The sequence below is a fragment of the Deltaproteobacteria bacterium genome (genome assembly GCA_020848905.1).
In the GTDB taxonomy this organism is placed as follows: Bacteria; Myxococcota_A; Polyangia.
Window position 1 is genome coordinate 115,344 of the sequence record JADLHG010000056.1, and the last position, 201,810, is coordinate 317,153.

The following is a 201,810-nucleotide window of genomic DNA, read 5'->3' on the forward strand; positions in this document are numbered from 1 at the left end:
GCGCCTCAAACGTTCGGAGGCCGAGGCGGCGACGCTCTCCAAGTGGGCCGAGCAGCTGCGCGAGGAGCTGAAGGAGGCGCAGGGCAAGTCTACGGTGCGTCCCGCCACGCCGGAGCCAGAAGTCCAGGCGCTGCGCAACGACCTGGCCGAGGCGCGCACTCGCGCCGCGGAGCTCGAGGGGCGCTGCGATCGGCTGCTGGCCGAGGTGGAGCAGGCGGGCGCCGCGCTGCGCGAGAAGGAGCGCGAGCTCAGCGAGGCGCGGCGGGCCTCGGATGGCACCCTGCTCGAGGAGGTTCGTCGCTTGCGGACGCAGGCGACGCGCGTGGAGGAGCTCGAGGCGGAGGTGAAGCGACTGCAGCGCGACGGCCGGAACGCGCGGCAGGCCGAGGAGCGCCTCCGCGACGCGGAGCAGGCGATGGCCGAGCTGCGCGAGACGAAGCGCGAGCTGGTCGAGCTGCGCGAGCGGGTCCGTGACGTGGACGGAGCGTCGGAGGAGCTGGAACAGCTTCGCCTCGACGCCGAGCGGCACAAGCGGGACGTGAAGGAGCTCGAGCGGCTCGCCCGGGAGCTCCAGGCTGCACGTGCCGAGGTGACGCGGCTCGAGCAGGCGGCGGCGCGCGGAGGGGCTGCGCCCGTCGGGCGGGCTCCGGTGGAGGCCGAGGCGAACGAGCTCCTGCGGGTCCGGCAGCACCAGCTCGAGGCGCTTCTGGAAGGGGCGGCGCTTCACCGCGATGAGGCCGAGCGCTTGGCGGCGCGTCTCGCGGAGCTGAACAGCCTGTGCGATGAGCTGAAGGATGAACGGGAGGAGCTCGCGCGGCAGCTCGAGCAGTGCCGGCGGACGTCGGCGGCCTATCAGCAGCAGGCCGACGGCGCACGCCGCGAACTCACGGAGCTGGGCCGCGAACTCGCGCGCACGCAGGGCGAGCTGAAGCGGTACAAGGGGGAGCCGCAGCCCGCGCGGTCCTGAGCCCGACGACGTAGCGATCCGGAAGGGCGTGGTCTTCGGACCGCGCCCTTCTCATTCGTGCCGGGTGGGGAGCGTGATCTTGCCGAGGATTCGTGGACCGCGCGCTCCCGTGGCGGTCGGGACGTTTCCCGGCGCCGCGAAGAGCGTCTCGTGGGCCAGGATGGCGAACCCGACCGCTTCCTTGGCGTCGGGGTCCATCCCGCGCTCGGCGAGCGAGGCTACGGGAAGGGGCGCCAGGCGCGCGGCGAGTCGCGCGAGGAGCGTGCGGTTGTGCACGCCCCCTCCCGAGACCCAGAGGCGCGTCACCCGGCGGTGCGGCAAGACGAAGCGCTCCAGAGCGAGCGCCACGCTCTCCACCGTGAAGGCCGTCAGGGTGGCCACGAGGTCGTCGAGGCGTCCTGCGAAACGCGCGAGCAGCGGGTCCACCAGGGCGCGGCCGAAACGCTCGCGGCCGGTGGACTTGGGGGGCGGCGCGGCAAAGTAGGGGTCACCGAGCAGTTCGTGGAGCAGCGACGTGTCGACGGTTCCGCGCGCGGCGCGGGCGCCATCCCGGTCGTAGCGTTCGAGCCCGCCGGAGGCCGCCTGCGCCGCCAGGTCGAGGCACATGTTGGCCGGTCCGGTGTCGAAACCGAGGAGCTCGTCGAGCGAAGCTCCGAGGACAGTGACGTTCGCGATCCCGCCCAGGTTGAGGAGCGCGACGGAGGTTCCCGTCTCGCGAAAGAGGAGGTAGTCGGCGAGAGGGATGAGCGGCGCCCCCTGGCCTCCGGCCGCCACGTCGCCCACGCGGAAGTCGCTCACCACGGGGAGCCCCGTCCGCTCGGCGATCACGGCGGCCTGTCCGATCTGCAGGGTCGCTCCGCCAACACCCGACAGCGGGTCTGGGGGGTCGTGCCGCGCGGTCTGGCCGTGCGAGCCGACGAGGTGCACCTCGCCAAGGGTGAGGCCCGCGGCAGCCACCACCCGCACAGTCGCCGCGGCGAAGGCCTCTCCGAGCTCGAAGTCGAGGCGGCAGAGCTCGGCCACGCTCCCCTCGGGGAGGGCGATGACACGCCTCGCGAGGACAGGGTCGAGAGGGGTGCTCTCGAAAGCGAGGAGTCGCGCGTCGAGGGCTTCGCCGTGGCCACGCAGCTCCACCAGGGCGGCGTCGATCGCGTCCGCGCTGGTCCCGGACATGAGGCCCACCACCCGCCGCGCCGGGAGCTGCCGCAGGCCGACGAGCTCGAGCAGCGGGTCGGCGGCGCTCACGGCGGGCCCCCGATCACGTCGCGCAGCCGGTGGCGCGCCTTCCTGAGCAGCACGCGCGCGGCGCTGCGCGACACACCCAGCCGGTGCATGACCGCGGCGACCTTGATGCTCTGTCCCGCCTCGGCGAGGAGCTTGGCCGCCGGCCCGGTCGCGAGGCCGGTGAGCTGCTGCACGATGCGCGTCGCGCGCCGCACGAGCTTGCGATTGGTCGGGCGCACGTCGACCATCAGGTTGTCGTAGACCTTCCCGAGGCGAATCATGCTCGCGGTGGTCAGCGTGTGCAGCACGGCCTTGGTGGCCAGGCCAGCCTTCATCCGCGTGGACCCCGCCACGATCTCGGGCCCTACGGGCAGGGAGACCACGAGGTCCGCGTGTCCCGCGACCACCGCGTGCGGCGCGCAGGTCACGAGCAGCGTACGGCACCCTCGGAGCCGCGCTTCGGCCAGCGCGCCGAGGACGAAGGGGGTCACCCCGCTCGCCGTGATGCCGCAGACCGCGTCCTTCGGCGAGGCCTCGAGCCGCCGGATCGCGCTTCGCCCCTCGGCGAGGGAATCCTCCGCCCCCTCCACGGCGCGCAGGAGAGCTCGACGCCCACCGGCGATCACCGCCTGGACGAGCGAGGGCGGGGTGCCGTAGGTGGGCGGGCATTCGGCGGCGTCCAGGGCGGCGAGCCGCCCGCTGGTCCCGGCGCCCACATAGAGGAGCCGTCCTCCGCCGTCGAGGGCGGCCGCCACGAGCTCCACCGCCTCGGCGAGCGGGCCCTCTGCCGCGGCGACCGCCGCGAGGGCACGTTGGTCCTCCTCGTGGATGAGCCGCACGAGCCGCCGCGCCGGTAGCGTGTCGAGGTGCCGGACGGCGGGGTTCGATTGCTCGGTCGGCAGGCGACCGTAGTCCACGTCCGAGGTCTTCGGCGAGCTGCGGCGTGGCATCGGAGCTCCTACTTCAGCCCGAGGACGTCCTGCATGTCGTAGAGCCCGGGCGGGTGCTTCGCCGCCCAGCGCAGCGCGCGGAGCGCTCCCCGGGCGAAGGTCCGGCGGTTCGATGCGCGATGGGTGATCTCCACGCGCTCCCCCTCGGTGCAGTAATAGACAGTGTGGTCCCCGACCACGTCGCCGCCCCGCAGGGCCAGCACGCCGATCTGGTGCGACGGGCGTTCGGGTAGATCGCCCTGTCGCCCGGTGCAGAGGCGCGTCGAGAGCGGACCGAGCTCGCAGGTGGCCTGGGCCAGGGCTTCGGCCAGCCGCAGCGCCGTCCCCGACGGGGCGTCCTTCTTGTGCCGGTGGTGGGCCTCCACGATCTCGAGGTCGTATTCGGGACCGAGCAGCCTCGCCGCGTCGGCCACGAGCCGCAGCAGCACATTCACCCCGACGCTCATGTTCGGTGCGCAGACCACCGCCGAGCGCTCGGCCGCGTGGGCGAGCAGGGCGCGCTCGTCGGAGCCGAGCCCCGTGGTCCCGACGACGAGGGGCAGGCCGCGCTCCGCGCAGAGCGGGGCGAGCTGCGCCGTGACCTTCGGGGCGGTGAAATCGATCACCCCCTCTGCCTGGAGCACGAGCGCCCGGAGGTCGGCCCCGATGGGGACGCCGAGAGGCCGGGCCCCGGCGACGAGCCCCGCGTCCTGACCGAGAGCGGCAGACCCCGGGGCCTCGGCGGCCGCGGAGAGCTCGAGGTCCTCGGCGCTCGCGAGCTCCGCCACGAGCGCGCGCCCCATGCGACCCGCGGCGCCGGGGATCCCGACGCGCTTCACGACAGCACCCCGAGCCGCCGCAGCTCGGCCGTGAGGCGCTCGAGCTTCTCGCCTCCGAGGGGAACGAGCGGCAGGCGCAGCTCGTTCTGTCCGAAGCCGAGGGCCGCCACGCCGGCCTTGACCGGGATGGGGTTCGATTCGACGAACATGAGGTCCATCAGGTTCTGGTACTGGTAGTGGATGCGGCGCGCCTCGTCGAGCGCTCCTTTGCGCGCGGCAGCGATCATCTTGGCCATCGGGCCGGGGATGACGTTCGACACGACGGAGATGACGCCGTGGCCGCCGAGCAGCGTGAGCCCGAGGCAGGTCGCGTCGTCGCCGGAGAGGACGGAGACCTTCTCTCCGCATGCGGCGACGACCTGCTGTCCGCGGGCCAGGAGCCCCGTGGCCTCCTTGATGGCCACGATCCCGGGGAGCTTCGCGAGCTGGGCCATCGTCTCGGGGAGCAAGTCGCAGCCCGTGCGACCGGGGACGTTGTAGACCACGATGGGGAGCTTCACCGCCGCGGCGAGGGCGGAGTAGTGCGCCACGAGCCCGGCCTGGTTCGGCTTGTTGTAGTACGGCGTGACGTGCAGCAGCCCGTCGGCGCCGGCCTCGGCGGCCATCTTGCTCAGCTGGACCGCCTTGGCGGTGGAGTTCGCGCCGGCCCCCGCGATGACCGGCACGCGCTTGCGCGTCTGCTCGACGACGGTGCGGATGACCTGGGCCTGCTCCTCGTCGGTGAGCGTGGCTGACTCCCCGGTGGTGCCGCAGGGGACGACGGCGTCGATCCCCGCCTCGATCTGGAAGTCCACGAACGCCCGCAGGGCCGACAGGTCCACGTTCCCCCCACGCATCGGGGTCACGAGGGCGGTGATCGCTCCGGTGAACATGCTCGCTCCTTGCCTGAAGGGGCTTCCGCCCGCTAGTCGCGATCGTGCACGGGGACCATGCCCGAGTGCGCGATGGCGACGAATCGTCCATCCTCTCCGAGTGCGCCGACGGCGGCCAGCGCGAGGTCCGCTCCGGGGGGCGCCGACACGGCCAGCTCTCCTTCGATCTGTCGCAGCGGCACGTCGACGGGGGCGGCGTCGGCGCGCGCGGGGAAACCCACCACGCGCAGCACGAGCGCGCCTTCCTCGCCCAGCACGAGCTCGGCGCGCGTCCTCGCCTCCGCCGAGACCCGGTACCGACAGGCGAGCCCGTCTCCGCGCCGCTCGAGGTGCACCCGCTCCGAGTCCTCGCCGCTGGCGGCCTCGGGGGTCGTCCGGCGCCGCGCGACCTCTGCGAGTCCGGCCAGCGCCTGCGGGTCGCCGGGTTGCTGCGCCAGGACCTGCTGCAGGATGCGCTCCGCGGCGTCGAGCTTGCCCTGCTCGAGGTAGATGCGCGCTATCGTGGCCGTGGCGAAGGGCTGGCTCTCCTCGCGGGGCACCGGAATCCTCCTCAACGAAGCATCGAGAGTGCGTCGCCGCCGCGCGCGCGGCAAGCCGAATGATGCGGCCCGCGGATGGCGATCATCGGGGCCGTCCCGCGAAGTAGCTCCTCGCGGTGGCGATGTCGGCCCGGATGGCCTCCACGAGCGCCCCCGCCGAGGGGAACTTGCGCTCGTCGCGCAGCCGATGCGCGAAGTGCAGGCGCAGGCGCTGGCCGACGAGCTCGCCTTCGAAGTCGAGCAGGTGGGCCTCGACCGTGGCCAAGGGCGATCCGCCGAAGGTGGGGGCCGTGCCGATGTTGACCACGGCCTCCCGCTCGTCGCCCGAGGCGAGCGTGGCACGCGCCGCGTAGACGCCGCGGCCGGGAACGAGCTCGTTCTCCGAGGCCAGGTTGGCCGTTGGAACGCCGATCGTTCGCCCCCGGCCCTGGCCGGTGACAACCACACCGTCCACGAAGTGGTCGCGCCCGAGCAGGAGCGTCGCCCCCTCCATGCGTCCCATCAGGACGAACTCGCGGATCTTGGTGCTCGAGACGACGATCTCCTGCGCGCAGACGGCAGGGAGTCCCACGGTGGTGAAGCCGTGGCGGTGCCCGAGCTCGGTCAGGGTCGCGAGCGACCCCCCGCGCCGATGCCCGAAGACGAAGGACTCTCCCACCACGACGTGCTGCGCGCCGAGGCCCCGCACGAGGACCTCCTCCACGAAGGCGTCCGGCGCGAGCGAGGCCAGGGCCTCGCCGAAGGGCTCCACGACGACGGCGTCGAGGCCCTGCGCGGCGAGCAGCTCGAGGCGCTGGTCGAGGCTCGTGATGAGTGGTGGAGCCAGGTCGGGCTTGAAGTAGCGGGCCGGGTGCGGGTCGAAGGTCAGCGCGACGCCGCTGCCGCCGTGCGCGTGGGCGAGCTCTTTCGCGCGCCGCATCAGCGCCTGGTGGCCGAGGTGCACGCCGTCGAAGTTGCCGATGGCCACGGCTGGCCCGGCGAGCATTCCGCGTAGGCCCTTCGCGCTCCGGAAGACCTGCATGACGCGGGAAGATGTAACAAGCCCCCCTCGTCCAGGCAAGGGGCAGTGGAGAGCCGGGAGTGGCGAAAGGAGGCGAGGGGGGCGGGCGTCGGGAGCTTCCCGCGCCAGCCGCGTCGCTGCGGCGGGCGTTACGGGGAGTCAGGGGCTAGTTGCAGGAGCCCTGGGCCTTGGCCTGCTCGGTGAGCTTCTTGTCGCAGTTCGCGAGATCCTTGTTGTGCTGGCAGATGTTCTGCTTGATCGCATCCGCCGCCACGCCGCTGAACTTGAAGCGGTTGTTGGCGAGCCAGGTCGGGCTGCCGCTGATCTCGAGCTGCTTGGCGATCTTGATGTCCTCTTCGAGCAGCTTCTTCCCTTCGTCGCCGGTAGAGCACTTCTCGATCGCTGCCGCGACGATGCCGTCCTTGGCGCAGGGCTTCCAGTCGTCGGAGCGGTAGTTCTTGTTCCGGCACCACATGTAGTCGAGGTACTTGTTCTTCTTCCCGTAGAGCTTCTTCGCGCAGAGCTGGCGGATGTTCTCGTCCACCTCGGGCTGGCCGTGCAGGGCGCTGAAGCCCGTGGGGGTCTTGTCGGCGATGTAGTGCACGTCGAAGGCCACCTTGCCCTTGAAGTTGTCCAGCACCTCCTTCATCGCGTCCACGGCCTGCACGCCGAACGGGCACTGGGACATGATGAAGACCTCCACCTTCTTCGGGACCTCCTTGCGGCAGGTGAGCGTGGCCTGGCAGGTCTTGTCGTCGCAGTCCACCTTGCCGTCGCCGGTGTCGTCGACCTTGTTGTCGCAGATCTCCGCCGTCGGGTCGAAGTTGGCCGGGATGCGGAGCATCTTGTACTTGCCCTTGTCCATCATCCAGCGGGAGATCGTGGAGTAGCGCTCGGACTTCTCGACGCCCGCCTCGAAGAGCCACACCGGCAGGTGCTTGAGGTCCAGCTCCTTGTAGAGCTTCTTCCCTTCGGCGTCCGCGTAGTCGACCGTCTTGACGGTGAGCTTGGGGAAGAAGCGGCCGCGCAGGTTGGACTCGAGGCCCGCCGTCTGGCACTCCTTGCAGCGCTTGTCCGTGACCACGGTGACGGTCACCGCCACGGGCTCGGGGATCTTCTTGCACGCCTCGGGCTTGTCGCCCGGCATCTTCTCGCAGAGGGCGCGCATGAAGTCGATCTTGGAGCGGCCGCCGTTATAGTCGGTCCCGGCCAGCTTGATCGTGGGGCTCCCTTGCGCGCCGGCAGCCGTCGCGCGCTTCATCGATTCGCGGAGCAGGTCCTTGCCCTGGCTTCCCTCGGAGCAGGACTTGATCTGGCCCTTGTCGAGCTCGGCCTGGTCCGCGCAGCGCTCCCAGCCGTCGGGGATGCCGCCCATGTTCTGGTTCTGGCAATCCACGAACTTCATGTACTTCTTGGCCTCGGGGGCCTGCTTGATGGCGCAGAGCTGAAGGATGTTCCCCTTCACCTCGGGCTCGCCGTGGAGCGCCGTGAAGGCGCCGTTCGCCTCGCTCACGATGAAGTCCAGGTGGAAGTCGATCCGGTCGCCGATCTCGTCGATCACCGGCTTGATGCCGTTTTCGGCCTCTACGCCGAAGGGGCACTTGGACATGACGTACATCTCGAGCTTGACCTTGGGGCCAGAGCTCGCGGTGCTGGCCGACCCTTTGCCCTTCACCGGCTTCAGGTCCTGGCAGCCGCTCGCCAGGGTCATCGCCATCGCGAGCGCCCCGGCCCGGAATATACTGATCTTCATAGTAAAACTCCCTTTGAAACAGGTTCTTCGGAGACGAACGTCGGGATGTCCTAGCACGAAAGAAATCGCCGCGCCACACCCAGTAGGGGCGGTGATTCGATTGGAGCGGGCCCTGATGGAGGCCCGGGCGTCCGCGAGGAGCGCCGGCTTGGATGCAACCCGGAGGCGAGGCGGTTCATTCCTGGGGTGCGGGAGGGGAGAGCCAGGCGAGGGCGGGGTCGGCGGGTCTACGCCAGATCCGGTCTACTTGAGGGCGTCGCTTGCCGGGCGTGGTAGCTGCGCGAGCTGGTCCGCGGCCACCTTGACGTCGCCCAGGGCCCAGCCCTCGGCCCCCTTGCGCAGCGTGGCGTGGCCCTTGATCCTGCGGCCGCCCACGAGCTTGGACTTGGCGCGGGATCCGTCCGGGTTGACGCGGGACTGCCAGTCGCCGCCCAGGATCACCTCGAAGCGGAGCTCGCGACGGTCGACGTACTGCGTGGCCTTGCTCACCTTCACTCGCCCGTCGAAGATGCGCTCCTCGACACCTTCACCCGCGAAGAGCTGCTGCACGCGCTCGGCCAGAAGCCCGCGCACCACGCGCTTCGAAGGCCCGAAGGTGGCGTAGAAGGCCTCGGCGTTGCCTCCCGCGGTGAGGAACGCGTTGGCCAGCTCGAAGGCGCTGGCCATGTCGGGGACCCGCAGCTTGCCGTACTCGGGGAGTCGCCTGTTGCGGATCTCCGTGCGGACGGCCTCGGGGCTCGCGCCCGGCGTGCGCTTGAAGACCAGCTCGAAGCCGCTGTCCAGGAACTCGAAGCCCTCGCGGATGCGCCCTTCGAGCATCCGGTACTTGTACGCGGCGAGGTTCACGATGTCGTGGCCGTCCACCTGGCCGGCGATGCCCGTATAGGACGTGCTGCCGCTGCCGGTCACCTGGCCCCGACGATCCGTGAAGGTCCGCTTCCGCTCGCCCCCGTGGTAAGTGGGTCGCTCGTTTCGGCCCCGGATCTGCCACTGCGCTCCGCCGTAGGCTCCGCCGTTGTTCCAGAACTCGAGCGGGTGCGGGTCAGCCGCCTGCGCCGGGGCAGCCAGGGCGAGTCCGAGCAGGGCCGTCAGGCTGAAGAGGATGCGTCGGTGCGCGCTCATGTTCCTCCGTGGGCCGGGTGATGGCGCCTCGAAGGCGCCGCGGCCTGCGCGGGGCCATGAAAGCAACGCCCGTGCCCAGGGTGGCGTTGGGCGGAAGTCGAAGAAATGCGAAGACAGATCCCGACGCCTGCCGTTCGGCGCGCCGTGGCTCGCGGGCCTGCCGGCTGGGAGCCCCTGCCGACGATTGTGGGCGCTCGGGCGGGGACTCCGAGCACCGGCGGATCAGCGCGCGGAGAGGCGGTGTACCAGCTCGACCAGCAGGCGCGCGTTCTCCTCGGGCGTCTCGGGCAACACGCCGTGGCCCAGGTTGAAGATGTGCCCCGCCGCGCCGTCCACCGCGGAGAGGAGCTCGCGCACGCGGGCCTCGAGGGTGGCGCGAGGGGCGAAGAGCAGGCAGGGGTCGAGGTTCCCCTGGACGGGGACCTGCTGACCGAGACGGCGCCGGGCCTCGCCGATGTCCACGCGCCAATCGAGTCCGACCACGTCGGCCCCCGCCTCGCGCAGGAGCTCGAGCAACGTGGAGGTGGCCGTGCCGAAGTGGAGCCGCGGCACGCCCAGGTCGGCGAGGCTGGCGAAGATGCGCTGGCTGTAGGGGAGGACGAAGCGCCGGTAGTCGGCCGGCGAGAGGATGCCGGCCCACGAGTCGAAGAGCTGTACCGCGTGGCAACCGGCCTCCACCTGCGCACGGAGGTGTCGCGACACCATCTCGGTGAGCTTCTCGAGGAGTGCGTGCGCCGTGCGCTCGTCGGTGACCATCATCCGCTTGAAGCGGTTGAAGTCGCGCGAGTGCTTTCCCTCGACGAGATAGCAGGCCAGCGTGAAGGGGGCACCGGCGAAGCCGATCAGGGGAACGCGTCCGCCGAGGCCGGAGAGAGTCAGCCGGATGGCCTCCATCACGAAGGACATGCGCTCCACGGGGTCCACGACCTCGAGAGCGGCCACCTCCGCGGCGGTGGCGATCGGGTGTTCGAGGACCGGACCCTTGTCGGTAATCTCCATCGGCGCGCCCATGGCGCGGGGGAGCACCAGGATATCAGAGAAGATGATCCCGGCGTCCACGCCGAGCTGCTCGACGGCGTCCACCGTGACCTGGGCAGCCAGCTCGGGGGTGCTGCAGAGCTCGAAGAACGAGACCCGCTCGCGGATGCGCCGGTAGGACGCTTGGTATCGACCGGCCTGGCGCATCAGCCAGACGGGCGTGCAGTCCACTGGCCGGCCGCGGCAGGCCTCGATGAAACGGAAAGGAGCAGGCATGGTGACCTCCACGTGGCCGCGGAGCATAGCGCAGGGACGCGAGGGTGGCGTCGCCTTTCGTCGCGCCGCGCGGGCGGTCGGTGCGCTATGCTCCGCAGCCGTGCGCGCGTTTGTTCGGGTCGGGTGTCTCTGCTGGGCCGCCCTGCTGCTGGCTCCTGCCGTGCGGGCCGACGAGCTCGTGCTCGTGCCCGCGGGGACCTTCCCCATGGGCAGCCTCGGCGGGGACGCGGACGAGCGGCCGGTTCGGCGCGTGACCCTGCCGGCCTTTCGCATCGATCGTACAGAGGTGACCCAGGGAGCGTACGCCCGCTGCGTGGCCGCCGGGGCCTGCCGACCGGCGCGGCGCTACGCCGGCCTCGAGAGCGCGGAGCTGCCGGCCGTGGGGGTCTCCTGGGAGGACGCCGTTGCCTACTGCCGCTACGTTCGCAAGCGGCTCCCCACGGAGGCTGAGTGGGAACGCGCGGCGCGCGGGACCGACGGTCGAAGCTACCCCTGGGGGGCGGGGCTGGATTGCCGACGCGCGAACTTCGGCAACTTCGACGGCGAGGGGCCCTGCGCGGGGACGCACCCGGGGCGCGTGGGACCGGTCGGCCGCTTTCCCGGCGGGCGGAGTCCCGTGGGGGCGTTCGACATGGGCGGCAACGCGTGGGAGTGGGTCGCGGACTGGTACGGCCCCTACGGCGGCCCGACGACGGACCCCCGTGGACCTGTGCGAGGCCGCTTTCGCGTGGTCCGCGGCGGGTCGTGCTGCTCGTACTTCGCCATGCCCCGCGCGACGAACCGCGCGCGCTTCGAGCCCGACTACGCCGGGGACGACGTCGGCTTTCGCTGCGCCTCCTCCGTCGGAGGCCACGTCGGGCCTTCGAGCGCGTCTTCGAGCGCGCGTTGACCGCTCGGCGCAACCGCCGTAGAACTCGGACACTGTGGTGCGACACCGGAGGTCTGCCGCGCGGCGGACCCGTGACGCGCCCGAAAGGCCCGTGACCGAGGAAGAGCCATGGCCCAGGACTCCGCAGGACGCCCGAAGAAGTACGAGACGATGTCGGGGCTTCCGCTGAAGGCGCAGTACGGCCCCGACGATCTGCCCCCCTTCGAGGAGGTGGGTGCGGCCGGCGAATACCCCTTCACGCGCGGGATCCATCCCACGATGTACCGTGGCCGGGCCTGGACCATGCGCATGTTCGCCGGGTTCGGCACCCCCGAGGAGACGAACCGACGTTTCCACTACCTGCTCGAGCAGGGGCAGACGGGGCTCTCGACGGCCTTCGACATGCCGACGCTCATGGGCTACGACCCCGACGACCCGCGGTCCCTCGGCGAGGTCGGGCGCGAAGGGGTCTCCGTCGCGTCGGTCGAGGACATGCTGCGCCTCTTCGCCGGCATTCCGCTCGACCGCGTCAGCACCTCGATGACGATCAACGCGCCGGCCATCGTGGTGCTGGCGCTCTACGTGGCCGCGGCCGAGAGCCAGGGCGTGGCCCCTGAGGCGCTGCGCGGCACCACGCAGACCGACATCCTCAAGGAGTTCATCGCGCAGAAGGAGTGGATCTGTCCGGTGCGCCCGTCGATGCGCCTCGTCCGCGACATGCTCGTCTGGTGCACCAAGCACGCGCCGCAGTGGAACACGATCAGCATCAGCGGCTACCACATCCGCGAGGCCGGGGCGACCGCGGTGCAGGAGCTCGCCTTCACGCTCGCCGACGGGCTGGCCTACGTGGCGCTCGGACAGCAGGCCGGCCTCGACGTGGACACCTTCGGCAAGCGGCTGTCGTTCTTCTTCGACGTGCACAACGACTTCTTTGAGGAGGTGGCAAAGTTCCGCGCGGCGCGGCGCATGTGGGCGCGCTTCATGAAAGAGCGTTTCGGCGCCAAGGATTCGCGCACCTGGCTCCTCCGGACGCACGCCCAGACCGCGGGGGTTTCGCTGACGGCGCAGCAGCCCTACAACAACATCGTGCGCACCACGCTCCAAGCGCTCGCCGCCGTGCTAGGCGGGACGCAATCGCTCCACACCAACTCCTTCGACGAGACGTACGCGCTTCCGACGGAGGAGGCGGCCACCATCGCGCTGCGGACGCAGCAGATCGTCGCCGACGAGAGTGGCGTGGCGCAGGTCGTGGACCCCCTCGGTGGGTCGTACTTCGTCGAGGCGCTCACGACCAAGGTAGAGGAGGCGGCGATGGAGTACATCCGCCGCATCGACGAGCTGGGGGGGATGACGCGGGCCGTGGAGCAGGGCTACCCCCAGCGCGAGATCAGTCGCAGCGCCTACGAGGATCAGCGCAAGGTGGAGGAGCAGCAGCGCATCATCGTCGGCCTGAATCGCTACCGCACCGATGGGGGCAAGGACGTCATTCCGACGCTGAAGATCGAGCTCGAGGGCGAGCAGCGCCAGAGAGAGCGCATTCGCGAGCTCCGGGGGCGGCGGGACGCGGCGCGCGTGCGGCGGCTGCTCGACGACGTGCGGAGCGCCTGCCGGGAGGAGGCCGCGTGCACCTTCTACCCGATCCTCGAGGCGGTGCGGGCGCACGCCACCGTCGGGGAGATCTGCCGCATCTTTCGCGAGGAGTTCGGCGAGCACACCGACCCTGCGTACCTGTGATCGACACGGTGCAGATCGGTGGGGTTCGCCTGGGACGCGGTGCGCCCCTCGCGCTCATCGCGGGGCCGTGCGTCGTCGAGGACGAGGCCACCCTCTTCGCCGCGGCAGAGGCCCTGGCGAGCCTTCGCGATGCGCACGGGCTCGCCGTGATCTTCAAGAGCTCCTACGAGAAGGACAACCGTACCTCGGCCTCCGCCTACCGCGGGCCCGGACTCGCGGCGGGCCTTTCGCTGCTCCGAGCGGTGCGCGAGCGCTTCGGTCTGCCGGTGCTCGCCGACGTGCACCGGGCCGAGGACGTCGCCTCGGCCGCGGAGGCGCTGGATGCGGTCCAGGTGCCGGCGCTCCTTTCGCGGCAGACGAGCTTCCTCGAGACGGTGGCGGCGTGCGGTCGCCCCGTGGTGCTGAAGAAGGGGCAGTTCCTCTCGGCGCGCGGCGTGGCGGGGGCGCTCGAGAAGCTGCGCGGGGCGGGGGCGCGAGAGGTGCTGGTGGTCGAGCGCGGGAGCTGCTTCGGCTACGACCGCCTGGTGGTGGACTTCGGGGCCCTCGACGAGCTGCGCGGTCTTGGCTGCCCCGTCGCGCTGGACGCGGGGCACCCGGCTCCGAAGAGGGATAGCATCCCGACGCTGGCCCGGGCTGGCGTCGCGGCGGGTGTCGACGCGCTCTTCGTCGAGTGCCACCCGGACCCGGGGCGCGCGCTCTGCGACGGGGAACGGATGCTGTCCCTTCACGTGCTGGCGGAGGAGCTTCCGGTCTGGTTGCGCGTCGCGGCGGTGGTGCGGGGGGGCGGGGCTTCGGTGGGGAGCGGGGCCTTGGCGGGGAGCAGCTCGCTACCGTGACTGCTCAGCTCTTGCGGTCGTTCTTGCGCTCGGCGGGCTCGACGTCCGCGTCCTCGATCTCACCGCGCCGCTTGCTGTCCAGCTCGCCCGCCTTCTTCGACGGGAGCGCGTCGTCGGCGCTCGCCTGACGGAAGCTCCGCATCGTGTCGCCCAGGGCCTTGCCGAGCTGCGGCAGGCGCGAGGCACCGAAGAGCAGCACCACGATCGCCAGGATGATGAGGAGCTCGGTGGGACCGAGGCTGCAGCCGGAGGCGCCGAGCGTCAGCGCGAGGAGGCCATACCGCGAGAGGAGCTTCGTCATGGTTCGCCTCGAGGGAATGCGCGATTCGACGCGCCGTGCCGCGTAGTATGCACGACGGCCCCGAGGGCGGCAAGGCGTGGAAACGTTTGGGTCGTAGCGGTTTGCGGGAGCTATGGCTTTTACATGGCCGAGTGGGCCGAGGTATCGGGTACCGGCGCCGGCATCGGGCTGCGTCGCCGACGCGGGTTGGGCTGCGCTGCGGTGAGCGCGATCTCCATCGCCTCCTGGATCGTGGAGACGTAGACCAGCTCCATCTCCGTGAGCACCTCGGCGGGGATGTCGACCGCGTCCTTGCGATTCCGGTCGGGGAGGAGCACGCGTCGGATGCCGCCGCGGTGGGCGGCGAGGACCTTCTCCTTGATCCCACCGACGGGCATGATCGTGCCGCGAAGCGAGATCTCCCCGGTCATCGCCAGATCGTCGCGCACCGGGCGGTCGGAGAGGAGCGACACGAGCGCAGTGACCATCGTCAGGCCGGCCGAGGGACCGTCCTTGCGCACGGCCCCCGCAGGGACGTGCAGGTGCAGGTCGCAGCTCGCCAGGAAGTCGGGCTCCAGGCCGAGCTGGGTGGCCCGCGAGCGCGCGAAGGTCAGGGCGGCCTGCGCCGACTCCTGCATCACCTCGCCCAGGTGACCGGTGAGGATGAGCCGCCCCTTGCCGGGCATGTCAGTGGCCTCGATGAACATCAGCTCGCCGCCCACCGGGGTCCACGCGAGGCCGGTGGCGACCCCCGGTAGCTCGGTGCGCTCGGCGATCTCCGGGTAGAAGCGCTGCGGGCCCAGGATCCCCTCCACCTCTCCGCCGTGGATCTCGCCCGTCGTCGGTTCTCCGGCGGCGAGCTTGACGGCCACGCTCCGGCACACGGAGGCCAGCTCGCGCTCCAGGTTGCGGACGCCGGCCTCTCGCGTGTAGCTGTCGATCACCTCCGTGACCGCGGCGTCGTCGATCCGGAACTGCTCGTCCGTCAACCCGTGCTCCGTGACCTGCTTCGGCAGCAGATGACGTCGCGCGATGTGCAGCTTCTCGGAGCGCGTGTACCCGGGGAGCTCGAGGATCTCGAGGCGATCCTTGAGCGCGGGCGGTATGGGGTCGATCTGGTTCGCCGTGGCGAAAAAGAGCACCTGCGACAGATCGAAGGGGACCTCGAGGAAGTGGTCGCTGAAGGTCGCGTTCTGCTCCGGGTCCAGCACCTCGAGGAGCGCAGCGGCCGGGTCGCCACGGAAGTCGGCCCCGATCTTGTCGATCTCATCCAGCACGAAGACGGGGTTGCGGGTGCCGGCGCGGCGCATGCTCTGGATGATGCGGCCGGGCAGCGCGCCCACGTAGGTGCGCCGGTGTCCGCGGATCTCGGCCTCGTCGCGGACTCCGCCGAGCGAGGCGCGGACGTACTTCCGGCCGAGCGCGCGGGCCACGCTTCGCCCCGTCGAGGTCTTGCCCACACCCGGGGGGCCGATCAGGCACAGGATGGGTCCCTTCTTGTCCGGCTTGAGCTTGCGGACCGCCAGGTACTCGACGATGCGCTTCTTCACCTTGTCTAGGCCGTAGTGGTCCTCGTCCAAGACCTGCCGCGCGTGGTCGAGGTTGAGGTAGTCCTCGGTCAGCTTGTTCCAGGGGAGCTCTACGAGCCACTCGAGGTAGGTTCGCGTGACGGTGTACTCGGGGGATTGCGGCGGGATCTGTCGCAGGCGGAGGATCTGCTTGCGCGCGACCTCTTCCACGTCGGCCGGCATGGCGGCCTCTTCGATGCGCTCCTCGAACTCGCCCGCGGCGTCGTCCTCGTCCGAGTCGCCGAGCTCCTCCTGGATCGCGCGCAGGCGCTGCCGGAGCATCGCCTCCCTCTGGTGGCGGCCCATTTCGGAGCGTACGTGCGAGTCGATCTGCTCCTTCACGCGATGCGTTTCGAGCGCGCGCTGGAGCCGCGTCAGCACCTCCTGTAGCCGGGCTACCACGTCGTGCAACTTGAGCAGCTCGATCTTCTCGGGGATCGAGGCCTCGAGGTTGGACGCTGCCACGTCGGCCAGGCGGCCCGGCTCGCGGAGCTGGTCCAGCATCGCCGCGGCCTCGTCAGGGATGTCCGGAGAGACAGAGACGAGCTGCTTCGCCATGTCGCGCACGGCGAGGGCCAGGCCTTGCGCCTCGACGTCCCGCTCGCCCGTCTCCACGACCTCACGGAAGTAGCCGTAGAGCGCGTCCTCTCCCTCCTCGAGCTCGACGAGCTCGAGGCGGCGCAGGCCACGAGCCACGACGGTGGCCCGGCCGGGGGAGGCCTTCATCACCCGAAGAACCTCTCCCTCCACGCCGCTCGGGTAGACGTCCATCGTGCCCGGGTCGTCCAGCTCGGGCACCGTCTGCGTCACGAACGCGATGCGCTCGTTCGGCGTGCTGGCTGCGCGCTCGGCTGCGGACAGAGAGCGCGGGCGGCCCACGTCGATGGGTTGGACCACTCCCGGGAAAAGCACGGTGTTGCGCAGCGGGATCACCGCCAGCCGGACCAACCCCTCGTGTCTGTTTCGCTCAGTCATCTTTGCCACGCAGCCTCCGGGCGCCCCTCGGTCCCGCTCGATCCGCGGGGGAGGCGCCCAAATCGATCACTATTTCGGAGACCTAAGCGTCGGCCACCCCATCCATGCAGGCCGCGGGCGCCGAAAAGGAATCCACCTACGCAAGTTAGCCACTTGCCCGCCCAAGTCAACATCGTGTGCCACCCGGGCCCCGGCCCGGTGGGTCCTCCCCCGTGCCACCGGCTACCGGCAGACATGCCGAGCGCGGGGGCCGAGGTCGCTGCAAGGACCGTCCTCCACTCTTATCGGCGGATCCGCGGCATTCACCAGGGGGGAATGCGCCGGATTGAGGGGGCCTCGCTGCCGGCGCAGGTAGGCCGCGATCTCGTCCCGGATGAGGCGAGAGGCGTGGATGCGCTTGCGGTGGGCTGGAATGGCGTCGAAGACGGCCCCTAGCCCGTCTCCCCCGGTGATCATGAAATCGCTGAGCGCGACGAGGTAGAGCTTTCCACGATCCAGGGGGCGGCCGGCCTCGTCGGTCAACGAGACGAGCTCGCTCGGCGCGCCGCAGCGCAGACGTACCTTGAGGCCCGCGGTCTGGATCAGCCCCGCGTAGGGGCGGCCCAGGTTGACCCGGTAGAGGGCGTGCAGCTCTTCCGCGGTCATCCAGGCCGTGGCCAGCCGGTTGTCGAAGGGGAAGACCTCGAAGAGGCGGGCGAAGGTGATCGGGCCGGCGGGAAGCTCCACGCGAATTCCGCCCGCGTTGACCATGCCGAAGTGTGCCCCGTGCACGCTTCTCCGCAGCACGTCGGCGAAGAAAAGCCCGAGCTCCGACGGGCCGGCGCGGTCGTGGCGAAGCGGCCGCGCGGCCTGGGCCAGGACCTCGCGCTCGCGCCCCGCGACCTTGCCACGGAAGCGCTCCACGATCTGGCGGGCTGCGGCGGCGGGGCCCGCGTGTCGCGCGAGGAGCGGGCTGCGCACGAGCGGCGCGGTCGGCGGACCGCGACGACGGAAGCCCTCGCAGTCGGCGCTGTCGGCGAAGACCTCCGGACAGACGGGCTGGGGGGGGAGGACGCGGCTCGCGGCGCGGTCCACGCCGTGACCGGGATGCACGACGAGTTCGATGCGGCCGACGGCCATGCTGCGGCTGCAGGCCTCCGTGACGAGCACCCCCCGGTGGCGTCGCCAGATGCACTGGTGCGCGTGCCCTGCGATCGCCACGTCCAGCTCGCCGGGGCCGAGCGCGTCGATGAGCTCGAAGAGTTCTCCGCCGCACGCGCCGCTTCCGTTGAAGCCGCAGGCGCCTTCGACGTGAGCCAGTAGCACCATCACCTCGGCCCCTGCCTCGCGGAGTTTGCGAGCCTCGGCGCGAAAGCGCGCGAGCAGCGGGGCAAAGCGGAGGTGACGGACGTTCTCGGGCATCGTGGTGAGGGGGGTCTGCAGGGTCGTCAGTCCGACGACGCCGATGCGCACGCCCCCCCGACGCAGAAGCATCGATGGCCTGACGTTGCGCCAGGAGACGGGGCGCCCGGCGGCGTCGAGCACGTTGGCGGTGAGGAGCGGAAAGGGGAGGCGTGCGGCGAGCGCCTTCAGCGCGCCCACCGGATCCTGTCCCGGCCCCGCCGTCACGGCGGGACCGACGGGGCCGAAGTCGAATTCGTGGTTGCCCACGACCGCGGCATCGACGCCCAGCCGCTCGTAGAGCTCGGCCACGGGCGCACCTTCGAAGGTGTTGGAAAGGAGGCTCCCCTGCATGAAGTCACCCGCGTCGAGGAGGACCGTGCCGCCCGGATTTCCGCGGCGGAGCTCGGCCACCGTCGCGGCGAGCGCCTCGGCGCCGCCGACCCGGAAGACGCGCGCGGGCTTCTCCTCGCTCAGCAGAGGCAGCGGATCGAGCTGCCCGTGGAAGTCGTTGATCGACAGGAAGGTCAGGCGAAGCGGCGGGGGGAGGCGCGGAGAGGCGCGGTCCGTGGGGGCTGGGGGTCTGCACGCCAAGAGGGCGATGGCGAGGAGGGGAGGGAAGGTGAGCCCGCGGTACGACGAGGACGGGCGCAGGAGGGTGCGCAGGGTCATGGCGATCGGTCGTTCGTGCAGCCGGTTCAGAACATACAGAAGATGATCTGGACGCACTGGGCCTGATTCATCGCGTTCACGGCGCATTGGCGCTGCGAGGCGGACCTGCTCTGGCAGAGTGTCACGCACGCTCCGTACTGATTTGCCGGGACGAGCCGACAGGTGTTCACGAGATAACTACAGATCGACGAGCACTGCACCGTCGGTGGCGGTGGAGGAGGAGGTGGTGGTGGTGGAGGTGGTGGTGGCGGCGGCGTGAGACCCACCACGACGACGCGTGGCCCCGTCACGTTGTTGGACTCGTTCGTCTCGCTGACCGCGTTCAGCGCGTCGACCTGCGCGTAGGATCGATACGTTCCGGGCGGCGTCCCCGTGCGCGCGAGATTGCGGTTGACGCACGCGCCGCGTTGCAGCGACGGGATGCTGGTGAGCTGGTCCCCGGTGTCGCCCGCCATGGGTGGCAGCTGCCGGTCGTAGTACAGGTGGAGGTCCGAGGCGGGAGCGGTCCCGGTGCCGACGTTGCACACCTGGACCTGATAGACGACGGCGCTCGCCCCGGCGGTCGAGGCGAAGAGGCTCGTGATGGTGAGGTCTGCGCCTTGACCCGCGCCCACCGTGACCGACTGCGGTCCGGACAGGTTATTGCCCTCGTTCGACTCCACGACGCGGTTCAGCGGGTCGACGCGGCCCCAGGAGGCATAGGTCCCGGGCGGTGTCCCGAACCGATAGAGCTGATGCGTGCTGCAGGCGCCGGGGGGGAGCGCGCCGACCGGGGCGTACTGGTCGCCCCACTGCCCATCGGGTGGCGGCGAGGACCGGTTGTAGTAGACGTGCACCTGGCTGCTCGTCGCGGGGAGCGTGCCCTGGTTGCAGACCGTGAGCCGGTAGCGGATCGTTCCGGCGTTGCCACCTCCGGGCTGCACCGTGGCGTCGAACTGCCGGATCACGAGGTCCGGTCCCTGATTGGGACCCGAGACGAGGACCTTCACCGGACCGCCCACGTTGTTCGACTCGTTGGTCTCGGGCACGGTGTTGTCGGCGTCGGCCAGGGCCCAGGAGACGTAGGCCCCGGGGGGCGTGTTCGCGCGCTGCATCGTCACGCCGGTGCACGACCCCGGACCGAGCGGACCGACGTAGCTGTACTGGTCGCCGAACTGCTTCACGACGGGCGCCGAGCTGCGGTTGTAGTAGAGATCGACGTAGAAGCCGCGGACCGGCCCCGGGCCCAGGTTGCAGACCTTGAGCTCGTAGAGCACGGTGGTCCCGGTCGTCTGGGCGTACATGCCCATGATCGCCACGTCGCCAGGGAGCGTGCCGTCGGGGGGCCGAGAGAGATCGCGGCGCGGCGCCCCGTCGGCGAACGGACCCGCGTCGCGCGGACGCGGGCCGTCGCTCGGGCGGCTCCCGTCGTGCCGCACCAGGTAGTCCGGCCAGAGAAGGCCGTCGGGCCAGGGTCGCAGCCCGTCGGCGGGGCTCGCTCCATCGAGTCTCGGACGCGCGCCGTCGACGAATGGGCGTCCGTCTCGCGGGGGCCGCCCGTCTCCGCCGGGCCCGCTGTCTTGCTGGGTGAAGCCGTCGCTCCACGCCGTTGCGTCGCCCCCCCCGTCGGCGCCGCCGAGGGGCGCGGTGCGACCGCAGGCTACGACCTGAGTGGCCACCAGCAATAACGCGAGGCGGGGGGACCCTGAGGACGCTGGACCGCGCATGTGGGGTGCTCCGGACGATGAGGGGAGGCGACTCGTCATGCAGAAAACTGCGATAGGATACCACGGAGGGGTCTGCTTCACCATTTGACCCCCGTCGAAAGCGGGGCAGGCGTCGCGTGCCGGCTCAACCATTTGGAGCGGCCTGCGGCCTCACGTAGAATCCATCGAATGCCGTCGTTCACCTGTCGCGCGTGCGGACATGTCGCCGCCGCGGTTGCCGCGCCCCGGAGTTGCCCGCGGTGCCATCGTGCCGCCACGGAAGCCTATGGCTCCAGGGGTGCCGTGCCGCCTCCTCCACCACCTCCGCCGGGGTCCATGAGCGGGAGCGGGCAGCGCGCCGCTTCGAGGTCCAGGCTCCTGACGGGACCCCTGCCGCTGCGAGCTCTCTCGACCGAGGAAGTGGAGGACTGGGACATCCTGGGCGGGGGGCCGCCGCCGCTTCGTCCGAGCTCGACCCTCGAGCTCGACGATGGGGACGTCGCCGAGCAGCGAGAGGCTGGCTCACCGCCGCCGCCACCACCACCTCGCCGCGTCGAGGTCTCGGGCGCGGGCCCCCTGCCGCGCTCTCCGGCGGGCGAGTCGGGAGTCAGACCGCTCCCCGGGCGGGTCGCGTATCCGATCGACCACAGCGCGGAGCCCTCGGCGCCGTCGACCCTGCCGCGTGAGGTGGACGAACTCGCCGTGGCGGGAGAGCCCCCGTCGCCGCCGCGCAAGGTGCGACCGCTCACCTCGCAGACCGCCAGCCTCGATTACGCGAGGAAGGCGACGCGCACCAGACGCTGGCCGGCGGTGGCGGCCGTGATGGCGGCGCTCGCGGGGGGCGCGGGCCTCTTCTTTCTGCTGGGACACCGCGGTTCGCCCGAAGGGTCGCGGGGCGCGCTGGAGGTTCCGGACGCGCGGAGCGTTGCGGTGCACGTCGTGGACGCCCGACCGACCCCGCCGCCCGACGCGGCGCCGCCGGTGGATGGGCCGGCGCTCGGGACCGACGCGTCACCGCAGCCGAGGCCGGCCGTGCGCTCCGACGGGGGTGTTCCGGATGGAGTGATCCAGACGGCCGATGCGGCGTCCCCCGACCGCGGCGCTCCGCGTCCCCGGGCGCGGCCCGCTGCCTCCGTCTCTCCCGAGCGGGCGGCCGGCGCGCGGCGTCTGTACGAGGAGGGGCTGCAACAGCTCCTCCAGGGTCGCGCGGAGGAGGCGGTCGGGATGTTCCGAGCGGCGCTGGCGTCGGACCCGGGCCAGACGGTGGCCTTTCGCGGTCTCGGCCTGGCGTACGAGCGGCTCGGCAAGCCGGCGGAGGCGCGCGCCGCGTACGGCCGCTACTTGCGTCGCGTCCCCCGCGCCGACGACGCGGCGGCGATCCGGCAGCGGATCGAGCGCCTGAAGTAGACGGGGCCACCTTCGGCGCGCTCCGCCCTCGTCGCCATCGCCGCATCTGGGGCGCCGGGCCAGGACCTCAGCGGGATCTGAGTTCGTCCACCAGCTCCGCGAGCCCCGGTGCCTTCGGCCGGTCCCGCAGGACGAGCGGTGCGGCCTGCCGGAGGCGTCCGCTCTCGTCGGACTTCCGAATCAGCGACGCCACGAGGCCGACGGGCGCTCCGCGTCCGACGGTGCTCGCCAGGTCGACCAACGCGGGCTCCGTCAGCTCGGGCTCGCTCAGGGCGTGCCGCAACAAGGAGGTCGCGGTCTCCAGGTCCTGCCGCGCGAGGAGGGCCGCGGCCGCGAGGCGCACGTGCCGCAGGTCCGGCGCCCCCATCGTTCCCCCGACGGCGGCGGAGAGGTCGTCGCCCATCTGCGCGACGGAGTCCACGTCGCCGAGCTGCCAGTAGTAGTCGATCAGGCGCCAGAGCGTGGGCGCGTGCTGGGGTGCGATGTCGTAGGCCTTGAGCAAGCAGTCCACGGCCTCCTCTTCGTTGCCCAGGCGTGAGGCGAGGATGGAGGCGCGGTGGTGCAAGAGACTCGCGCGCACGAGCGGGTCGCCGGTGCGAAAGATCATCTGCTGAAGGAGTTCGGCGCTCGCGTCGTGCTCGCCGAGCTCTTCGTACGCGGTCAGCAGGAGCTGCATGGCCTTGAGGCGGCGGGAGTCCAGCACCAGCACGGCCTCCAGATATTCGCGCGCGCGGTGGCTGTCACCGGTGCGCAGGAAGAGCTCGCCGAGCTGCTCGCGGATCTCGGTCAGCTCCTCGATCTCGTCGACGGAGACGAGCCGCAACAAGCTGGAAAGCGCCTCGATTGCGGTGCGAGTGTCGTCCCGGAAGAGCGCTAGCCGCGCGCGTCCTTCGAGCGCGGGCCGCGACGACGGGTTCTCGATCACCGCCTGGGCATAGTGCGTCTCGGCGCTCCCTTCGTCTCCAATCGCCTCGCAGATCACGCCCCGCCGGAAGGAGAAGTCCTCCACCGCAGCGGCGCCCCCGAGCTGCGCCAGCCGATCGTAGGCCTCGCGGGCGCGCGGCCAGTCTTGGTGCCGGTAGGCGGCGTCGGCCCAGGTTTCGATCGTGGCGCGATGTTGCGGCGCCGCGGCGGCGGCCTCGGCGTAGGTAGCGAGCGCGTCGGTGGGACGGCGAAGGCGCTCCTCCAGCAGACGTCCGAGCGAGATCAGGAGCTCCGCGCGACCGAGGCCATCGCGCATGGTGGTGGCCTGGCTCCGCAGCGCGTCGGCCGCCCCCTCCCAGTCGCTTGCGTCGAGGAGCTCGCGGATGGCGAGCTCGCCGAGAGCCGGGATCATCGTCACACTCGTTGGGGTGGCGTTGCCGGCCGGTGCAGGCGGGTCGAGCGCCAGGTGACCGAGAGGCGCGGTGACGCGCACCGGTGTGGCGCGGCGCAGCGCCGGGGGGCCGCTCTCGATGGCCAGGTCGAGGAGTCGCGCCGCCGCGACGTGCGCCGTCTCGTCGTCTCCGCTGCTCAAGCGCCGAAAGAGGTGTCGCGCTTCGTCGGCCCACCCGGCGCTCTGGTGGTCGAGCGCGGCCCTGAGGAGCAGCTCTCGCCGCTCCTTGACCGACGTGGCACCTACCGAGAGCTCCTGGGCCAGGCGCCCGGCCTCGCCGTGGCGGCCCGCCCCTTCGAGCAGCGGCAGGAGGGCCAGTCCCGACTCGCGGTCGCCCCCGTCGTCGGCCACGGCGTCGAGCAGGGCATCGATCGCCGCGCCGGGCTCGTCGAGCTGCCGCGCGAGGACGTAGCCGAGCTCGCGCTTCAAGGAGACGCGCCGCGCAGGGTCCTCGGTCAGGCGTATCTCCGTCCGCAGCAGCGCGGCATGGCGCGGCCAGGCGCCGCGTTCGCGGCATAGCTCGCGCAGGGCGCTCAGCGCGGGGAGGTGTTCGGGCGCGCTCGCGAGCGCCAGCTCGTACTGGGCCGCGGCGTCGTCGAGCTGGCCGAGCTGCACGTGCACCTGCGCGAGTTGCGTCAACCACGCCGCGCGCTCGGCGGGCTCGACGGTCGTCGCCACGAGGGCCGAGAGGGACACACGAAGCTTCTCCCACGCCTCTCCCCGCACGTAGTGGGAGACCAGCGCCCTGTGCGCATGGACCATCAGCGGGTCCAGCGCGACCGCCTGTTCGTAGCGTCCCAGGGCCTCCTCAGGCAGCCCGAGGCTCTCGAGCGCCTGTCCCGCCCGGAAGGCGCAGGCGGCCGCTTTCCGAGAGTCGCCCAGGTGGTCCGCGGCCTCCTGCAGGTGCGGCACGGCGTCGGCCAGGCGTCCTTCTAGGACGAAACACTGTCCGAGGGCGGCGTGGGCCTCGTGCAGCGTTGGGTCCAGTTCGAGTGCGTGACCGTAATCGGCGATCGCGCCCTCGGCCTGTCCGATGCGGAGCTTCACGCGAGCGCGCCGGGCGAAAAGCCGGGCGTGGTGGCTCGGGTCCACGCGAGCGAGCGATTCCTCCAGCACCGCGAGGGAGCTCTCGGCGGCGTCGCTGCGCAGGAAGAGCTCCTCGGCGCGTAAAGCCCACGGCAAGTGAGGGGTGGGTTGCTCGCGGAAGGCCGCGAGATACGCCTCGGCGGCGCCGCGGAGATCTCGGAGCCGGTGTTCGCGGAGCTGGCCGAGCTCCTCCCAGAGCGGGGGGCGCCGTGCGCTCGGGAGGGTGGTCACCCGCTGTTCCAGCACCAGGGCGAGCTCCTCGTAGGCCTGTTGCTCGCGGAGGAGGGCTACGAGACGTTCGAAGGGGCCGTTCTCGGTCGGCGCCCAGGTGCAGGCGGCGCGGAGCCAGCGCAGGCCAGGGGCGGGCTGGCTCAGATGGTCGAGATAGGCTCGTCCCAGCTGTTCGGCCAGCTCGGCCCGATGCGGGCCCTCTGCGGCGGGGCCCGCGAGGTGCGCCTCCAGGAGCTCCGCGGCGGCCGGCCACTGGGAGTGCCGCCCGAGGTGTTCGACCAGCGCGATGAGGGTCGCGCTCTCCTCGGGAGCAAGTGCCAGCGCCTGGCGCAGAGCGGCCTCGGCGCGTTCGGGCCGCCGTGCCTGCTCTTCGAGCGTCGCGAGCTCGAGGTACCGGGCGCGTTGCTCGGGTGGCCCGAGTCTGGCGAGCTGGCGCCAGAGAAGGTCCGCGAGCGGGCCCGGATCGCGACGCTGCCGGAGGAGGCTCTCGAGCGCGTCAGCGGCACGCGTGTCCTCGGGGCGGAGCGCGAGGATGCGCTGGTAGACCTCGATGCAGCGGGGGTGCTGCTCGGGGAGCAGGCCGAGAGCCGCGCCGGCCTGCCGCAGGTGGTTGACCGTCTCGTCGTCCGTTCCGTCGCCGGCCAGCGCGAGGTGCGCTTCGGCGACGGCGAGGTAGTCCCCCGTGCGGAGGCCGACGTCGCGGAGGACGCGAAGCGCCCTCGGATGGACCGGGGAGTGCGCGAGGGCCTCGAGGGCCCGCGCGCGGGCCTCGGGGACGCGTTCGGCGGTGAGCTCGAGCTGGGCGAGGTGGGCCGCGTGCTCCGCGCGTTCCGTCGGGTCGAGGAGCGAACCCGCCGCGCAGCGGTCGAGGAGCTGTCGCGCTTCCGGGAGTTCGGCGCGCTCCAGCGCGTGGCGGAGGAGCGGGACCAGGAGGTCCGTTCGGTCGGGGCGAAGCTGGAAGAGCCGCCGCCGGGCACCTGCTGCGTGGTCAGCTTCGTGGCCCGCCTCGTAGAGAGCGACGAGCTCCTCGAGGAGCGCCGGCTGCGCCTCCGGGGGGCCGTGGTCGAACGCGCCTTCCAGAAGGGCCGCGAGTCCTCTGCGCTCGCCCGTGCGACGCAGGGCCTCACCGACAGCCGCCGTGACCTCCGCCGAGGTCGGGCGCGCGTCCACGGCTTGTCGGAGCGCGTGACGGCACCGGTCGTCGGCGCCGGCGGCCTCGAAGGCTTCCGCCTGTCGGAGCCATGCGCGCGCGGCCTCGTCGGCGGCGCCTCGTGCGAGGGCGAGGGCCGCGAGCTCGCCGTGCAGCTCGGCTGCCTTGGCGCTGTCCCCGAGGGTTCGAAGGAGCTCGGCGAGGTGCGAGGTGGTCTCGCTGGACGGAGCTATCAGACGCAGCCGCTCGTAGGCGTCGATTGCGACCTCGGTTCGATCGTGCGTCTCGGCCAGTGCGGCCAGTCGAACGAGCTCGCCCTCCCGGGCCAGGCCCGCGTGGGCGAGCGCCTGAAGGCTGCTCAGCGTCTCCTCGGGCTCGCCGATCGCCACGAGCTGTCGCAACGCTTCGGCCCACGTCTCGCCCCCGCCGAGCTCGCGGGCGGCGTCGAGGAACGCGCTGCGCGCCCCGTCGAGGTCCGCCAGGCGGTCGCGGAGGATCGTCGCACGCTGTAGCGAGAGCTGGCCCCGGAGGGTCGTGGCGTCCAGGGGCTCCAGGTCGTGAAGACGAGCAAGACAGTCCACCGCGTCGGCGTAGAGACCCGCCTCGAGAGAGAGGGCGAGGAGGCCGCGGAGGGCCGGCGCGTGACCCGAGTCGCGGGCAAGGAGCGCGCGATAGGCCGCCCGCGCGGCCGGGACATCGTCGAGAGGGCCCGCGCAGAGCTGGGCAAGTTCCAGGCGCGCGGCCGGCTCGCGCTCGGCGAGGGCTTCAAGGGAGGCGCGCAGTCCGTCGAGGTTCTCCGCCTCGCGGTAGGCCTCGATCAGGCGGTGCGAGACCAGCGGATCGTCGGGCTTGAGCCGCGCGAGTTGTTGCAGGTAGCGCCCCTGGGCGGCCGCATCGCCGCGTCGTCGTGCTAGGCCGCACGCCCGGGCGAGGGCTCGTTCGCCGTGCGCGGGGTGCTCCGCCAGCCGGGTTAACGTCTCCTCCGCTCCCTCCAGAGCCGCGAGCGTCTGCTGGAGCTCTGCCACCTCCCAGAGCCGCTGCGGGTCGTCGCTGAGTTTCTCCGCCCGGCGAGCCAGCGAGAGCGCCTCATCGCGACCGGCGGGGCGAGCCGCGAGGAGCCGTGCCGCGCGCAGGAGCGCGGCGGCGCGCACGGTTGCGGAACTGCCCACCTCTCCCTTCTGACAGAGGAGGCGCAGCAGCGCCGGCTCGTCGCCGTGTGCGTCGTACAGCTCGGCGAGCGCATCGAGCGCTTCCTCGCACGCCGGATCCTCTCGGAGCGCTCGCTCGAGCAATTCGGCAGCCTCGCGCCACGGAGTCCCGAGCGCCAGGTGCAGCCGCGCGGCCCGGCAGAGCAGCCGCGGCCCTTGCGTGGTTCCATGGAGCCCCGGGTCGGCCGCGCATTCCTCGAGGAGGGTCAGGGCCTGCGTCGTGGCGCCGGCGTTCGCCAACGACCGGGCGAGCTCCTCGGCGCGGTCGAGGGCGGTCGGCTGCGCGGCCAGCGCCTGCCGCGCGCAGCGCAAAGCGTCGTCGGCCCGGCCGGCGCGTTCGATCCAGGTCCGCGAGGCGATGGCCAGCCACTCGGCACGCTTCGCCGGACTCGCCTGCGAGTCGGCGTGGCGCTCCTGCGCCGCCGCAAGCGCCGCGTGGTCCCCGGTGGCGTCGAGCAGCCGCCAGGTGAGCGCTCGCAGCTCGTCGGAGGAACGACGCTCCACGGGCAGGTCCGAAAGCACGGCGAGGGCCTCGGCATGACGACGAGCCGCGGCGAGACGCTGCGCCAGGCGGACGAGTTCCTCGACGGTCGCGTCGCCATGGCGCAACGCCTCGAGCGCGTCGAGCTCCGCATCGGCCTGGAGGTCGCCCCGCAGCTCGAGGAGCGCGCGGGCCACGCGAGCTCTCGCCGCTGTGTCTCGGACCACGATCAGAGCCTGCGTCAGCACGGCGCGGGCGTCCCCCGCGTCGGCTCGCGACTGCAGGATCTCGGCGAGGCGCCGCCACGGCCCGTCTTCGAGCGGCCGCAGTGCGACCAGCGCTCGCAGGACGAGAAGCTCCGCCTCGAGCAGCCCGATCTCGCGGGTCCCGAGCCAGAGCGAGGCGAGCTGCTCGATGGCGGAGCCGCAGCGAGAGACGGCGGTCGCGACGACGGTGAGCCCCTCGTCCGCCGCGTCGGTGCGACAGAGTGCGCGCGCCAGTCGAATCGCGAGCGCCAGCTCCTCTGCCAGAGAGAGGTGCCGGCTCTCGAGCAGCGCCCAAAGACGTTGGAGCAGCGGGACGACCTCGCGCCACGCCTCGCGCTGTTCGAGGAGGTGCGATTGGATCTGCAGCGCGAACGGGTCGTCGGGACGGAGCTCAAGGAGGGCGCGACAGAGCGCCTCGGCGCGGGCCGGGTGCGCGAGCGGGCCCAAGGCGAGCCGGAGCAGCGACTCGAGCGCGACGCTCTCGAGCTGCGGGTGCCGCGCGTGCGCAAGCTGCCGCATGCGCTCGTAACGTTCCGCCGCCAGGCCCCAGCGCTCGCCCTCCTCGGCGAGCTCGGCCGCTGCACGCAGCAAGGGGACGGTGCTGCATCCCTCGCGCAGGGCGAGGTCGAGGCACTCCTCGGCCTCCTCGGCTCTCCCGAGGTCTCGCAACGCCTCGGCCCGCTCGAGCTCCCAGCGTGCGCGCCGCTCGAGGACGGACTCTCGCGCGGCGCGCCGGCCGATCCATTCGGGGAGGCTCTCGGCGGGGACGAGGTGCCGGACGGAGGCGAGTCCGAGGTCGAGCTCGCGGCTGTCGGCCGACGGCGCAGCGAAGAGCTGCTCGAGAGCGGCGAGGGCCCGTGGCCGATCCGCGAGCTCCGCCGCCAACTCCGCGACCTCGAGCCAGCGGCCGGCGGTGCCCGCGCGGTTCCCGGTCGGTCGGTTGCCCTCCTCCGCGGGGGCGGCCGCAAGCCGTTCGAGGAGGTTGAGGAGCTCCCGCCGGTGGCCGAGCTCGCGGGCCAGCGCCGTGGCTCCCCGGAGCGCTTCGAGACTCGTGGGCAAGACCTCCAGCACGTCGCGATAGGCTCGGTAGGCCTCCGCCGACTGGTCTGTGCGCTGCAGCAGTTGCGCGCGCCGTAGGCCGAAGTGGGCGGCCTCCTCCCGGCCAGCGGCGAGCCGTGCGCGATGGGCGAGGATCTCGAGCAGTTCTGCGTGGCGGTCGGTCGGGGCGAGGAGCTCGTCGAGGCGGGCCCAGGCCTCGCGGCGATCGGAGTTCGCGGCGAGCGCGCGACCCAGCTCCAGCTCCTCGGTGTCCGCGTCTCCTCCGTCCCGAGCGACCTCGGCGAGGCGCAGGTGCGCCTTCGCTAGCAGGGCGTGGCGGTCCTCGCGGCTCCCGCTCGTCTCGTCGCTGTGAAGGGCCTGGGCCAGACGTTCGTAGAGGTCGGCGGCGGCAGCGCGCGCGCCTCGCTCCCAGGTCTCGTCGGCGAAGAAGTGGAGGGCGGGGACGCACTGCGGGTCGCGGGCGAGAGCACCCGCCAGCGCCTCTCGTGCCTCGTCGCGCTCCCCGAGGCTGAGGAGGGTCTCGGCGCGACGAACCAGCAGGGCGCGTTGAACCGTCGGACGATGGGCCGCTGCCTCGACCTTGCGAGCGAGGACCTCGGTCAGGGCCACCCGGTCGTCGGTTCTGGTGAGCAGCGACTCGAGGGCGTCGAGCGACGGCCCGTGGTGCGGGGCGCGACCGAGCGCCGCGTAGAAGCAACGCGTGGCTTCCCCCGGCAACTCGGCGCGTCGCAGCCAGAGCTGGCCCGCCTCGTAGAGGCGCTGCGCCTGCGCCAGTGGGCTTGCGGGAGCCGCCGCAGAGCTCTCCGCCGCTCGGGCGGCTGCGGTGCCGTCGGACCGCGAGAGGTGTACCTCGACGATCCGATCCCAGACCGCCACGGTGGCGCTCTCGTCCTCGAGGCCCAGATCGAGGGCCCGCCGGTAGTAGCCGACGGCCTCGCGCGGGCGGGCCAGGGCGCGAGAGATCGCTCCGAGGCGCACGCAGAGGGCCGCCTGCGCCTGCGGCAGAGACGCGCCCTCCCCGAGAGCGAGGGCTTCGTCCAGCGCGGCCCGCGCCGCGGTCCAGGCCTCGAGCCGCTCGTAGAGGGTGCCCAGGCGCGCAAGCAACCAGGCCTCGGGTGGGCCCAGGGCGCGGGCCTCCTCGAGGGAAGCCACGGCCGCGGTGTGCGCCTCGCGGGCCTCCTCCAGGTCCGCCAGCTCCGCGAGGAGCGTGCGCCGGAGCGCAGCCTCTCCTTCGGCGGGTACCAGAGGCAACAGGCGACGCAGCGTCGACTCGAGCTCACCTGTCTCGCCCCGCTTGCGCCGCAGGTCGGCCAGGAGCAGGAGGGCCTCGCGCAGCGGGGCTCCCTCGGCGCGCGCGGAGACCCGCTCGAGGACGCCGAGCGCCGCCTCGTCGTGGTCGAGGCGCAGCTCCACCCGCCCCAGGCGAAGCCACCCCTCGGTGTCCTCGGCGCCGACGGGGCCTTCGAGCGCCCTGCGCCAGCTGCGCGCGGCGGCCTCCCATCCACCTCGGCGCTCCTCGACGAGCGCCAGGGCGCGAGCGGCCTCGTTCGCCGACGGCCCTCCCTCCTTGACGGCCCGTTCGAGCGCGGCGGCGGCGCGCTCTTCGTGGCCCTCCTGCCCGGCCAGCAGGAGGCCTTGGCGCAAGAGCAGCTGGGCGCGCGAGGCGCGATCGGATTCCACGGCGGCCGATCGCCCGAGGGCCTCGACGATGGCGGCCGTCTCCCCGCGTGCCTCGGCGACCTGCAGCGCCAGTCGCGCGGTTTCGCGGTCCGGCGGACCAAGTGCGAGGGCCGCGGCGACCTGTTCGGCTGCTGCTGCCAGGTTGCCGAGGGTCGCCGCGTAGAGGGTGGCGAGCTCCCGGTGCAGCGGCAGGCGCCCGGCGGGGTCGGGGACGAGGAGCAGGGCCTCCCCGAGCACCTCGGCCGCGGCCTCCGGTTGTCCGAGGGTCTCGAGGAGCGCGCCGATGCGTTTCAGCGCCGCGGGGTCTCGGGAGCCGAGCTCGCGCGCGTGAGTCAGGCGCGCGAGGGCTGCCGGGCGGTCGCCGAAGTGCCCCCAGATCGTCGCGACGCGGAGGTGCGTTCCCACCTGGCCGTCCACGTCTCCCCGCGCCGCCGACAGCGCGCAGAGGCGGTCCAGCACGTAGATGGCCTGCGCGGGATCGTCCGCTTCTAGGGCGGCGTCCGCGAGTCCGTTCAGCGCCGGTTCGCAACCGGGGTCGAGCTCCAGGGCGCGCTCGTAGTGCCCGCGCGCCGTGCCGGGCTCGCCGAGATGGATGCGATGGAGCTCGCCCAGGGCGAGGTGCAGGCCGAGCCGTTCCCCGTCGGTGGTGGCCAGGGCGAGCTGGCGCTGCCGGAGCTGGGCCAGCCGCGCCCATTCCCCGAGCTCCGCGTAGAGTCGCGAGAGGTGGGTCAAGGTCCGCCGGTGGTCCCGCTGCAGCGCGAGAGCCTTCTCGAAGTCCTCGCGAGCCGCCTCGGGGTCCACCTCGAGCAGCGTCGCGCCGGCCGCCGCCCACGCCAGCACCTCCTCCGTCCGATCGCGGTCCTTGCCGGCCGCCTCCGCGATGCGCCGATACGCGCGGGCGGAGGTCTCGGGGTCCCCCAGTCGGGCGGCGACGACGGCTTCGGCCAGCGACGCGAAGGGCACGTCTCCGAGATCTCGTCGACACTCCTCGACGAGCGCCAGCGTCTCCTCGTCGTAGGAGCTGTCGGTGACCATGAGCTGGAGGAGCCGCTCGTAGAGGAACGGGTGCCCCGGTGTCGACTCCAGGCGCTCGCGGTATCGGGCGACGGCCGCGGCGGGCGGGGTCTCGAGAAGCTCCGCTTCCAGCTCGCGGAAGAGCTCCTTCGCCTCGTCTACCAGATTCAGCCGCCGGATCCGCGTCGAGGTCCCGCCCGGCTTCCGCGCGGCCGGCTTCTCCGCGAAGGCATAGTCGAGCACCAGCGCGCCGGGGAGGAGCGCCACCTCCTCGAGGGCCACCCCCTCCGTCCTGGGCAGCCGCCAGCCAGCTCGCGGCAGGGTGTGCAGCAGCGTGGTGGCCAGCGGGTCGAAGAGGACCTCGGTGCAGCCCAGCAAGAACACCGTCGAGCTCTTGCGGGCGACGGCCGAGCGCGGCTGGGCGCCAGCCGCCTGAAGGAGCGCCGCCGCGAGGTGGGGGGCGGGCACGGGGAAGGCCTGAAAGACCCGCGCGTCGGAGAGACCGACGCGGAGCCATCGCCCTTCGGCGGGGTGCACCGTCCCGCGAAACAGGAACTCGGCGGCGTGCGAGCCCGCCACGACCTGCCCGGCGACCTCGAAGAGATTGGGTCGGAACTGGATCCGGACCTGGCGAAACCCGTACGCCGCGCGGTCGAGGCAGCCGCCGAGCCAGGATTGGAAGGGCTCCTCGGCGATGGTCAGGCGCGCCCGCCGCAGCTGGCAGCGACGGTGGCGGAAGCGTGACGCCCCCCCCGACAGGTCGAAGGGGAACCGGAGGTCCGGGATCTCGAGCTCGAGGCGCTCCACCTCCACCGGCGAGACGGTGCGTGGCTCGGCGAGGGTGACGAGGCCGCGACCCTCGCTGAGGCTGAGGCCGAACGTTACGGCCGGACGCGCCGAGCTCGGCGACGTCTCCGCTGAAGTCTCCAAGGCGGGCACGAAACCTGACACTATCACTGCGGCTCGGCGGGCGCGAGCGGGCGTCCGGCGGATTCCGAGAGGGAGCGGGGACAGTCCGGAGCGCCCACTTTGGGGTTTTCAGGCACGCGAAAGGCGCGTAGCATTCCCGCCGCTGACGAAGGAGACGGCAGTGAAAGATCTACGAACCATCGCTTCCGACCCCGAGAAGCGCAAGACACTGATCAAAGACTGCGTCGAGCTGCTGGACAGCGAGGTGAAGTCCAAGACGGGGCTGTCGGGGATCGCCGTCAAGACCGCTTACGGGCTCGTGAAGGCCATCAAGCCGGGGGTCGTGGAGGAGTCCTTCGACAACCTCCTCGACGACTTCACGGAGGTCCTTCAGAGCTACTTCCAGAAGTACCAGGAGGAAGGGAGCCGTGGGACGGTCGAGGCCTACCTCGCCGCCCGCTCGGCGGACGTGGCCGAGAGCCTCCTCGGGATCACCGACCGCCGGGCGGCGAAGTCCTCGAGCCGCACCATGGTGAAGGCCTACGAAAAGCTGCGGCCCAAGGGCAAGACCCACGTCGAGTCTGCGGTTCCGCGCATGGGGCGGATGATCGAGAAACACGCCGCGACGATGTAGTTCCTGCTCCCGCGCGGCGGCCCGCTCGCTCGAGGCGTGGCGGGGACCGCCAGGCCTTGTCATAGTTCCAGGGCATGGCCTATGTGGCGATCGTCGTCCTCCTCGCCGCTGCCCCCGTGCTGGGGGTGCTCGCTCTGCGCTCCGGGGGGGCGGCCCTACGCGCCGGACGCCTCCTGCGCACCCTCGGGGGAGCGCGGCGGGAGGGCTACGGCCGGCTCGGTGCCGGTCGCGTCGCGGTCATCGGCAGGATTCAGCCGATCGACCTCCTGACGGCCCCGGGGTCTCGCCGGTCCGCCGTGTACGTCGCCCACGCGCTGGATCAGTGGGAGGCGCGCGGAGCAGTCGTGGGGGCAGGGGGATCTTGGGTGCGCGTGGCCCAGCTCGAGGAGGCCGCGCCCTTCGAGCTCTCCGACGGTCAGCTCGCCTTCCTGGTCGACCCGACGGGGGCCGAGGTCGTAGCCCCCACCCGCGCCTTCTCCGAGATCCCCGACGGCGGGCCCCCGCTGCGGCACAGCGAGGGGGTGCTCGAACCGGGCCGCGAGGTGTTCGTGGCGGGCTGGTTACGCCACGAGGCGGGCGGCGAGCCCTCGGCGCTCTATCGCGGCGACACGGTTCGGCGCGTCCTGGCAGCCTCGCCCGACCAGCCGCTCTTCGTCACGCCCCTGGCAGGAGCCCGGTGCAGGCTCGCGCTCGTCCTGGCGCAGGGCGCGCTCGCCGGAGCGGTCGCCTGCGTGGGGCTCGGTCTGTCCCTCTACGGTGCGGCGAGGCTCTTGCGGGGACTGCTACCGTGACTAGCTAGCTAGCTTCGGTCGGGGCGAGGCTCTGGCAGGGGGTGTACGCGGGGGCAGGCGCGGCCGTCGCCCGGCGCTTGGCCCCCGGCTCCTCGGCTACCGGCGCCGACAGGATGGACGGGGTCACCTTGATCTCGTTCGCCTTGAGGGCGGCCGTGCAGACCTCGTGCACGTGGGTTCGGAGCATCCGTACGAACTTCTGGATCTGCACCTGCTCGGTCAGCTCGTCCTTCTTCTTGGTCCACTCGCCCATGTCGGGTTCCGTGCGGTCGTCGCAGGAGACGAGGTAGACCACGCGCCCGATCACGTACGGCTCGCTGGCCGTTTCTCCCTTCTTCAGCTTGAAGGCGGCGCTGCTCAGGGGCTCCGAGATCCCCACGCCCGGCACGAGGTGCTGCGCGCTGCGGTTGAACAGGGAGGTCTTGGCCAGCTTGAGGGGACTGCGGTCGGGTTTGGCCGCCTGGCTCGCTGGCGCGTCCTTTCCCTCCTTCGCCTCGGCCTCCGGCTTGGCGCCCTCGCTTCCCTCCTCCGGAGTGAAGAGATCTCCGAGCTTCTCCCCGGCCCGTGCGCGCTTGATGAACGCGGCGGCGGAGGTCTTGGCGAGCTGGAGGGCTGCGTCGTCCGTGGCCATCTGTCGCGCGATCTCGTCCTCCGCCTGCGCGGGGGTCAGGTCTCCCTGCCTCGTCCCCGCCACCTTCACGACGACGAAGGCGTCCTTCTCCTCGATGACTGACGAGAGGGATCCTTCCTTCAGTCCGGCGACCGCCTTGTCCACCGCCGGCCCGAGCCCCGTCGCGTCGACGTTCCGCCAGCCCAGGTAGCCGCCGGCTCCCTTGGTGTCCGGGTCCTCGGACTCCGTCTTCGCCACCTCCGTGAAGCTCGCGCCTCCCTGCAGCCGTTTCAGCGCCGCCTCGGCCTTGCGGCGCGCCTTCTCCTTGCCGCCTCCGCTCGCGCTCGTCTTCAGCACGAGGAGCTGCACCTGCTTCGGCAGCTTGACGTAGGCCGACTTGTTGGCCTCGTAGTGCTTCCGGATCTTGTCCTTGTTGGCGGCGGCGAAGGCCTTGACCGCCGCCTCATCCAGCGCCACCTGGCTCTTGAGGTCCGTCGGAGAGAAGCGCACGTAGGCCAGCTTGACCTGCGTGTTCTTGTGCATGAAGTCGGCCTTCACCTCCTCCTCCGACACCTTCACGCTCCCCCGCAGGTACCCGCGCATCTTGTCGGCCAGCAGCTCGCGCGTCTGGTGCTCCTTGAACTTCTTCACCGACACGCCCCAGTACCAGCGGGCGTACCGGGAGAAGCGGTCGTAGTCGAACTTGCCGTCCTCTCCCATCATGAGCGGGCGGGGCTGCCCGAGGGCCATGTACCTCCCCTTGAGGAGCATGTCCTCGATCTCCTTCGCGGGGATGCGGAGGCCCACCTTGAGCGCCTCCTCCGCCAGCAGCTCGCGCACGATGAGCTGGTCCATCACGATCCCGCGGAGCTGGACGAGCTGCGTTTCGTCCTGGACCTGCTGTTCTTTCAGCCCGGCCACGGCCATCGCGTAGGTGAAGTCGCTGGTGGAGAGGGTGTTTCCCGCCACCCGCGCCGCGTACGTCGTGCTGGTGGTGCAGCCGGCCGACTGCGGGCCGAAGTTCACCACGAAGACCGCGATGATGATGCCGAAGAAGATGTAGATGATGAAAGAACGCGAATGCTTCCGCATTTGATCGAGCATGACTCACTCCGTGCGTGCTACGGGGGCCTCCCCGTCGAGAAGGGCTGCGAGAATGGCCGCACTTCTCGAGGTGCCCGGCCACCGGAGGACGCAACTTACCAGAAGCGTTACGGGGGTTCAACGCAGCAGGGTGCCGGGGCCGTCAATCGTGGAGATGTTGCGCATAACAATTCAAAAATAAATGGCTTTCGTTCTTGATGGGCCTCGGACTCCGTCCTTGTCAGGGCGAGGGGGAAGTGCTAATAGAGTTGGCCCGGCTCGGCCCGGGCGCTGTTCGCACTCTACAGACGCTCCTCTAGCCTGCAACGGATCCAAGATGCTGTTCGACTGGGTCTACGGCCTCTTCTCCAACGACATGGCCATCGATTTGGGGACGGCCACTACCCTGACCTATGTGAAGGATCGGGGGATTGTCGCGCACGAGCCCTCCGTCGTGGCGGTGCAGAAGAATGGCAACGGCACGAGCCGGGTGCTGGCGGTGGGTCACGAGGCCAAGGAGATGCTGGGCCGCACGCCGGGAAACATCGTGGCCATCCGTCCCATGAAGGACGGCGTGATCGCCGACTTCGAGGTGACCGAGGCCATGCTTCGGTATTTCATCACGCGAGCCCACAAGCGAAAGACCCTCGTCCGCCCGCGCATCATCATCTGTGTTCCCTCGGGGATTACCGAGGTGGAGAAGCGGGCCGTGCGGGACTCGGCTCTGGCAGCGAGCGCGCGCGAGGTCTACCTGATCGAGGAGCCGATGGCGGCGGCGATCGGCGCGGGGCTGCCCATCACGGAACCCAGCGGTAACATGGTGGTGGACATCGGCGGAGGCACCACGGAGGTCGCGGTCATCTCTCTCGCCGGAATCGTCTACTGCAAGTCCGTGCGCGTGGCCGGCGACAAGATGGACGAGGCGATCATTCAACACATGAAGCGCAAGTACAACCTCCTCATCGGAGAGCGTACCGCCGAGCAGATCAAGAAGACCGTGGGCAACGCCTATCCGCCCGAGAATCTCCTGACCATCGACGTGAAGGGACGGGACATCGTGGCCGGGGTGCCCAAGACCATCACGACCAACTCGGACGAGATCCGAGAGGCGCTCGCCGAGCCTATCAATGCGATTGTCGAAGCAGTTCGTGTGGTGCTGGAGCGCACGCCCCCCGAGCTGAGCGCCGACATCGTGGACAAGGGGATCGTGCTCACAGGAGGCGGATCGCAGCTTCGGAACCTCGACGTGCTGCTCCGCGAAGAGACGGGTCTGCCCGTGATGCTCTGCGACAACCCCGAGTGCGCCGTGGTGCTGGGCACCGGCAAGGCCCTCGATGAGCTCAAGCTGCTCAAGGAAGTGACGATCCACTGAGTCCGTTGCCGGGACCCGAGAGGGATGCGCCCCCAGGGGACCTCGTGGAGCTCGTCGGGTGACCCATGGTGATGCCGCGCAGGGTTCGAGATGTCCTCCTTTGCGTGACGCTGCTCGCCGTTCCGGTGCTCTTCCTGCAGGCCAATCTGAAGTCGCCGACCGACGTGAACGCGGTGGACCGGCTCGTGCTGCGGCTCTCGGCCCCGATCCAGGCGGCGGTGAGCGGGGCGGTGGGGGGGATCCAGCGCGGGTGGCGCCGCTACGTTTATCTCGTGGACCTGCAGGCGCAGAACGAGCGGCTGGCGCGAGATCTCACGCGATTGCGGCTCGAGCTGCAGGAAGCGCAGCGCAACGCGTCGCAGCTCGGGCGCTACGAGCGCATGCTCGCCTTTCGCGCGCAGCACGGCATCGAAACCGTCGGAGCGCGCGTCATCGGCCGGCAATCGTCGCCGTTCGCGCGGGCGCTCCGGTTGCGGCTGGATCGCGGCGCGCCGCAGCTGCGGTCCGGGCTCCCCGTGGTAACGGCCGACGGGGTCGTGGGGCGCGTGGGCAAGGTCTACGGTCCTTACTCGGAGGTGAGTCTCACCGTGGACCCGCGGAGCGCGATCGACGTGGTGATCCAGCGCACCGGCAGCCGAGGGATGCTGCGCGGCACCGACGGTGGCAGCGGTTATCGCTGCCGCATGGACTACCTGCTGCGCAAAGAGGAGGTGCGCGTGGGGGACCTGGTCGTGACGAGCGGCGTGGCGGGCGGGTTCCCGCGCGGGCTCCCCGTGGGTCGCATCTCCCGGGTGACCCAGCGGACCTACGGGCTCTACCAGGAGGTGGAGGTGACGCCGATGGTGGACTTCTCGAGCCTCGAGGACGTGCTGATCATCCTGGCGCCGCCCCCGCCCCCCGTCGCGCGGGCGGGCGGCGAAGCCGAGCCAGCCTCGGGCCTCCTGCCGTGACCGTGGCAGCGCGAGCCTCAGCATGAGTCGCCTCGTCTTCTACGCGCTGCTCAGCTTCCTCGCGCTCACGGCGCTGACGCCCATCTATCGCCTGTTCGGACTCGAGTCGGTGCAGGTGGACGTGCCGCTGCTGGTGGTCCTGCACCTGGCCTTCGTGGACCGACGGGGCGCGGGCCAGATGGCGCAGGGGACGCTCGGACGCTTCGGCGGGCGCCTGGATGGGGCGAGCGTGCTGTGCGTACTTCTCCTCGGATACCTCACGGACCTGCTTGGCGGCGGCATGAAGGGGATCCACCTCTTCTCGCTCGCCCTGGTCTATCTCGCCGGATGCATGCTGGCCCGCCAGGTGTACGTGGCCGGTGCGCTCTCGGCGGCCGTGATCGCGGCCTTCGCGTCGGTGGCGTCGTCGCTGACGGCGCTCGTCGTGCGTTGGGCCACCGGGGTCCCGCCGAGCCTCGGCGTCCTGACGGTCGTCCTCGGGCAAGCGGCGCTCACGGCGGTCTTCGCGCCGCCCCTGCTCAGGCTGCTCGCGTTCGGCGAGCAGCGGCTGAGCCGCAAGTCGGTGGAGCGGAGCACGCTCCAGCCGAGCTAGTCGCGGAGTAGCCTGGCATGATCCCACACGGCGAAATCCCCGAGTTCCGACAGCGCTACCGCTATCTGGTGGCGCTGGTGGGGGTGAGCTTCGCCATCCTGGTGGGGCGCCTCTGGCAGCTCCAGATCATCGACGGGGATCACTACCGGCGGCAGACCGAGGACAACTTCGTCCAGGAGACGCGCATTCCGACGGTTCGTGGCCTCATCCTGGACCGCAAGGGTCGCTCGCTGGTGGCCAACCGCCCCTCCTACGACGTCTACGTCACGCCCCGCTTCGCCACCGAGGCCAGCCTGGACCGCCTGATCCAGGAGCTGTCGCTCAACCCGGACGCGGCCGAGCTCCTCAAGCGACGCGTGCTGCAGGTCCGTGGCGTGGCGCGCTTCAACCCGAGGCTCGCCGTGCGGGACATCAGCCGGGACCAGCTCGCGCGCATCGAGACCAACCGGACCGCACTGGCGGGGGTGAGCGTCGAAGCCGTCGCCCATCGAAGCTACGCGCACGGGAATCTCGCCGCGCACGTGGTCGGCTACATGAACGAGGTCTCGCCACCGGAGCTGAAAAAGGACCGCGGCAAGACCTACCGTCCCGGCGACCTCGTCGGGCGGTTCGGGGTGGAGAGGATGTACGAGAACCACCTGCGCGGGGTCCCCGGACGCGAGCGCATCGTGGTGGACGCCAAGGGGATCCGAAAGGGGAGCGACGTCGCGGTGGACCTCCTCAAGGGAGAGCGCCGCGTGGAGCCCCAGCCCGGCCACAACATCGTGCTCACCATCGACGTGGAGCTGCAGCGGCTCGTGGAGCGCGCGCTCAATCAGTTCCCCGCCGGGGCGGCCGTGGTGCTCGAGGCCCAGACGGGCCGCGTGCTGGCGAGCGCCTCGCGCCCGGCCTTCGAGCCGAACCTCCTGACGGGGCGCCTCACCCCCGAGGAGGGGCGCCGGCTGATCAACGACCCCCATCGTCCGCTCATCGACAAGGTGGTGCAGGAGAACTACTTCCCGGGGTCTACCTACAAGGTCATCCCGGCGATCGCCGGGGTGGAGGAGAAGCTCATCACCTGGGACGACACCGTCCTGTGCAAGGGGTGGCACAGCTTCGGTCGGCGCAGCTTCCGCTGCGCGCACGTGCACAAAAAGGTCGATCTGCACGAGGCGATCGCGAGGTCGTGCAACGTCTACTTCTACACGCTCGCGGAGCAGGTCGGCATGGACGCGCTGGCTCGCTACGCGCGTCTCTTCGGCCTGGGAGCAGCCACCGGACTCGGCCTGAACGACGAGGTCGCGGGGCACATCCCGAGCAAGGCGTGGTACGCGGCCCAGAAGATCCCCTTTCGGCTCGGGTTCACGTTGAACGCGGGCATCGGGCAGGGGAACACCAAGGTGACGCCGATCCAGATCGCCACGCTCTACGCCGCCATCGCCAACGGCGGGACCCTGTACCTGCCACAGATCGTCGAGCGGATCGAAGACGGCAAGGGACTGGTCGTCCAGTCCTTCGCGCCGCGGGTGCGTCGCGTCGTTCCCGTCGCGGCGGCGACGCTCTCGCGGGTGCGAGCTGCCCTGCGCGGAGTGGTCGAGGACCCGGAAGGGACGGCGCGCGAGTCCCGGCTCGAGGAGGTGGCGGTGGCCGGGAAGACCGGGACGGCGCAGGTCACGCGGCGCTCCAACCAGGGCAAGACCATCTGGCTGGCGGACCATAGCTGGTTCGCCGCCTTCGCCCCCGCGGAGAAGCCGGAGATCGCCCTCGCGGTGCTGATCGAGCACGGCGGCAAGGCCGCCAAGGTGGCCGCGCCGGTGGCGATGGAGATCATTCGCGGGTACTTCAAGTACGTGGCCCCGAGGGGCGCCGCCCGTGGGCCGCAAGCCAGCTTGCCTGCGCCCGAGTCGGCCCCATGAAGGCGCTCTCCAAGCTGCGGCAGCATTTCGACTGGCCGCTCTTCCTGGCCATCTGCGTGCTCTGCGCGGTGGGCGTGGTGAACCTCTACTCGGCGACCTCGTCCACGCAGCTCACCCTGGTGCGTCAGCAACTGACCTGGATCGGTGTGGCGCTCGGCGTCTTCACCGTCACGACCCTCTTCGACTACCGGTTGCTCACGGGGCTGGCGTACCCGCTCTACGGGATCGGTGTGCTCCTGCTCCTGCTGGTGCTCGTTGTGGGCAAGAGCGTCAACGAGTCGCAGCGCTGGATCTTCATCGGGGGGCTCGGCCTTCAGCCCTCCGAGATCATGAAGCCCATCATGATCGTCGTGCTCGCCAAGTACCTCGCCGACGACCCGGTGACCGAAGGGGGATGGGTCAAGCACGTGGCCATCCCGATCCTGCTCGTGGGCGCGCCCATGGTGCTCGTGCTGAAGCAGCCCGACCTCGGTACGGCGATGATCATCTTCCTCATCTTCTTGTCCGTGCTCACGCTCATCAAGCTGAAGCTGCGCGCGATCCTTCTCCTCATGGCGGTGGCGCTCGTCTCCGCTCCGCTGGCCTGGCACTACCTCCTCAAGGGGTATCAGAAGCAGCGCATCTACACCTTCCTCAACCCGGAGCTCGATCCCGTCGGGGCCGGATGGCAGTCCCGGCAATCGGTCTTCGCCGTGGGGTCGGGCGGCTTCGTCGGCAAGGGCTACATGCAGGGGACGCAGAACCAGTTTCACTTCCTCCCCGAGCGGTGGACCGACTTCCCGTTCGCGGTCTGGGCGGAGGAGTGGGGATTCCTCGGGAGCGTGCTGCTCCTCGGGATCTACGTCTTCCTCGTCCTCTGGGCGGTGAAGATCGCGACCCAGGCGCGGGACCGCTTCGGTGCGGTCCTCTGCGTCGGAGTGGCCGCGCTCTACTTCTGGCACGTCGTGATCAGCGTGGGGATGGTGATCGGCATCGTGCCCGTGGTGGGAGTGACGCTGCCCTTCGTGAGCTACGGCGGGTCGTCGCTCGTCACGATGTTCTGCGCCACGGGGCTCTTGATGAACGTCGCCGTGCGGAAATCGTCGTTCTAGAGGGAGCCCCTAGAACCCCTTGCCGAGGAGGTCCACGATGCGAGCCCGGGGATGGGCGCCGATGAGCTGGCCGAGCACCTGTCCGCCCTTGAAGAGCAGCAGGGTCGGAATGCTGCGCACCTGGTACCTGGTCGGGACCTGGGGGTTGTGATCGATGTCCACCGTGCCGACGCGCAGCTTCCCCGTGTATTCGGTCGCCAGCTCCTCGACGAGCGAGTGGATCGCCTTGCAGGGGCCGCACCACTCCGCCGAGAGGTTGAGGAGAAATGGCGTGGAAGATTCGAGGACTTCCTTTTGGAAGTTTCCGTCTGTGATCTCGATGACGTTTCGTCCGCCGGCCATCGGGAGCTCCTTCGATTCGGATCGCCTGAGCATGGATAGCGGGTCTCGGGGCAAAGATCAATGGACGGTCGTCGACCCGCGGCAAGCGTGCGCGTATTGCACCTTCTTCGACGGCTTCGTACACTCTGTCGCCCGCAAAGGAGCGCGCATGACGCGACTTTTCGTCTCCCAGGAGCGGCTCGACGCGTGGGTGCTGGAGGGACAGGCCGAGCTCGAGGGAGCTCGCCTGACGGTGGAGGAGCGCTACGTACTGGAAATCTGCCCCGCAGTGCGCTTCTTGCGTGTTGCGGGAGGTGGGGCCGATCCGCATCAGCTCCTCGGGCGAGTGAAGACCGAGGCGCAGCTCCGGCAGATGCTGGCCGAGCACTACATGGATTCGGTTCTGGTGGGAGAGATCGGGTACGAGGTCCAACAGGGGTTCGTGGGCGAGTCCATGGCGTAGCGTATGGGTCTCTTCTACTATCTCACGGCGGCGCTCTACGCCCTGGCGGTCTGCGGGTTCCTCGCATCGCTTTCGATCTCGCACGACCGGCTGGTCGTCGCGGCGCGCATCGCGCTCGGGGCAGCCGCCCTCTCGCACTTCGTCACCATCGGCAATCACTGCATCGTCGGCCGCCACCCGCTTCTCGACACGAGCGGGGTGATCAGCCTCACTGCCTGGCTCCTCGCGCTCGGTTACCTCGTCGCGGCCTTCAAATGGCGTCTCGCGGTGGGGGGGGCGCTCGTGGCGCCGCTCAGCCTCGGGCTTCTCCTGGTGAGTGGGCTGACCTACCATTCGGGCGTCCTGGAGGTTCAGACGGTGGCGAAGACGCTCGGCAAGGTCCACCTCACCCTGGTCTCCGTCGGAGTGGCGGCCTTCGCGCTCGCGGCCACGGCCTCCGTGCTCTACCTGCTCCAGGACTCGGCGCTCAAGAGCCGACGCCTCGGCACCATCTTCCGGCGTATGCCGCCGTTGAACACGCTGGACTCGCTCGGCCGCGGCCTCACACTCGTAGGCTTTCCGACCTTCACGCTCGCGGTGTTGACCGGGTTCCTCTGGATGGCGCAGCTCCCCCGGCGCGGCGGACTTCGCGCCGAGTACGCCATCTCGGGGATCATATGGCTCATCTTCGCGTCACTCATCGTGGCCCGACTCACGGTGGGGCTGCGGGGCCGGCGGGCTGCGCTCCTGACGGTGATCGGTTTCGCGGCAACGGGCGCCGTGCTCCTCCTCTACGCGGGTCGGAGGGCCATCGGCTGATGCGGTTCGTCGTCGTCGGCTGCAATCATCGCACGGCTCCGCTCGCGCTGCGGGAACGGCTGGCGGTGCCGAAGGACCGCATCCCAGCGGCGCTGGACGAGCTGCGGGCGCTCGACGCCCTGTCGGAGGCGCTGCTCGTCAGCACCTGCAACCGCGTGGAGGTCTACGGCATCGGCGAATCGCCGCACGCGGCGCGCGAGGGGGTCCAGGGATTCCTCGCGCAGGTGGCGGGGGTGGACCCGGCGGAGATCGAGAGCGCCCTCTATCACTACGAAGACAACGAGGCACTGACGCACATCTTCCGCGTCACGGCGAGCCTCGACTCGATGGTGGTGGGCGAGGCGCAGGTGGCCGGCCAGGTGAAGGAGGCCTTCACGGCCGCCACCGAGGCGGGGCTCGCGGGGGCCCTGCTCGGGCGCTGCATGCAGCGCGCGTTTGCCGTGGCGAAGCGCGTGCGCACCGAAACGGGGGTGGCGCGACATCCGGCTTCCGTCAGCTCGGTGGCGGTGGACCTGGCAGATCGCGTTTTCGAGGACCTGGCGCGGGTCGCGGTGCTCGTGATCGGGGCCGGGGAGATGGCCGAGCTCGCGGTCAAGCACCTCAAGTCCCGCGGCGCGAGCAAGCTGCGGGTGTGCAACCGCAGCCTCGAGCGCGCCAAGACGCTGGCGATGGAGCTCGGCGGCGAGGCGGTTCCGTTCGACGGGCTGGCCGAGGCGCTGGTCTGGTCCGACGTGGTGGTCAGCTCGACGGGCAGCCCGCAGCCGATCATCCACCGCCCGCTGCTGGCCGAGGTGATGCGCAAGCGCAAGCAGAGATCGCTCTTCTTGCTCGACATCGCTGTGCCGCGGGACATCTCCTCCGAGGCTGGGCAGCTCGCCAACGTGTATCTGTTCACGGTGGACGACCTGGCCCAGATCGCCGAGGAAAATCTGAGCGCGCGTCGCACCGAGGCGGCCACGGCGGAACAGATCGTGGTATTCGAGGCGCTGCAGTTCAGGGAATGGCTGCGACGCCAGGAGGCGGTGCCGGTCATCAAGCAGCTCCGGCAGCGGTTCGTGGAGGTGGCGCGTCAGGAGGCGGAGCGGACGTTGCGGCTTCTGCACCTGTCGGGCGACGAACACCAGCACGCGCTGCAGGGTATGGCCGACGCGATCGTGAACAAGCTTCTGCACCAGCCGAGCGTGGAGCTCAAGCGCTTCGCCGCCGAGCCGAACGGGGTGGACCTCGCCGAGGCGACTCGGCGGCTGTTCGGCCTCGAGGGCGAGTCCGCTGGAGAGCGCCCCGCGAACCACGCACCGGAGCTCTCCGAGCGGTCCGAGACCCCGGCGTTGCGAAAGGAAGGAGGCACCGGGTGAGACGTCTCGTGATCGGAACGCGCGGGAGCGCGCTCGCACGCTGGCAGGCGGAGCACGTGGCCGCGAGGGTGCGCTCGCTTCCGTCGCGCCCCGAGGTGGAGCTGAAGATCATCCGTACGCAGGGAGACATCATCCTGGATGTGCCCCTGGCGCAGGTTGGCGGCAAGGGCCTCTTCGTGAAGGAGATCGAAGAGGCGCTGCTGCGGCGCGAGGTGGACCTCGCCGTGCATTCGATGAAGGACGTGCCCGCCGAGCTGCCCGAGGGACTCGGACTGACGGCGATCCCCGAACGCGAGGATCCCCGGGACGCGGTCATCGGCGCGGAAGGCGGGCTTGCGGCCCTTCCGCAGGGGGCGTGTGTCGGGACCTCGAGCTTGCGTCGCCGGTGTCAGCTCCTTGCGCTCCGGCCGGATCTGGCCGTGGACAACCTGCGCGGCAACGTAGACACGCGGCTGCGGAAGGTGGCCGACGGGCAATACGCGGCGATCATCCTGGCGGCGGCGGGGCTCACGCGACTCGGGTATCTGGACCGCGTGACGGAGTTCCTTCCGCTGGAGACGTGGCTGCCGGCGGTGGGGCAGGGGGCGCTGGGGATCGAGACCCGCTGCGAGGACGCCGAGCTCAACGGGTGGCTCGCGGCCCTGCATCACGAGCCGTCGGCCCGGTGCGTCCGCGCCGAACGCACCATGCTCGCCGCCCTCGAAGGGGGGTGCCAGGTGCCGATAGCCGGGTACGCCGAGGTCATGGGCGAGCGGTTGAAGCTGCGCGCGCTGGTCGGGCACCCGGAGGGGAGCCCCGTCTTTCACGCCGAGGCGGAGGGGCCGGCGGCCGACCCGGAGGCGCTCGGTAGCCGCGTGGCCGAGGAACTACTCGGTCGGGGGGCGCGGGCCGTGTTGGACGAAGTCTACGGCCGCGGCGTGCCGTCCGCCTGAGGCCAGTCCTCCGGTCTCGGAATGCGTACCAGCCGCAGCTCTCGACCGAGCGCGCAGCGCAGGGCCTCGGCTTCCTCCTCTTGCCCGGCGGGCACGACCCACTCCACCTCTGCGCGGCCCGGAAAGGACGTGACCTGCGCGAGCCCTTCGTACGACTCGACGACCGAGCGCACGTAGGCGATTTCCTGCGGCGCGAGCCGGAAGTACCAGCGTTCCTCGTGGAGCGTTCCCATGAGGCGGCATGATACGGATGCCCCCCGCTCCGCGACAAGCTCGGATTGGGGCCCCTTTTTTGCCTCGCTGCAGCACCCTTCCTATAATCGGGGCGCCGCCTGGGTGTGCGGAGGTACCACGCGATGACGCCTCGTCTGTCTTTCGTTGCAGTGTTCTCTGGATCCGTGGTGGCCGCTTGCGGGTGCGCATCCACCAGACCCGCCGACGTGAGCGGGCTGAAGCGCAACCTGGACGAACTCGCCCAGCGAGAGGCGACGAATCAGCAGCGGATCGAGGATCTCAGCAATCGGCTCTTTCTCCTCGAGGACAAGGTGGACACGAACCGCGTGGCCGTGGAACGGCGGGGGCAGAGCGGCCCTCGGCTCCCGGTGGTGCGCATCAAGCCCCAGGACGTCGAGCAGGCTGATGATGACTCCGAGCGGAGCTCGGCGGGACGGGGTGACGGTGCGGCGGGGCAGGACGAAGGGAGCGACGACGATGCCGCCCCCGCGCAGGAGGCCCTCCCCTCGCGTGGCGTCAGGCAGCGCGGCGCGGCGAACGGTCGGTCGGTCGTGTCGAACGAGGACGTCTACTACCGCGGGGCCGCGACGGGTGGTGGGCCGCGGCCGGTGCTCCGCATCTATGGAGCCGGAAGCGGGGGCGCCTCGGTGAGCGGGACTTCGGGGCCCGACCCCTCGACGGTGCGGGAGAAACTGCCGGCAGCGCCGCTCGCCAAGGCCAAGGTGCCTGTCGGGCCGGCGAGAGCGGCCAAGGCCCAGGCGCTGCCCGGCGCCGCGGCCGGGGCGCAGGCGATGCATGCCTACGGGCAGGCCCTGGATCTCTACAAGGCGGGTCGGCAGGCCGAGGCGGCCAAGGCCCTGCGCGCCTTCGTCGTGAAGCACGCCGGCCACGCCTACGCGGACAACGCGCTCTACTGGCTCGGCGAGTGTCACTACGACCTGAAGCAGTACCGGCAGGCACTGGACCTCTTTCGCAAGGTGGTGCAGCACCACCCGTCGGGGAACAAGGCCCCCGACGCCCTGCTCAAGATGGGCTACTGCTACATGAACCTGAACGAGCGCACCAACGCGCGGTCGGTCCTGGCTCAGGTCGTGGAGATCTATCCCCAGAGCAAGGTCGCGCGCCTCGCCTCGCACACCCTTTCCAAACTGCAGTGAAGGTGGAGGGACCGTGAAGCTACGTTACGTCCTCGTCTCCGCGTGTTTTCCGAGCCTGGCCCTGGCCCAGGGTGTCTCCGTCCCCTCGGCTCCGGTCGCGCCCCCCTCTTCGCCGGCGGTGTCCGCCCCCGGCACACCGACGGTGCCGGCCCAGCCCACGTCGCCCACTGACTTTCCGGCCGTGCCCCCCTCGGCCATGCCCGGCTACGGCAAGGCCGGGGCGGCGGAGGATGGCGAGGGGGCGGCGAAGGCGCGCGGCCCGGTGGGCTACGAGGGCGGAGACAACGTGGTGGAGGGAGCGGAGCCTTCCCTGTACGGCGGGCGGGAGCGCGGGGGGGCCGCCGCACGCCAGCTCCCGGCCTTCCACGTGGTACGCAAGGGCGACAGCCTGTGGAAGCTCTGCGATCACTACTACGGCGATCCCTGGGCGTGGCCGCAGCTCTGGGCGCACAACAAGACGATCACGAACCCCCACTGGATCTACCCGGGAGACCGCCTGCGCCTGATGGGGGGACAGGAGGGCGGTGGCGCGACGGCCAAGCGGGGCGACGGCATGGAGGTGATCCGCGCGGGCGATTCGCGCCGCTACGACCCGGGGCCGATCGTGCTGCACCAGACCGGCTTTGCGGATCCCGTGGAGCTCGAGCAGGCCGGACACATCGCGGGGTCGGCGGAGGAGCGCATCCTGCTCACGGCCCAGAGCGAGATCTACGTGAAGGGCGGAGCGCGATTTCGCCCGCAGGTAGGGCAGAGCTACTCGATCTACAAGGTTCGCGGCGAGCTGCGGGACAGCCGCGGCAAACAGAAGCTAGGGCATTTGGTGGAGATCCTGGGCACGGCGCGGGTGAAGCGCCTCAATCCGCAGGGCCTGGCCACCGCCGTGATCACGGAAGCCAACAACCCCATCGAGCGGGCTCACCTCGTGGGGCCCCTGCGCCGGACCTACCGCCAGCTTCCCGTCCGGGGGTCGGACAAGAACCTGGAGGCGCGGGTCGTGACGAGCATGCGGGACGGCAAGCACCTAGGGACCGACGAGCTGGTCTTCATCGACGCGGGCAGCAATCAAGGTGTGCAGGCCGGGCACCGCTTCCTCGTCGTGCGCCGCGGCGACGGATCGCGGAAGCTGCTCATGGACGAGGAGAAGGAGAAGGACGACAAGACCTACCCGATCGAGACGATTGCGGAGATCGGCGTGCTGGACGTGCGGCCCGGGGTCTCCATCGGCCTCGTCACGAGGGCGATCAAGGAACTCCGTCACGGAGACGCCGTGCGCCTGCGCCGAGGCTACTAACCGACCGAGGCGCCGCGCCTGCGCGGTGAGGCCGACCCTCCTTCTTTCACGCCCGAAGCCCTCCCCGCAACACCCCGCCCGACGCTTCCGACATCCGCCCATGACGCGACGCGAACAGGCTCTCTGGCTGGCCCTCGCGGTGGGGCCGCATCGATCTGCCCACGCTCTGCGCGACCTCTCCGGCGCGGATCCCGACCTCCTCCTCGAGACCGCCTGGCCTACTCGGGCGGAGATCGCTGGCTGGCATCCGGCTCCCGACCGCCCGGGCGAGCTCCTAGATCGGATGGACCGCCTTCTCCGGGGTTTGGCCCGCCGCGGGGCCAGGGCGCTGCTCGCCACGGATCCCGACTACCCCCCGCCGCTGCTGGCCCGCCTCCCGTCCCCGCCCGCCGTGCTGTTCGTGCAAGGCCGGATCCCGGCGCGACCGGTCGTGGCTGTCGTGGGCTCGCGGGCTGCCGGTCCTCGTGGGGTGGGCCTGGCGACCGACCTCGGTCGGGAGCTCGGGATGGCGGGCTATCTCGTGCTCTCCGGCGGCGCCCTGGGCATCGACGCTGCGGCGCATGCCGGAGCGCTCGAGGCGGGGGCACCGACCGTGGCGGTGCTGGGCTCGGGGCTCGACCGGCTCTACCCAGAACGGAACCGCCAGCTGTTCGAGGCCGCGTCGCAGGCCGGCGCCCTGGTTACGCCGCATCTTCCGCACGAGCCCCCCCGCGCAAGAAATTTTCCTAGTAGAAACAGATTGATAGCTGCGTGGGGAGTCGCGCTGGTGGTCGTGGAGGCCCGGCGGCGATCAGGGGCCCTCCTCACGGCGAGCTATGCTAAATCATGCGGCATTCCAGTCTATGCCGCGCCAGGGACACCGGGCACCGCGGCGCTTCTCCGATCCGGGGCGGGACTGGTCACCGGAGCGAAAGATGTGGTAGGGGTCATCTCCGGCGCGCGGCCCGCCGTCTCCTCCCATCCTATTATGGATGTGCTGGAGCAGGAGGTCCTGGCGCTGCTAGCCGGTGGGCCGCTGACAGTGGATGAGGTGGCCAGCGCGGCGCGGATTCGTCCGGGTGCCGCGGCGGCCGTTCTCGTCCGGCTGCAGCTCGCGGCCTTCGTGGTGTGCGCACCCGGAGGGCGGTACGCGAGAACGTGAGAGGCGCCCCGGGAGCTCCGAAGTTCCGAGGAGAGTGAGTCGCAAAGCCATGCCGAAGTCCCTAGTCATCGTCGAGTCGCCAGCCAAGGCGAAGACCATCAAGAAGTACCTCGGGGCCGACTTCTCGGTGAAGGCCTCCGTGGGTCACGTCAAGGACCTCCCGAAGAGCAAGATGGGGGTAGACGTGGAGCACGACTTCGCGCCCCAGTATGTTGCTATTCGAGGAAAGGCAAAGATTATCACAGAGATAAAGAAGGCTTCTAAAGAAGTAGATTACGTATTCCTCGGGCCTGACCCGGATCGCGAGGGCGAGGCCATCGCCTGGCACATCGCCGACGAGGTGCGGTCGGTCAACCCGAACATCCAGCGGGTGCTCTTCAACGAGATCACCAAGAACGGGGTCACCAGGGCCATCGAGCACCCCGTCCCGCTGGACGCCCGGAAGTACGACGCCCAGCAGGCACGCCGCATCCTGGACCGGCTGGTGGGCTACGAGATCAGCCCCATCCTCTGGAAGAAGGTCAAGCGAGGCCTGTCGGCCGGCCGTGTGCAGTCGGTAGCCGTCCGGCTGATCGTGGACCGCGAGCGCGAGATCCGAGCCTTCGTGGCCGTCGAGTACTGGAGTATCGCCTGCGACGTGGAGACGCTGCAGGCCGCGCCCTTCGAGATCCGCCTCGTGCAGGTGGACGGGAAGAAGGCGGACCTGTCTGATAGCGCCGGGGCCGAGGAGGTGGCGGAGGGCCTTCGCCAGGCCGCTTATCGCGTCACCGAGGTCACGCGCAAGGAGCGCAAGCGCCGGCCGCCGCCCCCCTTCATCACGTCTAAGCTTCAGCAGGAGGCAGCGCGCAAGCTGCGCTTCACGCCGAAGCGCACCATGGCGCTGGCCCAGCGGCTTTACGAGGGGGTCGAGCTCGGCAAGGAAGGGGCCGTCGGTCTCATCACCTACATGCGTACCGACTCGACGCGGATCTCGGACGAGGCCGTGGGGGCCGTGCGAGAGCTCATCAGCACCCGGTACGGGGAGCGGTACCTGCCCGAGAAGCCCATCGTCTATAAGAGCAGCAAGTCGGCGCAGGACGCCCACGAGGCGATCCGCCCGGCGGATTTGCAGTACGATCCCGAACGGGTGCGCAAGCTCCTCGTGGATCCGCTCGAGGCCAAGAAGTCGCCCAAGGCCCGGGAGGCCGAAGAGCTCCTCAAGCTCTACTCGCTCATCTGGGCCCGCTTCGTGGCGTGCCAGATGAACGCGGCGATCTACGACCAGACGGCGGTGGACGTGACGGCGGGGCGCTGTCTGCTGCGGGCTACCGGCCAGATCCTCCGCTTCGACGGCTACCAGGCCGCGTACGAGGAGGCCGCCGAGGAGGACGGGAGCGGCGGGCGCGAGGGGGACCGGGTGCTCCCCGACGTGAAGGAGGGGGAGGATCTACGGCTCCTCGCGGTCAAACCGGAGCAGCACTTCACGCAGCCGCCGCCGCGCTTTTCCGAGGCGTCGCTCGTGAAGGAGCTGGAGGAGAAGGGGATCGGTCGCCCCTCCACGTATGCCAGCATCCTGAGCACGATCCAGGACCGGGAGTACGTCGAGAAGCGGGAAGGGCGGCTCCACCCCACCGAGCTCGGGGAGCTCGTGAACGACCTGCTCTGCGAGAGCTTCTCTCAGGTCGTGAACGTGGAGTTCACGGCGAACATGGAGCAGCAGCTCGACCTGATCGAGGAGGGGCACGCCGACTGGGTGGCCCTGCTGCGCACCTTCTACGAAGGGTTCTCCTCCGCCGTCGAGCAGGCGAAGGTCCAGATGCGCGACGTGCGCAAGGAGGAGATCCCGACCGAGCACACCTGCGAGAAGTGCGGCGCCACGATGGTGATCAAGTGGGGGCGCAACGGCAAGTTCCTGGCCTGCTCGGGCTACCCCGAGTGCAAGAACACCAAGGAGTTCCGCACCACGGCGGAGGGCAAGGTAGAGGTCGTGGCCCAGGCGGTGACCGACGAGGTCTGCGACGCCTGCGGGGCTCCGATGACGATCAAGAATGGCCGCTTTGGCTCCTTCCTGGCCTGCACGCGCTACCCGGACTGCAAGACGACCCGAGCCATCTCGCTCGGCCTCGGCTGCCCGCTCGAGGGGTGCGGAGGGTTCGTCACCGAGAAGCGCTCCAAGCGGGGCAAGGTATTCTACGGCTGCTCGAACTATTCCAAGACGGGCTGTGGTTTCGTGAGCTGGGACCGGCCGATACCCGAGCCGTGTCCGCAGTGCGGTGCCACGTATCTGTTGAAGAAGCAGACGCGGCAGGGCGTTCGAATCTACTGTCACAGCAAGGAGTGCGGCTACGCGCGGGTCGAGGGCGAGGCCGAAGGGGACGGGACGGGCGCGGCCGAGAAATCCGCCGGCTGAGCCCGCACCGGGGCGAGAGGCAGTCGTGGAAGCTCCACGGGTGACCGTGATCGGTGGGGGCCTCGCGGGGAGCGAAGCCGCGTATCAGCTGCTGAGAGCCGGCTTCGCGGTGGACCTCGTGGAGGCGAGGCCTGCGGTGCAGAGCCCCGCCCACGCGTCGCTCCTCTGCGCCGAGATGGTCTGCACGAACTCGCTCCGTTCGGATGCCGAGGACACCGCTCCCGGGCTGCTCAAGGACGAGATGCGACGGGTGGGCTCCTTGCTCCTCGCGAGCGCGGATGCGACGCGCGTCCCTGCCGGCACCGCGCTGGCGGTGGACCGCTGGGCCTTCGCATGGACGGTGACGGCGTCGCTGCTGGCTCACCCGCGGCTCCACCTGCGCCGGCACGCGGTCGAACGCCTGCCGGAGGGGCCGACGGTGCTGGCGAGCGGGCCGCTCACCGCGCCCGCCCTCGCCGCACACCTCGGCGAGCAGCTCGGCGGAGGCCTCCACTTCTACGACGCCATCGCGCCGATCGTGGAGGCCGACTCCATCGACTGGAGCCGCGTCTTTCGGGGCGAACGGCGAGACGCCGACAGCCGCGACTACGTGAACTGCCCCCTCGACCGCCCGGCCTACGACCGTCTCGTGGCGGGCCTGCGCTCGGCGGAGCGCGTTCCGCCGCACCCCTTCGAGGAGGAGCGCTTCTTCGAGGGGTGCCTGCCGGTGGAGGTGATGGCGGCGCGCGGGGACGACGTGCTGGCCTTCGGACCCCTGCGGCCCGTCGGGCTCACGGACCCCCGCACGGGTGAGCGCCCCTACGCCGTCGTGCAGCTCCGCGCCGAGGACGAGGCGCAGACCTGCTACAACCTGGTGGGCTTCCAGACCCGGCTGACCCACCCCGAACAGCGTCGCGTCTTTCGCCAGATCCCGGGGCTCGAGCAGGCCGAGTTCTCGCGGCTGGGATCGATTCACCGCAACTCGTATCTGGACGCGCCGCGCGTGCTGGGCCCCCGGGCAGAGCTCACGGCGCGGCCCCTGGTGCGGGCGGCGGGCCAGCTCGCGGGGGTCGAGGGCTACCTCGAGTCCGGAGCGCTGGGGCTGGTCGTCGGGCTGCTCCTCGCGGCAGACCTGCGCGGGGCCACCCTGGCACCTCCGCCGGGCACGACGGCCCTCGGGGCGCTGCTCCGTCACGTGACCCGCAGGCGCGGCCGACTCGAGCGGTACGAGCCGTCGAACGTCATCTTCGGGCTGCTCCCCGAGGCGGAGTCGCGGATTCGAGACAAACGGCGGCGGCGCGTCGCGATCCGAGAGCGTGCGCTTCAGGACCTGGACCGCTGGCTCGTCGAGCTTCACGACGCGCTACCTGAGCTCGGGCGGGCGGAGTCTCCGGCCCACGCGAGGGTGTAGGACGTGGCGCGCGGTCGGTCCACCGGCGGAGGCGAGCGGCGCAGACTCCCGCGCAGCCAGGCGCGGCTGGCGGTAGTGGAGCTCCGAGGCAATCAGCGGGTCCCGCGCACGGCGAGCCGCTTTGGGGTCGGAGGCTTCTTTCTGGAGCTCCCCGTGGCGGAGGTCGTCGTCGGCCAGCTCGTGGTGGTGGAGTTCGCGGCGCCCGACGGCCCGCTCCGCGTGACCGGAGAGGTGGTCTACGTGAGCGACGCCGGGGCGGGCGTTCGCATGACGCGCGTGGACTGGCGAAGGCTGCAGGCCTTGCTCGACCGGCTCGCGCCTACTTGATGATCCCCTTGCGCCGGAGCTCGAGGAAGCGGCCCCAGCCGAAGATCAAGGGATGCCGCCGCTCGCGCTCGGTGAGCTCTAGACGAACGCCGTGATTGCGCTCGAGCTTGTCGAGCTCGATTTGCAGCCAGTCGTCCACCGTGAGCGCGAACTTGGGCCAGCGCAGCACGCCGCGCCGACGGCTCCGCGCGAGGAAGCGCTCCGTGCGGCGGCGGCTCGCGGCGTCGGGGAGGTCGTGGCGGTAGGTGGCGCCGGTGCGGAGCGGTGCGCCTCGGCGCACGGCGTGGTGCGCGAGCGCCAGGGCGAAGACCTCGCGGTAGTAGTCCCTGTCCCCGGAGACGAGCTTGTCGATCTTGGTCGGCTCGGCGATGCGCTGCTCCCCGAGGTAGGAGAGGCCGAGCACCTCGCCGACCGCCTGGTCCAGGGTGAAGGTCTCGGGGAGGCGCGCGAGCGCGTGGGGGACGAGCGCGAGCACGGCGCGTTCGAGTCCGTCTACCACCTGCGCCTCGACCTGCGCGTCGCGGGCGTACGCCAAGAGGACGCGCTTGCTGAAGCGCCCGAGGTGATAGATGTCGTCGGCCTCGGCGGAGGTCTGGCGGCGGAACTGGTCGAGGGAGAGTACGGAGTACTTGCAGCGGAGCGGTGGCCCGTCGGACGACGCGACGGTTGCGTAGTAGATGTTCGGCGGGACGACGAGGTTGAGCGCCGCTTGCAGAAGGTCGCCGTGGAAGCGGCGGAGATGGTCGGTGAGCAGGAAGAAGTCGTGGAGCCCCGAGCGGGTCGCATCGCCGGCAGACAGGCGCGAGCCGTAGAGGACGACGGCCGCGAGCTCGGCGCCGTGGTTTCGACGGAACAGCTCGACGAAGCGCAGCGCTTCGGGGGGGGCGGGGGCCAGAAGGCCGTTCCGGAGGGCGGTGCGGAGGTCGCGGCCGTGGTCTCCGGTAGGGGGCGAGCTCATTCGGCCCCCCCGTCGATCCAGTCGGCCACCTGACGGAGCTCGAGCGGCGAGAGGCGCGTCGCGTCCGAGGGGGGCATCGGCAAGCCGACGAACCCGTGCTCGGCGAGCAGCTTGCGCATCAGGTAGCTCCGAGCGTGGTCGCCGGGGGCCACGCGGAGCAGGGCGGGGAGCTCGGTGCTGCGGACGCCGCGCAGGCTCGCTCGTGCGGCGCTTGGGCTCGACAGGTCGAGGCGGGCGCGGGCCGAGGCGCCTTCGTGACATCCGGCGGCGCAGCGGGCATTCCAGAGCGGCTGCAGCTCGATCGCGCTCGGCGCGCGCGGGGGCGGGCTCTCGGGCGGGTCGTCGTTTGTGCGGCTCCCCGTGGTGAGCTCGAGGAGCTGCGAGCGCTCGAAGCTGGAGCCGTCGAGCCCGCGGACCTGATGCGACACGAGGAGACGGTATTCGAGCTCGGGGCGCAGCGGTTCGCGCGGGGTGAAGCGCAGACTCCGGTCGAGGAGGTCCACGCGCACCTCGCCGGTGACCTCCGTGGTGCCGGTCTGCAGCCGCACGTCGGATGCGCCGATCGATTCCGGCGCGGGGGCCACGTTGAGATAGACCGTGAGCGCCGAGCGGAGGCCAACCTGGCGCGCCCCGCTCGGCGGCACGCTGCGCACGATGTGGAGCCCTTGGCGGCGTACGGGTAGGGGACCTGGCTGGTCGAGATAGGTGCAGCCCGCGACCGCCACGCAGGTGAGAAGGAGGCTCTGGCGGATCAAGACTCGGCGTAGAGCCGGACCTGCTCCTGCATGACCTCGGGCGTGATGGCCGCCCGGATGTGCTCTTGCAGGCAGTCCGCGAGGCAGATCATCATCTCGGAGACGCCGCGGTCCTCCACCACCTTGGTGAGCAGAGCCCGCGATTCCCGGCTGTCGTCTTCGCGCAGGAAGTCACGCACCATCTCCAGCGTCAGGTCGCCCTGGAAGTCCAGGATCAGGTTCTCGATCAGGTACGCGATGAGCTGCTTCAACGCTCTTCCTCCCGCTGGTGTGCGACGGAGGCCGTCCCAGCCAAAGGGAAGGAAAGACCCACGTCGCCAAACGGTCTGCTAATATACCAAACCAACTCGGGCTGCAAGCGAACTCATCGTGGAGCGCATCCTGGTGGTCAGTTACGGCGTCGTGCCCGCTCCGGACCGGCACGGCGTGAGCTTGGACAATCTGCTCCAGGCGCTCGGGGTGCGTTACGACGTGGACGCGATGACGGTGCGTGCCGGGGACCTGCCCTACGTTCAGACCTATCGGCGCGCCCGGATGCTCCGCGTACCCGTCGGCAGCGACGGTCCACGTCAGCAAGTGGAGGTCTTTCGCCGGGCCCTGCGGCGGCAGCTCGAGGGGGCCGACTACGACGTGATCCACCTGCGCGACGCCTGTGGCGGACCACCCGCGTGCCAGGCCAGCCAGTCGCACGAGACGAAGCTCGTCTTCGAGCTGGCGCGGGGGAGCGACGAGCTGCCGGTGGGGGGCGACGCCTCCCTCCCCTCGGAGCTCGCGGCGGACGAACGCGAGTGCCTTCGCCGGGCCGACCTGGTGCTGGTCTCGTCCCGCTGGGCGGGGGACCACCTCTCGCGACTTCATCCTGCGCTGCGCCTCGGCCTCTTTCCGCCGGCCGTGAACATCGATCTCTTCGACTGGGAGCCCGTGCCCCTGCCGCGCGAGCCGCTCCTGCTGTACGTGGGGCGCGTGGCGCCGGGGCGTGGCCTGCGGCTACTCGTGCAGGCCGTGGCCGAGGTCGCGCGTGAGCGCCCCTGCCGGCTGCGGGTCGTGGGAGCCGACGTGGAGGGCTTCGGGACCCAGCTCGCCGCGCGGGCGGCGGAGCTCGGCATCGCGGAGCGCCTGGAGCTTCTCGGCGCGGTGGAACACGAGGAGCTGCCGCGACACCTCGCGGAGGCGACGCTCTGCGTGGTGCCGCAGCTGGCCGATCCGCTGCGCAAGCCCTTCGCGGCGTGTCCCCTCACCCTCCTCGAGTTCGCCGCGTGTCGGCGTCCCGTGGTCGCGCCGGAAAGGCCGCAGGTCACGGAGCTCTTCGTGCCCGAGGCGGAGGTGGCCACCTTCGCGCCCGACGACGTGCACGCGCTCGCGCAGCAGGTCCTCGCGCTCCTTGGCGACGGGGAGCTGCGGCGCCGGATCGCCGAGCGGGCGTACGACACGGTCCGTCGCGGACACGCGGCGTCAGCAGCCCGGCGCAAGCTGCTCGCGGCCTACCAGACGATCCTGCCGCCGAGGCTCGCGGCGGGGGACGAGCCGACCGGGGACGCGGGCCCTTCTCTCGCCACCGACGACACGACGACCGCGCAGCGGCTGCTCGAGGCGGTGCCGCCGGCGCCGCGCGACGGGGACGGGGGGTCGGCCGAGGCCTGGCTCCCCCCCGACCGGCGCTGAGCTTCTCGGGGTTCGCGAGCGAGCGACGCAGGTCTGAACCATTCGGAATGCTTTCAGTTGTTGACTGCCCCGGGGGGCTTTGCTAGGTTGCCGAGCCATGCGCGCCCCTCTACTCGTGCCCCTGGTCTTGGCAGGCGCGCTGCTCCTCGGTGGCTGCGGCCCCGTGCACTACCTCGTGCAGGTGACCGCCCGTGCGCAGCGTGCGCTCGCCGAGGCGAAGACCGCGGGGGCCGAGCGACTGGCGCCGTACCATTACTGGTCGGCGGTCACCTACCTGGAGATGGCCCGCGAGAAGGCGGGCTACGCCGACTATCAGCTCGCCATCCGCTATGGGGAGATCTCCGAGGAGATGAGCGACCAGGGGAGGCGCCTGGCCGTGGACCGCGCGCAGTCGAGGACGGCGCCGGGGAAGGCGCGGCCGGCCGGTCACGGAACGGAGCGCTGAGCCATGCGGCTGCTGCGTCTGGTCGCCGTCCTCGCGCTCGTCGCTGCGTGCGCCGGACAGACCACGCGTGGCAAGACCGACGGGGTCGCGGCGATCGTCAAGGGCGCCCGAAAGAATGGGGCCGAGACCTGCGCCCCCAAGGAGCTCGCGCTCGCGGAGGCGCACCTTCGGCGGGCGCGGGACGAGCTGGACCTCGGACACCTGGTGCCCGGACGCGAGCACGCGGACCTTGCCGAGGCGCAGGCCCACCTGGCGTTTCGTAAGTCGCCTCCGGACAAGTGCGCCACCGGCATCGACTCCGACGGCGACGGCTGCCCGGACGCGGCCGACGCGTGCCCGCACCAGGCGGAAGATCGCGACGGCTTTCAGGACGACGACTGCTGTCCCGACCCGGACAACGACCGGGATGGCATCCCCGACGTGACGGACCGCTGCCCGAACCAGCCCGAGGACAAGGACGGCCATCAGGACCAGGACGGCTGCCCCGAGCCGGACAACGACCGGGACGGCGTGGCGGACATCTCGGACAGGTGCCCGAACGACCCCGAGGACTGGGACGGTTTTCAGGACGAGGATGGCTGTCCCGACCCGGACAACGACGGGGACAAGCTCGCCGACCTGAAGGATCAGTGCCCGAACGAGGCGGGAGACCCCGCGGGCGACGGGTGTCCGTACAAGCTGGTGGTCGTGACCGGCACGAAGATCGAGCTGAAGCAGACGGTGCACTTCGCGACGGCGCGGACGCGCATTCTGCCGCGCTCCTTCCCCCTGCTGACGGAGGTGGCGCAGGTGCTCTCCGACCGCCCGACCCTTCACGTGCGCATCGAGGGGCACACCGATAGTCGCGGGAACGACGCGTACAACCTGAAGCTCTCGGGCGGGCGAGCCAACTCGGTTCGAGCCTTCCTGATCGGCAAGGGGGTAGACCCGGCGCGGCTCGAGGCCCGTGGCTTCGGCGAGACGAAACCCATCGACGACAACCGGACGCGCTCGGGGCGGGCCATGAACCGACGGGTGGACTTCTTCATCACCAAGCAGTAGTTAGGCGTGCGGCGCAGTCGTCCGCTTCGCTGGAGATACCAGGAATCGCCATGTCCGTGCTGAGATGGTCTGGATTGCCGAGATGGGTGGGCGTCGCCGCCCTCCTGCTGGGCCTCGCCGCGCCGGTCCCTGCGAGGGCCGAGGTGGGACCCAAGGTGGAGCAGCTCAACGCCAAGGCGATGGAGAGCTACGACGGCCTCGAGTTCGACGAGGCGAAGACGCAGCTCCTCGCGGCCCTCAAGGCGGCGCAAGAGGGAGGACTGACGGCGGGCAAGGCGCTCGTCAGCACCTACCTGAATCTGGGGATCGTCTACGGCGCCGGGCTGAACGATCGGCTGACCGCGATTCGGTACTTCACCGAGGCGATCAAGCTGGACCGCGAGGTGAAGCTGGACCCGAAGCGCGCGACGCCTGCTCTCGACGAGATGTTCAACAGCGCCAAGGACGCGGCGGGGCCGGCGCCGGCTCCGGCCACCGCGGACTTCAAGCACGTTCCGGTGAGCCAGGCCAGGGAAGGCCAGTCGCTCTCCATCACGGCCTCGGTCGGCGGGAGCCTCAAGGCACGGCGCGTGGTGCTCTTCGTGCGCCGGAGCGGCCGCGCGGAATTCAGCTCGCAGGTCATGGAGGCGATTGGCGGAGAGACCTACCGCGGCCTCATCCCCCCCGCCCTGGTCCAGGGGCGGTCGCTGCACTACTACCTCGAGGCGCAGGACGGCTCGGGGGAGCGCCTGGCGGGGAGCGGCACTGCGGCGAGCCCGAACACCGTCGCGGTGGGCGCGGGGGACCGCGACCTCCCTCGTCCGCCCAGGAAGCGCGAGAAGCTGGTCAGCATCGCGGTCGGGATCGGTACGGGCCTCGGCGTCGTGTTCGGCGGGTCGTCGGAACACCTGCATCCGCGACGGGGCGGGAAGTTCGAAGCGGCCGAGGTCACGCCGGGTGGCGCCATGTCCCCTCTGCACCTGATGGGGGAACTCGGCATCCACCTCACGCGTCACTGGCACCTCGCGGGCCTCGTGCGGGTGCAGCTCGTGAACGGGCTGAGCGGTGACACGGTGACCGAGCCGAACACGGTGAGCGTGCTCGGCATGGCGCGCGCCAAGCGCTTCTTCGGCGACGGTTCGACGCGGTTCTACCTCTCGTTCGGGGCCGGAGGGGGGCAGATCCGGCACCGCATCTCGCTCGGCGACTACGACCGCGACCCCACCACCCCCGACGACATCGTGGACGCGCGCGTGGCGGGCGTAGGTCTCTTCGGCTTCGGCGGCGGGCTCAACGTGATGTTCACTCCCACCGTCGGAATGATGGTGGATCTGAATGGCATGCTCATGATTCCGGACTTCGCGGCGCACGTGGACCTGAGCGCGGGCCTGGTCCTGAGCTTCTGACCCGGGCACGTTGACAGGACCGGGTCGGCAACCGACAGTGGAGTGTCGTGAGCGACGAGAAGAAGAGCGGAGGGGCGGGACATCGCGGTGGCACCGAGCCGCGGCCAGCCGTCGGCGCAGCGGACCGTAGGTCACCTCGTCCCGCCGTCGAGCCCCCCCGCCCCGCGGCCGAGCCGCATCGTCGGGCCGGGCCGCCCCCCGTACCTCGCGCCAAGGACGCCTTCGGGGGGATGCCGCCGCTCCCCGACGATGCCTTCACCGGACCGAACGCGCCGTCTACGCCCGCCCCGCGACGCGGCCCGCCGCCCCCGCCGCCTCCGCGCAGCAAGACCGCGGAGCTCAGGTCGCCCCCCGGCACGCCGCCGCCCTCTAGCGGCGACGAAGAGCCCCTGCCGCGCGCCAGGAGCACTGAGCTGCGCGTCTCGCCGCCGCAGTCGACGCCCTCTCCGGCGGCGCGCGCGGAAGATCCCACGCTGCAGCGGTCGAAGACCCGCAGCCGTCCGCTGCCGGCAGTGCCGACCCCTGTCGATGAGCCGCCTCGCGAGGGGGCTCGCGGCGCCCGCGCGGTGCTCCCCGAGGTGCTGGACAGCGAGGAAGACATCCTCCTCGTCACCGCCGAGCTCGGTCCCGGCATCCCGAGCGAGCCGTCGCAACCCGGACAGCTCGGGCTGGTCGGCGACGTGGACGTGCTCTTCACCTCGGTCCACGGCTTCATGGAGCAAGAGCTCGACCACCTCGACCCGCAGGACAAGCGAGGACGCGCGGTCTTGCTCTACGAGCTCGGGCACCTCGAGGAGACGGTCTTTCGCGACGTGGGTCGCGCCGAGGGGCGGTACCGGGAAGCCTTCGAGCTCGACCGCGGCTTCGTCCCGGCGCTGCGCGCGCTCCGGCGGCGACACGAGGCGCGTTCGCGCTGGCGGGACGCCCTGCAGGTTCTCGAGGCGGAGGTGGAGGCGACGCCCCGCGAGGAGCTGCGGGCCGCGCTCCTGACGCAGCAGGCGGAGCTCCTCGCGAGCCGGCTCTCCGACACCGAAGGTGCGCTCAAGGCGTTGCAGGCGGCGGTGGCTCTCTCCCCGCGGAGCCGTCGCGCGGTGGAGGCGCTGCGAGGCATCTACTCGCGCCTCGAGCGCTGGGAGGAGCTCCTCGAGGCGCTGCGACAGATCGCCAACATCACCAGCGAGGAGGCCGAGCGGGCCCGCTTGACCGTGGAGATGGCCGAGCTCTCGGAGTTCCGCCTCGGTCGCGCCAAGGAAGCCGAGGAGCTTTACGCGCACGCCCTCGTGCTCGATCCGGCCAGCCAGAAGGCGGCCATGGCGCTGCGGCGGCTCTACCTCGCGCATGGACGGTGGAAGGAGCTGAGCGAGCTGCTCGCCAAGGAGGCCGGTCGCGAGCACGAGCCCGAGGAGATGTTCGCGGACCTCTACCGCTCGGCGCGCATCTCCGAGACGCACCTGCACGACGACGTTCGCGCGGCGTCCCTGCTCGAGACCGCGGCGGCGCTGAAGCCGGCCGACCCGCTGCCGCTGCAATCGCTCGCCGAGACCTACGAGCGGATGGGGCGCCACGAGGAACAGGCGGCCGCCATCGGTCGCCAGCTCCGATTGGTGCGGGACCCCGCGGACCGGGCGACGCTCTGCTATCGCCTCGGTCGCACGCTGCAGCACTGGCTCGGTCGCACCGACCAGGCGATGGACGCCTACCGGGAGGCGCTCAAGCACCAGCCCGGTCACGAGGCGACGATCCGCGCCCTCGTGGCGCTCTACCAGCAGGCCGAGCGGTGGGAGGAGCTCCTCGAGCTCGAGCTGCTTCGCGCCGAGCGCGTGGCCGACAACGGGCGCCGCGCCGACGGGTACCTGAAGGCGGCGGCGCTCTGCGAACAGCGACTCAAGGACGTGCCGCGTGCGGTGGAGCTCTACGACCGCGCGTGGCGCCTCCTGCCGGGGACCCCCGACGCGTTTCGTGCGCTCGACCGGATCTACCGTCAGTCGGAACGCTGGCAGCCGCTGGCCGAGCTCTACGAAGCCAAGGCCGAGCTGACGCAGGACCCGCCGCTGATGGTCAGTCTCCTGCGCGGCGCGGCGGCGATCTACGAGGAGAAGCTGCGCCTCCGGGATCGGGCCATCGTCACGCTGGAGCGATTGCGCGAGCGGCGTCCCGGCGACAGGGAGACGCTCGTCTATCTGGCGCGGCTCTACGAGGAGGCCGGCCGGGTGGAGCAGCTGCGCCAGGCGCTCGAGGAGTGGGCGGCCGTCACCGAGGACGAGCGCGAGCGCACCGAGTTGAGGCGGCGCATCGGCGAGCTCTACGAAGGACCGCTCCGGCGGCCCGAGCAGGCGGTGGAGGTTTACCGCCAGATCCTCGAGACGGCGCCCGGAGACCGCGCCACGCTCGAACGCCTCAAGGCCAGCTACGAGCGGACGGGGCGCTGGAACGACCTGGTGCAGATCCTGCGGGCCGAGATCGCGGTGGTGGGGAGCGAGGAGCTCGCCCCGCTGCAGCTCGAGATCGGCCAGCTCTGCGAGGACAAGCTCGGCGACCTCGACCAGGCCGGCGCAGCCTACGACGCGGCGCTCGCCGCCGACGCGGGCTACACCCCGGCGATGCTCGCGCAGGAGGAGCTGCTAAGGCGGCAAGGGGCGTGGGGGCGACTCGTGGCGTTGCTCGTCGCCCAGGCGGAGCGGCTGAAAGAGCCGGCGCGCGCGGCGGCATCGCTCTGTCGCGCAGGCGAGGTGTGCGAGGAGCAGCTGAAGGAGCAGTCGCAGGCCGAACAGCACTACCATCGCGCGCTCGAGCTCGACCCCGGCAACACGCCGGCGCGGCACGGCCTCGAGCGCCTCTATCTCGCGGCGCAGGATCGGCGGGCTCTCGAGGCGCACTACATCCGCGAGGCGGAGGGGGCGAGCAACCCCGTCGTGCGCGTACGCGCCTACCTCCGGCTGGCCGCGCTCTTCGAGGGCCCGGGCGACGACGCGACGGGCGCGATGGCGGCCTACGAGTCGGCGCTGAAGGCGGGAGAGGACCAGCCCGAGGCGCTGCACAGCCTCGCGGCGCTCTGTCGCCGACGCGGGAACTGGGTGCGGCTGGCCGCGCTGCTGGCGCGAGTGGCCGGCTCCGCGCACGACCGCGACGCCGCGCTGGCCGCGCTGAAGGAGTGGGCCTCCCTCGTGGAGCTACATCTGGCCGACCGCTGGGACCCCGCGCCGATCTACGAGCGCGTTCTCGACGGCGACGCGCAGGACTACCACGGGCTGAACGCGCTCGAGCGACTCGGCTACAACCGGGGCGACTTCAAGGCGCTGCTGCCGCTCACGCTGCGCCAGATCCGGGCTGGGGGCGACCTCAACTGGGTCACCGCGCTGTGCGTGCGGGCGGCGACCTTCATCCTGGCCGGCGGGAAGTACCGCGAGGCGGCCGAGATCCTGCGGCGTGGGCTCGAAGGGACCCCGACCTACCTGCCGGCGATCCGCCTGCTGCGCCGCATCGACGAGGTGCTCGAGGAGTGGGGGGAGGCCGCCCAGCTGCTGCTCACCGAAGGCGATCTCGCCGCGAACCCCGAGGCGTCGCGTTCGGCGCTGGCGCGGGCCGGGAACCTCCTGCTCGACCGCTTCGGCGACGTGGAGGGAGCTCGCGCCGCGTTCGAACGCGTCTTCGCCGGCGACCCCGCCAACGCCCAGGCCTTCGGGCGGCTGGCGCAGATCCTCTCCGACGCCGCGGACTACCCGGCGCTGGTCGACCTCTACCGTCGGCGCCTGGAGGCTGTCGAGTCGTCGGCGCGCGCGCCGCTGCAGCTCCAGCTCGCGGCGCTCTATCGCGACTCGCTCCGCGACGAGGAGGCGGCCGTCGAGGTGTTGCGCGTCCTCCTCGCGGCCGACCCCGAGCATCGCGCCGCGCTCGCCGAGATCTCCGAGCTCTGCGCGAGTCAGCACCGCTGGCGCGAGGCGGAGCAGTACCTCGAGCAGCTGGCGCGGCTCGGCTCCGAGCAGCCGGAGGCGCGGCGAGATGCGCAGCTCCGTCGCTCTGCGATTCTCGAGGAGCGCCTCGGTGACGAGGAGGGCGCGCTCTCGGTCCTCGAGGAGCTGGTGCAGGAATTCCCCGGCGACGGCGAGGTCCTGCGGCGCTGCATCCTGATCTACCAGCGCCGCGGCGATTGGGGACGGACCGTCGAGGTGCTCGGGGAGCTGGCCAGGACGGGTCCCGCGGGAGAGCGGGTGAGCCGCCTCGTGGACCTGGCGGAGATCTATTCGCGGACTCTCGGCGATCGGGATTCGGCGCATCAATGCCTGCGACGCGCCGGGGGGCTGCTCGTCGAGACGGGTGCGGGGATCGACCGCGTGCGGGAGTACTTCGAGCGGCGTGGCGACTTCGAGGGGCTGGTGGACCTGCTGGGAGACGCGGTCGGAAACCTCCCCCCCGAGGGAAGTCCCGGGGCGGTCGCGGTTCGCCTCGCGCGCGCCCGCGTGCTGGCTGGCCGGCTCCTCAGGCCGAGCGAGGCGGAGATCGAGATCCGTCGCGCGCTGCAGGGCGACTCCCGTTCGATCGAGGCGCGCCTTGAGCTGGCCGGACTGCACCTCTGGGGCGACAACCTCGGGGAGGCGACCACCGAGTACATGCGGGTTCTCGACCAAGATCCCTTCAACCAGGACGCGTACCGCGGCATCTTTCGCGTGAACGAGCGGCGGGGGGATCTGGACCGCGCCGCCGGCGCCGCGCAGGCCGTGTGCGCTGTTGGCGAGGGCGACGACGCCGAGCGCAAGATGGCTGCGCAGGCCGAGATGGCGATGGAGCCCGCGCTCCCGTCGGCGGCCGCGACTCCGCTCGGCATCCACGGCTTCTGGCATCTCGTGGCCAGCCCCGCCGAGCCGCAGGCTCCGCGCGAGCTGCTCCTCGCGGTGGCGGACTTCCTGCCGCAGACCTTTCCCGCCGACCTGGAGCGCGTCAGCGAGACCGGGGTGATGCCGCTCGACCCCGAGGAGGCGCTGGCCACCCGCTGCACGCTGCTCGGTCAGGTGCTGGGGGTCGATCGCTTCCAGACCTGCCTTGGGCAGGGGCGCTCCGAGGTGGTGGAGGTGCTCCCCGGGAGTCCGTGCCGCCTCGTGGTGGACGAACGGTTCGCGGCGCGGGCGAGCCCGGCCGAGCTCCGCTTCGCCGTGGGGCGGGGCCTCGCGGAGATCCTCACACGCACGGCGTACTTCCGCGTCCTGTCGCCGCGCAAGGTGGAGCTGCTTCTCACGGCGGTGGCCGATCTCTACGTGCGGGGCTTCGCGGAGTCGCAGGGGGCGCCGGACGGGATCGAAGAGGTCCTCCGCACGCTCGGTCGCGTGCTCCCGCGCCGGGTGCGCAAGACGCTCGAGGAGCCGGCCCGCGCCTACGCGGCCGCACCGCTCACCTCGGCCTCGGCGTGGGTCACGCAGGCGCAGCGCAGCGCAGAGCGGGCGGGATTGCTCCTCGCCGGGGACGTTCGCGCCGCGCTTCAGCGCCTCGTCGCGGAGCAGGCGAAACCCGCAGTGCGGGCGGAGCTGCTCCGCTTCTCCGTCTCGCCGCACCTCTACGAGGCGCGCCGTCGCTTGGGGCTGGCCATCTAGGCCCGTTGGTGACTAGCATGGCGCCGCCGGGGTCGAGGGCAGGACCCGACGCGCAGCTCGTCCCCGGCGGAGCAGGAGGTGTGCCGTGCGCTCCCGGTGGTCGTCTCTCGCACTGTCGTTCCTCGTCGTGACTCTGGCGGTCTTGCTGGCCACCGGCTGCAGCTGCCAGGGCGGAGTGGTGAGCTACACCGACGGTGGTGGCCGTCTCGCCGAGGCGGGGGTCCTTCTGGCCTGCCCCGGGGGCGAGGACCGCGACGGCGACGGGTACGGTCGCGGTTGCCGCGCGGGCCCCGACTGCAACGACGACGATCCGCTGGTCAATCCCGCAGCGCGCGAGGTGTGCGACGGGGTCGACAACAACTGCGACAGGCGGGTCGACGAAGGGCTCGTGACGGCCTGCGGTAGCTGCGATCCGGGGTGCGCCTCGGTCGGAGATGCGCCATTTCCCCTCGACCGCGCCAAGGATCCGGCCGTCAAGGAGGCGACCGGCGTTGGCCTCACCGACAAGGGGGACCTGACGCTCGACGGCAGCCGCGTCGAGAGCAACTACCTGTGGATCGCCAACACCGACGACCTGACGGAGGGGACGATCTCCAAGATCGATACCGTCGGGCTGAAGGAGGTCGCTCGCTACTATACGGTCACCTGCAAGAGCAAGGCGGGGGTCGCCGGCTGCGTCGACGTGGGAGGCAAGGCCATCGACCACGGGGGGACCTTCGAGCACAAGCCGTCGCGCACCGCGGTGGACATCAACTTCGACGTCTGGGTGGCCAACCGCGCCTTCGAGGGGCAGGCCTCGGCCACGAAGATCGCCAACGATCCGACCGACTGCATCGACCGCAACAAGAACGGCAAGATCGATACCTCGGCCGACCGCGACGGGGACAAACGCATCACGACCGACTGCGACGGGGACGGCAAGCCGGACACCGGGGCCACGGTCTGCAAGGGGACCCTGGCCGGCCTTCCGCCCGAGTTTCTGGGGGACGACGACGAGTGCCTGCTCTTCACCGTGGCGTACGGCGAGGCGAAGGACACTGGGCGCTCGATCTGCCTCGACGGGGGGATCGACCCGGGGCCGAGTCACGCGTGGGTCGGGACCAACTCCCGCAAGGCGAACCGCTTCTACCGCATCCACGGCGCGACCGGGCAGCTCGCCGGGCCCTACGAGCTGCCGAAGGGGCACAAGGTCTACGGGTGCGCCGTGGACTCGCGGCACGTGCTGTGGTCCTCCACCACCGACGGTACGCTGCACTACTTCAACACGCTGAACCCCACCCAGATGGGGCCGACGCTCCTCAAGCACCCGTGGGACGGCCAGAGCTTCTACGGCATCGTGGTCGACGACAAGGATCAGGTGTGGCTCGGGGGGTGGGAGAGCGGACGCATCTATCGTTATCGTCCGAACCGCACGAGCTTCACGTCGCTCGGACAGGGGAGCTGGACGGGGGTGAAGGCGCCGCCGGTCTTGAAAGAGACGCGCGGCATCGCGGCCGACACCAGGGGGTTTGTCTGGGTCGCGGCGAACAACGGCTACCTCTGGCGCGTCCCGCAGAATGTCGGGGAGGGGCTGCAGGACCTGAGCGGGAGCGCCGACTACTGGCCCACGTTCGGAGACGAGCTCATCGGCGCCGGGGTCGACTTCAAGGGGCACGTCTGGGGGATCAGCAAGGGCAAGGACGTGGCGTCGCGCCTCGACGTGGATGCGAAGGGAAACCCGATCCTGCCGCCGACAGCGCAGGCGAACACGGTGGTGGTCGGCGATGCGCCGTACACGTACAGCGACTTCACCGGCTTTGGCCTGCGCAGCGTCCTGCGCGGGCAGGGGGTCTATCGCTACCTGCTCAAGCCGTGCACCACGGGAAGCCAGAAGGCCACCTGGAAGCAAGTGCGCTGGAACGCCACCACGCCGGCGCAGACGCAGGTGCTCCTCAGGGTTCGTACGGCCGACAGCGAGACCACCTTCGGCAGCTGGGTCGGACCGTTCGATCGATCGCCTGCGGCCATCGACGCCACCTCCGCCACGCCGGTCTCCCCGAATCCGTCGGCCATGCTCGAGGTGGAGTTCACGCTCAAGTCGCTCGATCGAAAGAGCGCCCCCATCCTGCACGACTTCAAGGTGGGGTACACCTGCGCCGGGAAGCCGGACTGAGCCTTTCGGCGGCTACTCCGACGGCGCGGGCGCCGGGACCCGCGGCAGGAGCACGGTGAAGGTGGTGCCCTGACCCACCGTGCTCTCGACCTCGATCGTGCCGCCGTGTTCCTGGATCACGCGCTGGACCGTCGCGAGGCCGAGGCCGGTCCCCTTGGGCTTCGTCGTGAAGAAGGGCTCGAAGATGCGGGGGAGGTTCTCGGGCGCGATCCCCTTGGCGTGGTCCCGCACGGCGAGCGCCACCGTCTCCTCATCGCGCAGACGGACCAGCACCTCGATCTCGTGGCGCTCACCGGCCTGCCAGGCGTTCCGCACGAGGTTCCAGAGCACGCCGGAGAGCTGGTCCCGGTCGGCCGAGACCCAGAGCGGCTCGTCGTTACCGCGGACCACCACGCGCGGCACGTCCTCGCCCGACATCAGCTCGCCGATGACGCCGGCCAGGGTGTGGATCTCGCGGTTCAGGTCCAGGGGCTCGGCCTGCGGCGAGCGCGGACGCGCGTAGCTCAGCATGTCAGCGATCAGCTTGTCGAGCCGCTCGATCTCGCGGAGCGCGATATCCATCAGCGTGCGGCTGTCGGTGTCGAGGTGGGGCTCCGAGCGCAAGAGCTCGAGCGAGCCGGAGATCGACGCCAGGGGATTGCGGATCTCGTGCGCCACGGCCGCGGCCATGCGCCCGAGCGAGGCAAGGTGCTCCGAGCGCTTCATCGTCTGTTCGAGCTGGCGCAGCGTCGTGAGGTCCTGGAAGTTGATGATCCAGCCGGTCTGCTGGTCGAAGCGGTCGGTGAGGGGAGAGACGGATACGCCGAGGACGCGCAGGTCATTGCCGCACCCCACCTCGAGCTCCGAGCGCCGGACCAGAGCGCCGGCGGCGATGAGCGACGCGAGTTCCGGGACCACCTTCGCCAGGGGGCGGCCCGTCACCGTCGGACCGTCGAGCGCGAGGATGTCGGTCGCGGCCTCGTTGAGACCAAGGATCGTGCCGTCGGCGTTCACCGTGATGAGCCCGCTCGTGAGGCAGCGGATCACGTCCGCGTTCAGCGCGGCGAGGTCCCGAATGTGGGCCTGCTGCTGCTCGACGTGCAGGTCGGCCGACCGGAGCTGTTCCGCCAGGTAGCCGGCGAGGATGGCCACGGCGAACATGGCGCTGCCGTTCGTGAGGAGGCTCCGCACCAGGTTCTGGCGGGTGATCGCGCTCGGGTCGAGGGCCTGCCCGGGGACGAGGGGCAGCCACCCCGCGTGCCCGGAGAGAACCACCGCGACGAAGAACGCGGTGCCCGCCGCGGCGGTCACCAGCCCTGCGCGGCGCCCCAGCGTCACCGCCGCCGCCACCGGACTGAGCAGGAAAAGGAGGACGAAGGCGCTCTCCGCGCTCCCCGTGTAGTGCACGAGGGCCGCGCTCGTGAGCAGGTCGAGGCCGATCTGGACCGCCGCGAGAAGTCTGAGGTCCCGCACCAGGCGGAGGAGCAGGGCGTAGCTGATGTTGAGCAGGTAGAGGCCGGCGATGAAGACGAAGAGCACGGTGACGTACGGGCCACCGAGCTCCTCGGGTGTCCCCCAGGCCAGGTGCACCGATACGGTGCCCGCCAGGAGCAGGGTGAAGATGACCACCCGCACCAACATGATGTAGGCCAGGCGACGGCGCAGGCGCGAGGGGGGCGGCCGTGGGGTGAGGTCGGAGGAGGGCGCGAGACCCATGGGCGAGGGCGCCTTACTCGGCGCGAATGCTGCCGGCGAGCTCGAAGATCGGCATGTACATGGCGATGAGGATCGTACCGACGATGCCGCCGAGGAAGACCATCATCAGCGGCTCCATCAGGGAGGTCAGCGCGGAGACCGCGACGTCCACTTCCTCCTCGTAGAAGTCGGCGATCTTCTGCAGCATCTGATCCATCGCGCCGGTCTGCTCGCCGACGCCGAGCATCTGCACGACCATCGGCGGGACGACGCGGGTCTGCATCAAGGGGGTCGCCAGGTCGCGACCCTCGGCCACCTTCTCCTTCACGTGCAGGATGGCCTCTTCGACGACCATGTTGCCGGCGGTCTTGGCCACGATGTCCATCGAGTCGAGGATCGGTACGCCGCTGGAGATGAGCGTGCCGAAGGTGCGGGTGAAGCGAGCCACGACGATCTTCCGGATCACGGGCCCTACGATGGGTAATTTCAGCAGAATGGCGTGCCAGGTGCGCTTGCCCTTCCGAGTGCGGAGGATGGAGGTGATGCCTACGACGAACAGCACCGCGGCGATCGCGATGTAGTGCATGTTGCTGACGAAGCCCCGGCTCAGGTCGATCACGAACTGCGTGACGCCCGGGAGCGCTCCGGCCCCCATGTCCTTGAACATGGCCTCGAAGACCGGGATCACCTTCCAGAGGAGCACCACCACCACCACCACGGCCACGAAGCCGATGGCGATGGGGTAGACCATGGCGCCCTTGATCTTGGCCTTCAGCTTGAGCGCCTTCTCCATATAGGTGGCGAGGCGGGCCAGGATCGTGTCGAGGATACCGCCCACCTCACCGGCCTGGACCAGGTTGGTGAAGAGGTCGTCGAAGACCTTCGGATGCGCCCGCAGGGCTTCGGAGAAGGCGGCGCCCCCCTCGACTCGCTCCTTCACGTCGCGAATCACCTTGGCGAAGTTCTTGCTGTCGGACTGGTTCGCCAGGATCTCGAGCGCCTGTACGAGCGGAAGACCGGCGTCGATCATGGTGGCGAGCTGTCTCGCGAAGACCACCACGTCCTTTTGCTTGACGCCGGTGCCGAAGCGGATCTGGATCGCCGCGCCCTTCTTCTTGACCTTGGTCGCGGTGATGTTCTGGGAGCGGAGCGTGGCCAGAAGCTCGGCATCGTTGGCCGCTTCCATCGTGCCACTGCGCGACTCGCCGGCTCGGGTGCGGCCTTCCCAGACGAAGGTTGCCATCCCTAGAAACCTCTCTTTGGCGGGTGTGTTACGACGGCCTCCAGCTTACTCCATGCCCGCGAACGACGCGAATTTGTAGGGAGCGGTGGGAGCGCGCGCCGCGGCGTGGTTCCGTCAGCGCGGCCGGGCCGCGAGTTGCGTCTCCACGGCGTCGAGGAGGGTGCCCGCGATGTTGAGCCCGAAGCGGGCGTCGAGCTCGCGGATCCCCGTCGGGCTCGTCACGTTGATCTCCGAGATGAAGTCGCCGATCACGTCGAGGCCCACGAAGAGGAGGCCCCGGCGCACCAGCTCCGGTCCGACCTGGGCGCAGAGCCAGCGGTCCCGGTCGGTGAGCGGGCGGCCCTCTCCCCGAGCTCCCGCGGCCAGGTTCCCTCGGAAATCGCCGGGAGCGGGGATGCGGGCCAGGCAGTAGGGGATGGGCTCCCCGTTCACCACCAGGATGCGCTTGTCTCCGTCCACGATCTCGGGCAGGAAGCGCTGGGCCAGGGTGAAGCGTGTCTCGCGCGCCGTCATGACCTCGAAGACGACCTTGGCGTTCATCTCCCCGCGGGTCAGCCGGAAGATGGAGCTGCCCCCCATCACGTCCAGCGGCTTCACCACGATCTCCCCCTGCTCGTCCAGGAAGGCGAGCAGGCGAGCCATGGAGCGCGTGAGCAGGGTGGGGGGCGTGCACTCGGGAAACCAGGCCGTGAAGACCTTCTCGTTGGCGTCGCGCAGGGACTGCGGGCGATTGACCACCAGCGCCCCCTCGGCCTCCGCGCGCTCGAGGAGGTACGTGGTGTGCACGTACTCCAGGTCGAACGGGGGATCCTTGCGCATCAGGATTGCGTCCAGCGTGCCGAGCGGCAGCTCCACGGGGGGGCCGAGCTCGAACCACCGCTCCGCGCGATCCGTCACGGAGAGCGGCCGAGCGCCGCCCCACGCGCGCCCGTCGCGCAGGAAGAGGTCCCGCTGCTCGAGGTAGTGGAGGGCGAAGCCGCGCCGCTGCGCCTCGAGGAGCATGGCGAAGGTGGAGTCCTTGACGACCTTGATGGTCGAGATGGGGTCCATCACGACGGCTAGGCTGACGGGCATGCGGCTCCTCCGACGGAAGATACTCGATGGTGCACGGGCGGGCCATCGCCGGTCTCGCGCCCGGCCCACCTTGACAGCCTCGAGAGGCCTGAACAATATCAGGCCCGGCTTCGCGGCTGTGGAGGACGATTCATGGATAGGGTAGCGCTCGACCAAGCCATCGCCACGCTCCAGCAGAACAAGGAAGCGTGGGTGCGCGTTTCCGTGGATCGCAAGGTCGAGCTCCTCGAGGAGCTGATCCGGGGCACGGCGGCCGTGGCCGACCGTCAGGTGGCGGCCGCGGCGCAGGCCAAGGGCCTCTCTCCCGAGTCGCCCCTCGTGGGCGAGGACTACCTCGGCGGCCCCGTGGTGACGGTGCGCAACCTGCGCCTCCTCGCCGGCACGCTCCGGGACGTGGCGCGCTACGGGCGCCCCCGCCTCGACGAGAAGCGGATCCGGACGCGGGCCGGGGGCCAGGTGGTGGTGGAGGTCTTCCCCCTGAACCTCCTCGAGAAGTTCTTGTACCCGGGCTTTTCGGCCGAGGTGTGGATGCAGCCCGGCGTGACGCCGGACAGCCTGCCGTACCACATGGCCCACTTCTACCGGCAGAGCACGCCCGTGGGTCGGGTGGCGCTGGTGCTCGGCGCGGGGAACGTGGCCTCCATCGGGCCTCTCGACGTGGTGCACAAGCTCTTCGTCGAGGGGCAGGTCTGTCTGCTGAAGATGAACCCGGTCAACGAGTACCTCGGGCCCTTCATCGAGGAGGCCTTCGCGCCCCTCGTGCGCCAGGGATTCGTGCGCGTGGTCTACGGGGGCCCCGAGGCGGGGGAGTACCTCTGCACGCATCCGGGCATCGACGAGATCCACATCACCGGCAGCGACAAGACGCACGACGCCATCGTCTTCGGCACGGGAAAGGCCGGAGCCGACCGCAAGCGCAACAAGCAGCCCCAGAACGCGAGGCGCATCACGAGCGAGCTCGGCAACGTGAGCCCGATCGTCGTCGTGCCGGGCCTCTGGAGCGACGCCGAGGTGCAGTTCCAGGCCGAGAACATCGTCACGCAGATGACGAACAACGTGGGTTTCAACTGCAACGCGGCCAAGGTGATCGTCACCCACGAGAAGTGGCCCCAGCGGCGGGCGCTATTGGATGCCGTGCGGAAGGTGTTGCGCGAGCTGCCGCAGCGCCGGGCCTATTACCCGGGAGCCGAAGGGCGCTACGACGCCTTCGTCAAGACGCACCCCCAGGCGGAGGAGTTCGGCACCCGCCGGCAGGGAGAGCTGCCGTGGGCGCTCATCCCGGGCGTCAGCGCGGACAACACCGACGAGGCCTGCTTCACGACCGAGTCGTTCTGCGGCGTGACGGCCGAGACGACACTCCCCGGCGCCGACGCGGCGGAGTTTCTCGCGGCTGCCGTGCAGTTCTGCAACACGCGGCTGTGGGGCACGTTGAACGCCGAGATCCTCGTCCACCCGGCGTCGGCAAGCTACCTCGGGCAGTCCCTGGATCAGGCGATCGCGGACCTGCGGTACGGCACGGTCTCTCTGAACCACTGGCCGGCGATGGCCTACGCGCTCGGGACGACCACCTGGGGGGCCTACCCGGGCCACACCCTGGAGGACATCCAGAGCGGCATCGGGGTGGTGCACAACGCCTTCCTCTTCGACAAGCCCGAGAAGACGGTGGTGCGTGGGCCGTTCCGCATGTTCCCCAAGCCGCCCTGGTTCGTCACGCACAAGCAGATGCTCGCGGTGGGGCGCAAGCTCCTCGAATACGAACAGGAGCCGTCCCTAAAACACATCCCATCCATCGCCGTGCGGGCGATCTTCGGGTAGGCGAAAAGACAGCTTTCGGGATCCCTCAATGAGCATCTTCGATCGGATGGTCGTGCGCGCGCTCCCCGTGGTTCCAAAGGCCGTCGTGGGCCGCGTGGCGCAGCGGTACGTGGCGGGGTCCACCCTGGGCGAGGCCGTGGAGGCCATCCGGGGCCTCGCCGGCGAAGGCGCGATGGCGACGGTGGACGTGCTCGGCGAGGAGGTGACCGAGCGGGATCGCGCCGAGTCGGCCGTGGACGAGTATCTCCGCGTCCTCGACACGGTCCGCGCCGAGCGGCTCGCGGCGAACATCTCGATCAAACCCACGATGCTGGGCTTGAAGATCGACGAGGCGCTGGCCGAGGAGCTGGTGGGGCGACTCGTGCGCCGGGCCGCCGAGCTCGGCAGCTTCGTGCGGATCGACATGGAGGACCACACCTGCACCGACGCGACGCTGCGGCTCTACGGCAGCCTGCGCCAAGAACTCGGCAGCGTGGGGGTTGTCCTGCAGGCCATGCTGCGGCGCACGCCGGAGGACATTGCGGCGCTGGCCCCGGTAGGCGCGAACGTTCGCCTCTGCAAGGGGATCTACCGCGAGCCGGAGAGCCTCGCCTTCCAGGGTTACGACGAAGTGCGCGAGGCCTTCGTGCGCTGCCTCGAGCAGCTCTTCGCGGCCGGCTGCTACGTGGGGATCGCGACCCACGACGAGGTGCTGGTGGAGCGCAGCCTGGAGCTGATCCAGCGCTTCGGCCTGAAGCGCGAGGAGTACGAGTTCCAGATGCTCCTCGGCGTGACGCCGTCGCTCCGGGCGCGGCTTCTCGGCGCGGGGCATCGGCTGCGCGTCTACGTCCCGTACGGGGCCGACTGGTACGCCTACTCGATGCGCCGGCTGCGCGAGAACCCGACGGTGGCGCGGCACATCATGAAGGCGTTCTTCTCGCGGGGCTGAAGTGGGTTAGTACCGGTCGCCCGTGTACTTCACCGCGTAGGCGTTGAGTCCGAGCTCCAGGAAGACGCCGCCCCCCGCGTTGTTGCCGCCGCTGCCCCCATGGACCAGCGAGAAGAAGGGGCGCACGGCCGTGGTGAAAGAGAAGGTGCGCCGCGCGTTCGAGAACTCCATCCCGACCCGCACGGGGATATGGAAGGCCCAGGCGTTCTCCTTGCTCTTGCCGTCGTCGGACTCCCACGCGGCGTAGGAGAGCCCCACGCCGGGCGCCACGAAGAGCTCGAAGGTGCTCGGGGCGTTCGGGTGGAAGTTGACGAAGGCCTCCCCCGTGAAGAAGAAGTGCTTCTGCAGCGCGTTCGAGGCGGCGATGTTCACCACGGGCACGCTCAGGTCGATGGACACGAGGTCGCCGAGAAAGACCTTGAGCTCGATGGTGGGCAAGAGCGGGAACCACCGGCCGGGCTCGATCCCCGGGAACTGGAAGTCGCTGCGCATGTAGCCGCCGCCGAAGGCGGTGCCACCCCCGAAGACGCGGTGGCCGACCGCGTACTGCGCTTCGGCGACCGACGCGTGACCGGCCGTCAGGGCGAGCAATAAGATCGTTGCGAGGCGGAATCTCTTCATTGGCGACTCCTGCTCCTAGGCTAGAGGTGCCCTGCGCTGGGCAGAGGCTCTCGACGGTTCTACGATCGTAGCCGGCGCTGCCATCCGCGATGGTGATACGGGTCACGAGCGTAGCACGCTGCGCTGGCCTCATGGTAGAAGCCCCTCCATCGACCATGCGGCGGTTCGTGATGCGCTCGCTCGGCAGATTCCCCTCCCTTCTCGCGGCGGTCGCGCTCGGCGCTGGGCCTGCGGGGTGCGGCTACGATCCGCGAGAGGCGCAGGCGGCGCTGGTGGCGGCGGAGAGGCTGCAGGCGCAGCAGGAGGGGACGAAGGACGGCGTGGGCCGGCGGGGGAGCGTCGCTCGGATGGCCTGGGCCGAGCCGGCCGGGGGCGCACGCAGCGGGAGTGGCAGCGGCAGCGGCAGCGGCAGCGGGGCGCCCTGCGTGCCCGACGGCGTCCTCGGGGAGTGGGCGGGTCTCGAGGCGCGCTGGAGCCCGCTGTCCGGGCCCACGGCCCCCGTCGACGCACGAGGAGCCGGCAAGAGCTCGGTCGACAGGATCGGCTTCGCCGGGTCGCGGCGCGGACTCTGCGTGGCGCTCGAGCTCCCTCGGCCGGACGGTCACGCCGGAGCGGGGGCCGCTTTCGCCGGCGGCACGATCCTGCTCGAGCTCTGGCCCGAGGCTGCCGGGGGCGCACGGCAGGCCACCTCGCCCGATGGTCCCGTAGGCGTGGCGCTGCGACTCGGGCCGGGGACGCAGGTCGCGTTCGTGCGGCCGCGTCACCGCTGGCGAGTGGCCGAGACCCAGGGCGTCGTCCGCCTCGAGGCAGATGCGGTGCGGGCCGAGGTGCGGCTCTCGCTGGCGGCGTTGAGCCCGCTGCCCGCGGCAGAGGTCGCCTCGCTGCGCTACCGCGTGACGGTGTCCGACGCGTCGCGGGGGAGCGAACCCTCGGTGAGAGGGGAGGGACGCGTCGCGCTCGCGCGGCCGCTCGGCATCCCGCAGTGGGTACGCGCCATGCCAGCTCTCCGCGCCTGCATGGCGGGCCTCGCGGAGGCGCTGATCGGCTACGCCAAGGGCTGGCGTTGCGCCGTACCGACCGCGGTCCCCGCCGGAGAGGGAGGGGACGCGGCGGCGTGGCGTGGCGAGCGTCTCTCGTACGCGCGCCCGCTCGACGCACCGCAGCTGGTCTGGTTGCCGGAGCGCCTCGTGGTGGTGAAGTTCCTGCGGGCGGGGCGCGGGCTGCTCGCGCTCCTCGACAAGCAGGATCGCGTGCTCTCCGTCCTGCCTCTCGGAGCTCCCGGCGCGGCCGTCGAGGAGCACCCGAAGAGCGCCCGCTCCGGAGCCGAGGCCTTCCGTCTACCCGACGGCGCCTGGGCGGTGAGCCTTCGGCACGCGCACCGCGTGGACGAGCTCGCCGGAGGTCAGTGCGCCGGTCGCTTCCGGACGGAGCTGTCCATCGTGGCCCTGCGTCAGGCCCCCGACGCCACCCCGCAGAATCCGCGCCGCAAGGACGCGCCCGTTCCTTTCCTCGAGGAGGTCTTCCGCACCACGCTGAGCGACTGCAGGTCACCGACGTCGCGCGAGTTCGGGATGAGCTCCGACCGCCGAGAGCTCTGGGTGAAGTCCTCGCTCGAGCCGCTGGCGCCCGGCCGACGCTACGTCTACCGGCGCGGTGGCTATCGCCCCGACGCGGACGGAGCGCCTCGATGAGCGAGCCGAAGACGGTCTGGACGATCCGCGAGGTGCTCGGCTGGACGACGGGGCGCTTCGCCAGCGCGGAGCTGCCGACCCCCCGGCTGGATGCCGAGGTGCTGCTCGCCCACGTGCTCGGCGTAGAGCGCATCCAGCTCTACCTGGACTTCGACAAGCCGCTCGGGCCGCCCGAGCTCGCCCGCTACCGCGAGGCCGTTCGCCGCCGTCTGACCCACGAGCCGGTGGCCTACGTCACCGGTCGCCGCGAGTTCTGGTCCCTGGCGTTCGAGGTGAGCCCGGCGGTGCTGATCCCGCGCCCGGAGACGGAGCTCCTCGTGGAGCTGGGTCTCGACCACCTCCGCCGACGCCCCGCCGACGCTCCGGCTGCGACGGTGGTGGAGGTCGGCGCGGGGAGCGGCGCCATCGCGGTGACGATCGCGCACGAGCGTCCGGACGTGCGCGTTCTGGCGATCGAGAGGTCGCCCGAAGCGCTCGAGGTAGCGCGCCGCAACGTCGCCCGGCACGCCCCCCAGGTCGAGCTTCTCCTCGGGGACCTGCTCGAGCCGCTCCCCGAAGGGCTCTCCGTGGACCTCCTTCTCGCGAATCTGCCGTACATCCCCTCGGCCGAGCTGGAGACGCTCGCCCCCGAGGTGCGCGGCTTCGAACCGCGGATCGCTCTCGACGGTGGCCCGGATGGGCTCGCGCTGGTGCGGCCGCTCGTCGCGCAGGGGGTGCCGCGGCTTGCGGCAGGAGGCCTACTCGCCCTGGAGCTCGATCCGGCGGAGGTTCCGGCGGTCCGTGACCTCCTCGCGGCGGCCGGGCTCGTGGACGTTCGCGTGGTGAAGGACCTCGCCGGCCGGGAGCGCGTGGTGCGGGCGCTTCGCCCCGCCTGATCGCACCGCTGAGCTCGACGGATCGGGCCGGCTAACCGCCGCTCGCCACGCGCTGCACCTCGAAGGCGCCGATGTCGCCCCGCGCTGGGCTGGACGCCGAGGCCGGACGCGTGCAACCCCGGTAGTCCTCCTTCAGGTCGAGCTCGGCAGCCGGCACGGCGTCGATGGCGGGAGAGCCCGCAAGGGGCTCGAGCTCTCCGCCGGACGGGTTCGTGAGCCTCGGATCCGCGACGTCGAACTGCCCGCTCGCCGGGGCCCCCGTGTGTAGCGTCGTCACGCCGAAGGCGAGCGCGTACCGCAGCTCGTAGGGCGAATCGCTCACGATCCCCGTCTCGCCGTCGAGGAGCAGGTTGCCGACGATCACCGTGGTCTCGCTCAGGTCGCTGAGCGTGACGCCCCGCTTGAAGGCGTGGAGCGTGTTGTGCCGCAAGGAGGCCTTGATCTTGCCGACCATGCCCCCCTCGGAAAGGCTCACGGGCTGCTCGACCCGGTGAAAGACGTTGTTCTGCACGGTCAGGGTGACCTGGTGGGTCAGCGTGTCGTAGCGCGTGAGCCCTTCCACCCCTCGCGTGCGCGTGTCGAACCAGTTCCCCTCGACGGTGAGCGTCACGACGGCGGGGACGAGCGCCTCGGCGGAGCGGGCCGAGACCGCCCACGCTCCCGGGTCCGTGCCGGCCACGAAGCGGTTGCGACGCACGCGGAACGACCCCGTCTGGTTGGCTACGATCCCTCCCGAGACCTGGAAGCCCTCGATCGTGCCGCTCGTCCCCCGAAAGCGCACCTCGCCCTGGATCTGCGCCCCCGCGCAGCCGCGCAGCGTCACTCCGACGGGGATCGCCCAGCCGGCCCCCAGCTTGAGTCCGCGCACCTGCACCGTTTGCCCCGAGGTGGCCTGCGCGAAGGCCACGTCGAGCTGACCGACCTCGGTGGGGACCTCGATCACCGACACCGAGGAGGGATCCAGGCAGGCTAGGGGGGCCGGGCTGCAGGTCGCGGTGGCCGGGGTGCCATCCCCCGGCGAGCCGTCGCGGGGCAGGGTCCCCGCCTCCTCGTCCGCGGGGCGCGCGTCGCGTGCGGGGCCTCCGCGGTCTCCGTGCGAGAGATCCTGCGCTGCGCCTCCGTCGGGGGCGACAGCGCGAAAGCCCTGGCACGCGCCGGCCGCCACGACCACGGCGACGAGACCCAGGCGTCCTCTGACCCGCGGCATGGCCGGAGCTTATCACGCGGGCAGGACGGCTCCGCTCGACGGAGAAACATCCACGCTCTCTCCTTGCCGAGGAGGAAATGCCTGTGCTAGCGTACGCCCCGTTCTCGGCAAGGATTCCGGTTAGATGGCCATCACACTTCGCACCTATACCTTTCTAGATAGCCTGCAGCCCCAATTCGCCAGCTTCATCGGCAAGACGGCCCGCGGTTTTTTGCCGGTGCCGGAGATGGCCTCCCTCTTCGTGGAGATCGCTCCGGGCATCGCCATCAACCGGGTTACCGACGTGGCGCTCAAGGCCACCAAGGTGGTGCCCGCCGTGCAGGTGGTAGAGCGGGCCTACGGGCTCCTCGAGATCCACGAGCACGACAAGGGAGAGGTGCTCTCCGCGGGGCGTGCGATCCTCGAGTTCCTCGGCGTGAAGGAAGAGGAACGACTGAAGCCGCGCGTGGCGACGAACCAGATCATCCGCGCCATCGAGCCGTACCAGGCGCAGATCATCAACCGCAACTCGCAGGGCATGATGATCCTGCCCGGGCAGTCGCTCTTCATTCTCGAGACCGAGCCCGCGGGGTACGTCACTTTCGCGGCGAACGAGGCCGAGAAGGCGGCGCGCGTCTTCCTCGTGCAGGTCCAGCCCTTCGGGGCCTTCGGCCGCCTCTGGATGTCGGGCCCCGAGGCCGAGATCGATGCGGCGGCGCACGCGGCCACCGCGGCCATCGAGGGGATCACCGGCCGGCTCCCCCCAGACTTCGTGGACAAATAGGCTCCGCCCTTCGTGCGGACGTGCTACGGCCCCGGCGACCGGGGCCCTCGTGTTGAGGAGGAATCGTTATGGCTGACGCGCTGGGCATGATCGAAACCAGGGGCTTCATCGGGATGGTCGAAGCCGCTGATGCGATGGTGAAGGCCGCGAAGGTGGAGCTCGTGGGCTTCGAGAAGATCGGAGGCGGCTACGTCACGGCGGTGGTACGCGGCGACGTGGCGGCGGTGAAGGCCGCGACCGAGGCCGGGCAGCGCGCCGCCGAGCGCGTGGGCGAGCTGGTGTCGGTGCACGTCATCCCGCGGCCGCACGTGAACATCGATCTGGTGCTGCCGCTCGGGCGTCGGGACCAGGCCAAGACCGAGTCCAAGTAGCTTCAGCCCCTCTCAGGGGTCGCGTGCCTTCGAGCTGCGGCGTGAGGGCCTGAGATCCGTCACGCCGCAGGAGGACGTCGATGCAGCTCGCCAAGGTCATCGGCACGGTGGTGGCCAGCCGGAAGGAAGACGTGCTGGAGGGGATGAAGTTCCTCGTGGTTCGCAACTGCGACTTCGAGGGGACCCCGACCGGCCCGTCCGTCGTGGCGGTCGATGCCGTGGGGGCGGGCACGGGCGAGGTGGTGCTCTACGCCTCGGGGAGCAGCGCCCGCCTGACGCACATCACCGAGAACCGCCCCGTGGACGCCACCATCATGGCCATCGTGGACCTGGTGGAGGTGGAGGGGACCCAGCGGTACTCCAAAGAGGGGTTCGGACGATAGGCGCTGACAGATGGAGCTCGACGAAAAGAGGATTCAGGAGATCGTCGACCGGGTGGTTTCACGCCTCGGGATCCCCGGTAGTGCCCAGTCGCCGGCCCCGGCCCCGGTGGCCTCGGTCGCGCCGGCGGTGGTGCGCGAGCGCGGTGCCGCTCCGGGGGTGAAGGGGTTCGCGCGAGGGACGGTCGGTACGTTTCCCTCGGTGGACGCCGCGGTGCGCGCGGCGCGCCAAGCCTTCGACGAGCTCTCGCGGCAACCGCTCAGCCTGCGCTTCAAGATCGTGGCGGCGATGCGCGACGTGACCATGCGGCACGTGCGCGAGCTGTCGGAGTACGCGGTGGCCGAGACCGGCCTCGGGCGCGTGGACGACAAGATCCGCAAGAACACGCTCGCCACGCAGAAGACCCCGGGACCGGAGATGCTCGTCCCGCAGGCCTTCACCGGGGACCACGGCCTGACGATCATCGAGTGGGCGCCGTACGGCGTGATCGGCTCGATCAGCCCTTGCACGAATCCCACGGAGACGATCATCAACAACGCGCTGAGCCTCATCTCCGGCGGAAACGCGGTCGTCTTCAACGTGCATCCCTCGGCCAAGGGCGTCAGCGCCTGGCACATTCACCTGCTCAACGAGGCGATCGTGGGCGCCGGAGGCCCGCGCAACCTGATCGCCACCGTCGGGGAGCCCACCGTCGCCACCGCCGAGGAGCTGATGAAGCACCCCGGGATCCGGGTCGTGGTGGTGACCGGCGGGCCGGCGGTGGTGAAGGCGGCGATGGCCTCGGGGAAGAAGGTCGTGGCTGCGGGCCCCGGCAATCCCCCCGTGGTGGTAGACGAGACGGCGGACCTCGCTCGCGCTGCCAAGGGCATCGTGGCCGGTGCTTCCTTCGACAACAACATCATCTGCTGCGACGAGAAGGAGGTCTTCGCGGTGGCGAAGATCTTCGAGCCGCTGCGCAAGGAGCTCAAGGCCGTCGGCGCGTACGAGCTCTCCGAGTCGCAGATCGGGCGCCTGACGCGGCACCTCTTCCCCGACGGCAAGCACAGCAACAAGGACTTCGTCGGCAAGAACGTCTCGGTGATCCTGGACACGATCGGGATCCGCGTGGGGGACGACGTGCGGCTCGCGTTCGCCGTCGTCGAGGAGAACCACCCGCTGGTCCAGGTGGAACAGCTCCTGCCGGTGCTGCCCCTCGTGAAGTGCAGCGACGTGGACGCCGCCATCGAGGCGGCCAAGCGGGCCGAGGGCGGGCGAGGGCACACCGCGTCGGTCTACTCGCGCAACATCGAGGTCATGGATCGCATGGCGCGCGAGATGAACACCTGCATCTTCGTGAAGAACGCGCCGCACTATGCGGGGCTAGGTGGCGATGGCGAGGGCTATACCTCGTGGACCATCGCCCATCCGACCGGCGAAGGAGTGACCTGCGTGGTGCACTTCGTGCGCTCGCGTCGCTGCACCTTGCAGGACTACTTCCGCATCGTCTGAGGGCGTGGGCCAGGGAGGAGAGCGAGCCATGGTGGACAAGGTCTACCTGCAGGAGATGGAGGCCACCGTCGTCTTCTTCGACGTGCGAGGCTTTTCCACCCTCTCGGCGCAGCTCGGCCCGATGGACGTGGGGGTGATGCTCTCGCGCTACTACCAGCAGGTCGAGGAGGCGGTCCTCTCCGGCAAGGGGCGCATGGTGAAGTTCTTCTCCGACGCCGCGATGGCCTGCTTCCCGGGGACCGCGGGGGTGGACCACGCCGGCGCGGCGCTCGAGGTGGTACGGCGCCTCCAGCAGGGCCTGCCTGCGTGGCTCGACGAGAACGCGCGCGCGGGCTGGCCGCTGATGGAGTATGCGGCGGGAGTCGCGACGGGCACGGTCCTCGCGGGCGAGCTCGGCACGGCTCGGCTCAGATCCTACGACGTGATCGGGGCGGCGCCGGCGCTGGCGGCCTACCTCTCGCGGCTGGCGAACCGCCGGAAAGTGGCGGGCCTCGTCGCGGCCGAGACGGTCTCGGCCGCGAAGCGAAAGCCGCCCTGCATCGAGGTGGAAGGGGCCGAGGTCGGCGGGCGCAAGGTGCGCATCTATCGTCTTCTGTCACCCGAGGAACAAGCGCAGCCCGATGCCCCCCTCGCGTCCTCGACGTAGCACCGCTCCGCTCGACGTGGGGGGCGTCTCGCCTCCCGCCCCTCGCTCGGGTCCCGCTCTCGGGCTCCTCGAGCTCGGGAGCGTCGCGCGCGGCATGGTGGTCGCCGACGCGATGGTCAAGCGGGCCACGGTGACGCTCTCCGAGGCGCACCCGATCACCCCCGGCAAGTTCGTCGTGGTCGTGGCCGGTGGCGAAGAAGAGGTGGCCGAAGCGATGGAGGCGGGTCTCGAGGCTGCCGCGGCCACGCTCGTGGATCGGCTCTTCCTGCCGAAGGCCGACCCGCAGCTCGCGCCGGCGATGCAGCAGACGCTGCAGCCTCGCACGGTGGAGGCGCTCGGCATCGTGGAGACCTTCTCCGTGGCGGCGACGGTGCTTGCGGCCGACCGCGCGGTCAAGGCCGCCGAGGTTCTCCTCGTGCAGATGCGGCTCGCGCGAGGTCTCGGTGGCAAGGCGTACTTCGTCGTGAGCGGTGAGCTCGACCAGGTCGAGGCCGCGGTGGAGGCGGCGCGGCTCGGCATCCACGACGGCATGTTGCTCGCGACGGAGATCATCCCTCGCCCGCATCCAGACATGGTGCTCTCGCTCTGGCAGCAGTGACGGCTCGCTGGTGGCGGCCCGCACGCGACGGCGCGCCCGCGGTGGCGCTCCGAGTCACACTGTAGTAGGGAGTTCACGTCGCCCTGGGAGCGGGTGTTCCGGCAAGCCCCGATAGGCCCTGGCGACGTGCGCTGGCCTGCGCCTTGCGTAGAGCTAGTCAGGCCGGGCCTTCGGGTGAGCGGCTGGCAGAGGAGATACCCATGAAACGCATCGTGCTCGCGGTGGCTCTCGTCTTTTCGCTCTCGAGCCTGGCCTGTCATCCCCGCATGATCGGGGCGATGGCGGGCGCGGCGATCGTGGCCGCGGCCATCGTCGGAACGGCCGCCGTGCTGAGCTATCACGACGGTCACTACCATGCGGAGTACTGCGGGCACGAGCGGCGGTGGCACGGAGGCCGGTGGGTCTACTACTACGGCGGCCACTGGGAGTATCACGACCCAGAGGCTGGTGCCTGGTACTACTATCGCGAAGAATATTAGGCGCCTGACGCGCATAGCGCGCCGCGTTGTCGGGGCGCTGCTCCCCCCTTCGTTGCCCTTGCCATCTTGACAGGCCATGCTGCGCGCCTTGCCAGTCTGGCACGCCCGCAGCACTCCGTGTCAGAATGTCCCCGCGATATCGTTCACGAGTCGTCTTGGCATCGGCCTTGTAAGTCTGACTCGCCGAGGAGCCGCCATGCACCAGCCCACGATCCTGCTCGTCGACGACGAGCAGAGCAACCTGGATTCGCTCTCCCGCATCATGAGCCGCGAAGGCTACGAGGTGCTCGTGGCCACCGACGGCAAGCAGGGCCTCGAGCTCTTGCGGCGGCACGCGGTGAACGTGCTGATCACGGACCTCGTCATGCCGCAGATGAGCGGGAGCGATCTCCTGAAGGCCGCGCGTGCCGTCGCCCCGGAGACCGAGGTGGTGATGATGACCGCCTACGGCACGGTGGAGAACGCGGTCGAGGCGATGAAGCAGGGCGCCTACGACTTCGTGACCAAGCCCCTCAAGCGAGCGCAGCTCGTGGGGGTCGTCAAGCGGGCGCTCGAGAAGCAGTCCCTGGTGGTCGAGAACCGGACCCTCAGGGCGCAGCTCGAGGCGACGCGGCGTCGCACCCCGGTCGGCGCGAGCCTCTCCTGGCGGCGCATGATGGACGTGGTGATGCAGGCGGCGCCGAGCTCTGCCACCGTGCTCCTCATCGGCGAGAGCGGGACGGGCAAGGAGCTCCTCGCGCGTGCGCTGCACGAGCACAGTCAGCGCGCGAGCGGGCCCTTCGTGCCGGTCAACTGCGCTGCCATTCCCGAGACGATCCTCGAGGCGGAGCTCTTCGGCTACGAGCGGGGGGCCTTCACGGGCGCCGTTTCTCGGCGGGACGGACGCTTCAGCCTGGCCGACCGCGGGACCCTCTTTCTCGACGAGGTGGGGGAGATCAGCGCGCAGGTGCAGGTCAAGCTGCTGCGCGTCCTGCAGGAGGGGGAGTTCGACCGCCTCGGCGGCAAGACGGAGCGGGCGGACCTTCGCCTCGTGGCCGCCACGAACAAGGATCTGGCGGCCGAGATCCGCGCCGGCCGTTTTCGCGAGGACCTCTACTACCGGCTGAACGTCATCACGGTCTACGTGCCGCCGCTTCGAGAGCGGCGCGACGACATCCCGCTCCTCGCGGACTTCTTTCTGCGTCGCTACGCGGACAAGAACGCGAAGCCGGTGGCGGGCTTCACCCGCGCGGCGATGGAGCGCCTCACCGACTACCACTGGCCGGGCAACGTGCGCGAGCTCGAGAACGTGGTGGAGCGCGCCGTGGTGCTCACGAAGGCGCAGGTGATCGACGAGGACGACCTTCCGCGCGACCTCATCGGGGCTGCAGGAGGCGACGCGCGGGCGATCACCGTGGCCATCGGCACTCCCCTCGAGGAGGTGGAACGGCGACTCATCGCCGAGACGCTCCGGCACACCCGGGGGGACAAGCGGTTGGCCGCGCAGCTGCTCGGGATCGCCACCCGCACGATCTACCGCCGGCTGGAGAGCCGCGCGGGAGAGGCGGAGGACGGGGATCTCGCTGCCGACGAAGAGGCGCCTGGAGTAACCTCGCCACCGTCGGCGCCGTGACAATTTGGCAGCCCTCGCCGAGGCCCGGGTCTGTCTTTGCCAAATTGTCCCCGGCCTCCCCCCGCACCTCGCAGCACTGGCCAGGTTCCAACGGGTTAGGTGCTCCGCGCGGTTGGCACTCGACTTGCTCCATATTGTGAAGCCCGAGTCGCGGGCCACACGATGGAACTACTCCTCCGCAAATACTTCTGGGTCTTCAACCTCCTCGTGATCCTCGTCTGCGCCTACCTGGCGGCGAGGGGGACCACGCGACTCATCGGCGCCAGCCTCCCCGCGCCGCCGCCGCGAGCGCTGCCGATGGAGTCGAACGTGGAGCCCACCCTCTCGGGGCCTCCGGCCCGCGAGATCAAGCCCATCGTGGCGCGCAACGTCTTCTGCTCGACCTGCGAGCCCGCGCCCGAGGTGGCCGCGAAGGAGAAGGCCGACGACGCCAAGGAGCCGGCGAACAACGAGCCGGTGAAGACGTCGCTCAACCTGAAGCTCATCGCGACCATGGTGAGCGAGCAGGACAAGGCCTGGTCCTTCGCCGCGATCTACGACGTCACGGAGAAGAAGACCCGCATGTATCCGATCGCGGGCAAGGTGCCGGGCGATGCCACCGTCGTGGACATCCTGGACCGCCGGGTGATGCTCCTCAACGGGAACCGAAACGAGTTCCTCGACCTCGAGATGGGCGGGGCAGGAGACACGGCGGTGGCGTCCTCGGAGACGCCGCGCCCCGCGATGCCGAGCATGGGAGCCGGCATGTCCGACGGGTTCGAGGGGGCGGTCAAGAAGCTCGGCGAGGGGAAGTGGGAGATCCAGCGGGCGGCGCTGAACCGCGTGCTCACGAATACCACGCTCCTCGCCCGGTCGGCGCGCATCGTGCCCAGCGTGCAGGACGGCAAGCCGAACGGCTTCAAGCTCTACGCCATCCGTCCGGGCAGCGTGTACTCGCTCATCGGGCTCGAGAACGGCGACACCATTCACGCGGTGAACGGGCACGCGATGAACACGCCGGACCAGGCGCTCGAGGTCTACACCCGGGTGCGCAACGCCAGCCACCTGAGCATCAGCTTCTCGCGCCGGGGCAAGACCACGACCCAGGACTACACCATCCGGTAACAGGGACGACGCGATGAACCGACCTGTGAGTATCCTGCTGTGCGCTTTCCTGACCCTCGGGGGCCTGGGGAGCCGACCCGGCTTTGGCCAGCGGGAGGAGCCGTCTCGTCCCGCCAAGCGGCCGAGCGGGAAGGCTGCCGTGCGCGAGCGGGCCCCGCAGGCGGGGACCCCGAGCGACCGCGACGAGGAGACCACGAGTGCGGCGGCTCGGCGGCGACGGCGGCGTGCGGCGCCGATCTCTCCGCCCCCCGCGGCACCGAAGCCGGCGGGAAAGGCCGCCGACCAGGACAAGGAGAAGGAGAAAGACGCGGCCAAGCCCAAGGCGGCTGCCGGGGCCGAGCCGGGCGAGAAGCCGGCGGAGCCCGGCGCTGCGCCCGGGGAGAAGGAATTCAACGAGTGCGTGAAGATACCGTCCCGCCGACGGATCAAGATCACCCTCAAGCCCGAGTCCGATCTGAACGACCTCGTGGCCTGGATCAGCAGCATGACCTGCCGGCGATTCGTTATCGCCTCGAACCTGGCCACGCAGAAGGTGACGCTCGTGTCGCCGACGCCGGTCACGGCCCAGGAGGCCTACCGGGCCTTCCTGAGCGCGCTCGACGTGATGGGCCTGACGGTGGTGCCCACGGGGCGCTACCTCAAGATCGTGCAGGGGAACTGGGCCATCCAGTCGTCGATCCCCACCTACGGCGACGACACCCGCGACCAACTCCCGGCCACCGACGCGGTGGTCACGCAGCTCGTGCGCGCGCAGAACGTGGACGTGAACGAGCTGCTCCTCGTGCTCAACAAGATGAAGTCGCGCAACGGTGACGTCACGGCCTACAAGCCGACGAACACCCTGATCCTGACCGACGCCGGGAACAACGTGCGCCGCATGCTCCGCATCGTGAAGGAGCTGGACGTGCCGGTGGCGGGGGAGAAGATCTGGGTGGTGCGGCTGCGCAACGCCGACGCCGAGGAGGTGAAGAAGATCCTGGACCAGATCTTCACCGGGCGTACCACCTCGCCGCTCCCCATGATGCGCCTCAACGTCGAGCGTGGCTCGGGGGCGGCGGGGCAGCCGCAGACCCCGCACCACGAGGACGTGGGGAGCCTCTCGGCCTCGAAGATCATCACCGAGCCGCTCACGAACTCGCTGATCATCGTCGCGTCGCCCTCCTCGTTCGGGCGCATCGCGTCGCTCATCAAGAAGCTGGACGTGGAGAGCGACGGCGTGAGCCAGCGCATCCACGTCTACTACCTCGAGAACGGCGACGCCGAGCAGATGGCGAACACGATCAGCGCCGTGACCGGCGGGGCCCAGGGACGTCGCACGACGCCGGCTGGGGCTGGCGCGGCGCCCGGAGCGCGGGGGCCGGTGACGGGTCTTTTCGAGGGGGACGTGCGGGTGAGCGCGGACAAGCCGACCAACTCGCTCGTGGTGGTGGCGTCGAGCAAGGACTACCTCAACCTGCGGGCGGTGATCCGGAAGCTGGACGTGGCGCGCAAGCAGGTCTTCGTCGAGGCGTCGATCATGGAGATCAACGTCGACAAGGCGCGCAAGCTCGGCTTCGCCTATCACGGCGGCGGCATCACCGGGGAAGGGAAGACCCAGTCGCTCATCTTCGGGGGCGTGCAGCACAGCGACTGGAGCTCGCTCGCCATCAACCCCCTGGCGCTGATGGGCCTCTCGGTCGGGGCGCGCGGGGCGCTCGTGGACGGGTCGGCCGAGCTCCTCGGGCTTCAGGCGGACATCCCCGGCTTCGGGGTCATGTTCCAGGCCCTGCAGACCGGGAGCAACGTGAACGTCCTCTCCTCGCCGCACATCCTCACCACCGAGAACGAGGAGGCCGAGATCAGCGTCGGCCAGAACATCCCCTTCCAGGGGGCGTTCATGGGCGGAGGGTTCGGCGCCCTCGCGGGAGCCGCCGGCCAGGCGGGGGGGCTCGGTTCGCTCCTCCCCGCCGTCTCGGTGCAGCGCCAGGACGTGGCGCTCAAGCTGAAGCTCACCCCGTACGTCAACGAGAACGACGTGGTGCGGATGAAGATCGAGCAGGAGGTCTCCGACATCGCCTCGCCGAACTTCAACAACCTCGGCCCCTCGACCTCGAAGCGCACCGCCAAGACGACCGTCGTCGTACGGGACCAGCAGACCGTGGTGATCGGTGGCCTGATGCGGGACAAGGTGGACAACACCGAGAGCAAGGTTCCGCTCCTCGGTGACATCCCGATCCTCGGCTACCTCTTCCGTCACTCGGCGCGCACGATGCAGAAGACGAGCCTGATGATCATCCTCACGCCCTACATCATCCGGGATCAGAGCGACCTCCGACGCATCTTCAAGAAGAAGCTGGAGGAGCGGCGCGAGTTCATCGAGCGCTACACCTCGTTCAAGCACACCGACCCGGCCCGCGACATCGACTTCCGCCACAAGCACGGCCTCCTCTCGGAGATCAACCGCGTGGGGGATCAGGCGGAGCAGGACTCGCGGCTCATCAAGGACGCGCAGAAGCGCTTGCAGGAGCACTCGGACCCCGTGGACGCGCCTCCGTCGGCGCCGCCCTCCGGCACGGCGCCTCCTCCTGGCGCCGGAGACCGGGCCCCCGGCGGCGAGGGCGCGGCGGAGGGGGGCGATCGGCGCGCTCCCCCCGCTCCGGTCAACCCCATGACGCCGCCGCGCTAGGCCCGAGGAAGGACGATGGACGAGCTGGCGCTGGCCTCGGTACTGCTGCGGGACACCTCGCTGACGCGGGATCAGCTCGAGCAGGCGATCGAGACGCAGAAGATCGAGGGGGGGCTCCTGCTCGACGTCCTCCTGCGCAGTCGGCTCGCTCCCGAAGAGGAGCTCTTGCGCGCCCTCGCCGTGCAGCTCGGGATGGAGTATTTCGCGCAGCTCCCGCCCGAGCTGGTGGACGCCGAGCTCGTCACCGACGTGCCGATCAACTACGCGAAGAACCACCTCGTGCTCCCGCTGCACCGCTGCGACGGCGGAGTGAAGGTGGTGCTGTCGAGCCCCGGCGCGATCCAGGCGCTCGACGACCTCCGGACGGTGCTCGGGGCGGAGGTGATCCCCGCGCTGGCGCCGAGCGAGCGGGTGCTGGACCTCATCAATCGGGTCTACGCCGGCCGGACGCGTGCCGTGGACCTCGAGGAGGGAGAGGAGTTCCAGTCCACCTCGGAGGAGCTCGTCGACATCATCGACGTGACGGACGAGGCCCCGATCATCCGCTGGGTCAACTCGCTCATCTTCCAGGCGGTCAAGGAGCGCGCTTCGGACATCCACGTGGAGCCGGGGGAGCGCGAGGTGGTGGTGCGCTACCGCATCGACGGCGTGCTCTACGAGACCCGCAGGGCGAACCGGAACTACGCCGCCAGCATCGCGGCCCGCGTGAAGATCATGGCCGGGCTGAACATCGCCGAGAAACGACTGCCGCAGGACGGTCGCATCCGGCGCCGCATCGCGGGCAAGGACATCGACATGCGCGTCGCTACCGCCCCGACGGCCAAGGGCGAGCGCATCACGATCCGCCTGCTCGATAAGACCGCGGTGGTGCTGGACCTGGCCGACATCGGCCTGGGCCCCGACCACCTCAAGGTGCTCCACGAGCTCATCCGGCGTCCGCACGGGATCCTCCTCGTGACGGGCCCTACGGGCAGCGGCAAGACCACCACGCTCTACGCCGCGCTCACGGCGATCAACACGCCGGACCGTAACATCCTGACGGTCGAAGACCCGGTCGAGTACCAGATCGAGGGGATCAGCCAGACGCAGGTGAATCCGAAGATCGACCTGACCTTCGCGAGCGGCCTGCGGTCGTTTCTGCGCCACGACCCGGACGTGATCATGGTGGGCGAGATCCGCGACCAGGAGACGGCGGAGATCGCGATCCAGGCCTCGCTGACGGGGCACATGGTCTTCTCGACGGTGCATACGAACGACGCCGCGGGGGCAGTGACGAGGCTCGTGGAGATGAATGTGGAGCCGTTCCTCGTCGCCTCCTCGGTGATCGGGCTCGTGGCGCAGCGGCTGGTGCGAAAGGTCTGTCCGGAGTGCAAGGCGGTGCGGCCCCCCACCCGCGAGGAGCTCGAGGGGCTGGGGATGAGCCCCGAGGAGTTCCGCGAGCTCACGGGAAGCGACCTCGGCATCCGGGATGCGAAGCGGCCGCCGCCGCCGCGGGGGATGGTCTACCAGGCCACCGGGTGTCCCTCCTGCCTCAACACGGGTTACACCGGTCGGCTCGGGATCTACGAGCTCCTGCTGATGGACGAGCAGATCCGGGCGCTCATCTTGAGGAATGCGGATTCTAATACTATTAAAAAGATCGCTATGGAGAAGGGGATGCGCACCCTGCGTATGGACGGAGCGCGCAAGATCCTCGCCGGGGTCACGACCATCGAGGAGGTGATGCGCGTGACCCAGGAGGACGCGCTGTAGCCCCATGCCCGCCTTCGCGTTCAAGGGCCTGGATGGCCGAGGCAAGGCGGTCGCCGGCGTGCGAGACGCCGAGAGCCCGCGCACGCTCCGTAGCCAGCTCCGACGAGAGGGGGTCTTCGTCACTGAGCTCCGCGAGGCGCGCGAACGGGCGGGGAGCGGAAAGGGCCTCTCCAAGGAGGTCGACTTCAAGAGCTTCTTCGACCGGGTGAGGCCGCAGGACGTCGCGGCGTTGACCCGGCAGCTCTCGACCCTCCTGCGGGCGGGGATCCCTCTCGCGGAGGCGCTCGGGGCGCTGGTGGAGCAGTCGTCCTCGGAGAAGCTGCGGCGGAGCCTCTCCGAGCTGCGGACCCGCGTGAACGAGGGCTCGGCGCTCGGTGACGCGCTCGCGGCGCAGCCCAAGATCTTCACCGAGCTCTACGTGAACATGGTGCGGGCCGGCGAGGCAGCCGGAAACCTCGAGCAGGTGCTCACGCGCCTGGCGCAGTTCATGGACGGGCAGGTGCGCCTGCGGAACAAGATCCAGTCGGCGATGATGTATCCCATCGTGATGGCCGCGGTGAGCATGCTCATCACGGGGCTACTGATGGTGGTCGTCGTGCCGAAGATTACCCAGATCTTCGACGACATGGGGAAGTCGCTCCCCTGGAACACCCAGCTCCTCATCGGCATCAGCCGCATCACGGGCGACTACTGGTGGCTGATCATCATCCTCATGGGTGGAGCGATCTACGGCTTCGTCCGCTGGAAACGGTCGCCGAAGGGGAAGGCGGTCTGGGACCGCTTCGTGCTGAAGATCTGGGTCGTGGGACCGCTCGTCCGCATGGTGGCGATCGGGCGCTTCGCGCGCACGCTGGGCACGATGCTGGCGAGCGGGGTGCCCCTGCTCCAGACGCTGGAGATCGTGAAGAGCATCCTCGGTAACGAGGTCCTCATCGGCGTGGTCGAGGACGCGCGGAAGGCGATTCGCGAGGGGGAGAGCATCGCCGATCCGCTGGCCAAGAGCGGGCACTTCCCGCCGGTCGTGACGCGCATGATCGCCGTGGGCGAGCGATCGGGCCAATTAGAAACTATGCTCGAAAACGTGGCGGACGCGTACGAGGCCGACGTGGAGCTGAAGATCAACCGCCTCACGGGGCTCCTCGAGCCCGTGATGATCATCGTGATGGGGGGGCTGGTGGGCTTCATCGTGTTTTCCATCCTGATGCCGATCCTGGACATGAACGAGATGGTCGGCTGACCCGAGAAGGAGGCGAGAGCGATGTGGGTACGAGGCGCTAGGACCGCGGAGCACGGCAGGTGGCAGTTCCTCCTCCGGAGGGGTGAGGGAACCCGGCGGGCCTCCGAGCTGGGAATGACGCTGATCGAGATCATGGTGGTCGTGGCGATCATCGGCCTGCTGATGGGGACCGTCGGCGTGGTGGCCTACAACCGCTACAAGAAGGCCCAGGTCACGAACACCAAGCAGATCATCGTGAACGTGAAGAACGCGCTGCAGCAGTACTCGCTGGATACGAACCAACCCTGCCCGAAGGAGCTGAAGGACCTCAAGAGCTCGAAGATCATCAACAAGGACGCCAAGGACGCCTGGGGCGAGGAGCTGACCTACAAGTGCCCGGGCGAGCACGACACCGACAGCGCCGACGTCTCGTCGAAGGGACCGGACCGCAAGGAAGGGACCGAGGACGACATCAACTCCTGGGAGCAGTAGGGCAGGCCGATGGTCACGGGCGTCACGCAAGAGCGATCCGCGGGCTTCACCCTCATCGAGATGATGGTGGTGGTGGCGGTGGTGGGGCTCCTGCTCGGCGCCGCGACCATGACCTTTCGTAACGTGACGCGCTCGGACCTTCGCTCGGCGGCGAGCCGGACGGCGGCGGCGCTGCGCGTGGCCTTCGACCGCACCACGATGACGGGCGAGACGGTGCGGGTGGCCCTCGACCTGGAGAAGGGCGAGTACTGGCTGGAGAGCTCGAGCGACCGCGTGGCGCTGCGCAAGGGGGTCGAACAGCACGCGACGACCGGGGTCGAGGGCAAGCCGAAAGAGGAGAAGAAGAGCCGGATGCCGGGGCTGCCGATGGGGCTCGGCAAGGGCGGCGCCGAGGAAGGGGACGGGGAGGGAACGATGGGGATCGACACGGCCGCGCTGAAGGCGGAGTACGAGGCGGACCTGCAGCCGGTGGCTCGCCCCAAGGCCCGGTTCGCGCCGCTGAAAGGCCCCGACGCGAAGCGCGCCAAGCTCTCGCGAGGGATCACGGTGGACGCCGTGGTGACCCCGCGGCTCACCGAGCCGCAACGCAAGGGGACGGCCTACGTGTATTTCTTCCCGCAGGGCTTCGCCGAGGCCACGGTGGTGCACATCAAGAATCGGTCGGAGGAGTACTACTCCGTCGTGATGGCGCCCTTGACCGGCCAGGTGAAGGTCTACCCCTGCCGGTACGACCTGCCGAAGGAGTTCGAGGTCCCCGACGACCGCAAGCGCGAGACCCGCGCTCAGGCCTGCGATGAGGTGGCGCGATGAGCGCTCGCGGGCGGGGCGTGCGAACGGGGGGCTTCACGCTCCTCGAGGTGATGGTGTCGCTGGCCATCCTCGCGCTCTCGCTCACGGTCATCGCGCAGTCGCACCAGGCCAGCATGCGTGCCACGGCGCGAGGACGGATGCTGACGCTCGCCACGATGCTCGGGCGTCTGAAGATGGTCGAGATGGAGGACAAGCTCTTCGACGAGGGATTCTCCGACTTCGAGAAGAAGGAGCAGGGGACCTTCAAGGAGCAGGGGCACGAGGGCTTCCGCTGGGAGCTGACGATGACCAAGGTGCAGCTGCCCGCGGGGATGAACGCGGAGTCGGTAGCGAGCGCCGTGAAGGGGATGGCGGGGCAGGGCGCCGGAACGGGGGCCGCCGCACCGACGCCGGGGGGCGGGGGGATCGCCGGGATGGGGGCGAAGCTGATGGGGACGCAGCTCGAGCTCTTCCGCAGCATCCTCGAGCAGAGCATCCGGCGGGGGGAGCTGAAGGTGTTCTGGAAGGAGGGGAAGAGCGAGCGTTCTATTTCGGTCGTGGGCTACTTCACCGACCCGCGCAAGGTGGACGCGGCGGGGGGCGGGCTGCCGCTGCTGCCGGGGGCGACCGGTCAGCCGGGGACGGGTCAGCCGGGGACCGGTCAGCCGGGGACGGGCCAGCCGGGGACGGGGCGACCCGGAGGCGGGGCGCCCGCCGGTCCCATCACCCCGCGTGCGCTGCAGGCCATCCCGGGGATGACGCGATGAGACCCGAGCGCCGGGCACGTCCGCGGGAAGAGGGCTTCACCCTGATCGAGGTGATGCTGGCCGTGGCGATCCTGGCCTCCACGATGGCGCTCCTCTGGGGCTCCTTCTCGATGACCTCGAAGAGCAAGCGCAAGGCGGAGGCGATCGCGGATCGCTACCAGCAGATCCGGCTGGCCCTGCAACGCATGACGCGCGAGATTTCGCAGTCCTACCTGTCGAAGAACGACATGCCGGGGACGGTGTGGCCTCGGACCTTCTTCACCAGCGAGAAGAAGAGCCCCGTCGACGAACTGACCTTCTCGAGCTTCTCGCACGTCCGGCTGCAGGAGAACGCCAAGGAGTGCGACCAGAGTGTGGTGCGCTACTTCGCCGCCCCCGACCGGGAGGACCGCAGCCGGACCCACCTCTGGCGACGGGAGAGCCGACGCCTCGGCGGGGAGCGACCGGGGGAGCAGGGAGCGGCGCAGGTGATGCTCGAGGACGTCGTGGCCGTGGCCTACGAGTTCTTCGACGAGGTGAACAACGAGTGGAAGGAGACCTGGAACACGCGGTCGGCTGACGGACAGCCCGACCGGCTACCCACCAAGGTACGCATCAACCTCACGGTGAAGGACGAGCACGACAAGCCCCTGAAGCTGGCCACCGCCACGCGCATCTTCATGCGCGACGCGCTGTGGTTCTCGGTGGCGCAATGAGAACGTTCGTTCGCATACGCCGGTGGCTCGCCTGGCGTCCCTTCGGCGCGCGCGTGCGGCGCGAGGAGGGGGTGGCCCTGATGGCCATCGTGGTGGTCCTCGCGGTGATGACGGCCAGCACGGCGGACTTCGCTTACAACGCCAAGGTCGACTACACCTCCGCGATCAACGCCCGGGACGAGCTCCGGGCGCACTACCTGGCGCGCTCGTCGATCAATCTGTCGCAGCTCCTCCTGCGCGTGCAGTCGCGCTTCATCGATCCGATGCGCGAGCACCTGGGCGGGATGGACCTTCAAGTGGCGGACTACGCCCCGCTCCTGATGCAGGCCTTCAACAACAAGGAAGGGGCCGAGATGCTCGGCGGGATGCTGGGGATCGAGACCGCGGGGATCAAGGGGCTCGGGGTGGAGCTCGGGAGCTTCGACCTGGAGATGGAGAGCCTGGACGGCAAGCTGAACGTCAACTGCGGCGGGGGGGCGAACACCGGCGCACCGGCGGTGGTGCGCGTGGCGGCGAGCCTCGCGGCGATGATGATGCCCGCGCGCTACAACCGGCTCTTCGAGGAGCCCGACGAGAAGGGCCAGTACGCCGACCGCATGGAGCTCCTACGGGCCATCATCGACTGGGCGGACCAGGACATGGTGCTCTTCGGGAGCACGGCGGCGGAGGACTACCGCTACAACGCCGGCAAGGACCCGTACGAGATCAAGAACCAGTACTTCGACTCGCTGGAGGAGCTGCGGCTGGTCAAAGGAGTTGACGACGACTTCATGGCGGCCTTCGGCGAGGAGCTCACCGTCTACGGGGAGTGCCGCATCAACGTGGCGCTCGCCGGTCCGAAGCTGCTCACCGCGGCGATCATCCAGTTCGCCGCGAGCCCGAACGATCCGGCGCTGCAGTATCAGAACCTGGCCCTGCTGGTGCGCTACCTGACGCAGATCCGGGATCTGATGGGGGGCTTCCGGGACGCGAAGACCTTCATTCAGGCCGTCGAGAACCCGATGGGGCAGCTCAGCATGGCGAGCGCCCTGGACAGCCTGACGGGGGGCAATCGGACGAAGCCGTCGGGGCTCCCCCAGGTGCTCGGCGTGAAGCTCAAGCCGGAGATCGGCGAGGCGATCGCCGCCGGCGGCCCGCGGCGCATCTGGCGCATCGAGGGGAGCGCGGAGGTGGGGCGGGTGAAGAAGAAGATCTCGGCGGTGTGGGACACCAAGCATATCTCCATGCAGGCCGGCCGCCACAACATGGGGCCGGGCGGCTACCTGTACTGGCGGGAGGAGTAGACCATGGCCCAGCGAGTGCTCGGGATCGACCTGGGCGCACACGCGGTGAAGGTGGCCGAGCTCGAGGTGGGCTTCCGGACCGCCACGCTAGCGCACCTCGGCACCGTCGACGTGGTGCCCGACGTGGGAGACGTCACGGGGCGCAGCCTGGAGGCGCTCGGAAAGCTCCCGGCGCCGGGCGAGGGCGACGGCGTGGCCTTCGGCATCCCCGGGGAGCGCGTGCTCCTGCGACTCTTGAACGTGCCCGCGACCGACGCAAAGAAGCTGCAGGCGCTGATCGGCAACGAGCTGGCGGACGACATCCCCTGGGAGCTCGAGGAGGTGACCTACGACCACCAGATCCTCGGCGAGCCGGCCGGCAAGGCGCTGGTCGTGGCCACGCGCAGCCAGGACCTGAGGGAGGTGCTCGAGCGGCTGGCCGCGCTGCGCATCGAGCCGCGAAACCTCCTGGTGAGCCCGCTGGCCTACGCGCACCTCGTGCGCCGCGTACGCCCCATTGGCACGGTGGTGGTGCTGGACCTCGGGCACCTTCGGACGAACCTGTGCGTCGTCCACGACGGACGCGCGCTTGCCGGGCGGACGATCTCGAGGGCGGGGCACCAGCTCACCGAGGCGCTGCGTCAGGGGCTCCAGGTCGGCTACGACGAGGCCGAGCGGATCAAGGAGGCGCACGGCGTCGTGTCGTCGCAGCCCGACGAGCTGCCGGCCCACGAACGTCCGGTGGCCGAGATGCTGGGGCGGGCGCTCGCCCCGCTGGTGCGGGAGATCAAGCAGAGCCTGTGGGTCTACGGGGCGCAGCTCAAGTGCCGGCCGGAGGCGCTGTTCGTCTGCGGGGGGACCTCGCTCCTGAGGGGGCTCGACGGCTACCTCGCCGCGGAGACGGGGCTGCCGGTGGAGCGGCTCTCGGCCGCGAGCGACCCGGAGCTCCCCGAGACCGGACTCACCGCCGAGGGAGAGGCGGTCGGGACGCTGGCAGTCAGCCTGGCCCTCGGCTTCGGGCGGCGCGGCGAGCTCGACTTCCGGCAGGGCGAGTTCGCCTTCAAGAAGACGAGCTCGATCTTTCGCGACAAGCTGTGGCAGTTCGTGGCGGCCGGCGTGACGGTGCTGCTCTTTGCGGCGCTCGGTTCGTACGCCTCGCTGTACGCCTTGCGCAAGGAGGAGGCGGCGCTCCAGCTCCGGTTGCGGCGGGCGACGCGCGAGGTCTTCGGCGAGGTGATGACGAACCCGAAGAAGGTCTCTCGCGCGCTGCGAAGCGGAGCGAAGGCGAGCGGGGGCGCGATCCCGTCGAAGAGCGCGATGGACGTGTTCGAGCTGATCTCGAACAACGTGCCCTCGGCCAAGGCGGTGAAGCTCGACGTGACGCGGCTGGATATCAAGCCGGGCAAGGCGTACCTGACGGGAACGGCCGATTCGCGGAGCGCGATCGGCGAGGTGGTCAAGGCGCTGAAGGACGTGAAGTGCTTCAGCGACGTGGCGACGGGGACCATCTCCGAGGTCGGCGGGGAGAAGAAGCAGTTTTCCCTGACGATCACTACGAGCTGCTTCTAGAGGTGATGGCGATGGCGTTCGGTGGACGTTTGGACGAGCTCAAGGCCTCTTTCGAGCGGCTCTCCGCCCGCGAGCGGTTGATGGTGCTCGGACTCGGGCTCACGGTCGCGCTCGGGGTCGTCGTGGGGGTCGGCTATTGGATCGGCTCGAGCCTCGACGAACTCGAGGAGCGGAACGCGGATCTCCGCAAGGCGCTCAAGGACGTGGCCCAGTATCGCGGGGCGTACCTGCAGCACCGGCGGCGGCTCGCGGCGCTCGAGGTGCGGATGTCGCGCACGCCGCTCGAGCTCAACAGCTACGTCGAGAAGGCGGCCTCCTCCGTCGGGGTGAAGATCGACGAGTCGGGCGAGATGTCGCCCTTGCCGGGTGACCAGTACGTGCAGCGGGCTCTCGAGGTGAAGCTTCGCAAGGTGAACATCGCGCAGCTCGCGGCGCTTCTGAAGAAGCTCGAGGAGGAGCCGGCGCACATCGTGCAAGTCACGCGGCTCAGCGTGAACACCCGGTACGGGCAGAACCAGGACCTGGACGTGGAGCTGACGGTCTCGACCTACGACCGCGCGCCTGCGGGCAAGGGGAAGGAAGCCGGGAGCGACCGCAAACGGGAGCCCTCATGAGGAACGTGCTCTCGAAGGTCGCCATTTGGGTGGGGTACCCGCTCTTCGCGGCGGCGAGCTTTCTGACGTTCGTCTACGTCACGTTCCCTTACGACGCGGTCAAAGGGTTGATCGAGGACTACGCGGCGGTTTCGGGCGACGTGGAGGTGCGCATCGGTGACCTCGGGCCGAGCCCGCTCTTCGGCGTGACGGCGCGAGAGGTCTCGGTGCGCTTGACGCCGCCCGCGCCGCCCCCCCCGCCGCCGATGCTCGGCACGGCCACCGAGGGGCAGCCAGCCCCGGAGCCGCCCGCGAAGCCGAAGCCGGTGCGCATCGTGCTCGAGGAGGTCACCGTCAGCGCGGGGCTCCTGGCGCTGCTCTCGGGGGGGACCGACATCTCGTTTTCCGTGCTGGGGATGGGGGGCAAGCTGAGCGGGCGTTACACCATGGAGAAGAAGCGCGGCTGGACGCTCGAGGCCGAGGCGAAGGAGCTGGACCTGGGCGCCCTCCCGAGCGTCTCGGCGGCCATCGGGCTCCCCGTTCAGGGGAAGCTCTCGGCGAAGGTGGACCTCCAGGTACCGCTGCACCGCCTGGCGAACGCCTCGGGGAGCATCGAGCTCGAAGGCGAGGGGCTCTCCATCGGGGACGGGAAGGCCAAGCTGAAGGTCCCCGGGGACCCCATGCTGGCCATGGGGGTGACGCTGCCGCGCGTGAACCTGGGAAAGCTCGGCGGGCAGCTCAAGATCGAGAAGGGAGAGCTAACCCTCGACGGCTTCGCGTCTCAGTCCCCCGACCTGGAGCTCGCGCTCGAGGGGAACGTGAGCCTCCGCGAGCCGCTCGCCTACTCGACGGTCTCCGCGTACCTGCGCATCAAGGTCAACCCGGAGCTGAAGCGCAAGGACACCAAATTCGAGATCCTCGAGAACAGCCTGCAGGCGGGGAAACGCTCCGACGGCTACTACGGCATGCGGCTCTTCGGCATTCTCAAGCGGCTCGATCGGCAGTTCTCGCCCCTCGGGCCTGGCGGGCGCGGCGGCGGCACGGGCGGCGGCGGCGCGATGCCGCGCATGCGCTACCCCGGAGCGGGTCTGCGGTAGCCTCACGCGGCGGTCCCGCAACTCGCACGTTCCTCCTTCGATAAGCGATCTGCTTTCGTGCCTCACAGCGAAGGGAGCTCGCTACATGGAACCAACCCTCGAGGGCTGCGCGGGCCACCGTGCGGCCGAAGGCGCGCCGAGCGCCCGGCTTCGAATCCTCGGCACCTCGCGCGTCGTCGCTCTCGCCGAGCGGCCAATGCGGGTGGGAAGCGCGCCGGAGAACGACCTGGTCCTCACCGATCGTTACGTGTCGAAGCACCACTGCCGGCTTTCTCGACGGGGGGGCGTGGTGTGGGTCGAAGACCTCAAGAGCCTGAACGGCACCTGGGTGGACGGTGTGCGCGTGGAGCGCGGTCAACTCGCGGCGCGGGGACGGGTGGTGGTCGGCGAGACGGCCCTCGAGCTGCTCGCCCCAGGCGGGCGTGGCCGGCGGTGGGGACTCGTGGGCGAGCACCCGGCGATGGAGCGGCTCTTCCGGCAGATCCAGCGCCTGGCGAGCAGTCGAAGCCCGGTCCTCATCCTCGGGGAGACCGGGACGGGAAAGGAGCTCGTGGCGCGGGCGATCCACGAGGCGAGCCCGGCGCACCTCGGCCCCTTCGAGGCGATCAACTGTGGGGCCATTCCAAGAGACCTGGCGGAGAGCGAGTTCTTCGGGCACGCCCGGGGGGCCTTCACCGGCGCAGCGCGTGCCCACAGCGGCGCCTTCGAACGCGCCGACGGCGGAACGCTCTTCCTCGACGAGATCGGCGAGCTGCCGCAGGAGCTGCAGCCGAAGCTCCTGCGCGTGCTCGAGGACGGTGTGCTCCATCCGGTGGGCGGAGAGGAGCGGCGACCGGTCACGGTGCGGCTCGTGGCGGCGACGCACCGCGACCTCCTCCTCGACGCGCGTCAGGGACGGTTCCGCCTGGACCTCTTTCATCGGCTCGCCGTGGGCGTGCTCCAGATCCCGGCTCTCCGCGAGCGTCGCGAGGACATCCCACACCTCGTCGAGCACTTCCTGCGCGAGCTCGGCGACGGTGGGCAGCGGGTGACGCTGGACGACGGGGTGATGCCCTTCCTGGCGTCGCAGAGCTGGCCGGGAAACGTGCGGGCGCTACGCAACGCTCTGCAGCGCGCGGCGATCATCGGCGGGCCGCGGCTCGGCGTGGAGGATTTCGATTTTCTCGGCGAGGCGGAGCGCAGCGCCGACCAGGGCTTCGTGCGCTTCGAGGGTCGGCCCTTTCACGAGGTGCGTCGGGAGATCTACCTGCGCGTGCTCACTAAGCATGGAGGCAACCGCTCGGCTGCGGCCACGGAGCTCGGCGTGCCGAAATCGACCTTCTTCGACCAGCTTCGCGGGATGGAGCTCTGAGGCAGTGCCGCGGCGCAGCCCGGGCGAACGACCGCTACGTCGTGGCCTGCGCGCTGGCCTTGACGGCGCGCGTGTCTGCCCAGCGTTTGATCTCCTTGATGCGCTCCGACATGGTCGTGGAGAGTGGGACCATGCGTCCGAGGCTGCGGTAGAGGTCCTTCATGGTCAGACCGCGGTTCTGGTCGAACGCGCCGTAGAGGGCGGAGAGGACGACCTGCTCGATCTCGGCCCCGTTGAAGCCGGGGGTGGATTTCGAGAGGCTTACCAGGTCGAAGCCGGCCAGGTCCTGGTTTCGGCGCTTCAGGTGCACGGAGAAGATGTCCATCCGTTCGGCCTCGCTGGGCAGGTCCACGAAGAAGATCTCGTCGAAGCGCCCCTTGCGCAGGAGCTCGGGGGGGAGCTTGTCGATCTCGTTGGCCGTCGCGGCCACGAAGACGATCTGCTCCTTCTCCTGCATCCAGGTGAGAAAGGACGAGAAGATGCGCGTGGCGGGGCCGGCTCCCTCGCCCTTGGCGCCCACGATCGCGGTTTCGATCTCGTCGATCCAGAGGACGCAGGGGGCGATCGACTCCGCGGTGCGGAGGGCGCGTTCGAGCGTGCGTTCGGGGCTGCCGGCGACGCCGGCGTAGACCCGGTTCATGTCCAGCCGCATGAGGGGCATGTGCCAGTAGGTGCTCACCGCTTGCACGGCCATGGACTTGCCGCAACCGCTGATGCCCGTGATGAGCAGGCCCTTCGGCGGGGAGAGGCCGAAGTCCTCCGCCTCGCGCGAGAAGAAGCGCTGCCGCTGCCGCAGCCAGTCCTTGAGGACCGCGAGGCCCCCGATCTCCTCGAGACGAACGCGGGGCGGCACGTAGTCCAGAATGCCCTCGCGGCGGACGATGTCGCGCTTCTCCTCGTAGAGCTTCTCGATGATCGCGGGAGTGACCGTCTTCTTGCCGACCATCAGCTTGATGAAGGCCTGGCGGGCTTCGTCCTCGGTGAGCCCGAGGGCTCCGCGCAGGAGGGCGTCGCGCTCGTCGCCGAGCTCGAGCGTGACGTTCTTCAGCGAGGCGCAGGCGTCAGCGAAGATGCGGTCCATCTCGGCGATGTTCGGCAGGGGGAGGTCGAGGAGCGAGAGCTCCTTCTGGACCTCGAGCGGGGCCTCGAGGGAGGGCCCGCTCACGAAGATCGTCTTGTAGCTGTTGCGGAGGGCGCGGCACGCCTCGCGGAGGCGGCGCGCCACGCGGGGCTCGCCGTAGCAGCGGTGCAGGTCGCGGAAGAGGAAGAGGGCCGGCCGGGCGAAGGCGATCACGGCGTCGAGGGCGGCGACCGGGTCCTGGGTCCCGGGGAGCGCCTGTCCTTCGGAGACGAGCCCCTCGGTGAGCGACCAGACGTGCAGAGGGACGGGCTGCGAGAAGGCCCGCCCCGCGAGACTCGCCAGGACGCGCTCGAGGCGCTCCTCTTCGAAGGTTTCGACGAAAACGAGCGAGTACCGGGCGGCCACGAGCTTCTTGGCGCGCTCCTCGAAGACTAGTTGCGCGGGCTGTACGGTCACGGTGGGTCCTTCCCTTTAGATCTGGAGAAGGGCTGCGAGGTGCTGCCGCTCCCAGAGCTGCGCTTCCTCGTACCGGGCGAAGCGGCGCTCGTCGGCCTCGAAGGCCGGTGTGTGGTACTGCCGACGGCCGTTCACGACGGGGATCGGGTGCAGGGAGTGTAGCATCTCGTGGAAGACCACCCACTCCAGGTAGAAGGGGGGAAGCCACTCCTGGTCGAGGCCGGGGTGGATGCGGATGAGGTGCTCGTCCAGATAGTAGCCGCCGAGCATCACGCTCCGGCGCTCGCGGCCGCGGGCCGGGTGCCGGCCCCAGCCGATGCGTGCGGTCACCGCGCCGTCGAAGTACCGGGCATTGAGGGAGTCAAAGAGCACGACCAGGTCGTAAACCCGACCCCGGGTGCGAAGGGCCCCGGAGCGATCGCCTCGCCCCGAGCGCGAGGCGATCTGGTGGTCGTTCTGATCGATGTACTCGTTCAGCTCGGCCGAGGCGTCGGGGTCCGCGTAGGCGATGTAGCGCCCGAGGGCGCGGATCACCGGACCCGGTGCGGCCAGGAAGAGCTGGTGGGCGCGCACCCAGTACTGCCGGTGGGTGGCGTCGCGGCGCACCGAGATCATCACGGCGCTGTTGTGGGTCAACGTGAGATGGAGTGCCCCCGGGACGTGCGGTTGAAGTCGTCCGCGAAGCTCGCTGGCCTGCTGGACGCGCAGCGCGGGCCCGAAGGGCAGCGGCCGCTGCACCGCGTCGACGACCGCGACGGAGACGCGGCCCGGGCGAGTGGATCCCGTGTGCCCCCCGCGGGGCAATGGCGCCGATCTGGTCAGGACGTTCCTCGTCTGCGTTGGGCGCGTGCGATCCGATTCGCCGCGCGGGTTGGATCCGATGTGCTGACCCGTTCGAGTATAGGGTGGTCGCAGAAGTGGATCAAATTCCCGGCGTTTAGATCGCGACCGGATCGCGCGGCTGGATCCGTGGCGCGGCAAATTCTTGCGCCCGGCGCGGAGCCGCACGCGGCGCGCGTCGGATCCGAAACGCTACGCTCGCTCGTCGTGCTCGGAGCGGGGGAGGGGCCTTCGCGCGTGGGTCGCCACGATCTCGGCGTTGCGCCGGAAGGTGGCGATCGCGGTGCGGCGAAGCGTGCGGCCCTTGATCAGCCGGCGGTACTCGCCGCGGCGAAGCCCGCGGAGGGCGTCGAGCGAAACCGAGGCGAGCGGGGTCTGCGGCGCGAGTTCCGGGTCGGGGCGTTGGGCCTTGAGCTCCGGAGTGGGGCGGTTGTAGGGGCACACCTCCTGGCAGACGTCGCAGCCGAAGACCCAACCGTCGAAGCGGGAGGCGAGCTCGTCGGGGACCGGCCCCGTCGTCTCGATCGTCAGGTAGGAGAGGCACCGACCTCCGTCCAACACGTTTGGGGCGACGAGCGCTCCGGTGGGGCAGGCCTCGAGACAGAGGGTGCAGGAGCCGCAGCGCCCGGCGAGCGGCTGATCGGGCTGGAGCTTCAGGTCGACGAGGAGCAGGCCGAGCAGGGTGTACGAGCCGATCCCCGGGCTGATGAGGAGGGTGTTCTTGCCGAGGAAGCCGAGCCCCGCGGCCTCCGCGAACGCGCGTTCTAGAACCGGGAGCGTGTCCACCGCGGAGCGCCAGCAGATGGGGTGGCCCGCGATGGCGGCGACGGCCTCCGCCAGTCGTTCGAGCCGCGACTTGAAGAGCGGGTGGTAGTCGGCGCCCCAGGCGAAGCGCGCGATCTTGCCGTGCCCGGGCGGCACGCCGGGCTCATCGGGGCGGGCGTAGCTCGCGGCCACGACGATCACCGTGCGGGCCTCGGGGAGGAGCACCCGCGGGTCGGCGCGGAGCTCGCGGCTGCGCTCTAGGTAGTCCATGCCCGCCGCGTGGCCCGCGTCGAGCCAGGCGTGAAAGAGGCGTTCGTGTTCCCGGAGCGGCTCGGCGGACGAGAAGCCGACCCGGACGAAGCCGAGCGCGTGGGCCGCCTGCCGGATCTGGTCTTCGATCGTGGGCACCGACGCATGCTCGGGCCGACCCGGGCACGCGGTCAAGCCGCCGCGATCTTCCTCGACTGCGAGGGCGATTGCTTTGCCCATTCGCGGGCCCTATGCTGCGCGCCCATGTGGCAGGCCCCAGCCAGCCCCGACGAGATTCGCGCCCGCCTCGAGGCGGCGGCCGTCTGCGATGGCGCCGGGTACCGTCTCTGCACCGACGGTGCGCCCCCTTCGGTGGTCGTGGGGGTGCTGGGCGAGGGGGAGCCTCTCGCGGCCACCGACGAGGCGCTCGTCGCCGCGGCGGGGCCGGAGCTCGTCGAGGCGCTGACCGCGCTCGTGCCCGCCCTGGGCGCGGCCCGAGGGATCCTGGCCCTGCGAGAGGACTTCCCCGGCGCACCGCGGACCCTGAGGCGGGCGGCCGAGGAGCGAGGCCTGGAGGTTCGGTCGCTCCCTGCCGCGTATCCGATGGACGCGGCGTCGGTGCTGCTCGACCTGGCGGCGTCGCAGGGCCAGACGCCGGCCGAGGCCGGGCTCGCCGACGCGGCGGTGGTGGACGTTCCGACGCTCGACCGCGTGAGCCGGGCACTCTCCAGTCGGTGCGCGGCCTGGCGGTCGGTCACCGTGGTGGGGGCCGTGGAGCAGCCCAAGGTCTTGCGGGTCCCGCTCGGCACCCTGGTCGCCGACCTGGTGCGCGCCTGCGGCGGGAGCCGGGACGCGGGGTGGATACCTTTCGTGAACGGTGTGCTCGGCGGGCGTCCGAGCAGCGGCGCCGCTTCCGTGGAGCTGGATACTCGCCTTGTGGTGGTCCTGCCGCACCGGCACCCTCTGGTCGTGGAGCGGAGCACTCCGCTCGCCGACCTGGTGCGCCAGGGCGCCTCGGCCTGCGTCAGGTGCCGCATCTGCACGGAGGTCTGTCCGGTGCACCTCGGTGGGGGGCGGCTGGAGCCGCACCTCGTGATGGCGGAGCTGAGCCAGACCGGCCTGCCGGGGGCGGCTTCCCGGGACGCGCGGACTCCCGCGGCGCTGGAATGCACCGAGTGCGGGCTGTGCAGCGTGGCCTGCCCGGCGCGCGTGCGGCCGGCCGAGCTGACCGCGGAGGTGGCCCGCGCCCTACGCGCCCGGGGGGTCCGGCTCGTCGACGCGGCGCCCCTCGCGGCGCACCCGGACCGGGCGGGACGGCGGCACGCGACCGTGCGGCTCGTGGAGCGGCTGGGGCTCGCGACCTACCGCCCACACGGCCCCTTGCCGACCGAGGAGCTCCGTCCGCTTCGCCTCGTGCTCCCGCTGCGTGGACCCACCGGAGCGCCGCGCCTTCCGGCGGTGCAGGAGGGCGACCTCGTTCGGCCGGCCGACCGATTGGTGCTGGCCTCCCCCGGCTCCTTCGAGACCGACGTCCTCTCCGCGGTCAACGGCCGGGTACGGACCGTCGGCGACGAACGGGGCGTCGTGATCGACGTGCAGCCTGCCTGATGCGCTGACGAGCCCTTCGGATCACGGGCCGAGCAGCTCGTCGAAGAGTGGCGTCCGGGGAGGCTCGCCGCGCGCGACCTCCTGACTGCGCGCGACGACGGATTTCAGCCCCTGCGTGGTGGGAAGTCCTCCCAGGTCCGTGCACGGCACCCAGCGTGCGTCGCGCACGTCCGAGGCGGGGGCGAGCTCCCCGCTGCGTACGCGGCCCAGGAAGTCCACGATGATGTAGTGGTACTCGACCTCTCCGCGCGCGTCGCGGAGCACGCGTTCGAGGACCTTCACTACCTCGCCGAGCTCGACCGCGAGCCCCGTTTCCTCGGCGACCTCGCGCTCGCAAGCGCGCCGCAGGCTCTCGCCACGCTCCACGAGCCCGCCGGGAACACTCCAGCTCCCGACGGCGGGAGGGCGGCCGCGCTCGACGAGCAGGACCTGGCCTAGGTCGTCGGAGAGGATCACGGCGCCCACTCCGACGAGGGGGCGCTCCCTCCGTTCGCGGCGCTCGGGGTCCGGCTCCACGCGCGTCACGACCCGACCTCGGCGCTCGGGCAGTGCGGCGCGAGTGCGCAGCGCGAGCAGGCGGGCTTGCGGGCGGCGCAGACCGCGCGTCCGTGCAGGATGAGCTGGTGGGCGAAGCCGATCCAGCGCTCCCTGGGCACGAGCGCCATCAGGTCTGCCTCGATCTTGGCGGGGTCCGTGTGGTGGCTGAGACCCAGTCGGCCGGAGAGGCGCGCGACGTGGGTGTCCACGACCACCCCCGAGGAGATGCCGAAGGCGGAGCCGAGGACGACGTTGGCGGTCTTGCGCGCGACGCCGGGCAGCTCGAGCAGGGCGCTCATCTCGTGGGGGACCTTGCCTTCGTGCCGGTCGCAGAGGAGGCGGCACGCGCCGCGAATCGACTTGGCCTTGGCGCGAAAGAACCCCGTGGAGTGAATGATCCCCTCGAGGGCCTCGGGCTCGGCCTCGGCCAGGGCACGAGCGTCCGGATAGGTGGCGAAGAGCCGGGGCGTCACCTGATTCACGCGCTCGTCGGTGCACTGGGCGGAGAGGATCGTGGCCACGAGGAGCTGCAGGGGGTTCTCGTGGGTCAGGGCGGTCGCGGCCTGGGGGTAGAGGCGGTCGAGCGTGGCGAAGAGGAACGAGAGGCGCTCGGGGGTCACGACCGGGGCGGGTTTCTTCGACGGGGCAGCAGGGCCGGTCCGCGCCGCGCGCGAAGCCGCGCCGGAGGCGGAAGCCTTCTTCTTCGTCGGGGACGGGGCTCGTTTGGGCGTCGGGCTCGGGGGCATGGCTCACTGTTAGGAGGCTGGCCAGCCTCCTTACTCCGTGCTCTCCGGAGCGTCAAGGCGCCCCGGGCGGCCGCTGCGCCGCGCCCTCGCTGCCAGGGGGTGACGGTGTTAGGGTCAGCGTGCACCGTGCAAAGGACCTCCGATGCCCGACGTGAAGAGCAAGCTCGAGCAGCTCCTGGGTCCGCGCCGCGCGCTCTACGCGCCGGAGGCGATCGAGCGGTACGCGACCGACGAGTCAGGGCTCGGGGCCTTCCCCCCCGACGTGGTGGCGCTTCCCGAAAGCACGGGCGAGGTGATCGAGGTGCTTCGCCTGGCCGCGCTCGACCGCATTTCCGTGACGCCGCGCGGCCTCGGGACGGGGATGACGGGGGGCGCGCTCGCCGTGGAGGGGGGGATTCTGCTCTCGCTCGAGCGGCTGAACCGGGTGAAGGAGCTCGACCCCGAGAACCTGCTCGCCGTGGTGGAGCCGGGGGTGATCACCGGCGAGCTCCAGGCTCAGGTCGAGGCGCAGGGGCTCTTCTATCCGCCCGACCCGGCGAGTCTCGCGAGCTGCTCGCTCGGCGGCAACGTCGCGGAGAACGCGGGGGGGCCGCGAGCCTTCAAGTACGGTGTGACGCGCGAGTACGTGCTCGGCCTCGAGCTCGTGCGCATGGGCGGACAGCGCCTCTTCGCGGGCCGCCGGACGGTGAAGGGGGTGACCGGGTTCGACCTCGTGGCGCTGGTCGTCGGGAGCGAGGGGACTCTGGCGGTGGTCTCGGAGATCACGCTGAAGCTCTTGCCCAAGCCCCAGGCGGTGGCCACTTTCCTGGCGCGCTTCGCAGACGTGGTGCGCGCGGGGGCGGCGGTCTCCGAGCTGATCCGGCTGGGCTTTCGGCCCCGCACGCTCGAGCTGATGGATCAGCACGTGGTGGAGCACCTGCGGCTGATGGGGCGCTTCGCCGTCCCCGCGGGGAGGTCGGCCTTCCTGCTCGTGGAGCTGGATGGGGACGCGACGGGGCTCGACGCGCAGCTCGACGCCGCGGCGGCGGGGTGCGAGCGGCTCGGCGCCCAGGAGATCCTGGTGGCCACCGACGAGGTCCGGCGCCGGCAGCTCTGGGAGATGCGCCGCATGGCCAGCCCATCGCTGAAGGAGCGACACAAGGTGAAGGTCTCGGAGGACATCGTGGTGCCGCGGGCGGCGATCCCCGAGATCCTGCGCCGCCTGGACGCGCTGGCGGTGGAGCACGACCTGACCATCGCGACCTTCGGACACGCGGGCGACGGCAACCTGCACGTGAACCTCTTGGCCGACGACGAGGCCCGGCGCGGAACGCTGGAGCCCGTTCTAGAATCGATATTCAAGAACGCTCTAGAGCTCGGGGGAACCCTCTCCGGCGAGCACGGCATCGGGCTGGCGAAGCGGCGCTTCATGCCCCTCGAGCAGCCCCCCGAGCTCCTCGAGCTGCAGCGGTCGGTGAAGCGGGTCTTCGACCCCGAAGGGCTGCTGAACCCGGGGAAGCTCTTTCCGTAGCGTCAGAGGGCCTTCACGGCCTCGATCACCTTGGTCAGCGCGTCCTTCGAGTCGCCGAAGAGCATGCCGGTCTTCGGGTTGGTGAAGAGCTCGTTGTCGATGCCGGCGAAGCCCGAGCGCATCGAGCGCTTGTTGATCACGATGTGTGCGGCCTGGTCCACGTCGAGGATGGGCATGCCGTAGATGGGGCTCGACGGGTCGTTGCGCGCCGCGGGGTTGATGATGTCGTTGGCACCCACGACCAGCGCGACGTCGGTGGTCTTGAACTCGGGGTTGATCTCCTCCATCTCGACGAGCTGCGGGTAGGGGACGTTGGCCTCGGCCAGCAGGACGTTCATGTGCCCGGGCATCCGTCCGGCCACGGGATGGATCGCGTACCGCACCTGCACGCCGCGCTGTTCGAGGAGCTCGGCCAGCTCGCGGATCGCGTGCTGGGCCTGGGCCACCGCCATGCCGTAGCCGGGGACCACGATCACCTTGCGGGCGTACCCCATGGCGGTGGCCACGTCCTCCGCGGAGACCTCGCGCACCGCGCCGCCGCCGGCGCTCTTGACCGTCGCACCGCCCGCGTCCCCGTCGCCGGTTCCGAACGCGCCGAAGAGCACGTTGCCGAGCGAGCGGTTCATGGCCTTGGACATGAGCTGGGTGAGGATCATCCCCGAGGCACCGACGAGGGCGCCGGCGATGATCAGGACGGAGTTATTGATCACGAAGCCGGCCATCGCGGCCGCGGTGCCGGTGAACGAGTTGAGCAGCGAGATGACGACGGGCATGTCGCCGCCGCCGATGGGGGTCACGGTGAGCACGCCGAGGAGGCAGGCCAGCCCCGTGGCGCCGAAGAGGATCGGGACGTGGGGACCCGCCGCGAGCTCGTAGCCGAACGCCCCGAGGACGCCGAGCGCCAGCGCGCCGTTCAGGAGACGGTAGCCGGGGAAGGTGAGCGGCCGTCCGGGGAGAAAACCCTGGAGCTTGCCGAAGGCGACGATCGACCCGGTGAAGGTCATGGCTCCGATCACGCCGCCGAGGACGGTGGTCACGCTCGTGACGGCGGGGATCACCGTCCCGAGCCCCGCGAGGTGACGAAACTCCTCCACGGCCACGAGCGCCGCCGCGCCTCCGCCGACGGCGTTGAAGAGGCTCACCATCTCGGGCATGGAGGTCATCGGCACGCGGAGCGCGAGCAGCGCGCCCACTCCCCCGCCGAGGAGCGTCCCCCCGCCGACGATGATCCAGCCGGTCGTGGAGGCGTGCTGCCGGCCGAGCATCACGGCCGTGGCCAGCACGGCCACGAGCATGCCGAACGCCGAGAGCCGGTTGCCCGCGCGCGCGGTGGCCGGGGAGTTCATCTTGTGCAGGCCGAGGATGAAGAGCGCGGCGGCGAAGAGGTAGATCAGGCGAATGACGGCTTGCAGGTCCATGGGGGCGCTCAGCGCGGCTCGCCGGGGCCCTTGGTCTTGCTCGGGGCCGGGCGGGACTTGAACTTCTCGAGCATGCGGTCGGTGACCACGTAGCCCCCGACCACGTTCATGGCGGCGAAGACCACGGCCACGAAGGCGAGCGCGTAGCCCACCGGGCCCTTCGCCTCGGAGGCGATGGCCATCGCCCCGACGAGGACGATGCCGTGGATCGCGTTGGCCCCCGACATGAGCGGGGTGTGCAGCGTGGCGGGCACCTTGCTTATCACCTCGAAGCCCACGAAGACCGCGAGGACGAAGGTCGTGACGGCGGAGAGGAGCGCCTCGTTCATGGGGTCAGGCCGTCGCCGCGGCGCCGAGGCGCTCGAGGGTCGCCTTGTGCACCACCTGGCCCGCGTGCGTGATCACCGCCCCGGCCGTGATCTCGTCCTCGAAGCCGAGGGCGAGCTGTCCCTTCGGCAGCAGGTGTTGCAGCAGGGCTGCGATGTTGCGGGAGAGCATGACGCTGGCGCTGATGGGGATCGATGAGGGCACGTTCAGAGGGCACAGCACGTTTACGCCGCGATCGGTGGTGAAGGTTTCGCCCGGCCGGCTGAGGGCGCAGTTTCCGCCCTGCTCGCCGGCGAGGTCCACCACGACCGAGCCCGGCTTGAGGGCCGCGACGGCCTCGGGGTCGAGCAAGACAGGGGCCCGCCGGCCCGGTACGAGGGCGGTGGTGATCACCACGTCCGAGGCGCCGATGTGGGTCCGCAGCTCCGCGCGCTGCGCGGCCTGCTCCGCGTCGGTGAGCGCTCGCGCGTAACCCCCTTCGCCGGCGGCGTCGGCTGCGCTCTTCAGGACCACGAAGGTCGCGCCGAGGCTCTCGACCTGCTCCTTCACCACGGCCCGCGTGTCGTACGCGGAGACCACAGCTCCCAGACGGCGGGCGGTGGCAATGGCCTGCAGCCCCGCCACCCCGGCGCCGAGGATGAGCACCTTGGCGGGGGGGGCGGTTCCGGCCGCGGTCATCAGAAGGGGGAAGTACTTGCCGAGCGCGTTGGCCGCGAGGAGCACGGCCTTGTAGCCGGCCAGGTTGGCCTGCGAAGAGAGGGCGTCCATAGATTGGGCGCGGCTGATGCGTGGGATGGTCTCCAGGCTGACGGCCACGACCCCACGCCGCGCGAGCTCCTGCATTGCGGCCGGCTGCTCGAGGGGTTGGAGAAACGCCACAAGGAGCTGGTCGCGCCGGAAGCGGGGCAGCTCCTCGGGGGAGGGGCGGCGAACCTTCACGAGCAGCTCGGCCTCGGCGTAGAGCTCCTCGGTGGAGAGCACGCGCGCCCCGGCGTGCTCGTAGGCGGCGTCGGGGAAACTGGCCGCGTCGCCCGCGCCGCGTTCGACGAGGAGGTCATGCCCTGCGAGCTTGAGCTTGCCCACCGTCTCCGGCACGCATGCGACGCGGAGCTCGCCGGGAAACCGTTCCTTCAGGATGCCGATCTTCATCGCCGCTTCCACCCTCGAGAGCGGCCGAGCTTACCGCAGGTGCCGACGGTGCTGAAGCCCGAAGGCGCGGCTCCGTCCTTGACTTTCCCGCGCCCCTCTCCAACCATCACTCGACATGGGTCTCACCTTCCTCGTCGTGGCGATAGGCTTGGCCGCAGGGCTCGCGGTGGGGATGGCGCTCGCGGCCCGCGGGGATCGCGAGGTCCTGGCTGCCGCGCGGGGACGGGCCGAGCGGATCCTCGCCGAGGCGCGGGAGGCGACGGGGTTGACCCGCCGGGAGGCCGAGGCCACGGCGCGCGGCGAGGTCGAGGAGCTCCGCGCGCTCGCGGAGCGGGAGCGTCGACTCTTGGCCGAGGAGATCCAGCACCTCGAGCACCGCCTCGCCAAGCAAGAGGAGCGAGACGCGGAGCTTGAGGCCGCCCTCGGGGGGAGGGAGGCGACGCTGGCCGAGCGCGAGGCGCAGCTTCAGCGCGCGTCCGAGGAGGCCCGGCAGGTGCGCCAGGACGCCAAGGACCAGAAGCGCGAGCAGCGACGAGTTCTCGAGGCCAGGGCGGGGCGGTCCGCGGAGCAGCTCAAGGACGAGATGGCCGAGCAGATGATCGAGGACTCGCGCTCCCGCTGTGCCGACCGGCTGCGCAACCTCGAGGCCACGGGGTCGGACGAGTTTGCCCGGCAGGCCAAGCGCGTGATGGGGATCGCGATGCAGCGCTACACGGGGCACTCGATGCGCGAGCGCACGAGCACCACGATGCAGCTCCCGGAGGGGGCCGCCGAGAGGCTTCGCTCCGAGGACGGAGCGGCCTACCTCGCGCTCCTCGCGCAGCACTCCGGCGTGAACCTCCTCCTCTCGGATGCGGGAGACACGCTCCGCCTCGACAGCTCGGACGGGGTGAACCGGGAACTCTGCCGCCGAGCCCTCACGCGCTTTCTGGGCGAGGACCGGGTGCGCGATCCCGAGCGGCTCGTCCGCTCCATCGAGGGAGACCTCGGGCGCGAGATCGGCGACCTCGGCCGCAAGGCCTTTCGCTCGCTCTCCCTCGAGGTGGCCAAGGACGAGATCGTGGAGCTCGTCGGGAAGCTCAACTTTCGCACGAGCTACACGCAGAACCAGTGGCGCCACTCCATCGAGGCGGCGCACCTCGCGGGGCTCATGGCGGCCGAGCTCGGGCTCGAGATCCGCGTCGCCCGGCGCGGTGCGCTCCTGCACGACATCGGCAAGGCCTTGACGCACGAGCTCGACGGCTCGCACGCGCTCATCGGCGCCGACCTCGCGCGGCGCTCCGGGGAGCTCGAGGCCGTCGCGAACGCCATCGGCTACCATCACGGCGAGGAACCTCTCGGGTCGGCCTACGCGCCGCTCGTCGCGGCGGCGGACGCGCTGAGCGGCGGGCGCCCGGGAGCGCGACGGGAGATGGTCGAGGCCTACGGCGATCGCATCGGGGACCTGGAGCGCGTCGCGAACGGCTTCTCGGGGATCGTCGGCGTGCACGCCGTTCAGGCGGGGCGCGAGCTGCGCGTCTTCGTCGACGAGGATCGTGTCTCGGACGCGAAGCTGGAGGAGCTCGCGCGCGACATCGCGGGCAAGATCTCCGACGAGCTGGTCTTCCCCGGACAGATCCGCGTGACCGTGATTCGCGAGTTCCGGGCGGTCGAGACCGCCAACTAAGGGCCCGGATCGGAATAGGCTGATCGGGGAGCAGGTTATTCCGAGCCGGGCCCTAACGGGTGGCGTGGCCCGCGAGGCCGCCCGGCCGCTCGGCCGTCCGAGGAGAAGAGGAGAAGAGGAGGAGAGATGCGCGCAGTCGCTCTGCGGGAGCATGGAGGACGCGACAAGCTGCTCGCGCTCGAGCTGCCCGAGCCCGAGGCGGGAGCAGGACAGGTGCGGGTGCGGATCCGCGCCTGCGCGCTCAACCACCTCGACCTCTGGGTGCGCCGGGGTTTGCCCCACCTGCGGCTGACCTACCCGCACATCCTGGGAGCGGACATCGCGGGCGAGGTGGACGCCGTGGGGCCGGGCGTGACGGGCGTGACCGTCGGGCAGCGCTGCCTGGTCGCCCCGGGGCTGAGCTGCGGGCGCTGTCAGGCCTGCCTCGCCGGCCGCGACAACTTCTGCCGGGGCTACGGCATCCTCGGGGAGTCCGTCTCCGGCGGGTACGCCGAGCGCATCGCCATCCCGGCGGCGAACCTCCTCCCGTACCCGGGCGACCTCCCCTTCGAGCAGGCCGCGGCCCTGCCGCTGACCTTTCAGACCGCCTGGCAGATGCTGGTGGAACGCGCCCGCGTGCAGCCGGGGGAGACGGTGCTCGTGCTCGCCGCGGCGAGCGGCGTGGGGGTGGCGGCGGTGCAGATTGCGAAGCTCTACGGTGCGCGGGTGATCGCCGCGGCCTCGAGCGCCGAGAAGCTCGCGGTGGCCGAATCGCTCGGCGCGGACCACCTCATCAACTACAAGGAGCAGAAGCTCGCACCGGAGGTGCGCCGCCTCACGGACAAGCGCGGGGTGGACGTGGTCTTCGAGCACGTGGGTGCGGCGACCTGGGAAGACAGCCTGCGCGCCTGCGCCTGGGGCGGGCGCGTCGTGACCTGCGGGGCGAGCTCGGGCTTCGACGCGCCGACGGACCTGCGGCACGTCTTCTTCCGGCAGCTCTCGATCCTGGGTTCCACCATGGGGAGCAAGGCGGTGCTCTTCGACGTGGTCAAGCACGTGGCCGCCGGTCGGCTGCGTCCCGTGGTCGGCCGGGTCCTGCCGCTGGCCGAGGCCGCCGAGGCGCACCGGCTGCTCGAAGAGCACGCGGTGGCGGGCAAAGTCGTGCTCGTCCCCTGAGGCGCGCCGTGGCCTTCTCCCTGCCACTCTACCTGGACCACAACGCGACCACCCCCGTGGACCCCCGGGTGCTCGAGGCGATGGCGCCGTGCTTCGCGGCGCGCTTCGGCAACGCTGCGAGCCGGAGCCACGCTCTTGGCCGGGACGCGCAGTCGGCGGTGGAGACGGCGCGACGCGAGGTCGCGGAGCTCGTCGGGGCGTCGCCCGAGGAGATTACCTTCACGAGCGGGGCGACGGAGAGCAACAACCTGGCGCTCCGTGGTGCGCTTGCCGCGCGGGCGGCGCGGGGGCGGCACCTCGTCACCTCGGCCGCCGAGCACCCGTCGGTGCTCGAGCTCGTGCGGGAGCTCGAGCGGGAGGGGACCGCGGTGAGCATCCTCCCCGTCGGGGCCTCGGGAGTCGTGGACCCCGACGACGTGCGGCGCGCGCTGCGGCCCGACACGGTGCTCGTATCGGTGATGCACGTGAACAACGAGACGGGCGCGGTCAGCGCCGTGGCGGAGATCGGCGCCCTCTGCCGCGAGGCGGAGGTGCTCTACCACTGCGACGCCGTGCAGGCCGTGGGGAAGCTCGCGGTGGACGTGGAGAGCGCGCAGGTGGACCTCCTCTCGCTCAGCGCCCACAAGCTCTACGGCCCGAAGGGGATCGGCGCGCTCTACCTGCGGCGCCGGGCGAGGCTGCGTTTGCGGCCGCTGCTCGTGGGAGGGGGCCAGGAGCGGGGACTTCGGCCGGGGACGGTGAACGTTCCCGGGGTCGTCGGCCTCGGCGCGGCGGCGCGGCTCGCACGGGACGCGTTGCCCGTCGAGGGGCCGCGGTTACGGGAGCTCGCGGAGCAGCTCCTCGGGGCCCTCAGGCAGGCCATCCCGGAGGTCTGCCTGAATGGCGCGGAGGCGGAGCGCGTCCCGGGAACGCTGAACCTCTCCTTTCCCCTCGTCGAGTCCGAGGCGCTGATGCTGGCCTGCCCGGACTTGGCGCTGAGCAGCGGTTCGGCCTGCGCGTCCGGGCGGGCCGAGCCCTCGCACGTCCTGCGCGCCATGGGTCTGACCGCGGAGCGGGTGCACGGGGCCATCCGGGTGAGCCTCGGGCGCTTCACCACTCGGGAGCAGGTGGCGTACGCCGCCGAAAGACTCGCTGCCGCCGCCCGCGACCTCGCCCGTGCCTCCCCGCGCTTCCGCGACGTACCAGCAGGGTGAGCGGGGCCGCGCGCCGGCTTGCGTCCGGCGGCCGCCGTGATAGACTTGACCCACGTCAAGGAGACTGGGATGGCCATCGCGATCACCCCTGAAGCGCAGGTTCGAATCCGCCAGCTCATGGCCAAGCGCCCGGAGGCCAAGGCCTTGCGCCTCGGCGTGAGGGGCGGCGGGTGCTCGGGCTTCTCGTATGTCTTCGAGCTGGACCTGGCGGAGGCCCAGCCCACGGACAAAGTCTTCGAACACGAGGGCTTCACTGTCTACGTGGACCAGAAGAGTTACTTCTTCCTGAACGCCACTGAGCTGGACTTCGTGGACGAGTTGATGGGACAGCGCTTCAAGTTCAATAACCCGAACGTGACCTCCACGTGCGGCTGCGGGGAGAGCGTCTCGTTCTGAACCCGGGCACCTCGGCCCCGATCCCCGGTGTTCCCCCATGGATCGTTGCCACCCGCTTCCCCACGTCAATTGTGTGGGCGCCCTGCCGCTTTTCCCGACCCCTCTCGTTTTCGAATACGCTTGACTACTCTAGCCACTTGGAGGAGTGTACGGGCGTCGTTTGCAGGAAAGGGGCTCGTCGGGAGGCAGCGCGGTGCTGTTGCGCGTCGCCAGGTTGGGCGAGTTCGGCCTGCACGCAAGGGGTCGGCGTATGGCCCTGGTAACCCTGAAGCGTTGATACTGAGGCAGCGGAGCGATGCAGCAAGGGACAGTCAAGTGGTTTAACAACAGCAAGGGGTTTGGGTTCATTCTGCAGGAGGGCGGGGAGGACGTCTTCGTGCACTACTCGGTGATTCAGGGCGAGGGGTTCCGTACGCTCGCCGAGGGAGACCGTGTAGAGTTTGATGTCACCCGCGGGCCGAAGGGCCTCCAGGCCACGCAGGTCCGCAAGATTCCGTAGGGGAACGAGCTTCGGTTTTACCCGTCCAAGCTAGACGTTGTCGCGGGGGCGTTGGCGCAGAGCCAGCGCCCTCGCCGTTTTTCGGGGTCTAGTGCCCCCGCTTCCTCACTGCCGATGACAGCCTTTCGGGTCGGGCGCTTCAGCCGCGAGAAGCTCATCGAGGCGCACCGGCTCGAGGCCCTTCTCTCGCAAGCCCTTGATGATCCCGGGGACGGCCTTGACCGTCTCGGTGCGGTTGCGCCCCCCGTCGTGTAGCACCACGATTCCGCCCGGGCGAAGGCCCTTCACCACCTGCTGCGTCAGCGCCTCGGCCTTCATCCCCTGCCAGTCCGACGAGAGCACCGTGTAGAGCACGATCGTGAGGGCCAGCTCGGTCGCGAGCTGCTTCACCACCGGAGTGACGATGCCGTGCGGGGGCCGGTAGTACTGCGTCGGGTGGGCGCCCGCCTTGCGTATCACGTCCTGCGTACGCTGGATCTGCGTGCGCCACCCGTCGGGAGTGTCGGTGCGCGGGTGGTTCCACGAGTGGTTCGCGAGCAAGTGCCCCTGGGCTTCGATCTCGCGCAGGATCTGCGGAAAGATGCGCGCCAGGCCCCCCAGCACGAAGAAGGTGGCCTTCACCTTGTGCTCCTTGAGGATGGCCAGGATCTCGCGCGTGAAGCGTGGGTGCGGGCCGTCGTCGAAGGTGAGGGCCACGCGAGGTGGGCGGGGTTGTCCGCAGCGGACCACGAGCTGCTTCGCCGACGCGGGGCGGGGGAGGGTGGAACCGAGGACGAAGAGGAGCGCGAGGAGTGCGAGCGGCACGCGTGCGGGCATGCCTGCTGGAGTACCACCGTCTGCTAAGCTTGGGCAAATGGTCGGCCTGCGGTGCGGTTCGGGACGCGCGTCGTGGCTCGTGGCGGGAGTCGCCGCGAGCCTCGTCGTGGGCCTCGCGAGCTCGGCTCGGGCCGAGTGGCCGCGCTGTCGGACGCGCGCGCTTCCCGAGGCGAGGCTCGCGGAGGCGGGGTTCGTCCCCGAGCTCTCGGTCGAGCTGTCGCTCCTGCTCGAGGACGCGGTGCAGAAGGGCCTCGCCAAGGCGGCGGCGCTGATCGTCGTGCGTAACGGCAAGGTGGTCTACCGCGGGACGGCTGGGGCGGCCCGACGGGACAGCATCTTCGACCTGGCCTCGCTGACCAAGGTGCTGGTCACGGCTCCTGCGGTGCTGCGCCTCGTGGAGCAGGGTAGGCTCGGCCTCGACGATCCGATCGGACGGCACGTGCCCTGGCTTCGCGGCACGAGCAAGCAGCAGCTGACCCTCCGGCAGCTCGCGCTCCACGTGGCCGGCCTTCCGTCGGTGGTGTGGAAGGGACCGCTCACCGACGGGCGCGACGCGATCTTTCAGCGCATCGCGAAGGCGAAGCTGCGCGGCGCCGCCGGCGCGGCCTTCAAGTACAGCGACCTCGGGTACATCCTCCTCGGGGAGGCGGTCGCCGCGCGCTCCGGCAAGAGCCTCGATCGGGCGGTCGCCGACGCGCTTTTCGCGCCCCTCGGCCTGTGCGACACCGGCTTCGCCCCGCCGAGAGAGGTCCTCGGGCGTGTCGTCACGCCGTGGCCCGAAGGGGGCAAGGAGGGAGAGGTCTACGACCCGCTGGCGTGGCGCATGGGGAAGGTGGCCGGTCACGCGGGGCTCTACTCGACGCTCGACGACCTCGCGCTCTTCGGCCAGATGCTCCTCGAGGGGGGCACGCTCCGCGGCCGTCGCGTCTTGAGCGCGCGGAGCGTGGCGGAGCTGTCGGGGCCGCATTCCGTGCCCGGGGTCGGCCAGCGTGGCTTCGGCTTTCGTCTCGATCGCGGGCGCCAGGGCCAAGCCGGCGCGCTCTCGCCGAGCGCCTACGGGCACACGGGGTACACGGGCACTTCGCTCTGGATCGACCCCGAGCGGCGGCTGGTCGTCGCGCTCCTCACGAACCGCACCTACCTGGAGCCGCCTCCGTCGGTGGGTGCGCTCCGCGCTCGCGTGCACGACGTGGTGAAGGGCAGCCTCGTCGCGTCGCCGGCGCGGGTCGTCACGACGGGGCTCGACCGGCTGCACGAGCAAGGCTACGCGCCGCTCCGAGGGCGTCGCGTGGGGCTCATCACGAACCAGACCGCCATCGACCGCCAGGGGAGGTGGATCGTGGACCTCCTCGAGGAGGCGCCGGGGGTGAAGCTGGTCTCGCTCTTCGTGCCCGAGCACGGGCTCAAGGCGCAGGTGGACCGACGGATCCACGACAGCACGCTCACCCGCGGCGGGCAGCGCGTGCCGGTCTATAGCCTCTTCGGCTCGCGCCGCCGTCCCACCGATGCGACGCTGGCGGGGCTCGACACGCTGGTCTTCGACGTGGCCGCGGTGGGCGTTCGCTACTACACCTACCTCGCGACGATGGGTTGGGCCATGGAGGAGGCGGCGCGCCGCAAGCTCCGCTTCGTGGTGCTGGACCGGCCGAATCCCCTCGGTGGGGAGGGAGCCGAGGGGCCCGTCTCGAGCGCCACGCGGCGGACCTCGACGAACTACCACCCGGTGCCGCTGCGCTACGGGATGACCGTCGGTGAGCTCGCCCGCCTCTACAACGCCGAGCGGCGCATCGGCGCCGATCTGGTGGTGGTGCCCGCGCGCGGGTGGCGGCGGGCGCAGCTCTTCCCGGAGCAGGGGCTGCCGTGGCGGGACCCCTCGCCGAACATCCGCTCGTGGCGCCAGGCGCTGCTCTACGCGGGCATCGGGTTTCTCGAGAGCACCAACGTCGCCGTCGGGCGCGGGACGGATGCCCCCTTCCAGTGGTTCGGGGCGCCGTGGCTCGACGGGCCGGGATTCGCCCAGGCGCTCGCCGCACGCAAGGTGCCGGGCTTCTACGTCGTGCCTCGCGTGCTGACGCCGAAGTCGGGTCCCTACCGTGGCGAGCGGTGCTCGGGGGTCCAGGTGATTCTCACCGACGGCAGGCGCGCGAGGCCCGTGCGACTCGGGCTCGAGGTGGCGCTGCTCCTCCGCGAGCGCCACCGGCAAGAGTGGGAGACGAAGCACCTCTACCGGCTGATCAACGACCCGCCCACGACGGAAGCGCTGCTCGCCGGGCAGCCGGCGGAGAGGATCCTGCGCCGGTTCGAGCCGGCCCTCGCGCGCTTCCTCAAGGCGAGGCGACGCTACCTGCTCTATCCCGACTAGCGCGGCCCGAGCTCCCTCAGCGGCGAAGCCAGAGCCAGATCGCGGCGCCGACCAAGGCGAGGACCGCGGTCGCCCCGACGGCCAGGGGCCAGAGCGGCCTCGGCGACGCTGGGATAGGGGTTGGCGTAGGGGTCCGGGCGTCGGCGGCCGAGGATGGCGCGGCCACGGCGGGGAGCGGCTGCGTGCGGCGCGCGACGGGCAGGCGCGGAGGCGCGGCTTCGGGGATCTGCTGCAGGGCCCGGTCGAAGGCCTCGGCGTTCTCGAAGCGGTCGCCTGGCTGCTTGCGCATCGCGCGCACCACCACGCCTTCGAGCTCGGGGCTGATCCCCGCCTGCGGCTTGAGGGCGCGCGGCGAGGGGATCGGGCTCGAGAGGTGCATCTGCAGCACGCGGTGCGGGTCGTCGGCCATGTAGGGCCGCTCGGCGGTGAGCAGCTCGAAGAGGATCACTCCGACGGCGTAAAGGTCGGTGCGCGGATCGGTGGGCTGTCCCGCGGCCTGCTCCGGGGCCATGTACCACGGAGTACCGATCTCGGTGCCTCCCGTGGGCTCGGCGGGCTCGCCGGTCAGGATCTGCGCGGTGCCGAAATCCATGATCTTGACCACCTCACCGCTGCCGGTCAGCTCGGTGAGCATGATGTTGCCGGGCTTGAGGTCGCGGTGCACGACCCCGCGCGCGTGGGCGTGACCGAGGCCGGCCAGGATCTGGCGGCAGAGGTGCATCGCTCGGCGCGGCGGCACGGGGCCGCGCGCGATGAGCTCCGTCACGGTGGTGCCGGCGACGTACTCCATCACCAGGTACGGGCTGCCGAAGGCCACCCCGAAGTCCATCACGCTGACGCAGTTCAGGTGGTTCAGCCGGCTGCAGGCTCGCGCCTCCTGTTCGAAGCGGCGTACGAACCCCGGCAGGTTCGCAAAGGCGCTCCGCAGGAACTTGACCGCCACCGGCTTGCCGATGTTCAGGCGCTCGGCGAGGTACACCAGGCTCATTCCGCCGACGCCGATCCGTCGCTTGAGGCGGTACCGCTCGTCGACCACCTGGCCTTCGAGCGCGTCTCCTCTTTCGGACGGGGTCACGGCGGCGCTAGGCGAAAGCCCGCTGCACTTCGCGGCGAATGCCTTCCTCGATGCGAGATCGAAAGGGAGAGAGGAGGAAGGAGAGGTCCAGATCGAAGCGGACCGCTTGCGCTCCGACCGTGACCTGTCCGGTCATGCCGCGGGCGCGAACGCGGGCCAGTCCGTCACCCACCCAGTCGGTGGTGAAGCGGTACTTGACCCCGAAGTGGTCGAGGAGCGATCGCATCCGCGACTGGGCCTCGACGCTGGCGAGAGAATGGCTGTGCTCGCAGATCAGCTTGGGCATGCGGGCCGGACGCTACCCGATCACCCGGATGGCGGCAAGGGCCGCCTTTCGACGGGCGTCGTGCCCTCACGCCGACATCTCCGAGGCCGCGACGAGGAAGCCGAGCGGGAGCTGGCCCAGGCGGGCGTCGAGACCCTGGGGCTCGGGGATCGGTCGCGCGAGGAAGATTCCGGGGGAGCCCTCGAGGGGCGCGAGGTGCCCGTCGAGGAGGCGCTGCGCGGTCGCGAAGTCCACCTGGCCTCGGATGCGGGTGCCGCCTCCCGTCTTGGGCGCGAGGAAGGTCACTGCATCCACCGTCGGGACGAGGGTGGCCTTCGTGGGGTCCACGTTCGCCACGAGGAGCACCTCGGGTTCCCGGTCGCCGTTCCAGTGGATGTGCTCGGTCACCACGAAGGCCATCGGGCGGGCCAGGGCGCACTCCGGATGCGCGTGCCGGGCCGCCTCGAGTGCGGCCTCGATCTCCTGAAGCTGGGTCCGGCGCTCGAGGAGGCGCAGGGCCAGCTTGAGTCCCGGCGGCGGCGTCCCGTCGCGCGCCGCCTCGAGGTCGGCCTGGAGCGTTTCGAGGACGGCCCGAAAGCTCTTCGGCAGCGCCCGGTGGAGCCACGCGCGCCCCTCGGCGCGGTCGGAGAAGCGCTGACTCAGGTAGCCGACCTGTACGGTCGTCAGGGCCCGCAGCATCTGGGTCACCACCACGCGGGCCTGCCGCTCCAGCTCGGCTGCGGAGCGAGCCGACCGTCGCTGCGGAGGCGCCACCCCAGCGGGGCGTCGAAGGGCCCAGAGGAGCAGGGGGAGCGCGAGCGCGAGGAAGCCGATGCCGAGGACCGGGGACCAGAGGTAGAGGAGCGTGGCCGAGGCGACCCACAGCGCGACGAGGGTGCCCTGATACAGCCTCTTGAAGAGCGCCTCCATCCATTGAAGATAGCATGCAAGAGGACTTGCCCACCGAGGAGGGGAAGGTAGGATTCACCATATGGGATCCCCGTTCGCCCTGGACCGGAGGAGGCCTCGCGGCTGGCGGAGCCTCGCGCTCGTGCTCTGCGCGGGTGCGCTCTTCGCCTGCCCCGCGCATCAGTCCGGCAGCTCCCGGGACGACGAAGGGGGTGACGGGGAGTCGGAGGGGGAGGGCGACGGCGAGGGCTCCCGCGAGCGCGAGAGCCGCCGCGTGCCGGTGCTCATCGACGCCAAGCGGCTGCCGGACGCGGTGGTCGAACAGAACCGGACCGGCAAGCCGCGAGACGACCTGGAGTCGCTCCGCCAGAGCCTCTGCGAAGGGCGCGAGGACGAGCGGGTGGTCTTCTATCAGCTCGTCGTCTCGACGCACTGGCACTACTACTGGGTCTGCGGGGACAAGAAGGCGCAGCGCGCGGCCACCGAGGACGGCGACGAGAAGCTTCGCTCCTGGGTCAAGCGGCTCGAGAAGCAGGCCGCAGCGGAGAGCGCGGGGTGCGCGGCGGGGAGTCGGCAGCGGCTCTTCAAGCAGACCCACGAGAGCGGCACGCGCGTGAAGGCGTACTGCGACGGACAGCTGGTGCTGCGCTTCCCCGACGGGGGGAAGAAGACGGTGGCTTTCGCGAGTCAGGCCCCCGCGGGGTCAGGGCCCGCGGCAGGGGGCGAGAACCCCGACGCTGGGGATGCCGCCGACGGAGACGGCGACGGAGATGGCGCCGCGCAGCCCGCGACGCAGCCGCCGGTCGTCCAGGCCCAGCCGCCCGCCACGGGGCGACGGGGAGGGGCCTGCCCTCCGTGCGCCGCCTGCCCGGCCTGTCCCGCCCAGCGGCCGTGTCCGCCCCAGAGGGCCTGCCCGGCGCCGCCCCCCTGCCCGGCGTGTCCCGCCTGCGACTGTTCCACGAAGGCCCGGGAGGCAGGGGAGAAGGGGTTCTGGCAGGGGGTGCAGAAGGCGTGCAAGCGCATCTGCACGCTCGTCTACCAGAAGTGCCGGGCCATCAACCCGAGCACCGCGCTCTGTTACCAGGTGGCCGAGTACTGCGCCGGGGCCTGCGACAAGAAGTAGGCCGCGCCGAGGCGGTCCCGGGCGGCTGCCGGGGACTCCGCCGAGGGTGAGTTTCCTGTTTACACTCCACGGGTTCTTGCGTTAGACCCGCTGGCCTGACGGCGGGAATAGCCCGCGCTCTGCGGAAGGCCGCGCGCGCCGCCGCGACACTGGGGCGGGTCAACCGACCTCTGCCCCGACGAGCCCAACCGAGGTAGCGACCATGGTCGAGTTTCCAGACGCCCTCTTCGAGCGCATCCGCGCGGGGAACACCGTCCTTTGCACCGGCGTGCGATTTGCCTCGGCGGGGGGGCTCCCCGGCTGGGACGAGCTCCTGACCCGCCTGTGCGCGAAGCTCGGGGCGGAGGCGGAGCCGCTCAAGCCGCTGATCCAGACCGGGCAGTACCTGACGGTGGCCGGCCAGCTGAAGCGGCGGCTCGGGAGCGACTCGCTCGCCGACGTGCTGAAGGAGGCCTACGGCAAGGGGGGGGGCGACCTGCCGAAGCCGCACCAGTTGCTGAAAGAGCTCCCCTTCCACGCCGCGCTCACGACGGGCTACGACGGGCTGATGGAGCGGGCCCTCGCGCGCAACGGCACCAAACCCCGCGTCTACAGCTACTCCGACGGCGCGCTCCTGCGGCTGAACGAGGAGCTGAAGAACTTCGTGGTCAAGGCGCACGGGGATTTCGCGCACCCCGACAAGCTCGTGCTCGCGCGACTGGACTACAAGCGCTGCATCGCGCCGAACCAGGCCTACCGCGCCTTCGTCGAGGATCTCTACCGTACGCACACGCTGCTCCTCGTCGGGTACCGCGCGGGGGACCCGGACTTCGTTCTCCTCCTCGAGCGGTTGATCGGGACCTTCCGGGACGCGGTGACCGACCACTACGCCATCCTCTCCGGGCTCTCCGAGGCTGAGCAGGAGGAGCTCTACGCCAACTACCGCGTGAAGGTGATCCCGTACGACGAGTCGGCCGACCCCGCGACGGCGCTGCAGAAGGCGCTCGAGGAGCTGGGCACGCAGTGGAAGAGCCGCGGCGCCGCCCTCGAGAAGGGGCAAGACCCCATCCAGTGGCTCAAGCAGCAGCTCGCCCCCGTGGACCTGCGCATCGACGTGGTGGCCGGGGAGGGGCTCTCGCTCTCGGACGCGCGGCTGAGTCGCATCAGCGAGGCGGCGGTGGCGGTCCAGCTCTCGCAGCTCGACGCGGAGACGCTCTGTCGGCTCGGCAACGTGCGGCTCTATCTCGGTCAGACGAACGCCGGGATCGAGTGCTTCAAGGCGGCCCTCGAGCAGAACGCCAAGCTGGCCGAGGCGCACCTGAACCTGCACCACGCGCTCGCCGAGGCGGGGGACTACGCGCAGTCCTTCTCGCACCTCGCGAAGGCGACCGAGCTCAATCAGGCCATGCGCCCGGTGCCGAAGCGCTACGAGCTTCGGGCCGTGATCGGGCGGGGCACCACCGGGACGGTCTACAACGCCCACGACCTCGAGGCGAAGCGGGACGTGACGGTCAAGGTGCTGCGCGTGAGCTACGTGCGCGAGCACCTCTCGCCCGAGAGATGGCTCAAGGAGACCGAGGCGCTGAAGACTCTCGAGCACAAGCACGTCGCGCGCGTCTACGACGCCCTCATCGAGGGGGACCGCTGCGTGCTGGTCACCGAGAGTCTCTCGGGCCGCAGCCTGGCCCGCCTGCTCCGCGAGGGAGGGGCGCTCGTCCCCGAGAAGGCCGCCGAGATAATGGGGCAGGTCTGCCAGGGGCTCGAGCACGCCCACGGCAAGGGGGTGCTGCACCTGGACCTGCAGCCGTCCAACATCTTCCTGCGCGACGACGGGACGGTGGCGTTGATGGACTTCCGTGCGGGGCGCGCGCAGAAGGGCCGCCACGTGACGGTCAAGCGCGGCTCCGAGGGGCACCAGTCCCCCGAGGTGCTGGCCGGGTCGGGGGCGGACGCCCGGGCCGACATCTACTCCCTCGGCGCGACGCTCTACCAGATGCTGACGAACCGCGTACCGGTGGGGAGCTTCCCGCGCCTCGGTGAGGCGAGCGCCCCCGCGCGCCGCTTCGAGCCCCTCGTGAACAAGTCGCTGCGCGCGCTCCCCGAGGAGCGGCCGCAGACGGTGGCCGAGTTCAGCCGGGCCCTGGCCGGCACGGGTGAGGGGGTGGCGATCCCCGAGCGCGCGGACGACCTCGTGGCCTGGCTCGAGGTGCTGACGTATCAGCCGGACAACCAGCAGGCGCAGACGGCGCTCGACGACCTCGAGCGTCAGTATCGCGGCGCGAAGGACTGGGACGACCTCGTGACCCTGCTCCTGGGGCGCGTCGAGGTAGAGGGGGAGCCCGAGCGGCGGATCGCCCACCTGCGCGAGGTGGCCCGCGTCTTCGAGAGCGAGGTAGGGGACCTGAGCAAGGCCTTCGCCGCGCTGCAGGCGGCCTTCCGCGAGGACCACTCGAGCATCGAGGTCCGCAAGGACCTCGAGCGGCTCGCCGGGGCCACGGGGACGTGGAATGAGCTCTTGCAGGAGTACACGACGCTCGTGCAGCAGGTGCGCGACCCGAAGGTGGCCTGCGACTGGTGGGTCCGCATGGGGCGCCTCTACTCGAACGAGCTCGGTCACGACGACTACGCGGCGGCCGCGCTGGGCCAGGCGCTGCTCCTCGACGCGAATCGCCTCGACGCGCTGGCCGAGCTGGCCGAGGTGGTGCGCCGGAAGGGCGACCACAAGGAGTACGTCCGGCTCGTCGGGCGGCAGGTGCAGCTCGAGCAGAGCGCGCCGCGGAAGCTCGAGCTTCTGAAGGACCTGGCGCGCGCGCAGGCGAGGGAGCTCGGCGACACCGACCAGGCGGTGGCGACCTACCAGCGCATTCTCGAGCTGGAGCCGACCAACGTCGTGGCCCTCAAGTCCCTCGAGGAGCTGCACCGCAAGGCGGAGAGCTTCACGGCCATGGCGGACGTGCTCAAGGCGCGCCTCGCCGCGCCCGAGAGCGCGGAGGAGCGGCTCGTGACGCGGCACGCGCTCGCGGAGCTGGCAGCCGACCGGCTGCAGCAGCCGGAGCTGGCCATCGAGCAGTACCAGGCGATTCTCGAGGTGGCTCCCGACGACGTGCGGGCGCTGAAGGGGCTCGAGCGGCTCTACGACGCCACGGGGCGAAACGAGGACTACCTCAAGGTCCTCGACAAGCGCATCAAGGCGGCGAAGGACGACGCGGAGCGGATCGCGCTCTACCGGCGCATCGCCACCGAGTGGGAGGGGCAGAGCGGCGGCAAGACCAAGGCGGCCGAGTACCTCGAGAAGGTGCATCAGCTCGGCGGCGGCAACGAGGAGAGTTTCAAGTCGCTCGTGCGGCTGTACTGGGAGCTGAAGGACTATCCGAAGCTGGCGGAGGCCTACCAGCAGCAGGTGAAGCTCACCGAGCGGCCGGAGGATCGCGTCGGACTCTACGCGGGTCTCGGGAAGGTCTACGAGGACCACCTGAAGGACCCCACGCGGGCGATCGAGGCCTTCAACGGGCTGCTCACGGTGGACGCCGAGAACAAGATCGCCCTGGCCGGGCTCGCGCGGCTCTACGAGGCCACCGGGGCGGCCGCGCAGGCCGTGGCGATGTACGAGCGCCTGGCCACGAAGGAGCAGGAGGTCGACAAGCAGGTGGAGTGCTACCACCGCGTCGGGCTCCTGCAGCTCCAGAAGCTGCGGAAGGAGGGCGAGGCGGAGGCCAGCCTGGCCAAGGCGCTCGAGCTGAAGGACGACCACGTGCCGTCGCTTCTCGCCCTGGCCGAGCTGTATCAGCACCGCAAGGACTACGGGAAGGCGGCGCGCTTCTTGCGCGAGGCGGGGCGGCACAGCCCGAACCTCCTCGAGAAGGTGGCCCGGCTACACCAGGCGGCCGTGGCGTACCAGGATCAGGTCCACAACGACACGCAGGCGGCCGAGATCTACGAGGAGCTCCTCGCGCTCGACCCCGAGCACGTCGAGGCGGGGCAGCGCCTCCTCGCGCTCTACGAGCGGCAGGGGCAGCCGGAGAAGACGCTTCCGCTGCTCCAGATGCTGGCGCGCAAGGCGGACCCGAAGGATCGCCCGCGGCTCATCGAGCTCAACCTGCGCCTCGGTGACGCGCTGCTCAAGGCCTCGCAGGAGGAGCGTGCGGTGGGGGCCTACCGCGCCGCGTACGAGCTCGACCCCACCTCGCCCACGTCGATGCACAAGCTGGCGGACCTGCTCTTCCTCCGCAAGGAGCACGAGGAGGCGGGCAAGCTCTACCAGGCGCTGCTCGTGCACCGACGGGACAGCATGGCCTCGCCCGAGGTCGTGGAGGTCTTCCTCCGCCTCGGAGAGATCAAGATGGCTCTCGGGGAGACGGCCAAGGCGCTCAACATGTTCGAGAAGGCGCTCGACCTCGACCCGTCGAACGCGAAGGTGCTCTCGCACGTCATGCACGCCTACCAGGAGAAGGGGGACTGGGAGGCGGTGGTGCGCTGCAAGAAGAACATGGTCAAGGGGGCGACCGACGAGGTGGCGAAGCTCTCGCTGCTCGAGGAGGTCGGGGACCTGCTGGTGGAGAAGCTCAAGCGGCTGAACGAGGCCGCCGCGGCCTACAAGCAGGCGGTGGAGCTGAAGCCGGATCACCGGCGCGTGCTGCACAAGCTCTTGGAGGTGCACATCGAGCAGAAGCGGTGGGAGGACTGCATCGCCGTCCTGACCCAGCTCGAGCGACTGGAGACCGACGGGACGCACAGCTACCGGCTGCACTACACGGCCGCCGTGATTCTGCGCGACGAGCTGAAGCGGCCGCAGGAGGCGGCGCGTCACCTGGACCTGGCGCTCCAGGCGGACCCGACCAACCAGAAGGCCTTCACCGCGCTCAAGCAGCTCTACACCGAGCAGGGCAACTACAAGGGGCTCGTGCAGGCCTTCCGGCTGATGCTGAAGCGGCTTCCCGCCGAGACGCCGGTGGCCGAGCAGGTGCGGCTCTGGCACGAGCTGGGGCAGATCTGTCAGGAGAAGCTGCAGGACGCGAAGGGGGCGATCGTGGCCTTCGAGGTGGCGGCCAAGATCGATCCGACGAACGTCCACCGGCTCGAGACGCTGGCGCGGCTCTACGCCACGGCCGGCCCCGAGGCGTACGCCAAGGCGGTGCAGGTCAATCAGCGGCTGCTGCGGCACAACCCGATGCGCCTCGAGGCGTACCGGGAACTCCGCCGGCTCTACGGCGAGGCGAAGGACGAGGACAAGTCGATCTGCGTCTCGGCAGTGTTGAACCTGCTCAAGCTCGCGGGACCGGAGGAGCAGGCCTATTACCAGAAGCATCGCGCGGCCACGCCGAAGCGGGTGCAGAGCAAGCTCGGGGCGGAGCTCTGGCGGGGGCAGATCGAACACCCGCGGCAGTCGCCCGTGCTGAGCGACCTCTTCGGGGCTGCAGCGCCGGTCATCGGCCCGATGGCGATGCGCGCCAAGCGACACTTCGGCCTGCGCGCCACCGAGCAGCTCCACCCGGACAAGGACCAGCGGCTCTGGGCCCGCGCCTACCGCTACGCGGCGGAGGCTATCGGGCACGCGCCGGACGAGCTCTACGTGCGCGGAGACATGCAGGAGCCCCTCTCCCTCGTGTTGACGGGTGAGCAGGGGAAGGGGAGCACGGTGCTCTGGGTGAACCCGCTCGTGGTGAAGGAGGGGCGGACCGAGGGCGAGCTCACCTTCTGGTTCGGCAAGACTCTGGCGCTCCTGCGGCCGGAGCACGTGCTGGCGTTCGTGACCCCGGCGCCGGCGGTGCTGCGCGCCGTGGTCCTGGCGGCGGTGAAGCTGCTCGCACCGACGACGCGCGTTTCAGGCGACGTGGACTACATCCAGCGTCTCGTGGAGGTGCTGCGCACCGAGCTGGATCCGCGGCAACTCGAGGGCCTGGGGCACCGCACCGAGGAGCTGCGCGCGGCGGCCGCCGAGGGAGAGGTCGAGCGCTGGCTCCAGGCGGTGGACCTGTCCGCGTCGCGTGCGGCGCTGCTCCTCTCGGGAGACCTCGAGGCTGCGGCGCGGCTGCTGATCGACGAGGCGGCCCCGGCCGGGACTCTGCCGCCGAAGGAGCGCGTGGCCGAGCTGATGGCCTACGCCGTCAGCGAGGAGTACTTCAAGGCGCGAGAGCTCCTCGGGCTGAAGCTCGCCTAGCCGCGACGATCGGGGCGCGGTCCGGTGGGGGAGGGCCGCACGCGCGGGCACGTCATCGGCGCGGGTCGTACCAGGGCATGCCGTGCGTGCTCGGGCAGCGTGCGGGTGCGACGCCGAAGGCCTGGCAGATCTCGCGGGCCGCGGGCTTGCCGCGCGGGCAGTACTCGCGGCTTTGCGGGCCCCCCCAGCCGAACCAGTTCCAGAAGTAGACCCCTTCCAGATACGGCGCCCCGGCGAAGGCGCGCCGAAAGGCCGCGTAGCAGTCCCGCTGCTCGTCGAGGCCGAGCGGCTCCTTGAGCGACTCGAACCACGGCCGCGCGCTCGTCCCGCGCTGGCTGTGGTAGCCGAGCTCGGTGAGCACGATCGGCTTGCGGACGCGGGCCCAGAAGCGGCCGATGCGCGAGCGGAGCTCTCGCCAGGCGTGGGTGAGCCGGAGCAGCGAGGGCTGCCGTTCCGCGAGCCCGACGAGCTCGAAGTAGGCCGAGAGCCCGATCTGGTCCACGAGGTGCCAGATGGCGACGCGCTCGAAGTGGTCGTGGTTGGCCGAGTAGACGAGGCGGCCGCGGAAGGTGCGCCGCACCTCGGCGATGAGCGGCGCCCACCGGGCGGGTCGGGTGTCGAGCGAGGAGAGCTCGCTGCCGACGCAGAACGACTCGGCGCCTCCCCGTGCCGCGACCTGGGCGAGCTCGAGGATCAGCTTGCGGTAGTTGCGCCACCAGGCGTCGGGGTCCTGCGGGGCGAGGGCGCCGCGCCACTCGTCGGGCGTGACCTCGTACTCGAGGCGCAAGATGGGGAAGAGCAGCACGCGGAGGCCGAGGGCGCGGGCCTGGGAGAGGGTACGTAGGACGCGGTCCAGCGGAGGCGTGTAGCGGCTGTGCGCGCGGAGCTCGGTGGATCTCACGTCGTGCTGGTAGTAGGGGACGACGACCGAGACGTGGGTCGCGCCGGTCGCGCGGATCTCGCGCAGCAGGTAGCCGTAGTCGAGACCGGGGTCCTCGGCGAAGAGGCCGAGGGAGATGCCCCGCTCGGACCAGAGGGCGGGCGCCGAGTGGGCCTCGCGGGAGGCGGTGATGGCGGCCGAGGCGAGAAGGATCGAGGCGACGAGCAGTCCTCGGCTGTAGCGCACCTCTCGCGCTCCGCGCTCGGGTCGTTAGTTCGCGGCCTTGGCGTCCTTGGCCGTGGCGTCGGGGGTCTTGGCGTCTGCGGCCTTCGCGTCCGCCGCCTTGGCGTCTGCGGCCTTCGCGTCGGCCGCCTTGGCGTCCGCGGCCTTCGCGTCGGTGGTCTTGGCGTCACCCGACTTCGCGTCGCCGGCTTTTCCGTCGCCGGTCTTGGCGTCTGCGGCCTTGGCGTCGGCAGTAGCTCCGTCCTTGGTCCCGGCATCCTGCGTGGTCAGCTCGCAGCCGCCCGTGGGCTGACAGGTCCCGCCGGCCTGGCGGTCGGCCGCCTTGACGCAGCAGATCAGGCCGCTCTGGCAATCGCTGTCGAGCTGGCAGCGCTCGCCCTGGGCCTGCTTGCAGCCGGTGAGCCCGAGGGCAGAGAACAGCAGGGCGGCGACTAGCGTCACTCCTCGATGCATCGTGTCGATCCTCTCTCTTATTCGCCGAAGCTGACGTCGACGATCTCGTAGCGGCGGGTTCCGCCGGGTACCTTGACGGTGACCTCGTCCCCGACGGAGTGGTTGATGAGCGCGCGCGCGACCGGTGAGGAGATGGAGATCCGGCCGGCCTTCACGTCCGACTCGTCGTCTCCGACGATCGAGTAGCGGACCTCCTCCCCGGAGTCGATCTCGGCCAGCCGCACCGTGGCGCCGAAGATCACGCGGTCGCCCGATAGCTTGCTCGGGTCGATGACCTCCGCCTGGCCGATCTTGGCCTCGAGCTCGCGGATGCGTGCCTCGAGGAACCCCTGCCGCTCCTTCGCGGCGTGGTACTCGGCGTTTTCGGAGAGGTCTCCGAGTTCTCGGGCCTCCAGGATCGTGTCGGCGAGCCTCGGGCGCTCGGCCTTGCACTCGCGCAGTTCTACCCGCAGGCGGTCGAGCCCCTGGGGGGTCATGGGGAACTTCATGGCTGGGTCCGCGCCTTCTTGAGCTTGATCTTGCCCTTGCCGTCCACGAGGTAATCGCTGCCGAGCAGTCCCTCGACGGTGCCGCGGAAGCCGGTGACGGCCCACCCGGTTTCGGCGAAGCCCTCCGCGATCCGATTCTTGATGCGCAGGCTCTCCTCGTCGGCGTTGCAGAAGGCCTTGAGCAGCGCCTCGCGGGCGAGCTCCTGCCGCTGGTTGAAGAGACCCTCGACGGTCAGGTAGCGCACTGTCTCGTCGTGGTCCTCGAGGAAGGGGACGAGCCGCTCGGCCGCCCGCACGTCCTTGAAGTCCCCGAGGTAGCCGATGAGCTGCTGCTTCTTCGACGGGTCGCGCACGTAGCCGGGCTCGTAGCTCGCGAGCACCTCCTCGAGCACGGACCAGCTGGTCTCGTGGTCGCAGACGTCGCCCAGCATGCGCAGCCCCCACGAGAGCGTCGGGGAGTCCGTCAGGTGCTGGCGGAGGTGCGGGAGCACCCGCTCGCCGAGATCCACGAGCCCCTGGTAGACCAGGTTCTTCTCCTCTTCGTCCGAGACCATGTTGGCGTCGTAGATGAAGGTGAAGCGCTTGAACAGCGCCGCGATCGCCTCGTCGCTTCCGTCCTCCAGCAGGGTGTGCAGCGCCGGACCGCGATCGTCCGGTTTGATCTTCTTGTTGGCGGCCTTGGCGCTCGCCTTTTGCAGCGCGCGCTCTTTGCGGCCGTCCTTGCTGAAGAGTGCCTTGAGGCTCACGGCGTCCTCTGAGTAGTGGAAATCGGAGCTCGCCAGCGACGGGCTGCGCGGCTTTCGTCCTATTGGTCGTCGCCAGTCTGCAATCGGTTCGCTCGGGGGTCAATAGGCGTTTTGGCCACGTTCTGACGCTGGAATCTCGAAAGGCGGTGCGTATAATAGCGCCCGCCTGAGGGGGCATTTTCCGTCGGAACGCGCTCAGGCGAGGGGATCATGGCCTCGGTCAAGCTACAGCAGGTTCGCAACATCGGCATCGTGGCGCACATCGATGCCGGCAAGACCACGGTGACCGAAAGGTTTCTCTACTACTCCGGTCGCATCCACCGGATGGGAGAAGTGCACGACGGTCAGGCCCAGATGGACTGGATGCCCCAGGAGCAGGAGCGGGGGATCACCATCACGGCCGCGGCTACGACGCTCGCGTGGCGGAACCACGAGCTGCACCTCATCGACACTCCCGGGCACGTGGACTTCACGATCGAGGTGGAGCGCAGTCTGCGCGTGCTCGACGGCGTGGTGGTGGTCTTCTGCGGGGTTGGCGGGGTCGAGCCGCAGTCCGAGACGGTGTGGGGCCAGGCCGAGAAGTTCGGGGTGCCGCGGCTGGCCTTCATCAACAAGCTGGACCGCGTGGGGGCGAACTTCGAGGGGGTGGTCGAGGAGATGCGGACGCGGCTGGGTGCGCGCCCGGTGGTGATCCAGATCCCGATCGGGATCGAGGACACCTTCGCCGGCGCGGTGGACCTGGTCGAGATGAAGGGGATCACCTGGTCGGGGGACAGCGACCAGCCGACGGTGGGCGAGGTGCCGGCGCACCTGCGGGAGGCGGCCGAGCAGGCTCGCGAGCGGATGATCGAGGCCATCGGCGAGGTGGACGATCAGGTGGCGGAGAAGTTCCTCGAGGGGCAGACGGTGGAGATCCCCGAGCTCAAGGCGGCGCTGCGCAAGGCCTGCTGCGCCAACAAGCTCGTGCCGGTGCTCTGCGGGGCGGCGCTCCGGAATCGCGGGGTGCAGCCGCTCATCGACGCGGTGGTGGACTACCTGCCGTCGCCGCTGGACGTGCCGCCGGCCGTGGGGTCGGTGCCGGGGAAGCCCGACGAGATCGCCGAGCGGCCCCCCCAGGAGAAGGCTCCCTTCGCGGCGCTCGCGTTCAAGGTGCACATGGAGCAGGGGCGCAAGGTGGTCTACCTGCGCATCTACTCGGGGCGCCTCAAGCCGGGCGACGACGTGCTCAACGCGCGCCTCGGCAAGACGGAGAAGGTGGCGCGCCTCTTCCAGGTGCACGCGAACCGCAGGGAGCGGATCGACCTCGCCGGCCCGGGCACGATCGTGGCCGCGATGGGCCTCAAGCTCACGGGGACCGGGGACACGGTCTGCGATGCGGGGCACCCGATCCTGATGGAGCCGATCGACACCTACGCCCCGGTCATCTCGCAGGCGGTGGAGCCGAACACGGTGGCCGAGAAGGAGAAGCTGGACTTCGGTCTGGCCAAGATGGCCGAGGAGGACCCCACCTTCCGCGTGACCGAGGACGCCGAGACCGGGCAGACCCTGATCAGCGGGATGGGCGAGCTGCACCTCGAGATCATCGTGGACCGCCTGGTGCGCGAGTATGGGGTGGAGGCGCGGGTGGGGCGGCCGCAGGTCGTGTATCGCGAGACGCTGACGTCGGCCGGGCGGGCGGAGCACGTCTTCGAGCGCAAGCTGGACGACGGCTCGCAGATCTACGGACACGCGGCGGTGCGGGTCGAGCCGCGGCAGCGTGGCAGCGGGATGGCCTTCGAGAACGCCATTCCGGCGGGGACGATCCTTCACCCCGCGGTGGTGCAGGCGGCGATGGACGGGCTGCGAGAGGCCGCCACGTCGGGGGTGAGCGCGGGCTACCCGCTCGTGGACGTGCGGGTCATGCTCTGCGGCATCACCACCCGTGAGGGGGTGACGGGCGACGTGGGTTACAAGGTAGCGGCGGGCGAGGCCTTCCGGCGAGCCTGCCGCGAGGCGGGACCGGCGCTGCTCGAGCCGATCATGGACGTGGAGGTCACCTACCCCGAGGAGTTCATGGGCGAGGTGATCGGCGACCTGAACGCCCGCGGCGGACAGATCGAGGAGGTCGGCTTCCGCGGCGGCAAGCGTGAGCTCAAGGCCAAGGTGCCCATGCGCCAGATGTTCGGCTACTCGACGCGGGTGCGTTCGCTCACGCAGGGGCGGGCGAACTTCACCATGCGCTTCGACCGCTACGACACCGCGGGGTAGCGGCGCGGTCGCTTCTCTCCGGCGCGCGCCGGAGCTTCCGGACCACAACGAGGGTAGACATGCACGAGCTGGGACGAAGAGGGTGCGCCGGCTGGGCGGGCGCATTGGTGGTGTGTCTTTCGGGGGCGGCGCTGGCCGCCGAGGGGATGTACCCGCTCGACCGGCTCCCCGAGAAGGAGCTCGCGGGGGCGGGGCTGAAGGTGACCCCCGGCGAGCTCGGGCGGCTGTCGCGAGCGGTGGTGCAGGTCGCGCGCGGCGGTAGCGGGGCCTTCGTCTCCAAGCAGGGTCTGCTCGTGACGAACCACCACGTGGCCTTCGGGTGCCTCGCGCGGCTCAACGCGCTCAAGGCGCACCAGGGGATCATGGACCGCGGCTTCGTCGCGAAGGCGCAGAAGGACGAGCTCTCGTGCCCCGGCTACGACCTCCTGGTAGTGCGGAAGGTGGAGGACGTGACCCAGCCCGTCCTGGCCGCGGTGAAGGGGAAGCCGCACTGGTCGAAGCGCTTCGAGGCGATTCGGCTGCGCAAGGACGACCTGGTGAAGGCCTGCGAGGAGGGAGGGAAGCAGGTCTGTCAGGTGGCGGAGATGGACGGCGGCGCTTCGTATTCGCTCACCACCTACCTGCGCGTGCGAGACGTGCGGCTGGTCTACGCGCCGGCCAAGGCCCTCGGGAAGTACGGCGGGGACATCGACAACTGGATGTTTCCGCGCCACACGGCGGACTTCACCTACCTGCGGGCCTACGTGAACGAGAAGGGCGAGGGGGGCGCGTTCGACAAGGCGAACCGCCCGCTCGAGACGCCGGTGCACCTGAAGGTGTCCACGGAGGGGGTGGGCCGGGGGGCGATGGTGCTGGTGATGGGCTTTCCGGGGCGGACCTCGCGGCACGCCACGAGCCACGCGGTGCGGTACTACGTGGAGGAGCAGCTCCCGCAGGTGATCGAGTTTCTCGACGGGACGATCAAGGCCGTGCACCTCCGCATGAAGGCGAGCGACGAGGCGCGACGCAAGTACGAGGGCTTCGAATCCAGCCTGCAGAACGGGCTGAAGTACTACCAGATGAGCGCGGACGGGATGAAGCGCTGGAAGACGCTCGAGCGCAAGCTGGCCGACGAGAAGGCGCTGCTCGAAGCGCAGCCGGCGGGCTCCGAGGCGCGCAAGGGGGCGGAGAAGGTGCTCGGGGAGATCGGCGCGGTCTACGGCCGCTACCGCGGCTTCAACCGGAAGATGGCGGCCCTCGGGCGGCTGATGATGGTCTCCACCGTGGGGAGCGCGTACCAGATGGCCAAGTGGGCCAAGGAGAAGATGAAGCCCGAGCGGATGCGCAAGGAGGAGGCGTACAAGGACAAGAACGTCTACCGCTTCATCGAGGGCGGGGCGCGGCTCGAGGACGAGACCGAGCTCGGCACCGAGCGTGCGCTGCTCCTGCACCTGCTGCGCGAGACGAAGAAGCTCCCCGCGGCGCAGCAGCCGAAGGTCGTCGCGCGGCTCGTCGCCGCGGGGCAGAAGGCTCTGAAGAAGCTGGTCGCGGAGGCCAAGCGCAAGGGGGAGGAGCCGGCGGCGGCTTTCAAGGCGGCCTACGGCGTCGCGCTCTCGGAGGATCCGCTCGAGGTGGCCGTGGCCGTGGTCTACGGGAGCACGAAGCTCGTGGCGCGGAGCGCGGAGGCGAAGGAGCTCGAGCGCGCCAAGGCGCTGCGGGCGGCGCTCTTCAAGATGAAGGCTCCCGAGCTGCGCAAGCAGGACGACCCGCTCCTGCGCTTCGCGGCCGACGCGGAGGCGGAGCTCACCGCGCTCAAGGAAGGGGCGTTCAAGGAGGTCGAGCAGTACCTCGCCACCGTGCTGCACCCCCGCTGGGTGACCGAGGTGAAGAAAGCGGCCTACCCCGACGCGAACTTCACGGTGCGGCTGACGCACGGGAAGGTCGCGGACTACACGGCCACCGCCACCGGCAAGCGCCACCGCTACCTGAGCACGCTCTCGGAGCTGGTGGCGAAGGACAAGGGCAAGTTCCCCTTCGAGGTGCCGGCGAAGCTCAAGGCGGCCTTTCCGGCGCGCGCGTCGAGCCCGGCGATGGACGCACATGTGAAGGACATCCCGGTGAACTTCACCGCCACGCTGGATACCACCGGCGGCAACTCGGGGAGCCCGGTCATCGACGCGCGGGGACGGCTCGTGGGGCTGCTCTTCGACGGGACGCCCGAGTCGATCCTCTCCGACTGGCAGTTTCTGCCCAAGGACCAGCGGAGCATCTGTCTGGACATTCGCTTCGCGCACTACCTGGCGGCGGTCGACGGGGCGGAGCGTGTGCTCAAGGAGAGCGGCGTTTCGCCTGCGGGCGGCGCTTCCGGGGGGAAGGCGACGCCGCGAGCCGCACCGTAGCGATCTCGAAGGGGCGGAGCGGCACGCGGTCGGGCTCGGCGAGCGGGCCGAGGCGCTTTCCATCCAGCCGGAGCCGGTGCGTGGCCACGAGCGGGCCTTCGAGCCGCGCGAGCTGGGCCGTGTCGCTCAGGTTCACGAGGCGCAGCTCGAGCGCGCGGCCCGGGGCTCTCCGGAGGGCGGTGACCTGCACCGCCGCGGGTTTCACCGTAAGGAACGAGGCGCGGGGCGGGAGAGGCCGGCGCGGCGGGGCGAGCGGGGAGCCCGCCTCGAGGGTGACCACGCGCGGGGGCGAGGCGTGCTCCGCGGCCTGGCGTAGCGCGTCCGAATCGATGAGGGCGTCGGCGAAGGGGATCACGGCCACGCGGAAGGTGGTGCTTCCACGCTGGCGCGCGCCCTCCACGGGCCAGGGAGGCCCCGCGTTCCCCTTGCGCGTGGTGAGGTCGGCGCGGCTGAGCCAGCGCACCGAGCGAAGAAGGGTGATGAGGAGCTTCGTGCCGCGGGGGGTGTGGCGGGCCTCGACCTCGTGCAGGCCCGGGGCGGAGAGGGCGAGGCCACCTCGCGGGCCCTCGAGCGCGACGAAGCCAGAGCAGGGATGCGTGGGCCCGGGGGGCTGGGCCCAGCCGGAGGTCTTTGGGAGGGCGAGGGGCCTTCGCACGAGCTGAAATGGCGCGCCAGTGAGCGCGGCGTCCGTCGCGAAGGGCGCGGGGATCGCCAGGCGCAGGCGGTGGTCGTCGCAGGTGTTCTCGACGGTGAGCTGGAGCTCGAGGCGCGGCGCGCCGGCGGTCACGAGCACGCGCAGCGAGACGGGCACGGCCCGGACCTGGCGCGTGCGGGCGCGGCGGTCGGCGGTGAGGCCCACCGGGAGCGAGAGCGCGAACGACAGGTCCAGCTCGGCGCGAAGGGGGCTGCGGTGCATGACGCGAAGCGTGGGCGCGCGAGAGGGGCCGCGCACCAGGCCCTGCTGCGCCGGAGGCGAGAAGTCGTAGGTGTCCCCCGCGTCCCCCTCGTCCACGAGCTCGGCGAGGCGCCGGAAGATGAGTCCTGTGGCGTGGTGCGTGAGCGAGAGCTCGCCGCGGGGCGAGACGGTGAGCGCGACGAGCCCGTTGTCGAGGCGCAGGGCGCCGCGTCGGCGGGTCAGGATGACCGGCGCGGGGAGCGGGGCGGGCGGAGCGCCGCGGGAGCTCGTCGGGCAGCAGAGCGCGTAGCCGAGGGGAGGGAGCGCGAGCAGGGCCTCCGAGCCGTTCGGACCAGGGTGCTGCGGCGGGAGCCCGCCGTCGTGGGAGGCCACCCGCGGGGCGAGAGGCAGCTCGACCACGGCGCGCACGCTCCAGGGGTGCGGGTTGAACACCACGGCGCGGGGCGAAGCGGGGCGGGCGGAGGTGGCGGAGGCCGCGGCCGGCTGCTGGGCGGCGGTAGCCGTGGGGGCAAAGGCCGCCGCCGTCGCGAGCCCTTTCAGCGCGCTCTCGAGGAGGGCCTCGCCGAGCTGGGTCACCCGGGCGAGGCGGTTCGTGTCGTCGGCGTGCACCGCGTCGATGCTGCAGCCGCAGAGGTCGTCGTGGGGCTGGCAGAGGAGGAGCTCTCGCCACGCGAGCTCGAGGAGGCCGCCGGCGTCGGTCCCGCGGCCGAGGAGCGAGGTTAGCGCGGTGAAGGGCTCGACCCAGTCGAGGAGCAGCCGCTCGGCCCGGTCGTGCGCGAGCTTCAGGTCCACGCGCGCGGAGAGCACTCCCGGGAGGAGGTTCGCGTAGCGCCCGCCCCGAAGCTCGCCGCGATAGGTCCATGGGGTGAACGCCCCCCGGGAGGCGGCGTGCCGGACGGCAGCCTGATAGCGCGCGAAGCTCGTGTGCCGGAGGCGGAGCGGGGCGCGCGGGTCTCGGCCGAGCGCCGCGAGGAGCTCGGGCAGGTCCTCCTGCGCCGGCAGCAGGTCGCAGCCGTTGTTCAGCAGCAGGTGGCCGTGCGGGCAATAGGGCTCCATCTCGCGTCGCAGGGACTCGAGCCGGGCGCGGGCCCGGGCGAGGCGCGCGGCGAACGGTGCGGGGGGGGCGGCGCCGGAGTCCGACGCGGGCTCCTCTCCCAGCCGCGCGGCGTTGCAGTAGCCGCCCCCCACCTGATGCGTGGTGTGCAGGCGCGTGCCGTCGGGGGCCTCCCAGAGGAAGTCGCTGCCGAGCGCCTCGCCCTCGTCGCCGAGCCCTCGCGCCACGATGGCGCCGGTGAGGCCGAAGGCGGCCAGGATCTGGGGGAGCTGAGCCGGGTGCCCGAAGGGGTCGGGGAGGTAGCCCACCCGGCTCGGGCGCGCGAAGGCCCGCGCGAGCCGCTGGCCGAGGCAGAGGTTCCGCACGAGCGACTCGCCCGACGGGAGAAAGAGATCCGGCAGGACGAAGAAGGGGCCGAGCTCGAGCCGCCCCGCCCGCGCCAGGCGACGGAGCTCTTCTTCCCGCTCCGGCCGCACGGCCAGGTAGTCCAGGACCATGGCCATCTGCCCGTCGAGGGTGAAGCTGCGAAAGGCGGGCTCGCGCCCGAGCAGCTCGAGGAGCGCGTCCATCATCTCGACCAGGCGGACGCGCGTCGCCTCGGCCGTCAGGTACCAGGCCCGGTCCCAGTGAGTGTGCGAGACGACGTGGCCGACGGGGCGAGGGGGCACGGAGACGATGGTGCCTGGGGCGGTCTCGAGGGGCAAGCTGGGGGAGCGAGGAGGGGAAGCGAAAGGCGGGGCCTCGACCCGGACTCGGGGAGGCCCCGTGCGGGGCGCGTCAGCCTAGCGGCACTGACACCAGCCGCCGGTGGGGATGAACTGGCCGGCGCCGTTATCCAGGCAGCAGTCCGCGCAGCCATCGGGCGTGGCCTTGAGCACGCAGTCGTAGTACTGGTGGACATTCTGCCCGGTGGTCTTTCCCACGGCGGACATCACGAACAGGCGCGGGTCGATGTAGGGGTACGGCGCGTTCGTGGACGGGTCGATGTCGCCCTGCTTGGGCGCCATGGAGGAGTCGATGACCCAGCGGTCGGCCATGGTGTTCTTGGTGCGGGTGATGACGGCGTAGATCTTGTCGCTCGGCTCGGGGCCCATCGTGCCCTGCTTGGCGCCCACGATCTTGATGATCGTGTTCACGTTGCCCGTGGCCGTCGAGATGGTGTTCATGAGGAGCGACCAGCCGACCACGAAGCCGTCCGCGTTCGCGATGCGGTACTTGGTGAAGAAGGTGCCCGTGGCCTTCTCCTCGTCGAGCGAGCCGATGATCCGGTTGCCGCAGGAGAGGATGTCGATGTGGTTGGTCACCGTGGCCTCGGTCGTATCCTCACGGGAGTAGGCGACGAGAGAGCCCGCGGCGTCCAGCCAGCGCAGGATGCGGTTGGTCGGGTTGAAGCCGCCGATCTTGTAGCGCTCGAGGAAGTCGAAGCCCGGCACGTCGTTCTTGATCGAGCCGAAGCTCGGGTCCGCGAGCTGCGCGTTGTAGCTCTCGAAGGTGTACTGGAATTCCGGATCGTTGTTCTGGATCGCATGGGCCTGGCTCAGGTCGTGCTCCGTCGAGGCGCGCATGGTGAAGCTCGGGAAGGCCAGGAACTGCCACTTGCCCTTGTCGTTGACGAAGCTGTCCCACTGGCTGTCCTCCTCGAGGACGACGCGGGGGGGAAGCTTGATCTCACCGCAGGTCCCGTCCTTCGGGGTGGTGGCGATCCACAGCCGATAGCTCGCGCTGTTGGGGGCGTCCACGGTGTAGCCATCGTGGGGCTTGGGACAGATCCAGTTGCCGCCGCCGTTGATCTCCCGGACCACGACCGCGAGGATGTAGTTCCCCTTGGGGAGGAGCTGCCGGAAGGTCAGGTTGTCCACGTCGCTCTGGGCGAGGCCGGTGCCGTCCCAGGCAGCTGCGCTCTTGTTCCACTCCCAGGTGGCCTGGCCGCCGCTCTCCCAGTCCCGCTCTTGATAGATGAGCAGGCGGAGGTTGTCGGCGCCGTGCACGCGGGCCGCGAGCTTGGAGTCGCCGGTGAGCTGCACGCGGTAGGCGTGCGTGGTGATGCCGCCGTTGGCGTCGTCGCACGCACCCGTGCGGCAGTCGACACCGAAGGCCTTGTAGCCCCCGCTGGCCTTGACCTGGATGGTCGCGGAGCCGTCGATCGTGGTGCCGCTCGCGCCCAGCGTCAGGTCCTGGGCCTCGCCCTGGTTGTCGAAGTTGATCTTCTGGCAGACGCCGTTGGGCACGGCGCCGGCGGGGAGGCGCTCGGTCGTGCCGCCCTCCAGGTCGTCCATTCCGCCGCAGGCTCCCAGAAGCACCGCCGCGACGAGCGCGGTGTAGCGTGTGGTTTTCATCGTCCTTCTCCTTCAGAGGGCCCGCAGGCCCGTTCGATGCGCTGTGGTTCGGTTCGAATCGGTTCTCTGGTGCCTACCGGCAGAGACAGGCGTTCCAGTCCCAGCTGTGGTAGATGGTCGAGTGTCCGTTGCAGTTCCCCTGGTCGTCCCAGGAGTTGCACGGCCCCTCTTCCGTCTCGGTGTGGGTCCGCTTCTCGAGCCGCGACTGCCCGCCGCGCGCGTCCAGGCAGCAGTCCGAACAGTCGTCGGGCGTCGCGCCGTTCACGCCACCGTACTCGCCGTACGGGACCTTCTTCTTGTCGTAGGAGTCCTGGAAGCACTGGTGCAGCTTCTGGTTGCTCGACACGGTGAAGCTCGCGGGGATGTTGGCCCAGATGCGCGCGTTGACCTTGTCGATGAACTTGCCGGGGTTGGCCGGGTCGGCCATCTTCATCGCCGGCTCCTTCTTGACGTAGTAGAGGTCGGCCATCGTGCGGCGCTGCTGGGTGATGGTGACGAGGAGCTCCTTGGTCTTGCTGTCGAAGAGCTGGAAGACGAACGCCGGGAGCCCGCCGTCGGCCTGCACGATCTCATCCTGCCCCTGGGCGTTCTTCTTCGTCCCGACGAAGCGCCAGGAGTCCACGCTCTGGCCCGTCGTGTAGTCGGTGAGGATGTAGTAGCTCGCGCCGGAGCCGATCTTCTTGGGCTCGTCGTGAGCGCCGATGATCTGCGGCGGCTCGTTGCAGTCGAGGACGTCCACGTGGGTCAGGGCGTCCTTCGGGGAGGTCTTCCGGGTGTAGGCTACGGTATCGCCGGCCATGTTCTTCCAGCCGATGATGCGGGCGTTGCCTGCCAGGTTGGCCGTGCCGCCGAGGGCCCAGTTGAAGAAGTCCCGCTTGAACTTGCCGATGTACTGGCCACCCGCGGAGCTCAGCCCGCGGATGTTGAACTCAGGGAAGGTCATGTCGAAGTCAGACCAGATCTTGTCCCACTGGGTGGTCTCCTCGATCACGAACTCGTCGGGGACCTCGGGAGAGCCGCACTGGCCGGGGCGCGTGCCCTTCATGATCGCGACCTTGTAGGGGATGGTGTCCACGGCTGGACGAAGCGTTGAGCCGATACCGAGCCAGCCGCCGGTCCACTTGAAGAACGGGGGGCTCTTCAGGGTGACCGTGATGGCGTACTCGCCGACCGGAAGGCCGACCTTCAAGGTGGCCTTGTTGATGGCGTCGTCGCTCGCCTGGCTCTCGTCGGAGGCGGCCAGGCCGCCTTTGTGCTCCCAGGTCGGGGTCCAGGTCGCGCCCGTCTTCTGCCACACGATCACCTGGACGTTCTGGCCGTTCAGGAGCCGCACGCGCAGCGGGAAGTCCGGCTCGGTCACCTTCAGCGTGAACCAGCGCGTCTGCACGCCGGCGCCCTCGCCGCTGCAGTAGGTGCGCATGCTGCCGAAGCGGTAGTTCACGACCAGCGACTCCTCGTCGTTGATGAACGCGCCGTCGGAGAGGTTGTCCGCGAGGGCCGTGTACCCCTTGGCCTGATCCCCGGTGTAGATGGTGCAGCTCGTGTTGACCTCCATGCCGCGCTCATCGACCGTGGTCGCCGAGTGCTCGAGGCCACCGCCCTGCGGGTCCGTGCCACCGTCGCCAGCGCATGCTGCGAGGATGCTGGCGATGAAGAGCGTTGCGATCCGTCTCATATGGTCTCCCTCCCGATCGGAGCGGTTGTTCCGTAGGGCCCGTCGCCCACTGTCGTTCGCAACCGTACAGAGCAAGCCACGTGCCACGGCGCTGGGGAGGTGCGGCAACGCGAGTCGCCAGGAGGGGACGGGCGTGAACGCGGCGATCGTTGGGGATCCGGGCGGGGTGGCTCGGGCGCCGGGGATAGTTGTCCCCTGAATTGCGATCTCGCCACCGTGACCAGTGTGGTCGCCAGTGGGGTCGGGTGGTCGTCGACGAGAGAACGTTGCGTGAGGGCGCGTGACTGAGGAGAGCGAGGTGGAGAGCGGGGGTGCCCGACGGGAAGAGCGCGCAGATGCCGCGTGGAGAGCGGTCGTGGACGGAGCGGGCCTACTCTACGGCTGGCTGCAGTGCGCGGGGGTGCTCCAGCCGATGAGGCTCGGCGGCGTCACGCCCTTCTTGCAGGTCTCGAGCGGCAGGAGGTAGTCGCTCGGCGCGCAGCTCAGCTTGAGGTCCATGGACCGCGAGCCGAAGGCCGCCTGGAGCAGGTAGTACATCGTCGCAGCGCCGCGCTCGTTGATCACGCGCTTGCGGTGGTCGTGCTCGACGACGCCGTTGATCGTGATGGTGGCGAGCTTGAGGTCCTCGGCGGTCTGCGCTCCCCACATGCCCGAGACGAGGGCCCACGAGAAGCCGAGGTTCGAAGGACCTACGCCTGCGTGGTCGATGGGAGAGGCTCCGATCGTGTAGAGCAGCATGCCGAAGAAGCGGTACCAGGTGCCGGGGTGGTCGCCGACGAAGCCCGGACCGCGTTCGCGTAGGTCGCCGCGGATGTCCACGAGCTTGGCGAAGAAGGCGGTGAGCTTCTCGTAGTCCGAGACGAAGCCGCTGGACTCGATCCACTCGGCCATGAAGCGGGCCTCGTTGCGCAGGAGTTCATGCCCGGCCATCGTCGCGGCGAAGACGTCGCCGTCGGCGAGGTCGAGGGCGGCGGCGAAGAACTGATGCGGAGCGACCGAGTTGTCGGGCTGCCGCATGATCCATTCGCGCAGCTCGGTCTCGAAGCCGCTCTCGCAGCGGGCGCCGGCGGCGAGGTACGAGACGAGGTCCGGGCAGGCAGCCTTGTGCTTGTTCCAGACGATGGGGGCCCGACGCGTGCGGCGGTCCTTGATCGCCTTGGCCATACAGAAGCCGAGCGCCTTGGCCTGGATGTCGAGCTGCTCCTTCCGCGGATAGGCGTAGCGGAAGTAGAGCTCCTCGTCCCAGCAGCCGACGGTGCACTCGCTCTTCTGGCGGACGCCGTCGCCACGTTCTTCGTCGAGAGGGTCCGAGATGCCGCCGCAGGCGGGGAGCGCGAGCGCGACGAGCGCGAGCAGCGCGGAGAGCGGGCTGCGGGTCGCGACGCGGGTCATGGTGCTCTCCTGTGCGTGGCGGAAACCAGTCGGGCGCGAAGCGGGGCGGTCGCGGTCTTCGCGCGCTCGACGAGGCGCGTTGCGGCCTCGCGGATCTGCATCGGACCTGGGCGACCGGCGAGGCTGTGGATCGCGATGCCGTTCAGGATCAGCGCGCCGACGGCCATGGGCTTGTACTCGTCGGGCGTGCCGGGGTGCGCGAGCGCGAGCAGGTTCATGCCCGCGACGAGCCCCTGCGCCCCCGCGAGGGCCAGGTTCGTGTTCTTGCGGACGCGCTGGAGCGTCGGATGCGGCCCGCGGATCCAGGCGCCGACCTTGCCGGGAAGCTTGCCGCCGAGGCGCTGCAGGCCCGGGCCGGCGAAATCCGGGGCCGTGAGCTTGGTGGCGGCGGCGCCGATGACGGCCGCGCCGACGCCGAGCATCTTGGCCTCGGGGGGAACGTCGGGGTGCAGCAGCGCGACGAGCCCGCCGGTGAAGAGGGCGGCGGGTCCGCTCGCGATGAGCAGGCGCCCGGCGTTCTTGATGCCTCTCAGGACGGGGTGCGGGCCGGCGAACCACGCGCCGACCTTGCCGGGGAGGTTCGAGGCGGCGCGGCGGATCGGGGAGAAGGCGCGGCCGACGCCGGAGAGCGCCTTGCCCACCACGTCGCGCGGAAGCAGGTGCAGACCGACTAGCGTCCCCATCGTCGCGGCGAGACCCGCCTGGACGGCGTCGCCGGTCGGGACCGTCGGATAGGTGGCGTAGGTGAAGGCGCGGAGGCTCTCGGCGAGGAAGAGGACTCCGGCGCCCGTGCGGGCGAGGTTGGGGGCGTTGTGGCGGGCCCAGGTGGCGAGGCGTCGGCCGGCAGAGGGCTTGGTGGCTTGCGGCGCGGGCTCCGGATCCTCGGCCCGGGCGACGGAGCTCGCGAGGAGCAGGCCGATGGCGAGCGGGGCAAGAAGGCGACGCGGAAGCGCGGCGGACACCATGAGGGCCATCCAGTGCAATGCCCGGGCCGAGCGGCGGCGCCTCCAAGTGTTGGGAATTCGGGGGAGTGGAAGCGCGACCCGCCGGCTACTCGGGCGTGGCGCTGGGGTCAGAAGGACGCAAAGAGCGGGTCGAGGGGCAGGTCGAGCTGGAAGAGGGTGGAGGTCACGCGATCTCCGGGGCCGAAGCGGCCGTGGAGGACGTAGCCCTCGGGGCCGAGGACCAGGACCTCGATGGCCGAGTCGTCGGGATCCACGATCCAGTACTCGGCCACGCCGCGGTCGGCGTAGAGCTTGAGCTTTCGTCCGCGGTCGGTGCTGGCCGTGCCCGGAGAGAGGATCTCGATGATCAGGTCGGGGGAGCCGGCGATGCCGCGCTGGGTGACGATGGGGCGGCGGGCGGTCCGGACCACGACGAGGTCAGGCTCCACCACGCTCGTGGCGGAGAAGATCACGTCCACCGGAGCGGCGAAGACGAGGCCGAGGCCGCGGTGCTCGACCTGCTGCATGAGCGCGAACTGGATGCGCTTGGACAGGGTCTGGTGCGTGATGGTCGGCGCTGGGGTCACGAGGAGCGCTCCGTCGATGATTTCGTAGCGGTTGCGGTCGTCCGGAAAGGTGCGCAGGTCGTCGTAGGTCCAGGTGACGCGGGCGCGCGGAAGGTCTTCGGGGAGCATGTTTGTCATTCTAGCGCGGGGCCCATCGGTTGCCCATGGGGCGGCCCGGCGGCGGATCGGGACCTCGGCGGGAGGATCCTTATGACAGACGGAAGGATTGGCCGGGGTGGGCGGTAGTACTCGCCTGGAGAACGCGCATGCCTATGCCGATCATCGTCACCTTCGCACTCACGGTCTGCGTCGTCGGAGGTCTCGCGCGAGGCTGTTCGGGGCTGGGCCGCGTCGGATCGAGCACGGGTCGGGCTGCTTCGAGCGCGAGCCAGCTCACGGGCTCGGCTCTGCGCGGGTCGGGCGGAGCCACGCGCGTCGTGAGGGTCGCTCCGCCGGCGGCTCCGCTCCGTGGCGCGAAGGTCCTACCGCTCGCGGTGACCGCCGAGGATTCGGTGGCAGCGGGAGGTCGCGCTGCCAGCGGCGGCCGCGCTGCCGGGAAGGTGGGCTCGCGCCGGGCGGGGGCGCGATCGCGGGGCGTGGATCCGGGGCTCGATTCTGCGGCCGACGTGGCAGGTGGGCTCGGGGATGATGACGACGACCGGGCGGCGTCTCCTCGGGCTACCGACCTCGCGGCTACGCGGGCACGGTCCACGACAGGTCGACGCTGAGGCGGCCCTGCCAGAGGTGAGGCATCTTCTCGCCGCCGAAGAGCGGTCGCGTGCGGCCCTTACTTGAGCTCATAGGCCCCGAGGTCGGAGGCGCCGCCCTTGATACGGAGGGTATTGGCGAGGTCGAGGGAGGAGGCGGCCGCGGCGCCGGTATTGCCGGCGTTGACGGCGGGGGAGGTGCTCTTGAGGCGGTAGGAGGGGGCGGCCTCGAGCTGGGGGTCGGTGGTGAGATTGCCCGTGCCCCCACCCGTCCAGCCCTTGAGCGCAGAGAAAGAGGCGCTGCAGGTGCTGACGGCCTGCTCGCCGAGGTAGCTCCAGATGACGGAGTTGGTGAGGGCGGTCGCGCTGCTCGTGCAAATGACGCCTGCGGCGGTCCCTGGGGCGGCCGTATTCGCCACGACGGTGTTATTGAGGAAGGAGACGGCGGAGGCGCCGGGGTCGAGCTTGGCCCCGCCGATGGGGGAGGCGGAGTTGCCGTTGTCGGCGAGGAGGGAGTTGGTGAGGGTCAGAGGGCCGTCGGTGAGCTTGAGGCCGCCCCCCTGGTTGGAGCGGAGCTCGGTGCGGTGCACGGTGAGGGCGCAGTAGGCGGCCTCGATGCCCTGACCTTCGTTGCTCTTGATGAGGCTCTCCACGACGGTAAGGGTGGCTTGCGAGGCGCCGGTGCCGGCGCACTGCAGGCCGTCGGCGTTGTCGCCGCCACCCGCGAGGGTGAGGTTGAGGCCCTGGAGAGCCACGGTGGCCCCTGCGGCGACGCTGACGATGGGCTGGTTCGTGCTCGAGGCCCCGGGGCGGAGGTTGGGGGAGCCGAGGCCCACGAGGGTCAGGCGCGCGCCCGAGGGGAAGGTCAGGTTTTCGGTGTACGTCCCCGCCGGGACCTTCACGTGCGTCTTGCCGGCCGTGCGGGCGGCGGCGAGCTCGGGGCCGATGGGGCCGCCCGCCGGGACGGTCTGCACCAGCGCGGGGTCGATGCAGCGGCCGAGGCCGGCGGGGTTGGCGTGGGCCTGGGTGCGGTCGCAGAGGGAGCCCGCGACGCACTCGGAGTGCCCCGTGCAGCCGGTCGGGCAGGCCGCGGGGCTCGCGGCGCAGACGGCGTAGCCCACGCAGGCGATGGGAGAAGCAGCCTGGCACTTGCCGTCGGTCGTGCAGCGCGACTCGGTGTAGAGAGCGGGCTGGCCGGCCGCGCAGGCGCGCGCGCAGACGCTCTCCTTCGGCAGATAGCCGCAGGTGCCGCTCCCCGAGCAGGTCCCGCCGCCGCAGGCCGCATCCCCCGGGCACTGACCGGCAGGGGCCGGGCCTTTGTCGAGCGCGGCGCAGGCGCCTGCCTTCCCTTTGACCGCGCAGCTCTGGCAGGCGGGGCAGGAGGCCGCGCCGCAGCAGACCCCGTCCACACATTTGCCGCTCTTGCAGGCGGCGGGATTCGTGCCGCAGGGGGCGCCGTTTTCCTGCGCGGCGGTGCACGCCTTGCCCACGCACTCGAAGGCCCCCGTGCAGTCGGCCTTGCCCGCGCACGCGGTCTTGCAGGCGCTGCCGCCCGCCTCGCAGGCGTAGCCTCCGCACGAGCTCGAGCTCAGCTCGCAGAGCCCCGCTCCGTCGCAGGCGTAGCGCGTCAGCTCACCTCCCGCACACCTCGGCGCCCCGCAGGGCTCACCCTTGGCCTTGCCCGCGCAGAAGGCCGTGTCCGTGCTCCCGAGGTCACCGCCCCCGTCGCGCGAGCCGGCCTCGGTCGTCGACGCGGCATCCGTCGCGGGGCCGCTCTGACAATGGCGCGTGGCCTTGTTGCAGTAGCGATGCGCTGCCGAAAAGCCGTCCCGCGAGGCATCCTGGCAATAGGCGTCACTGTCGCAGCCGTCGTAGCAGAAGTGGCCGAGCGGATGGCAGAGCGCGGGCCCTCCGCGCGCTGCGCAGGTCGAGTCGACATCGCAATACTTCGGATTGTCGGTGACGCAGCTCGTGAGCGTGGAGCCGAGCGCGATCAGACCGAAAGAGACGACCGAGACGCCACGCATCTTCATGCCCCCTTTTCTAGCAGCGGGCCGTGAGGGTGAAGCTCGGCCCTGGCAAGTCGTCCGTTGATAGGTCAGGCGGATCGGAGGTGTCAAGGATCGCGAGCCACGCTCTCGCCCTGCTCGCCGCCTTGCTGGCGGTGGTGCTCGCGGCCTTCTTGCCCGGTCCCCGGACGACGACTAGACTGCGCGGCATGATGCGAGGGGGTATACGAAGAGGCGCGGGGGGGCGCAGGGTAGTGGCGCTGCTTATCGCCGCGGGGGTGGTGCTCGCGGGCGGGTATGCGCGAGCGACCGACGCGGTGGCCGTGCTCGGCCTGCGCTTCGAGGGCGACCTGACCGACGCGCTCCACGGCATGCTCGACGCGCGCTTCGCGGCCGGGCTGCGCGCCTCGGGGGCGACGGTATCCACGGGAACGGTCGTGCGCCGCGCGCTCGCGGGGCGGGGCGAGGGCTGCGGCGACCCGACGTGCATTCGCGAGCTCGCAGCCAAGCTCGCCTGCCGCTTCGTGGCGGGAGGTCGCGTGCGCGGCGAGGATCGTTCGTACGACCTCGAGCTCTGGCTCGCCGACGGCCGAACGGGCGAGGTTGTCGCGCGCGTCCGGCAGAGCTGCGAGATCTGCGGGCAGCAGGCCCTCGCCGACAAGATGGACCTCGCGGCCTCCGCCCTGCGCGCCAAGGCCAAGGCCTCGAGCCAGGCTCCTGGCCGCGTGCTCGTGAAGTCCGAGCCGCCCGGGGCGCTGATCCGCGTCGACGGCCAGCCCGTCGGCCGCACGCCCCAGGAGCTCGAGCTCTCGGCGGGCGCACACAAGATCGAGGCCGAGGCCTCGGGATATGCGCCGGCTCGACGCAGCGTGACCGTGGTCGCAGGCGTGCAGGAGCGGCTCGAGGTCGCGCTCGTGCCTGCGAGCTCCGGAAACCGGGCGTTGCGCGCCTGGGGCTGGGGGACGCTCGCTGCGGGCGTGGCTGCGGTTGGCGTCGGCTCGATCCTCGCCGCGTTCAACGGGATGGGGAAGGATTGCCAGACTTCGACCACGGTTCCGGGCGAGCAGTGCCCCCGTCAGGTCTCCACGGCGGTTCCCGGTTGGATCCTCGTGGGCACCGGCGCCGCGCTCTCGGTCACGGGGATCGTGCTGGTGGTCAGAGCGCGTCGTTTCGCGTGCGCCGACGGTGCCACCTGCGCTAGCGCGCGGCTCTCCCCGCCCAAGGCGACGGTGAGTCTGGTGCCGGGCCCCGCGGGCCTCGCTCTAGTTGGATCATTCTAGAACATCTTCACTGAATCTGGAGCTCGGGCTCGCTCGTGTGCTCGCTCTTGCAGCGCGGGCAGCGGGAGGGGGCGGTGAGCTTCTCGCGGCCCTTGAGCTCGAAGTTACAGTCCAGGCAGCGGGAGGGTTTCACGACCAGCGTCTTGCCACCGAGCGACCGCCGCACGTGGGCCAGATCCTCGGCAATGAGCCGCATGGGGGCCTCGAGCTCCTCGGCGAGGCGCCGCACGGTCGTGGGTCCCTCGGAGAGGAGCTCCACGAGGCGTTGTCGGCGCGTCTGTCCCTCAGGCGTGGTCATGCGGCTCCTCGGGTGCCGAGCTCTTCGCGCGCAGGGTTCCTCACGCGCCGTCTTCCACGCTACCCGCCGGGGGCGCTCGCGCCGCCGAGCTCGCGCTTCACCTTCTGTACGCGCTTGAGGGCGGTCGGATGCCCCGGGTCGATGCGCAGCACCTCCTGCCAGGCCTTGAGCGCCTCGTCGTGGCGCAGGAGCTTGAAATAAGCGTCCCCGAGCAGGATGCGCGCCTGAAGCTGCCGCCGACTGAGCGACACCGCCTGCCGCGCGAGCTCCACGGTGCGCAGGTACTGCGCGCGCTCGAAGGCCACGCTCGCGAGGCCCGTGACGGCGGCCGCGTCGGCGGGGTCCGCCCGCACGGCCTCCCCGAAGCGCTGCTGCGCCTCGGGGAGCTTGCCCTGCAGGAGCAGCGCCTTGCCCTCCGAGACGAGGCGTCCCGCTCGCGCGGCGTCCCGCGGCGACTCCTCGGTCCTGCGCTCTTGCCGGCTGGGTGACGCGCCCGCGCCCCGCCGCTCGGCACGGCGCGCGGGGACGGGCCGGGGCGGGCTCGTCGGCCGCGCGGGGCGCTCCGGGGCACTCGCATCCGGCGCGGCCGCGCCCTTCGGCACGGTCTCGCCCTTCGGCGCAGCCCCGCCCCCCGGTACGGTCTCGCCTCTCGGCGCAGCGTCCCTGCTCGTTGACGGCGCTCCGGCCCACCGCGGCGTCGGCGGCAAGGGGGTGGGAATGGGCGGCCGGAGCAGCATCCAGGCCACGGCCCCCATGCCGACCGCAGCGGCCAGGCCTGCCACGGCGATGGCCACGCTCGTCCGGCGTGCTGGCGGCGGCTCCACCCAACGCGGTCCAGCCCCGCTCGTCGCGGGCGCGCCGAAGTCGGGGGCGAGCTCCGTGGCCTCGTCGGCCCACGGGTCATCCGCTCCCGCCGCCGCGCCGGCGGCGAAGAGCTCCGTCTCGAGCTCCGCCATCGACGGGTGCCGCGCCCTCGGATCGGCCTCGAGCGCACGGTGCACGACGCGCTCGAGCGCCACCGGCACGTCGGCCGCCGCAGCGTGGCTGCGCAGCGCCGGGGCGGATCCCGCGGCCTGCTTGCGCCGGAACTCCTCGAAGGTCTGCGCAGGGTACGGCAGCTCTCCCGAGAGAGCCTCGTAGAGGGTGACCCCGAGCGCGTAGATGTCCATCGCGGGAGACGGGGGCTCCCCCTCCCCCTGCTCCGGAGACATGTAGCCCGGCGTGCCGACGCGCTCGCGCGCCGTGTCGGTGGCGAAGGCCATCACGCCGAAGTCCAGCACCTTGACGAAGTCCCCGCGCCCCTCGCGCTCGACGAGCATGATGTTCTCGGGCTTCAGGTCGCGGTGGATGATGCCGTGGGCGTGGGCCGCCTGGAGCGCGCGCGCGAGCTGGCGGAAGATGCCGATGGCCCGGCCGGGCGTGAGCCGTCGCTCCCGGTCGAGCAGGTCGGCGAGCGACTCTCCCTCGACGAGCTCCATCGCGAAGAAGAAGCGCCCGTCGGGTAGCTCGCCGAAGTCCATCACGTCCACGATGTGCGCGTGACGGAGTCGACTGCAGGCCCGCGCCTCCATGCGGAAGTGCGTGATCGCCTCGGCGCTCTGCGCGAGCCTCGCCGAGAGCACCTTGATCGCCACCTGGCGGTCGAGGTCCATGTGCTGCGCGGCGAAGACCTCGGCGCTTCCGCCTCGGCCGAGGGACCGCACCAGGCGATACCGCGTGCCGGGGATGCGCTCGCCCACCTTGAGTGCTTGGGGCTCGGCGAGCGTGCGGGTGACCGCCGCGGCGCGCCCGAAGGTCTGCGTCTTTGCCGTCGCCGCCGCGCGAGTCGGCTCTGGTTCGTAGGGGACGAGCTTCGCCGCGCGCGACTCGGCCAGGGCCGCGCGGTCGGGGAAGCGGCGCAGGACGAGGCGCGACAGGGCCGCCGAGCCGTACGCCGGCGAGAGGCGGCGTAGCGCCGAGACGAGGGGGGCGCGCACCTCTTCGAGTTCGGCCGGCCGCTTCGCCGGGTCGAGCTCGAGGAGCCGTGCGACGAGCCGGATGACCTCGCCCGCCACGTCCTTGCGCTCGACGAGCGGAGCCTTCCACGATCCGGCGAGCACGTCGCGCACGAACTGCTCCGGCGCGTCGGCGACGAGGCGCTGGCCCACGAGGAGCTCCCAGGTGACGAGCCCGACGGCGAATAGATCGGCGCGCAGGTCGAGCGGCTGCTTCAGGATCACCTCGGGAGAGGCGTAGCCGGGGCTGCGAAAGAGCTGCGCCACCTTCTGGCGTCCGATGCCGAGCGCACCGAAGCTGCCGAGGTCCATGATCTTGACCACGCCGTCGAGCGTGATCAGCACCTCGAGCGGCCACGGAGCGTCGTGGGGGAAGCTGGTCGTCCCCTCGGCCTCCTGCCGACGCGCGCGGATGTACGCCACCGCTTCGCAGAGCTCGAGCGCGACGAAGAGCGCGACCTCGGGAGGCAGCGGCCCTTGTTCGGGGACCTGCGCTACCAGCGCCGCGAGGTCCACGCCGTCGAGGAGCTCCATGGCCACGAAGGGCTGCGCGTCGACCGCGCCCACCTCGAGCACCTGCACGAGGTTCCCGTGGATCAGGCGCACGAGGAGCCCGGCGTCCTTGCGGAACCGCGCCTGGAATTCCGGAAAGGCGCTGAGCTCGGGGAGGATGCGCTTGACGGTGCAGAGCCGCGGATACTCCCCGAGGGTCTGGGCCAGGAACACCTCGGAGGTGGTCCCCTGGGCGACGTACTGGTGAAGGAGGTACGGTCCGAACAGCTCGGGCAGTGGCATCGCGGTCGAATCCCCGCGCGCAGTCTAGCAAGGCGCGGGAGCCTCGGGCAACGAAGGTGCGAGGTCGGACGCGCGGGGTCGTGCTAGGCTGGGGCCGATCCCCGCGGGTGGACGGACCGCCCGGCACCGACGGGGTTGGAGCGATCGAGCATGAGCCTTCGGTGGCTGACGATAGCGACGCTGGTCCTCGTGGGCGTCGCGGGCTGCGGGAAGTCGGGCGGGGGGGATGCGGGGGCCTGGCCGGACATGCGGCTCTCGCGGGATCTCCTCCGGCGCGACGCGATCTCGGCGCACGACGGGGCGGCGCGAGACGGCAGCGCCCGCGACGGCGCAGCGATCGACGGACGGCCGACCGATGGGTCCCGACGAGACGGCCCGGTGCGCGACGCACGCTCGACGGACGGCCTCCGACGCGACGGCCGTCCCGCCGACGCACGCCGCGGGGACAGCGGGCCGACGGTGTGCGGGGCCTGGTCCGAATGGAAGTGCGTCGAGGACCCGGTCTACCTCTGCATCGCGACCTGCAAGCCTCCGAGCGGTGGCGCGGAGAAGCGGCTCAACTGCCTGAACAACGGCACCTGCAGCTGCGTCCTCTCCGTCGGTCCCTGCGGTACCTTCAGCGCTGCCACCCCCTGCGAGGTCTGCCGGCAGGCCGTGCAGAAGGGCTGCTGCAACCCCTGATCCCCTCTCCCGAGGGGATCTGCAGAAAAGCGCGCGTGCGGTCGAACCGGGGTTGTCGGAGGTACCCCCATGTGCGATAAGCGTGGCGCCGCACGGACGGCATGCTCGCTCATCGACGGTGGAAGCGCTGCTCATGACCTCGATTCGACGCACCAGGGCCAAGGAGTATGTGGGACGCGCGCAATAGCACCCGGCGACCCGTTCTCTCGCGCCGCGCGCTCGCGTGGTGCACGTGCCTGTTCATCGTGGGCGGCCTCGCGCCCTCGGCCCTCGCTTACCGTTACCAGCACGAGGTGCTCCCCGGCGAGCACCTGGCGGATATCGCGCGCCTCTACCGGGTGCCCGAGGCCAAGCTCAAGAACCTGAACAAGCTGAAGGGCACGCGCCTTCGCGCGGGCCAGACGCTCACGGTCGTGACCAGCCTCGAGCGGCCGACGCGCCGCAAGGTGCGCCACGCGGTGAAGGCGGGCCAGACGCTGGCGCGCATAGCGAAGACGTACAAGATGAAGCTGCCCCTCCTGCGGCGCCTCAACCCGCGCCACGCGGAAGGGGCGCTCCGCCCAGGACAGCAGCTCTGGGTCGTCGAGGAGACGGCGCCTCTCCGTCGGCCGGGCGGGCGTGGCCTCTACCAGCTCGAGAGCGGACCCGGATACGCGGTCCGTAACGCCGAGCGCGCCTTCGGCACCTTCCTCACCGTGACGCGGCTGCAGGACGTGTTTGCGGCCTACGCCCGGCGCTACGCCTCGGCGCCCGCGGTGACTGTCTACGACCTGAGCACGCGGCATGGCGGCTTCCTCAAGCCGCATCGCTCGCATCGCGGCGGCCGGGACGTGGACATCGCGTACGCCCTCAAGACGCCCGGCCCGAAGTGGGGGGCAGCTACGCCGGCCACGCTGCACCTCGAGCGCACCTGGTTCCTCCTCAAGACCTTCCTCAAGACCAAGGACGTGACCTACATCTTCGTGGACCTGCGGCTGCAGCGTGCGATCTACAAGCACGCGCTGAAGACTGGCGCGCCGAAGGCTCAGCTGGACGAACTCTTCCAGTGCGCGCGCGGATCACAGGGACGCTCGGTGGTCATCCGGCACGAGCCGGGGCACGCGACGCACTTCCACGTGCGGTTCCGCCCCGAGGCGCGCGACGAGGAGCCGACCACCTAGACGGCCTCCCGCGCGTCGGCTTACCTCTCACCGCGTCGAGATCGTGCAGTCCGGATCGCTGATCATGCAGAGCGGGTCCGCCGGGTTCGGGCAGCACCCGTCGGCGATCGTCTTGCACACGGTGATCGGCTGGTGCGCGCAGTGCTGGTCACAGCCGGCACCGATGAGCTGGTCCACGGTGCAGCCCTGCCCGTCGTCGCAAGAGATCGGGCAGCCGCCGCGTTGCGGGTCCTTGATCGCGACGTCGCACTTCTCTCCCGGCTCCAGGATCCCGTTACCGCACAAGCAGTCCGGGTCTCGGTCGGCGGTCGCGCAGCCCGCGGGGCAGCAGCCGTCACGGTCGTTCGGGTTGCACGCCGTGATCGGGGAGTGCGAGCAGGTCAGGGTGCAGTCGCTCCCGTTGAACCGATCCTGCGTGCAGCTCACGCCGTCGTCGCAGCTCCGCGGGCAGCTCCCCTGGACACCCGACGGAATCGCGATGTCGCAGGTCTCTCCGGAGTCGAGCACGCTGTTGCCGCAGGTCTTGGTGCAGTCCGCGTCGGTCAGGGAGGTGCATCCGGGGGGGCAGCAGCCGTCGCGCACGCCGGGGTCGCACGCCAGGATGGGCTGAAACGAACACGACGCGTCACAGCCGCCGCCCGTGAGGACGTCCTTCGTGCACGGGCTGTCGTCGCGGCAGGCGGTCGGGCAGGCCCCGGGGCCGTTCGGCGGGATAGCGGTATCGCAGCTCTCGCCTGGATCCACCTTGCCGTTGCCGCAGGTCGTGGAGCAATCGGCGTCGGTCGCGTTCGTGCAGCCGGGCGGGCAGCATCCGTCGGAGGGGCCCTTGCCGCCGCACTGAGTGATCGCGGTGCTGGCGCAGACCTGCTGGCAGTCCGTCCCCGTCAAGAGGTCCTGGGTGCAGTCGTTCCCGTCGTTGCACCGCTGCGGGCACGCGCCGGGCATGCCCTGCGGGATGGCCAGGTCGCACGCCTCGCCGGGGTCCACGTCCCCGTTTCCGCAGGTCGGCTTGCCGCAGTCGGGGTCGCTGCCGGGGGAGCACCCAGCGGGACAGCACCCGTCGGGCGGATCGGCCGCGCAGCGCGTGATGGGGGTGAACTCGCAGAGCGCGGCGCAGGCGCTTCCGTGCAGCGCATCCGCTGTGCAGCTCTGGCCGTCGTCGCAGCGCTTGGGGCACGATCCCGCGCCGTTCGTGATGGCCGTGTCGCAGAGCTCCCCGGGATCCACCCGGCCGTTGCCGCACCCGGGGCCAGGCCCCGTTCCGTCCGAGCTGGAGCCGTCGGTTTGTCTTCCGTCGGGCGGGCTGCCGTCGGAGGAGGGGAGGGTCGGAAGCGTGGTGCTGCACGCGGACCAGGCGACCCCGAGGATCGCCACCACCCACAGTCGCTGGTACATGCCTCTATTAGTAGAGGAAGGCCACGCCGAAGGCCAGGTTCCAGAAGAGGGGCACGCCGTCGTCGCGCTTCACGTCGGTGTTTCGGTCGGACCTGAGGCGGACGAAGGTGATCTGCAGCGACACGGCATCCAGCATGAGCGCGATGCGGGGGTGGACGTCGTAGCGCAGCCGCAGGCCCGGGGTGATGAAGAAGTCCTGGTAGCGCGTCTCGAGCGTGTCGCGCAGCCACCCGAAGCCGTAGCCGAGCGAGATCGTGGGGACCAGGAAGAAGGGGAGGCGCGAGATGGGCTGGAACGGCACCTGCCCGAGGATGGTGGTGCGCAGCGTGGTGAGCTCCTTGCCGAAGCCCGGACCGATCTGAAGGCTCACGTACTTGCCGCCGAACTCCAGCTGCACCGTGCCGGTGCTTTGCGCGCCCCCGGAGATCCCGGGGCTGCCTCCGCCGAGGATGCCGAAATAGTTGTAGCGGCTCGGCTCACCCGCGGCGGCGATCGGCTCGCAGTCCCCTTTCACGCAGCGCTGCCCGACGGGGCAGGGGGGGTTGCAGAGGCTCGTGCATTGCCCCTGCCTGCAAAAGAAGCCGGAGCGGCACGGCGGGTCGCAGGTGCCGGGCTCTCCGTTGACGAGCGCCACGGCGGGCGCGCCGCTCCTCGGCAGGCACCGTCGCGGAGACGGGTCGTCCGCCGGGTTCAGGCGCGCGACCCGGAGGCCGCGCAGAGGCTCGGCACGAGCTGGACTCCATACCGCCAGGGTGACGGCCACGAGCAGCAGAGATGAGCGCATCCGTTGGTGATCCCATAGGCCCGTTCGGGCGTCAATTTCGAAGTGCGGCGGTGTGGTCGGGGCGCCTCAGCCGCCCCCGAGAAACTCGGCGATCGCGCGGACGATCTCCTCGATCTGCGCGATGGTCAGCTCCGGGTACATGGGCAGGGCCAGGCACTCGCGCGCCGCGCGCTCGGCGTGCGGAAAGGCGCCGGGGCCCAGGTCCAGGCTGCTCATCGCCCCCTGGAGGTGGAGCGGCAGCGGGTAGTAGATGGCGCTGCCGATGCCTCGGCTCGCGAGGTGCGCGACGAGCGCGTCCCGGTTCGGCGTGCGGATGACGAATTGGTTGTAGACGTCTCTGCAGTCGGGTGCGTCCTCGGGTGGCAGCGTGACGTCCACGGCGAGCTCGGCCACGAGGCGCCGATAGTGGTCCGCTACGCGCCTCCGGGCGACGGTCCAGTCCTCGAGGTGGCGAAGCTTCACGCGCAGGATGGCGGCCTGCAACGCGTCCAGACGGAAGTTCCCGCCCACCAGGTGGTGCTCGTGACGCTTGCCCGCGGCCTGGCCGTGCTGCCGGAGGGACCTCAGCCGCTCGGCGAGCGCGGGATCGTCGGTCGTGACCATACCGCCGTCGCCGTAGCCCCCGAGGTTCTTGCTCGGGAAGAACGAGAAGCAGCCCAGGCGACCCAGGCTGCCGGCGCGGCTGCCCAGGCGTTCGGCTCCCATGGACTGGGCCACGTCCTCGACGATGGCCAGCTCCGGGGCCAGCCGGCGGAGCTCCTCGACGGGGGCGCAGCGACCGAAGAGGTGTACCGGGAGGAGGGCGCGGGTACGTCCTCCCGTGCGCGCCGCTACCTGGGTCACGTCGAGCTGGTAGGTCGCGGGGTCGATGTCGACGAACACCGGCTTCGCGCCGGTGCGCGCGATGGCCTCGGCCGTGGCGATGAAGGAGTAGCAGGTGGTGATGACCTCGTCGCCCGGTCCGACGCCGAGGGCCAGGAGCGACATGAGCAGCGCGTCGCTGCACGAGGAGACGCCGACGGCGTGCGCGGTGCCGACGTAGTCCGCCACCTCGCGTTCGAAGGCCTCGACCTCGGGCCCCAAGATGAAGCGCTGCTCCTCCAGCACCCGACGGATGGCCGCGTCGATCTCGCCGCGAAGCGTCTCGTACTGCGCCTTGAGGTCGAGCTGCGGGATGCGCATCAGAGGTAGATCTGCATGCGCCGGCGCGCATCGCGAGCCAGGGGATGATCGCTGCCGAGCTCGTCGAAGAGCGCAAGCAGCGCCCGCCGTGCGCCGTCCTGCCGGAAGCGGCGGTCACGCTGTAGGAGCTCGAGGAGGGCCTCCACGGCGTTCTCGAGGTCGCCCGTCGTGTAGTGGCGGCCGGCTAGAGTCCACCGCAGCTCCGAGTCCTTCGGATTCTCCGCCAGCCGGGCCTCGAGGGCCTGGGGGGAAGCGGCGGACGCGCCGGCCTCACGGAGCTCGAGGCGCAGGAGGAGCGCGCGTGCGGCGTCACCTTCGGCGCCCTCCTCGTCGGCGAGCGGTGCGATCCGCTCCCGTGCCGCGGCGAAGGCCCCACGGGCGGCCGCGGCCCTGGCCGAGAGCAGGCGGGCCCGCGCGCCGTAGTGCGGAGCGTCGAGCAGAGGGGCGACCCGGCTCTCGGCCTCGGCGGCGCTCCCCTCGGCCACGAGCTTCTCCGCGTCCGCGAGCGTGCGTTCCTCCGCCGGGGGGCAGAGCTTGGCGATGAAGGCGTCCACGCTCCGCCGGTCCTGCGCCCCCACGAATTCCGCCACGACCTGGCCCCCGACGAAGGCCTTCACCGCCGGGATCCCGCGCACGCCGAAGCGTGCGGCGAGAGCGGGCTCGTCGTCGGCGTTCACCTTCACGAGACGCACAGCACCACCGTGCGCCTCGACGGCGGCCTCGAGCACGGGGCCGAGCACCAAGCACGGGGCGCACCAGTCGGCCCAGAAGTCGACCAGCACCGGGAGGTCGTGCGACCGCGTGAGAACCTCGGCCTCGAAGGTGGCCGAGGTCGCATCCGTGACGTGCGGGTTGTCGTGGTTCATCGTCGTCGGTTCCGAGCGGCGCGGCGTGGCGCGCGACGAGAACCCCACTGTACCATAGTTCCTCACCGTGGACCGGCCGTGACGGACCGTCGAACACACCGAGGCCCTGGCCCGCAGGACCTGGCTCTCTTCGCTCCCGGGGCGCTCGGCGCCCTGCGCGCGGCGGTGGCCGAGCTCTCGTGGCTGCTCTCGCACGGCTATCGCGATGCGTCGGCCCTGAAGCTCGTCGGCGACCGGCACGCCCTCACGCAGCGGCAGCGCGTGGCCGTGGGGCGGTGCGCCTGCTCCGACGCAGCCCTCGCCCGTCGGGCGGTCTCGCGCCTGTCCCCCGAGGCGCTCCACGGCAGGGGCGTGGTGGTGGACGGCTTCAACTGCCTCATTACGCTCGAGACGGCCCTCTCCGGGGGACTCCTGCTCCTGGGACGCGACGGGTGCACGCGCGACCTGGGGAGCGTCCACGGGAGCTACCGCGCGGTCGAGGAGACCGAGCGCGCCATCTCGCTGGTCGGTGAGTGGCTGACGGGGCGGGGCGCGTCTCGCGTCTGCTGGCTCCTGGATCGCCCCGTCTCCAACAGCGGCCGGCTCCGGGCGCGCCTCCTCGAGCAGGCCGCGGCGCAGGCCTGGCCCTGGACCGTGGAGCTGCTCGCGAACCCCGACCGGACGCTCGCGGCGTCGAGCGACGTGGTGGCCTCTGCGGATTCCTGGGTCCTCGACCGCTGCTCGGCCTGGGTGGACCTCACGGGGGAGGTGGTAGCCCGCTGCTGTCCCGAGGCCTGGCGGCCGGCGCTCGTCGCGACCGGCGGGTCGTCCTAGCTGCCGCTCCCGTCGGAGGCGCGCGGGCTCGGAGCGCCTCCGTCCGCGGCGGGAGCGCCGTCGGAGGTCCCGCGGAAGCGCAACGGCGCCGTGCCCGTCCGACTCCAGCGCACGCTTCCCTGTCGGGCCTTGCGCACGATGCAGTCGGCCAGCGTCTCTCCCTGGGCGTCGATCTCCCAGCCGCGAAACGAGTCGGCGGGGAATTCGAGCTGCAGCAGGTCGCCGCGCCGGTCCGCGCTCCAGGCCACGACGACGGTTCCGCCGCGCGCGAAGACCGGGCTGTGGCGAAGCCCCCTTTCGAAGCAGTTCGTGGCCCAGTCGCGCAACGCCTCTTTTCCCGGACCATCGGGGTAGCGCGGCCCGGGGGGCTCCACGAGCTTGCCGTCAGCTACTCGGTCGGGGTTGAGCTGGGGGCCGGCCGGCGGGGCGAGCCCGGCGCGGCACGAGAGCGAGAGGAGGGCCAGGACGCATCCGCTTCGCAGGGTTGCCAGCCTCAACGCGCGCACCTGCCGACTCTACCACGAGGGGTCGAGCAGGCGTTCCAGTCGCCGCCGCAGGGCCGGCGGGTCCATCGCGGCCGCGTCCAGCGTCTCGTGCCGCTCGAGGCGGGGGCGTCCCTGGTGGAAGGTGCCGAAGACCACCTGGCCACCGGCGCGCGGGCGACGCAGGACGCAGGCGAAGGCCCAGGCACGCGGGAGCGAGTCTCGATGCAGGGAGGCAGCGCGGCGTTCAAGGTCGCGCGGGGGCCACGGGGCCACGAGCGGAGCCCAGGGCAGGGTCGTGTGAAGTTCGAGCTGTAGACCCGAAGCAGGGCCGACGAAGGGGAAACGCGCCGGCCGAACCCAGTATCCGGGGGCCCGGGGAAAGAAGGCGCGGCGCCGGCCGTCGCCGAGCTCCACCGAGAGCTGGCGCGCGCCACGGTCCCCGACGAGCAGGTGGAGCTGACACGCCGGTAGCGCGCCGCCCTGGCTGAAGAGCACCTGAAGCACGCCGTCGGCCCGCGCGGCTCGAGGCGCGCCCGCGTCCGCTCGTGGCTGCGGCGGAGGCGCGGCGGACCGGCAGGCCGCCACGGTGAGCGTAACGAGCGCCGCGAGCACGACACCTCGCGCGAGGCGACTGCGACGTGTAGGTGTGCGTCCGTCGCGGCTGGTCGCCCTCGCGAACCTCAAGGTCACCACTTGCAGGGTCTCCTTCCGGCGGTCACGATGAAGGTACAGACGCTCGGTCACCCGTGTACAGAGATCACCTCTTCGCTGCCCGTTGCCGACACGAGCTGCTGCAGAGGGAGCGTTCGCCGCAACCTCTGCCACCGCTCCTCGTGCGCCTTTACGCCTACCGGCTGGCCCGGGTCTGGGGCGGGGCCATCGGTGTGGCGAGCTTCGGACTGCTGCTGCTCGACCTCCTCACGGGGGCTCGCCACGTCACGATGGTGCTCGTCGCCGCCTGGGCCGCCATCCCGCTCGCCTTCACGGCCGCCTGGTTCCTCGGGGCGTGGCGATTGCGGCGCCTCGCGCGCGCGGCGGCCGGGAGCAGCGGCGATCTCTTCACCGATCTGGAGCGGCTCGAGCGGTGGACGGTCTGGGAACGCGCCGGTGACGCGGTCGCGCGGCTCGAACGCAAGAGCTTCGTGCTCCCGCTCGTGGCACTCTCGCTGCTCCTCCCGCTAACGCTGCACCTTTTCGTGGCGGCCGTGCTGCTCTCGGCCCGGGTCGAGGAATTCAACACCTGGATCGTGATCAGCCTGGTGCTGGTGGGGCACGCCCACGCCGTCCTGGCCGTGCTCGCCGTGCGGCACGTCACGCGCGTGCAGCGGGAGACGGCGTCCGGCTGGCCCGTCGGCGGGGGGAAGCGCGGGATGGTGGCCCTCTTCTGGACCGTGGCCGCGAGCACGGTGCCGGGGGCCGTGCTCCTCTTCGTGCCCCCGATCCTCGTAGCGGTCACGGGCGTGGTCTTCGTGCCGCTCATGTTCCATTGGGCCGGCGCCGCCGCGGAGCGCGAGCTCGTGCTCCTGCGATCCCTGATGGCCGAACGGGCCGCCGCGGAGGCTCTCCAGGCGTCCCCGGTCGCCCCCGAGCCGTCGGCCGAGCCGGTGGTCGAGCCCGCGGACTCCGGGGACGTCAGTATCTGATTCCGTAGCGGAAGGTGGCCTTGGGATGCTTCAGCATCTCCCGGGCGATCTCCATCGCGTGGAGGCGCTGCTGACCGGCAGGCAGGATCCATTCCTCGATCAGCTTCTTGGCCCCCGCCACGTCTCCCCGCGCCTTGATGCGGCCCACGCGCTGCATCAGCCGTTCCACCGCCGCCGGGAGCTTGTCGAAGTGAATGCGGAAGAGACCCGCCGCGTAGGTGATGGCTCCTTCCTGGAGGAAGGTCCCCACCTGCACGGCCGCGAGCTGACTGTAGGGCTGCGGGTGTCCCGAGGGTGAGAACATGCCGCGGGAGATGTGCCCGAAGGCCCAGAGGATCGCCGCCGCGTAGGCCTGCTTCACCTCGCGCGCGGTGAGGAGCTTGTGCTTCTCGAGCAGCGGCAGCAGCCACAGGGATCCGGTCTGCGCCTTCAGCTCCTCGAGGGTCGAGGCCAGCGTGCCGCCGAAGATCTCCTTGGGGGCCTTGCCTCCCAGCCGGTAGTCGCTGTACGGGCCGAAGTTGTGCGTGGCCTCGTGCAGGATCGTCCCCACGAGGGCGGCCTTCGGATCGTCGGTGTAGTGGGCCAGCGTCGATCGGTCGAAGAGAGACGTAGCCTGCAGCCGGGAGATGCGCTTCGAATCGGGATCGCCGTAGAGGTTGGTCATCACCACCGTGCGGCCGCGCCCCTCTTGCGCCACCTTCCCCCAGTTGGGGAGCGACTGGCCGATCGTGGCGCCGAGCGGATGGCGGGAGTCCCCCGCGTTGAGCACCATCTGGATGAAGTCCGGCATGTGGAAGCGCACCTTTCGCGCGCGATACGGGGGGCCGATGAGCGCCGCGAGACCCTCTTCCATGCGCTCACGCAGGGGCGTGAGCTTCTGCTGCCAGCTCAGCGACTCCTGATCGATGCGGGCCAGCGAGACGTGGAACCCGGCCTTCTGCTGGCACGGGTCCACGTAGACCTCGTCGGGTCCGATACGGACGTACCACTTGCTGTTCTGCGCGTTCATGGCGGCCCAGGCCTCGTCCGCTGCCTCCCAGGAGTTGGTGGCGAAGCCCTCCGCCGCGGCGAGGAGGTACCTGTGGAGCGCCTGCTCGCCAGGATCCGCCTTCACCAGGGCGGCGGCGCTCTTCAGGCGGCGGGAGATCTGCCGCATCAGGGGGGCGAAGCGAGGATCCTCGTGGGACGAGACGGCCACGAGCTCCCCGTTGCGCTTGCGCACCACGGTGAAGGGGTCGAGCAACCGCTTGGCCTGCGCGTGGGCGGCGAGCGCCTTGCACCCCGCGTCGTCCATCTCCGCCTCGCCGGGGTAGGTCTCCGAGCGCCGCGCCGGGAAGCTCGGCAGCCCGTTGCAGTGCCGGTCTCCCTGCGTGGCGGGGGTGTGACACCAGGGCCCGTTGTTGCGCGCGAAGAGGGCGCGGTCGGCGGGGGTCGCCTTGCGCAGCTCGGGCACGAGCCTGGCCGAGCCCATCTGGCGGTAGTAGAGCGCATCGACCAGCGCGGCGGCGGCCACGAGCTCCTTCACCAGCTTGCGCTCCGCAGGCGAGGCGCGGGAGAGGTCGGTCTCGACGAGCACGGGACGGCCCGCGTCGAGCTCTCTGGCCACGGACTCGCGCCGCCTGAGCTCCACGAGCTCGCGGTAGAGGCGCTCGAAGCGCGGGGTCAACTTGCCGCCGCTCACGAACTGCTGGAGCGGCTCGCCGGAACCGGCCGCGCCGAGCTCCGCGGGGTCCACGAGCCCGTCTGCGTTCCGGTCCGCCACCCAGTGCACGGGACTGTCGGCGCGCGCCGCGAGGCGGTTGAAGTCGGCGCGGGTCAGGACAGGCAGCCCGTACTGCTTCGGGTCCTCGGCCCGTGCCGTGAGGGTGGCGAGGCACACGACAACGGTCGCGAGCGGCAAGGCTCTAGGCATGGCTCCTCCGGCAGCGAAAGTGAGAGGCGGCGCCCTAGGCCTACCCCTCGGGGTGGTCGTCCAGGTACTTCTGCACGGCGCTCGCCACGCTCGTGAGGTTCGGTCGCAGCGCGTTGGCGATGAACCGCTCGAGGGGCCCCTGGACCTTGCTGGCGAGGAAGCGCGGCACTCCGGGCACCTTCTCGGCGTGGATGATGAGATCCGCGGTGAGGGTGAAGGTCGAGTGGTCCGGCCCCTTCTCGGTGACGAGCGTGGTGCCGTTGCAGTCGAAGATCTCGCGGGCCCGCACCGACTCGAGCTTCCAGGTGCAGAGGAGCTTGGACTCGTCCCAGCTCGCGCGATCGAACCAGGCGGCGATGTCGCGGCTCACGAAGGGGCGCGCGATGGTCGGCACCTCGCTCATCGAGCCCTGCCACTTGTTGTAGAGGTGCGCCACGGGGCCGACGTCCTCGCGGCTCAGCACCTCCATCGCCTCCACGTTCGGCATGTACGGCACGAGCTCGGGGCTCTTGTCGCGCAGGGCGGCGAAGACCCGGTGGGCGGGGTGGGTGATCTCCTGCGTTCCTTCGATCTTCATGGGCGGCTCCGTTCGCCGGACGCGCGGTCCGGCGCGGCGCGCAGCATAGATCAGCCCTCCTCGGCAGCGGAAGGGGCGCCAGCGTGGTCTGGTGCGGCGGGGCCCTGCGACGGGGGCTCCCCCGCGGGCGGAGTGTGCTAGAACGGCCCTCCCCCTAGCGCGAGGGCCTGCCGATGAAGATCGACCGCATCGAGCTCTTCCACGTGGCGATTCCGTTGCTCAAGCCCTTTCGGCCCTCCTGGATCCCGGGCTACCCGCAGACCGAGAACCGCTTCACGCTGCTTCGGCTCACCACGAACGAAGGAGTGCAGGGGCTCGCCGCCGGGGTAGCCTTTGAACGGGAGCGGCAAGGGCTCGGGGGGCTCATCGGCCCCTATCTGCTCGGCCTCGACCCCCTCGACCTGGCCACGGTGCGGCAGCGGCTGCGCGAGGCGAGCTTCATCGGCTGGCGGAACTACTGGATCGAGGCCGCCTTCTGGGACATCCGCGGCAAGGTGGAGCGGAAGCCGGTCTGGGCGCTGCTCGGGGGGACCCATGCCGGGCGGGTCAAGGTGTACGCCTCGACGGGGGAGGTGCACCCCCCGGAGCGTCGCGCCGAGGAGATCCTGCGCCTGAGGGACCAGGGCTTCTCCGCGGCGAAGCTCCGCGTGCACAGCTTCGACCCGGCCGAGGACCGCGCGCAGGTGGAGGTCGTGCGCCGGGCCGTGGGGGACGCCTTCGTGCTGGGTGTGGACGCGAACCAGGGCTGGCGCGTGGCGCTCGTCGAGGACGCGCCGCTCTGGACGCTCGAGCGGGCGACCGAGTTCGCCCGGGTCTGCGGGGACCAGGGGGTGCGCTGGCTCGAGGAACCGCTCGACATGCGGGCCTACGATGACCTCGCGGCGCTCCGGAAGCTCGGGCTCGTGCCGATCGCCGGGGCCGAGCTGAACGACGGATGGCACGAGTTCCAGGTGATGCTCGAGAAGGGCTGCTTCGACGTCTATCAACCCGACGCCACCTTCGGGGGCGGGGTGAGCGACGCGCACCGGCTGATGCTGGCCTGTCGCGAGCGGGGGCTCGTCTTCAGCCCCCACACGTGGACCAACGGGCTCGGCTTCCTCGTCAACCTGCACGTGTATGCCGCGGGGGCGCGGGACCTCCCGCTCGAGTATCCGCTGGAGCCGCCGGGGTGGACCCCCGAGGCGCGCGACGGCCTCCTGGCCGAGCCGATCCGGGTGGATCGCGAGGGGACCGTGGCGGTGCCCACCGCGCCCGGGCTCGGGATCGTGCTCGACGAGGCGAAGCTCGCCCGCTACGGGGAGAAGTTCTTCGACCTCACGCCGCGGGGGCTCGCGCTCAAGACCGTGCGCGACAAGGGGCTCTTCGCGGCGGCCGAGATCGTGTTCAAGAAGCTGCGCGCGGCGCGTCGCCGCTGACCTATTGGGCGCGGAAGGTGAAGGGGTACGCGACCTCGCCCGCCAGGCCGGAGGGGAAGCGCCAGCGCCGCACGACCTGCAGCGCGCACTGGCCGACGAGAGGATCGGTCAGGGTGTCCCGCTCGACGGCGGCCCGCGAGACCTGCCCCTCGTCGTCGATCACGAGGCGCAGCACGAAGCGGCCCGCCAGCTCGGGCGCGTGCTTCAGGCGCCGCTCGTAGCAGCCGCGGATCTGCACGGCGTAGCTGCGGATGGCGTCGTGGAGCTCCGCGGGCACAGCGGGACGCGGCTGTGCGGCGGGCTGTCGGCGCAGGTCCACGGCGAGCCGGTGCTCCTCGTTGGACCGCAGGACCACCCACTCCTGCCGGAGGAGCTTGCCGTCCCGCCAGAGTTCGATGAGATGCCGCCCGATGGCGCCGCGTAGCATCAGGTTCGTCGGTCCGAGGCGTACCGCGTCCAGCCGCAGCTCGGCGTCCTCGGGCCGCGTCTCCACCGCGAGCAGCCCGGTGGCGGAGAGGACGCGCTCGAGGCTCGGCCAGGGCTGGAGGTTCAGCGCGGTGCGGAGCTGTGGTCCCTCCACCGTCGAGAGCTCGGCCACGCCTGAGGCCGTGACGGAGAGCTTCTGCCCCGGTCGCACCACCACGCTCGCGGTGGTGCCCGCCGCGCCGGCCGGGACCGTCATGCGCTGCCAGGCTCCGCGTTGCGGCTGAACGGCCACCTCTCCCTCGGTCACCTCCACGTTGGCCGCGCGACCGTCGGTGCTCACGCGAAAGCGCGTGCCCTTCACGGTGGCGCGCAGGCCGGCGGCCAGCACGTCGAAGCGCGAGCCGGGTGCGCGCTTCGCGACCTCCAGGTCCAGCGCGCCCTGCCACAGGACGAGCTCCTGCTCGCCCGGCCGCAGTCGCCTGAGCTCGAGCTCCCCTCCGTTACCGAGGCGCAGGCCGGTCCCCGCGCCCCACTGCACCGCCGCGTAGCCCTTGCCCGTGACGAGCCGGTCCCCCTCGGAGAGCCGCTGACGCAGGGTCAACGCGCGTCGCGACCCGTCCGACCCCGCCACCGTCACGTCCCCTCCGACGAGGGTTCCGAGAGCGGCGAGCGCGGTTCGCGGATCCGAGGGCGCGATGCCGGGGGCGAGCGTCGCACCGCGCCGCGCGAGCGTGCCGCGCTCCGGCGCCCTGAGCCCTTCTCTCGGCGAGAGGTGGCGGTAGACCAGGATCCCGGCGAGGGCCCCGAGGGCCGCTGCCGCCGTGAGTCCCGCCGCGAGGCGAGGCCACCTGACGCGCGGACGCTTCCGCTCGTCGAGCTGCGAGATGCGCCAGCGGATCTGCGCCTCGATCTGCTTGAAGGGCAGCTCGGGCGGCTCGGCCTGGCCGAGCTCTCGGCAGACTCCCCGCACCTGCTGCAGTCGCGCGTACGCGGTCTCGCAGGCGGGGCAGCCCTTGAGGTGCTCGCGCAGCCGATCCGCCGCGCTCGGGCGGAGCGACCCGTCCATCAGCGCCACGAGCCGCGAGGTGTTTCCCTTGCAGGGGCGGCTCATCGCTTTCCTCCCGCGGCGAACTCCGTGCGGAGGATCTTCTCGTAGAACTCCTTGCGGGCGTAGTGCAGGCGCGTCCGGACGGTCAGGACGTTGGCGCCCACCACCTCGCTGATCTCGGAGGCGTCCATCCCCATCAGCTCGTGCAGGATGAAGACCACCCGCTTCTTCGGGGCCAGGGTGTCGAGGACGCCGTAGACCACGGCCGAGCTCTCCTTGCGCTCGAGCGACCGGAGCGGCGTCTCGTGGTCCGGCAGGTCCTCCTTGATCGTGGCGTACCCCTCGGGGCGCCGCATGGTGCGTCGCACCTTCTGCAGGCCGACGTTCACGCAGACCCGGTAGAGCCAGGTGGTGACCTTGGCGTCGCCGCGGAACTTCTCGATGGAGCGGAAGACCTCGACGAAGACGTCCTGGAGCGCGTCCTCGAGGTCCGCGTGCGGACCGAGGACGCGATAGAGCGTGCGGGCCACTTCTTGGCGGTAGCGCCGGTAGAATTCGGCCTGAGCCTCGCGCTCCCCGTGCTGGCAGCGGAGCACGAGCTCGCGGCTAATGGTCGGACTGCCGTGGACTCCGCTCTCTCGCGTCACGCTCAGCATCACCCCGTTGGTTGTCCCACGGCCGCCCCGGCATTCACGTCGGGGCGCTGAAAACAGAGGGTGACCCGGTTGGAGGCAAAAAGACAGGGCCAGGCGACGAGCCGGTGTTCTGACGAGCCAAGGGTGTCGGAGCGGAAAGGTGCAGTGATCTCGGGGGAGCGGCCGCGTTGCCCGTCCGGCACCGGCGGACGCGTCGCCTCGGGGCGCCTCGGGCGGGCGGTGCGCCGGACCTACCCGGCCCCCTCTTGCCGCACCGGGGCCTCCTCTTTGACCAGCCCCGCGCGATAGAGCTCGCGGTTGAGGCGGGCGATGAAGCCGAGGCGGATGCTCTTCGGGCAGGCGTCCTCGCACTCGCCGTGGTTCGTGCACGCCCCGAAGTTCTCGGCCTCCATGGCCGCCACCATATTGAGGACGCGGGTCGTCCGCTCCGGTTGTCCCTGCGGCAGGAGCGCGAGCTGGGAGACCTTCGCCGCCGTGAAGAGCATCGCCGCCGCGTTCGGGCAAGCGGCCACGCACGCGCCGCAGCCGATGCACGCCGCCGCGTCCATCGCCTTCTCGGCTATCTCTTTGCCGATCGGGATGGCGTTTCCGTCGGGCGGGCTGCCCGTGTGCACCGAGACGAAGCCCCCCGCCTGCATGATGCGGTCGAGCGAGCTCCGGTCCACTACCAGATCCTTGACCACGGGGAAGGCCGCCGCGCGCCAGGGCTCCACGACCACCTCGTCTCCGTCGCGGAAGCTCCGCATGTGGAGCTGGCAGGTGGTGGTCCCCGCGTGCGGCCCGTGGGCCTCGCCGTTGATCACCACGCCGCACATGCCGCAGATCCCCTCGCGACAGTCGTGGTCGAAGGCGATCGGGTCCTCCCCCTTCTGGACCAGCTCCTCGTTCACCACGTCCAGCATCTCGAGAAAGGACATGTCGGGGCTGATGTCCTTGGCCGCGTACGTCGCGAGCCGACCCGCGTCCTTGCTGCTCGACTGCCGCCAGACCTTGAGCGTCAGGTTCAGGGCTTTCACTGGTAGCTCCTCTTCGTCGGCTTCACGTACTCGAAGGACAGCGGCTCGCGGTGCTCGGCCGGCGCTTCCCCCTCGCCCTTGTACTCCCAGGCCGTGACGTGGCTGAACTGGTCGTCGTCGCGCTGCGCCTCGCCGTCGGGGGTCTGGAACTCCTCCCGGAAGTGCCCGCCGCAGCTCTCGCGCCGGAGCAGCGCGTCCTTCACCATCAGCTCGGCGAACTCGAGGAAGTCGGCCACGCGACCGGCCTTCTCGAGCTGCTGGTTCAGCTCGCCCGCGCCGCCGAGGACGGTGACCTCCTTCCAGAAGCGCGCCCGAAGCTCCGGGATGCGCGCCAGGAGCTCGGTGAGGCCGGCCTCGGTGCGACCCATGCCGCACCCGTTCCACATCATCAGGCCGAGCTCGCGGTGGAAGCTGTCGGGAGAGCGCTTCCCCTTGACCGCGAAGAGCCGGTCGATGCGCGTGCGCGTCTCCTGTTCTACCTGCTTGAAGGCCGCGTGCCCCTCATCGACGGCCCCGAGCTTGGTGCGCGCGAGGTAGTCCCCGAGGGTGTAGGGGATGACGAAGTAGCCGTCGGCGAGGCCCTGCATCAGCGCGCTCGCCCCCAGCCGGTTCGCGCCGTGGTCGGAGAAGTTCGCCTCCCCGAGGACGAAAAGCCCGTCCACGGTGCTCATCAGGTTGTAGTCCACCCAGAGGCCGCCCATGGTGTAGTGCACCGCGGGGAAGATGCGCATCGGCACCTTGTACGGGTTCTCGTCGGTGATGCGCTCGTACATGTCGAAGAGGTTGCCGTAGCGGTCGCGGATCGCGCCCTCGCCGAGGCGCTGGATCGCCGAGGAGAAGTCGAGGTACACGCCGAGCCCTCCCGGGCCGACGCCGCGACCCTCGTCGCAGACCGCCTTCGCCGCGCGCGAAGCCACGTCCCGCGGGACGAGGTTGCCGAAGCTCGGGTAGCGCCGCTCGAGGTAATAGTCGCGCTCCGCCTCGGGGATCTGGTCCGGGCGCCGGCCGTCCCCCTTCTTCTGCGGCACCCAGATGCGGCCGTCGTTGCGCAGCGACTCGCTCATCAGGGTGAGCTTGCTCTGATGGCTGCCGCTCACCGGGATGCAGGTGGGGTGGATCTGCGTGAAGCACGGGTTCGCGAAGAAGGCCCCCCGCTTGTGCGCGCGGTAGGTAGCGGTGACGTTGCAGCCCTTCGCGTTGGTCGAGAGAAAGAAGACGTTGCCGTAGCCCCCGGTGGCCAGCACCACCGCGTGGGCCGCGTGCGACCGGATCGCTCCGTTCACGAGGTCGCGCACCACGATCCCGCGCGCCTGACCGTCCACGAGGACGAGGTCCAGCATCTCGGTGCGCGGAAACATCTTCACCTTGCCGAGGCCGATCTGCCGCGCGAGGGCCGAGTAGGCGCCGAGGAGGAGCTGCTGCCCCGTCTGGCCGCGCGCGTAGAAGGTGCGGCTCACCTGTGCGCCGCCGAAGGAGCGGTTGGCCAGGACGCCCCCGTACTCGCGGGCGAAGGGGACCCCCTGCGCCACGCATTGATCGATGATGTTCACGCTCACCTGCGCCAGGCGGTAGACGTTCGCCTCGCGGGCGCGGAAATCTCCCCCCTTCACCGTGTCGTAAAAGAGGCGGTAGATGCTGTCGCCGTCGTTCTGGTAGTTCTTGGCGGCGTTGATCCCGCCCTGGGCCGCGATGCTGTGCGCGCGCCGCGGGCTGTCCTGAAAACAGAAGCAGGCCACGTTGTAGCCGAGCTCGGCGAGCGTCGCCGCCGCCGAGGCGCCGGCCAGGCCGCTCCCCACGACGATCACGTTGAAGCGGCGCTTGTTGGCCGGATTGACCAGCTTGAGGTCGAAACGGTGACGGTCCCACTTCTCGGAGATGGGGCCCTGGGGAACCTTGGCGTCGAGGCGCATGGTCGGCTCTCCTTCGCGCTAGCGCACGAGACCGGCGAGTACGGCCACCGGCATCGAGATGTTGCCCACCGCCACCACCGTCGCGAACAGCGCCGCCCCGGTACGCAGGCGCCGGTCCAGCCCGGGGCGATTCAGCCCGAGGGTCTGAAAGAGGCTCCACACCCCGTGGAACAGGTGCGTCGCCAGGAGGATCTGGGCCAGGATGTAGAAGCCCGAGACCAGCGGGTTCGAGAAGCCCACCACCACGTTGTGGTAGACGTCGCCCGGCTGGAAGCTCGGGTGGGCGTTGCCGGTGGTGAAGTGCATCAGGTGGTAGATGACGAAGGCGGCGATGATCGGTCCGCTCAGGCGCATGGTGCGCGAGGCGTAGGTGGCCGCGCCGTAGCGCACGCGGTGATAGCGCTCCGGGCGGGCGCGCTTGGAGCGGATGGCGACCTTCACCGAGGCGACGATGTGCAGGACGAGCGCGAAGAGGAGCGTGAGGCGCACGATCCAGACGAGAGCGGGCATCGAATGGAGCGTCTTCGCGTAGCCGTTGAGCCGCTCGGGCCCGGCGAAGACCTGGAGGTTGCCGACCATATGACCGAGCACGAAGCCGAAGAGGACGACCCCGGTCACCGCCATCAGCGCCTTGGCGCCGATGCTCGATCGCAAAACGGAGAAGGTCGTGGACGCGTGGGGCATGATCTCACCTCGGGCCGAAGGGCCGCTGTCGTCGGCTCGACCGGCGCGCGCTCGCGGGTGGGGCGGGTCGGTCGGGCCGGTGCCGCTGCGCGTTATATCACCCGCGCCGAGCAAATCAAAGGTGGGTTGCGTGCGGCGCGCGAGGGGGCCTCTCCGACGGAGATCGTGGCCCGAGCGGGCGTTTTGGCGGCGCCTGGTCGCCCCCGGGGTCTTGGGGTAGGCTGACGCCGGTGAACCCCCCCGCCGCCGAGACCTTCCAGGACTGGAAGCTGGTGCTCCTCTCCCCCTGGGGGACGGCGATGGTGGTCTTCGCCGCCGCGGTGGCTCTCGCGGCCCTCGCGCTCTCGGCGTGGGGCTTCCGCCGCGTCGCGCGACGGCGAGCCCGCCTCCTGCTGCTCGCCCTGCGTGGCCTGGCCCTCGCGGCGGCCCTGGTGATGGTGCTGCAGCCTGCGATTCAGCTCCGCAGCGTGACGCGCGTGCCGAATCACGTCGCTCTGCTCGTGGATCTCTCGGGGTCGATGGCGCTGCGCGACGAGCAGAAGGGGCCGGCGCGCGTGGAACGGGCGCAGGCGCTCCTCGAGCGGAGCCGCCCACAGCTCGCCGCGTGGGAGCGGAAGCGCCGCGTCGACCGCTACGCCTTCGGGGCCGATCTGCGTGTGCTGCCGGGGGCCGACGGCACGGGCCTCGTCGCGCGGGATCCCGCCACGCGCATCGGCGAGGCGCTGACCGAGCTGCGGAAGCGCTATCACGGGGTGGATCTCGCGGGGGTGGTGCTGGTGAGCGACGGCATCGACAACGGCCGCCTGGGTAGCGGGCGCCTCTCGCCGGAAGGGCGGCAGATCGTCAAGCGGCTCGGCGCCCCGGTGCACGCCGTCTGGGTGGGCAGAGGCGAGATCGTGGACCTCTCGGTGGCGGAGCTCCACGCCGACGGTTTCGCCTTCGTGCGCAACGCCGTCACCGTCGAGGCGGACCTGGCGGTGAGCGGCCTCGCCGTGACCGAGGTCCCGCTGCGCCTCGAGCTCGGCGGGGAGGTGGTGGCCGAGCGGCGAGTGCGGCTCGAGCGTGGCCGCGAGCGCTACCGGGTGAAGTTCGAGTTCGTCCCGCAGCGGGTCGGCAAGTACGTGCTGAGCGTCTCGGCCCCCGTCTACCCCGGAGAGGCGCTGGCCACGAACAACCGGCGCTCGGCGCTGCTGAACGTGATCCGGGACCGTATCCGGGTGTTGCAGGTCTGCGGCCGTCCTTCGTGGGACCAGCGTTTCCTGCGGCGCTTGCTGAAGCGGGACCCGAACGTGGACCTCATCTCGTTCTTCATTCTGCGCACGCCCGCGTCGCTCGCGCTCGTCCCTTCGAGCGAGCTCTCGCTCATCCCGTTTCCGACGGAGGAGCTCTTCGAGAAGGAGCTCGGCAGCTTCGACCTCGTGATCCTGCAGAACTTCAACTACGGCCCGTACGGCATCGGGGTCTACCTGCCGCAGCTTCGACAGTACGTGGAGCGGGGAGGGGGCCTGGCCATGCTCGGGGGCGACCTGAGCTTCACTGCGGGCGGCTACGCCGACACCCCGCTCGCGGAGGTGCTGCCCGTGCGGCTCTTGCCGCCCGAGCTCGCGGCAGACCGGCTGGTCTCGACCGAGGACTTCCGGATGCGGCTGACCGCCGAAGGGAAAGACCATCCGATCCTGCAGCTCGCGCGCAGCCGCGAGGAGACCGAGCAGTTGCTCGCCGTCTCGCCCGCGCTTGCGGGGGTGAACAAGGTGGCAGGCCTCGCCTCGGGGGCCACGGCGCTCGCCACGCACCCGGCGCTGAAGGCGACCGACGGTCAGCCGATGCCGGTGCTCGCCACGCGCGAGGTGGGGCAGGGGCGCACCCTGGCCCTGACCACGGACTCGCTCTGGCACTGGGCCTTCCTCTCCGTCGGGCAGGGCGGGACTCGCCAGGCCTACGACCGCTTCTGGCGCAACGCCATCCGATGGCTGATGCAGGACCCGGAGCTGAAGTACCTGCGGGTCATCTTCCAGCGCGACACGATCGCGCTCGGACAGACGCTCAAGGCCACCGTGCGCGCCTACCAGCCCGACTACCGCCCGGCGAAGGGCCTGAAGGTGCGCTACGAGCTCGGGCCGGTGAGCAGTGGCAAGACCACGGCGAAGGAGGCGGTGACCGACGCGGAGGGGGAGGTGCGGCTGGAGTATCGCCCCGAGGCGGTGGGAGCCTATCGCCTTTCGGCGCGCGCGCGGATCGGCGGGCGCGACACGAGCGAGGAGGCGCTGGCGCTGGTGGATGCGGCCGGGCCCGAGGAGCGAGAACCCCGGGCGCGTCCGGAACTCCTGCGCGAGCTGGCCGCGGCCACGGGCGGTCGCTTTCTCGAGCAGGCCGATCGGTTGCCGGACCTCCCCTTTCTCGAGCCCCGCGTGCTGCACGTCAACTGGCGTAAGGACCTCGAGCTCTGGAGCCGGCCCTGGTGGCTCGCCGGGACGCTGTTTCTGCTCGCGCTCGAGTGGTTCGTGAGAAGGCGCTACGGGTTTCTGTAGCGCGAGGAGGGGGAGACCATGGGAACGAGGGGTGGATGCGGAAGGGGCATGCTGGTGGCGTTGCTGCTGTGCGCGAGCTGCGGCGGAGGCGAGCAGACGCCACCACCCGGAGCCGCGAGTCGGGTGCGCATCGTGCCCGACGCCGTCCTGCTGACGAAGGTCGGCGGCACCGCCCGCTTGGTTGCCCAGGTGCTCGACGCCGCGGGCAACGCCGTGAGCGCGCCGGTCGCCTGGCGCTCGACGCGCGGGGAGCGCATCGCCGTCGATGCTGACGGCCTCGTGACGGCCAAGGTGGCGAACGGCTCGACGCAGATCGTGGCCGAGGCCCAGGGCGTCGCGTCGCCGCCCCTGCTCGCCCTCGTCACCGAGGTTCCGCCGGGCACGCTCCTCCTCACCGATGCGCAGATCGTGGGGGACCCAGTGGCCGTCGATCCTGCAGCCGCGCCGAGCGTCCGGAACACCTACCGCGTCACGCTCGCGGGCGTCCCCGCGCCGACCGTCGGCGGCCTCGTGGTGAACTCCGAGTCCAAGCCCGTGGCCGGCAAGGTTGTCAGCGCGAGCCCCGAGGGGGACCGCACGACGGTGACCCTCAAGCTCGTCCCGCCGCGCGAGCTCTTCCCGCACCTCGACATCTCGGAGACCTTCGACCTCACGCGCGCCGAGCTGCTGATCAATCCGGAGCTTCTCGGGCTCTACGACGTGAAGCAGACCGGCACCACCCTCACCTTCACGCCCAAGGCCGCCCCTGCCAAGGCCAGCGAGGGCGACGGCGTGCGACGCGCCTCGGCGAGCAACGAGGTCAAGCTGGGGCCCTTCACCTGCGAGCCGGCCCTCACGGGCCTGAACCGCCTGCCGATCCTGCTCACGATTCCCCCCGCCCTGTCCTTCACACAGACCTTCAGCCTGGACCTGGTCTACACGGACGCGCACGGGCTCGAGCGTCTCGTGCTCCGCGGCGGTCTCGGCGCGAGCTACGACGGGAGCGCGACGGTGAGCGTGGCCTTCGAGGGGGCGCTCCCCTGTGAGCTCGAGCTCGGAGCGATCCGCATTCCCATCGGAGGACCCGCGTCGCTCCTCGTGGGGGGCCTGATTCCCCTGAAGGTCGGCTTCGAGCTCGGCGGCAAGCTCACCGTGGCCTCGGCCAGCATCGGCGCCAAGGCGTCGGTGTCGGTGCAGTCTGAGGACGGCATCGCTTGCCCACGGGGAGGCCCCTGTCGGTTCGTCCAATCGATCACCGGCACCGCCGAGGCCAAGCCCGTCTTCAGCATGCCGAACTTCGGGACCGACCTGCGCTTCGAGCCCCGCTTCTCGGTCTTCGGCAAGGCCGAGCTCGCGATCGGCAATCCGTTCCTGAAGTCCCTGCGCTTCACGGCGTTCGAGGCTCAGGCCGGCCCCAAGCTCGAGGGGAGCTTCGCCCTCTGGCGCACGCAGATCGAAGCCGCCGACTACGCCTCGTCCTACGGCCTCTCCTTGGAGCTCCGAGCCGGCGTCGGCTCCGACCTCGGCGGCGCGCTCGAGCTCCTCGGCGTCGAACGCCTGGACGTCCTCGAGCTCAAGCACTCGCTCGAGCTCGGACGCTCTCCCGTCGGCACCGCCACCGCCGATGTCCCGAACTTTGCGGTCAACGACCCGGTCAAGGTCACCGTGAAGCTCGACCCGTCGAAGGTCGACTTCCTCCCCGGGCTTGGCCCCTACAACGTGCACGAGGTGGTGCTCGTGCGCCGCGTGGCCGGTCTCAGCGAGCCCGAGACGCTCGCGCGCGTCCCTGCTACCTCAGGCCAGGTCGATTTCTCGCTCTCCTTCAAAGCCACGCGCGCCGGGGGCGCCGACGAGCTCTACGCCCTCCTGGTGACGAAGCTCTTGCCCTTCGACCTCTTCGCCCTGGAGGTCGGGCAGGCCACGCCGCCCGCGGGCTACCAGGTGAACGTGCCGATGCCCCCGCAGGTCCCGGTCAATACGCCCACGCAGGTGACGATCACGGTGACCCGTCCGGACGGACAGGGGGGCTACGTGCCCGCCGCGGGGGTGGTCGTCGAGCTCACGGCGAGCTGCGGGACGGTGACCCCCGCTAGCGCCACCACCTCGGCGCAAGGGACCGTCACCGTCACCATCACCGCGAACGCAGGGTGCAGCAGCGTGGGCCTCCAGGTGGTCGTGCGCGAGCAGGTCGGCGGCCCGCCGGTCGCGCAGAAGTCCACCTCCGCGACGGTCACGACCTCGAACGCACCCATCGACATCGACGGCAATGTCTACGGCACGGTCACTATCGGCACGCAGACATGGCTGAGAGAGAACCTCAAGGTCACGAGGTACCGTAACGGCGACGCGATAGGCACCACCACGGCGGATCTATCGGCCGAAGCCGCCCCCAAGTACCAATGGGCTTACGACGGCAAGGATAGCAATGTCGCCATCTACGGCCGGCTATACACGGGATATGCTGCTACCGATGCGAGAGGCATATGCCCGACGGGCTGGCACGTGCCGACCGGTGCCGAGTGGACGGTGCTCACGGATCACTTGGGGGGCTCGGCGGTCGCCGGCGGGAAGATGAAGGTAGCCGGTACGGGCCTCTGGACCACCCCCAACGCCGGAGCCAGCAACAGCAGTGGCTTTACGGCCCTTCCCGGTGGCGTTCGTGACCTGATACGTTTCGGGACGATGGGCCTCTACGGTTTCTGGTGGTCGTCGACGTTGGGCACTGGCGCAGACGCGCAGTACCTCATGCTGACGTACCTCACCGCCGAGGCCACCCGTGCCTACACCGGATTGAGATACGGGCACAGCGTGCGCTGTCTCAAGGATTGACGAGGCGCCTCGCGCGGGGCGCGCGAGGGCGACCGAGGTCGCCGTAGCGGGTCCTCGAGCGTGGGTGTCGAAGCCCCTCGCCGCGCGTGATATGCTCGATCTCGTTCATGGGTACGACGCCTCGAGAGCTGGCAAGAACCCTTCTCGCCCGCCACGCGGAGCGGCTCCGTCTCGATGCGGCAGCACGAGCGCGCGTCCTCGAAGGCGCGCGCGCTGAGCTCGGCAGGTTGATTTGCGGAGGTCGGGTCGCTCGAGCCTGGCTCATCGGTTCCGTGGCCTGGGGCGCTTTCGGGGTGCGATCCGACGTGGACGTGGTCGTGGACGGACTTTCCCCGGAGGCGCTGGCCGAGGTGCGGTTGCAGCTCGAGCGGGCGCTGGGTCGCGAGGTGGACCTCCTGCGCTTCGAAGAGCTGCCGGCCGACTTCCGCGATCGCGTCCTTCGGGAAGGACGGGCCCTCCATGCCTGACTCGCCGTCGGCGACGACCGCTTCTCTGGCCTCCCTTGCGCGCTTGCGACGAGAGCTCGAGACCGACCGGCACGCGATGCGGACTCGCGCGGCCGAGGCGCAGGCGGTGCTGGGACGATGGGACGAGGCGGCCCGGGACGTCGCGCAGCTCGCGCTGGCGGCCGTGTCGCTCCACGGCTGGTACACGGCCCTCGAGGCGGCTATCGAGCGGGTGGCCCGGCAACTCGACGGGGATCTCCCGCGCGGCGAGCGGTGGCACCAGGAGCTGCTATCACAGGCCTTCGTCCAGGTGCCCGGGGTGCGACCGCCGATCCTCGACGCGGAGCTGGAGAACGAGCTTCTCGCGCTACTCGCCTTTCGCCACTTCTTCCGTCACGCGTACAGCACGCCCCTCGATCCGGTACGGCTGGAACAGGACCTGGGCCGGCTGCACCGTGTCGCGGGGCGCGCGGACCAGCGGCTCGGGGACTTCCTGGCCTTTCTCGAGGCAGCGCAAGAGGCGCTCCTGCGCGGGTAGGAGCACCGGACCCCTCGGTGTCCTGCGGCCGTGCTCAGTACCGCACCTGGATGCCGCCGCCGAAGTCGGCGGTGAAGGTGAGCCAGCGGGTGAAGCCGAGGATCACGCCGGCCTGCGCGTAGAGGCCCAGGTAGCGCAGCACGTCGAAGTTCACGCCGAGCACGCTCCGCACGCCGAAGTCGAAGTTGGCGAGGCCCGCCGTGGCCTGACCCTGGAACTCGAAGACCGGCTGGAAGGTGAGGAACATCTTAAAGAGACCGTCCGGGTCGGTGTAGTACTTCAGCCCCGGGGAGAGGAAGAAGCCGCGCGCGTCCGAGAAGCGCGGCGTGGCGAGCGGGAGCCGGAAGTCCACGAACACCTCCCACGAGGAGGTGATCCCGAAGCTGGGCGAGAACTCGATCCAGAAGGGATACATCCCGCCGCAGACGCTTTTCGGGGTCCCCTTGTCGTCCTTGTCGCCGCAGAACTCCTCGTGGTAAGGGGCCACGATCCGGTAGCCGGAGCCGACGCGCACGCCGAGACCCACCTGGTACTTGTGGCTGAGTCCCTTGCGCGCTGGTGCGGCCCCTTCGGGTGGGGTAGCCTTCGAAGGCTCGTCGCCGGCGTAGGCGGCAGGGCTTGAGGCCAGAAGCCCCGTGAGTAGAAGCAGCCTCGGCGAGAGCGAGCGGCCCATGGGTTCCTCCTCGGATCGGTACGGCCAGCATATCGGGCCAAGGGCGCGTGTCAATCGCCGGTCGGCGTGGTGCGCGCTTCTCGTGCTCCTCGGAACGTCCATGCCAAACGGTGCCTCCGCGAAGAAGAAGGGCCTGGTGGTGGTCGTCTACGGGGGCTTCGGCACGACGAGCCGTGCGCGTCTCTGGGGCCGGGTCCTCAAGGACAAGGGGCTCGACGCCTCGCGACCCGGTGAGAGCTTCTATCGCAAGCTGAAGCGCAACGTGCAGGCTCTCGAATCAGACGAGATCCCCGGCGCCGAGGTAGAGCTGAAGGTGGCCGGCAAGGTCTACCGGCTCAAGGCCGACCACGAGGGCCTTCTGCGGCTCGACCTGTCGGGCCCGCTTCCCGTCGGACATCACCCCGTATCCGCCGTGCTTCACGACGGGCGCCCCTATCGCGTGGAGGTGGGGCGCCTCTCTATCTGGCCCGCCTCCCCGGGGCTCGCGGTGGTGAGCGACGTGGACGACACGGTGCTCAAGACGGGGGTGACCAGGAAGACCCGCATGGTCTGGAAGGTGCTCACGCGGAGCGCGCAGGAGCTCGAGACCTATCCCGGCGCGCCGGCCCTCTATCGGGCGCTCGCCCGGCAGGCCTACCCGATCGTGTTCGTGTCGGGCAGCCCCGTGAACCTCTACAGCAAGCTGCGGGAGTTCTTCCGGCTGAAGCGCTTCCCTTCCGCGCCGCTCTTGCTGAAGAACCTCGGCACGAGCCCCGGCTCGGATGCCCTCCGCGACCAGCGCGCGTACAAGCTCCGCCGCATCGCAGAGGTGCTCGAGCTTCTCCCCGGCTACCGGGTGCTCCTCATCGGCGACACCGGAGAATCGGACCCCGAGATCTACCGGGAGGTGAGCCGCCAGTACCCGCGCCGGGTCGCGGCCACGCTGATCCACCGGGTGACCGACGCCGTCGACGGAGAGGCGCGCTACCGCGGGCAAGTGGTCTTCGCCGCCTACCCCGAGGCCCGCCGGCACTTGGTCGGCAGGCGCTTGCTGCCCGAGCCGTCGCCCGCCGAGGACGCGAGCGAGGAGGCGCGATGAGCGGGTCGCCGAGGCCGAAGCCAGGTAACTCGTCACCGCTCGGTCGGCGCGCCGTGCTGAAGCTCGGAGCCGCCTTGCCCATCGCGCTGTGGGGCGGCAGAGCCTTCGGCCTCGGCGCCAAGGCCAGGGTGCAGCTCGCGCAGCTCCGCTACGCGGGTGGCAACGCCACGCCCCGACCGACGGCGCTGGCGCGCCTGGCCTGGGAGGTGGAGAAGCGGACCAGCATCGACGTGGCGCCGGAAGTGGCCCAGGTGCGCGTGTCCGACCGCGCGCTCTTCGCCCATCCGCTCCTCTATCTGAGTGGCGATGCGGCCTTCGAGCCCTTTCCCGAGGCCGACGTGGCGCGGCTGCAGCGCTTCCTCATCTATGGTGGGACGCTCCTCGTGGATGCCGCGGATCCGCATCCCGGCGGGCCCTTCGACCGCAGCGCCCGCCAGCTCGTGGCCGCGCTCTTTCCCGACCGCGGGCTGCAGGCAGTGAAGCCGCAGCACACCCTGCACCGCTCCTTCTACCTCCTCGAGCGCGCGGTGGGACGCGTCATGACCGCGCCCGCGCTCGAGGCGGTGGAGCGGGATGGCCGCCTCGTGGTCATCTACTCGATGAACGACCTCGGAGGCGCGTGGGCCCGGGACAACTTCGGCCAGTGGGAGCACGGCGTCTACCCCGGCGGCGAGCGCCAGCGGGAGCTCGCCTTCCGCTGGGGGGTCAACGTGGTGATGTACGCCCTGTGCGACGACTACAAGGCCGACCAGGTCCACATCCCCTTCATTCTGAAGCGACGCAAGTGGCAGGTGAAGTGAGGCGGTAATGCGGCGCTTCCTTCGCTCCGTCCCCTTCCATGCGCTCGCGCTCGTCATCGCCCTTTCCCCCCTCGAGGCGTTCGCGCACCGGGCCCTTCCCGCGCAGCTCCGGGCGCTGAACCAGGCCATTTTGCGGCGGCCGCGAGACGTCCGGTTGCGCCTGGACCGCGCGTTCCTCTATGGACGGATGGGCGAGCATGCCCACGCGCTAGAGGACCTGGCGCGGGCGCGGCGCCTCGCCCCGAAGGATCGGGAGGTGGATCTGGCCACCGCGGAGTGCTACGCGGGGATGGGCCGGACGCGCGAGGCGGAACAGGCCCTGGCGCGCTTTTTCCAGCGAGGGCTCGGCACGGGGAGGGCCTTCGCGCTCCGGGCCCGTCTGCACGCGACGGCGGGGCGCCGCAAAGAGGCCGTTGCCGACTACGATCGCGCCATCCCGCTCGCGCCACAGCCCGAGCTCTACGTCGAGCGCGGGAGACTTCAGGAGGCGCAGGGCGAGCTCGCGGCGGCTGCAGCGGGCTACGCGGAGGGGCTGCGTCGGCTGGGCGGCGCGGTGGTCTTGCGCCTGGCGCTCGTGCGGGTGGAGGTCGCGCGTGGTGGCTTCGGGCGGGCCCGCGCGCTCGTGGAGGAGGTGCTGAAGAGCGTGCCCGTGCGGGCCGACTGGCTTCTGCGGCGGGCGGCCATCGCCGAGGCCGAGGGGCAGCGCGGGGCGGTGCTGGCCGACGTGAAAACGGCGGTGGTAGAGCTGGACGCGCTCCTCGCGACGCGCGCGACCGCGTTCGGGTTCTACCGGCGGGCTCGCGCCAAGCTGGCCCTCGGCGACCGGTCCGGGGCGGTAGCCGATCTGCGAGCGGCGCTCGGCCTGGTGCCCGACCACGCTGCGAGTCGCAAAGCCTTGCAGGCCGTCCAGGCCGGGGTGCCGCCTGACCTGCGGAGTCTGCTCGAGGACACCGACTGATCGGGGTGGACCGCGTTCTTTGCCATTGACGTGTGTAATTAGAACTTCATATTTACTGTCGCTTATAAAAAAGGGGCTACCTCCTCCCCGCAGGATCCATTACAGTCGGGTCATCTTCTAAATCCCCCGGCGGAGGCCCTTGGGCGATGCGCAGACCGCATTCCAATCGAAGCTGCACGAAGGGCCTCGGCGGCGCAGCTCGGGGAAAGCGCGGGCCGCAGGGATCTCCTGCGACGATTGTCCAATCCGTATTGCGTAAGTCGGAATACGTCATGCGCCGCAGCTTGGAGCGGATGTCGTGAGAGCTTCCCGCGCGCTGCCGGCCGCCCTCCTGGGTTTCCTCGTCCTCCTGGGCGAGGTGCCGGAGGGGGCGCAGGCGCGCGGACCCGTGGAGGCCTCCGCCGCTCTCGACGACGACGAGGGGGAGGCGGACGAAGACGCGGCCGAGCCCGCGTCGGGCGGGCAGGACGCGAGGCCGGCGGACCCCCCGGCGGCGGACGAAGCCTCCGGGGCCGACGAGGACGACGAGACGCCGCCTCCCGAGCTGCACCGGGTGCGCGCGGGCGAGACCTGGGGCAGCCTCGCGCGACGGCACCGGATGAAGCCTGCGGCGCTGCGTCGGCTGAACCCCGAGCTGGACACGCTCCGTCCTGGCGCGCGGATCCGGGTGCCGGGCCGACTCTACCCCCCGGGACGGGTGCGGTACCCGCTGACGAGCGGTCCGGGCTACCTCGTGCACAAGCCGGAGCGGGCCTTCGGGACGCGGACCACGGTCAGCGCCCTCCGTCGGGCCTTCGCCGCGCATCACGCGCGGTTTCCCCAGGCTCCGCCGCTCTACGTGCACGACCTCAGCAAGCGGGGCGGGGGTCGCCTCCGGCCGCACCGCTCGCATCGGACGGGCCGAGACGTGGACATCTGGCTCCCGCTCCGGCGCCCCACCGCCTCCCGGCGCGGGGCGGCGACGGCCAAGACGCTGCATCTCGAGCGCACCTGGTTTCTCGTGCGAGCGCTCGTGCGCACTGGGGCGGTGGAGATGATCTTCCTCGACTACGGACTACAGCGCGCGCTCTTCGGCTACGCGCGGGCGCACGGGGCGAGCGCCGAGGAGCTCTCGAAGATCTTCGAGTACCCGAAGCGGCGGCGCCGCGGGGGCCGTTACTTCAGCGTGCTGAACCACGAGCGCGGCCATCGGGACCACCTGCACGTGCGCTTCCGCCCCGACCGCCGGGCCGTGCCCACGACCTGATCCTGGCGGGCGAGTCTGCGCCGTGCCCGCGGGCCGCAGGAGACGTGTCCGGATGACCACCACCGCTTCGCTCGAGCGCCTGGCGGAACTCCTGCGCCGGGCGCAGCGCGTGCTGGTCTTCACGGGCGCGGGCCTCTCCACCGGGAGCGGGATCCCCGACTACCGCGGCCCGCAGGGGGTCTGGCAGACGCGACAGCCGGTCTACTACGACGACTTCGTGGCCCGCGAGGCGGCCCGCCTCGAGTACTGGGAGTACAAGCTGGAGGGCTGGCGGGACTTTCGTGACGCGCAGCCGAACGCCGCGCACCGGGCGATCGTGGAGCTCGAGCGAGCCGGAGCGCTCGAGGCGGTGGTGACGCAGAACATCGACGGACTCCACGCGCGCGCCGGGACGAGTCCGGAGAGGCTCGTGGAGCTGCACGGCACGAATCTGGAGGTGGAGTGCCTGGCGTGCGGCGGCCGCAGCGACCCGGCGCCGCACTTCGAGGCCTTCGCCCGGGAGCGGCGCGTCCCGCGTTGCGCCTGCGGTGGGGTGCTCAAGCCGGCGACGATCATGTTCGGCCAGCGGCTGCGTCCGGAGACGCTCGAGCGCGCGATGCTCGCGGCGGAGCGGGCGGACCTCGTGGTGGCGCTCGGTTCGACCCTGTCCGTCTACCCGGCGGCCTCGGTGCCGCTCGTGGCGGCGGAGCGGGGGGTGCCGTACGTGGTGGTGAACCGCGGGCCCACCGACCACGACGGCCTGGCGCAGCTCACCTTGCGGCTCGAGGGGGACGTGACCGAGCTCTTCCCCGAGGCCGTGGCGGCCCGCGGCTGACCGGCGCTACTCCGCGACCCCGAAGAAGCCCAGGGCCTCCTGACAGAAGCGATCGGGCATTTCGAACATCATGGCGTGCCCGCAGCTCGGAAAGACCACGAGGCGCGAGCCGGCGATGGTCCGCTGGAGCTGTTCGCCCAGCACCGGGGGGAAGAGCGCGTCCTTCTCGCCCCAGAGGATGAGCGTCGGGGCCTTCACCTGCGCGATCTCGGGGGCCAGCCAGGCCGGCTGGTGACAGGCGAGGATCCCACGGTGCATCGCGCGTCGCGCGACGGGGGTGTTCATGTGCGCGTACATCACGTCGATCTCCTCGTCGGAGGCCGAGCGCGGATCGAAGTAGACGTCCTTGCGCATGAAGTCGGCGAGGATCGGGCGGCGGTACAGGTAGCGCAGGAGGAAATAGCCGAGGCCCGGCACCACGGCGAGTCGCCCCTTGAGCGGCAGGTCGAAGGGGAAGCAGACGGAGTCCACGAGCACCAGCTGCTCCACGCGCTCCGGAAAGCGGGCCGCCAGGAGCATCGAGATCCCTCCGCCCATCGATTGGCCGACGACGCGGGCTCTCGGGATGCCGAGCGCCGTGAGGAAATCGGCGACGACCTGCGCCTGGTCGAGCAGGTGCATCGAGAAGCCGTCCGGCTTCTCGGAATACCCGTGACCGGGCAGGTCCGGCATGATCAGCCGGAAGTGCCGGCCGAGCGCGGGCCGCACCTTCTGCCAGACGTAGGTAGAGGCTAGGAGCCCGTGCAACAGGAGGAGCGGCGGGCCGTCGGGGCGCCCGTCCTCGACGTAGTGGAGGTGCAGGCCGCCGGCTTGAATGTGGCGGCCGGGGGGCGGTGGGAGCTCAAAGCGTGTCATGGCGGATCCTCTGCGGCGTGCTCAGGAGACGAGCCCGAGGGGCGGTTGCCAGCCCCCGAGGGACTCCTCGAGCGCGAGCGCGGTGGCGATCGTGACGTGGTCCTGGCCGTGCCCGCCCACGACCTGCACTCCGAGCGGGATGCCGCGGGGGGAGAGCCCGGTGGGCACGGCCGTGGCGGGAAGCTCCATCACGTTGAAGATCGCGGTGTAGAGCCAATCCATCGGGAAGGCGAGCGGGACGTTGTGCCGCGGCGCGGGGCGCGGGTACGTGGGCAGGAGGAGCACGGACCCGTCGGAGAAGAGGGCGTCCAGCTCGGCGCGGAGCGCGCGCCCCTCGGCCTGATGCGCGGCGAGCTGCTTGTCGGACGCCTTGGCGGCCTTCTCGGTCAGGGCCATGAGCAACGCGGGGAGCGTGTGGCGGCTGCGACGGAGCGCCCAGCGCACGAGCTCGCGTCCGAGCGGGGGCGGCGCTCCGTCCCCGATCAGCTCGTGGAAGGTGGGTCCCTCCACGGCCGCGAGCATCCCCGAGTAGATCTGGAGCGCCCGGGCGAGGCGACGCGAGCCGAAGGGCTCCACGATGGCGCCGCGCTCCTCCAGCGCGCGACCGGCGCGCGTGACGGCCTCGCGCAATGCGGTGGTGGGCCGGCTCGGTAGCCCCCCGAGCTGGTCGCACAGCCAGACGCGGCGGCCGCGAAACGTGACCTCGTCGGGCTCCCCGAGCGGCAAGGACGCCACCTCCGGCGAGCCGTCGGGCCCCGCTACGACGCGGAGAAGGGGCATCAGGTCCTTGGCCGTACGGCTCAGGGGTCCCGCCACGCAGTAGGCGTTGATCGCCCCGAAGCAGGGCGGGTAGTGCCCGGCCAGCGGCACGAGGCGCGCCGTGGGTTTGTGGCCGAAGATGCCGCAGAAGAAGGCGGGCAGCCGGATGGATCCGCCGATGTCGGTGCCGATGCCGAAGGGGGAGGCGGCGGCGCCGATCAACGCGGCCTCGCCGCCGCTGCTGCCTCCGCAGGTCCGGCCCTGATCGTACGGGTTGGTCGTTCGCCCGTAGACCCGGTTATAGGACTCGATCCACATCGCCATCTCCGGCACGTTGGAGACGCCGAGAGGGATCGCGCCCGCCGTTCGCGTGCGCGTCACCGTGGTGGCGTCGGCGGTCGGCCGCACGTCGCGCCGGTAGACGGACCCGGCGGTGTTCGGGCAGCCCGCCAGCGCGAAGGTCTCCTTCACCGTGCAGGGGACGCCGTGGAGGGGGCCGAGAAGCTCGCCCCGCTGGCGAGCGGCGTCGGCCGCGCGCGCCTCGCTGCGGGCCGCGTCGAACCGCTGGACCACGAGCGCGTTCAGCACGGGGTTCACGCGCTGGATCTGCTCGATGTGCGCCTCGACGAGCTCGGCCGAGGAGAGCTCCCCCGCGCGTACCAAGCGGGCCTGCGCGAGGGCGCCCTGGCGAAGTACGGAGTGCATGGCAGGTCCCCTTGTCTGGGCCGTCGCTCGATAGCGACTACCCGGTGATCGTCTCGGCGCCGTCCACGAAGATGGTGTTTCCCGTGATCCATCCCGCCTCGGGGCGGCTGAGCGCGGCGATCGCTCCGGCCACGTCCTCGGGCCGGGTGAGGCGACCGCGGGGGTGTCGCGCGAGGGCCTGCTGGATCATCTGCTCGTTGCCGGGGATCTTGCGTAGCGCGGGGGTGTCCGTGACGCCCGCGAGGAGGGCGTTCACGCCGATCCCGAGCGGGCCAAGCTCCACCGCGAGCTGCCGGCAGTGGCTCTCGAGCGCGCACTTGGCCGCGCTGACCGCGCCGTAGGACTTCCAGATCACGCGCGAGCCCGCGCTGGTCATGGCGAAGATCCGGCCCCCGGCGCGCATCAGCTTCCGCGCGACCAGCTCCTGCGACCAGTAGACCAGACTGTGGGCCATCACGTTCAAGGTCATGTCCATCGAGAGCTGATCGATGCGCTCCTTCGGGCCGTCGGCGACGAAGGGCTTGAGCGTGCCGAAGGCCAGGCTGTGCATGAGCACCCGCACCTGGTCCGTCTCTCCGATGCGCGCGCCGATCGCGTCGAGGACGCTCGCGCGTTTCTCGGGGTCGGCGGCGTTGACGTTGAAGAACTGCGCCTGGCGCCCGGCCGCCTCGATGCGTGCCACGATGCCGGCCACCTGCGCCTCGGCCGACCTCCGGTCCAGGTGCACCCCGAAGATGTTGAAGCCTTCCTCGGCCAGCCTGAGGGAGGTGGCCTCGCCGAAGCCGCTCGAGGCGCCGAGGATCAAGGCCCAGTCGTTGGTTTCCGTCATGCCTCTCCGCTCGCTGCGATCACGGACGCCTTCTATCACGCCCCCGCCGTGGCTGGCCAGCCGCCGGCGCGCAGCGGCCGGGCACGCCGCGCGGGCCGCCGGGGGCGCGCGACCCGGTCGGTGTTCTCTAGCGCTTCGCGAGGTGGCGTCGCCACGCGGCGAGGTGCCAGTCGATGAGCTTCGGCACGTCCTCGGGGCGCACACCGCTCTCCATCCGCAGGTCGGGGTGCTTGCGTTCGAGCATCAGCGCCAGCATCGCCTGGTCGTTCCGGCGGCCGTCGCGCCACCTTTCCACCGCCAGGTTCGGCCCTCTGAAGCAGCGACCGAAGCAGCTGTGGCTCGCGAGCGCCACCTCCGCCTCGAGGCCCTGGGCTCGAATGTGCTCCCGGGCCGCGGCTTCGAGGCGTCCGGCGTAGCCGCCGCAGCTCTGCCCCGAGCAGATGCGGAGCACCAGGCCGTCTCGGATGGGTGGGGGATCGTCGGACATGGAGGTCGGCCGAGTCGCGTCGGCCTCTTGGCGTTTGATGACACGGTCGCGGTAGGATGTCCACACTTCCACCTTCGAGAGGCTCCAGTGCGTCGCCCATCCTTCATGGACCCCACCCTCCCGGCGCGACGCTGGCTGGACGCGGCCTGGCTCCTCGGCTTCGGCGTGGTCTTCCTCTTCGTGGTGCGCGAGCTCCGCGCGACCGGGGCTCTCGGTGGGGGGCTCGCCCTCGAGCTGCCGGGGGGCACGCAGCGCTTCGTCCTTCGTCGAGGTGGCCGGCCCGTCGCCCGCCTCGTCGAGGAGACGCATCGCGTGGGCAAGGAGTGGTTGCTCGCCCACCGCGTGGCCGACGAGCAGGGCGCGATCGGCGAGGTGCGGCTGCGGCTGCGCTCGGATCTCTCTGTCGCCTCAATACGGCTCGACCTGGACGGCCCGCGCTTCCTGCGGGCATTCGGTCCGGTCGGGCGGCTGCCCCCCCTGCTGGCCGGAGGTCGCTTCACCCTGAAGGGAACCTGCGAGCTAGAGACGGGACACTGCCAGCTCGAGGGGCGGGTGGGGCGGCGCCGGGTGAGCGAGCTCGTCGAGGTGGGGCGAGGGCCGGTGCTCGCCGTCGCGGTCCGCCCGCTGCTCGTGCGCGGGGTGCTCGGGCGGCAGGTGGAGCTCGCGCTCTTCGACCCGCTCTCGCTCGCTCGACGGAACGTGCGCCTCGAGCTCGGTCTGCGGCAGCGGCGTCGCTTCGCGGCCGGCGAGGTGGACGTCTGGCCGGTGCGCGAGGAGGCCGAGGGGCGGAGCGTCCGTCTCTGGCTCGATGCGAGAGGGCGGCTGCTGCGCGCCGAGGGGCCCGGCGACGAGCTGGTCGAGGCCGAGGAGGTCCGGTGATGGCGCCATCGGAGTTCACCCCCGTGCTCGAGCTTCGCGCCCTGCGCAAGACCTACGGCGCGTTCGAGGCGCTCGCGGGCGTGGACCTGACCGTGGCGCAGGGGCAGGTCTTCGGCGTCGTGGGGCCGAACGGGGCCGGCAAGACCACCACCCTGCGGCTCATCACGGGGCTGCTCTCGCCGACCAGCGGCAGCATCCGGGTCTGCGGGATCGACGCGCTGGCCGCGCCGCTCGAGGCCAAGCTGCGCATCGGCTTCATCGGCGACCGCCCGTTCCTTTACGAAAAACTGACGGGGGCGGAGTTCCTGCGCTTCGTGGGCGGGCTCTTCGGGATGGGGGCGAAGGCCATTCGCACCGAGGCCGCGCGGTGGCTCGAACGCTTCGAGCTCGCGAGCTGGGCCGGCGAGCCGATCGAGGCCTACTCGCACGGCATGCGCCAGCGCCTGCTCCTCTGCAGCGCGCTGCTGCACTCCCCGGACCTCCTGGTCCTCGACGAGCCGATGGTGGGGCTCGACCCCCGCGGCGCGGCGCGGCTGAAACAGGTGCTTCGCGAGCTCGCGGACGAGCACGAGCTGGCCGTGCTCGTGTCCACCCATACCCTGGAGATGGTGGAGCAGACCTGCGACGCGCTGGCGATCATCGACCGCGGCCGCATCGTGGCCTCGGGGACCCTGGACGAGGTGCGCCAGGCCCACCGCGCCGATGGCGTGCGCCTGGAGGCCCTCTTCCTCCAGCTGACCGAGCCGGGGCAGCGCTCGAGCGACTCGCCGTCGGCGACCGACGCGCCGGTGGCGAGCGAAGCGCCCCGCGGCGACAAAGACCGATGAGCCCGCCCGAACGCGCCCGCGAGTGGCCGAGCCCCTTGGGCCTCCTCTGGCCCAAGGTCGTGCCCCACGGACGGGCCCCGCTCTCGCACCGCCTCACGCGACTCGCCTTTTTCCTGGTCGGAGTGCTCGTGGCCGTCGGGATCCACCAGGTGGCCGTCTGGTTTCTCCGCCTCTGCCTCGGCGTCGAGGTCGTGGGGCCGCTCCTCTGCCGCCGCCTCCTCGACCTCGTCCTCCTCGTCCTCTCGAGCGTGCTCCTGCTGAGCAACGTGGTGACCGCCCTCTCGAGCTTCTTCCTCTCCACCGACCTCGAGCTGCTCGTCGCCGCGCCGATTCCCCCGCGCGTGCTCTTTGCCGCGCGCTTCGCCGAACAGCTCTGGCACTCCTCCTGGATGGTGCTCGCCTTCGGCGTCCCGGTGCTCTTCGCCTTCGCGCGCGTGGCGGGGACCGGCTCCACCTTCATCGCCGTGGGGGCCGTCTTGCCCCCGCTGCTGCTCGTGCCGGCGGCCCTGGGCACGACGCTCAGCCTCCTCCTCGTGGCCGCGTTGCCCGCGTCGCGCGTGCGCGGCATCCTGGTCGGGGTTCTCTTTCTGGCCTTCGTCGTCCTCTACGTGCTCGCGCGGCTGGTCGAGCCCGAGCGCTTTCTCAACCCCGAAGGGTTCGCCTCCATGGTGACCTTCCTCGCCTCGCTCTCGTCGCCGTCTCCGCCGCTCCTGCCGTCGCACTGGGCGGCCCAGGCCGTGGCGTCCACTTTTCGCGATGCGGCGGGGCAGGGGAGCCCGGCGCTGATGTTCGCCGCCCTCGTCACGGCCGCTGGCGCCTCCACCACCGTAGCGTCGCTCGTCTTCCGTCGGTGGCATCGGCTCGCCTACTCGCGCAGCCACGAAGGCCGCACGGTGGCCCGCGTCTCCCGGCTCTGGGGCTGGCTGCGGAGAAGACCCGTCGCGCCGGACGGCGCTCTCCGCGCACCCGGACGTCGAGGCGCCGAGGCCGACTGGCTGCGCGCCGCCGGCCTGATCGTCCCCCGGGGGGCCCCTCGGGAGTTCCTGATCAAAGATCTGAAGCTTCTGCTGCGAGACGCGTCGCAGTGGTCGCAGCTCGTGCTGCTCCTCGCGCTCGTCTTCGTCTACCTCTACAACTTCCGTTACTTTCGCAGCATCGGTGAGACCGGGCTGGTCGGACGGTACGCCCTCTTCCTGCTCGGCATGGGGCTCGCGGCCTTCGTCACGAGCGCCGTGAGCGTGCGTTTTGCCTTCCCTCTCGTCTCGCAGGAGGGGCGCATGCTTTGGCTCCTGCGCGCCGCGCCGCTCTGGCCCGGTCAGATCCTGCGCGCCAAGCTCCTCTCCACGCTTCCGCCCCTGCTCTTCGTCTCCGAGGTGCTCTCGATCGCGTCGAGCGCGATCCTCGGCGCGACGCCCTCCATGATGCTCCTCGGGGCGATCGTGGCCGCGCTCACCGCGCTGACCGTCGCGGCCCTCTCCATCGGCGTCGGAGCCCTCCTGCCCGACTACAAGGCGGAGAGCGCGGCGAAGGTGGCGGCCTCCTTCGGTGGCCTGGTTTGCATGACGATCTCGATCGTCGTCTCGCTGACCTTCGTGGCTCTCGCCGCGTACCCGGCGTACCTCCTTCACCGCGGGCTGCCGGACGTCGCGACGCCCCTCCTCGTCGCGGGCCTCGCCGCGCTCGCTATCTCGGCTGGCGCGGTGGTGCTCCCTCTCTGGCTCGGCTCCCGGGCCTTTGCGCGGGCGCAGCCATGACGGACGTGAGAGCGAGGACCGTTTTGCGCCTGCCGCCCCGGGGGACGCTCCTCGTGTGCACCGACCTGCATGGGCACCTCGGCGACTTCTGGCGCCTGCGCGAGCTCTTCCTGGCGGCGGAGGCGGCGGGGGAGCTGCCCGTGCTCCTCTTTACCGGGGACCTGATCCACGGCCCGACGGCGGACCTGGAGGACTGGCCGACCAATCTCGGAGACCCGTACCCCGACCAGTCGGCGGAGCTCCTCGAGGGACTCCTCGAGCTGCGACGCGCGTTCCCCGGCCGCGTGGAGTGCCTGCTCGGCAACCACGAGCATTCCCACGTGGGGGGGCCGCACACGCCGAAGTTCTGGCCGGACGAGACGCAGCACTTCGAGACGCTCGTGGGAGCGGACCGCGCCGCGCGCTACCGCCGGCTCTTTCGCTCCTTCCCCCTCGTGGCCCTGAGTCCGTGCGGCGTCAGCTTCACGCACGGTGCGCCGCACGTCGCCCTGCAGAACTTCGCCGAGCTGGAGCGCGTCGACTACCGCGGGTACGAGCACCTCGACTTCGCGACCATGGTCCAGGTCTCGCCCCTCGGACGCCTCCTCTGGTGTAGAAGCTGCCCGTCGCCGGTCGCGCGTCGCTTCCTCGCCGTGCTGAGCAGCGTCGGGCCGGCCCAGCGGGTGGTGGTTTTCGGCCACGACATCGTCGAGGGCGGGTACCAGCGCATCGGCGAGGAGCAGCTCCAGCTCTCGAGCAGCTTCGGCGTGGCGCGCGCGCGGAAGTACTATCTGCGGCTCGACCTCGGCGCGCGGTACGAGCGGGTGGAGGATCTTCGCGAGGGGGTGGAGCTCCGGCGCCTCTACGACGACTGAGGGTCCGGCGCGGGCGGCGGGACTACGACGCGGTGGCCGGCGAGACGTGGACCTCGTTGAAGGCCAGCTGGAGCGACTGGCAGAGGGCGGTCACGTCCATCTGGCCCTCGGCCACCATGGTCGTCGGGGCGAGGCTCTCGGGGACCCCGTCGAAGGGCTGGAGCATCAGCTCGCGCTCCCGCGGCGTGGCGGGGCGCAGGTTCATCTCCTTGCGGAGATCGCTGCGCCAGCGGAAGAGGATCACGAGGTGCACCGCGTGCTCGGCCACGCGCAGACCGACGGCGCGTGGGTCGCCCGGGCTGAGTCCCACGCGCTCGACCGGCCGCTCGAGCGTCGCGCGGGGCAGGCGGGCGTAGCGACCGAGTTGCTCCGTCGTGCAGTGCCGCGAGAGGCGGGCGCTGGAGAGGACGGCGGCGGCCGAGAGGTGCAGGTCCCCCGTGCTGCCCACCATCCTCGCCCCTTCGGGCCCCAGCCCCAGCAGCAGCGGGTGGCCGCCGAGCGCCGCGTAGCCGGCCTCCATCAGACGGGCGGCGACCACGTCGGGCAAGGTCTCGCGGGGCCCGGCGAGCACGATGCCGATGCCGTCGCGCGAGACTCCCTGGGCGGACGAGAGCTGATACCCGAGCGAGACGAGCTGCTCGGTCACCATCAGATCCACGAAGTCGCAGATGCGGCTCGACGCGCGGTGGAGATCGCCGGCCACGAGGCACGTGCCGGGCAGGGCCATCGCCGTGACCTTCGCGCCGACCTCCCGAAAGAGGCGCCCCTCGAAAGGCGCTTCCGTCTCCTCGTAGGTGCCGCGGAGGAGCTTCGCCGGGGTGCCGCGCGGGAGCGTCGGCAGAGGCTTGCCGTGTCGCGCGACGACGGTGGTCGGCACGGTGCCGGCCGGCAGACGTCCCGGCCGATAGTGCCGCGAGAGCTCGTCGAAGAGGCGCGGCGTGTTGCAGAGCAGGCGAACGCCGACGCCGGCGACCTGCGCGTGGAGCTCGAAGGGGGCGTCGGCCAGAACGTCGCTTAGATGTGGAATCATGGGTCCGACCCTAGGGCAGCTGATCGCGCGGGGCAAAAAAACCGCTCGGCTGGCCCGTCGAAAGCGCATCCGGTATCGTGTTCTCCTCGGAGAACGAAGGAGCCATCGCATGCTCTCGCGGAAGCTGGCCGTGCTCGCCCTTCCCCTCGCCCTCGTCGGCTGTCCCGACAAGACCCCTCCCAAGGAAGCGGATCGAGGCGGCGAGCCCACGCGCCCCGCGGATCCGCCGCCGCCGAAGGGAGCCGACCCTGCCGTCGATGACATCCCCCTCGATCCCAAGGCCGAGGAGGACCCGGCACGGCGACCCAAGGTCCCGGCGAAGGTCCCGACCGAGGTGGCCGTCAGGCAGCTCCTCGTCGCGCACTCCGGCGCGCCGCGTGCCGAGAAGGGGACGCGCAGTCGCGCGGAGGCCGAGCGCCGGGCGCGACGCCTCGTGGCGGCCGCGCGCCAGAAGGGGGGCGACTTCGCCTCGCTCGCCAGGCGTTTCTCCGACGCTCCCGACGAGGAGCGTGTCTTCGTCGAGACCTTTCACCCGGGGGACCGGGGGCCCGTCGCCAGGGCGGCGCTCGGCCTCGACCTCGGTCAGGTCTCCGACCCGATCGATGGGCCGGCCGGCTTCGTGGTCCTCGAGCGGGTGGAACCCGAGGAGTACTCCACGGCCCACATCGTCATCATGTTCAAGGGGACGAAGCTCGCCCCGGTCACGAACAAGAAGACGCGCGCCGAGGCCAAGGCCCTCGCGGAGAAGATTCGCGCGCTGGCTCTCAAGCCGGACGCGAGCTTCGCCGTGCTCGCGGCCCGCAACTCGGATTCACCGTCGGGCTCCCTCCGCGGGGGCGTGATCACGCCGCTCGGCCCGAAGCGCCTGACCCCGGGGATGGAGGCCTACCTCGAGGCGGTGAAGCAGCTCGAGGTCGGGGAGGTCTCGCCCGTCGTCGAGACGCCGTACGGCTTCCACGTCATCAAGCGCCTGCCGCTCAAGAAGATCGTCGCGCGCCACATCCTCGTCAGCTACGACGGTTCCAAGGGGCACCCGCGCGAGGCGCGCAGCAAGGCCGACGCGCTGAAGCTGGCCTTGAAGGTGCGCAAGGAGGCGGCCGCCGAGGGGGCCGACTTCGCCAAGCTGGCGCGCACCCACTCGGACGACTCCACGGCCGCCAAGGGGGGCGAGCTCCCCCCCTTCGCGCGCGGCGAGATGGTGCCGAAGTTCGAGCAGTACGCCTTCGCGCTCGGCGTGGGCGGCCTCTCGGCGGTGGTGGAGACGGAGTTCGGGTTTCACATCATCCGGCGAGAGCGCTAGACCTCGGCGCCGGGATCCTGGGCGGGCGGGCGCCTACTCCGCCTGCGACTGCCCCTCTTCCAGCAGCATGTGGCACTTCTTGTACTTCTTACCGCTGCCGCAGGGGCATGGATCGTTGCGGCCGATGCGCGGCACCATTCGCCGGACGGTCTTGGCCTTCTGCTCCCCCTCTGCCTCGCCGTCCTCCGCCGTTTGCCCCCGACCGAGCGTCATGCGGCGTTTCTTGTGCTTGTACTCGGGGAGCTGCTCCTCCTCGCGGGCCACCTGCACCCGGAAGAGCTTCGAGATGACGTTGCCCTGAATGCGGCCCATCATCTCGGAGAACATGTTGTAGCCCTCCTTCTTGTACTCCTGCTTCGGGTCCTTCTGGCCGTAGCCGCGGAGCCCGATCCCCTCCCGCAGGTGCTCCATCGCCTTCAGATGGTCGATCCACTGGGCGTCGATCTCCTCCAGCAAGAAGTGCCGCGCGAAGAAGAGAAAGTACATCGGGCCGAGCTCGGCCTCGCGCGTCTGGACCAGCTTCTCCACCGCCTCCCAGCAGCGCTCGGCGATGGGCTCCTGCTCCATGGCGACGCCCTTCAGGTCGAACTTCCCGTTGAAGGTCTGCTCGAGAGCCGCCTCCAGCCCCTTCAGGTCCCAGTCCTCGCCGTGCGCCTGCTCGGGGCAGAACTGCCCGACGAGGTCCCCAATGGCGTTCTCCGACAGGTCCAGGATCCGCTCGCGCTGCTGGATGAGCGACGCCGCCACCTCGCGGGACGTCTTCTCGATGCAGGCCTTCGCGTTGCGCGCCTCCGCCCGCAGGTCCACCACGGCGCCGAAGTAGCGGTAGAGCTCGTGGGTCAGGGCCTCGTACTGCACCTCTCCCCGGCCCGGCCCCTCCGTCGCGTCGGTGCGGTACGGATCCACCGTCTCCCCGCCCGGCAAGCCGGCGAAGAAGGGCTCCACGATCTGCGTCACCTGCGGCTGAAGCCGCTCGGCCAGGTTGTCGATGGTCCAGTCGCCGCTCTTCGTCGGCACCTCGACCGTCTTGCCCTCCTTCTTCTCCTGCTCGGTGAGCTCCGGCAGGTAGCGTCCCTCCAGCACCTGCTTGCGCGTGGCGTAGATCGACTTGCGCTGCAGGTTCATCACGTCGTCGTACTCGAGCAGGTGCTTGCGGATGTCGAAGTTGTGCCCCTCGACCTTCTTCTGCGCGTTCTCGATGGCGCGGTTGACGAAGCGGTGCTCGATCGCCTCGTCCTCCTTCATCCCCAGGCGCTCCATCAGGCCCGTGATGCGGTCGGCGCCGAAGATGCGCAGCAGGTTGTCCTCGAGCGAGAGGAAGAAGCGCGACGAGCCGGGGTCCCCCTGGCGACCCGCGCGTCCGCGGAGCTGGTTGTCGATGCGCCGCGCCTCGTGCCGCTCGGTGCCGAGGATGTGCAGCCCGCCGGCCTTGACCACCTCCTCGTGCTCCTTGGCGCATTGCTCCTGCATCGCCTTGAGCACCTGCGCGTAGCGTTCGGGCTCGGCGTCGGGGTCGACCTGCTGCTTGGCCAAGAACTCGGGGTTACCGCCGAGCAAGATGTCCGTACCGCGGCCGGCCATGTTGGTGGCGATGGTCACCGATCCCTTGCGCCCCGCCTGGGCCACGATCTCGGCCTCGCGCGCGTGGTTCTTCGCGTTGAGGACGTCGTGCTTGATGTTCTTCTTCTTGAGCATCTTCGACAGCACCTCGGACTTCTCCACCGAGGTGGTGCCGACCAGCACCGGTTGCCCGTTCTTCTGGCAGTTCTCGATCTCTTCGATGACGAAGCGGAACTTCGCGAGCTCCGTCTTGTAGATCACGTCGTCGTAGTCCTTCCGGCCGAGCGGCTTGTTCGGCGGGATCACCATCACCTCGAGCTTGTAGATCTTGTAGAACTCCTCCGCCTCGGTCTCGGCCGTCCCGGTCATCCCGCCGAGCTTGTTGTACATGCGGAAGTAGTTCTGGAACGTGATCGTCGCGAGGGTCTGGTTCTCCTCCTCGATCGGCACGTTCTCCTTGGCCTCGATCGCCTGGTGCAGACCGTCGGACCAGCGCCGACCGGGCATCTTGCGGCCGGTGTGCTCGTCGATGATGAGGACCTTGCCCTCCTCGACCAGGTAGTTCACGTCGCGCTTGTAGAGCGAGTGGGCCTGGAGCGCCTGCTGGACGTGGTGGAGCCACTGGATGTTGGACGGGTCGTAGAGGTTGTTCACGTTGAGGAGCTTCTCGACCCGCTCCACGCCGGTGTCCGTCAGCATCGAGCTGTGGGCCTTCTCGTCCACCGTGTAGTCCACGTCCTTCTTCAGGGACGGGATGATCTGGTTCACGCGGTGGTAGAGGTCCGCCGACTGCTCCGCGGGCCCGCTGATGATGAGCGGCGTGCGCGCCTCGTCGACGAGGATCGAGTCCACCTCGTCCACGATGGCGTAGTTCAGCTCGCGCTGGACGTAGGCCTCGATCGACTCCTTCATGTTGTCGCGCAGGTAGTCGAAGCCGAACTCGTTGTTCTGCCCGTAGGTGATGTCGCAGCGGTAGGCCTTCTGGCGCTCCCGGTCGGGCATGTCGTGGTAGATGACGCCCACCGACAGGCCGAGGAAGTTGTGGATCTTGCCCATCCAGTCGGCGTCGCGCTTGGCCAGGTAGTCGTTGACCGTGATGAGGTGCACCCCGCGGCCGGTGAGCGCGTTCAGGTAGCAGGGGAGGGTGGCCACGAGGGTCTTGCCCTCGCCGGTCTTCATCTCGGCGATGGTGCCCTTGTGCAGCGCCATGCCGCCCATGAGCTGCACGTCGTAGTGCCGCATGTTGAGCACGCGCCGCCCGGTCTCGCGCACCGCGGCGAAGGCCTCGGGGAGGAGCGCGTCCAGCGTCTCGCCGCGCTCGAGTCGGTTTCGGAACTGCCCCGTCAGCGCCTGCAGCTCGGCGTTCGACTTGGACTTGAGCCCCGCTTCGAGCTCGTTGATGCGGGCCACGATGGGCTGCATCTTCTTCAGCTCGCGGGTGTTCTTGGTACCGACGATCTTGCGGATGATGAAGTTGAGCACGGTCGAATCCTGACTCGGGCAAAGGGAGCCCGGGGCGTTCCTATAGCGCATCCCCCAAGCAGGGAGCAAGGCGACGGAGGCTATCATATCCCTCGGCGGGTCCTTCACAATAGGCGAGGGAGCCGGTGCCCGGCTGTCGCCTTGTCACGGGGCTCCGGGATGGTCTACGGTCCGCCCATGGCCGTCGAAAAGAAGGGCATGTTCCTCCGCTGGGTCGAGTCGCGACTCACCCCCGAGGAGCTCGAGCGCATCCGGTCCATCCCCACCCGGCAGAACGAGTACGGGTACGACCCCTTCGGCTTCCACCGCGACGACCTGAAGGCCGTGGCCCTCCTGGCCCGCTTTTTCTACCGGGACTACTTCCGCGCCAAGGCCTACAACATCGAGAACATCCCGGCCGGCCGCTGCATGCTCGTGGCCAACCACTCGGGGCAGCTCCCCTTCGACGGCCTGAGCATCGGCGCGTCGGTGATCTTCGACGGCAAGCCGCCGCGCCTCCCGCGCGCCATGATCGAGCACTACGTGCCGAAGCTGCCGTACGTGAGCTACCTCTTCTCGCGCTGGGGGCAGGTCGTCGGCACGCCGGACAACTGCCGGCGGCTGCTCGAGGACGAGGAGATGATCCTCGTCTTCCCGGAGGGCTCGGCGGGGATCTCGAAGCCCTTCAGCTCGCGCTACCAGCTCCAGCGCTTCGGCCACGGGTTCATGCGCCTGGCCCTGGCCACGCGGACCCCCATCGTCCCCATCGCGCTCGTCGGCGCCGAGGAGCAGGCCCCGGCGCTGAACGCCAAGTTCATCGCCAAGCTGATCGGCGCGCCGGCCTTCCCGGTCGTGCCGTGGCCCCCTTTCTTTCCGATCCTCCCGCTGCCGACGCGGCACCACATCTACTTCGGGCAGCCGCGCCTCTTCGAAGGGGACCCCGACGACGACGACGAGCAGGTGGAGCAGCTCGTGCGGCAGGTCAAGCTGAGCATCGAGTCGATGATCATGATGGGCCTCAAGGAACGGAAGTCGATCTTCTTCTAGAGAGAGCGCCGAGAGCCAGCCACGATGAGCAAGCCGCGCAGCGCCAAGCCGCCCCGAGCGAGCGCCCCGAAGAGGGCTCCTCGCAAGAAAGCCGTCCCTCGCGAGAACGCCGCGCCGGCGGGAGGCGAGGGTCCGAAGCGCGGCGGGCGCCGGGGAGCGCAGGACCTCCCCCGCATCGTCGTGACCGGGCTGGCCGGGCGCCTCGGGCGGCTCCTCGCCAAGCAACTGCACCGGCTCGGCAGCTACGAGGTGGTGGGGATCGACCGGCGTCCGATCGACGACCTGCCGAAGGACATCCAGCACCTCCGCGTCGATCTGCGGTCGCGCGCCACGCGAGACGTCTTCCGCGCCGGCAATGTCGCGGCGCTCATTCACCTCGGGATCATGCACGACCCGCGTCGAGGAACGGCCGAGCACCACAGCTGGAACGTCCTCGGCACCTCGCGGCTCCTCTCCTGCTGCCAGGACTACGGAGTGCGCAAGGTGGTGGTGCTCTCGAGCGCCGACGTGTACGGGCCGCAGGCCGAGAACCAGCAGTTTCTGACCGAGGACGCGCCGCTGATGGGGGCCATGGATTTCCCGGGGATCCGGGATCTGATCGAAGTGGACATGCAGGCCACCTCGTTCTTCTGGCGCTGTCAGGGAGGCGCGACCGAGACGGTGGTGTTGCGGCCGGTCCATATCCTGGGGTCCGTGCACAACGCCGCGTCGAACTACCTGCGCCTCGCGCGGGTCCCCGTCCTCATGGGCTTCGATCCCATGGTCCAGGTGATCCACGAACAGGACGTGGTGGACGCGATCCTCCTCTCGCTGCGGCCGGGGATGCACGGGCTGTTCAACGTGACGGGCCCCGGCGAGGTGCCGCTCTCCGTGATCCTCAAGGAGCTGGGCAAACCCACGCTGCCGATCCCCTCGCCTCTCTTCGGCGCGGCCATGCGCGCCCTGTGGCGCCTGCGCCTGACCTCCTTTCCCGTTCCCGAGCTGGCGCACATCCGCTTCACCGCGATGGTGGACGGTGGTCGCGCACGCAACGTGCTCGGCTTTCGTCCGCGGCACAGCCTGCGCGAGACGGTTCGGGCGGTCGGTGCCCCGATGGCCGAGCCCGCCGTGTGAACCGACCGCGACGCGCGATCCGTCAACTTCGGTTCACGCCGACTCGCGGGGCGTTCGTGGTTTCCCTGTAGCTGCTGGCCACCGCAGAGGATTCGCCGCCGACCTCCGGGGCACGCGGCTTGCTCTATGTGGGGCAGGACGATGGTCCCGGAGGCCCGCATGCGTGGCAAGGATTCCCCGCGTTTCGTGTTCGTGCTGGCGCTCGCCGGCGCTGTGACCCTCGCCGGCTGTCACTGGATGTCGGGCCGCGAGGAGGGTGCGTCGGAGTACTTCGTCTTCTGCGACCGGTCGGGCTGCTATCGGTGCACGCGCGCGGGGTGCGAGCTGCCCGGGGCCGTGTGCGACGCGGAGGGGTGTCCCGCGGGGAGCACGTGTCATCCGTCGGGCAAGGGGTGTGTGACGAGCTGCACGGAAGGGGCCGGCTGTCAGGGAGACCTCGTCTGTGTGGACGGGCGCTGCGCGGCGGCGCCGAGCCCGTGCACCGACGAGGCCGGCTGCGGCGAGGGTGCGTACTGCGACAGCGGCGTGTGCCGGAAGACCGGGCGGTGCAAAGCCCCTGCGGAGTGCGCTCGCTTCGGGCAGGGCTTCGAGTGCGACCCCGGCGGAAGCTGCGTGCCGCCGGTCGCCACGCCGCCCGCGCTCTGCCAGAGCGGGGCCGCGTGCGGCGACGGGATGTGCGTGAGCGGTCAGTGCGGCGCGTGCCAGGGGGACTGCGGCTCGGCCAAGACCTGCGAGCTCGACCGGCACTGCGGTGCGGGACGCGCCTGCCTCGACGGCAAGTGCACGAGCGCGTGCGCGGGCCCCGAGGCGTGCGGGAGCGGACAGGTCTGTCGCGCCAAGGTCTGCGTGCCGGATCCGAGCCCGGCTTGTCAGACCAGCGCGCAGTGCGGGGCCGGCAAGGCCTGCGTGAACAACCTCTGCCTGCCGGAGTGCACGGCCACGGGGCTCTGCGGGCGGCCGACGGACCTCTGCGGGGCCGTGATCCAGCTGGCCAGCGGGTCGAGCGTGCGGGTCTGCCGGGCCGACCACCGGGCGCGGCCGGAGTGCGCGATCTCGGCCAACTGCGTCGGTGGAGGCCAGTGCGTGAACGGGATTTGCCGTACGGTGTGCGAGAAGCCGGCCGACTGCGCGGGCTGCAAGGACGGCCCCGTTTGCGGCAAGGGCGGCTATTGCATGACGCAGCTCGAGGCGGCGCCCCAGTGCGGCGCCTCGGTCGGTTGCGCCGACGGGAAGTCCTGCCTCGGCGGTCAGTGCGTCGCCCTCTGACCGCGTAGGCGGTCGGATCGGCCGCCTCCCTGCGGACACCCGTTTGCGATCGGTTGGGCCGTGGAGCGACGCCGGTGGCCATCCTCGCCGAACCTGATGAGGGTCTTGCGCGCCGGCACGCGGCGCCCTTCGCCACAGCGCGCTGAAATCTCACGCTACTCGGAGGCCAATGGCCGTTGGTCCGCTCCCTGCACTGGCGGGCTTGCAGGAGGAGACCATGTCCAGACGACCTTCCCTTTCATCCTTCCGGCTCTGCGGAGCTGCCATCCTCGTCTTCGGTCTTTGTGGCGCCGCGCGCGCGGAGCCGATCTCGAATGCGGAGGCGAGGGCCTTTGCCGAGGAGATGGACGGTTACTCGCTCTTCCAGGCGCTCGCCCAGTTGCAGGCCACATATTGGCCGACCCTCGGTCAGGTGACGTTCGCCCAACCGGGGACGGGAGGCCGGGGCTCCGAGCGTGAGGTAGGACGCATGGTCTTCGCGGCGGACGGCAGCCACCTCCGCTTCGAACGGTCCACGGACGACCCGGCGCTGGCCGTCCTCGATGCGACGATGCGGCAGGGCTTCCGCGCGAAGATCGTGAAGGAGTCCGCCACGGCGGGCGAGCTGCACCTGACGGGGCCGGCTTCTGCGGCCGGCGTCTGCGAGGTCCTAGGTCTGACCTTCACGGGGCAAACTCGCAACGGATCGGCTCCGGTCGTGCTGTCGCGTGCGGCCTGCTTCGCCCGTCGAGGGACAACTGTTCTCAAGTACTGGCCGTCGGCCGGTATCCCTTCGGCCGAGCTCAGCTACGTCGAGCGCCTGCCGGCCCTGACGGGGCAGGAACTGCACGTCAAGGCGACGCTCGTGGGCGGCAGGCTGCGCCAGCCCGAGGCCGCTCGCGTGACGACCGAGTACCGGAACATCGCCGCTCGGTAGTTAGTCCGATTCCCGAGCAAGCCGTCGCTGGATAGCGGAACCTGCGGCCTAAGGCCACGGCCGCAGGGCCACGGCGGAGATCGCGTAGGGTTCGTACCGGCCCGAGATGCCGACGCCCGTCTGTGTCCACGTCATGGTCGTCGACGCGCCGCTGGCGGCTGCCGGTCGGCTGCTGGCGCGGCCCTCGACGTGCTGGTTCTCCCGCAGCCAGCGCTCGGTCTGAGCGGCGTTCACCGCCAGATTGGCGTTCGGTGTCTGCACGGTGACCGTGTCCACGACGACCTGACCTGCGGCGCTCGGCACGGCCAGCGAGATGGTCGGGTTCGTCGTCGGCGTGCTGATCACCGCGCCCGCTCCCGTGCCGTTAAAGGGAGTGATCTGCGAGACGCCGGTGAAGGTCAGGGCCCCCGCCGTGATGTTCTGCGAGACGCTGAACGTCAGCGTCACCGTCTGCGTGCCGGCCGCGGGATCCTTGAGGTACCAGATCTCGGTGCGTGCGTCGGGGACGGCGGTATTGTCCGAGCGGAGCTTCGTGAGGGCGCGCGAGCCGTAGGTCGCCGAGGTCACGGCCGTGTTGCCGCGCACCCCGGTGGTGACCACGAGCAGGCGGGTACCGCCGCCCGCCGAGGTGGTCGTGTGGCTCCAGCTCAGAGTGGTCGGTCCCGTCATCCCGAGGACGGCGCTGCTCGCCGTGTCGAAGCGAATCCCCGGGGGCTGGGTATCCGGGCGCAGCGTGTCCGGGCGCAGCGTGTCCGGACGCAGCGTGTCCGGGCGCAGCGTGTCCGGGCGCAGCGTGTCGCGGCGTCCTGCATCCAGTCGGCCGGCGTCGGGCCTTCGCGCGTCGGTCAGGAGCAGGTCTGCTAGGGGAGTTCCGCCGTCCGGCGCCGAGCCGCTGTCCCGAAGCCCGTCCGCCGTGGGTGTCGTGGAGGGCGCGCCGTCCGAGGGGCTTGGGCCGGCGTCGATCAGCTCGGGGACTTCGCCGGGGTCGCCCGGGTCGTCGCCAGGGTTGAGCGTGCGAGACGAGGCGCGTATGCAGCCCGGACCGAGCAGGAGCGCGAGCAGCGCCAGGCACCCCAGCCACGCGTGACGCGGCGTCGAGAGGCGAGGGGGCCCGGTGTCCCTGTTGCGCATGCCTCCCTCGATGGTGAGGGGCCGGCTCCACCCCGTCAATGTGAGGATCGGCGCAAGGTTACCTACCGGAACCTACTCGCCGGAGGCCTGCGGCTTGGGGCCCCGGAGCCATTTGCGCGCGGAGAAGACGAAGATGAGGCCCAGGGCTGCCATGGCGAGCACGCAGAGCGTCGAGAGCAGGTAGCCCTGGAAGACGAGCTCCGGCTTGCCCGACCCGACGAGCTTGGGGATGAACTGCTCCGTCACGAGCTGGTAGCCCGCGAGCTCCGTGGCGACCCCCACGAAGAGGAGCGGCGCGAGCGTCACCCAGAGGTAGCGGCGCTTCCCCTGGTTCACGAGCATCGTGCCCCCCGCGCAGAGGGCGATGCAGGCCAGGAGCTGGTTGGAGATGCCGAGCATGGGCCAGATGGTGGAGATGCTCCCCGTCCAGACGAGATAGCCCCAGGCGAGGCAGACGAGGCCGGTGGAGACGAGAGTCCCCGGCATCCAGTCCGTCCGCCCGAAGCGCGGAACGACGCGCCCGCCGAACTCCTGCACGAGGAAGCGGGCCACGCGTGTCCCGGTGTCGACGGTGGTGAGGATGAAGAGCGCCTCGAACATGATCGCGAAGTGGTACCAGTAGGCGATGAGCGTCTTCAGGCCGGGCAGACCCGAGAAGATCTGGCTGATGCCGAGGGCGAGCGACACCGCGCCCCCCGCGCGGCCGGCGAGCTCCTCTCCGATCTGCTGGCTGAGCTCGGGGAGCTTCTCCGGCGTGAGGCCGAGCGCGGCGAACTTGTCCGCGGGGGTGTTGACGGCGAAGTAGTCGCCGGGGGCGAGCGAGCTGGCGGCGATGA

161 protein-coding genes (1 of these 161 cut by a window edge) are annotated in these 201,810 nt (G+C 70.6%); 89 read left to right on the forward strand and 72 right to left on the reverse strand.

Going from position 1 to position 201,810, the window contains the following annotated elements:
* Positions 1-967: the final stretch of a methyltransferase domain-containing protein gene (locus IT371_23935; GenBank protein MCC6750728.1), read on the forward strand. It extends 1,862 nt beyond the left edge of the window; the window shows 967 of its 2,829 coding nt (coding positions 1,863-2,829); its start codon lies off the left edge, out of view; the stop codon is at positions 965-967.
* A 51-nt stretch (positions 968-1,018) separates the two neighbouring features.
* On the opposite strand, the gene IT371_23940 is transcribed toward IT371_23935, so the two are convergent.
* The 9 genes from IT371_23940 to hemE all read right to left on the reverse strand — a co-directional run bounded on the left by IT371_23940 (position 1,019) and on the right by hemE (position 10,499).
* Positions 1,019-2,140 (reverse strand): anhydro-N-acetylmuramic acid kinase, encoded by a 1,122-nt coding sequence (locus tag IT371_23940; protein ID MCC6750729.1) that lies wholly within the window; start codon positions 2,138-2,140, stop codon positions 1,019-1,021.
* Positions 2,141-2,208: 68 nt separating this feature from the next.
* A complete protein-coding gene (murQ, locus tag IT371_23945; GenBank protein MCC6750730.1) occupies positions 2,209-3,141 on the reverse strand; it encodes an N-acetylmuramic acid 6-phosphate etherase in 933 nt (310 codons plus the stop codon).
* Positions 3,142-3,149: 8 nt separating this feature from the next.
* Positions 3,150-3,959, reverse strand: a complete 810-nt coding sequence (locus IT371_23950) for a 4-hydroxy-tetrahydrodipicolinate reductase (protein MCC6750731.1) — start codon at positions 3,957-3,959, stop codon at positions 3,150-3,152.
* A complete protein-coding gene (locus tag IT371_23955) occupies positions 3,956-4,831 on the reverse strand; it encodes a 4-hydroxy-tetrahydrodipicolinate synthase (protein MCC6750732.1) in 876 nt (291 codons plus the stop codon). The genes IT371_23950 and IT371_23955 overlap by 4 nt, the downstream gene beginning before the upstream one ends.
* A 32-nt stretch (positions 4,832-4,863) precedes the next feature.
* On the reverse strand, positions 4,864-5,370 hold the full coding sequence (locus tag IT371_23960) for a tetratricopeptide repeat protein (GenBank protein ID MCC6750733.1): 507 nt from the start codon (positions 5,368-5,370) through the stop codon (positions 4,864-4,866).
* 82 nt (positions 5,371-5,452) lie between these two features.
* Positions 5,453-6,391, reverse strand: coding sequence for a bifunctional riboflavin kinase/FAD synthetase (locus IT371_23965; GenBank protein MCC6750734.1), 939 nt, complete (start codon positions 6,389-6,391; stop codon positions 5,453-5,455).
* Between the two features lie 145 nt (positions 6,392-6,536).
* Positions 6,537-8,123 (reverse strand): hypothetical protein, encoded by a 1,587-nt coding sequence (locus IT371_23970; protein ID MCC6750735.1) that lies wholly within the window; start codon positions 8,121-8,123, stop codon positions 6,537-6,539.
* A 243-nt stretch (positions 8,124-8,366) separates the two neighbouring features.
* The gene (locus tag IT371_23975; protein ID MCC6750736.1) at positions 8,367-9,245 is read right to left on the reverse strand and encodes a hypothetical protein; all 879 of its coding nucleotides are present in this window, start codon (positions 9,243-9,245) and stop codon (positions 8,367-8,369) included.
* A gap of 222 nt (positions 9,246-9,467) precedes the next feature.
* Positions 9,468-10,499, reverse strand: coding sequence for a uroporphyrinogen decarboxylase (hemE, locus tag IT371_23980; protein ID MCC6750737.1), 1,032 nt, complete (start codon positions 10,497-10,499; stop codon positions 9,468-9,470).
* On the opposite strand from hemE, the gene IT371_23985 reads away from it, so the two are divergent.
* From IT371_23985 to kdsA, 3 genes are all read left to right on the forward strand, one after another.
* Complete coding sequence (locus IT371_23985) at positions 10,498-11,388, forward strand: SUMF1/EgtB/PvdO family nonheme iron enzyme (protein MCC6750738.1); 891 nt, start codon at positions 10,498-10,500, stop codon at positions 11,386-11,388. The two genes, hemE and IT371_23985, sit on opposite strands and share 2 nt — an antisense overlap.
* A 108-nt stretch (positions 11,389-11,496) precedes the next feature.
* Positions 11,497-13,101 carry a methylmalonyl-CoA mutase gene (locus IT371_23990; protein MCC6750739.1) on the forward strand — a complete coding sequence of 535 codons (1,605 nt, stop codon included), beginning with the start codon at positions 11,497-11,499 and terminating at the stop codon, positions 13,099-13,101.
* 8 nt (positions 13,102-13,109) lie between these two features.
* The gene (gene kdsA, locus IT371_23995; GenBank protein ID MCC6750740.1) at positions 13,110-13,937 is read left to right on the forward strand and encodes a 3-deoxy-8-phosphooctulonate synthase; all 828 of its coding nucleotides are present in this window, start codon (positions 13,110-13,112) and stop codon (positions 13,935-13,937) included.
* A gap of 4 nt (positions 13,938-13,941) precedes the next feature.
* Here the strand turns inward: kdsA and IT371_24000 are convergent, their stop codons facing one another.
* From IT371_24000 to IT371_24015, 4 genes are all read right to left on the reverse strand, one after another.
* A complete protein-coding gene (locus tag IT371_24000) occupies positions 13,942-14,238 on the reverse strand; it encodes a twin-arginine translocase TatA/TatE family subunit (protein ID MCC6750741.1) in 297 nt (98 codons plus the stop codon).
* A 119-nt stretch (positions 14,239-14,357) separates the two neighbouring features.
* Positions 14,358-16,760: an endopeptidase La gene (gene lon / locus IT371_24005; GenBank protein ID MCC6750742.1), complete on the reverse strand. Its 2,403-nt coding sequence runs from the start codon at positions 16,758-16,760 to the stop codon at positions 14,358-14,360.
* Positions 16,761-16,982: 222 nt separating this feature from the next.
* Entirely contained in the window at positions 16,983-18,812 is a 1,830-nt protein-coding gene (locus tag IT371_24010) for a bifunctional metallophosphatase/5'-nucleotidase (GenBank protein ID MCC6750743.1), read from the reverse strand.
* Between the two features lie 26 nt (positions 18,813-18,838).
* A complete protein-coding gene (locus IT371_24015) occupies positions 18,839-20,470 on the reverse strand; it encodes a hypothetical protein (protein MCC6750744.1) in 1,632 nt (543 codons plus the stop codon).
* A 447-nt stretch (positions 20,471-20,917) separates the two neighbouring features.
* On the opposite strand from IT371_24015, the gene IT371_24020 reads away from it, so the two are divergent.
* A complete protein-coding gene (locus IT371_24020; GenBank protein ID MCC6750745.1) occupies positions 20,918-21,904 on the forward strand; it encodes a tetratricopeptide repeat protein in 987 nt (328 codons plus the stop codon).
* A gap of 67 nt (positions 21,905-21,971) precedes the next feature.
* Here the strand turns inward: IT371_24020 and IT371_24025 are convergent, their stop codons facing one another.
* Positions 21,972-32,384 (reverse strand): hypothetical protein, encoded by a 10,413-nt coding sequence (locus IT371_24025; protein ID MCC6750746.1) that lies wholly within the window; start codon positions 32,382-32,384, stop codon positions 21,972-21,974.
* A 160-nt stretch (positions 32,385-32,544) separates the two neighbouring features.
* Here IT371_24025 and IT371_24030 point away from each other — a divergent pair, with 160 nt between their 5' ends.
* Together IT371_24030 and IT371_24035 are read left to right on the forward strand one after the other, a co-directional pair.
* A complete protein-coding gene (locus IT371_24030) occupies positions 32,545-32,997 on the forward strand; it encodes a hypothetical protein (GenBank protein ID MCC6750747.1) in 453 nt (150 codons plus the stop codon).
* Positions 32,998-33,071: 74 nt separating this feature from the next.
* Positions 33,072-33,788, forward strand: coding sequence for a hypothetical protein (locus tag IT371_24035; protein MCC6750748.1), 717 nt, complete (start codon positions 33,072-33,074; stop codon positions 33,786-33,788).
* 4 nt (positions 33,789-33,792) lie between these two features.
* Here the strand turns inward: IT371_24035 and IT371_24040 are convergent, their stop codons facing one another.
* Complete coding sequence (locus IT371_24040) at positions 33,793-35,502, reverse strand: SurA N-terminal domain-containing protein (protein ID MCC6750749.1); 1,710 nt, start codon at positions 35,500-35,502, stop codon at positions 33,793-33,795.
* A gap of 316 nt (positions 35,503-35,818) precedes the next feature.
* On the opposite strand from IT371_24040, the gene IT371_24045 reads away from it, so the two are divergent.
* The 5 genes from IT371_24045 to rodA all read left to right on the forward strand — a co-directional run bounded on the left by IT371_24045 (position 35,819) and on the right by rodA (position 41,381).
* The gene (locus IT371_24045) at positions 35,819-36,853 is read left to right on the forward strand and encodes a rod shape-determining protein (GenBank protein ID MCC6750750.1); all 1,035 of its coding nucleotides are present in this window, start codon (positions 35,819-35,821) and stop codon (positions 36,851-36,853) included.
* A gap of 104 nt (positions 36,854-36,957) precedes the next feature.
* Positions 36,958-37,803, forward strand: a complete 846-nt coding sequence (locus IT371_24050) for a rod shape-determining protein MreC (GenBank protein ID MCC6750751.1) — start codon at positions 36,958-36,960, stop codon at positions 37,801-37,803.
* Between the two features lie 22 nt (positions 37,804-37,825).
* Positions 37,826-38,395 (forward strand): hypothetical protein, encoded by a 570-nt coding sequence (locus tag IT371_24055; protein MCC6750752.1) that lies wholly within the window; start codon positions 37,826-37,828, stop codon positions 38,393-38,395.
* 17 nt (positions 38,396-38,412) lie between these two features.
* Positions 38,413-40,290, forward strand: coding sequence for a penicillin-binding protein 2 (mrdA, locus tag IT371_24060; GenBank protein ID MCC6750753.1), 1,878 nt, complete (start codon positions 38,413-38,415; stop codon positions 40,288-40,290).
* Complete coding sequence (gene rodA, locus IT371_24065) at positions 40,287-41,381, forward strand: rod shape-determining protein RodA (GenBank protein ID MCC6750754.1); 1,095 nt, start codon at positions 40,287-40,289, stop codon at positions 41,379-41,381. The genes mrdA and rodA overlap by 4 nt, the downstream gene beginning before the upstream one ends.
* Before the next feature lie 9 nt (positions 41,382-41,390).
* On the opposite strand, the gene IT371_24070 is transcribed toward rodA, so the two are convergent.
* Entirely contained in the window at positions 41,391-41,723 is a 333-nt protein-coding gene (locus IT371_24070; protein MCC6750755.1) for a thiol reductase thioredoxin, read from the reverse strand.
* Positions 41,724-41,871: 148 nt separating this feature from the next.
* On the opposite strand from IT371_24070, the gene IT371_24075 reads away from it, so the two are divergent.
* Genes IT371_24075 through hemC form a run of 4 tightly spaced genes read left to right on the forward strand, consistent with a single transcriptional unit; the run spans position 41,872 to position 45,250 of the window.
* The gene (locus IT371_24075) at positions 41,872-42,165 is read left to right on the forward strand and encodes a hypothetical protein (protein MCC6750756.1); all 294 of its coding nucleotides are present in this window, start codon (positions 41,872-41,874) and stop codon (positions 42,163-42,165) included.
* 3 nt (positions 42,166-42,168) lie between these two features.
* On the forward strand, positions 42,169-42,963 hold the full coding sequence (gene ccsA / locus IT371_24080; GenBank protein ID MCC6750757.1) for a cytochrome c biogenesis protein CcsA: 795 nt from the start codon (positions 42,169-42,171) through the stop codon (positions 42,961-42,963).
* Positions 42,963-44,318 carry a glutamyl-tRNA reductase gene (locus IT371_24085; protein ID MCC6750758.1) on the forward strand — a complete coding sequence of 452 codons (1,356 nt, stop codon included), beginning with the start codon at positions 42,963-42,965 and terminating at the stop codon, positions 44,316-44,318. The genes ccsA and IT371_24085 overlap by 1 nt, the downstream gene beginning before the upstream one ends.
* Complete coding sequence (gene hemC, locus IT371_24090; GenBank protein ID MCC6750759.1) at positions 44,315-45,250, forward strand: hydroxymethylbilane synthase; 936 nt, start codon at positions 44,315-44,317, stop codon at positions 45,248-45,250. The genes IT371_24085 and hemC overlap by 4 nt, the downstream gene beginning before the upstream one ends.
* Here hemC and IT371_24095 read toward each other — a convergent pair.
* Entirely contained in the window at positions 45,223-45,483 is a 261-nt protein-coding gene (locus IT371_24095; GenBank protein MCC6750760.1) for a DUF4911 domain-containing protein, read from the reverse strand. The genes hemC and IT371_24095 overlap by 28 nt on opposite strands.
* A gap of 207 nt (positions 45,484-45,690) precedes the next feature.
* Between IT371_24095 and ybgF the strand changes: the two genes are divergently transcribed.
* From ybgF to IT371_24125, 6 genes are all read left to right on the forward strand, one after another.
* Complete coding sequence (ybgF, locus tag IT371_24100) at positions 45,691-46,641, forward strand: tol-pal system protein YbgF (protein MCC6750761.1); 951 nt, start codon at positions 45,691-45,693, stop codon at positions 46,639-46,641.
* 13 nt (positions 46,642-46,654) lie between these two features.
* Entirely contained in the window at positions 46,655-47,932 is a 1,278-nt protein-coding gene (locus tag IT371_24105) for a LysM peptidoglycan-binding domain-containing protein (protein MCC6750762.1), read from the forward strand.
* Between the two features lie 100 nt (positions 47,933-48,032).
* The gene (locus IT371_24110) at positions 48,033-49,073 is read left to right on the forward strand and encodes a DNA-protecting protein DprA (protein MCC6750763.1); all 1,041 of its coding nucleotides are present in this window, start codon (positions 48,033-48,035) and stop codon (positions 49,071-49,073) included.
* Positions 48,958-51,462 (forward strand): type I DNA topoisomerase, encoded by a 2,505-nt coding sequence (gene topA, locus IT371_24115; GenBank protein MCC6750764.1) that lies wholly within the window; start codon positions 48,958-48,960, stop codon positions 51,460-51,462. The genes IT371_24110 and topA overlap by 116 nt, the downstream gene beginning before the upstream one ends.
* A 25-nt stretch (positions 51,463-51,487) precedes the next feature.
* Positions 51,488-52,852 carry a methylenetetrahydrofolate--tRNA-(uracil(54)-C(5))-methyltransferase (FADH(2)-oxidizing) TrmFO gene (gene trmFO, locus IT371_24120; GenBank protein ID MCC6750765.1) on the forward strand — a complete coding sequence of 455 codons (1,365 nt, stop codon included), beginning with the start codon at positions 51,488-51,490 and terminating at the stop codon, positions 52,850-52,852.
* 3 nt (positions 52,853-52,855) lie between these two features.
* Positions 52,856-53,179, forward strand: a complete 324-nt coding sequence (locus IT371_24125) for a PilZ domain-containing protein (GenBank protein MCC6750766.1) — start codon at positions 52,856-52,858, stop codon at positions 53,177-53,179.
* Here IT371_24125 and IT371_24130 read toward each other — a convergent pair.
* Genes IT371_24130 through IT371_24140 form a run of 3 tightly spaced genes read right to left on the reverse strand, consistent with a single transcriptional unit; the run spans position 53,172 to position 55,143 of the window.
* Positions 53,172-54,137 carry a hypothetical protein gene (locus tag IT371_24130; protein MCC6750767.1) on the reverse strand — a complete coding sequence of 322 codons (966 nt, stop codon included), beginning with the start codon at positions 54,135-54,137 and terminating at the stop codon, positions 53,172-53,174. The two genes, IT371_24125 and IT371_24130, sit on opposite strands and share 8 nt — an antisense overlap.
* Positions 54,134-54,892, reverse strand: coding sequence for an Ig-like domain-containing protein (locus IT371_24135; protein ID MCC6750768.1), 759 nt, complete (start codon positions 54,890-54,892; stop codon positions 54,134-54,136). The genes IT371_24130 and IT371_24135 overlap by 4 nt, the downstream gene beginning before the upstream one ends.
* Positions 54,889-55,143: a hypothetical protein gene (locus tag IT371_24140; protein MCC6750769.1), complete on the reverse strand. Its 255-nt coding sequence runs from the start codon at positions 55,141-55,143 to the stop codon at positions 54,889-54,891. The genes IT371_24135 and IT371_24140 overlap by 4 nt, the downstream gene beginning before the upstream one ends.
* 118 nt (positions 55,144-55,261) lie before the next feature.
* Between IT371_24140 and IT371_24145 the strand changes: the two genes are divergently transcribed.
* The 6 genes from IT371_24145 (at position 55,262) to IT371_24170 (ending at position 67,159) form a co-directional block, all read left to right on the forward strand.
* Positions 55,262-56,554, forward strand: coding sequence for a glycosyltransferase family 4 protein (locus IT371_24145; protein ID MCC6750770.1), 1,293 nt, complete (start codon positions 55,262-55,264; stop codon positions 56,552-56,554).
* 97 nt (positions 56,555-56,651) lie between these two features.
* Complete coding sequence (locus tag IT371_24150) at positions 56,652-56,999, forward strand: DUF4398 domain-containing protein (GenBank protein ID MCC6750771.1); 348 nt, start codon at positions 56,652-56,654, stop codon at positions 56,997-56,999.
* A 3-nt stretch (positions 57,000-57,002) separates the two neighbouring features.
* The gene (locus IT371_24155; GenBank protein MCC6750772.1) at positions 57,003-58,040 is read left to right on the forward strand and encodes an OmpA family protein; all 1,038 of its coding nucleotides are present in this window, start codon (positions 57,003-57,005) and stop codon (positions 58,038-58,040) included.
* Positions 58,041-58,090: 50 nt separating this feature from the next.
* The gene (locus tag IT371_24160) at positions 58,091-59,425 is read left to right on the forward strand and encodes a tetratricopeptide repeat protein (GenBank protein ID MCC6750773.1); all 1,335 of its coding nucleotides are present in this window, start codon (positions 58,091-58,093) and stop codon (positions 59,423-59,425) included.
* Between the two features lie 230 nt (positions 59,426-59,655).
* Positions 59,656-65,007, forward strand: coding sequence for a tetratricopeptide repeat protein (locus IT371_24165; protein ID MCC6750774.1), 5,352 nt, complete (start codon positions 59,656-59,658; stop codon positions 65,005-65,007).
* An 85-nt stretch (positions 65,008-65,092) separates the two neighbouring features.
* Positions 65,093-67,159, forward strand: coding sequence for a hypothetical protein (locus tag IT371_24170; protein ID MCC6750775.1), 2,067 nt, complete (start codon positions 65,093-65,095; stop codon positions 67,157-67,159).
* A gap of 12 nt (positions 67,160-67,171) precedes the next feature.
* On the opposite strand, the gene IT371_24175 is transcribed toward IT371_24170, so the two are convergent.
* The 3 genes from IT371_24175 to gshB all read right to left on the reverse strand — a co-directional run bounded on the left by IT371_24175 (position 67,172) and on the right by gshB (position 71,150).
* The gene (locus IT371_24175) at positions 67,172-68,854 is read right to left on the reverse strand and encodes a PAS domain-containing protein (protein MCC6750776.1); all 1,683 of its coding nucleotides are present in this window, start codon (positions 68,852-68,854) and stop codon (positions 67,172-67,174) included.
* A 13-nt stretch (positions 68,855-68,867) separates the two neighbouring features.
* On the reverse strand, positions 68,868-70,076 hold the full coding sequence (locus IT371_24180) for a type II secretion system F family protein (protein MCC6750777.1): 1,209 nt from the start codon (positions 70,074-70,076) through the stop codon (positions 68,868-68,870).
* A gap of 114 nt (positions 70,077-70,190) precedes the next feature.
* A complete protein-coding gene (gene gshB, locus IT371_24185; GenBank protein ID MCC6750778.1) occupies positions 70,191-71,150 on the reverse strand; it encodes a glutathione synthase in 960 nt (319 codons plus the stop codon).
* A 132-nt stretch (positions 71,151-71,282) separates the two neighbouring features.
* Between gshB and IT371_24190 the strand changes: the two genes are divergently transcribed.
* The gene (locus IT371_24190; protein ID MCC6750779.1) at positions 71,283-72,965 is read left to right on the forward strand and encodes an aldehyde dehydrogenase family protein; all 1,683 of its coding nucleotides are present in this window, start codon (positions 71,283-71,285) and stop codon (positions 72,963-72,965) included.
* Positions 72,966-72,993: 28 nt separating this feature from the next.
* Positions 72,994-73,893 carry a proline dehydrogenase family protein gene (locus IT371_24195; GenBank protein ID MCC6750780.1) on the forward strand — a complete coding sequence of 300 codons (900 nt, stop codon included), beginning with the start codon at positions 72,994-72,996 and terminating at the stop codon, positions 73,891-73,893.
* A 6-nt stretch (positions 73,894-73,899) separates the two neighbouring features.
* Here the strand turns inward: IT371_24195 and IT371_24200 are convergent, their stop codons facing one another.
* Entirely contained in the window at positions 73,900-74,514 is a 615-nt protein-coding gene (locus IT371_24200; GenBank protein ID MCC6750781.1) for a hypothetical protein, read from the reverse strand.
* 155 nt (positions 74,515-74,669) lie between these two features.
* On the opposite strand from IT371_24200, the gene IT371_24205 reads away from it, so the two are divergent.
* Both IT371_24205 and prmC read left to right on the forward strand, forming a co-directional pair.
* Positions 74,670-76,205, forward strand: a complete 1,536-nt coding sequence (locus IT371_24205) for a hypothetical protein (GenBank protein MCC6750782.1) — start codon at positions 74,670-74,672, stop codon at positions 76,203-76,205.
* The gene (prmC, locus tag IT371_24210) at positions 76,202-77,080 is read left to right on the forward strand and encodes a peptide chain release factor N(5)-glutamine methyltransferase (protein MCC6750783.1); all 879 of its coding nucleotides are present in this window, start codon (positions 76,202-76,204) and stop codon (positions 77,078-77,080) included. Before IT371_24205 ends, prmC begins: the two co-directional genes overlap by 4 nt.
* Before the next feature lie 31 nt (positions 77,081-77,111).
* Here the strand turns inward: prmC and IT371_24215 are convergent, their stop codons facing one another.
* Positions 77,112-78,287 carry a hypothetical protein gene (locus IT371_24215; GenBank protein MCC6750784.1) on the reverse strand — a complete coding sequence of 392 codons (1,176 nt, stop codon included), beginning with the start codon at positions 78,285-78,287 and terminating at the stop codon, positions 77,112-77,114.
* A 124-nt stretch (positions 78,288-78,411) separates the two neighbouring features.
* Between IT371_24215 and IT371_24220 the strand changes: the two genes are divergently transcribed.
* The 21 genes from IT371_24220 to IT371_24320 all read left to right on the forward strand — a co-directional run bounded on the left by IT371_24220 (position 78,412) and on the right by IT371_24320 (position 99,977).
* On the forward strand, positions 78,412-79,050 hold the full coding sequence (locus IT371_24220) for a hypothetical protein (GenBank protein MCC6750785.1): 639 nt from the start codon (positions 78,412-78,414) through the stop codon (positions 79,048-79,050).
* A 68-nt stretch (positions 79,051-79,118) separates the two neighbouring features.
* On the forward strand, positions 79,119-79,421 hold the full coding sequence (locus IT371_24225; protein ID MCC6750786.1) for a BMC domain-containing protein: 303 nt from the start codon (positions 79,119-79,121) through the stop codon (positions 79,419-79,421).
* 80 nt (positions 79,422-79,501) lie between these two features.
* Complete coding sequence (locus tag IT371_24230) at positions 79,502-79,804, forward strand: EutN/CcmL family microcompartment protein (protein ID MCC6750787.1); 303 nt, start codon at positions 79,502-79,504, stop codon at positions 79,802-79,804.
* Positions 79,805-79,814: 10 nt separating this feature from the next.
* Positions 79,815-81,290 (forward strand): aldehyde dehydrogenase EutE, encoded by a 1,476-nt coding sequence (locus tag IT371_24235; GenBank protein MCC6750788.1) that lies wholly within the window; start codon positions 79,815-79,817, stop codon positions 81,288-81,290.
* 28 nt (positions 81,291-81,318) lie between these two features.
* A complete protein-coding gene (locus tag IT371_24240) occupies positions 81,319-81,936 on the forward strand; it encodes an adenylate/guanylate cyclase domain-containing protein (protein ID MCC6750789.1) in 618 nt (205 codons plus the stop codon).
* Entirely contained in the window at positions 81,911-82,534 is a 624-nt protein-coding gene (locus tag IT371_24245; protein ID MCC6750790.1) for a BMC domain-containing protein, read from the forward strand. The genes IT371_24240 and IT371_24245 overlap by 26 nt, the downstream gene beginning before the upstream one ends.
* A 200-nt stretch (positions 82,535-82,734) precedes the next feature.
* Positions 82,735-83,013 (forward strand): hypothetical protein, encoded by a 279-nt coding sequence (locus tag IT371_24250; protein ID MCC6750791.1) that lies wholly within the window; start codon positions 82,735-82,737, stop codon positions 83,011-83,013.
* Between the two features lie 196 nt (positions 83,014-83,209).
* Positions 83,210-84,625 (forward strand): sigma-54-dependent Fis family transcriptional regulator, encoded by a 1,416-nt coding sequence (locus tag IT371_24255; protein ID MCC6750792.1) that lies wholly within the window; start codon positions 83,210-83,212, stop codon positions 84,623-84,625.
* A 162-nt stretch (positions 84,626-84,787) separates the two neighbouring features.
* Positions 84,788-85,729: a hypothetical protein gene (locus tag IT371_24260; protein ID MCC6750793.1), complete on the forward strand. Its 942-nt coding sequence runs from the start codon at positions 84,788-84,790 to the stop codon at positions 85,727-85,729.
* A 13-nt stretch (positions 85,730-85,742) separates the two neighbouring features.
* A complete protein-coding gene (gspD, locus tag IT371_24265; GenBank protein ID MCC6750794.1) occupies positions 85,743-88,394 on the forward strand; it encodes a type II secretion system secretin GspD in 2,652 nt (883 codons plus the stop codon).
* 15 nt (positions 88,395-88,409) lie between these two features.
* Positions 88,410-90,146, forward strand: coding sequence for a type II secretion system ATPase GspE (gspE, locus tag IT371_24270; protein MCC6750795.1), 1,737 nt, complete (start codon positions 88,410-88,412; stop codon positions 90,144-90,146).
* A 4-nt stretch (positions 90,147-90,150) separates the two neighbouring features.
* Positions 90,151-91,383 (forward strand): type II secretion system inner membrane protein GspF, encoded by a 1,233-nt coding sequence (gspF, locus tag IT371_24275; GenBank protein MCC6750796.1) that lies wholly within the window; start codon positions 90,151-90,153, stop codon positions 91,381-91,383.
* Between the two features lie 114 nt (positions 91,384-91,497).
* Positions 91,498-91,854 (forward strand): type II secretion system protein GspG, encoded by a 357-nt coding sequence (locus tag IT371_24280; GenBank protein ID MCC6750797.1) that lies wholly within the window; start codon positions 91,498-91,500, stop codon positions 91,852-91,854.
* A gap of 9 nt (positions 91,855-91,863) precedes the next feature.
* Positions 91,864-92,664, forward strand: a complete 801-nt coding sequence (locus IT371_24285) for a prepilin-type N-terminal cleavage/methylation domain-containing protein (GenBank protein ID MCC6750798.1) — start codon at positions 91,864-91,866, stop codon at positions 92,662-92,664.
* Positions 92,661-93,410 (forward strand): prepilin-type N-terminal cleavage/methylation domain-containing protein, encoded by a 750-nt coding sequence (locus IT371_24290; GenBank protein MCC6750799.1) that lies wholly within the window; start codon positions 92,661-92,663, stop codon positions 93,408-93,410. Before IT371_24285 ends, IT371_24290 begins: the two co-directional genes overlap by 4 nt.
* Positions 93,407-94,105, forward strand: coding sequence for a prepilin-type N-terminal cleavage/methylation domain-containing protein (locus IT371_24295; GenBank protein MCC6750800.1), 699 nt, complete (start codon positions 93,407-93,409; stop codon positions 94,103-94,105). The genes IT371_24290 and IT371_24295 overlap by 4 nt, the downstream gene beginning before the upstream one ends.
* Positions 94,102-95,388 (forward strand): general secretion pathway protein GspK, encoded by a 1,287-nt coding sequence (locus IT371_24300; protein MCC6750801.1) that lies wholly within the window; start codon positions 94,102-94,104, stop codon positions 95,386-95,388. Before IT371_24295 ends, IT371_24300 begins: the two co-directional genes overlap by 4 nt.
* A 3-nt stretch (positions 95,389-95,391) precedes the next feature.
* The gene (pilM, locus tag IT371_24305; GenBank protein MCC6750802.1) at positions 95,392-96,936 is read left to right on the forward strand and encodes a pilus assembly protein PilM; all 1,545 of its coding nucleotides are present in this window, start codon (positions 95,392-95,394) and stop codon (positions 96,934-96,936) included.
* Between the two features lie 11 nt (positions 96,937-96,947).
* A complete protein-coding gene (locus IT371_24310; GenBank protein MCC6750803.1) occupies positions 96,948-97,550 on the forward strand; it encodes a type II secretion system protein M in 603 nt (200 codons plus the stop codon).
* Positions 97,547-98,626, forward strand: a complete 1,080-nt coding sequence (gene gspN / locus IT371_24315) for a type II secretion system protein GspN (protein ID MCC6750804.1) — start codon at positions 97,547-97,549, stop codon at positions 98,624-98,626. The genes IT371_24310 and gspN overlap by 4 nt, the downstream gene beginning before the upstream one ends.
* Before the next feature lie 85 nt (positions 98,627-98,711).
* The gene (locus tag IT371_24320) at positions 98,712-99,977 is read left to right on the forward strand and encodes a sigma 54-interacting transcriptional regulator (protein ID MCC6750805.1); all 1,266 of its coding nucleotides are present in this window, start codon (positions 98,712-98,714) and stop codon (positions 99,975-99,977) included.
* Between the two features lie 34 nt (positions 99,978-100,011).
* Here IT371_24320 and IT371_24325 read toward each other — a convergent pair whose 3' ends face one another.
* The 3 genes from IT371_24325 to queG form a co-directional block, all read right to left on the reverse strand.
* A complete protein-coding gene (locus IT371_24325; protein ID MCC6750806.1) occupies positions 100,012-101,514 on the reverse strand; it encodes an AAA family ATPase in 1,503 nt (500 codons plus the stop codon).
* 15 nt (positions 101,515-101,529) lie between these two features.
* Positions 101,530-102,252: a hypothetical protein gene (locus IT371_24330; GenBank protein MCC6750807.1), complete on the reverse strand. Its 723-nt coding sequence runs from the start codon at positions 102,250-102,252 to the stop codon at positions 101,530-101,532.
* 294 nt (positions 102,253-102,546) lie between these two features.
* Entirely contained in the window at positions 102,547-103,527 is a 981-nt protein-coding gene (gene queG / locus IT371_24335; GenBank protein MCC6750808.1) for a tRNA epoxyqueuosine(34) reductase QueG, read from the reverse strand.
* A 105-nt stretch (positions 103,528-103,632) separates the two neighbouring features.
* Here queG and IT371_24340 point away from each other — a divergent pair, with 105 nt between their 5' ends.
* Positions 103,633-104,976 (forward strand): 4Fe-4S dicluster domain-containing protein, encoded by a 1,344-nt coding sequence (locus IT371_24340; protein MCC6750809.1) that lies wholly within the window; start codon positions 103,633-103,635, stop codon positions 104,974-104,976.
* Between the two features lie 21 nt (positions 104,977-104,997).
* Here the strand turns inward: IT371_24340 and IT371_24345 are convergent, their stop codons facing one another.
* Positions 104,998-105,501 (reverse strand): NUDIX hydrolase, encoded by a 504-nt coding sequence (locus IT371_24345; protein MCC6750810.1) that lies wholly within the window; start codon positions 105,499-105,501, stop codon positions 104,998-105,000.
* Complete coding sequence (gene nth, locus IT371_24350; protein MCC6750811.1) at positions 105,498-106,259, reverse strand: endonuclease III; 762 nt, start codon at positions 106,257-106,259, stop codon at positions 105,498-105,500. Before nth ends, IT371_24345 begins: the two co-directional genes overlap by 4 nt.
* A 142-nt stretch (positions 106,260-106,401) precedes the next feature.
* Between nth and IT371_24355 the strand changes: the two genes are divergently transcribed.
* A complete protein-coding gene (locus tag IT371_24355) occupies positions 106,402-107,769 on the forward strand; it encodes an FAD-binding protein (protein ID MCC6750812.1) in 1,368 nt (455 codons plus the stop codon).
* Positions 107,770-107,771: 2 nt separating this feature from the next.
* On the opposite strand, the gene IT371_24360 is transcribed toward IT371_24355, so the two are convergent.
* Genes IT371_24360 through IT371_24370 form a run of 3 tightly spaced genes read right to left on the reverse strand, consistent with a single transcriptional unit; the run spans position 107,772 to position 110,663 of the window.
* Complete coding sequence (locus IT371_24360) at positions 107,772-109,187, reverse strand: NAD(P)(+) transhydrogenase (Re/Si-specific) subunit beta (GenBank protein ID MCC6750813.1); 1,416 nt, start codon at positions 109,185-109,187, stop codon at positions 107,772-107,774.
* An 8-nt stretch (positions 109,188-109,195) separates the two neighbouring features.
* Positions 109,196-109,516 carry an NAD(P) transhydrogenase subunit alpha gene (locus tag IT371_24365; GenBank protein ID MCC6750814.1) on the reverse strand — a complete coding sequence of 107 codons (321 nt, stop codon included), beginning with the start codon at positions 109,514-109,516 and terminating at the stop codon, positions 109,196-109,198.
* A 4-nt stretch (positions 109,517-109,520) separates the two neighbouring features.
* Positions 109,521-110,663: a Re/Si-specific NAD(P)(+) transhydrogenase subunit alpha gene (locus IT371_24370; protein ID MCC6750815.1), complete on the reverse strand. Its 1,143-nt coding sequence runs from the start codon at positions 110,661-110,663 to the stop codon at positions 109,521-109,523.
* Between the two features lie 115 nt (positions 110,664-110,778).
* Between IT371_24370 and IT371_24375 the strand changes: the two genes are divergently transcribed.
* The 5 genes from IT371_24375 (at position 110,779) to IT371_24395 (ending at position 115,572) form a co-directional block, all read left to right on the forward strand.
* On the forward strand, positions 110,779-112,329 hold the full coding sequence (locus IT371_24375) for a DUF3552 domain-containing protein (protein ID MCC6750816.1): 1,551 nt from the start codon (positions 110,779-110,781) through the stop codon (positions 112,327-112,329).
* A 126-nt stretch (positions 112,330-112,455) separates the two neighbouring features.
* Positions 112,456-113,484, forward strand: coding sequence for a zinc-binding dehydrogenase (locus IT371_24380; GenBank protein ID MCC6750817.1), 1,029 nt, complete (start codon positions 112,456-112,458; stop codon positions 113,482-113,484).
* 8 nt (positions 113,485-113,492) lie between these two features.
* Positions 113,493-114,677, forward strand: coding sequence for a cysteine desulfurase (locus IT371_24385; GenBank protein ID MCC6750818.1), 1,185 nt, complete (start codon positions 113,493-113,495; stop codon positions 114,675-114,677).
* A 69-nt stretch (positions 114,678-114,746) separates the two neighbouring features.
* Complete coding sequence (locus IT371_24390) at positions 114,747-115,073, forward strand: iron-sulfur cluster assembly accessory protein (GenBank protein ID MCC6750819.1); 327 nt, start codon at positions 114,747-114,749, stop codon at positions 115,071-115,073.
* Positions 115,074-115,368: 295 nt separating this feature from the next.
* On the forward strand, positions 115,369-115,572 hold the full coding sequence (locus IT371_24395) for a cold-shock protein (GenBank protein MCC6750820.1): 204 nt from the start codon (positions 115,369-115,371) through the stop codon (positions 115,570-115,572).
* A 105-nt stretch (positions 115,573-115,677) separates the two neighbouring features.
* Here the strand turns inward: IT371_24395 and IT371_24400 are convergent, their stop codons facing one another.
* Positions 115,678-116,388: a polysaccharide deacetylase family protein gene (locus IT371_24400; protein MCC6750821.1), complete on the reverse strand. Its 711-nt coding sequence runs from the start codon at positions 116,386-116,388 to the stop codon at positions 115,678-115,680.
* Between the two features lie 37 nt (positions 116,389-116,425).
* Between IT371_24400 and IT371_24405 the strand changes: the two genes are divergently transcribed.
* Entirely contained in the window at positions 116,426-118,750 is a 2,325-nt protein-coding gene (locus tag IT371_24405) for a DUF1343 domain-containing protein (protein ID MCC6750822.1), read from the forward strand.
* 16 nt (positions 118,751-118,766) lie between these two features.
* On the opposite strand, the gene IT371_24410 is transcribed toward IT371_24405, so the two are convergent.
* The 3 genes from IT371_24410 to IT371_24420 all read right to left on the reverse strand — a co-directional run bounded on the left by IT371_24410 (position 118,767) and on the right by IT371_24420 (position 121,020).
* Entirely contained in the window at positions 118,767-119,825 is a 1,059-nt protein-coding gene (locus tag IT371_24410) for a serine/threonine protein kinase (protein MCC6750823.1), read from the reverse strand.
* A gap of 7 nt (positions 119,826-119,832) precedes the next feature.
* Entirely contained in the window at positions 119,833-120,111 is a 279-nt protein-coding gene (locus IT371_24415; protein ID MCC6750824.1) for a polyhydroxyalkanoic acid system family protein, read from the reverse strand.
* 66 nt (positions 120,112-120,177) lie between these two features.
* Positions 120,178-121,020, reverse strand: a complete 843-nt coding sequence (locus tag IT371_24420; GenBank protein MCC6750825.1) for a hypothetical protein — start codon at positions 121,018-121,020, stop codon at positions 120,178-120,180.
* A gap of 61 nt (positions 121,021-121,081) precedes the next feature.
* On the opposite strand from IT371_24420, the gene IT371_24425 reads away from it, so the two are divergent.
* Positions 121,082-122,122 carry a hypothetical protein gene (locus tag IT371_24425; protein ID MCC6750826.1) on the forward strand — a complete coding sequence of 347 codons (1,041 nt, stop codon included), beginning with the start codon at positions 121,082-121,084 and terminating at the stop codon, positions 122,120-122,122.
* Between the two features lie 202 nt (positions 122,123-122,324).
* A complete protein-coding gene (locus tag IT371_24430; protein MCC6750827.1) occupies positions 122,325-128,258 on the forward strand; it encodes an SIR2 family protein in 5,934 nt (1,977 codons plus the stop codon).
* Positions 128,259-128,310: 52 nt separating this feature from the next.
* Here IT371_24430 and IT371_24435 read toward each other — a convergent pair whose 3' ends face one another.
* From IT371_24435 to IT371_24450, 4 genes are read right to left on the reverse strand one after another with little or no spacing between them, the layout of a single operon-like run.
* Positions 128,311-129,384, reverse strand: a complete 1,074-nt coding sequence (locus tag IT371_24435; protein ID MCC6750828.1) for a hypothetical protein — start codon at positions 129,382-129,384, stop codon at positions 128,311-128,313.
* 24 nt (positions 129,385-129,408) lie between these two features.
* On the reverse strand, positions 129,409-129,834 hold the full coding sequence (locus tag IT371_24440; protein MCC6750829.1) for a hypothetical protein: 426 nt from the start codon (positions 129,832-129,834) through the stop codon (positions 129,409-129,411).
* A 17-nt stretch (positions 129,835-129,851) separates the two neighbouring features.
* Entirely contained in the window at positions 129,852-130,310 is a 459-nt protein-coding gene (gene greA / locus IT371_24445; protein MCC6750830.1) for a transcription elongation factor GreA, read from the reverse strand.
* An 8-nt stretch (positions 130,311-130,318) separates the two neighbouring features.
* Positions 130,319-131,068 (reverse strand): HEAT repeat domain-containing protein, encoded by a 750-nt coding sequence (locus IT371_24450; GenBank protein ID MCC6750831.1) that lies wholly within the window; start codon positions 131,066-131,068, stop codon positions 130,319-130,321.
* Positions 131,069-131,278: 210 nt separating this feature from the next.
* Between IT371_24450 and fusA the strand changes: the two genes are divergently transcribed.
* Both fusA and IT371_24460 read left to right on the forward strand, forming a co-directional pair.
* The gene (gene fusA / locus IT371_24455; protein MCC6750832.1) at positions 131,279-133,315 is read left to right on the forward strand and encodes an elongation factor G; all 2,037 of its coding nucleotides are present in this window, start codon (positions 131,279-131,281) and stop codon (positions 133,313-133,315) included.
* A gap of 59 nt (positions 133,316-133,374) precedes the next feature.
* Positions 133,375-135,693 (forward strand): S46 family peptidase, encoded by a 2,319-nt coding sequence (locus IT371_24460; protein MCC6750833.1) that lies wholly within the window; start codon positions 133,375-133,377, stop codon positions 135,691-135,693.
* Here IT371_24460 and IT371_24465 read toward each other — a convergent pair.
* The 7 genes from IT371_24465 to IT371_24495 form a co-directional block, all read right to left on the reverse strand.
* Positions 135,623-138,331, reverse strand: coding sequence for a hypothetical protein (locus tag IT371_24465; protein ID MCC6750834.1), 2,709 nt, complete (start codon positions 138,329-138,331; stop codon positions 135,623-135,625). The genes IT371_24460 and IT371_24465 overlap by 71 nt on opposite strands.
* Positions 138,332-138,445: 114 nt before the next feature.
* Positions 138,446-139,999, reverse strand: a complete 1,554-nt coding sequence (locus IT371_24470) for a hypothetical protein (protein MCC6750835.1) — start codon at positions 139,997-139,999, stop codon at positions 138,446-138,448.
* Positions 140,000-140,072: 73 nt separating this feature from the next.
* Positions 140,073-141,674 carry a hypothetical protein gene (locus IT371_24475; GenBank protein ID MCC6750836.1) on the reverse strand — a complete coding sequence of 534 codons (1,602 nt, stop codon included), beginning with the start codon at positions 141,672-141,674 and terminating at the stop codon, positions 140,073-140,075.
* A 375-nt stretch (positions 141,675-142,049) separates the two neighbouring features.
* A complete protein-coding gene (locus IT371_24480; GenBank protein MCC6750837.1) occupies positions 142,050-143,066 on the reverse strand; it encodes a hypothetical protein in 1,017 nt (338 codons plus the stop codon).
* On the reverse strand, positions 143,063-144,040 hold the full coding sequence (locus IT371_24485) for a hypothetical protein (GenBank protein ID MCC6750838.1): 978 nt from the start codon (positions 144,038-144,040) through the stop codon (positions 143,063-143,065). The genes IT371_24480 and IT371_24485 overlap by 4 nt, the downstream gene beginning before the upstream one ends.
* A gap of 98 nt (positions 144,041-144,138) precedes the next feature.
* A complete protein-coding gene (locus tag IT371_24490) occupies positions 144,139-144,705 on the reverse strand; it encodes a Uma2 family endonuclease (GenBank protein MCC6750839.1) in 567 nt (188 codons plus the stop codon).
* Between the two features lie 658 nt (positions 144,706-145,363).
* The gene (locus IT371_24495) at positions 145,364-147,316 is read right to left on the reverse strand and encodes a hypothetical protein (GenBank protein ID MCC6750840.1); all 1,953 of its coding nucleotides are present in this window, start codon (positions 147,314-147,316) and stop codon (positions 145,364-145,366) included.
* 230 nt (positions 147,317-147,546) lie between these two features.
* On the opposite strand from IT371_24495, the gene IT371_24500 reads away from it, so the two are divergent.
* A complete protein-coding gene (locus IT371_24500; GenBank protein ID MCC6750841.1) occupies positions 147,547-148,572 on the forward strand; it encodes a PEGA domain-containing protein in 1,026 nt (341 codons plus the stop codon).
* A 7-nt stretch (positions 148,573-148,579) separates the two neighbouring features.
* Here the strand turns inward: IT371_24500 and IT371_24505 are convergent, their stop codons facing one another.
* Together IT371_24505 and IT371_24510 are read right to left on the reverse strand one after the other, a co-directional pair.
* Positions 148,580-148,870 carry a transcriptional regulator gene (locus IT371_24505; protein ID MCC6750842.1) on the reverse strand — a complete coding sequence of 97 codons (291 nt, stop codon included), beginning with the start codon at positions 148,868-148,870 and terminating at the stop codon, positions 148,580-148,582.
* Positions 148,871-148,929: 59 nt separating this feature from the next.
* Positions 148,930-151,659, reverse strand: coding sequence for a protein kinase (locus IT371_24510; GenBank protein MCC6750843.1), 2,730 nt, complete (start codon positions 151,657-151,659; stop codon positions 148,930-148,932).
* Positions 151,660-151,809: 150 nt separating this feature from the next.
* Between IT371_24510 and IT371_24515 the strand changes: the two genes are divergently transcribed.
* Positions 151,810-152,340 carry a hypothetical protein gene (locus tag IT371_24515; GenBank protein MCC6750844.1) on the forward strand — a complete coding sequence of 177 codons (531 nt, stop codon included), beginning with the start codon at positions 151,810-151,812 and terminating at the stop codon, positions 152,338-152,340.
* 167 nt (positions 152,341-152,507) lie between these two features.
* Complete coding sequence (locus IT371_24520) at positions 152,508-153,500, forward strand: penicillin-insensitive murein endopeptidase (GenBank protein ID MCC6750845.1); 993 nt, start codon at positions 152,508-152,510, stop codon at positions 153,498-153,500.
* A gap of 27 nt (positions 153,501-153,527) precedes the next feature.
* On the opposite strand, the gene IT371_24525 is transcribed toward IT371_24520, so the two are convergent.
* From IT371_24525 to IT371_24540, 4 genes are all read right to left on the reverse strand, one after another.
* Positions 153,528-154,895: a hypothetical protein gene (locus IT371_24525; protein MCC6750846.1), complete on the reverse strand. Its 1,368-nt coding sequence runs from the start codon at positions 154,893-154,895 to the stop codon at positions 153,528-153,530.
* A gap of 7 nt (positions 154,896-154,902) precedes the next feature.
* Complete coding sequence (locus tag IT371_24530; GenBank protein MCC6750847.1) at positions 154,903-155,679, reverse strand: hypothetical protein; 777 nt, start codon at positions 155,677-155,679, stop codon at positions 154,903-154,905.
* Between the two features lie 66 nt (positions 155,680-155,745).
* On the reverse strand, positions 155,746-156,861 hold the full coding sequence (locus IT371_24535; GenBank protein ID MCC6750848.1) for a DegT/DnrJ/EryC1/StrS family aminotransferase: 1,116 nt from the start codon (positions 156,859-156,861) through the stop codon (positions 155,746-155,748).
* Positions 156,861-157,727 (reverse strand): tetratricopeptide repeat protein, encoded by an 867-nt coding sequence (locus IT371_24540; protein MCC6750849.1) that lies wholly within the window; start codon positions 157,725-157,727, stop codon positions 156,861-156,863. The genes IT371_24535 and IT371_24540 overlap by 1 nt, the downstream gene beginning before the upstream one ends.
* A gap of 78 nt (positions 157,728-157,805) precedes the next feature.
* Here IT371_24540 and IT371_24545 point away from each other — a divergent pair, with 78 nt between their 5' ends.
* Entirely contained in the window at positions 157,806-158,540 is a 735-nt protein-coding gene (locus IT371_24545) for a DUF434 domain-containing protein (protein ID MCC6750850.1), read from the forward strand.
* Here IT371_24545 and IT371_24550 read toward each other — a convergent pair.
* Complete coding sequence (locus IT371_24550; protein ID MCC6750851.1) at positions 158,537-159,037, reverse strand: hypothetical protein; 501 nt, start codon at positions 159,035-159,037, stop codon at positions 158,537-158,539. The genes IT371_24545 and IT371_24550 overlap by 4 nt on opposite strands.
* Before the next feature lie 18 nt (positions 159,038-159,055).
* Complete coding sequence (locus IT371_24555) at positions 159,056-159,715, reverse strand: hypothetical protein (GenBank protein ID MCC6750852.1); 660 nt, start codon at positions 159,713-159,715, stop codon at positions 159,056-159,058.
* A 56-nt stretch (positions 159,716-159,771) separates the two neighbouring features.
* Between IT371_24555 and IT371_24560 the strand changes: the two genes are divergently transcribed.
* The gene (locus IT371_24560) at positions 159,772-160,668 is read left to right on the forward strand and encodes a hypothetical protein (GenBank protein ID MCC6750853.1); all 897 of its coding nucleotides are present in this window, start codon (positions 159,772-159,774) and stop codon (positions 160,666-160,668) included.
* Here IT371_24560 and IT371_24565 read toward each other — a convergent pair.
* Both IT371_24565 and IT371_24570 read right to left on the reverse strand, forming a co-directional pair.
* Positions 160,658-162,580 (reverse strand): hypothetical protein, encoded by a 1,923-nt coding sequence (locus tag IT371_24565; protein MCC6750854.1) that lies wholly within the window; start codon positions 162,578-162,580, stop codon positions 160,658-160,660. The genes IT371_24560 and IT371_24565 overlap by 11 nt on opposite strands.
* A gap of 40 nt (positions 162,581-162,620) precedes the next feature.
* The gene (locus tag IT371_24570; protein ID MCC6750855.1) at positions 162,621-163,157 is read right to left on the reverse strand and encodes a hypothetical protein; all 537 of its coding nucleotides are present in this window, start codon (positions 163,155-163,157) and stop codon (positions 162,621-162,623) included.
* 173 nt (positions 163,158-163,330) lie between these two features.
* On the opposite strand from IT371_24570, the gene IT371_24575 reads away from it, so the two are divergent.
* Positions 163,331-164,572, forward strand: coding sequence for a mandelate racemase/muconate lactonizing enzyme family protein (locus IT371_24575; GenBank protein MCC6750856.1), 1,242 nt, complete (start codon positions 163,331-163,333; stop codon positions 164,570-164,572).
* A gap of 1 nt (position 164,573) precedes the next feature.
* Here the strand turns inward: IT371_24575 and IT371_24580 are convergent, their stop codons facing one another.
* The 5 genes from IT371_24580 to IT371_24600 form a co-directional block, all read right to left on the reverse strand.
* Positions 164,574-166,109, reverse strand: coding sequence for an AgmX/PglI C-terminal domain-containing protein (locus IT371_24580; protein ID MCC6750857.1), 1,536 nt, complete (start codon positions 166,107-166,109; stop codon positions 164,574-164,576).
* Complete coding sequence (locus tag IT371_24585) at positions 166,106-166,702, reverse strand: sigma-70 family RNA polymerase sigma factor (protein ID MCC6750858.1); 597 nt, start codon at positions 166,700-166,702, stop codon at positions 166,106-166,108. The genes IT371_24580 and IT371_24585 overlap by 4 nt, the downstream gene beginning before the upstream one ends.
* 230 nt (positions 166,703-166,932) lie before the next feature.
* The gene (locus tag IT371_24590; protein MCC6750859.1) at positions 166,933-167,709 is read right to left on the reverse strand and encodes a succinate dehydrogenase/fumarate reductase iron-sulfur subunit; all 777 of its coding nucleotides are present in this window, start codon (positions 167,707-167,709) and stop codon (positions 166,933-166,935) included.
* 5 nt (positions 167,710-167,714) lie between these two features.
* Positions 167,715-169,628 carry a fumarate reductase/succinate dehydrogenase flavoprotein subunit gene (locus IT371_24595; GenBank protein MCC6750860.1) on the reverse strand — a complete coding sequence of 638 codons (1,914 nt, stop codon included), beginning with the start codon at positions 169,626-169,628 and terminating at the stop codon, positions 167,715-167,717.
* A gap of 18 nt (positions 169,629-169,646) precedes the next feature.
* Complete coding sequence (locus tag IT371_24600) at positions 169,647-170,312, reverse strand: succinate dehydrogenase cytochrome b subunit (protein ID MCC6750861.1); 666 nt, start codon at positions 170,310-170,312, stop codon at positions 169,647-169,649.
* Positions 170,313-170,542: 230 nt separating this feature from the next.
* On the opposite strand from IT371_24600, the gene IT371_24605 reads away from it, so the two are divergent.
* The 4 genes from IT371_24605 to IT371_24620 all read left to right on the forward strand — a co-directional run bounded on the left by IT371_24605 (position 170,543) and on the right by IT371_24620 (position 176,632).
* Positions 170,543-172,840: a hypothetical protein gene (locus IT371_24605; GenBank protein MCC6750862.1), complete on the forward strand. Its 2,298-nt coding sequence runs from the start codon at positions 170,543-170,545 to the stop codon at positions 172,838-172,840.
* 48 nt (positions 172,841-172,888) lie between these two features.
* Positions 172,889-175,648 (forward strand): hypothetical protein, encoded by a 2,760-nt coding sequence (locus IT371_24610; GenBank protein MCC6750863.1) that lies wholly within the window; start codon positions 172,889-172,891, stop codon positions 175,646-175,648.
* Positions 175,649-175,920: 272 nt separating this feature from the next.
* Positions 175,921-176,115, forward strand: a complete 195-nt coding sequence (locus tag IT371_24615) for a hypothetical protein (protein ID MCC6750864.1) — start codon at positions 175,921-175,923, stop codon at positions 176,113-176,115.
* Positions 176,108-176,632, forward strand: coding sequence for a hypothetical protein (locus IT371_24620; protein MCC6750865.1), 525 nt, complete (start codon positions 176,108-176,110; stop codon positions 176,630-176,632). The genes IT371_24615 and IT371_24620 overlap by 8 nt, the downstream gene beginning before the upstream one ends.
* Positions 176,633-176,666: 34 nt before the next feature.
* Here IT371_24620 and IT371_24625 read toward each other — a convergent pair whose 3' ends face one another.
* Positions 176,667-177,305, reverse strand: coding sequence for a hypothetical protein (locus tag IT371_24625; protein MCC6750866.1), 639 nt, complete (start codon positions 177,303-177,305; stop codon positions 176,667-176,669).
* Between the two features lie 100 nt (positions 177,306-177,405).
* Here IT371_24625 and IT371_24630 point away from each other — a divergent pair, with 100 nt between their 5' ends.
* The 5 genes from IT371_24630 to IT371_24650 all read left to right on the forward strand — a co-directional run bounded on the left by IT371_24630 (position 177,406) and on the right by IT371_24650 (position 182,201).
* The gene (locus IT371_24630) at positions 177,406-178,383 is read left to right on the forward strand and encodes a DUF2183 domain-containing protein (GenBank protein ID MCC6750867.1); all 978 of its coding nucleotides are present in this window, start codon (positions 177,406-177,408) and stop codon (positions 178,381-178,383) included.
* Positions 178,380-179,183: a DUF4159 domain-containing protein gene (locus IT371_24635; GenBank protein ID MCC6750868.1), complete on the forward strand. Its 804-nt coding sequence runs from the start codon at positions 178,380-178,382 to the stop codon at positions 179,181-179,183. The genes IT371_24630 and IT371_24635 overlap by 4 nt, the downstream gene beginning before the upstream one ends.
* 7 nt (positions 179,184-179,190) lie before the next feature.
* Positions 179,191-180,141, forward strand: a complete 951-nt coding sequence (locus IT371_24640) for a tetratricopeptide repeat protein (GenBank protein ID MCC6750869.1) — start codon at positions 179,191-179,193, stop codon at positions 180,139-180,141.
* A 298-nt stretch (positions 180,142-180,439) separates the two neighbouring features.
* Positions 180,440-181,387, forward strand: coding sequence for a penicillin-insensitive murein endopeptidase (locus IT371_24645; protein MCC6750870.1), 948 nt, complete (start codon positions 180,440-180,442; stop codon positions 181,385-181,387).
* 52 nt (positions 181,388-181,439) lie between these two features.
* Positions 181,440-182,201, forward strand: coding sequence for a Sir2 family NAD-dependent protein deacetylase (locus tag IT371_24650; protein MCC6750871.1), 762 nt, complete (start codon positions 181,440-181,442; stop codon positions 182,199-182,201).
* Positions 182,202-182,207: 6 nt separating this feature from the next.
* Here the strand turns inward: IT371_24650 and IT371_24655 are convergent, their stop codons facing one another.
* The 4 genes from IT371_24655 to IT371_24670 form a co-directional block, all read right to left on the reverse strand.
* Positions 182,208-183,056: an alpha/beta hydrolase gene (locus IT371_24655; GenBank protein MCC6750872.1), complete on the reverse strand. Its 849-nt coding sequence runs from the start codon at positions 183,054-183,056 to the stop codon at positions 182,208-182,210.
* Between the two features lie 21 nt (positions 183,057-183,077).
* Positions 183,078-184,520, reverse strand: coding sequence for an amidase (locus IT371_24660; GenBank protein ID MCC6750873.1), 1,443 nt, complete (start codon positions 184,518-184,520; stop codon positions 183,078-183,080).
* A gap of 37 nt (positions 184,521-184,557) precedes the next feature.
* On the reverse strand, positions 184,558-185,349 hold the full coding sequence (locus tag IT371_24665) for an SDR family oxidoreductase (protein ID MCC6750874.1): 792 nt from the start codon (positions 185,347-185,349) through the stop codon (positions 184,558-184,560).
* A 127-nt stretch (positions 185,350-185,476) separates the two neighbouring features.
* A complete protein-coding gene (locus IT371_24670) occupies positions 185,477-185,836 on the reverse strand; it encodes a (2Fe-2S) ferredoxin domain-containing protein (GenBank protein ID MCC6750875.1) in 360 nt (119 codons plus the stop codon).
* 87 nt (positions 185,837-185,923) lie between these two features.
* Between IT371_24670 and IT371_24675 the strand changes: the two genes are divergently transcribed.
* The 4 genes from IT371_24675 to IT371_24690 are packed head-to-tail and all read left to right on the forward strand — an operon-like array spanning position 185,924 to position 190,150.
* Complete coding sequence (locus IT371_24675; protein ID MCC6750876.1) at positions 185,924-186,715, forward strand: hypothetical protein; 792 nt, start codon at positions 185,924-185,926, stop codon at positions 186,713-186,715.
* Positions 186,716-186,738: 23 nt separating this feature from the next.
* On the forward strand, positions 186,739-187,542 hold the full coding sequence (locus IT371_24680; GenBank protein ID MCC6750877.1) for an ABC transporter ATP-binding protein: 804 nt from the start codon (positions 186,739-186,741) through the stop codon (positions 187,540-187,542).
* Positions 187,539-189,296, forward strand: a complete 1,758-nt coding sequence (locus IT371_24685; protein ID MCC6750878.1) for a hypothetical protein — start codon at positions 187,539-187,541, stop codon at positions 189,294-189,296. The genes IT371_24680 and IT371_24685 overlap by 4 nt, the downstream gene beginning before the upstream one ends.
* Positions 189,293-190,150: a metallophosphoesterase gene (locus IT371_24690; GenBank protein ID MCC6750879.1), complete on the forward strand. Its 858-nt coding sequence runs from the start codon at positions 189,293-189,295 to the stop codon at positions 190,148-190,150. The genes IT371_24685 and IT371_24690 overlap by 4 nt, the downstream gene beginning before the upstream one ends.
* A 22-nt stretch (positions 190,151-190,172) precedes the next feature.
* On the opposite strand, the gene IT371_24695 is transcribed toward IT371_24690, so the two are convergent.
* Positions 190,173-191,180 (reverse strand): hypothetical protein, encoded by a 1,008-nt coding sequence (locus IT371_24695; protein MCC6750880.1) that lies wholly within the window; start codon positions 191,178-191,180, stop codon positions 190,173-190,175.
* 109 nt (positions 191,181-191,289) lie between these two features.
* Here IT371_24695 and IT371_24700 point away from each other — a divergent pair, with 109 nt between their 5' ends.
* Positions 191,290-192,480 (forward strand): peptidylprolyl isomerase, encoded by a 1,191-nt coding sequence (locus IT371_24700; GenBank protein MCC6750881.1) that lies wholly within the window; start codon positions 191,290-191,292, stop codon positions 192,478-192,480.
* Positions 192,481-192,513: 33 nt separating this feature from the next.
* On the opposite strand, the gene secA is transcribed toward IT371_24700, so the two are convergent.
* Positions 192,514-195,522 carry a preprotein translocase subunit SecA gene (secA, locus tag IT371_24705; GenBank protein MCC6750882.1) on the reverse strand — a complete coding sequence of 1,003 codons (3,009 nt, stop codon included), beginning with the start codon at positions 195,520-195,522 and terminating at the stop codon, positions 192,514-192,516.
* Between the two features lie 177 nt (positions 195,523-195,699).
* Between secA and IT371_24710 the strand changes: the two genes are divergently transcribed.
* The 4 genes from IT371_24710 to IT371_24725 all read left to right on the forward strand — a co-directional run bounded on the left by IT371_24710 (position 195,700) and on the right by IT371_24725 (position 199,843).
* Positions 195,700-196,548, forward strand: coding sequence for an acyltransferase family protein (locus IT371_24710; protein ID MCC6750883.1), 849 nt, complete (start codon positions 195,700-195,702; stop codon positions 196,546-196,548).
* Between the two features lie 24 nt (positions 196,549-196,572).
* A complete protein-coding gene (locus IT371_24715) occupies positions 196,573-197,661 on the forward strand; it encodes an NAD-dependent epimerase/dehydratase family protein (protein MCC6750884.1) in 1,089 nt (362 codons plus the stop codon).
* A gap of 159 nt (positions 197,662-197,820) precedes the next feature.
* Positions 197,821-198,927, forward strand: a complete 1,107-nt coding sequence (locus tag IT371_24720) for a hypothetical protein (GenBank protein ID MCC6750885.1) — start codon at positions 197,821-197,823, stop codon at positions 198,925-198,927.
* A gap of 217 nt (positions 198,928-199,144) precedes the next feature.
* A complete protein-coding gene (locus tag IT371_24725; GenBank protein ID MCC6750886.1) occupies positions 199,145-199,843 on the forward strand; it encodes a hypothetical protein in 699 nt (232 codons plus the stop codon).
* Between the two features lie 48 nt (positions 199,844-199,891).
* Here IT371_24725 and IT371_24730 read toward each other — a convergent pair whose 3' ends face one another.
* Together IT371_24730 and IT371_24735 are read right to left on the reverse strand one after the other, a co-directional pair.
* Positions 199,892-200,974: a hypothetical protein gene (locus IT371_24730; GenBank protein ID MCC6750887.1), complete on the reverse strand. Its 1,083-nt coding sequence runs from the start codon at positions 200,972-200,974 to the stop codon at positions 199,892-199,894.
* 72 nt (positions 200,975-201,046) lie between these two features.
* Positions 201,047-201,810: carbon starvation protein A (locus IT371_24735; GenBank protein MCC6750888.1), on the reverse strand; the 764-nt coding region annotated here is incomplete at its 5' end.

Excerpts from the sequence above, each read along its gene's own strand:
- IT371_23940 (MCC6750729.1), bottom strand. The coding sequence starts at position 2,140 with ATGTCCGGGACCAGCGCGGACGCGATCGACGCCGCCCTGGTGGAGCTG.
- murQ (MCC6750730.1), bottom strand. The coding sequence starts at position 3,141 with ATGCCACGCCGCAGCTCGCCGAAGACCTCGGACGTGGACTACGGTCGC.
- IT371_23955 (MCC6750732.1), bottom strand. The coding sequence starts at position 4,831 with ATGTTCACCGGAGCGATCACCGCCCTCGTGACCCCGATGCGTGGGGGG.
- IT371_23965 (MCC6750734.1), bottom strand. The coding sequence starts at position 6,391 with ATGCAGGTCTTCCGGAGCGCGAAGGGCCTACGCGGAATGCTCGCCGGG.
- IT371_23970 (MCC6750735.1), bottom strand. The coding sequence starts at position 8,123 with ATGAAGATCAGTATATTCCGGGCCGGGGCGCTCGCGATGGCGATGACC.
- IT371_23975 (MCC6750736.1), bottom strand. The coding sequence starts at position 9,245 with ATGAGCGCGCACCGACGCATCCTCTTCAGCCTGACGGCCCTGCTCGGA.
- IT371_23985 (MCC6750738.1), top strand. The coding sequence starts at position 10,498 with ATGGTGACCTCCACGTGGCCGCGGAGCATAGCGCAGGGACGCGAGGGT.
- hemE (MCC6750737.1), bottom strand. The coding sequence starts at position 10,499 with ATGCCTGCTCCTTTCCGTTTCATCGAGGCCTGCCGCGGCCGGCCAGTG.
- IT371_23990 (MCC6750739.1), top strand. The coding sequence starts at position 11,497 with ATGGCCCAGGACTCCGCAGGACGCCCGAAGAAGTACGAGACGATGTCG.
- IT371_24000 (MCC6750741.1), bottom strand. The coding sequence starts at position 14,238 with ATGACGAAGCTCCTCTCGCGGTATGGCCTCCTCGCGCTGACGCTCGGC.
- lon (MCC6750742.1), bottom strand. The coding sequence starts at position 16,760 with ATGACTGAGCGAAACAGACACGAGGGGTTGGTCCGGCTGGCGGTGATC.
- IT371_24010 (MCC6750743.1), bottom strand. The coding sequence starts at position 18,812 with ATGACCCTGCGCACCCTCCTGCGCCCGTCCTCGTCGTACCGCGGGCTC.
- IT371_24035 (MCC6750748.1), top strand. The coding sequence starts at position 33,072 with ATGGCCTATGTGGCGATCGTCGTCCTCCTCGCCGCTGCCCCCGTGCTG.
- IT371_24040 (MCC6750749.1), bottom strand. The coding sequence starts at position 35,502 with ATGCTCGATCAAATGCGGAAGCATTCGCGTTCTTTCATCATCTACATC.
- IT371_24045 (MCC6750750.1), top strand. The coding sequence starts at position 35,819 with ATGCTGTTCGACTGGGTCTACGGCCTCTTCTCCAACGACATGGCCATC.
- IT371_24055 (MCC6750752.1), top strand. The coding sequence starts at position 37,826 with ATGAGTCGCCTCGTCTTCTACGCGCTGCTCAGCTTCCTCGCGCTCACG.
- mrdA (MCC6750753.1), top strand. The coding sequence starts at position 38,413 with ATGATCCCACACGGCGAAATCCCCGAGTTCCGACAGCGCTACCGCTAT.
- rodA (MCC6750754.1), top strand. The coding sequence starts at position 40,287 with ATGAAGGCGCTCTCCAAGCTGCGGCAGCATTTCGACTGGCCGCTCTTC.
- IT371_24070 (MCC6750755.1), bottom strand. The coding sequence starts at position 41,723 with ATGGCCGGCGGACGAAACGTCATCGAGATCACAGACGGAAACTTCCAA.
- IT371_24075 (MCC6750756.1), top strand. The coding sequence starts at position 41,872 with ATGACGCGACTTTTCGTCTCCCAGGAGCGGCTCGACGCGTGGGTGCTG.
- ccsA (MCC6750757.1), top strand. The coding sequence starts at position 42,169 with ATGGGTCTCTTCTACTATCTCACGGCGGCGCTCTACGCCCTGGCGGTC.
- IT371_24085 (MCC6750758.1), top strand. The coding sequence starts at position 42,963 with ATGCGGTTCGTCGTCGTCGGCTGCAATCATCGCACGGCTCCGCTCGCG.
- IT371_24095 (MCC6750760.1), bottom strand. The coding sequence starts at position 45,483 with ATGGGAACGCTCCACGAGGAACGCTGGTACTTCCGGCTCGCGCCGCAG.
- IT371_24110 (MCC6750763.1), top strand. The coding sequence starts at position 48,033 with ATGACGCGACGCGAACAGGCTCTCTGGCTGGCCCTCGCGGTGGGGCCG.
- topA (MCC6750764.1), top strand. The coding sequence starts at position 48,958 with ATGAGGTGGCCAGCGCGGCGCGGATTCGTCCGGGTGCCGCGGCGGCCG.
- IT371_24130 (MCC6750767.1), bottom strand. The coding sequence starts at position 54,137 with ATGAGCTCGCCCCCTACCGGAGACCACGGCCGCGACCTCCGCACCGCC.
- IT371_24150 (MCC6750771.1), top strand. The coding sequence starts at position 56,652 with ATGCGCGCCCCTCTACTCGTGCCCCTGGTCTTGGCAGGCGCGCTGCTC.
- IT371_24155 (MCC6750772.1), top strand. The coding sequence starts at position 57,003 with ATGCGGCTGCTGCGTCTGGTCGCCGTCCTCGCGCTCGTCGCTGCGTGC.
- IT371_24160 (MCC6750773.1), top strand. The coding sequence starts at position 58,091 with ATGTCCGTGCTGAGATGGTCTGGATTGCCGAGATGGGTGGGCGTCGCC.
- IT371_24165 (MCC6750774.1), top strand. The coding sequence starts at position 59,656 with ATGCCGCCGCTCCCCGACGATGCCTTCACCGGACCGAACGCGCCGTCT.
- IT371_24175 (MCC6750776.1), bottom strand. The coding sequence starts at position 68,854 with ATGGGTCTCGCGCCCTCCTCCGACCTCACCCCACGGCCGCCCCCCTCG.
- IT371_24180 (MCC6750777.1), bottom strand. The coding sequence starts at position 70,076 with ATGGCAACCTTCGTCTGGGAAGGCCGCACCCGAGCCGGCGAGTCGCGC.
- gshB (MCC6750778.1), bottom strand. The coding sequence starts at position 71,150 with ATGCCCGTCAGCCTAGCCGTCGTGATGGACCCCATCTCGACCATCAAG.
- IT371_24190 (MCC6750779.1), top strand. The coding sequence starts at position 71,283 with ATGGATAGGGTAGCGCTCGACCAAGCCATCGCCACGCTCCAGCAGAAC.
- IT371_24195 (MCC6750780.1), top strand. The coding sequence starts at position 72,994 with ATGAGCATCTTCGATCGGATGGTCGTGCGCGCGCTCCCCGTGGTTCCA.
- IT371_24200 (MCC6750781.1), bottom strand. The coding sequence starts at position 74,514 with ATGAAGAGATTCCGCCTCGCAACGATCTTATTGCTCGCCCTGACGGCC.
- IT371_24205 (MCC6750782.1), top strand. The coding sequence starts at position 74,670 with ATGCGGCGGTTCGTGATGCGCTCGCTCGGCAGATTCCCCTCCCTTCTC.
- prmC (MCC6750783.1), top strand. The coding sequence starts at position 76,202 with ATGAGCGAGCCGAAGACGGTCTGGACGATCCGCGAGGTGCTCGGCTGG.
- IT371_24215 (MCC6750784.1), bottom strand. The coding sequence starts at position 78,287 with ATGCCGCGGGTCAGAGGACGCCTGGGTCTCGTCGCCGTGGTCGTGGCG.
- IT371_24220 (MCC6750785.1), top strand. The coding sequence starts at position 78,412 with ATGGCCATCACACTTCGCACCTATACCTTTCTAGATAGCCTGCAGCCC.
- IT371_24225 (MCC6750786.1), top strand. The coding sequence starts at position 79,119 with ATGGCTGACGCGCTGGGCATGATCGAAACCAGGGGCTTCATCGGGATG.
- IT371_24230 (MCC6750787.1), top strand. The coding sequence starts at position 79,502 with ATGCAGCTCGCCAAGGTCATCGGCACGGTGGTGGCCAGCCGGAAGGAA.
- IT371_24235 (MCC6750788.1), top strand. The coding sequence starts at position 79,815 with ATGGAGCTCGACGAAAAGAGGATTCAGGAGATCGTCGACCGGGTGGTT.
- IT371_24240 (MCC6750789.1), top strand. The coding sequence starts at position 81,319 with ATGGTGGACAAGGTCTACCTGCAGGAGATGGAGGCCACCGTCGTCTTC.
- IT371_24245 (MCC6750790.1), top strand. The coding sequence starts at position 81,911 with ATGCCCCCCTCGCGTCCTCGACGTAGCACCGCTCCGCTCGACGTGGGG.
- IT371_24250 (MCC6750791.1), top strand. The coding sequence starts at position 82,735 with ATGAAACGCATCGTGCTCGCGGTGGCTCTCGTCTTTTCGCTCTCGAGC.
- IT371_24255 (MCC6750792.1), top strand. The coding sequence starts at position 83,210 with ATGCACCAGCCCACGATCCTGCTCGTCGACGACGAGCAGAGCAACCTG.
- IT371_24260 (MCC6750793.1), top strand. The coding sequence starts at position 84,788 with ATGGAACTACTCCTCCGCAAATACTTCTGGGTCTTCAACCTCCTCGTG.
- gspD (MCC6750794.1), top strand. The coding sequence starts at position 85,743 with ATGAACCGACCTGTGAGTATCCTGCTGTGCGCTTTCCTGACCCTCGGG.
- gspE (MCC6750795.1), top strand. The coding sequence starts at position 88,410 with ATGGACGAGCTGGCGCTGGCCTCGGTACTGCTGCGGGACACCTCGCTG.
- gspF (MCC6750796.1), top strand. The coding sequence starts at position 90,151 with ATGCCCGCCTTCGCGTTCAAGGGCCTGGATGGCCGAGGCAAGGCGGTC.
- IT371_24280 (MCC6750797.1), top strand. The coding sequence starts at position 91,498 with ATGACGCTGATCGAGATCATGGTGGTCGTGGCGATCATCGGCCTGCTG.
- IT371_24285 (MCC6750798.1), top strand. The coding sequence starts at position 91,864 with ATGGTCACGGGCGTCACGCAAGAGCGATCCGCGGGCTTCACCCTCATC.
- IT371_24290 (MCC6750799.1), top strand. The coding sequence starts at position 92,661 with ATGAGCGCTCGCGGGCGGGGCGTGCGAACGGGGGGCTTCACGCTCCTC.
- IT371_24295 (MCC6750800.1), top strand. The coding sequence starts at position 93,407 with ATGAGACCCGAGCGCCGGGCACGTCCGCGGGAAGAGGGCTTCACCCTG.
- IT371_24300 (MCC6750801.1), top strand. The coding sequence starts at position 94,102 with ATGAGAACGTTCGTTCGCATACGCCGGTGGCTCGCCTGGCGTCCCTTC.
- pilM (MCC6750802.1), top strand. The coding sequence starts at position 95,392 with ATGGCCCAGCGAGTGCTCGGGATCGACCTGGGCGCACACGCGGTGAAG.
- IT371_24310 (MCC6750803.1), top strand. The coding sequence starts at position 96,948 with ATGGCGTTCGGTGGACGTTTGGACGAGCTCAAGGCCTCTTTCGAGCGG.
- gspN (MCC6750804.1), top strand. The coding sequence starts at position 97,547 with ATGAGGAACGTGCTCTCGAAGGTCGCCATTTGGGTGGGGTACCCGCTC.
- IT371_24320 (MCC6750805.1), top strand. The coding sequence starts at position 98,712 with ATGGAACCAACCCTCGAGGGCTGCGCGGGCCACCGTGCGGCCGAAGGC.
- IT371_24340 (MCC6750809.1), top strand. The coding sequence starts at position 103,633 with ATGTGGCAGGCCCCAGCCAGCCCCGACGAGATTCGCGCCCGCCTCGAG.
- nth (MCC6750811.1), bottom strand. The coding sequence starts at position 106,259 with ATGCCCCCGAGCCCGACGCCCAAACGAGCCCCGTCCCCGACGAAGAAG.
- IT371_24355 (MCC6750812.1), top strand. The coding sequence starts at position 106,402 with ATGCCCGACGTGAAGAGCAAGCTCGAGCAGCTCCTGGGTCCGCGCCGC.
- IT371_24360 (MCC6750813.1), bottom strand. The coding sequence starts at position 109,187 with ATGGACCTGCAAGCCGTCATTCGCCTGATCTACCTCTTCGCCGCCGCG.
- IT371_24365 (MCC6750814.1), bottom strand. The coding sequence starts at position 109,516 with ATGAACGAGGCGCTCCTCTCCGCCGTCACGACCTTCGTCCTCGCGGTC.
- IT371_24370 (MCC6750815.1), bottom strand. The coding sequence starts at position 110,663 with ATGAAGATCGGCATCCTGAAGGAACGGTTTCCCGGCGAGCTCCGCGTC.
- IT371_24375 (MCC6750816.1), top strand. The coding sequence starts at position 110,779 with ATGGGTCTCACCTTCCTCGTCGTGGCGATAGGCTTGGCCGCAGGGCTC.
- IT371_24380 (MCC6750817.1), top strand. The coding sequence starts at position 112,456 with ATGCGCGCAGTCGCTCTGCGGGAGCATGGAGGACGCGACAAGCTGCTC.
- IT371_24390 (MCC6750819.1), top strand. The coding sequence starts at position 114,747 with ATGGCCATCGCGATCACCCCTGAAGCGCAGGTTCGAATCCGCCAGCTC.
- IT371_24395 (MCC6750820.1), top strand. The coding sequence starts at position 115,369 with ATGCAGCAAGGGACAGTCAAGTGGTTTAACAACAGCAAGGGGTTTGGG.
- IT371_24400 (MCC6750821.1), bottom strand. The coding sequence starts at position 116,388 with ATGCCCGCACGCGTGCCGCTCGCACTCCTCGCGCTCCTCTTCGTCCTC.
- IT371_24405 (MCC6750822.1), top strand. The coding sequence starts at position 116,426 with ATGGTCGGCCTGCGGTGCGGTTCGGGACGCGCGTCGTGGCTCGTGGCG.
- IT371_24415 (MCC6750824.1), bottom strand. The coding sequence starts at position 120,111 with ATGCCCAAGCTGATCTGCGAGCACAGCCATTCTCTCGCCAGCGTCGAG.
- IT371_24420 (MCC6750825.1), bottom strand. The coding sequence starts at position 121,020 with ATGGAGGCGCTCTTCAAGAGGCTGTATCAGGGCACCCTCGTCGCGCTG.
- IT371_24425 (MCC6750826.1), top strand. The coding sequence starts at position 121,082 with ATGGGATCCCCGTTCGCCCTGGACCGGAGGAGGCCTCGCGGCTGGCGG.
- IT371_24430 (MCC6750827.1), top strand. The coding sequence starts at position 122,325 with ATGGTCGAGTTTCCAGACGCCCTCTTCGAGCGCATCCGCGCGGGGAAC.
- IT371_24440 (MCC6750829.1), bottom strand. The coding sequence starts at position 129,834 with ATGCATCGAGGAGTGACGCTAGTCGCCGCCCTGCTGTTCTCTGCCCTC.
- greA (MCC6750830.1), bottom strand. The coding sequence starts at position 130,310 with ATGACCCCCCAGGGGCTCGACCGCCTGCGGGTAGAACTGCGCGAGTGC.
- fusA (MCC6750832.1), top strand. The coding sequence starts at position 131,279 with ATGGCCTCGGTCAAGCTACAGCAGGTTCGCAACATCGGCATCGTGGCG.
- IT371_24460 (MCC6750833.1), top strand. The coding sequence starts at position 133,375 with ATGCACGAGCTGGGACGAAGAGGGTGCGCCGGCTGGGCGGGCGCATTG.
- IT371_24470 (MCC6750835.1), bottom strand. The coding sequence starts at position 139,999 with ATGAAAACCACACGCTACACCGCGCTCGTCGCGGCGGTGCTTCTGGGA.
- IT371_24475 (MCC6750836.1), bottom strand. The coding sequence starts at position 141,674 with ATGAGACGGATCGCAACGCTCTTCATCGCCAGCATCCTCGCAGCATGC.
- IT371_24480 (MCC6750837.1), bottom strand. The coding sequence starts at position 143,066 with ATGACCCGCGTCGCGACCCGCAGCCCGCTCTCCGCGCTGCTCGCGCTC.
- IT371_24485 (MCC6750838.1), bottom strand. The coding sequence starts at position 144,040 with ATGGCCCTCATGGTGTCCGCCGCGCTTCCGCGTCGCCTTCTTGCCCCG.
- IT371_24490 (MCC6750839.1), bottom strand. The coding sequence starts at position 144,705 with ATGCTCCCCGAAGACCTTCCGCGCGCCCGCGTCACCTGGACCTACGAC.
- IT371_24495 (MCC6750840.1), bottom strand. The coding sequence starts at position 147,316 with ATGAAGATGCGTGGCGTCTCGGTCGTCTCTTTCGGTCTGATCGCGCTC.
- IT371_24505 (MCC6750842.1), bottom strand. The coding sequence starts at position 148,870 with ATGACCACGCCTGAGGGACAGACGCGCCGACAACGCCTCGTGGAGCTC.
- IT371_24510 (MCC6750843.1), bottom strand. The coding sequence starts at position 151,659 with ATGCCACTGCCCGAGCTGTTCGGACCGTACCTCCTTCACCAGTACGTC.
- IT371_24515 (MCC6750844.1), top strand. The coding sequence starts at position 151,810 with ATGAGCCTTCGGTGGCTGACGATAGCGACGCTGGTCCTCGTGGGCGTC.
- IT371_24520 (MCC6750845.1), top strand. The coding sequence starts at position 152,508 with ATGTGGGACGCGCGCAATAGCACCCGGCGACCCGTTCTCTCGCGCCGC.
- IT371_24525 (MCC6750846.1), bottom strand. The coding sequence starts at position 154,895 with ATGTACCAGCGACTGTGGGTGGTGGCGATCCTCGGGGTCGCCTGGTCC.
- IT371_24530 (MCC6750847.1), bottom strand. The coding sequence starts at position 155,679 with ATGCGCTCATCTCTGCTGCTCGTGGCCGTCACCCTGGCGGTATGGAGT.
- IT371_24535 (MCC6750848.1), bottom strand. The coding sequence starts at position 156,861 with ATGCGCATCCCGCAGCTCGACCTCAAGGCGCAGTACGAGACGCTTCGC.
- IT371_24540 (MCC6750849.1), bottom strand. The coding sequence starts at position 157,727 with ATGAACCACGACAACCCGCACGTCACGGATGCGACCTCGGCCACCTTC.
- IT371_24565 (MCC6750854.1), bottom strand. The coding sequence starts at position 162,580 with ATGCCTAGAGCCTTGCCGCTCGCGACCGTTGTCGTGTGCCTCGCCACC.
- IT371_24570 (MCC6750855.1), bottom strand. The coding sequence starts at position 163,157 with ATGAAGATCGAAGGAACGCAGGAGATCACCCACCCCGCCCACCGGGTC.
- IT371_24575 (MCC6750856.1), top strand. The coding sequence starts at position 163,331 with ATGAAGATCGACCGCATCGAGCTCTTCCACGTGGCGATTCCGTTGCTC.
- IT371_24580 (MCC6750857.1), bottom strand. The coding sequence starts at position 166,109 with ATGAGCCGCCCCTGCAAGGGAAACACCTCGCGGCTCGTGGCGCTGATG.
- IT371_24585 (MCC6750858.1), bottom strand. The coding sequence starts at position 166,702 with ATGCTGAGCGTGACGCGAGAGAGCGGAGTCCACGGCAGTCCGACCATT.
- IT371_24595 (MCC6750860.1), bottom strand. The coding sequence starts at position 169,628 with ATGCGCCTCGACGCCAAGGTTCCCCAGGGCCCCATCTCCGAGAAGTGG.
- IT371_24600 (MCC6750861.1), bottom strand. The coding sequence starts at position 170,312 with ATGCCCCACGCGTCCACGACCTTCTCCGTTTTGCGATCGAGCATCGGC.
- IT371_24610 (MCC6750863.1), top strand. The coding sequence starts at position 172,889 with ATGCTGGTGGCGTTGCTGCTGTGCGCGAGCTGCGGCGGAGGCGAGCAG.
- IT371_24620 (MCC6750865.1), top strand. The coding sequence starts at position 176,108 with ATGCCTGACTCGCCGTCGGCGACGACCGCTTCTCTGGCCTCCCTTGCG.
- IT371_24625 (MCC6750866.1), bottom strand. The coding sequence starts at position 177,305 with ATGGGCCGCTCGCTCTCGCCGAGGCTGCTTCTACTCACGGGGCTTCTG.
- IT371_24630 (MCC6750867.1), top strand. The coding sequence starts at position 177,406 with ATGCCAAACGGTGCCTCCGCGAAGAAGAAGGGCCTGGTGGTGGTCGTC.
- IT371_24635 (MCC6750868.1), top strand. The coding sequence starts at position 178,380 with ATGAGCGGGTCGCCGAGGCCGAAGCCAGGTAACTCGTCACCGCTCGGT.
- IT371_24640 (MCC6750869.1), top strand. The coding sequence starts at position 179,191 with ATGCGGCGCTTCCTTCGCTCCGTCCCCTTCCATGCGCTCGCGCTCGTC.
- IT371_24650 (MCC6750871.1), top strand. The coding sequence starts at position 181,440 with ATGACCACCACCGCTTCGCTCGAGCGCCTGGCGGAACTCCTGCGCCGG.
- IT371_24655 (MCC6750872.1), bottom strand. The coding sequence starts at position 183,056 with ATGACACGCTTTGAGCTCCCACCGCCCCCCGGCCGCCACATTCAAGCC.
- IT371_24660 (MCC6750873.1), bottom strand. The coding sequence starts at position 184,520 with ATGCACTCCGTACTTCGCCAGGGCGCCCTCGCGCAGGCCCGCTTGGTA.
- IT371_24665 (MCC6750874.1), bottom strand. The coding sequence starts at position 185,349 with ATGACGGAAACCAACGACTGGGCCTTGATCCTCGGCGCCTCGAGCGGC.
- IT371_24670 (MCC6750875.1), bottom strand. The coding sequence starts at position 185,836 with ATGTCCGACGATCCCCCACCCATCCGAGACGGCCTGGTGCTCCGCATC.
- IT371_24685 (MCC6750878.1), top strand. The coding sequence starts at position 187,539 with ATGAGCCCGCCCGAACGCGCCCGCGAGTGGCCGAGCCCCTTGGGCCTC.
- IT371_24690 (MCC6750879.1), top strand. The coding sequence starts at position 189,293 with ATGACGGACGTGAGAGCGAGGACCGTTTTGCGCCTGCCGCCCCGGGGG.
- IT371_24695 (MCC6750880.1), bottom strand. The coding sequence starts at position 191,180 with ATGATTCCACATCTAAGCGACGTTCTGGCCGACGCCCCCTTCGAGCTC.
- IT371_24700 (MCC6750881.1), top strand. The coding sequence starts at position 191,290 with ATGCTCTCGCGGAAGCTGGCCGTGCTCGCCCTTCCCCTCGCCCTCGTC.
- IT371_24710 (MCC6750883.1), top strand. The coding sequence starts at position 195,700 with ATGGCCGTCGAAAAGAAGGGCATGTTCCTCCGCTGGGTCGAGTCGCGA.
- IT371_24715 (MCC6750884.1), top strand. The coding sequence starts at position 196,573 with ATGAGCAAGCCGCGCAGCGCCAAGCCGCCCCGAGCGAGCGCCCCGAAG.
- IT371_24720 (MCC6750885.1), top strand. The coding sequence starts at position 197,821 with ATGCGTGGCAAGGATTCCCCGCGTTTCGTGTTCGTGCTGGCGCTCGCC.
- IT371_24725 (MCC6750886.1), top strand. The coding sequence starts at position 199,145 with ATGTCCAGACGACCTTCCCTTTCATCCTTCCGGCTCTGCGGAGCTGCC.
- IT371_24730 (MCC6750887.1), bottom strand. The coding sequence starts at position 200,974 with ATGCGCAACAGGGACACCGGGCCCCCTCGCCTCTCGACGCCGCGTCAC.